Origin of the sequence: Streptomyces sp. NPDC003023 (assembly GCF_042888225.1) — a bacterium.
In the GTDB taxonomy this organism is placed as follows: domain Bacteria; phylum Actinomycetota; class Actinomycetes; order Streptomycetales; family Streptomycetaceae; genus Streptomyces.
On the sequence record NZ_JBIAPL010000011.1, the window covers coordinates 1 to 218,672 of the forward strand.

Below are 218,672 nucleotides of genomic sequence, written 5' to 3' on the forward strand. Positions count from 1 at the left end.
GACATGGCCAAGGTGATCGAGGAGCTCGTCGACGACGGCGACTACCTCGAAGTCCACGAACGCTGGGCCCGCAACATCATCTGCGCCCTGGCCCGCCTGGACGGCCAGGTCGTCGGCATCGTCGCCAACCAGCCCCAGTCCCTGGCCGGCGTCCTGGACATCGAGGCCTCGGAAAAAGCCGCCCGCTTCGTGCAGATGTGCGACGCGTTCAACATCCCCATCCTCACCCTCCTCGACGTCCCCGGCTTCCTGCCCGGTGTCGACCAGGAACACGGCGGCATCATCCGCCACGGCGCCAAGCTCCTCTACGCGTACTGCAACGCCACCGTCCCGCGGATCTCCCTCATCCTGCGCAAGGCCTACGGCGGCGCCTACATCGTCATGGACTCCCAGTCCATCGGCGCCGACCTCACCTACGCCTGGCCCACCAACGAGATCGCCGTCATGGGCGCCGAAGGCGCGGCCAACGTCATCTTCCGCCGCCAGATCGCCGAAGCCCCCGACCCCGAAGCCATGCGCACCCGCATGGTCAAGGAGTACAAGGCCGAACTCATGCACCCCTACTACGCGGCCGAACGCGGACTCGTCGACGACGTCATCGACCCCGCACAGACCCGCGAAGTCCTCATCGCCTCCCTCGCCATGCTGCGCACCAAGCACGCCGACCTGCCCTCCCGCAAGCACGGCAACCCCCCGCAGTGACCCTGCGCCCGGACTGGAGCCCCATCATGAGCACTCCCACCGATCCGTCCTCTCTGCTTCGCGTCGAGAAGGGTCACGCCGACCCGGAGGAGCTGGCCGCCATCACCGCGGTGCTGCTCGCCCGCGCGTCGGCCGCGCAGCCCGACGCGGCACCCGCGCACCGCGGCCGGACCGCGGCCGGCTGGCGCCGGCTGGAGCGCCAGCGCGGCTTCCAGCCCTCCCACAGCTGGCGGGGCTGACGCTCTGACTTCGAAGGCTCCGCACACCGATGGTGTGCGGAGCCTTCTGCGTTCCGTGTGCGGGCCGCCGCGCGGAAGACGCACCCGGCGGCGGGCAGCAGGCGGGCAGCGGAAAGGCCCCTGACGCTCCACAGGGAGCTTCAGGGGCCTTCTCGCGGGGTGCCTCGGGCAAGGACAGGGATCCGCCCGTGGCGAACTAGCGCAGCCGGGCCATGAGGGCGTGCTCGACGAGGGTGATGAGGGCGCTCTTGGCGTCCGCGCGGTGGCGGGCGTCGGTGGTGATGATCGGGGTGTCCGGGCCGATCTGGAGTGCTTCGCGGACTTCTTCGGGGTTGTAGGGCTGGTGTCCGTCGAAGCCGTTGAGGGCGATGACGAAGGGGAGGCCGGAGTTCTCGAAGTAGTCGACGGCGGGGAAGCAGTCGGCGAGGCGGCGGGTGTCGACGAGGACGACGGCGCCGATGGCGCCGCGGACGAGGTCGTCCCACATGAACCAGAAGCGGTCCTGTCCGGGGGTGCCGAACAGGTAGAGGATCAGGTCCTGGTCGAGGGTGATGCGGCCGAAGTCCATGGCGACCGTGGTGGTCGTCTTGTCGCCGGTGTGGGTGAGGTCGTCGATGCCCGCGGAGGCGGAGGTCATGACGGCTTCGGTACGCAGCGGGTTGATCTCCGAGACGGCGCCGACGAACGTGGTCTTGCCCACGCCGAAGCCGCCCGCCACCACGATCTTCGCGCTGGTGGTTGAGCGGGCAGCACCGCCGCTAGAGCTTGCGAAGTCCACTGAGCACCCTTTCGAGCAGTGTCACGTCTGGCTGACCGCCGGCGGACTCGTCGCCGCCGGGCTGATGAATGGCGACAAGTCCGGCCTCCGCCAGGTCGGCGACGAGGATCCGGGCAACGCCGAGGGGGATGGAGAGGAGGGCCGAGATCTCGGCGACCGACTTGATCTCGAAACACAGCCGGCAGATCCGCTGGTGCTCGGGCAACTGCCCTTGCAGCCTCGACGGGTCGGCCGTGGTGCTGACCAGCGCCTCGATGGCGAGCTGGTAGCGCGGTCGCGTCCGGCCGCCGGTCATGGCGTACGGACGGACCAGGGGGTTGTGCCTGCCGGTTCCCGAGGACGACGCGCTCGCGGGCTCGTGGGCCCGTCGCGGCGCCACCGGCTGGGACCGGTGCGGTTGTTGCGGCTGCCCGTACGACGGGTCGTAGGACGACTCGTACGGTGACTGGGGCTGCTGGTAGGGCTGGTGGGTGCCCTGTCTGCCCGGCGTCGAAGGAAAGTTGAAGCGATTGTCTGTGTGCTCACCGTGCGGCTGATGGCCGCCCTCATAGGGGCGTCCGCCTGGGGGTGTTGCCACGTATCCTCCTCCGACTGCCTGTCGCCGGTCCCTGTCCCTGTGGAGCCCGCGCCACCGCACCTTAACGGTGCGGTGGCCAGAAATGTACTCTGCGTCGATGTGTGAAGAATTCGACGCTCAGTTGAGCGCTCAGTTGAGCAGGCTTCCCTGGAGCTCCGCACGGAGGTCAGGGGTGAGGACACTGCCCGCACGGTCGACCAGGAGCGCCATCTCGTAGCCCACGAGGCCGATGTCGGCCTCCGGGTGGGCCAGGACGGCCAGCGAGGACCCGTCGGAGATGGACATGATGAAGAGGAAGCCTCGCTCCATCTCCACGACCGTCTGGTTGACGGCGCCGCCTTCGAAGATCCGGGAGGCTCCCGCGGTCAGCGATGTCAGACCGGAGGCCACGGCCGCCAGCTGATCGGCGCGGTCGCGCGGGAAACCTTCGGACATCGCCAGCAGGAGTCCGTCGGCGGAGACCACCACCGTGTGCGACACCCCTGGGGTGTTGTCCACGAAGTTGGTGATCAACCAGTTCAGATTCTGCGCCGCCTGGCTCATCGGGCTCACACTAACGCTCCTGGTTGTAGGTACTGCCCGGGCCGAGGCCCGGTCCGTTCGTGTCCGTTCCCGCGCTGCGTCCCTGCTGAACGCCGCGCCGCAGGTTGCTCAACCTGCCACGCACGTCCTCAGGGGCGCGGGAGACCTGTGGGCCGCCCTGCGGGGTCTGCTCGGCCGTGCCCTCGATCAGGTTGGCCTTGGGGACCCGCCGGGGAAGACCGGACGAGGTGACCCCGCCCGCCTTCGGGTCGCGCAGCTTCTCCGCCCGCTGCCAGCGTTCGTCGTTCGCCGAACGCCAGCTGTCGGTGTCGGAGCCGCCACCGAAGCCGCTCGCGCCGTCGGTGCCGCCCTCCGGGGCCTGTTCGCTCTGCCCCGCCGGCAGGTCCTGCTCGGCGGACCACTGCTGCTGTGGTGCCTGCTGCTGCGGTTGCGTCTGTTGCGCCGGCGGCTTCTGGTTGCCGCCGCGCCTCGGAAGGCCGGCATCCGTCAGCTCGTGGCTGCTGCTCGGAGACGGTCCCGGACGCTCGAAGCCTACGCGTTCCTGAGCGTTCACGGGAGCGCCGGGCGAAGATTCCGCTTCCGTCCGGTAGTCCGGCTCGTACGAAGCCTGATAACCGCTCTGATCCGGCCACTCTGCCTGGTTGGGCTGGGGCTCGTACTGGCCGTCGTACTGCTGCTCGGTGCTCTGCGGAGCCTGGTATGTGGCTTCCGCATATGCGCCCTGGAGCCCATCCTGCTGCTGCGTGTGCTCGGGGTAGCCGCCATCCGTCGCCGGCTGGTACGCGTCCTGGTAGCCGCCCTGGTACTCGTCGTACGCCGGCTGCTGGTTCTGCGTGTAGCCCTGGCCGTAGTCCTGGCCGCCGTATCCCTGGCCGTACTCGGAGCCGTACTCCTGCCCGCCCTGCTGGGTCTGCTGGGCCTGCTGCGGCTCCTGCTCCTGCTGCTCCTGCTCGTAGGAGGCGTCCTCGCGGTACAGCGGCCGCTCGCCGCCGTGCGTCTGGGCCTCCAGGGCCGCGCGGCGCTCCTCGCGCATCAGGGAACGACCCACGGGGTCGAGCTGCTGGGACGAGTCGTCGGAGGGCTGCTCGTAGCGGGAGTCGTCGAAGCCGAGCTCCGCGGCGGTCCGCATCGTGGGCGGCGCCTCGAAGGAGGGCTGCTCGTAGGACTGCTGCTCCGGGATGATCTGCGAGACCGTGAAGTCGTCCTCGGGCATCGCCTCACCGCCGCCACCGTGGGTGATGGCGTCGGGGAGCATGACCAGCGAGGTGGTGCCGGCCTGCTCGCCGGAGGGGCGCAGCTGGACGCGGATGCCGTGGCGGTCGGAGAGCCGGCCGACCACGAACAGGCCCATGCGCTGCGAGACGGCGGCGTCCACGGTCGGCGGGTTGGCCAGCTTGTGGTTGATGTCCGCGAAGTCCTCGGCGGTGAGGCCGATGCCCTTGTCGTGGATCTCGACCATGACGCGGCCGTCGGGCAGCCGGGTCGCGGTGACGCGGACCTTGGTCTGCGGCGAGGAGAACGTGGTGGCGTTCTCCAGCAGCTCGGCGAGCAGGTGCACGAGGTCGGTCACGGCCTGGCCGTGGATCTCCGTCTCAGGGACGCCGGTGAGCTCGATGCGCTCGTAGGACTCCACCTCGGAGGAGGCGGCGCGCAGCACGTCGACCAGCGGCACCGGCTGGTTCCAGCGGCGGCCGGGCTCCTCGCCGGCGAGGACGAGGAGGTTCTCGCCGTTGCGGCGCATACGGGTCGCCAGGTGGTCCAGGCGGAAGAGGTTCTCCAGCTGGTCCGGGTCGGCCTCGTTGTTCTCCAGGTCGGTGATCAGGGTCAGCTGGCCCTCGATCAGCGACTGGTTGCGGCGCGAGAGGTTCGTGAAGATCGCGTTGACGTTGCCACGGAGCATGGCCTGCTCGGCGGCGAGCCGGACGGCCTCGCGGTGGACCTGGTCGAAGGCGCGGGCGACTTCGCCGATCTCGTCCTGGGTGTCGATCGGGATGGGCTGGACACGGGTGTCGACCCGGCCCGGCTCGGTGCGCGAGAGCTGGTCGACGAGCATCGGCAGGCGCTGCTCGGCGATGCCGAAGGCGGCGGTGCGCAGCTGGCGCATCGAGCGGCTCATCTGGCGGGCCATGAGGCCGGCCAGGATGAAGGCGGCGAGCAGGGCGATGACGACGATGAGGCCGGTGGTGATGGCGTCGTTGCGCGCGTCGTCGGCGATCGCGGCGGCCTCGGTCACGGCCCGGTCGACGAGGCCGTTCTCGATCTCGGTGTAGCCGTCGAACTTGGCGGTCGAGGCGCCCATCCAGGTCTCGGGCGTGACGTCCTGCGTGCGGAGCTTCTCCGGTGAGGTGCCGGAGCCGATCGCGACGGCCATACCGGTGAGGGCGGTGCCGTCGGGGCCCTTCGGCGGGTTCAGCCCGGCGGCCGCGAGACGCTTGGCGCCCTCCTCGGCCTTCTTGGTCATGGCTTCCTGGAGCCGCGCGGTGTCCGCCTCCGTGCCGCCGGAGACGTACTCGCCGACCGCGATCTGCTCGAGGTAGTTGTACGAGTTGAAGGCGACCTTCTGCTGCTCGAGGACGACGTCGTCCTTGCTCGGACGCACCAGCAGGTGCATGCCGATCGAGCGCTGCAGCGAGGCGGCCGCCTTGGCCAGCTGGATCGCGTAGACGGTACGGCCGTAGCTGGTGACGTTGCCGGTGCCGAGGCCGAGCTCGTTGGCGAACTCCATCAGTACGTGCTGGATCTTGACGTAGCCCTCTTCGGTCTTCACCGGGTCGAGGGCCTTGGTGTAGGCCGCCTTCCGTAGATCGGCGAGCTTGGGCTCCTCCTGCTTGAAGAGCTGCAGACGGCGCTCGAGACCCTGCCCGTCGGGCATGTCACGGATGGCCTCGTCGAACTTGGCCCTGGCCGCGTCGGTGGTCGCGTACGCCTCCGTGACGACACCGACCTGCCGGGCGTCCTCGCTGGTCGCGAGCAGCAGCGGCTGTGCGGTGAGGTCACGCTCGTTGAGCAGCGCCTGGCCGTACTCGGCGGCGGCGCGCACGATCAGCGCCGTCTTCTCCGCGTCCTGCGCCTCGCTCCAGGTGTCGATCGACTGCTTGACCTGGAACCCGCCCATCAGCAGGCCGACGATCACGGGTATGAGGAGGATGGCGTTCAGACGGGTGGCCACCCGCCAGTTGCGGGGGGACAGCCGGCTGGAGCTGCCGCCCGAGCCGCCGTCGGCCGGGGAAGTGCGTGGGGCTCCCGGCACATCCGCGGGCGACGCCGCTGTGCGCGACGGCGGGGTGAAGTTGCCCCGCGTCTGCTGCTCTGCGGAGCTCGTATTGCTTCGCCTCACTCGACCAACAACCTCTCGGCGTCGGCACCTACGCTGTGCCGTGTTTCGTTCAGAGCCGTACTACTCGGCAGTTCGAGGAATTCCAGCACGTTGACCGGCCCCATTCCAAACACTTCGAATCCGGGATTCCAGGTGGCGAACGCCTCGCATAAAACGGGCATAAAGAACGAGCCCCGTCAAATGGCGAGGCTCATGTGAGCAGAGTGGTACTGCTCGTGTGCACCGGGTGTCCGAAGTGCTGGAATTCTCTGTCGAAATGTTATGAACACCGAGGCGGGCCGTGTCAAAAGACACAGCCCGCCTCGACGTCAACTACGACAACTGCCGTATTGCGCCGTCTACTTGGCCATTCTACTTGAGCCGGGCCATGAGGGCGTGCTCGACGAGGGTGATGAGGGCGCTCTTGGCGTCCGCGCGGTGGCGGGCGTCGGTGGTGATGATCGGGGCGTCGGGGCCGATCTGGAGGGCTTCGCGGACTTCTTCGGGGTTGTAGGGCTGGTGTCCGTCGAAGCCGTTGAGGGCGATGACGAAGGGGAGGCCGGAGTTCTCGAAGTAGTCGACGGCGGGGAAGCAGTCGGCGAGGCGGCGGGTGTCGACGAGGACGACGGCGCCGATGGCGCCGCGGACGAGGTCGTCCCACATGAACCAGAAGCGGTCCTGTCCGGGGGTGCCGAACAGGTACAGGATCAGGTCCTGGTCGAGGGTGATGCGGCCGAAGTCCATGGCGACCGTGGTGGTCGTCTTGTCGCCGGTGTGGGTGAGGTCGTCGATGCCCGCGGAGGCGGAGGTCATGACGGCTTCGGTACGCAGCGGGTTGATCTCCGAGACGGCGCCGACGAACGTGGTCTTGCCCACGCCGAAGCCGCCCGCCACCACGATCTTCGCGCTGGTGGTCGATCTGGCAGCACCGCCGCTAGAGCTTGCGAAGTCCACTGAGCACCCTTTCGAGCAGTGTCACATCCGGCGTACCGCCGGCCTCTCCGTTGCCCGGCTGGTGGATCGCCACCATGCCGGCCTCCGCCAGGTCGGCGACGAGGATCCGCGCCACACCGAGCGGCATCGACAGCAGCGCCGAGATCTCGGCGACCGACTTGACCTCCCGGCACAGATGGCAGATCCGCTGGTGCTCGGGAAGCAACCCGGCGAGCAGAGCCGGGTCGGCCGTGGTGCTGACCAGCGCCTCGATGGCGAGCTGGTAGCGCGGCCGGGTCCGTCCGCCTGTCATGGCGTACGGACGTACCAGCGGCTGGTCGCCCTCGTCCCCGTACGCGTCTACCGACGTGCCGTACGGATCGTGAGAGGCGGGTGGCGGGGTCATGAATCCTCCGGGCGTGACAGCAAGTGGTCGGCTGTGCCGTCTGGTTGGGCCGGTGGGGGGCCGTTGGCGGCCGTGCTGATGACGGTGGCTTGGCGCGAGCCGGTTCGTGGGGTGCCGGCTCGCGGTCGAGGATCAGTGCAGAAGGCTTCCCTGGAGCTCCGCGCGCAGGTCCGGGGTGAGGACGCTGCCCGCACGGTCGACCAGCAGCGCCATCTCGTAGCCCACGAGGCCGATGTCGCAGTCCGGGTGCGCGAGCACCGCGAGCGAGGACCCGTCCGAGACGGACATGAGGAACAGGAAACCGCGTTCCATCTCGACGACGGTCTGGCTGACCGGACCGCCCTCGAAAATACGGGAGGCTCCCGCGGTCAGCGAGGTCAGACCGGAGGCCACGGCCGCCAGCTGATCGGCGCGGTCGCGCGGGAAACCTTCGGACATCGCCAGCAGAAGACCGTCGGCGGAGACCACCACCGTGTGCGACACCCCTGGGGTGTTGTCCACGAAATTGGTGATCAACCAGTTCAGATTCTGCGCCGCCTGGCTCATCGGGCTCAACTAACGCTCCTGCTGGTGAGAGGGGCCGAGATCGAAGCTTCCGGTCGTCGAGCTGTTTTGCTGACGCCCTTGCTGGATACCTCGGCGGAGATTGGTCAGCCGACCGCGCACCTCATCGGGCGCACGCGAGACCTGCGGACCGGCCTGGTGGTTCTGCTCCTGCGCGGTTCCGGCCACGAGGTTCGCTCGCGGGACCCGGCGGGGCAGACCCGAGGTGGTGACGCCGCCGGCCGCGGGCCTCTTGACCCGCTCGGCCTGACGTACCAACTCGTCGTTGGGCGAGGAGCGCCAGGCACCGCTCGCTTGGGGTGCGACCGGCGGGGTCGCCGGGTTGGGCACGGGGGTGCGCTGCGGCATCGGCTGGGCGGGACGCCCGGCCGGCGCCTGCGGCGGTTCGGCGGGACGGTCGCTGCTCTGGCCGCCGCCCTGCGTACCGCGGAACCAGTTGGTCTCCAGCGTGTCGTACAGGGGGGTACGGCCGTCGCCGGGCCCGGCCGGCGGCAGGGCCTCCGGCTGCTGCGGGGCAGGCAGCCCGGGCATCTGCCGCGGCGGCGCGAAGCTCGACTCGTCACGGCGCTGCGGAGCCTGCTGCTGCGGAGCGGGAGGCTGCGGGGCGCCGAAGTCGGGGCGGCCGAACTGGGCCGTGGAGGCCGGGTCCTGCGCGTTCTGACCGCCGTACTGGGCGGGGGACGGGTTCGGCGCGCCGAACACGTCGGGCCGGACGAACTGGCCCGTCGCCGACGGGTTCGCCGGGCGGTCCGCGTGCGGCGGACCCGCGTTGAAGTCCGGGCGGGCGAACTCGGCCGTCGAACCGGGGCCGCGGTTGCTGTCGTGGTCCTCGTGACCGCGCGGCGCGTCCGCGGACGGACGCTGCGGCTGCGACGGCTGGTCGCTGCCCCAGCTGGTGCTCTGCGGACGCTGCGGGCGCGGGGCGGGCGGGCCGCCGGGCAGCTCGGCGCGCGGGCCGCCGGGGGCCGGCAGCTGCCGACCGCGCTCGCTGTCGGGCCCACCCCTCTGGAAGCCGTTCTGCGGAGCCTCGTTACGGGCGCCCGTGTTCTGCGCGCCGCGGCCGGCGCCGAAGGCACCGCCGCCCTGACGCGAGGAGTCCTGCATCGAGCCCTGCCGACCGGCCTGGCCCTGACCCTGCATGCCCTGGCCCTGCTGGCCCTGACTGTGCATGCCCTGGCCGGGCTGACCCTGGCCCTGCTGGCCCTGCTGGCCCTGCTGGCCGGGCTGTCCCTGCCCCGGCTGACCGGAACCGTCGCGGCCGGGCAGCGCGGCACGCGGCGCCGAAGCGGCACCGACCTGACCGCGCGCCGGACCGGCACTGAGCCGGCCCCCGGGGGCACCCCCCGGACCGGACGGCGCACCGCCGAGCGGGCCGCCGTTGCCGCCGCCGAGGCCCGGACGGGCGCCACCGGGACGGCCGGGCAGTCCGGCAGGAGCCCCGCCGCCGGCCGGAGCAGCGCCGCCCTGGCCGCCCGCACCGGGCATCGCAGGAGCCTTCTTGCCGCCGTGGGCGACATCGACGGGCAGCATGACCAGCGCGGTCGTGCCGCCGGAGTCGGACGGACGCAGCTGGATGCGGATGCCGTGTCGCAGGGACAGGCGGCCGACCACGAAGAGGCCCATGCGGCGGGAGACGGAGACGTCCACGGTGGGCGGCGACGCCAGCCGCTCGTTGATCGCGGCGAGGTCCTCGGGGGAGAGGCCGATGCCGGTGTCGTGGATCTCGACGAGGACACGGCCGTCGGGCAGCGCGTGACCGGTGACCTTGACCTTGGTCTGGGGCGAGGAGAACGAAGTCGCGTTCTCCAGCAGCTCTGCGAGCAGGTGCACGAGGTCGTTGACGACGCGGCCCGCGACCTCGGTGGCGGGTACGGAGGCCAGTTCGATGCGCTCGTACTGCTCCACCTCGGAGGCGGCGGCACGGAGCACGTCGACCAGCGGGACGGGGCGCGTCCACCGGCGACCAGGCTCCTCACCGGCGAGGACGAGGAGGTTCTCGCCGTTCCGGCGCATACGGGTCGCGAGGTGGTCCAGCTTGAAGAGCGAGGACAGCTGGTCGGGATCGGCCTCGCGGGACTCCAGCTCGGAGATGAGGGAGAGCTGGCGCTGGATGAGGCCCTGGCTGCGGCGCGAGAGGTTGGTGAACATCGCGTTGACGTTGCCTCGCAGCAGCGCCTGCTCGGCGGCGAGGCGGACCGCCTCGCGGTGCACGTCGTCGAAGGCCGCGGCCACCTTGCCGATCTCGTCGCGGGAGTGGACACCGACGGACTCGACGGAGGTGTCGACGTCCTGCGGGTCGGCCTCCGAGAGCTGCTTGACGAGCTCGGGCAGACGGTCCTGGGCGACCTTGGTCGCGGTGTCCTGCAGCCGGCGCAGCGAGCGGATCATGGACCGGGCGACGACGAACGCGCCGACGAGGGACACACCGAGAACGATGAGGATCAGCGCACCGTTGATGATCGCGTCCTGCTGGGACGCCTCACGCAGCTTGCGGGCCTCGCCCTCCATCTCACCGAGCAGCGTCTGCTCGATGGTCTTCATCGCGTTGATGCGGACGGAGTAGTCGTCGGTCCAGTCCAGGTGGGAGCGTTCCTGCAGCTCCTCGAGCGCACCCTTGGTGTTCAGCACGCGCTTCGCGTACTGCTCCGCCGCGGTGATGGTCGGGTTCTCCGTGTTCAGCGGCGCGGTCAACTCCTCGGAGTCGCCGCCGGTGGACTCGTAGATCGACTTGAAGCTCTTGAGCTCGGTCTCGCCGTTCTCCAGGGCCGCCTGGCCGTAGAGACGGTCGTTCTCGGAGAGACCGGGGGTCTTCGCGTCGTCACCGCCGGGCAGGGCGGCGGCGATGATGGCGCGCTGGATCGACGCGTACTCCTTGGCGGAGGAGAAGGCCGCCAGGGCGCGGGTGCGCTTGATCATCTCGGGGTTGCTGGTCGCCTGCGCCATGTCCTGCGAGAGGCTCAGCAGCGACTCGATCAGCCGGCTGTAGCCCTCCACCGTCTGCGACTTGGGCACATTGCCCTTGTAGGCGGTGTCCCGGATGTTCTGCAGGTTGTTGACCTGGACGGCGATCTGGTTCGCGTTGGCGCGGATGGACTCCAGCGCCTGGTCGTCGTCCTTGTTCGGGATGGAGCGCGTGGCGTCGAGGAACGCCTTGCGGGCGCGGTCCGTCTGGGTGCGGGGGCCGGAGACCTTGAAGTCGGTCGCGACGGAGCCGTTGACCAGCGGGCCGGCGGACAGGTCGCGCTCCTGCTGGAGCGCGTGCGCCAGCTCGGTCGCTTCCGTCGTCATCTTCGTGAGCAGCTGCATGTGATCCAGCTGCTTCATGTCGTCCATGGACTCGTTGATACGGAGTCCGCCCAGCGTGGTCGCCGCGACGACCGGCAGGGTCAGCAGGGACACCAGGCGCGTGCTGATGCGCCAGTTGCGCAGCGCTATTCGCGAACCGGTGTCCGTGGGGCCCTTGGTGCCGGACGGGGAACCCGGCACCTCGCCCGAGGAGGTCTTCGAGCCCTGTGCCTTGGCGCCGGAGCGCGCTGATCGGTCGCCGCCGTCACCTGACGCCGTCGGTCCCTGGTTGTGGGCGTGCTGGGGCGAGGAGCCGCGGTCGGTCCCGCCGCGCGGCTCCTGTTCCGCTGTAGCTTCCCCTTGGCCCTGGCGGGCCTGGGGACGCCCCATGCCGTCCCTCTTGAAACGTCCCTGCACTAGCGTCGCAACCTCTGGACCAGGCGTCCCTCCGCTTGCACGGCGGGACGGTGTCGGCGTCGTGGGGCATCGATCGCGCCCCATGGTGGTCGTGAATTGACCGGCGCTGCTCCCCCTTTCCCGCCGCAACTCGGCGCTGCGTTGCGCCCATGCGCGCCGGGCCTGAAACTCGCGGCGGTCCGTGGAATTCCAGCACAGTGCAGGATCTCCAACAAGGGCCGTGTATCGGCCTGTGACCTGGATGACACGATGTAAGCACCTGGTCACAAGACGTAGAGGCCGTTCACGTAGAAAACGGACTTTACGCTATGAGTCGCTTAGGGGTGGGGGGTGTCCCAGTCGCCATGATCAGGAGCGGAATGATGTCTTCCGTGACTTAATGTCCGATTCCGGTTCGGAGATCGGCGGCCCGAATTGCCTGAATCGTCCGGCCTGTGGTGAGCAAACTCACACGATGATCGTTGAGACTTCCTGGCTTTCCACGGGAATCCGATGTTTAGCCTGACGCTTTACAGGGATGGGCAATCCGTCAACCGCGCTCCTCCGCAGCGCCCGCACTCCGACAAGGCCAGACACCACACATGAAGACGACCATGATGTTCCGCAACATAGCCAACCCCCGGCGCACGACCCTCGCCCACCTCCAGGACGCGGAGGAACTGCAGACGCCGGAGCAGCCGGAGCACGCGCTCGATCTTCCCACCCAGACGGCCAACCCCCGCCGCACCATCCTCATGGACGCCCCCGCCTCTTCCTGAGGCTCGGTTCGCCCTTCCCGGGCTCGGTTCGCCTCCGGGGCGCTGGTGCGTCTGTCGACGGTCGATCATGCTCGGTCCCTCGTTCCTCGGAACCTCCGCGTGTTCTCCCTTTCGGCAGCCGCGCGCCCCTTCGGCTCACTCGCGTGCGGGCCGGCCCGGTCGCGAGTGAGGCGAAGGGCCGTGATCCGGTCGTTTCAGAGCACACGGGGTAGGGCCACCGGCCCGGCCCGGGAGTGAGGCGGACGGAGGGGAACCCCTCACCGCGTTAGCCTGGAGCGTCAGTCTCCGGCCCGCGACCAGTAGTGAGGGGCGACAGCATCCCGTGCGCATCGCCAGGTTCTCCATCGACGGCAATGTCGCCTTCGGCGCGGTCGAGGAAGGCTCCGACGGCCTTCTCCTCGACATCATCAAGGGCATTCCGTACGCCGACTTCGAGCTCTCCGGCACCAAGGTCCCGCTGAGCAAGGTCCGTCTGCTGCCGCCCGTGCTCCCCAACAAGGTCGTGGCCATCGGCCGCAACTACGCGGAGCACGCGGCGGAGCTCGGCAACGAGGTTCCCGACGTACCCGTCGCCTTCTTCAAGCCCACCACCTCGGTGATCGGCTCCGGCGACGCCATCGAGTACCCGTCCTTCTCGAACGAACTGCACCACGAGGCCGAGCTCGCCGTCGTGATCGGCCGCATGTGCCGTGAGGTCCCGCGCGAACGCGTCAAGAACGTGATCCTCGGCTACACCTGCGCCAACGACGTCACCGCACGCGACGCGCAGAAGCGCGAGAAGCAGTGGGCCAGGGCCAAGGGCTTCGACACCTCCTGCCCGCTCGGCCCCTGGGTGGAGACCGACCTCGACCCCGCCGACCTGACCATCCAGTGCACGGTCAACGGCGAACAGCGGCAACTGGGTCGCACCAGCGAGATGGTCCGGTCCGTCGAGGACCTGATCGTGCACATCACCGAGGCCATGACGCTGCTCCCGGGCGACGTCGTCCTCACGGGCACCCCCGCGGGGGTCGGCCCGATCAACGTCGGCGACGAGGTCGCCGTCACCATCGAAGGTATCGGCACTCTCACCAACAAGGTGATCAAGCGTGGCTAACGACGGCTCCGTCCGCGTACGTTTCTGTCCCTCCCCGACCGGCAACCCCCACGTGGGCCTGGTCCGCACCGCCCTGTTCAACTGGGCCTACGCCCGGCACACCGGCGGCACCATGGTCTTCCGTATCGAGGACACCGACGCGGCCCGTGACTCCGAGGAGTCGTACAACCAGCTGCTCGACTCGCTGCGCTGGCTCGGCCTCGACTGGGACGAGGGCCCCGAGGTCGGCGGCCCGCACCCGCCGTACCGCCAGTCGCAGCGGATGGACATCTACAAGGACGTCGCCGAGAAGCTGCTCGCCGCCGGTCACGCCTACCACTGCTACTGCACGGCCCTGGAGCTCGAGGCCCGCCGCGACGCCGCCCGCGCCGCCGGCAAGCCCTCCGGATACGACGGCAAGTGCCGCACGCTGACCGCCGATGAGCGGGCCGCGTACGACGCCGAGGGCCGCGAGTCGATCGTGCGCTTCAAGATGCCCGAGGAGCCGATCACCTTCACCGACCTGGTCCGCGGCGAACTGACCTTCACTCCGGACAACGTCCCGGACTACGGCATCGTCCGCGCCAACGGCGCCCCGCTGTACACGCTCGTCAACCCGGTCGACGACGCGCTGATGGAGATCACCCACGTCCTGCGCGGCGAGGACCTGCTCTCCTCCACCCCACGCCAGATCGCGCTCTACAAGGCGCTGATCGAGCTCGGCATCGCCAAGGAGATCCCCTCCTTCGGCCACCTGCCGTACGTGATGGGCGAGGGCAACAAGAAGCTGTCCAAGCGCGACCCGCAGGCGTCCCTCAACCTCTACCGGGAGCGCGGCTTCCTCCCCGAGGGCCTGCTGAACTACCTCTCCCTGCTCGGCTGGTCCTTCTCCGCCGACCAGGACATCTTCACCATCCCGGAGATGGTGGCGAAGTTCGACCTCGCGGACGTCAACGCCAACCCGGCGCGCTTCGACCTGAAGAAGGCCGAGGCGATCAACGCCGACCACATCCGCATGCTCGACGTGAAGGCGTTCACCGAGGCCTGCGAGCCGTGGCTGAAGGCCCCGCACGCCAACTGGGCGCCGGAGAACTTCGACCGCGCCGCGTGGGAGGCCATCGCCCCGCACGCGCAGACCCGGCTCACGGTCCTCTCCGACATCACCGCCAACGTCGACTTCCTCTTCCTGGACCAGCCGGTCGAGGACGAGGCGTCCTGGACCAAGGCCATGAAGGGCGACCCGGTGGCCCTGCTCACCACCGCCCGCGCCAAGCTCGAGGCAGCCGACTGGACCAGCCCCGAGTCCCTCAAGGAGGCCGTCCTGGCCGCCGGCGAGGAGCACGGCCTCAAGCTCGGCAAGGCACAGGCCCCGGTCCGTGTCGCGGTCACCGGCCGCACGGTGGGCCTGCCGCTCTTCGAGTCGCTGGAGATCCTGGGCAAGGAGAAGACCCTGGCCCGCATCGACGCGGCGCTGGCGAAGCTCGCCGCGTAGTCCCCGCGTAGTCCCCGCGTCTCCTCAGGGGCGGCAGCCGTAACCGGCTGCCGCCCCTCGTGCGTGTCAGGGACGGTTCTTCCGCACCGCTGCCCGGTCTTGGGGCGTCCGTAGGGCGAAGGGTCGAGCCGCCGACCGCGCTTGTCCGGTTCCCGCGTCTACCGGTCGCCCCCGGGGCGGCGATCGGCCAGCAGAGCGAACACGTCCGGCGCGGGCGGGAAGAGCGGGGCGCACGTCTCGCAGGCGTACACGTTGAAGCCGGGGCCGGTGTTCTGGTGCACCTCGCAGACCAGGGTCGGGTTGTCGGTGACCGTCTGGCAGCGCACGCACATCCGCACAGGGCGCCGCGGGACCTCGCTCATGCCGGGCTCCCCTCGGCACCGACGACGTGCCGGTCGAGGTCGATCCCGAAGTCCGTGGCCAGTACGAGGGCCAGGCGTCGGCGCCGCTGGGCACTCTGCCGCTTGTGGGTTGCCAGGTAAGGCCGCACGAGGGCGGTCGCGTGCCCGTCGAGGGGGCCGTCGTGGCCGTACGGAGAGCGGTGCGAGGGGAGCCATCGCTCGGGGGCGGGGGATGGTTCCTGGTTCTGCGACCGGTCGGCCGGGGTCGCGAGACCGGGGACCGCCCGGCTCCGCCGGTGCCGGGAGCCAGGCTCTCCAGGGCCCAGCGCAAGAGCGCATGGATAATGCTCACGTCATCAACTCCGATGGTTTGGTGGCCATGCCCCCGGACGGCTCCACCCGTCGCGGGGGTCCTTCGTATCCGCACCATACGCCAACCTGGTCATGCCCTGCCATGGCATGACATCAAAATGCTTCGCCATCCCTGGCCTCGTACGGTTTTTGTCATGGCGGACATCCCGGAGGGCTACGGCCCCGACGACGAACTGGACCCGGAAGCGGCGGACCCGCTGTACCTGCAACTCGCGGCAGTCCTGACCTCCCGGATCGCGAGCGGTGTCTACCCGATGGGTCGGGCCGTGCCCGGTGTCGACCGGCTGATGCAGGAGTTCGGAATCGCGCGGGGGACCGCCCGCAAGACACTGGTCCTGCTGGCCGAACTCGGTTACGTGCGGACGGTCGTCGGCAAGGGGTCGTTCGTCATTGAGCGCCCGACCGAGGAGCCTCCTGCGGCATCGCCCGGCGGCACCGGGGGCTGACAGGCCGAAGGCCGCCGCAATCCGTGAACCGCCCCTCCGGCCGTGTCCGCGCCGGGGACTACTGTTCGCGGTGATTCCGAACGACAAGGCTCCCTGGGGGGACCACCATGCCCATGCTCGCGCCCGACTTCTCCTGGCACTTCACGCCGGGCAACCGGTTCGAGGAGGAGGACGGTCAGGCCGGCACCATGTCGCTGGTCCCGGCCGGTGAACTGTGGCTGCCCACGGGCAGGGTCGTGGCCTGCGACCCCTTCGTCTCGCTCGGCACCGGCGAGTCCGAGCCCTTCACCGCCGAGGTCCCGCCGGGCCGATACCGCGTCGAGTGCGCGGTGGCCACGCTCGCCGAGGCGGACGAAGAGCCTGACGAGCACCGCAAGCCCCATCTGCGGATCGCCGCCGCCCGTCTGGTGATCAAGGAAACTCCTTCCGTCACCTGGGAGATCGCCCACCAGGCCGGCCAGAACCCGGCCGATCTCGCCGACGACGAGTTCTTCGCCTACGGGGTCGACGCCGGCACCGGCTGCTTCTACGACGCGTCCTGCGACGAGTCGTTCCCCGACTGTGTGGGCGACGAGGGCCCCCTCTGGGACGCCTTCGACGCGGGCGGGGACGCGCACCTCGGCCCGCACACGGTGACCGCGCCGGACACCGGCCACAACCTGATCGCCTTCATGTCGGGCTGGGGCGACGGCGCTTACCCGACCTGGGTCGGCCGTGACGCCGCGGGGGATGTCACCTGCTTCGTGACCGACTTCTTCGTCGTCCCCGCCAAGGACGACGCCGCGTGACGTGAGGTGACGCGCCGTACCGGAGCCGCGCGACGCCGCGTAGGCTCGGAGGCATGCCGATCCGCGCCGTGCTCTGGGACATAGACGACACGATCTTCGACTACGCGAGCGCCGACCGGATCGGCATGAGCAAGCACCTGCAGAACGAGGGCCTGCCCGACGGCTACGAGACCGTCGAGCAGGCCCTCGTCGCATGGAAGCGGATCACCGAACTCCACTGGGCGCGGTTCGCGGGGGGTGCCGTCGACTTCCAGGGGCAACGGCGGGACCGGGTCCGTGACTTCGTCGGAGTGCCGCACATGAGCGACACCGAGGCCGACGACTGGTTCGGGCGCCACGTCGTGCACTACGAGGCGGCGTGGTCGCTGTTTCCCGACGCCGTGCCCGTGCTGGATCTCCTCGCGCATGACTATCGTCACGGGATTCTGTCCAACTCGAGCATCCGCAACCAGGAACGCAAGCTGCGCACGCTTGGTGTGCGGGACCGCTTCGAGGCAGTCGTGTGCGCCGTCGAGATCGGTGTCTCGAAGCCGGAGGCCGGTGCCTTCCTGGCGGCCTGCGAGGCCATGGAACTGGCTCCCGCCGAGGTCGCGTACGTGGGGGACCAGCCCGACATCGACGCGCGCGGGGCCGTGGAGGCCGGCCTCCACGGCATCTGGCTCGACCGGGGAGGGCTCGGCGGGCGTCCCGAACTGATCCGGATCACCGGACTCCAGGAGCTTCCCGCGCTGCTCCGCGCCGATACCCGTTTTGGAGCGCCGTCCACATTCGGGTAATGTTCTTCCTGCGCCAAGGGGAGCGGGCAGAAGCCCGGAAGCCGGAAGCGCGAACCGAACAAAACCCCCGCCCGGGGGTTGAGTTTTGGTGGCCTATGGTGTAATTGGCAGCACGACTGATTCTGGTTCAGTTAGTCTAGGTTCGAGTCCTGGTAGGCCAGCTCGCAGAGCTTATCTGCAAAGCCCCCGTTGTGTAGCGGCCTAGCACGCTGCCCTCTCAAGGCAGTAGCGCCGGTTCGAATCCGGTCGGGGGTACAGATCCTTCCCGCGATGTCATCAGGGTCGCACCCGCTGACGTCGATGCAGGATCGCTAGGGCCCCCGTTGTGTAGCGGCCTAGCACGCCGCCCTCTCAAGGCGGTAGCGCCGGTTCGAATCCGGTCGGGGGTACTGGTCTAAACCACCATGGGCTATGGTGTAATTGGCAGCACGAGTGATTCTGGTTCATTTAGTCTAGGTTCGAGTCCTGGTAGCCCAGCGCGTCGCAGGATGCACGCCCCCGTTGTGTAGCGGCCTAGCACGCCGCCCTCTCAAGGCGGTAGCGCCGGTTCGAATCCGGTCGGGGGTACAGAGTCCGAAGGGGCCTTCCGAGCAGTCGGAGGGCCCCTTCGGCGTTTCCCGCACTGTGGATGCCCCGCCCGGGCGTCCGGCGGGCTCGGAGCCGTCGTCGCGGGGTGGTTGCCGCACCGCGGCGGCCTCGGCGCGAGTCGCCAACTGCCGCTTGGATTCCGGCGGTAGTGGCTGTCGCCGCTCGCAGCGCCCCGCGCGACCCTGTCGCGGGAGAGTGTCCGTAGCGGGTACCTGCGGCCGGTGCCGGGCGCGGTCGTCGGGTCACCGAGTGGAAGCCGGCTGGGGCCGCTTCCCTGCCGCGGCGGGCCGGTCCGGAGTCATTCACGGACCGGGAGTCCCTTGAGGCGGGCGGTCTGTTCCTCCTGGACTCGCCGAGCCGTCTCCAGGAAGTCGACGATCACGGAAAGCCGTTCTTCGTCGAAGCGCCGGAGTGCCGACATCCCGGCCTCGCCGAGGGGGCCGTACACCTCGCGCTCGGCGGCGCGGGCGGCCTCGGTTGCCGCGACCAGGACCCGTCGCCGGTTGGCGGCGTCCCGGCTGCGGGTGACGAAGCCCGCTCGCTCGAGGCGGTCGATGGCGGTCGTCGTCGCGGCCGGGCTGAGCTTGGCCGCGACGGTGAGCTCTCCGGCCGACATCGGGTCCTTGGCCAGGATCAGGTCCAGGCATCGCAGGTCGGTGCGGTTCAGCCGCAGTCGGGCCGCGGCCGCCTCGTCGAAGGCGTCGACGCTCTGCTGGAGCAGTCTCAGCTGCGCGGCGACCGCGATCACTCCATCATCTTTCGACATTCGAAACTTTCTGTTAGCGTAAGATTCGACAGTCGAAATGATAGCTCCGGGGAGGACGCCATGCCCACCAGTGACGAGCAGATCATGCAATTGTTCCAGCGGTTCATGCAGGCGTGGACCGACAACGACGCCGTCGCCTTCGGTGCCTGCTTCACCGCCGACGCCGATTACGTCTCCTACGACGGCACTCGTGCGACCGGCCGGGAAGCTCTGCAGGACAACCACGACCGGCTCTTCCGCGGCGTGTTGGCCGGATCGGCGCTCGTCGGCGACCTGGAGGCGATCCGCCGCATCGGGGCGGACGTCGCCGTCGTCCACGGCACGGCCTCGGTGCTGATGCCCTGGCGGTCCGAGCTGCCCGAGCGGCGACTGTCACGGCAGACGCTCGTGGTCGTCCGCACCGAGCAGGGCTGGCGGATCTCCGCCCTCCACAACGGTCGTGTGCGGCCGGTGACCATCCCCGGCCCCGATGCCCTCCCGTCCCGGATGTCCCGGGCGATGAGCCGGGTCAGCCGGCGGCTCGGCGCGGGCCGCCCCGCACCCGGTGCCGCACGGGCCGCCCGGTCCGCGACCCGGGTCTGACACCGCCGCACCGCTCCGTACCGCCGCCCTCCCCGTGAATGAGCCGGCGGCGGCGAGAGCGTGGCGCGGAACGCCGGCTGCCCGCGTGCCGGGCCCGGGAAGGAGCGGGCGCCCGGCCGCCTCCGTCCGAGCCCGCACGCGGAGGGCCCCTGCCGTTGCCGCGGCAAAGGCCCTCTGCCTTGGGTTCACACGGTGAGCGGCACCGAGTGGATCTCGTCTGCCGGGTGGCCCGTGCGCTCGTGAATGCGCTGCACGGCGTCCGCCGACGGGGCTTCGGACAGGCAGTAGACGGTGCCGGTGTCCGGGTCCGCCCACGCCTGCTTGAAGTGGACCCTCTCCTCGCCCTCGATCGCCAGGTCCGCGTTGTGCGCCTCCATCAGCTGCTCGCCCGTGATGCCCTTCATTCCTCGGTGTACGTCCATGAACTCCGTCATCGTCCCTGCACCTCCGTCGCTCGCACGTCGTCGTGACGAGTACTGCTTCCCATGCTGCACCCGTCCGGGGCCGCGAACACCTCCGGCCGGCCCCTGCGGCGTTGAAGGGGCCGGCCGGATGTGGCTGTACGGATGTGAAGGGATCAGCTGCTGCGGCGCAGGGCCTCGCTCAGACGGCCCGCGGCGTCGATGACGGCCTGCGCGTGCATACGGCCCGGGTGGCGCGTCAGGCGCTCGATCGGTCCGGAGACCGAGACGGCGGCCACCACGCGGTTCGAGGGGCCGCGTACGGGCGCGGAGACCGAGGCCACGCCCGGTTCCCGCTCGCCGATCGACTGGGCCCAGCCCCGGCGCCGGACGCCGGACAGGGCGGTCGCCGTGAAGCGTGCGCCCTGCAGCCCGCGGTGCAGCCGCTCGGGCTCCTCCCAGGCCATCAGGATCTGGGCGGAGGAGCCCGCCTTCATGGTGAGCGTGGAGCCGACCGGCACGGTGTCCCGCAGTCCGGACAGGCGCTCCGCCGCCGCCACGCAGATGCGCATGTCTCCCTGCCGGCGGTAGAGCTGCGCGCTCTCGCCGGTCACGTCGCGCAGATGCGTGAGTACGGGCCCGGCCGTGGCCAGCAGACGGTCCTCGCCCGCCGCGGCGGCGAGTTCCGCCAGCCGCGGGCCGAGAATGAACCGGCCCTGCATGTCCCGCGCCACCATACGGTGGTGTTCCAGTGCCACTGCCAGGCGATGTGCTGTAGGTCGTGCGAGTCCCGTGGCCGCGACCAGCCCCGCGAGGGTGGCCGGACCGGACTCCAGGGCGCTCAGGACAAGGGCTGCCTTGTCGAGGACGCCTACGCCGCTAGAGTTGTCCATGCAACGATATTCGCGTCTCACTCTGTGAAACGCAAGTTCAATTTTCTGCGGAACTTGCCACGCTGTAGTCGCGGCCCGCGGACCAACGGGCACTGCACAAGATCTCTAGTTGTGCCGGCGGCACAGCCGGCCGGAGGGAAAGCGATGGGTAGGACACTCGCGGAGAAGGTCTGGGACGACCATGTCGTCCGGCGCGCCGAGGGCGAGCCCGACCTCCTCTTCATCGATCTGCACCTGCTGCACGAGGTGACCAGCCCCCAGGCCTTCGACGGTCTGCGGAAGGGCGGCCGCCGGGTGCGGCGGCTCGATCTCACCATCGCCACCGAGGATCACAACACCCCGACCCTCGACATCGACAAGCCCATCGCCGACCCGGTCTCCCGGGCTCAGCTGGAGACGCTGCGCAAGAACTGCGCCGAGTTCGGCGTACGACTGCACCCCCTGGGCGACGTCGAGCAGGGTGTCGTCCACGTCGTCGGCCCGCAGCTGGGCCTGACCCAGCCCGGCACCACCGTGGTCTGCGGCGACTCGCACACCTCGACGCACGGCGCCTTCGGCGCGCTGGCGTTCGGCATCGGCACCTCCCAGGTCGAGCATGTGCTGGCCACCCAGACGCTGCCGATGGCACGCCCCAGGACCATGGCCATCACTGTCGACGGCGAACTGCCCGACGACGTCACCGCCAAGGACCTGATCCTCGCCATCATCGCGAAGATCGGCACCGGCGGCGGCCAGGGCTACGTCCTCGAGTACCGCGGCTCCGCCATCGAGAAACTGTCGATGGAAGCCCGGATGACCATCTGCAACATGTCGATCGAGGCGGGCGCCCGCGCCGGCATGATCGCCCCGGACGAGACCACCTTCGACTATCTCCGGGGCCGTGACCACGCCCCCGTGGGCGAGGACTGGGACGCGGCCGTCGAGGCCTGGAAGACGCTGCGCACCGACGACGACGCCGTCTTCGACGCCGAGGTCTTCATCAAGGCCGAGGAACTGGCCCCCTTCGTCACCTGGGGCACCAACCCCGGCCAGGGCGCGCCCCTGTCGGCCGACGTCCCCGACCCGGCTTCGTACGAGGACGCTTCGGAGCGCCTGGCAGCCGAAAACGCCCTCAAGTACATGGGGTTGACCGCCGGGCAGCCGCTGCGCGACATCAAGGTCGACACCGTCTTCGTAGGCTCCTGCACCAACGGCCGTATCGAGGACCTGAGGAACGCCGCCGCGATCATGGACGGCCGCAAAGTCGCCGACGGCGTAAGGATGCTGGTCGTTCCCGGGTCCGTCCGGGTCGCCCTGCAGGCGGTGGAGGAGGGCCTGGACAAGGTCTTCAAGGAGTCCGGCGCCGAATGGCGGCACGCGGGATGCTCCATGTGCCTCGGCATGAACCCCGACCAACTGGCCCCTGGCGAGCGCTCCGCGTCCACCTCGAACCGCAACTTCGAGGGCAGGCAGGGCAAGGGCGGCCGTACCCATCTGGTCTCCCCCCAGGTCGCCGCCGCGACCGCGGTACTGGGCCACCTCGCCTCGCCCGCAGACCTGTCCGAAACCCCCGCGCCCGCCGGAGTCTGAACACCATGGAAGCTTTCACCACGCACACCGGCCGGGCCGTCCCGCTGCGCCGCAGCAACGTCGACACCGACCAGATCATCCCCGCGCACTGGCTGAAGAAGGTCACCCGCGACGGCTTCGAGGACGGTCTGTTCGAGGCCTGGCGCAAGGACGCCGACTTCGTCCTCAACCGGCCCGAGCGCGAGGGCGCCTCGGTGCTCGTCGCCGGACCCGACTTCGGCACCGGATCGTCGCGCGAGCACGCCGTCTGGGCACTGCAGAACTACGGCTTCAAGGCCGTGATCTCGTCCCGGTTCGCCGACATCTTCCGCGGCAACTCCCTCAAGAACGGTCTGCTGACGGTGGTTCTCGAGCAGTCCGTCGTGGACGCCCTGTGGGAGCTGACCGAGGCCGACCCGACGGCTCCGATCACGGTCGACCTCGAGAAGCGGCAGGTTCTCGCCCCCGGAATCACCGCGGACTTCGAGCTCGACGAGAACGCCCGCTGGCGGCTGCTGAACGGCCTGGACGACATCAGCCTCACTCTTCAGAACGAAGCGGACATCGCGGCTTACGAGGCGGGCCGGCCGGCCTTCAAACCCCGGACAATTGACGCCTGAGCAGCGATTTTCCCCAACTGCGCCCCCCACCTCGAGGTGGGGGGCGCATTCGCTTGTTGAGGCCCTGTCGGGCGACAACTCGCCCCAGATGGCACAATCGGTGCATGGAACGCGACAGTCAACTCGAGCTCTACACGGCAGTCGCGGCCCGGCTGAAGGAAGCGCACACGACAGTGCGCGAACTGCAAGTCCCGGAGGGCGTAAGGATGGCGCTGACCCGGAAGCTGCTGGTCGTCACGGCCGCGGCGAAGCACGATCTCCCGGACGCGGCAAGGCGTCTGGACCGGTTGATGAAGGACCTCGAAGAGGGCCGTTTCCCTGAAGGTGACTGACCTCAGAACTCCGCCAAGGTCGACTTCGTTGCGGCACTAGGGTGATTAGCCCGTTTCATGTTTGATTTGCGGTATATATCTGCCTAACGTGCGAAAAAGCCTGGACGCAATCGTTCCGGCCAAATGTCTCCGAAGGGGAAGACGTGAACAAGGCGCAGCTCGTAGAAGCGATTGCCGACAAGCTCGGCGGCCGGCAGCAGGCAGCGGACGCCGTCGACGCGGTGCTTGACGCGATCGTCCGCGCAACGGTCGCCGGAGACCGGGTCTCGGTCACCGGCTTCGGCTCGTTCGAGAAGGTCGACCGCCCCGCCCGATACGCGCGCAACCCGCAGACGGGCGAGCGCGTGCGGGTCAAGAAGACGTCCGTTCCGAGGTTCCGCGCCGGTCAGGGCTTCAAGGACCTGGTGAGCGGCTCGAAGAAGCTTCCCAAGGGAGGCGAGGTCTCCGTCAAGAAGGCGCCCAAGGGCAGCCTCTCCGGCCCGGTGCCCACCATCGCCAAGTCGGCGGCCAAGAAGGCCGCCGCCAAGCGGACCGCGGCCAAGAAGACGACTGCCGCGGCCACGAAGAAGGCGGCCGCGAAGAAGACCACGGCGACGAAGAAGACCACGGCCGCCAAGAAGACGACTGCCGCCGCCGCGAAGAAGACGGCCGCCAAGAAGGCGACCCCGGCGAAGAAGACGACGGCGAAGAAGACGACCGCGAAGAAGGCCACGGCGAAGAAGACCGCCCCCGCCAAGAAGGCCACGGCCAAGAAGGCGCCCGCCAAGAAGGCCACGTCGCGCACGACGACCGCCAAGAAGACCACCGCGAGGAAGAAGTAGCACAAGAAGTAAGCGGCACAAGGCCGCACAGCCACTCACGCGCCGGGCCGGTCTCCCCACTGGGAGACCGGCCCGCGGCGTGTCCGCGGGCGGTCGCCGCCCGCGGCCCGCCCGATCCCCGGCCCCCGGGCGGTGTTCCGGGCGATTACCGGCCCCGGCACGGCCCGTCGGGCCTCCGGCCCCGGTGGGCGCCCGGTTCGATTCCCGGCCCCGACGGCGGACCGTTCAGAACGTGTACAGCGTCACCAGCGTGATGCGGCGGCCCTCGCCCTCGCCCTCGGTCTCGATCCGGACCCGCTGCCCCGGCCGGAGCAGCCGCAGACCGCCCGCGTCGAAGGCCGCGGCGTCGAACTCCACCGGGGTGCCGTCGTCCAGCAGCACACTGCCGCTGCGGGTCTCGGGGTCGTATGTGTACGAGGTCGCCTGCATGGCCGCCAGCCTACGGCCTGTCCACGGCGTGCCTCATCCGTGCCGTACCGGCCCCGGCGCCCAGTCGCGCCGCGGTGTACGGGCCCACGCCGAGTGCGAGCGCGGCCGCCAGATCCTGGCCGGTGTCCACGTCCTGGCGCACGGAATCGATGCCGTCGCAGGCGATTTCCTCCGCTCCTGAAGCCAAATGCGCAAGGCGCGAAGGGCCGCCGAAAGCCGGACGCAATTCCGCCCCCTGTCGGGCGCACAGCAAAGTCGTGCCGATTCCCGCCGCATCCGTCAGAAATGCCCGGGTAAATACCGAGGCCGCCGCCAGCACCCTGGCCAATTCGGCGGGGCGCAATGCGGGCAGGTCGGCGTTGAGTGCCGCGACCGCCGCGGAGGGGCGTGCCGCACGTACCGCGCGTGCCCCGTGCGCCAGTGCCGCGTTGAGGCCCGCCCCGGGGGAGTCCGGCACGATCCTGGCCCCCAGCGCCGCGAGCTCCGCCGCGGCGGCCGGATCGTCCGTGACGACCGCCACATCGCGCACCGCGGGGCAGGTCAGTGCCGCGGCCACCGTGTCCTGGGCGAACGCGAGGGCGAGACGGGGCCGCAGCCCCTCGTCCGCCGCGTCCGCCAGTCTGCTCTTCGCCAGAGCCAGCGGTTTCAGCGGTACGACGAGGGACCAGACGAGGGCGGGCGCGGGATTCCGCCCCGTGTCCGTGGTGAGCTCTCCGTCCGTGCGCATCGGGCCCATTGTGGCCCGAGTCGGAGAAGGACCAGAGGGGCGGGCGGCAGCCGGGGCGTACGGTGTTCTCGACAGACCAGTGGCCTGGGGCGACACTTGACCCCCAGCAGCCAGGCAATGGCCCGGTCGTAAGAGGAAGGTGTCCGAGTGTCCCGCCGTAGAATCGGCTTCTGGTACCGCCTGGCCGCGGTCATCTCAAAGCCGCCGCTGTTGCTTCTGTTCAAGCGGGACTGGCGGGGAATGGAACACATTCCGGCCGAGGGCGGATTCATCACCGCCATCAACCACAACTCGTACCTCGACATGTTCTCCTACGGGCACTTCCAGTACAACACCGGGCGAGTGCCGCGGTTCCTGGCGAAGGCCGCGCTCTTCAAGGCACCCGTGATCGGAGTTCTGCTGCGGGGCACCCGGCAGATCCCCGTGTACCGCGAGTCCTCCAACGCCGTCGGCGCCTTCCGCGCCGCCGTCGACGCGGTCGAGCGCGGCGAATGCGTCGCCTTCTACCCCGAGGGCACCCTCACCCGCGACCCGGGCATGTGGCCCATGACCGCCAAGACGGGTGTGGCGCGGGCCGCGCTGCAGACCAGGGCGCCCGTCATCCCGGTGGCCCAGTGGGGCGCCAACTTGGCGATGCCGCCGTACGCCAAGGAGAACAAGGTGCGGTTCTTCCCGCGCAAGACCCTCCAGGTACAGGCCGGCCCGCCGGTCGATCTCTCGCGTTTCTACGAGATGGATCCCACGCCCGACGTTCTGAAGGAGGCGACCGAGGCCATCATGGCCGCCGTCACTCAGCAGCTCGAGCAGCTGCGCGGCGAGAAGGCGCCGGAGAAACCGTTCGATCTGCGCGAAGTCCGCGCGGAGCAGCGCCGTAAGGCCACCGGGGAGGAAGCGAAGTGACACAGCCCGTCAAGGCGGCCGTCTTCGGAACGGGCTCGTGGGGCACGGCGTTCGGCATGGTGCTCGCGGACGCGGGCTGCGACGTCACCCTCTGGGGCCGGCGCGCGAGCCTGGTCGACGCCGTCAACACCACCCGCACCAACCCCGACTACCTGCCCGGGATCGAGCTCCCGCAGAACGTGCGGGCGACCACCGACCCGGCAGAGGCCCTGCACGGAGCGGACTTCACGGTCCTCGCCGTCCCCTCGCAGACCCTGCGCGGCAATCTGGCCGCCTGGGTGCCGAAGCTGCCCGCCGGCACGGTCCTCGTCTCCCTGATGAAGGGCGTCGAACTCGGCACGGCCAAGCGGATGAGCGAGGTCGTCGAGGAGGTCGCCGGAGTGGCGGCCGACCGCGTCGCCGTGGTCACCGGTCCCAACCTCGCCAAGGAGATCGCCCAGCGCCGGCCCGCCGCCGCCGTGGTCGCCTGCCGTGACGAGGCGGTCGCCCAGCGGCTCCAGGCCGCCTGCCACACCCCGTACTTCCGCCCGTACACCAACACCGACGTCGTCGGCTGCGAACTGGGCGGCGCGGTGAAGAACGTCATCGGCCTCGCCGTCGGGATCGCCGACGGCATGGGCCTCGGTGACAACGCCAAGGGCTCGCTGATCACCCGCGGCCTCGCCGAGACCACCCGCCTCGGCCTTGCGATGGGCGCCGACCCGCTCACGTTCTCCGGACTCGCGGGGCTCGGCGACCTGGTGGCCACCTGCTCGTCGCCGCTGTCCCGCAACCACACCTTCGGCACCAACCTCGGCCGCGGGATGACGCTCGAGCAGACCATCGCGGTCACCAGGCAGACCGCGGAAGGCGTGAAGTCCTGCGAGTCGGTGCTCGACCTCGCCCGCAGGCACGGAGTGGACATGCCCATCACGGAGACGGTCGTCGGCATCGTCCACGAGGGGAAGCCGCCGGTCGTTGCGCTCAAGGAGTTGATGTCCCGCGCGGCCAAGCCCGAGCGGCGCTGACGTCGTTCGAACCAGCGGGTAGTCTCATCGCGATATGAGCACCGAGAACCTCCCCCAGAGCCCTGAGCAGCCGCTCCGCAAGCCGCGTGTCGCGGTCGTCTTCGGCGGCCGCAGCTCCGAACACGGGATCTCCGTGGTCACCGCGGGCGCGGTGCTGCGGGCCATCGACCGGAGCAAGTACGACGTCCTGCCGATCGGCATCACCACCGACGGCCGGTGGGCGCTCACCGCCGACGAGCCGGACCGGATGGCGATCACCGACCGCAGAACGCCCAGCGTCGCGGAACTCGCGGAGTCCGAAGAGGGCGGCGTGGTGCTCTCCGTGGACCCCGGCAGCCGCGAGGTCGTCTACAGCGAGCCGGGCTCCGTGCCGAAGGCGCTCGGCGAGGTGGACGTCGTCTTCCCGGTGCTGCACGGCCCGTACGGCGAGGACGGCACCCTGCAGGGCCTGCTGGAGCTCTCCGGCGTCCCGTACGTCGGCTCGGGAGTGCTCGCATCGGCCGTCGGCCAGGACAAGGAGTACATGAAGCGCGTCTTCATCTCCTTCGGCCTGCCGGTCGGCCCCTACGAGGTGATCAGGCCGCGAGAGTGGGCGAACGACCCGGGCGCCGCCCGTAAGAAGATCGTCGACTTCGCCGCAGAGCACGGCTGGCCGCTGTTCGTGAAGCCCGCACGCGCCGGTTCCTCCATGGGCATCACCAAGGTCGACGACCTCGGCGGCCTCGACGACGCGATCGCCGAGGCCCAGCGCCACGACCCCAAGATCCTCGTGGAGTCGCTGCTGCGGGGCCGTGAGATCGAGTGCGGCGTCCTCGAGTTCGAGGACGGCCCGCGGGCCAGTGTCCCGGCGGAGATCCCGCCGGTTTCTGCGCACGACTTCTACGACTTCGAGGCCAAGTACATCGACTCGGCGGCCGGCCTGGTGCCCGCGCCGCTGACCGATGAGCAGACCGCAGAGGTGCAGCGGCTGGCCGTCGCGGCCTTCGACGCGGCCTCGTGCGAGGGCCTGGTCCGGGCGGACTTCTTCCTCGGCGAGGACGGTGAGTTCGTCATCAACGAGATCAACACGATGCCGGGCTTCACGCCGATCTCGATGTACCCGCGGATGTGGCAGGAGAGCGGTGTCGCCTACAGCGAGCTGGTCGACCGCCTGATCCAGGCGGCCCTCAGCCGTTCGACGGGGCTGCGCTGACCGCGGTCCCGCAGCCGGGCAGCACGGCTCACAGGGTGGCCGGGACCGTCTTCTCGACGGGCCCGGCCAGATCCGTGAGAGGGCCCAGGTCGTGCATGTACCGCCGGCCGAGGGTGACCTCCACGTACGTCTCGCGGTACGTGGTGGTGAAGCGGGGGCCCTCGTCGCGCTCCTCCAGCAGCCAGTTGACCCCGTTCACCTCGACCCCCTGGCCCTGGGGATCGCTCATCCCCACCGGCCGGGGCACGCCGCAGCGCAGTACGATCGCGGCATCGCCCCAGCGGGCGGTGAGTTCGGACGACGGCTCGGGGTCGTCGCGGTCCTGACCGTCGACCGAGTCCGGCAGCTCCGCGTCCAGCGCGCGGCACAGGGCTGCTTCCTCGGCCGGGGGGCTGGGAACCGCGATCGGCGCCGAGGCGTCCGTGGAGGAGCAGCCCGCGGCGGCGACCAGCACGGCGAGCGCGGACAGGAAGAAGGGCCGGCGGCGGAAGGACGTCACCGGCCAAGCGTAGACGGGGGCTACAGGTGCACGACCGGGCAGGTCAGAGTACGGGTGATGCCGTCCACTTGCTGGACCTTGGCGACCACCATGCGACCCAGGTCGTCGACTGTGTCGGCCTGCGCGCGCACGATCACGTCGTACGGGCCGGTCACATCCTCGGCCTGGATCACACCGGGAATCTTTCCGATGGTCTCGGCGACCAGCGACGCCTTGCCCACCTCGGTCTGAATGAGGATGTACGCCTGTACCACGAAGCCTCCAGGGCGGCACGAGGATCATGTCCCCTACCGTCGGTGGGGAGATCCCAGGGAGAGGGGTCGCCACGGTATCGCGTCGTCGCGGGCCACGGGGAGACCCTCGCGGCGGACGGCGCCCGCAGCGTGGCGCACAGCGAACAGAAGTTGACGTATCTCTTGACGGTACCGACAGCAGTGGCGGCTCGCGACCGCAAGCGCACTGCGGCAGAAGGGGCTTTGGGATGAAGGGCACTGTGGGTGAGTTGGGGGAGTTCGGGCTCATCAGAGAGCTCACCGCCAAGCTCACCACCACCCCCGCCGTACGGCTCGGGCCCGGTGACGACGCCGCGGTCGTGGCCGCGCCCGACCGGCGCGTCGTGGTGAGCACGGACATCCTGCTGGAGGGACGGCACTTCCGGCGCGACTGGTCGACCGCGTACGACGTGGGGCGCAAGGCGGCCGCCCAGAATCTGGCCGACATCGCCGCGATGGGCGCGGTTCCGACCGCCCTGCTCCTCGGCCTCGTCGTGCCCGCCGAACTTCCCGTCACCTGGGCCAGCGAGCTCATGGACGGCATCAGGGACGAGTGCCAGGTCGCGGGAGCGGCCGTCGTGGGCGGGGACGTCGTCCGCGGTGACACGATCACCGTCGCGATCACGGCGCTCGGCGACATGCGCAACCACGAGCCGGTGACCCGCGCGGGCGCCCAGCCCGGCGATGTCGTCGCCTACACGGGCTGGTTGGGCTGGTCCGCCGCCGGGCACGCGGTGCTGTCGCGCGGGTTCCGCTCGCCCCGGGCGTTCGTGGAGGCGCACCGCAGGCCGGAGCCGCCGTACCACGCGGGCCCCGCCGCCGCCGGACTCGGCGCCACCGCCATGTGCGACATCAGTGACGGGCTCGTCGCCGACCTCGGGCACATCGCGGAGGCGAGCAAGGTCAGGATCGACCTGCGGTCCGGGCTCATCGACATTCCGTCCCAGATGAACGACATCGGCCAGGCCGTCGGCGTCGACCCGCTGCAGTGGGTGCTGACCGGGGGAGAGGACCACGCGATCGTCGCCACCTTCCCGCCGGACGCCAAACTGCCGGCCCGCTGGAAGGTCATCGGCGAGGTGCTCAACCCCTCCGCCCTGCCGCAGGTGACCGTCGACGGGGCGCCGTGGACCGACAAGGGCGGCTGGGACCACTTCGGGGACATCGAGGACGGCAAGTAGATTCCCCGGTATGGACATACGCCCTTCCGTGCCCCCTCGCGTGCTCACCGTCGCCGGTTCCGACTCCGGCGGCGGTGCGGGAATCCAGGCCGACCTCAAGACGATGCTCGCCCTCGGAGTGCACGGCATGAGCGTGCTGACGGCGATCACGGCGCAGAACTCACTGGGCGTCCAGGGCGCGTGGGAACTTCCGGCCGAGGCGGTACGCGCCCAGTACCGGAGCGTCGTCGACGACATCGGCGTACAGGCCGTGAAGACCGGCATGCTGTCCTCCGCCGAGCTCGTGGAGACCGTCGCGGAGCTGCTGGCCGGTACGGACGCGCCGGTGGTCGTCGACCCGGTGGGCGTCTCCAAGCACGGTGACCCGCTGCTGGCCGCCTCGGCGCTCGACTCGGTACGGGCCGAACTGCTGCCGGTGGCGACCGTGGCCACGCCGAACCTGGACGAGGTGGCCCAGCTGACCGGGATCGAGGTCCGTGACGAGGCGGACATGCGCCGGGCCGCCGACGCCGTGCTCGGTTTCGGGCCCCGCTGGGCGCTGATCAAGGGCGGGCATCTCGCCGGTGACGCGGTGGACCTGCTCACGGACGGCGATGAGGAGCACTGGCTGCGCGCCCCGCGCCACGACAACCGCCACACGCACGGGACGGGCTGCACCCTCGCGTCCGCGGTCGCCTCGGGCCTGGCGCACGGCATGACCGTGCCCGAAGCGGTCCGGGCGGCCAAGGAGTACGTCACCGGGGCGATCGCGGCGGGCTTCGCGCTGGGCGCGGGAATCGGGCCGGTGGACCACGGCTGGCGCCTGCGCTGAACGCCTGCCGGAGCACAGGCGGCGCGGCGGCGCGGCGGCCGGGCCGGCCGCCCGCCGTCAGCGGGGATCACGGCGGTCGCCGGACTGCCGGGCACGGCAAAAAGCCGGTCCACCGAGGTGGACCGGCTTTTCAAGGCAACCGGAGGGCTGCGCTACGACGAAACGTCGGCGGGATCATCCCCGCTGACGCGGGGAGCATCACTTAGCGCGAGACCTTGCCGGCCTTGATGCACGAGGTGCAGACGTTGAGCCGCTTCGGCGTCCGACCGACCACTGCACGCACACGCTGGATGTTCGGGTTCCAGCGACGGGACGTACGGCGGTGCGAGTGCGAAATGTTGTTGCCGAAGCCCGGCCCCTTGCCGCAGACGTCGCAGTTGGCAGCCACGGGTCACTCCAAAGACTTCAGATGCACTTACAGTGAAATCCGGCGCGCCGGAATCAGGAATCTGAAGTGGCTTGCCGGGGGAATGGCCCGATTTTCATCGGGCAACTGGAGCAGCATACATCCACTGTCTCCGAGACACGAAACTAGCATGCCCCCGCCGCCCCCGGCCCGCCGCCGGGTCCCGCCCGGGGTCTACGCTGCGGGACGTCCCGCAGCCCACGGCCCTTCCCACCAGGGGCGACGGCCCGGCAGCTCAAGGAGGATCACAGGTGCCGCAGAGTCTCGACGCCTCGGTCGTACGGGCCTGGTGCTCACTGGCACTGGAGTCCCTGGGGCGCGAGCGCGAGGAGATCGACGCGATCAACGTGTACCCCGTCGCGGACGGGGACACGGGCACGAACCTGTACCTGACCGTGGAGTCGGCAGCCCAGGCCGTGGAGGCCGTGTTCGCCGCCCACGAGACCGGGCCATCGGCGCCCGCCCCCGGTGATGTGATCCGGGCGATGGCCCACGGCGCTCTGCTGGGCGCGCGCGGCAACTCGGGCACGATCCTGGCGCAGCTCCTGCGCGGCATGGCGGAACGCATCGGTGACGGCGATCACCTGGCCGGGGCGCTGCGGCGGGCCGCGGAGCTGGCGCGGGAAGCGGTCGCGCATCCCGTCGAGGGCACCATCCTCAGCGTCGCCCGTGCGGCGGCGGACGCGGCCGCCGACGCGACCGGGACCCCGGCGGGGAAGACGCCCGCCGACGCCGTACGGGCGGCCTACGCGGGCGCCCGCGCCGCACTGGACGCCACACCCCGGCAGCTCGCCGTGCTGGACCGCGCGGGGGTCGTGGACGCGGGCGGACGGGGACTGCTGACCGTCCTCGGCGCGCTGGTGCAGGCGGTCTCCGGCGAATCACCACAGGCCCCCGCGCTCGCCCACGCACGCCCCGTACGGCAGACCGCGGACGCGGAGCCCTGCGCCGACGGCGGCCCGGCCTTCGAAGTGATCTATCTCCTCGAGGCGGACGACGCGGCCGTCGCCCGGTTGAGGACCCGCCTCGACGGGCTGGGCGACTCCCTCGTCGTCGTCGGCGGCGACGGTCTGTGGAACGTCCACGTCCACGTGGACGACGCCGGCGCCGCCGTGGAGGCGGGTGTCGAGGCGGGACGGCCCTACCGCATCCGCATCACGCACTTCGACACCGCGGCGGACACGGCGCCGCGCGAACAGACGCAGCGGGCGGTCGTCGCGGTGGTGCAGGGGGAAGGGCTGGCGGACCTGTGCTGCCGGGCCGGAGCGACCACGGTCCTGACCCGGCCGGGGGAACCACCGGCCAGCGGCGAGATGGTCGACGCGATCCGCCGGGCGCACGCGCGCGAGGTCGTCCTCCTCCCCAACGACACCTCCCTGCGCCACACGGCCGCCGCAGCCGCCGAGCAGGCCCGTACGGAGGGCGTCCGCGTCGCGCTCATCCCCACCCGCTCGGCGGTCCAGGGCCTGGCGGCGATGGCGGTCCACGCACCGGACCGCCGTTTCGACGAGGACGTCGTCGCGATGACCGCCGCCGCCGGTGCCACCCGCTACGCCGAACTCGCCGTGGCGGAACACCAGTCGTGGACCTCGGCGGGCGTCTGCCAGGCCGGGGACGTACTCGGCATGATCGACGGCGACGTCGCGGTGATCGGCGGGGACGTCACGGAGACGGCCGTGACGCTGCTGGACCGCATGCTCTCGTCCGGCGGCGAACTGGTCACGCTGGTCCTCGGCGAGTCGGCCCCCGAGGGCCTGTCGGCCCGCCTGGAGGCACACGTCCGGGAGGGCTACCTGGCGGTGGACACGGTCGTGTACGAAGGGGGCGGCGGGGCGACGCCGTTGCTGATCGGCGTGGAGTAGGCCGCCGGTGGGTGCGCTTCCGCCGCGCGGGGCCGTTCCCCCACCCCGCCCCTCCCCGCAACCGGGCTCCGCCCGGACCTGTTTCGGGGGCTCTGCCCCCGTACCCCCGCGCCTCGAACGCCGGCGAGGCTGAAGATGCCGCGCAGCGGCAAATCCAGCCCGGCTGGGGGCACTCGGTACCCCCTACGCCTGGCGGCGTGGGAGGTACCCGCCCCCACGGCCGCCGGGCACGTAGGGGGAGATTGCGGCCACCGCGCTTCGCGCGGTACACCGCCCGCCAGGGTGGGACACGGCCCGGCCGCAGGGCGGCGGGACAGCGGCCCGCCAGGGCCGTACGGGGCCCGGGGCCGGCCCCGGTTCGGGAAGGGGGGTGGGGACGCGGCCCGCCGCAGGCGGCACTCGGACCCGCGTACGGCTGTCAGGCCGCGGGGGGAGTGTGAGTCCGCCGTGCGGAGCGCCGTACACCGCTCGCCAGGCGAGGCAGCAACCCGCAGGGCGGTACGGGTCCGGGGCCTGCCCCGGTTCGGGAATGGGACGGGGTGGGGACGAGGCTCGCCGCAGGCGGCACTCGGCCCCCCCACGGCCGTCAGGCAGTGCGGAGCGCGGTTTGCCGCCCGCCGGGGCGGGACAGCGGCCCGGCCCGCAGGGCGGTACGGGGGCCGGGGCCTGCCCCGGTTCGGGAATGGGGCGGGGTGGGGACGCGGCTCGCCGCAGGCGGCACTCGGACCCCCACGGCCGTCAGGCCGTGCGGAGCGCCGTGCAACGCCCGCCCGGGCGGGACAGCGGCCCGCCAGGGCGGTACGGGGCCCGGGGCCGGCCCCGGTTCGGGAAGGGGCGGGGTGGGGAACACCGCAGGTGCGAGCGCTACGCCGTCGCGCCCACCTGCCCCAACACCTCCCGCGCCTCCGCGCACCGCCCCGCCGCGGCGTCCCCGGACTCCGGCCCCGCCGGGTACGTCGCCAGCACGGCCCGGGCCAGTGCCGCCGCCGCGTCCGCGTCGGACAGTTCCGCGTACAGCCACGCCGCCATGAGCTGCGCTCCCGTACGCCGGTCGGTGAACGCGTCGCCCGCCTCCTCGAAGCAGGTCACGGCCCGCAGGACGAAGCCGACCGCCTCCTCGTACGCGGCACGGTGGCGCGGGCCGTCGGACTCCTCGCAGGAGCTCGCGATCAGGTCGCCGGTCTGGCGGTGCGTGTCCGCCAGTTCCGCCCGCAGCCGGGCCGCGACGTCGACATCGGCGTCGGCGTCGGCGTCGGCGTCGACGTCCTCGGCCGCCGTGCCGAGCGCCGACTCGCACTCCGCCGCCGCGGCCTCCATCAGCTCGCGCGCGGCCTCCATGCCCGCCTGCCCCTCGCGTACGGCGATCCACGCCCGCACCCGCAGTGTGCGTACCACGGCGTGCACGTCGCCGAGGTCGCGCCACAGTTCGCCGGCGCGCACGTAGGCCAGCTCGGCCTGGGGGTTGAGGTGTGCGCGGAACAGTGCCTGACCCGCCAGGTTCGCGAGCACCGCGTGGTCCCGCTGCTCCGGCCAGCCCTGGGCGATGTCCGCCGCCTTCAGCCAGTGCTCCGCGGCCTCGCGCGGCTCGTCCAGGGCCATGCAGCAGTCGCCCAGCCACCACAGTGTCTGCACGATCATGCCGTCGCCGTGGTCCTCCGCCGTGAGGTCGGGCAGTACGGACTCCAGGACGGCCGCGGCCTCGTCGGTGCGTCCGAGCTGCAGCAGGAAGCCGCCCAGCCGGTGTCTGGCGTACGCCCCGTTTCCGGCGCCCTCGCCCGCCTCGTCGGCCCAGTGAGCGGCTTCGAGGGCGTGGTCGGCCGCCTCCTCGAAGCTGCCGGCGTCGGCGAGCGTCTCGACGAGCTGGAGGTGGAGACGGGACCGCCCGGCCGGGGCGGCGAAGGGAGCGGCATGCTCCAGGGCCGCCCGCGAGGCCCGTTCGGCCGTCTCCAGGTCGCCGAGGTGCCGGCTGACGCCGGCCAGCTGGGTCTCGGCCTCCACGGCGTACCAGGGGCGCCCCGCCCGGATGCAGGTGTCGGCGGCGCGCGCGTAGAGCTCGGCCGCCCCGGCCGGGTCGCCGCGGAATGCGGTGATGTTGCCCGCGTAGCCGAGCGCCTCGCTGATGACGACACCGACGCCGGGGTCCTCCCGCTCCGGCTCCGCGAAGGCGAGGAGCGCCTGCACGGCCTCGTCGAGGGACGTGACCGCCGCTTCCACGGCCTCCTGGACCCGCAGGTCGCTGATCATGTCGCTGAGGACGCGTACCCGGCACAGCAGCGCACGGCCGGTCTGCCGTGCGGTCGCCCGGCCCTCGGCGTACAGGGCGAGGGCACGGTCGCAGGGCTCCTGCACCGCGGCCAGCGCCTCGCCGAGCCGGCCGTCGAGGCCGACGCAGTACGCGGCCCTCGCCAGGGAGGACGCCGCTCGTCCGGGTTCCCCGGCCGACTCGTACAGCTCGGCCGCCGACGTGAAGAGACCGATGGCGTCGGCCGGCGGTGTGGCGGGGTCCATCCCCCGGTGGTCTTCGATCTCCGCCCGCTCCAGGGCGCCGATTTCGACGCCGCCCTGCTCGGCGGCCCCGGCCACGGCGGCCCACGCGGCCGTCGCGTCCGGGTGCTGCGCCTCCGAGAGCCGGCGCGCATTCGCCAGCAGCTCCGCCAGGCCGGCGGGACCGGCGGCGGGCGTGCCCTCCGCCGAGGACGGGGGTGCCTGACGCGGCACGGACACCGGCCGCGCCGCCCGCACCCCCAGCGGCAGCCGTTCCAGCAGCGGCGCACGGTCCATGCGCTCGGCGCTCTGCTCGCTGAAGCAGGCGTTGCCGTTGCGCGCGTCGAAGCGTGCGGCGATGGCCCGTGCCTCCGCGCGGGCGTGGACGGCGAGTTCGCGCACGCTCCAGGTACGGCCGCCGGGACCCGCCATGCTCTGGTCCCCGTGCCCGAGGGCGGTGAGCCGGTCGGTGAGGAGCGTGGTGACCTCCAGATAGCTGAGCAGACTGCTCGGCTCGCCGGTGTCGGTGAAGTACGAGGGCCGCTCGGCCAGGATCTCCAGACCCCGCGCCTCGTTGCCCGTCAGCGCGCAGAACTCGACGTGCCGGGCGACCGCGCTGCGCATGCTCTCCTTCGAGCGGGCCAGCCGGTAACCGCGCAGATGGTTGGCGCGGGCCTCCTCCGCGCGCCCCAGCCTCAGCAGCGGCAGCAGCGAGGCCGCGAGTACGGCGTGCGGCTCGTGCGCGCAGGTGAACTCGCTCTCGAGCACCGGCCGCCAGGTGGCGAGCGCCCCCTCGTCGTCGCCGCGGTGCGCCTGCCAGTTCCCCTGCACGCGCAGCTCGCAGGCGTGGCAGTCGCTCTTGTCGTCCCGGTCCGCGGCCTGCCACGCGTCGTACGCCCGCTGGGCGCGCTCCATGTCGCCGAGGTGCCGGGCGATGCGCAACTCACCCTGGCGCACCGCCCGCTCGGAGTGGCCCGCGAGCCGGTAGCGGTGCTCCATCTCCGCCTGCCACTTCTCGATGGAGGCGAGCGGGATGTGCGGCTGGTCGATCATGCCGCTGGAGACCCACTTGAACATCCAGAACAGGGAGTGGGCCTGCCGCCCGCCGAAGTCCCCCGGCCGGTCGTCCCACATCCGCAGCAGCCTGGCGAAGGGGACGAACATCTTGTCCGCCTCCGAGCTGTAGTTGTAGACCTGCATCAGGTGGTCGAGGCCGTCGATGATCAGTGACGTGTCGCCGAGCTGCTCGATCTCCGCGAAGAGCCGTTCCCCGCGGGCGTTGCGCTCGGGGCCCTCCGGTTCGGCGTAGTTGTCGTTCAGCGCCTGCCGCAGGGCGGCGGCGTCCTTGGGGGTGTCGAGGCTCATCGGCCGTTCTCCTGGTCGTGGGTGGCCCACTCCAGCAGGCCCATGAACGCACGGTTGAGCAGCGCGGAGTCGGCCGGCCGCAGTGGCCGCTGTGCCATCAGCAGGGCCTGCCCGTACAGCGATTCCGTCGCCGTCCCGGCGAGCTCACCGTCGAGGGAAACGATTCTCCGGATCAGCGGGTTGAGATGGTTGAGCACCAGCCGGGCGCGGGGCGCGCTGCCGCGCAGCGACCCGAGAATGCCGGCCCACAGGTCGTCCGCCCTGGACTCCTCCTCCGCACGCGCCTGCTCGTGCCGGGCGGCACGGTCGTCGAGGTGGAGGGCCGGCAGCGTGAGCGGGTGGAAGGCGCGCAGCACCACGTCGCACCCCAGCGGGTCGAGCTTGGCCCGCGCGGCGGCGAGGAATCCGGCCAGGGCGAGCTCCTCGGCCGGGTCGACGGCGTCGAGGTGCGCGGTGACCGTGTCGGCGTCGATCTCGGCGACCACCGTCCCCGGCCGGACCTGCGGCAGACGCTCCACCAGATCGGCGTCGTACGTGTAGCCGCCGTTGACGAGCCCGATGCCCTGGGCGGAGGCGATCGGAGCGACCTGCCGGTACTCCTCGACGGTCCGAGCGAAGTGCACCACCGGGTGGCGCTGGGCGAACTCCTCCAGCGACAGTTGTCCGTCGGTCGTCTCGAACGGCAGCCACGGCAGCATCGTGCGCAGCATGTCGGTGTCGTGCCGCGCCAGCGACTTCACACCCAGGTGATGGACGGACAGGAACTGCGTCAGCCGCTCCGGGTCGCCCGCCGCCAGGGAGGTCAGCCACTCCCGGATGCGGTCGCCGAGGGCCTCCCGGACGGCGGCGAGGGTCTCGTCCGCGTAGAGCGACTCGCGGGACGCGGTGGGCCGCAGGCTGTCCGTGTCGATGACGCACCGCACGAAGAACGCCCAGTCCGGCAGCAGTTCGTCGGCCCGTTCGGTGAGCAGCATGCCCTTCAGATGCACCCGGTGCCCCGAGCGCTGCGCCGGGCTGACCGCCGACGGCAGCACGTAGGCGACGCCGCGCACCCCGGCGACCGGCAGGTCGAGGTCCACCGAGTCGAGTGGGGCGAACCCGAACAGCTCCTGGCAGTGCCGCGCGAGGGCCACCCGGCGCGCGGCCGGGCCCGGGTACGCGCGGTCCCAGGGCGCCGGAAGCTCGCTGACAGGGGTGCCCCCGACGCTGACGTCGTACGGGAGGAGGGAGCCGAAGTCACGCGCGAGCGCGACGACCCGCTTCTCGTCGAGCCAGTCGGCGCTGCCGGGCCGGGCGCTCAGGTACACGGTGGTGCCGGGCTCGGGGCGGGCGTCGTCGGGCAGGGTGCGCACGGTGTACGAACCGTCGTCGCGGGCGGACCACTCGACGGGAGGCGCTTCCGGCGTACGGGCGCTGCGGCTCACCACCCGGATCTCGGCCGCCACGACGAAACAGGCGAGCAGCCCGATGCCGAACTGCCCGAGGAATTCGGCCCGCGCGGACTCGAGCCCCTCGCGCTTGGAACTGCGGCCGATGGTCGCGAGCAGGTTGTGCACATCGGCCTCGGTGAGGCCGATGCCCGAGTCCTCGACGCGCAGCCCGCCGTTCTCGGCGTACAGCCGTACCCGCGCGGGGGCGTCGGGTTCCTCGGCGCGCCTGGCGGTGATCGCGTCCACCGCGTTCTGCAGGAGTTCGCGCAGATAGACCTTGGGACTGGAGTAGAGATGGTGCGACAGCAGGTCCACCAGGCCGCGGAGATCGACCTGGAAGGTGTGCGGTGCCGGGTGCGGAGTGGTCGCGTGCGGTGTGGTCGTACCGCCGGACGGAGTGGTCTCAGATGTCATCGTCGCTGCGCCGGTGGGGGGTCGGGCGACGGCGCGGGTCGGGCGATCCCGTACGACGGTGATCGCGGTCTGGGGTGGGAGAACGGTCATCGTAGGGCCCGCGACGCCGCATTGACCAGGAGTTATCAACAGGTGTGCGACGACTGTCGGTGGCGTGGTGTGCAATGGAAAGCGTGCCCGCGCTCGACGAACCCCTCAAGAAGACGCTCGGTGCCGCCACCGCCAAGGTGATGGCCGAGCATCTCGACCTGCACACCCTCGGTGACCTGCTGCACCACTACCCGCGGCGGTACGCGGAGCGCGGGGAGCTGACCTCCCTGTCCGAACTGCCGCTGGACGAGCACGTCACCGTGGTGGCCCAGGTCGCCGACGCGCGTGTCCACACCTTCAACCAGGGGCGCGGCAGGCGCCTGGAGGTGACGATCACCGACGGCAGCGGCCGGCTCCAGCTGGTCTTCTTCGGCAAGGGTGTCCACAAGCCGCACAAGGACCTGCTGCCGGGCACCCGTGCGATGTTCGCCGGCAAGGTGGGCGTCTTCAACCGCAAGCTCCAGCTCTCCCACCCGGCGTACGAGCCGCTGAGCGGCGACGCGAGCACGGCCGACGCCGTGGACGCGTTCGCGGGCCGGCTCATCCCCATCTACCCGGCCTGCAAGCAGCTGGAGTCCTGGAAGATCTCCAAGGCGGTCGACGCGGTGCTGGACCGGGCAGTGGAGGCCGTGGACCCGTTGCCGAAGACGCTGCGCGAAGGCCGTGGCATGGCAGCCCTGCCGGACGCCCTGCGCAAGATCCACCGGCCGCGCACCAGGGCCGACGTCGAGGAGGCCAGGGAGCGGCTCAAGTGGGACGAGGCGTTCGTCCTCCAGGTCGCCCTCGCCCGCCGCAGGTTCGCCGACACCCAACTGCCCGCCGTGGCCCGCAGGCCGGCCCCCGGCGGACTTCTCGACGCCTTCGACGCGAAGCTGCCCTTCACGCTCACGGAAGGCCAGCAGTCGGTCAGCAAGGAGATCTTCGACGACCTGGCGACCGAGCACCCGATGCACCGCCTCCTCCAGGGCGAGGTGGGCTCCGGTAAGACGATGGTCGCGCTGCGGGCGATGCTCGCCGTCGTCGACGCGGGCGGCCAGGCGGCGATGCTGGCCCCCACCGAGGTCCTGGCCCAGCAGCACCACCGCTCCATCACCGAGATGATGGGCGAGCTGGCCGAGAAGGGCATGCTGGGCGGTTCCGAGCAGGGCACCAAGGTCGTGCTGCTCACCGGATCCATGGGGGCCGCGGCCCGTCGCCACGCGCTGCTCGACCTGGTGACCGGCGAGGCGGGCATCGTCATCGGCACCCACGCCCTGATCGAGGACAAGGTGCAGTTCCACGACCTGGGCCTCGTGGTCGTCGACGAACAGCACCGCTTCGGCGTGGAGCAGCGCGACGCCCTGCGCTCGAAGGGGAAGCAGCCACCGCACCTGCTGGTCATGACCGCCACGCCCATCCCGCGCACGGTCGCGATGACCGTCTTCGGCGACCTGGAGACGTCCGTCCTGGACCAGCTGCCCGCCGGACGCTCCCCGATCGCCAGCCATGTGGTGCCGGCCGCCGACAAGCCGCACTTCCTGGCCCGCGCCTGGGAGCGGGTCCGCGAAGAGGTGGAGAACGGCCACCAGGGCTATGTGGTGTGCCCCCGCATCGGTGACGCGGAGGACGAGAAGCCCAGGAAGAAGTCGGCGGAGGACGAGGCGGAGAAGCGCCCGCCGCTCGCGGTCCTCGATGTCGCGCAGCAGCTCGCCGCAGGCCCGCTGGCCGGCCTGCGGGTCGAGGTCCTGCACGGACGCATGCATCCCGACGACAAGGACGACGTGATGCGCCGCTTCGCCGCCGGCGAGGTCGACGTGCTGGTCGCCACCACCGTCATCGAGGTCGGCGTGAACGTCCCCAACGCCACCGCCATGGTGATCATGGACGCGGACCGGTTCGGCGTCTCGCAGCTCCACCAGCTGCGCGGCCGGGTCGGCCGCGGCAGTGCCGCCGGACTGTGCCTGCTGGTCACCGAGATGCCGGAGGCGAGCCCGGCCCGTCAGCGCCTGGGCGCCGTCGCCTCGACGCTTGACGGCTTCGAACTCTCCCGTATCGACCTCGAGCAGCGCCGTGAGGGCGATGTGCTCGGCCAGGCGCAGTCGGGAGTGCGGTCCTCCCTGCGGATGCTCGCCGTCATCGAGGACGAGGAGGTCATCGCCGCGGCCCGTGAGGAGGCGGTCGCGATCGTCGCCGCCGACCCGGAGCTCGAGCGTCTGCCGGAGCTGCGCACGGCGCTGGACGCCCTGCTGGACAAGGAGCGGGAGCAGTACCTCGACAAGGGCTGAGACACTGGGGGGCTGAGACACTGGGGGCGTCAGCCCGTCGAGAGAGGCCCTTCATGACCCGCGTGATCGCCGGCGTCGCCGGCGGACGCCGCCTCGCCGTTCCGCCCGGCACCGGCACCCGCCCCACGTCCGACCGTGCCCGGGAAGGGCTGTTCTCCAGCTGGGAGGCACAGCTCGGCTCCCTCGAGGGCATCCGCATCGCCGATCTGTACGCGGGCTCGGGCGCCGTCGGCCTGGAAGCGCTGTCCCGTGGCGCCGCCCACGCGCTGCTGGTCGAGGCGGACGCCCGCGCGGCCCGCGTCGTACGGGAGAACGTACGGGCGCTCGGCCTGCCCGGCGCCGACGTCCGCGGCGGCAAAGCGGAACAGATCGTCACGGGACCGGCGCCCGAGAGCCCCTACGACGTGGTCTTCCTCGACCCGCCGTACGCCGTCACCGACGACGATCTTCGCGAGATTCTGCTCACACTCCGCCTCCAGGGCTGGCTCGCCGACGATGCGCTCGTCACCGTGGAGCGCAGCACCAGAGGCGGAGAATTCACGTGGCCACAGGGCTTCACGCCACTGCGGGCCCGTCGCTACGGCGAGGGGACGCTTTGGTACGGTCGCGCCGCCTCTACGTGCGAAGACGCACCATGACCGGACCGGAGAGCGAGGGACTTCAGTTGCGCCGCGCAGTCTGTCCGGGGTCGTTCGACCCCATCACCAACGGACACCTCGACATCATCGCCCGCGCCTCCAAGCTGTACGACGTGGTGCATGTCGCGGTGATGATCAACAAGTCCAAGCAGGGACTGTTCACGGTCGACGAGCGGATCGCCATGATCCGCGAGGTCACCGGTGACTACGGGAACGTCGTGGTGGAGTCCCACCACGGTCTCCTCGTGGACTTCTGCAAGGAGCGCGACATCCCCGCCATCGTGAAGGGGCTGCGGGCGGTCAGCGACTTCGACTACGAGCTGCAGATGGCCCAGATGAACAACGGCCTCTCGGGCGTGGAGACGCTGTTCGTGCCCACCAACCCGACCTACAGCTTCCTCTCCTCCAGTCTGGTCAAGGAGGTCGCGGCCTGGGGCGGCGACGTCTCCCACCTGCTGCCCGACACCGTCCACCGGGCACTGGTCGCACGGCTCGCGGAGAAGGGCTGACCCGCAGGGGAGCTGACAATCCGTCACCCGGTGTCGGGCCGTCACGGACTGCCCGTACAGTCGTCCCCGTCCGTCTGACAATCCGCAGCAGAGAGTGGCGAACCACGGTGGACGTGCAGAAGAAGCTCGACGAGATCGTCGAAGCGGTCGGGAACGCCCGCTCCATGCCCATGTCGGCGTCCTGCGTGGTCAACCGCGCCGAGCTGCTCGCCATGCTCGCGGAGGTGCGCGAGGCGCTGCCCGGCTCCCTGGCCCAGGCCCAGGAGCTGATCGGCGGCCGTGAGCAGATGGTCGAGCAGGCCCGCCGGGAGGCCGAGCGGATCATCGAGTCCGCCCACGCCGAGCGCGGCTCTCTGATCTCCGACACCCAGGTCGCCCGCCAGTCCCAGGACGAGGCCGACCGTATCCTCTCCGAGGCCCGCCGCGAGGCGGAGGAGATCCGCGCGGAGGCCGACGACTACGTCGACTCCAAGCTCGCGAACTTCGAGGTCGTCCTCACCAAGACCATCGGCTCCGTCGACCGCGGGCGCGAGAAGCTCCTCGGCCGGGGACCCGGCCTCGACGAGCAGGGCTACGCCGACGAGGACGCGCCGGAGCACAGCAACGACCCGCAGACGCTCATCCAGCGGGCCGACCAGTACGTCGACGCCAAGCTCGGAGCCTTCGAGGCCGTGCTCTCCAAGACGCTGGACGCGGTCGGCCGCGGCCGTCAGAAGCTGCACGGACGCATCGCCACGGACGACCTCGGCGCGCACATGGCCGCCCAGGATGCCGCGGGCGGGCACCAGCACACGAGCGACGCCGACTACCTCGCCGGCCTCGCGGAACTCGCCGACCCGGCGCCCGTGCGCGAGCAGCAGGACACGTACGCCTACCGGCCGCCCCAGCCGGAGCCGCAGATCCCCGCCCAGCCCGACCCGTACCCGTACCAGCCCCAGGAGGCGTACGCGGGCTACCAGCAGCCCGACCCGTACGCGGGGGGCTACGGCGGCCAGGAGCAGGTCTACGGCCAGTACGGTCACCAGGACGCGTACACCTACGAACAGCCGCAGCAACCGCAGCACCAGCCCCAGGCGCAGCACCAGCCGCACGCCCAGCAGGCCGCGGCGCTCGACGAGACGAGTCTCTTCGACACCAGCATGATCGACCTGGAGCAGCTGAAGCGGTACGAGCAGGGGCGCTGACAGGCCCGGATTGGGTCTATCGCGGCTGTTGAAGTACCCTGGTTCTTCGGTCGCGCGTAGTTCCGCGATCCCGGCTGTCCGCTTCGCCCCGCGACAGGGACGGCCCTCCCCACGAACCGAAAGCAGGAAGTCCCCTGAGCACGCGCCTCGACCACCGCAACCCCCTCGTGTTCGACACACACGAGCTGGGACGGCGACCCGGTGCGCTCCAGCGGATCTCCCGCACGGTGGACGCTCCCAAGGACCTCGGCATCGCCGATGTCATCGGTGTGCCGGAAGGCGCGCCCGTGGAGCTGGACCTCCGCCTCGAGTCCGTCATGGAAGGGGTGCTTGTCACAGGCACCGCCCGTGCGGCCGCCGAGGGGGAGTGCGTAAGGTGTCTGGAGCCGCTGCGCCATGAGGTCGCCGCGGACTTCCAGGAGATGTTCACGTACCCCGAAGCCGACGACAGGAGCCGCAGTCGCACTGCGGAGCCTGACGACGACGAAGAGGACGAGGACAGGCTCTTTCTCGAGGACGGCCTTTTCGACCTCGAACCCGTGCTGCGTGATGCGGTGGTGCTCGCACTGCCGATGCAGCCGGTGTGCCGGGAGACCTGTGCCGGTCTGTGCTCCGAGTGCGGAGTCAGGCTGGACGAGAACCCGGACCACCACCACGACGCCGTCGACATCCGTTGGGCGGCACTGCAGGGACTCGCCGAGACCGTTCAGGACGGCGAGAAGGACAACATGGGCGGCGCCGAAGCGGGCGTCGACGAGAAGCAGGAGAAGTAGCCGTGGCTGTTCCGAAGCGGAAGATGTCGCGCAGCAACACGCGCCACCGCCGGTCGCAGTGGAAGGCTGCGGTCCCCACCCTGGTTTCGTGTGAGCGTTGCCAGGAGCCGAAGCAGCAGCACATCGCGTGCCCCAGCTGCGGCACCTACAACAAGCGCCAGGTCCTCGAGGTCTGAGCGGCTGGTGAGAGGCGCAATGTCTGAGTCCAACAAGACGGACAATGCCTCGTCCCACACGCTTCTGGAAGGGCGGCTCGGGTATCACCTCGAGTCCGCCCTTCTGGTGCGCGCGCTGACCCACCGTTCGTACGCGTACGAGAACGGCGGTCTGCCCACCAACGAGCGGCTCGAGTTCCTCGGGGACTCCGTGCTCGGCCTGGTGGTCACCGACACGCTGTACCGCACCCACCCCGACCTGCCTGAAGGCCAACTGGCCAAGCTGCGGGCCGCGGTGGTCAATTCGCGTGCGCTGGCGGAGGTCGGCCGTGGGCTGGAACTCGGCTCCTTCATCCGGCTCGGCCGTGGCGAAGAGGGCACGGGGGGCAGGGACAAGGCATCCATCCTCGCCGACACCCTTGAAGCGGTGATCGGCGCGGTCTATCTCGACCAGGGTCTCGAGGCGGCGTCCGAGCTGGTGCACCGGCTCTTCGACCCGCTGATCGAGAAGTCCTCGAACCTCGGCGCCGGCCTGGACTGGAAGACCAGTCTCCAGGAGCTGACCGCGGCCGAGGGACTCGGAGTTCCGGAGTACCTGGTCACAGAGACCGGGCCGGATCACGAGAAGGTCTTCACTGCTGCCGCCCGCGTCGGTGGTGTCTCGTACGGCACCGGCACCGGCCGCAGCAAGAAGGAAGCGGAACAGCAGGCCGCGGAGTCGGCTTGGCGGGAGATCCGTGCCGCCGCCGACCAGCGCGCGGCTGCGGCCAAGGAGGCCGCAGAGACCGGTGCCACCACCGGCGAAGGGGCCGCCGACACCCCTTCCACCCCGGCACCGGCGGACCGGGCCTCGGCCTGAGTCCGGCGCTCCGCGACCGACAGCAGTTCCGTGAGGCCCCCCGCCCCCCTCGGGCGGGGGGCCTCACGGCTGTTCCCGCCCGTCGGCGGCCCCTGACCGGGCGGTACGCTGCGGGCGTCGTCACCCGAGCGAGTCGCAGAAGGAGACCCGTGCCCGAGCTGCCCGAGGTCGAAGTCGTACGCCGTGGCCTGGAGACCTGGGTCAGCGGACGCACGATCGCGGAGGTGCAGGTGCTGCACCCGCGCGCCGTCCGCAGGCACCTGGCCGGCGGTGAGGACTTCGCGGCACGGCTGCGGGGCCGCACCTTCGGCGAGGCATGTCGCCGCGGCAAGTACCTGTGGCTGCCACTGCGGGACACGGACACCTCGGTCCTCGGGCACCTCGGCATGAGCGGCCAGCTCCTGGTGCAGCCGCAGGACGCGGCCGACGAGAAGCACCTGCGCGTCCGCGTACGCTTCGCGGACTCCCTTGGCACCGAGCTGCGGTTCGTCGACCAGCGCACCTTCGGCGGCCTTTCCCTGCACGAGAACGCCCCGGACGGTCTGCCGGACGTCCTCGCCCACATCGCCCGCGATCCGCTCGACCCGCTCTTCGACGACGCGGCGTTCCACACCGCCATGCGGGCCCGCCGCACCACGGTCAAACGCGCCCTGCTGGACCAGTCCCTGATCAGCGGCGTCGGCAACATCTACGCGGACGAGGCGCTGTGGCGAGCCAGGCTCCACTACGAGCGGCCCACCGCGACACTCACCCGCCCTCGCTCCACCGAACTGCTCCGGCACGTCCGCGAGGTGATGACGGCAGCCCTCGCCGTCGGCGGCACCACGTTCGACAGCCTGTACGTCAACGTGAACGGCGAGTCCGGCTACTTCGACCGCTCCCTCGACGCCTACGGCCGAGAGGACGAGCCCTGCCGGCGCTGCGGCACCGCGATGCGCCGCCGCCCCTGGATGAACCGCTCCAGCTACTTCTGCCCCCGCTGCCAACGCGTCCCGCGCACCGTCTCCTGACGCCACAGGCCGGACAGACAGGAGGGCCCCGGACACCTCAGGTGTCCCGGGCCCTCCCGTACGCATCGCACGGATCGGACGCGAAGCCGATCAGTAGCCGAAGTTCTGTGTCCACCAAGGGCCGCCGTCGCCCATGTGGACGCCGACTCCCAGCGTCGTGAAGTCGCAGTTCAGGATGTTCGCGCGGTGGCCCTCGCTGTTCATCCAGGAGTTCATGACCGCCTGGGCGTCGGCCTGGCCGCGGGCTATGTTCTCGCCGCCGAGGCCACTGACGCCGGCCTTCTCCGCACGGTCCCACGGCGTCTCGCCGTCGGGGTTGGTGTGGTCGAAGAAGTTGCGCTCCGCCATGTCCCTGCTGTGCGCGCGGGCCAGGTCGGACAGCTCGCCGCTGGCCTTGAGCGGGCTGCAGCCGACGTTCGCGCGCTCCTCGTTGACCAGGTCGATCACCGCCGCCTCCGCGGAGGCGGCCGCGGAGGTTGCCGGAGCCGAGGGCCGCGTCGGCACTGTCGTGCGCTCCGGCGTGGGTATCGCCTCGCGGGTCGGCGACGAGGTCTTCTTCCTCGCCTCCGGGGTCTTCGTCTCCTTGGACGGAGTCGCCGATGGCTTCGCGGACTCGGACTTCTTCGCGCTCCCGCTCGGGCTGGACGGCTTCGGGGAGGCCGACTTCGACGGCGCCGCGCTACGGCTCGGGGAACCGGAGGGGCTCGCGTCGCCCTGTGCCTGCAACCACGACGGCACCTCGGTGCGCATCTCGGTACGGAGGTCGGACCCCGCGCCCACGGTGTACTTGTCCTCGCCGCCGGGCAGCATGCCGCCGGCGACGGCCACGGCGCCGACGGCCATGGCGGCAGAAGCCCCGAGCAGCCCGGTGCGTACGGGCAGACCCGCCCGCTTCTTCCGATGGCGACCCATCTGCTGTCCCTTCCTGATGCGCGACGTCGAGCGTCAACGGACCTCACCCGTACGAGTGAGGTTTGATTGCGTCCGGACTGTACGCCATGCGGCCCGGGGGCCGAGGTGATGCGAAAACAATGGGCCGGTTACGGTGCAGCCATGAACGACACCGCACGGCTGACCGCCTGGGTACGCGGCCGAGTACAGGGAGTGGGCTTCCGCTGGTTCACCAGGGCAAACGCTCTGGAGATCGGAGGCCTCACCGGCTTCGCCCTCAATCTTGACGACGGCAGGGTCCAGGTGGTGGCAGAGGGATCACGTGAGAATTGCCACCGTTTGCTGGAGTGGCTTCGCTCCGACGACACACCCGGTCGCGTCGACGGTGTCACTGAGATCTGGGACACGCCCAGGGGCGGTTACCCGGACTTCGCCATCCGGTGACGGACACGGTGCCGTGAGCCGTTCCGGGCGCCTCGCGAAGGGTGTCCGTGGCACCTGCCGTCGGTAGAAACGGCCTGGTGGTTGCCAAGAAGGGCTTGCCGTGCCAGGCTGCGCGAGGAAAGATGATCGACACGCCCCCAGGGCCCCGCAGGTCAGGCACCGCCGCACTCTTCAGCGGCCGTATGCCCCCGGGCCGCCCGCCGATACGGGGCGTGATCGTGTTGACCGTCAAACTTTTTGGTGAGACTCTGGAAGCCCCGCGCACCTCAGCTGTTCGGCAGTTAAGAACCGCAGCACGGCAAGCAGTACAACGAAGACTGCCGAGCACCGCGGGTGCGAATCCCTCACGACCCACACCGCTTCGGTCGGTCACTCAGTGTGGAGGACCATCCATCATGGCAAAGGCGCTTCTCGGTTACGTCGGCGGTTCCGACCCGCGACTCCTCGCCGAGATGCGACGGCTTCAGCAGCGCGTCCAGGACCTCGAATCCGAGCTTGTACGGATTCAGTCCGAGAATGACGCGCTCAACGCTGCCGTCGCTCAGCACCCCGGAGAGTCGCTGCTCGACGGCATCGACATCGACGTACCCCGGGCGGAGCCCGCGCTCACCTGAGCACGGCGTCCGCCGGAGTCATCGCGCAGCAAGATATGCAAGGGACGCCTCGGCGTCCCTTCTTTCTTTTCCGCCTCGTCCCGTGGGTCCTTCCGCGGATCCTTCTGCGTCGACCCCTGACCCGTACCTCGCCCCCGTGTGCCGAAGCCTTCTTTAACGTCTGATGTGCCCTGCACCTTCATCGGTGAAACCGCGAGTGAAAGGTAGAGTCCGGCGGCGTGCACCTCAAGGCCATGACCCTGCGCGGTTTCAAGTCGTTCGCCTCGGCCACCACCCTGCGGTTCGAGCCCGGCATCACATGCGTCGTGGGCCCCAACGGCTCGGGCAAGTCCAATGTCGTGGACGCTCTTTCCTGGGTCATGGGCGAGCAGGGCGCCAAGTCGCTGCGCGGCGGGAAGATGGAGGACGTCATCTTCGCCGGGACGACCGGCCGCCCGCCGCTCGGCCGCGCGGAGGTGTCGCTGACCATCGACAACTCCGACGGCGCCCTGCCCATCGAGTACGCCGAGGTCACCATCACGCGGATCATGTTCCGCAACGGCGGCAGCGAGTACCAGATCAACGGCGACACCTGCCGGCTGCTCGACATCCAGGAACTGCTGTCCGACTCGGGAATCGGCCGCGAGATGCACGTCATCGTCGGGCAGGGCCGGCTCGACTCCGTGCTGCACGCCGATCCCATGGGGCGCCGGGCCTTCATCGAGGAGGCCGCCGGTGTCCTGAAGCACCGCAAGCGCAAGGAGAAGGCGCTGCGGAAGCTGGACGCGATGCAGGCCAACCTGGCCCGCGTGCAGGACCTCACGGACGAACTGCGCCGCCAGCTCAAGCCGCTCGGCAGACAGGCGGCGGTTGCCAGACGGGCCGCCGTCATCCAGGCCGATCTGCGCGACGCCCGGCTGCGGCTGCTCGCCGACGATCTCGTACGGATGCGGAACGCGCTGCGTGACGAGGTCGCCGACGAGGCCGCGCTCAAGCAGCGCAAGGAGGCGGCGGAGTCGGAGCTCAAGGCGGCCCTGACCCGTGAGGCGGACCTGGAGGACGAGGTGCGCCGGCTCGCGCCCCGGCTGCGGCACGCGCAGCAGAGCTGGTACGAACTGTCCCAGCTCGCCGAGCGGGTGCGCGGCACCGTCTCACTGGCCGACGCCCGCGTGAAGAGCGCGACCGCGCAGCCCGTGGAGGAGCGCCGCGGCCGCGATCCGGAGGACATGGAGCGTGAGGCGGCCCGCATCCGCGAACAGGAGGCGGAGCTGGAAGCCGCGCTGGAGTCGGCGGAACGGGCCCTCGAGGACACCGTCGCCCACCGCGCCGAACTGGAGCGTGAGCTGGTCGTCGAGGAGCGGCGGCTCAAGGACGTGGCACGCGCCATCGCCGACCGCCGCGAAGGACTCGCCCGGTTGAACGGGCAGGTCAACGCGGCCCGTTCACGCGCCGCGTCGGCCCAGGCCGAGATCGACCGGCTGGCCGCCGCCCGCGACGAGGCCAGGGAGCGGGCCGTGGCCGCGCAGGAGGAGTACGAAGAGCTCAAGGGCGAGGTCGACGCGCTGGACGCCGACGACTCGGAACTCGCGGGCCGGCACGAGGCGGCGAAGCGTGAACTGGCCGACGCGGAGGCCACGCTGAGCGGGGCCCGTGAGGCGCTCACGGCGGCCGAGCGCAAGCGCGCCGCGGTGGCCGCCCGCCGCGAAGCGCTGGCGCTGGGTCTGCGGCGCAAGGACGGGACCGGGGCACTGCTCGGAGCCGGGGACCGCCTTGCCGGGCTGCTCGGCCCGGCCGCGGAACTGCTCACGGTGACACCCGGATACGAGGTCCCGGTGGCAGCGGCGCTGGGCGCGGCGGCGGACGCGGTGGCGGTCGCGGACCCGGCCACGGCGGCGGAGGCGATCCGCCTCCTGCGTAAGCAGGACGCCGGTCGTGCGGCCCTGATCCTCGCGTCCGCAGCCCCGGGCGACGTCGAGGACACCGCCTCGCCGGCCGCCGTCGGACCGGGCACCGGGCCCGGCATCGACGCGGGAGGGGTGGGCACCGGGCCCGGCGTCGACGCGGGAGGGCTCATCCGCGGGCCCGCGGAGCTGATGCCCGCCGTGCGCCGGCTGCTGGCCCGCGTGGTCGTCGTGGGGACGCTGGAGGACGCCGAGGATCTGGTGTACGCGCGCCCCGGCCTCACCGCGGTGACGGCGGAGGGGGACGTGCTCGGGGCTCACTTCGCGCAGGGTGGGTCCGCCGGTGCTCCGAGCCTGCTCGAGGTGCAGGCGTCCGTCGACGAGGCGGCGGCCGAACTGGAGGAGCTGGCCGGGCGGTGCGACGAACTGGCCGCCGCCCAGCAGCGGGCCACGGCTCTGCGTTCCGAATGCGCCGCGCTCGTCGAGGAGCTGGGGGAGCGGCGGCGCGCCGCCGACCGGGAGAAGTCCGCCGTCTCCGGCCGGCTGGGCAGGCTCTCCGGTCAGGCGAAGGGCGCGGCGGGCGAGGCCGAGCGGACCGCAGCGGCCGCCGCCCGGGCGCAGGAGGCCCTGGAGCGGGCGACCGAGGAGGCGGAGGAACTGGCCGAGCGGCTGCTCGTCGCCGAGGAGGCTCCGGCGGAGGAGGAGCCCGACACCCATGTGCGCGACCGGCTGGCCGCCGACGGTGCCAACGCCCGGCAGACGGAGATGGAGGCTCGCCTACAGGTCCGTACGCACGAGGAGCGGGTCAAGGGGCTCTCGGGGCGTGCGGACGCGCTCGACCGGGGGGCGCGTGCCGAGCGTGAGGCGCGGGAGCGCGCGGAGCAGCGGCGCGCCAGGATGCGTCACGAGGCCGAGGTCGCGGCGGCCGTCGCCGCCGGTGCCCGCCAGTTGCTGGCCCACGTCGAGGTGTCGCTGGTGCGGGCGGAGGCGGAGCGGGCCGCGGCCGAGTCGGCCAAGGGAGAGCGCGAGCAGGAGCTGATCGTCGCGCGCGGGACCGGACGTGACCTGAAGGGCGAGCTCGACAAGCTGACCGACTCGGTGCACCGCGGCGAGGTACTGGGCGCGGAGAAGCGGCTGAGGATCGAGCAGCTGGAGACGAAGGCCCTGGAGGAGCTCGGCGTGGAGCCGGCCGGGCTGGTGTCCGAGTACGGCCCCGACCAGCTCGTTCCCCCGTCGCCACCGGCGGAGGGCGAGGAGATGCCGGAGGACCCGGAGCATCCTCGTAACCAGCCCCGGCGTTTCGTCCGGGTGGAACAGGAAAAGCGCCTGAAGTCGGCCGAACGGGCGTACCAGCAGCTCGGGAAGGTGAATCCGCTCGCTCTGGAGGAGTTCGCGGCGCTGGAGGAGCGTCACCAGTTCCTGTCGGAGCAGCTCGAGGACCTGAAGAAGACCCGTGCCGATCTGCTTCAGGTGGTGAAGGAGGTGGACGAGCGGGTCGAGCAGGTCTTCACCGAGGCGTACCGGGACACCGCCCGCGAGTTCGAGGGGGTCTTCTCCCGGCTCTTCCCCGGCGGTGAGGGACGACTCGTGCTGACCGACCCCGACAACATGCTCACCACGGGCGTGGACGTGGAGGCGCGGCCGCCCGGCAAGAAGGTCAAGAGGCTCTCGCTGCTGTCGGGTGGGGAGCGTTCACTGACGGCCGTGGCGATGCTGGTGTCGATCTTCAAGGCGCGGCCCAGTCCGTTCTATGTGATGGACGAGGTCGAGGCGGCCCTCGACGACACGAACCTCCAGCGGCTGATCCGGATCATGCAGGAGCTTCAGGAGAGTTCCCAGCTGATCGTGATCACGCACCAGAAGCGGACCATGGAGGTCGCGGACGCTCTGTACGGCGTCTCGATGCAGGGCGACGGCGTCTCCAAGGTCATCAGTCAGCGACTCCGCTGACCTTTCGCGGGCCAGTCGACCGACACAAACTCTTCAACACTTGAAGTCAATGTGACGCGCTGTCCGTCACTGCCGATTTCAGGCAGGGTCTTGACTTCGAAACTTGAAGGCATAGTCTCTGCAGCGTTGCTTTTACCTTCAAGTGGTGCGCCTCGCGAACCTGTGCGCCACTTGAAGGGCTCGCCCCCCACGCCCGGCGACGCTGCCGGACGCCCCCAGGAGTACACGTGACCAGCACTGCGCAGCCGCCACCGGCATCGGGAGCCCGGTCGGCCCACCCCGACCACCTCGGGCATGTCATCTTCATCACGGCCGCCGCCGCGATGGGCGGCTTCCTCTTCGGTTACGACAGCTCTGTGATCAACGGTGCCGTCGAGGCGATCCGGGACCGTTACGACATCGGCTCCGGAACCCTTGCCCAGGTCATCGCCATCGCCCTGATCGGCTGCGCCGTCGGCGCGGCCACCGCCGGCCGGATCGCCGACCGCATCGGACGCATCCGCTGCATGCAGATCGCGGCCCTCCTCTTCACGGTCAGCGCCGTCGGCTCCGCGGTCCCGTTCGCGCTCTGGGACCTCGCCATGTGGCGGATCATCGGCGGCTTCGCCATCGGCATGGCCTCCGTGATCGGTCCCGCCTACATCGCCGAGGTGTCCCCGCCCGCCTACCGCGGCCGGCTCGCCTCCTTCCAGCAGGCAGCCATCGTCATCGGCATCGCCGTCTCCCAGCTGGTGAACTACGGCATCCTGCAGCTCGCCGACGGCAAGCAGCGCGGTGAGATCGCCGGTCTCGAGGCCTGGCAGTGGATGCTCGGAGTGATGGTCGTCCCGGCCGTGCTCTACGGGCTGCTGTCGTTCGCGATCCCCGAGTCGCCCCGTTTCCTCATCTCGGTGGGCAAGGTCGACAAGGCGAAGCAGGTCCTGTCCGAGGTCGAGGGCAAGGGCGTCGATCTCGACGCGCGCATCGCCGAGATCGACCACGCGATGCACCGCGAGCACAAGTCCACCTTCAAGGACCTGCTCGGCAGCCGTTTCGGATTCCTGCCCATCGTCTGGGTCGGCATCGGCCTCTCGGTCTTCCAGCAGCTCGTCGGCATCAACGTAGCCTTCTACTACTCGGCCACCCTGTGGCAGTCCGTGGGCGTCGACCCGTCGAGCTCGTTCTTCTACTCGTTCACCACGTCGATCATCAACATCGTCGGAACCGTGATCGCGATGGTGCTCGTCGACCGGATCGGCCGCCGGCCGCTCGCTCTCATCGGGTCCGCCGGTATGGCGATCGCGCTGGCTCTGGAGGCCTGGGCCTTCTCCGCCGACCTCGTCGGCGGCAAACTGCCGGAGACCCAGGGCGTCGTGGCGCTGATCGCCGCCCACGTCTTCGTCCTCTTCTTCGCACTCTCGTGGGGCGTCGTCGTCTGGGTCTTCCTCGGCGAGATGTTCCCGAACCGGATCCGTGCCGCCGCCCTCGGCGTCGCCGCGTCCGCGCAGTGGATCGCCAACTGGGCCATCACCGCCAGCTTCCCGAGCCTCGCGGACTGGAACCTCTCCGGCACCTACGTGATCTACACGGTCTTCGCCGTGCTCTCGATCCCCTTCGTACTGAAGTACGTCAAGGAGACGAAGGGCAAGGCGTTGGAGGAGATGGGCTAATCCCCGCTGCCCCTCTCCTCGTCACGGAACTGCCCCGGCTCAGCGCGTGAGCCGGGGCAGTACGTGTTCGCACAGCAGCTGCAGGCTGCGCCATCCCTCGTCCACCGGCATACCGCCGCACAGCGGGTGCAGCACCAGGCTCTCGGCGCCGAGTCCCACGCACTCGTCGGGAGTCACGATCCGGTAGACGCCCTCGTTCCGCAGCTCCTCGACCGTCCCGGCCGCCGAACGCACCGCGGAACGGATGTCCCGCGACTGCCAGGAGGCGTAGGTCCGGGCCTCGTGCAGGAAGTGCCCGCCGTACAGCGCCCACGCGCGGTCGGGGTCCTCCGAGAGGTGCAGCAGCGGCGTCTTCTCCGCCGGCATCATGCAGAAGCCGTCCGATCCGTACTCGGCCCGCCGCTCGTTGTAGTACGCCTCCAGCTCCGGCAGATGGGCGCTGGGGAAGAACGGCAGCCCGAGGCGCGCCGCCCTGCGGGCCGCCGCGCGCGAGGACCCGCCGACGAGCAGCATCGGATGCGGGCGGGTGTACGGCCGCGGAGTGACCCGCACGGTACGGCCGCGGAAGCTGAAGCTCTCGCCGGTCCACGCGGCCAGCAGCGTCTCCAGAAGCTCGTCCTGCAGCGCTCCGCGCCGGTGCCACTCCACGCCCAGCTGCTCGTACTCCCGCGGCCGGTAGCCGATGCCCGCCACGGTCACCAGGCGGCCCCTGCCGATCAGGTCCAGTACGGCGATGTCCTCCGCCAGCCGGAGCGGATCGTGCAGCGGGCCGATGATCGCGGACACGGTGACGGCGATACGGCGGGTGGCGCCGAGAACGGCGCCCGCGAAGGTCAGGGGGGACGGCAGCCAGTTGTCGTCCACGCCGTGGTGTTCCTCGGTCTGGACCGTGTCGACGCCGCGGTCGTCGGCGTACACGGCCATCTCCAGGGCCGCGCGGTAGCGCGCCGCGAGTGTCTCCGGTGTCGCGGCCGGATCGACCATGTTGAAGCGGGCCACCGTCAAAGCCATGGGAAGTCCCCCTCCGCCGGGTGTGGGCATGGCGAAGGGGGACGGTAGCTGACGTTGCGTCAGATGGACAGGGGTGCGGCCTCACGTTCGGACGCGGGCTCCACCGGTCCGGCCGGCGTGCCGGGCGTGCGCGGCAGCACGGCGTACAGCGCCGCCGACAGCACGATCGTCGCCGCCCAGCCCAGCCCGTTCCTGCCGATCCAGGACCCGGCGAGCGGTCCGGCGAACCAGTCGACCCTGGTGAACAGCAGGCCCGTCACCAGGGCGGCCGCCCAGGAGACCATCGCCTGCCAGGCGAACCCGCCGCGGTACCAGTAGGCGCTGGTACGGGTGGTGTCCATCAGCGCCGCTCCGTCGTACGCGGGCCTGCGGAGCATGTCGACGCCGAAGACGCCGATCCAGGCGGAGAACGCCACCGCGAGCAGTGTCAGGAACGAGATGAAGGAGCCGATGAAGCCGGTCGCGACGACCATCAGCAGGAAACCGAAGACCAGGCTGATCAGCGCGTTGACGCTGACCGCCCACGCGCGCGGCACTTTGACGCCCAGCGTCTGCGCGGTGAAGCCGGCCGAGTACATCGACATCGAGTTGATCAGCAGCATGCCCACCAGCGCGATCAGCAGATACGGGACCGCGAGCCACATCGGCAGGATCTCGCCGATGAAGGCCACCGGGTCCTGGGCGCTCGCCAGATCCGGCGTGGCGACGGCCATCACCGCGCCCATCAGCACCATCGGCAGGACGACGATCCCGGCGCCGCCGACGGTCGCGCCCACCATCGCCCTGCTCGACGCCGTGCGCGGCAGGTAGCGGGTGAAGTCCGGTCCGGACGGGACCCAGCTGATACCGCCGGCGGCGAGCGTGCCGATACCGGCGACCATCATCGCCGTCGAACCGGCCGGCTTGCCGAAGACGGCCGGCCAGTCCGTGTTCACGACCAGGTGGCCGAGGACCAGCACGCTGAACGCGCCGAACAGATAGGTCGACCACTTGCTGCACACCTGGAGCGCGTTGATGCCGAGGCCGGAGACCAGGAAGGTGCAGGTGACGAAGAGCAGCAGGGTCGTGATGATCAGCGCCGTGTTGCTGCGGACGCCGAAGAGCAGATCCAGCACGGTCAGCACGGCGTAGGCGCCGGTGACCGCGTTGATCGTCTCCCAGCCCCAGCGGGCCACCCAGATCAGCGAGCCGGGGAAGAGGTTTCCGCGCTGCCCGAAGACGGCGCGCGACAGTGCCATGCCGGGGGAGCCGCCGCGCTTTCCGGCGACGGAGATCAGGCCGACGATCCCGTACGAGAGGACGGGTGCCGCGATCGCGACGATCAGGACCTGCCAGAAGTTGAGACCGTTGAAGACGATCAGGCCCGCGCCCATCGTCAGGAGCAGCACGCTGATGTTGGCGGCGACCCAGGTGGGGAACAGCTCACGGACGTGACCCGTGCGCTCGCCGTCGGGGACGGGTTCGAGGCCGCGGGTCTCTATCGCGCCTTCGGATTCGGAGGCGTGGGGCATGAAGTTGGCTCCGTAGCGGGGTGGGGGGACACCGGAGGGTCTGCCGGGAGGGGATCCGGCACACCAGCATCGTACGAACACCCCAAAAGGTCCAAATGGGTGAGGTCGCCTTTGTGGGATCGTCCGAGGGCCTCGCGTGCGGGCACCGGTGGCCGATACTGGACCGCGTTATGGAAATCGTCATCCTTGCCGTAGTCATCGCCCTGGTCGCGATCGGCGCGATCAGCGGCCTCGTGGTCAGCAGCCGCAAGAAGAAGCAGCTGCCCCCGCAGGCGCCGCCGAGCTCGCCGACCATCACCGCTCCGCCCGCCGAACCGCATGTCGGTGACGAGGCGGAGACACCACGGGACGAATCCCGCCGCACCATCGAGGAGGTCGGACTGCCGACGGCCGAGGAGGCCGTCGAAACCCCTGTCGCCATCGAGGACCCGGTCGTCGCCGAGGCGCCCGCGCCGGTCATCGAGATCCCGGAGCCGACCGCGGGCCGGCTCGTGCGGCTCCGTGCCCGCCTCGCCCGCTCCCAGAACTCCATCGGCAAGGGGCTCCTCACGCTCCTGTCCCGCGAGCACCTCGACGAGGACACCTGGGAGGAGATCGAGGACACGCTGCTCACCGCCGACGTCGGCGTCGCCCCCACCCAGGAGCTCGTGGAGCGGCTGCGCGAGCGGGTCAAGGTGCTCGGCACCCGGACCCCCGAGCAGCTGCGCACCCTGCTCCGCGAGGAGCTGCTCCACCTGGTGGGCACCGACTTCGACCGCGCGGTGAAGACGGAGAGCGGTCTCGACACGCCCGCGGTCGTCATGGTCGTGGGGGTGAACGGCACCGGCAAGACCACCACCACCGGCAAGCTCGCCCGCGTTCTCGTCGCGGACGGCCGCTCGGTCGTGCTGGGCGCCGCGGACACCTTCCGTGCCGCCGCCGCCGATCAGCTGCAGACCTGGGGCGAGCGCGTGGGCGCCCGCACCGTACGGGGGCCCGAGGCCGGCGACCCCGCCTCGGTCGCCTTCGACTCGGTCAAGGAGGGCATCGCCGAGGGCGCGGACGTCGTGCTCATCGACACCGCCGGGCGACTGCACACCAAGACGGGCCTGATGGACGAGCTCGGCAAGGTCAAGCGGGTCGTGGAGAAGCACGGCCCGCTGGACGAGGTGCTGCTCGTGCTGGACGCCACCACCGGTCAGAACGGCCTGGTGCAGGCGCGGGTCTTCGCCGAGGTCGTGGACATCACCGGCATCGTGCTGACCAAGCTGGACGGCACGGCCAAGGGCGGCATCGTCGTCGCGGTGCAGCGTGAACTCGGCGTGCCCGTCAAGCTCGTGGGACTGGGCGAGGGCGCGGACGACCTCGCGCCGTTCGAGCCCGAGGCATTCGTCGACGCGCTGATCGGCGACTGAGGGCCCGTCCCGCCCGGCTCGTTCATCCGGTCCGTCCCGTACAGCGCGGTGCCCGGCAGCCCATCGGCCGCCGGGCACTCTGCTGTACGAGGGGTCAGGACCGGCTGCGGTGGCAGGTGTAGGCGAGGGTGCCCAGCAGCAGCCTGGCCTCCGGCGGGGCCGCCGCCGTGTCGAGGGACGGGGGACGCAGCCACCGGACGGGGCCCAGTCCGCCCCGGTCCGACGGCGGAGCGGTGACGTGGTCACCCGGGCCCAGGCACCGCAGGTCCAGGTCCGCGTCGTCCCAGCCCATCCGGTAGAGCAGCCGCGGCAACCCGTCCGCCGCGCCGGGTGCGACGAAGAACTGGCAGCGCCCGTCGGGCGTGACCGAGACCGGCCCCAGCGGCAGGCCCATGCGCTCCATGCGCACCAGCGCCCGGCGGCCGGCCGGAGCGGCCACGTCGAGGATGTCGAAGCTCCGGCCGACCGGCAGCAGCAGCGACGCGCCGGGCACATCGGCCCACGCCTTGCCCGCCTCGTCGAGCGTCGCACCGGCGGGAACCTCGAGCGCGAAGCCCAGAGGGTGCGCGCCGGGCGCCGCGCAGGCCGGATCTCCGCAGGAGCACTTGCCGGACGAGGCCCGTGCGCCGGGGATCACCGCCCAGCCCCACAGTCCGGTGTACTCGGCCACCACTGTGGCCTCTGTCGTGCGCCCGCGGCGCCGGGAGCCGGTCCGGATCTGACCGATCCCCCGGGTGCCGCCGATCGTGAAGCCCATGCCCCCTCCAACGGGTGGTAAGCGCCGGTGGTTACGATCTGAAGCTTCCCCGTCACTCACCGTTGCCCTCGGGTGGGAGTGACGGTGGCGTGCGTGGTGCGCGGGGGGAGTGTGAACGCGACGCGCGCCCGTGCACGCAACACCCCATCAACTCCTGATCGGCCGTATGTCAAGTGAATCGCGCCTGGCCGCAAGTGGGTTCACTCGGAGGGGTGGCGAATGGTGGCGTTTCTGCAATCCCACTCGCTGGAGCCGTGATCGTAGGATTACCGTCGGTACATCAACCTGCAATTGCAGTCCCGCTTCCGGGTATGCCGGAGGCAATGCGGCTTCCTGTTCGACGGGTGCAACAGCATCACGGGAAGCCGCAACCGGCGTCATTCTGGTAGGGGTTCGGGCGATGAGGCTTCGGCGGACGGAGACATTTCTGTGAGCGGCAGCGGCGCAGACGGTACGAACGCCGGCAAGCGCCCCAACGAGCAACTGGGTTCGTGGTTCGTGCGGAGCGGCTGGTCGAAGGGCGAGCTCGCGCGCCAGGTGAACCGGCGGGCACGCCAGATGGGCGCACACCACATCAGTACGGACACCTCCAGAGTGCGCCGGTGGCTGGACGGCGAGCAGCCGCGCGAGCCGATTCCCCGCATCCTCTCCGAGCTGTTCTCCGAGCGCTTCGGCACCGTCGTCGCCGTCGAGGACCTCGGGCTGCGCTCCGTCCACCAGTCACCCTCGGTGTCCGGTGTGGACCTGCCGTGGGCCGGGGACCAGACCGTGCACCTGCTCAGCGAGTTCTCCAGAAGCGATCTGATGCTCGCGCGCCGGGGTTTCCTCGGCACCTCGCTCTCCCTCGCGGCCGGCACCGCCCTCGTCGAGCCGATGCAGCGCTGGCTCGTGCCCTCCCCGGCGGGCGAGGCCGCGGCGCAGGAGCCGTCCACCCCGATCCGCCGGGGCGCCCGCCTCTCCAAGCCGGAGCTCGACCTGCTCGAGGCCACCACCGCGATGTTCCGGCAGTGGGACGCCCAGTGCGGTGGCGGCCTGCGCCGCAAGGCCGTCGTGGGCCAGCTCCACGAGGTCACCGACCTGCTCCAGGAGCCGCAGCCGCCCGCCACCCGGCGGCGCCTCTTCAAGTGCGCCGCCGAACTCGCCGAACTGGCCGGCTGGATGAGCTACGACGTGGGCCTCCAGCCCACCGCCCAGAAGTACTTCGTACTCGCGCTGCACGCCTCCAAGGAGGCGGGCGACAAGCCGCTCGGCTCGTACATCCTGTCGTCGATGAGCCGGCAGATGATCCACCTGGGCCGCCCCGAGGACGCCCTCGAGCTCGTCCATCTCGCCCAGTACGGCAGCCGTGACTGCGCCACCGCGCGCACCCAGGCCATGCTGTACGCGATGGAGGCCCGCGCCTACGCCAACATGGGCCAGCCCAGCAAGTGCCGGCGAGCCGTCCGGATGGCGGAGGACACCTTCGCCGACATCGGCTTCGACACCGAGCCCGAGCCCGACTGGATCCGCTTCTTCTCCGAGGCCGAACTCCACGGGGAGAACTCCCACTCCTACCGGGACCTGGCCTATGTCGCCGGCCGCAGCCCCACCTACGCCTCCCTCGCGGAGCCGGTCATGGAGCGTGCCGTCGAACTCTTCGGCCGGGACGACGAGCACCAGCGGTCGTACGCACTCAACCTGATCGGGATGGCCACCGTCCACCTGCTCAAGAAGGAACCGGAACGAGCCACCGACTTCGCCGGCCGGGCGCTGTCCGTCGCCAAGCGGGTCCGCTCCGAGCGGGTCAACACCCGGCTGCGCAAGACCGTCGACACCGCGGCCAGGGACTTCGGCGACGTCGCCGAGGTCGTCCAGCTCACCGACCATCTCACCGCCCAGCTGCCGGAGACCGCGGAAGCGGTCTGACCGGCGGCGGCACCCGAGGCCCCGGCCGCGACACCCACCCCGAACCGCCCGACTCGGCTCCCCCCGTGCCAGTCATCAGGGTGGGCGTCGCGGCCGGTTTCGTACTGTGCGCAGTGGATACGCCCGGTCACCCGGCGAGATCGTCGCGTTCATGGTCGCGTAACACCCCGGACCTCTTCGTCACCGCCGCGAAACATCGTGCGGCATCTGCGGAAACGGCGCTCCGCCAGTCTCATGCGGCATAACGGCCCGCCCTTCCGCCGCAGGCTCCGCCCGCACGCGGCCGCACGACGACGAGGAGACGCCGATGCCCCCAGGCATCTCGACCCTTGCCGCAGACGCCCCAGAGCTGTCTGCCGCGAACACAGGGTTCATGCTCATCTGTTCCGCCCTGGTGATGCTCATGACCCCGGGACTGGCCTTCTTCTACGGAGGCATGGTCCGCGTCAAGAGCACCCTGAACATGCTGATGATGAGCTTCGTCAGCCTCGGGATCGTCACCATCCTGTGGGTGCTCTACGGCTTCAGCATGGCCTTCGGCACCGACATCGGCTCGATCGTCGGATGGAGCTCGGACTATGTCGGCCTCGGCGACATCGGTGTGACCGAACTGTGGGACGGCTACACCATCCCCGTCTACGTCTTCGCCGTGTTCCAGCTGATGTTCGCGATCCTCACCCCCGCGCTGATCAGCGGTGCCGTCGCCGACCGCGTCAAGTTCACCGCCTGGGCGCTGTTCATCGCCCTGTGGGTCACCGTCGTCTACTTCCCGGTCGCGCACTGGGTGTGGGGCTCCGGCGGCTGGCTCTTCGAGATGGGCGTCATCGACTTCGCCGGCGGCACCGCCGTCCACATCAACGCCGGTGCCGCGGCCCTCGGCGTCGTCCTCGTCATCGGCAAGCGCGTCGGCTTCAAGAAGGACCCGATGCGTCCGCACAGCCTCCCGCTGGTCATGCTCGGCGCGGCGCTGCTGTGGTTCGGCTGGTTCGGGTTCAACGCCGGATCGTGGCTCGGCAACGACGACGGCGTCGGCGCGGTGATGTTCGTCAACACCCAGGTCGCCACCGCCGCGGCCATGCTTGCCTGGCTCGCCTACGAGAAGATCCGCCACGGCGCCTTCACCACCCTCGGCGCCGCCTCCGGCGCGGTCGCCGGTCTCGTCGCCATCACCCCGGCCGGCGGCGCGGTCTCCCCGCTCGGCGCGATCGCCGTCGGAGCCGTCGCCGGTCTCCTCTGCGCCATGGCCGTCGGCCTGAAGTTCAGGTTCGGCTACGACGACTCCCTCGACGTCATCGGCGTCCACCTCGTCGGCGGTGTCGTCGGCTCCCTCCTGGTCGGCCTCTTCGCCACCGGCGGCGTCCAGTCCGACGCCAAGGGCCTCTTCTACGGCGGCGGCCTCGACCAGCTGGGCAAGCAGGCCGTCGGTGTCCTCGCGGTGCTGGCCTACTCTCTGGTCGTCTCGGCCGTCCTCGCCCTCGTCCTCGACAAGACCATCGGCATGAGGGTCGAAGAGGACGTCGAGGTCTCCGGCATCGACCAGGTCGAGCACGCCGAGACCGCGTACGACTTCAGCGGCGCGGGCGGCGGAGCGGGCTCCCGCAAGGCCGTGCCCGCGGCCGTGGACGCTGTGGCAGCCGCAGGACAGAACAAGAAGGTGGACGCATGAAGCTCATCACCGCAGTCGTGAAGCCGCACCGGCTGGACGAGATCAAGGAGGCTCTCCAGGCCTTCGGTGTCCAAGGGCTCACGGTCACGGAGGCCAGCGGGTACGGCCGCCAGCGTGGCCACACCGAGGTCTACCGCGGTGCCGAGTACACCATCGACCTCGTCCCCAAGATCCGCATCGAGGTGCTGGTCGAGGACGACGACGCCGAACAGCTCGTGGACGTGATCGTCAAGGCGGCACGCACCGGAAAGATCGGTGACGGCAAGGTCTGGAGCGTCCCGGTGGACACGGCGGTACGTGTACGCACCGGCGAGCGCGGCCCCGACGCCCTCTGAATCGGACGACGGAACAGGAGCTGCCGGGTGGGCCTGGACGTGACCGACGAAGCGGAAGACGCGGGACCCGGCGGCTATGCGGCGGCCCGACTGCTCCTTCTCACGGAGAAGGGGCGGTCCGGGCCGCCGCGCCGTGAGGCACTCGCCCGGCTGACCGACGAATGGCTGTCCGCGCTGTTCGCCACCGCCGCACTGGAGCAGGGCGTGCGCGGCGCGGCGCTCGTCGCCGTCGGAGGTTACGGCAGGGGCGAGCTCTCCCCTCGCAGCGACCTCGACCTCCTGCTGCTCCACGACGGCAGCACCCCTCCCGCGGCCGTGGCCGCGATCGCCGACCGGATCTGGTACCCCGTCTGGGACCTGGGCCTCGCTCTCGACCACTCGGTACGCACCCCCGCTCAGGCCCGGAAGACCGCGGGGGAGGACCTCAAGGTGCAGCTCGGGCTCCTCGACGCCCGGCACGTCGCCGGGGACCTGGGGCTCGTCGCCTCCCTGCGCACCGCCGTGCTCGCCGACTGGCGAAACCAGGCACCGCGGCGCCTACCGGAACTCGACGACCTCTGCCGCGAACGCGCCACCCGGCAGGGCGAGCTCCAGTACCTCCTCGAACCCGATCTCAAGGAGGCCAGGGGCGGACTGCGCGACGCGACCGCCCTGCGCGCCGTCGCCGCCTCCTGGCTGGCCGACGCCCCCCGCGAAGGACTGGCGGAGGCCCGCCGCACCCTCCTCGACGTACGCGACGCACTGCATCTCACCACCGGCCGCGCCACCGACCGCCTCGCCCTCCAGGAACAGGACCAGGTCGCGGCGGAACTCGGCCTCCCCGACGCCGACGCCCTGCTGCGCAAGGTGTACGAGGCCGCGCGGACCGTCTCCTACGCCACCGACGTCACCTGGCGCGAGGTCGGCCGCGTCCTGCGGTCCCGCGCCGCCCGGCCGAGACTCCGGGCCGTGCTCGGCGGACGGACACCGAAACCCGAGCGCACACCGCTCGCGGAGGGCGTCGTCGAACTCGACGGCGAAGTGGTGCTCGCCCGCACCGCGCGCCCCGAGCGCGACCCGGTCCTTCCGCTGCGCGCCGCGGCCGCCGCCGCCCAGGCGGGTCTGCCCGTGTCCCGGCACGCCGTGCGGCGCCTGTGCGAAGCCATGACCGCCCATCCGCTGCCCGTGCCCTGGCCCCCGGAGGCACGCGAGGAGCTGGTGACCCTGCTCGGCGCCGGGGAACCGACCGTGCCCGTCTGGGAGGCGCTGGAGGCCGAGGGCCTGATCACCCGGCTCGTCCCCGACTGGGAGCGCGTCCGGTGCAGGCCCCAGCGCAACGCCGTGCACACCTGGACCGTCGACCGGCACCTCGTGGAGACCGCGGTCAAGGCGTCGGAGCTGACCCGCCACGTCGGCCGTCCGGACCTGCTGCTGACGGCCGCGCTGCTGCACGACATCGGCAAGGGCCGGCCCGGCGACCACTGCGTCGCCGGCGAGACCATCGCCCGCGACGTCGCGGCCCGCATCGGCTTCGACCGCGCCGACGTCGGCGTCATCGCCACCCTCGTACGCCACCACCTGCTGCTCATCGACACGGCGACCAGGCGTGACCTGGACGATCCGGCCACGGTCGCCTCCGTCGCCTCCGTGGTCGGATCCGCCTCCACCCTGGAGCTGCTGCAGGCCCTCACGCAGGCGGACGCCCTCGCGACCGGGCCGGCGGCCTGGTCGTCCTGGCGTGGCTCGCTCGTCGCCGACCTGGTGCGGCGGGTCGCCGCCGTGCTCGCCGGCGACGTGCCCGACGAGCCGGACCGGGCCGTCCCCGGCGCCGAACAGGAACGGCTCGCCGTCGAGGCGCTGCGCACCGGCGAGCCCGTACTCGCCCTGCACGCCCGTCCCGAGTCCCCGGCGGAGGAGGACGGGCCGGCACCGGTAGGCGTCGAGCTGCTGATCGCCCTGCCCGACCGGCCGGGTGTGCTGCCCGCGGTCGCCGGTGTGCTGGCGCTGCACCGGCTCACCGTCCGCGCCGCCGACCTCCGGGCGATCGAACTGCCCGGTGAGGTGGGCGAGGGGTCCGTCCTGATGCTGAACTGGCGCGTCGCGGCCGAGTACGGCTCCCTGCCCCAGGCCGCCCGGCTCCGTGCCGACCTCGTACGCGCCCTGGACGGCTCGCTGGACATCCGGGGCCGCCTCGCCGAGCGCGAGGCCGCCTGGCCACGGCGGCGCGGGGTCAAGGCCCCGCCGCCCAGGGTGACGGTGGCCCCCGCCGGGTCCCGCCTGGCCACGGTCATCGAGGTCAGGGCCCAGGACGCCCCCGGCCTGCTGCACAGGATCGGCCGGGCCCTGGAAGGCGCGGCGGTACGGGTGCGCAGTGCCCACGTCTCGACGCTGGGCGCCAACGCGGTGGACACCCTGTACGTCACCGACGGGGCGGGCGCCCCACTCGGCGACGCGGAGGCGGCGGCCCTCGCGAAGAGGGTCGAGGAGGCACTGCGATGAGGGCGTGACTTCGGGGGCGCCCGGTCGTTGAGCACGTCGTGCTCCCCGCCGGCGGTGGCGGGGGTGTTCCACCGGCCCGGCAGATCGTGAAGATCGCCAAGGCAGGCTCCCCGCCGGTGCGGGGATCCCGTCCCTGTCCGCCGTCACGGCGGGCGGGGGCACGAATGTTCCGGGGCCCGATACTCTTGGGGCGTCCACCAGGCCCCGACCCGAGGAATCGCGACCACCGTGTTCGATACGCTTTCCGACCGCCTCAGCGCGACTTTCAAAAACCTCCGGGGCAAGGGACGCCTGTCAGAGGCAGACATCGACGGCGCGGCCCGGGAAATCCGTATCGCCCTGCTCGAGGCCGACGTGGCGCTCCCGGTCGTCCGGGAGTTCATCAAGCAGGTCAAGACCCGTGCGCTCGGCGCCGAGGTGTCCAAGGCGCTGAATCCCGGCCAGCAAGTCATCAAGATCGTCAACGAAGAGCTGATCACGATCCTCGGCGGCGAGACCCGCCGTCTGCGGTTCGCCAAGACCGCGCCGACCGTGATCATGCTCGCCGGTCTGCAGGGTGCGGGCAAGACCACCCTCGCCGGAAAGCTCGGTCTCTGGCTCAAGGCCCAGGGGCACTCGCCCCTGCTCGTCGCCTGTGACCTCCAGCGCCCCAACGCCGTCAACCAGCTCTCGGTCGTCGCCGAGCGCGCCGGAGTGGGCGTCTACGCGCCCGAGCCGGGCAACGGTGTGGGCGACCCGGTCCAGGTCGCCAAGGACTCGATCGAGTACGCGCGCACCAAGCAGTACGACATCGTCGTCGTCGACACCGCCGGCCGCCTGGGCATCGACCAGGAGCTGATGCAGCAGGCCGCGGACATCCGTGACGCCGTCTCGCCGGACGAGATCCTCTTCGTCGTCGATGCGATGATCGGTCAGGACGCCGTGAACACCGCGGAGTCCTTCCGCGACGGCGTCGGCTTCGACGGCGTGGTCCTGTCCAAGCTGGACGGTGACGCCCGAGGCGGTGCCGCGCTCTCCATCGCGCACGTCACCGGCAAGCAGATCATGTTCGCCTCCAACGGCGAGAAGCTGGACGACTTCGACGCGTTCCACCCGGACCGCATGGCGTCCCGCATTCTCGGCATGGGCGACATGCTCTCGCTGATCGAGAAGGCCGAGCAGACCTTCAGCCAGGAAGAGGCCGCCAAGATGGCCTCCAAGCTGGCGAGCAGCAAGGGCAAGGAGTTCACGCTCGACGACTTCCTGGCCCAGATGGAGCAGGTCCGCAAGATGGGCTCCATCAGCAAGCTGCTCGGGATGCTGCCCGGCATGGCGCAGATGAAGGACCAGATCAACAACATCGACGAGCGTGACGTGGACCGTACGGCCGCGATCATCAAGTCGATGACGCCCGTGGAGCGCCAGGACCCGACGATCATCAACGGTTCGCGCCGAGCCCGTATCGCCAAGGGTTCCGGCGTCGAGGTCAGTGCCGTGAAGGGCCTGGTCGAGCGTTTCTTCGAGGCGCGCAAGATGATGTCGAGGATGGCCCAGGGCGGCGGGATGCCGGGTATGCCGGGCATCCCGGGCATGGGCGGCGGCCCCGGCCGGCAGAAGAAGCAGCAGAAGCAGGCCAAGGGCAAGCGCAAGAGCGGCAACCCGATGAAGCGCAAGGCCGAGGAGCAGGCAGCGGCGGAGCGCCGCGAGCAGGCGGCCCAGGGCGGCGCGTTCGGGCTGCCGGCCGGCCGGCCGGACGAGAACTTCGAGCTGCCCGACGAGTTCAAGAAGTTCATGGGCTGACCCGGGTCGGGAGCTCACGGGGTCGGCCCGCTGCGAGAAGTCCACGGGTCGACCACCGGACATGAGGACGACGACCGGACATGACCGCCGGAGATGACCGCCGGAGATGACCGCCGGAGATGACCGCCGGACCTGAAAGAGGGCCCGCGACCGCCACGGTCGCGGGCCCCTTCTCATGCCTTCGTGTCCGGGTCAGGGCGTGCGGGCGATCAGATAGCGGAAGACGTTCGGCATCCACACCGTGCCGTCGGGCCGGCGGTGGTCGTGAAGCGCCTCGGCGATCTCCTTCCCGACCCGCGCCGCGTCGCTCTCCCGCACGGCCGCGTCGTAGAGCCCGGTCGACATCAGCCCTCTCACCGCGCTGTCCACGTCCGCGTAGCCGAAGGGGCAGGCCACCCGGCCCGAGCCGTCGGGATTCAGGCCCGCCCGCCCCGCGATGTCCTCCAGCACGTCGCGGTGCCCGGACTGGCGGCCCCCGCCCGCCACCCGGAGCACGCCGGACGTGGCACACCGTTCGGGCGGACCCCAGCCGGCGAGCACCACCGGGCTCCTGCGCTCCGCGAGACCGACCGCCTCCCTGAGCGCCTGCTCCAGCCTCTCCGCGTCGTCCTCGCCGCAGCCGATCGGCTGGAAGGCGGTGACGAGGTTGTACGCCGGGCCGCCGGGACTCACCGCCTGCGCCGTGCCGTCGAGCAGCAATGCCGTCGGGCTCCCGTCCATCCGCTCGCGCGCCAGGGCGAGACGGTCGGGGTCCGTGTCGACGCCGGTCACCGTCGCGCCGTGCGCCCTGGCCATCAGCAGGGCGAGGCCGGAGCCGCAGCCGAGGCCCAGCAGCCGCGACCCGGTTCCCACCTCGAGACGTTCGTAGACCGCTTCGTAGAGCGGCACCAGCATGCGTTCCTGGATCTCGGCCCAGTCCCGGGCGCGTGCGCTTGCCTCCGCAGAGGACGCCGACACCTTGTGGGGTCGGTGCTGGACGAGCGTGGATGTCATCGAAAGCGCCCCAATCCGCCGAGAGGTGGTTGTGCCCTGAAGGTCAGCCCCCGTGTGCGTACTCTCCGCGCTTCCCCGTATGCCAGAGAACTGCGCGGGCGTCCTCGCGTCCAGGGGTCGTGCGGCACTGCTTCTGCGGTCGAGGCGTGCGCCCCGGCCGCCTGGCCGATTCACGCACAGACCCTGTAGCGCCGTACGATGCCCGCCATGGCAAAGGCACCCGTTCTCACGCCCCAGGCGGAAGACTTCCCGCGCTGGTACCAGGACCTGATCAACAAGGCCGAACTCGCGGACAACGGCCCGGTGCGCGGCACCATGGTCATCCGACCGTACGGCTACGGCCTGTGGGAGCGGATGCAGCACGAGATGGACGCCCGCATCAAGGACGCGGGTGCTCAGAACGCCTACTTCCCGCTCTTCATCCCCCAGTCTTACCTGACTCGCGAGGCTGAGCACGTCGAGGGCTTCGCGCCCGAGCTCGCGGTGGTCACGCACGGGGGCGGCAAGGAGCTCGAGGAGCCGGTCGTGGTGCGCCCCACGTCCGAGACGATCATCAACGACTACTTCTCCAAGTGGGTGCAGAGCTACCGGGATCTGCCGCTGCTGATCAACCAGTGGGCGAACGTGGTCCGTTGGGAGATGCGCCCGCGCGTCTTCCTGCGAACGACCGAATTCCTCTGGCAGGAGGGCCACACCGCCCACGCCACCTACGAGGACGCCAGGGACTACGCCGCGTACATCCACAAGGAGGTCTACGCGGACTTCATGGTGAACGTCCTCGGCATCGACGTCGTCCTCGGCCGCAAGACGCCCCGCGAGCGGTTCGCCGGAGCCATCAACACCCTCACCCTGGAAGGGATGATGGGCGACGGCAAGGCCCTGCAGATGGGCACGAGCCACGAGCTCGGCACGAACTTCGCCAAGGCGTTCAACACCCAGTACCTCTCCAAGGACGGGCAGCAGGAACTCGTCTGGCAGACCTCCTGGGGAACGTCCACCCGCATGGTCGGCGGGTTGATCATGTCCCACGGCGACGACAACGGCCTGCGCGTCCCGCCGCGGCTGGCGGCCGTGCAGGTGGTCGTCATGGCCATCAAGGGCGACGAGGCGGTCGCCAGGGTCCGCGAGGTCGGCGAGGTGCTCAAGGCCGCGGGGCTGCGTGTGCAGGTCGACGACCGGGTGGACACGCCGTTCGGCCGTCGCGCGGTCGACTGGGAGCTCAAGGGCGTGCCGGTGCGTGTCGAGATCGGCCCGAGGGACCTCGAGGCGGGCACCGCGATGCTCGCCCGGCGCATCCCCGGAGGGAAGGAGCCGGTGGGCATCGACTCGCTCGCCGCGCTGCTGCCGAAGATCCTCGACGACGACCAGGCGCTGCTGCTCGAGCAGTCCAGGGCCCGCCGTGCGTCCCGTACGAGTGATGTCACCACGATCGAGGAGGCGGCCGAGGCCGCGGTCGCCGGCGGATGGGCGCGCATCCCGTGGGCGACGCTGGGCGAGGAGGGCGAGGCGAAGCTCGCGGAGCAGGCTGTCTCCGTGCGCTGCCTCGTGGCGGAGGACGGCTCGGTGCCCGACGCCGACGACGCTCCCGGTACTGTCGCGATCGTGGCCCGGGCCTACTGACGCCGGTGGTCCGCCCGGGTCCTGCCGGGGGCAGCGGCCGCTATGCGCCGCCTTGGTGCGAGCTGTGAGGATCCTCCGCAGATCGGCGCACCCGCCCTCGTCAGGACCCATCAACGGCAACTGACACCAACTGACTGGTACGTGCAAAATATTTGAGATGGCCCGGAATGGAACCCGTGGGCCGTCCGGCTCGTTATCACGACGTGAGCACGACACCACCTGTTCTCGCCGCAGAGCTGGCACAGGCGTGGGCCGACATTCAGCGGCACCACCCCGAACTGCCGGATCTTGCCGCGCCCGAGTCCCTGATCGGAGAGTCCTCGTCCGCCTGCGGCGCCGAACTCTCCTTCGAACGGCTGCTCCATGAGGCAGTCCACGGCATCGCCGCCGCGCGAGGCGTCCGCGACACCTCGCGCGCCGGCCGCTACCACAACCGCCGCTTCCTCGCGATCGCCGAGGAGATGGGCCTCGATCACGTGGAGGAGCCGCATCCCAGCAGCGGTTTCTCGCTGGTCGCGCTCAACCCCGAGGCGAAGCGGCGGTACCGCCCCACGATCGAGCGGCTGCAGCGCGCCCTCAAGGCGCACACGGTCGCGACGGCCTCCGACACCAAGCGGTCCTTCCGGGGGCCTGCCGCCCGGCACGGCTCCTCGGGCGGTGGCGTGCGGGTCAAGGCCGTCTGCGACTGCGGCCGCAACGTCAGAGTCGTCCCTTCCGTCCTCGCCCAGGCGCCGATCGTCTGCGGGGGCTGCGGCAAACCGTTCCGGATCCCGGAGACAGTGGGCGCGGCGAGCTGATCGCCCGCGCCCGCGGGGTCCGGCTGCCGGCGGCGCCGGCGGCGTGCTGGGCGTACTGCCGTCGCCGACGGCCCGCGGGGCGTGCCGCGTGCCGGGCGTGCCGCCGCGACGGGTGCGACCCGCCCTCCGGGATCGCTGCCCGCGGGGCCGTTCCGTGACGCCGGGGCGGGTGCGAAGCGGCCGCGGGACTGTGGCACAATGGCTAGCTGTACTCGACAGCCGCACAGGAACCCTCTCGCCTCCGGCTGACGCGTCCATCGGGCACCCGAGTACCGCAACCCCACGTGGCATCTCGTTGTGCCCAACCACGTCAAGACCAGGAGACACCACTCCCGTGGCAGTCAAGATCAAGCTGAAGCGTCTCGGCAAGATTCGCCAGCCCCACTACCGCATCGTCGTCGCCGACTCCCGTACCCGCCGTGACGGCCGGGCCATCGAGGAGATCGGTCTTTACCACCCGACGTACAACCCGTCCCGCATCGAGGTCGACTCGGAGCGTGCGCAGTACTGGCTGTCCGTCGGCGCCCAGCCGACCGAGCCGGTTCTCGCCATCCTGAAGCTCACCGGCGACTGGCAGAAGGTCAAGGGGCTGCCCGCCCCGGAGAAGCCGCTGCTGCAGCCGGAGACGAAGGAAGACAAGCGCGCCTCCTTCGACGCCTTCGCCAAGGCTCTCGAGGGTGACGACGCCAAGGGTGAGGCCATCACCCCGAAGGCGAAGAAGGCTGACAAGAAGGCGGAAGAGGCCGAGGCCGCTCCCGCCGAGTCGACCGAGGCCTGAGGATGCTCGAGGAGGCTCTCGAGCACCTCGTGAAGGGCATCGTCGACAACCCGGACGATGTGCAGGTGGCTTCGCGCACCCTGCGCCGCGGGCGTGTGCTCGAGGTCCGGGTGCACCCCGACGACCTCGGTAAGGTGATCGGCCGCAACGGCCGCACCGCGCGCGCCCTGCGCACCGTCGTGGGCGCCATCGGCGGCCGTGGCATCCGTGTCGACCTCGTCGACGTGGACCAGGTCCGCTGAAACAAGTTGGCAGTTTTCGCGTGGATGCGCCGGCTCGGGCCGGGGAGGGCTTTCGAGCCCGCCCCGGCCCGCAGTCGTATCGAAGGAGATTGAGCGTGCAGTTGGTGGTGGCGCGGATCGGCCGTGCTCACGGCGTCAAGGGCGAGGTCACCGTCGAGGTGCGTACGGACGAGCCCGAGCTGCGGCTCGGACCCGGCGCCGTACTGGCCACCGACCCGGCCGGCGCGGGGCCGCTGACCGTCGCGTCCGGCAAGGTGCACAGCGGACGGCTGCTCCTGCGCTTCGAGGGCGTGACCGACCGGAACGCCGCAGAGGCGCTGCGCAACACGCTGCTGATCGCCGAGGTGGACCCGGAGGAGCTTCCGGAGGATCCCGACGAGTACTACGACCACCAGCTGATGGATCTGGACGTGGTGCTCGCGGACGGCACGGAGATCGGCCGGATCACCGAGATCAGCCACCTGCCCTCGCAGGACCTGTTCATCGTCGAGCGGCCGGACGGCACCGAGGTGATGATCCCGTTCGTCGAGGAGATCGTCACCGAGATCGACCTGGAGGAGCAGCGGGCCGTGATCGACCCGCCCCCCGGCCTGCTGAACGACGCCGAGGCCGAGATCGCGTCGTCGCGGGACGAGTCCTGATGCGGATCGACGTCGTCACGATCTTCCCCGAGTACCTGGAACCGCTGAACGTCTCCCTCGTCGGCAAGGCGCGCGCCCGCGGGCAGCTGGGCGTCCATGTCCACGACCTGCGCGACTGGACGTACGACCGGCACAACACCGTCGACGACACCCCGTACGGCGGCGGGCCCGGCATGGTCATGAAGACGGAGCCGTGGGGCGACGCCCTGGACGACGCCCTGGCGAGCGGTTACGAGGCCGGCGCCCACGGCCCCGTCCTCGTGGTTCCCACCCCCAGCGGCCGCCCCTTCACCCAGGAGCTCGCCGTCGAGCTCTCCGAGCGCCCCTGGCTGATCTTCACGCCCGCCCGCTACGAGGGCATCGACCGCCGGGTCGTCGACGAGTACGCGACCCGTATGCCGGTCTACGAGGTCTCCATCGGCGACTACGTGCTGGCCGGCGGCGAGGCGGCCGTGCTGGTCGTCACCGAGGCCGTGGCCCGTCTGCTGCCGGGTGTCCTGGGCAACGCCGAGTCCCATCGGGACGACTCCTTCGCGCCCGGCGCGATGGCGAACCTGCTGGAAGGCCCCGTCTACACCAAGCCGCCCACCTGGCGCGGGCGCGAGATCCCCGATGTGCTGATCAGCGGCCACCACGGGAAGATCGCACGCTGGCGCCGGGACGAGGCGCTGGCCCGCACGGCCGCCAACAGGCCCGACCTGATCGAACGCTGCGACCCGGCCGCCTTCGACAAGAAGGACCGGGAGACCCTCTCGATCCTCGGCTGGGCGCCGGAGCCGGGCGGCCGATTTTGGCGCAGGCCCGACCCCGTGGAAGAATGAGCCGCTGCTGGACGTCCGGTCGGCGCCCCTGCCACAGGGGGAACGACGCCCACCCGACGCGAGCATCCCTGAATCTCATCTCGACATTCCGCTGATGACCTGTGGCATCGGCGAGGAAGCAGACCAACATGGCTCACCTGCTCGACAACGTCAACGCCGCGTCGCTGCGCAGCGACGTCCCGTCCTTCCGTCCCGGTGACACCGTGAACGTCCACGTTCGCGTCATCGAGGGCAACCGCTCCCGTATCCAGCAGTTCAAGGGCGTCGTCATCCGCCGTCAGGGCGCGGGCGTGAGCGAGACCTTCACGGTCCGCAAGGTCTCCTTCTCCGTCGGCGTCGAGCGCACCTTCCCGGTGCACAGCCCGATCTTCGAGAAGATCGAGCTCGTCACCCGCGGTGACGTCCGTCGCGCCAAGCTGTACTACCTCCGTGAGCTGCGCGGCAAGGCCGCGAAGATCAAGGAGAAGCGCGACAACTGAGCCTGAGCTCACAGCCGCGACGAGGCTTCGGCCCAGCCGTTCACAGGGCCGCCGGATAGGCTCTGGCCCCGATGGACACCGAAGCACAGCACACGGAGCGCGACCGCTCTTCCAGCCCCGAACCCGGGGCCGAGGGAGAGGGGCCGCGCTCCGCGCGTCGTTCCGGCTCCGGCAGGCGCCTCGGCCGACTCCGCCCGGGCCGCGGCCCGATGTCCCTGCGCGCGGCGGGGCTCGTCTCAGTCGCCTGCACCCTCTTCGTGCTGCTGCTGAGCCATTTCGTGGTGCAGCCCTTCCAGATTCCCAGCGGTTCCATGGAGCCCACCCTTCAGGTGGGGGACCGGGTGCTGGTGAACAAGCTGGCGTACGGTTCCGGTGCAGAGCCCCGACGCGGAGACCTGATCGTCTTCGACGGCGCGGGCTCCTTCGTGCACGAGGGAGTGACTGAAAACCCGGTCAGTTCCGTAGTACGAGAGGGGCTCGCCGCACTCGGACTCGCCGAGCCGGCCGAGACCGATTTCGTCAAGCGGGTGGTGGGCGTGGGCGGTGACCGGGTTGTCTGCTGCGACAAGGGGGGCAGGGTCGAGGTGAACGGCGTACCGATCGACGAGGGATACCTGCACCCCGACAGCACGCCCTCCGAGGTGGCCTTCGACATCGTCGTCCCCCCGGGAAAGCTCTGGGTTCTCGGCGATCACCGCAGCAACTCACGCGACTCCAGGGAGCATCTCGGCGCACCCGGCGGCGGCATGGTGCCCGTGGACATGGTCGTGGGGCGGGTGGACTGGATCGGCTGGCCGATGAGCCGCTGGTCCGGCATCGATCCGACCGACGCGTTCTCCGGTGTGCCCGACGCGCCCCCGGGCGGCCCGCATGGGTAACCGAGGGCGCAACCCCAGCCACCGGGCGGACACCCGGCTGCCCACCGGGACCCGCCCGACGAACGGCGCCAGGCCGCTGCCGGGCAGGGCCGAGCGGCGCAGGCTGGCGAAGAAGGTCAAGCGCAAGCGACGCCGCTCCGCCGTGAAGGAGATACCCATCCTGATCACGGTGGCCCTGCTCATAGCCCTGGTGCTCAAGACGTTCCTGGTGCAGGCGTTCGTGATCCCGTCCGGCTCGATGGAGCAGACGATCCGGATCCAGGACCGGGTGCTGGTGGACAAGCTCACCCCGTGGTTCGGCTCGAAGCCGCAGCGCGGTGACGTCGTCGTCTTCAAGGACCCCGGTGGCTGGCTGCCGCCGGAGGAGAAGCCCGCGGAGGACGACCCGATCGTCGTCAAGCAGGTGAAGCAGGGCCTGACGTTCATCGGACTGCTGCCTTCGGACGACGAGAGGGACCTCATCAAACGGGTGGTGGCCGTCGGCGGGGACACGGTGAAGTGCTGCGGCAAGGACGGCCGGGTCACCGTCAACGGCGTGCCGCTGAACGAGCCGTACCTGAACCCGGGCGATGTCCCCTCGACGATGCAGTTCGAGGTGAAGGTGCCGCCCGGGCGGCTCTTCGTGATGGGGGACCACCGGTCGAATTCTGCTGATTCGCGTTTCCACCTCGAAGAGGAGGGCAGCGGCACGGTTGCGCAGGACCAGGTGGTCGGCAGGGCGGTCCTGATCGCCTGGCCGCTGGACCACTGGCGGCGGCTGGCGGAACCGGAGACCTACGCATCCGTGCCCGACCCGCGTGCCGGGGCGACGGCGTCACCGCTGCCGTCGAATAGTGTGTCCTCCCAGGACCGGAACGGAATGGTCCTGCTCCCGACCCCTGCGGAACTCCCGCTCGTTATGGGAGTGGTGGGCCTGTACCTCATCTGGCACAGGCGGTTCGCACGGCGTGAGGAGTGGATGTGGGGGACGTGGCGGTCGGCGCACGGTCCGGGCATGACGATCCCGAGGAAAGGCAAGGGCTTCCGGAGACGCCCTCGGACGTGACGGACGATCCGGGTCCGGAGACGGCGGCCGGCGGCGACGATTCCTCGGAGGGCAGCGGTACGGATCGGAAGAAGCAGAAGTCCTTCTGGAAGGAACTGCCGCTCCTGATCGGTATCGCGCTGCTCCTGGCGTTGCTGATCAAGACTTTCCTGGTGCAGGCGTTCTCGATCCCGTCGGAATCGATGATGAACACACTGCAGCGGGGCGACCGGGTGCTGGTGGACAAGCTCACCCCGTGGTTCGGCTCCGAGCCGGAGCGCGGTGAGGTGGTGGTCTTCCACGATCCGGGCGGCTGGCTCGAGAACGAGCCCACCCCGGAGCCGAACGTCATGCAGGAGTTCCTCAGCTTCATCGGCCTGATGCCGTCCGCGGAGGAGAAGGACCTCATCAAGCGGACCATCGCGGTCGGCGGCGACACGGTGGAGTGCAAGAAGGGCGGTCCGGTCAAGGTCAACGGCAAGGCCCTCGACGAGCCGTACGTCAACCCGGGGAGCACGGCCTGCGACGACATGCCGTTCGGGCCCTTCAAGGTGCCGGACGACAAGATCTGGGTCATGGGCGACAACCGCCAGAACTCCCAGGACTCCCGGTACCACATGGAAGACGTGAACGACGGCTTCGTCCCGGTCGACCAGGTCGTGGGCCGTGCCGTGGTGGTCGCCTGGCCGCTGGACCGCTGGTCCACCCTTCCGGTGCCGGACACCTTCGACCAGCCCGGGATCAGCACGGCGGCGGCCCTGCCGGCCGCGCCCGCCGCGCTCGGACTGGCAGGGGCGTTGCCGATCGTGCTGTGGCGCAGGAGGCTGACCGGCAGGCGTACCGCCGGGTAGGGTGCCGCCCAGATCGCCGAACCCCGGGGGCGAGGATTCCCGGGGCTCGAATCTCCGAGGTGGGGAGCGCCGGTATGGGCGGACCAGGACATCAGGACGACGGCCACGGCCGGCTCGGCAACGCGCTGTCGGGGCTGGCCGTGGCCGTCGGCTGTGTGCTCTTCCTCGGCGGATTCGTCTGGGGCGCTCTCGTCTACCAGCCGTACACCGTGCCCACGGCGTCGATGGCGCCGACCGTCGAGGCGGGCGACCGGGTGCTGGCGGAACGCATAGACGGCGACGAGGTGCGCCGCGGGGACGTCGTGGTCTTCAGCGACAGCCAGTGGGGCGACCTGCCGATGATCAAGCGCGTCGTGGGTGTGGGCGGCGACGAGATCGCCTGCTGTGCCGGGAACGGCCGGCTGACGGTCAACGGCAAGGCCGTTGAGGAACCGTATCTGCTGCAGGGGGACGAGCCCGCGTCGGAGAACTTCACGGCGAGTGTGCCCGAGGGGCATCTGTTCCTGCTGGGCGACGAGCGGATGGGCTCGCTCGACTCGAGGTCGCATCTGCAGGACCCCGGACACGGCTCGGTGCCCCGCTCGGCGGTCTCCGCCCGCGTGGACGCCGTCGCGTGGCCGCTCGACGGCGGGATCGTGGAGCGGCCCGAGGGATTCGCCGGGCTGCCCGGCGGGGTGTCCCGGCCCGGTCCGGTGAAGCTCATGCTCGGCGCGGTCGTGACCGGTGCCGCACTGATCGTCGCCGGGGCCGCCTACGGGCCGGTCGCGGGCCGTCTCGGTCGCAGCCGGCGAGCAAGGGCGGCCTCCGGTGCCGGATGACGGATCCGGCGCCGTCCCGACCCGGTTCCGCAGGGTCTCGAGGATCGTGCTGCTCGACCCGCAGGACCGGATCCTGCTTCTGCACGGCCACGAGCCCAGCGACCCGGCCGACGACTGGTGGTTCACTCCCGGAGGCGGCCTGGAGGGGGACGAGACCCGTGAGGCGGCGGCGCTGCGGGAGCTGGCCGAGGAGACCGGGATCACCGATGTGGAACTGGGGCCGGTGCTGTGGCAGCGGCAGTGCTCCTTCCCGTTCGACGGGCGCCGCTGGGACCAGGACGAATGGTTCTTCCTGGGGCGCACCACCCAGACCGTGACCGTGCCGGGCGGGCTGACGGAGCTCGAGAAGCGGAGCGTCGCCGGCCTGAGGTGGTGGACCTCCGCCGAACTGTCGGCGGCGCGTGAGACGGTGTATCCGAACAGGCTCGCCGAGTTGCTGAGCACGCTGCTCGACGAGGGGCCTCCGAGTGCGCCGATCGTCCTGGACACGGAAATCGTCCAGGGACTCAGGGCGGCTGGCGCACAATAGGGGGACGCAAGGCTGAAGGGGAACATGCCATGAGCGCCGAGGACCTCGAGAAGTACGAGACCGAGATGGAGCTGAAGCTCTACCGGGAGTACCGAGATGTCGTCGGGCTGTTCAAATACGTCATCGAGACAGAGCGTCGCTTCTACCTCACCAACGATTACGAGATGCAGGTGCACTCGGTCCAGGGCGAGGTCTTCTTCGAGGTCTCGATGGCGGACGCCTGGGTCTGGGACATGTACCGGCCGGCGAGGTTCGTCAAGCAGGTCCGGGTGCTCACCTTCAAGGACGTGAACATCGAGGAGCTGAACAAGAGCGACCTCGAACTCCCCGGAAGCTGACCGCCCTCACTCCCACGGGTGACGCGGTTGTCCACAGCCGCCGGGTTCTCCACACTTTCCGACCAAGATCCACTACGAGGGGTCTCACGCGTCAGAGTCGGTGTCGGAGGTGGTGCCGACATGAACGCGACGGGGGCACTGGGACGGTACGGAGAGGACCTGGCGGCACGGCTGCTGACCAGGTCCGGGATGTGTCTGCTGGCGCGGAACTGGCGCTGCGGGCGGGCCGGGGAGATCGACATCGTCGCCCGCGAGGGCGACACGGTGGTCGTCTGCGAGGTGAAGACCCGCAGGGCCGGGGCGTACGAGCACCCGATGGCCGCGGTCACGCCGGCGAAGGCACAGCGGCTGCGACGGCTCGCCGCATGCTGGCTCGAGCGGCACGGCGGCGTGCCCCCGGGGGACGTGCGCATCGACCTCGTGGGCGTGGTGCTGCCCAGGCGCGGCGCGGCGGTCGTGGAGCACGTCCGCGGGGTGGCCTGATGGGGTTCGCGCGGGCGTGTTCCGTGGCCCTGGTGGGCGTCGAGGGCGTGGTGGTCGAGGTCCAGGCGGACCTGGAACCGGGAGTGGCCGCGTTCACGCTCGTAGGACTCCCGGACAAGAGCCTCGTCGAGAGCCGGGACCGGGTACGGGCCGCGGTGGTCAACTCCGGCGCCGAGTGGCCGCAGAAGAAGCTCACCGTAGGACTCAGTCCGGCGTCCGTCCCCAAGAGCGGCAGCGGTTTCGATCTCGCCGTGGCCTGCGCCGTCCTCGGCGCGGCGGAGCGCGTCGATCCGCGGCAGATCGCGGACCTCGTGCTGATCGGCGAGCTCGGGCTCGACGGCCGGGTCAGACCGGTGCGCGGGGTGCTCCCCGCGGTGCTCGCGGCGGCGGAAGCGGGGTACGAACACGTGGTCGTACCCGAGCAGACCGCGGGCGAGGCGTCACTCGTACCGGGGATCTCGGTCCTCGGCGTGCGCAGCCTGCGCCAGCTGATCGCGGTGCTCGCCGACGAACCGGTGCCGGACGAGGAGGTGGTCGCGGAAGGCAGGCCCGACGCCATGACGGCCGGTCTGCTCGTGCCCGGAGCGGGCGTCGGCACCGGGCTGTCCTCCGGCCCGGCCGCGGGGCCCGACCTCGGCGAGGTCGCCGGCCAGCACACGGCGCGCACAGGACTGGAGGTGGCGGCGGCCGGCGGACACCATCTGCTGCTGTCCGGCCCGCCGGGCGCGGGGAAGACCATGCTGGCCGAGCGGCTCCCCGGCGTGCTCCCGCCGCTCACCCGCCGCGCATCACTCGAAGTGACGGCCGTGCACTCGGTGGCCGGCATCCTCCCGCCGGGAGAACCGCTGGTACGGTCCGCGCCGTACTGCGCACCGCACCACTCGGCGACGATGCAGTCCCTGGTGGGAGGCGGCAACGGCCTGCCGAGGCCCGGTGCCGTCTCACTCGCCCACCGGGGCGTGCTCTTCCTGGACGAAGCGCCGGAATTCTCGGGCAAGGCGCTGGACGCGCTGCGCCAGCCCCTCGAGTCGGGGCACGTGGTGGTGGCGAGGAGCGGGGGAGTGGTCCGACTGCCCGCCAGATTCCTGATGGTGCTGGCCGCCAACCCCTGCCCGTGCGGACGGCACACTCTCCACGGTGCCGGGTGCGACTGCCCCGCCTCGGTGATCCGGCGGTACCAGGCCCGGCTGTCCGGGCCGCTGCTGGACCGCGTCGACCTGCGGATCGAGGTCCAGCCGGTGAGCCGGTCCGATCTCGTGGGACAGGACGGACGGGGGGAGTCCACGGCGGTGGTCGCCGACAGGGTGCGTGAGGCCAGGGCCCGCGCCGCGGCCCGTCTGGGCGGCACCCCCTGGACCGTCAACAGCGAAGTGCCCGGCCACGAACTGAGAACCCGTTGGACGGTGGCCCCGGGGGCCCTGGCCGCCGCCGAGCGGGATGTGGAGCGGGGCCTGCTCACCGCCAGAGGGCTCGACCGGGTGCTGAGGGTCGCCTGGACCATCGCCGACCTCGCGGGCAGGGACCGGCCGGAGGTGTCCGACGTGGCGCTGGCACTGGAACTGAGGACCGGGATCGCGCGGGGCGCGCCCACGGCCGCCGGATTCGGAGGGCCGTCGTGACGCCGCCGGCCGCCGGGAGCGGCGTGGACGGCGGGGAACGCACGGCGCGCGCGGCGCTGACCCGGATCCTGGAACCGGGCGACGAGCACGGCGGACGCTGGCTCCGCGCATTCGGCGCCGAGGACCTGCTGGCCCGGCTGACGTCGAAGGACTGCCCGGCACAGGCCCTGCCGGGCGTCTCGGAGCGGCGGGCGCTGGGACTGCGGGCGCGTGCCAGGGGCGTCGAGCCCGGCCGGGACCTGGACGCCGTCCACGCGGCCGGCGGCCGGTTTGTCGCACCCGGCGACGCCGAGTGGCCGAGCCAGCTCGACGACCTCCACGACGCCGCTCCCGTCGGCCTGTGGGTGCGCGGCAGGCCCGATCTGAGGAGATGGGCCCTGCGGTCGGTCGCGGTGGTCGGGGCGCGTGCCTGCACGGCGTACGGGGCGCACATGGCGGCCGGACTCGGCTCCGGGCTCGCCGAGCAGGGCTGGGTGGTGGTGTCGGGGGCGGCGTTCGGAGTGGACGGTTCGGCCCACCGCGGGGCGCTGGCCGCGGGCGGCGCCACGGTCGCGGTCCTCGCCTGCGGTGTCGACGTCGCCTATCCGCGGGGCCACGGCGAGCTGATCGGGCGCATCGCCGAACAGGGGCTCGTCGTCAGCGAGTTGCCGCCGGGGGATCATCCGACCCCCAGCAGGTTCGTCCTGCGCAACCGTGTCATCGCCGCCCTGACCAGGGGCACCGTCGTCGTGGAGGCCGAATACCGCAGCGGCTCGCTGGCCACCGCGCGCAGCGCCCAGCGACTCGGCCGCTGCACGATAGGAGTTCCGGGCCCCGCCACCAGCGGTCTCTCCGCCGGTGTCCACGAACTGCTGCGGGGCGAGAGCACTCTGGTCACGGACGCGGCGGAAGTGATCGAACTCGTCGGCGGAATAGGGGAACTGGCGCCCGAGCGCAGCGGCCCGGTCGTACCGAGGGACCTGCTCGACCAGGCGGCACGTGCGGTTCTCGAGGCGCTGCCGGCCCGCGGCGCTCTCGCCGTGCGGGACGCCGCCCGCGGCGCGGGGACGACGGTGGACGAGGCCCTCGGCAAGCTGTACGAACTGCATTCACTCGGATTCGTGGAACGGGAAGGCGAGGGATGGAGGTTGACGCCCTCATCCGGGTCGGGTTCGAACGCGCGGCGAGGCGTTGCTTGACCTGGAGCATTCGGGTGAAAAGCTGAAGCCGATGACCTCTGCAGTCCGGTTGGCGGGACCCGAGGGGCCGGTGCGCAGGGCATCGGCCCCGGTTCGAAGGTGTGGACGAGCGCGAATACCCGGCCAGGTCGGTATCCCCGGTCTTCGCCCACCGCGACCGCGCAGTCACGCTACGCTCACCGGGTTCCGGGCCCAGGGTCTCCCCTGCGGACCATCCCGGCACGATCCGAACGAGAGGCCCTGTGCGGCCCCCTCCCGCTCCCTTCACAGCAGAACGGCTCAAGGCAACGCATGCCCCAGCACACCTCCGGGTCTGACCGCGCGGCAGCGCCCCCCGCTGCCCGTGGCACCGTGCGGCCCGCCGCACCCTCGTCGCTCGAGGAGTTGTGGCGGTCGTACAAGGCCACGGGTGACGACCGGCTGCGGGAACAGCTGATCCTTCACTACTCGCCCCTGGTCAAGTACGTGGCCGGCCGGGTGAGTGTCGGACTGCCGTCCAATGTCGAGCAGGCCGACTTCGTCTCCTCCGGGGTCTTCGGACTGATCGACGCCATCGAGAAGTTCGACATCGAGCGGTCGATCAAGTTCGAGACGTATGCCATCACCCGCATCCGCGGCGCGATGATCGACGAACTGCGCGCGCTGGACTGGATTCCCCGTTCCGTACGGCAGAAGGCGCGTGCCGTCGAGCGCGCGTACGCCACGCTCGAGGCACAGCTGAGGCGCACTCCCTCGGAGTCGGAGGTCGCCTCGGAGATGGGGGTGCCGGTCGAGGAACTGCATGCGGTTTTCAGCCAGTTGTCCCTGGCGAACGTGGTGGCTCTGGAGGAGTTGCTGCACGTCGGCGGGGACGGCGGCGAGCGCCTCAGCTTCATGGACACGCTCGAGGACACTGCCGCCGACAACCCGGTCGAGGTGGCCGAGGACCGTGAACTGCGCCAGCTCCTCGCCCGTGCCATCAACACCTTGCCCGACCGCGAGAAGACCGTCGTCACCCTCTACTACTACGAGGGACTCACGCTGGCCGAGATCGGACATGTGCTCGGTGTCACGGAGAGCAGGGTCAGCCAGATCCACACCAAGTCCGTGCTGCAACTGCGGGCGAAGCTGGCCGACGTAGGACGGTGACTCTGGGATCGCCCCGGCCGCATCCGTAAAGTGGAGCCGTGCCAAGGATTCGAGCGGCCTCCGTGGCCGAGCACCGGACGATGCAGCGCGGCGCCCTTCTGGACGCCGCGCGTTCCCTCCTGTCCGAGGGCGGGACGGAGGCGCTGACCTTCCCCGCGCTCGCCGAACGCACCGGTCTGGCCAGGTCCTCCGTCTACGAGTACTTCCGTTCGCGTGCGGCGGTCGTCGAAGAGCTCTGCGCGGTGGACTTCCCGGTCTGGGCGGCCGAGGTGGAGGCCGCCATGGGGCGGGCCACCACGCCGGAGGCCAAGGTCGAGGCGTATGTGCGCAGCCAGCTGGAGCTGGTCGGGGACCGGCGGCACCGGGCCGTGGTCGCGATCTCGGCGAGCGAGCTCGAGGCGGGCGCCCGCGAGAAGATCAGGGCGGCGCACGGCGGGCTGATCGCGATGATCGTCGAGGCCCTCGGAGAACTGGGTCAGGACCGGCCGCGACTGACCGCGATGCTGCTCCAGGGCATCGTGGACGCAGCGGTCCGCCGTATCGAGATCGGCGCGGCGGAAGATCCCGAAGCGATCGCGGACGACGCCGTCGCGATGGTGCTGCGCGGCGTACGGGGCTGAGCCGGCCAGGCCGCCGGGTCCGCCGCCGCACGGTGCGACGCGCCGCCAGGCAGGCGAGCAGCAGCAGTCCGGCGTGAAGCGCATGAGGAGTGCCCGCGACAGCCGCAGGTCCGGCCGGTGCGGGCCCCGTCCGTGCCGGCGGGGGCTCGGCCACCCCCAGGACCGGCAGCAGCCGGGACGGCGCGCGGCGCAGCATCCAGGGCGGCAGCAACGACAGCGGATTCAGATATGTGGCGCCGCGCCGCAGCCCCCAGTGCAGACAGCCCGCACAGTGCGACGCCCCCGGCTCGACCGTGGCGACCACGTCCCCGGCGCGCACCACGGCACCCTCCTCGACCAGCGGGCGGACCGGTTCGTACGTCGTGCGCAGCGGCGGGTCACCCGTACCGGTGAGACTGATCGACACCACGCCCCGACCGGCGACCGTCCCCGTGAACGAGACCGTGCCCGGGGCGGCCGCCCGCACGGGCGTTCCGTCCGCCGCGGCCAGGTCCACCCCGCGATGCCCGGGCCCGTAGGGCGAGCCGGGCGGGTCCCAGCCGCGCACCACCGCGGGTCGCGGCGACCCGACGGGCCAGCTCCGCGTCGCGCCGCCCGGTCCCTCGGGCCCGGCACCGGCCGTGGGCACCGGCGAAGCCCGGCCGGGCCTGCTTTGCGGCCGCCCGCCGACGTCCGCGCCCGCCCGTGCGGCCGGAGCCCATGGCGTCGCCGTGCCCCCGCCCGCCCGTGTGGCCGGAGCCCGCCCCGTCGCCGCGCCCCCGCCAGGCGGCGCCGGGTCCCGCGCGGTCGCCCGGCCCGCGCCGAGGGCCGTGCTCGCGCCGAGGGCCGTGCCCGTGCCGCGGGTCGAGCCCGCAGCGACCGCGGGGCCGGCGGGCGGCACGGCGGACCAAGCCGTCCTCGGCGGCGCGGTGAGCAGCAGGAGGCCTGCCACCAGGCAGAACACGGCGGCGAGGGGCGTGGGGAACGTACGATTCATGGAGGGAACCGTCCCGCGTGCGCGGGCCCTCCCGCTGATCATGGTCCGGTTCTGTGGACAACCAACGGGTTGTGGACAGCGCCGTCACCCGGCACGTCAGCGGTCCCGTACACTTCTTCTGGCGATCCGGGTCACCGGGTCGACTTCGCACGCCCCGCCACCACACCCTCAGCGGTCGGTGGCCGCGCTCCTCGGTCCCTTGTGGCACGGCGCGTCGGGGCGTCAGGACATAACCGAGAACACAAGGAGATACGGCCATGGCCGTCGTCACGATGCGGGAGCTGCTGGAAAGCGGCGTCCACTTCGGTCACCAGACCCGTCGTTGGAACCCGAAGATGAAGCGGTTCATCTTCACGGAGCGCAACGGCATCTACATCATCGACCTGCTCCAGTCGCTGTCGTACATCGACCGCGCCTACGAGTTCGTCAAGGAGACCGTCGCCCACGGCGGCTCCATCATGTTCGTCGGCACCAAGAAGCAGGCCCAGGAGGCCATCGCCGAGCAGGCGACGCGCGTTGGCATGCCGTACGTCAACCAGCGCTGGCTGGGCGGCATGCTCACCAACTTCTCCACCGTCTACAAGCGTCTGCAGCGCCTCAAGGAGCTCGAGCAGATCGACTTCGAGGACGTCGCCGCCTCGGGTCTCACCAAGAAGGAGCTCCTGGTCCTCTCGCGCGAGAAGGCCAAGCTGGAGAAGACCCTCGGTGGTATCCGCGAGATGCAGAAGGTGCCGAGCGCCGTCTGGATCGTCGACACCAAGAAGGAGCACATCGCCGTCGGTGAGGCGCGCAAGCTCCACATCCCGGTCGTCGCGATCCTCGACACCAACTGCGACCCCGACGAGGTCGACTACAAGATCCCGGGCAACGACGACGCGATCCGCTCCGTCACCCTGCTCACCCGCGTGATCGCCGACGCCGTCGCCGAGGGCCTCATCGCCCGTTCCGGCGTCGCCACCGGCGACTCCAAGCCGGGCGAGAAGGCCGCCGGCGAGCCCCTCGCCGAGTGGGAGCGTGACCTCCTCGAGGGCGAGAAGAAGGCGGACTCCGAGGACGCCGCGGAGAAGCCCGCCGAGGCCGCTGCCGAGGCTCCGGCCGCGGACGCCGCTGCCGAGGCTCCGGCCGCCGAGGCCGAGAAGCCGGCCGCGGACGCCGAGCAGGCCTGACCTCACCGGGTTCGGTTGTTGACGGCGGGGACGGTGCCACCGGGCGCCGCCCCCGCCGCTCACCCGTAGATCTTCGACTTTCGACTTTCGAGAGAGATTCAAGGACATGGCGAACTACACCGCCGCTGACGTCAAGAAGCTCCGCGAGCTCACCGGCGCCGGCATGATGGACTGCAAGAAGGCGCTGGACGAGGCCGAAGGCAGCGTCGACAAGGCCGTCGAGGCCCTGCGCATCAAGGGCCAGAAGGGCGTCGCCAAGCGCGAGGGCCGCTCCGCGGAGAACGGCGCCGTCGTCTCCCTGATCGCCGACGACAGCACCTCGGGTGTCCTCGTCGAGCTGAAGTGCGAGACGGACTTCGTCGCCAAGGGCGACAAGTTCCAGGCCGTCGCCAACTCGCTCGCCGAGCACGTCGCCAAGACCTCCCCGGCCGACCTCGACGCGCTGCTCGCCTCCGAGATCGAGGCCGGCAAGACCGTCCAGGCGTACGTCGACGAGGCCAACGCCAACCTCGGCGAGAAGATCGTCCTGGACCGCTTCGCGCAGTTCACCGGCGCCTTCGTGGCCACGTACATGCACCGCACCATGCCCGACCTGCCCCCGCAGATCGGTGTCCTGGTCGAGCTGGACAAGGCCGACGCGGACCTCGCCAAGGGCGTCGCGCAGCACATCGCCGCCTTCGCCCCGAAGTACCTCTCCCGCGAGGACGTCCCGGCCGAGGTCGTCGAGTCCGAGCGCCGCGTCGCCGAGGAGACCACCCGCGCCGAGGGCAAGCCCGAGGCCGCGCTCCCGAAGATCGTCGAGGGTCGCGTCAACGGCTTCTTCAAGGAGGCCACGCTCCTCGGCCAGCCGTACGCGCTGGACAACAAGAAGACCGTTCAGCAGATTCTGGACGAGGCCGGTGTCACCCTGAAGCGCTTCTCGCGCATCAAGGTCGGCATCTGAGTCCGTACGCCACGGACACCGGACCCCGGTAGGGTCTGAAGCAGTCGTCGGCCAGCGCGCCGAACGATCGCAGATCTGACGAGGAGGCCATTGCCGTACGGGAAACCGCAAGGACCCACAGGCAATGGCCTTCTTCGTATGTGCACGAGGAGATCTCCATGAATCAGGGCGCCGCACACAGCGACGACAACCACGGCAAAAAGTACGGGCGCTTCATGCTGAAGCTGTCCGGCGAGGCGTTCGCCGGTGGCGGAGGCCTGGGCGTCGACCCCGACGTCGTACACGCCATCGCCCGCGAGATCGCCGCGGTAGTACGCGACGGGGCCGAGATCGCGGTCGTGATCGGCGGAGGCAACTTCTTCCGCGGGGCCGAGCTCCAGCAGCGCGGTATGGACCGGGCCCGCTCCGACTACATGGGCATGCTCGGCACGGTCATGAACTGCCTCGCCCTCCAGGACTTCCTGGAGAAGGAAGGCATCGACTCGCGCGTCCAGACCGCCATCACCATGGGGCAGGTCGCCGAGCCGTACATTCCGCTGCGCGCCGTGCGTCACCTGGAGAAGGGCCGAGTGGTCATCTTCGGCGCCGGTATGGGCATGCCGTACTTCTCCACCGACACCACCGCCGCACAGCGGGCTCTGGAGATCGACGCAGAAGCGCTGCTCATGGGCAAGAACGGCGTGGACGGCGTCTACGACTCCGACCCCAAGACCAACTCCGACGCGGTGAAGTTCGACGCGCTGGAGTACGGCGAGGTGCTCTCACGCAACCTCAAGGTCGCCGACGCCACGGCGATCACGCTCTGCCGTGACAACGCCCTTCCGATCCTCGTCTTCGAACTCCTCGCCGAGGGCAATATCGCTCGGGCGGTCAAGGGTGAGAAGATCGGCACGCTCGTGAGCGACCGGGACACCCGAGGCTGAACCGGGGCCGCCCCTCGAGGGATGGACAAAGTCCTGCCGGTCGGACACCGTGCAGGCATTACGCGACGCAGGTTCCGCCGGCCCAGTGGTACGAGCCGGGCCTACCTCAAGACACGCAGGAGCAAGTGGTGATCGAAGAGACCCTCCTCGAGGCCGAGGAGAAGATGGAGAAGGCCGTCCTGGTCGCCAAGGATGACTTCGCCGCGATCCGCACCGGACGTGCGCACCCGGCGATGTTCAACAAGATCGTGGCGGACTACTACGGTGCTCTGACCCCGATCAACCAGCTGGCCTCGTTCTCGGTTCCCGAGCCGCGGATGGCCGTGGTGACGCCCTTCGACAAGACCGCGCTGCGCAACATCGAGCAGGCGATCCGTGACTCCGACCTCGGCGTCAACCCGAGCAACGACGGCAACATCATTCGTGTGGTGTTCCCCGAGCTCACGCAGGACCGCCGCAAGGAGTACATCAAGGTCGCCAAGACCAAGGCCGAGGACGCCAAGATCTCGATCCGCTCCGTGCGCCGCAAGGCCAAGGAGACCATCGACAAGCTGATCAAGGACGGCGAGGTCGGCGAGGACGAGGGCCGCCGTGCGGAGAAGGAGCTCGACGACACCACCGCGAAGTACGTCGCACAGGTGGACGAGCTGCTCAAGCACAAGGAAGCCGAGCTGCTCGAGGTCTGATGAACGACTCTTCCTGGGGGGCCTCGCACGGCGCCGGATATGCCGGAGCATGGCCGCCGCCCGACCAGGGGCCCCTCCCGGCGGGTCCCGCATACGATGGGCGCGACGCGCAGCAGACTCGCCCCATGCCCATCGTGCCGGACTTTCCCGACGCAGGTAGAGACGCCGAGGACCGCAGCGGCGGCAAGGGCCGCGACGACCGGGACCGGGGGGCCGCCCGGCTCGGCGGCCCCCTCTTCCGTGACGAGATGCCGCAGGAGCCCATGTCCACCCCGCCGCCACAGGGCGAGCCCGACCCCCAGCGTCCGGCCCGGCCCGAGCCGCCGCAGAAGAAGCGGGCCGGCCGGGATCTGAGGGCGGCGATAGGGGTCGGTGTCGGCCTCGGTGCGGTCATCGTCGTCTCTCTCTTCTTCGTCAAGGCCGTCTTCGTCGGCGTGATCGCCGTCGCCGTCGTCGTCGGCCTGTGGGAGCTGACGTCCCGGCTCGAGGAGCGCAAGCAGATCAAGGCGCCTCTCGTTCCCCTCGCGGTGGGCGGCGCGGCGATGGTCGTGGCCGGCTACGTGCGCGGGGCGGAGGGCGCCTGGGTCGCGATGGCCCTCACCGCCCTCGCCATCCTGGTCTGGCGGATGACCGAACCGCCGGAGGGCTATCTGAAGGACGTCACGGCGGGCGTCTTCGCGGCGTTCTACGTCCCCTTCCTGGCCACGTTCGTGGCGCTGATGCTGACGGCGGACGACGGTCCGGAGCGCGTGATCACCTTCCTGCTGCTCACCGTGGTCAGCGACACCGGTGCCTATGCGGTGGGCTGGCGCTTCGGCAGGCACAAGCTGGCGCCGCGCATCAGCCCCGGCAAGACGCGTGAAGGGCTGCTCGGCGCGGTGGCGTTCGCGATGGCCGCGGGCGCCCTGTGCATGCAGTTCCTCATCGACGGCGGCACCTGGTGGCAGGGACTGCTGATCGGCCTCGCGGTCGCTGTCAGCGCCACGCTCGGCGACCTGGGCGAGTCGATGATCAAGCGGGATCTCGGCATCAAGGACATGGGCACGCTGCTCCCCGGGCACGGCGGCATCATGGACCGGCTGGACTCGCTGCTGCCGACGGCGCCGGTGGTGTGGCTGCTGCTGGTGCTCTTCGTCGGGTCGGGGTGATCCGAGGGGTTCTCCGTGAGCTCCGTGAGGGCCCGCCGTCCTGGGACGGCGGGCCCTCCGCTGTTTCCCGTGCGACGACGGGCCCTCCGCTGTCCCGTGCGACCGCGGGCCCCGATACGACACATGACGACCACCGCACAGGGCCGGGCGCCCGGGTCACGCCGATGGATCTGCGACACTGGTCGAGTCATGCCTAAGCCCGGAGAACTCACTTTCGTCGCGCCCCGCGGAGCCAAGAAGCCGCCGCGGCACCTCGCCGACCTCACGCCCGCCGAGCGCAAGGAAGCTGTCGCCGCCATCGGCGAGAAGCCGTTCCGCGCCAAGCAGCTGTCCCAGCACTACTTCGCGCGGTACGCGCACGACCCGGCGCAGTGGACCGACATCCCCGCCGGGTCGCGCGAGAAGCTCGCCGGTGAGCTGCTGCCCGACCTGATGTCCGTCGTCCGGCACATCTCCTGCGACAACGACACCACCCGCAAGACGCTGTGGCGTCTGCACGACGGGACCCTCGTCGAGTCGGTGCTCATGCGCTACCCGGACCGGGTCACCATGTGCATCTCCTCGCAGGCCGGCTGCGGGATGAACTGCCCCTTCTGCGCCACCGGCCAGGCCGGCCTCGACCGGAACCTCTCGACGGCCGAGATCGTGCACCAGATTGTCGACGGCATGCGGGCACTGCGCGACGGCGAGGTCCCCGGGGGCCCCGCCCGCCTGTCCAACATCGTCTTCATGGGCATGGGCGAGCCGCTCGCCAACTACAAGCGCGTCGTGGGGGCCGTCCGCCGCCTGACCGACCCGGAGCCGGACGGACTCGGACTCTCGCAGCGCGGCATCACCGTCTCCACCGTCGGCCTGGTGCCGGCGATGCTCCGCTTCGCGGACGAGGGCTTCAAGTGCCGCCTCGCGGTGTCGCTGCACGCCCCGGACGACGAGCTGCGCGACACCCTGGTCCCGGTCAACACCCGTTGGAAGGTCCGCGAGGTCCTCGACGCGGCCTGGGAGTACGCGGAGAAGTCGGGCCGCCGGATCTCCATCGAGTACGCGCTGATCCGCGACATCAACGACCAGGCGTGGCGCGGCGACCTCCTCGGCCGTCTGCTGAAGGGCAAGCGGGTTCACGTGAACCTGATTCCGCTCAACCCGACGCCCGGGTCGAAGTGGACGGCCTCGCGCCCCGAGGACGAGAAGGCGTTCGTCGAGGCCATCGCCGCGCACGGTGTGCCGGTCACCGTCCGGGACACCCGCGGTCAGGAGATCGACGGGGCATGCGGGCAGCTGGCGGCGCAGGAACGCTGACCGCCGGGGCTTCGGCCATGGCTGATACTGTGCGCTGTGCGTTCGCACAAATGAACAACGAAACATTCCGACAGGGGAGCGCACCACAGCGCTGAGAGTGCGGCACGGCCTTCGAGGCCACGGGCCGCAGACCCTCGGACCTGATCCGGGTCATACCGGCGTAGGGAGTCAGCATCATCATGAACAGCCAGCTTCGGCGTGCCGTCACCGCGGCACTCGTCGGTGCCCTCGGCATCACCACGCTCGCCGCCTGTGGCGGGGAGTCCAAGGACTCCGGCTCCGGCGGCAAAACCGAGTCGAAGACCGTCACCCTCGTCAGCCACGAGTCGTTCGCGGCGTCCGAGGCGGTGCTGAAGGAGTTCACCCGGCAGACCGGCTACACGGTCAAGGTGCTCAAGAGCGGAGACGCGGGCACCGCGCTCAACAAGGAGATCCTGACCAAGGGCTCCCCCCAGGGCGACGTCTTCTTCGGCGTCGACAACACCCTGCTGTCCCGCGCGCTCGAGAACGGCATCTTCACCCCCTACGAGGCCAAGGGCCTCGACCAGGTCGCGGACCAGGTGCAGCTCGACGCGGACAAGCACCGCGTGACGCCCGTGGACACCGGCGACATCTGCGTCAACTACGACAAGAAGTTCTTCGCCGACAAGAAGCTCGCGCCGCCGCGGACGTTCGCCGATCTCGCGAAGCCCGAGTACAAGAACATGCTGGTCGTCGAGAACGCCGCCACCTCCTCGCCCGGTCTGGGCTTCCTGCTCGGCACCATCGGCGAGTACGGCGAGTCCGGCTGGCAGGGCTACTGGAAGAAGCTCAAGGACAACGGCGTCAAGGTCGTCGACGGCTGGGAGCAGGCGTACAACGAGGAGTTCTCGGGCTCCGCCGGTGGCAGGAAGGCCGGGGCCGACCGTCCGCTGGTCGTCTCGTACGCCTCCAGCCCGCCGGTCGAGGTCCTCTACGCCGACCCTTCCCCAAGCTCTTCGAGCAGTGGACACCCCAAGCCCACCGAGGCGCCGACCGGCGTCGCGACCGGCACGTGCTTCCGTCAGATCGAGTTCGCCGGCCTGCTCGAGGGAGCGAAGAACGAGGCGGGCGGCAAGGCGCTGCTGGACTTCCTGATCAGCAAGAAGTTCCAGGAGGACATGCCGCTGAACATGTTCGTCAACCCGGTCGTCGAGGGCGCGAAGCTGCCGGAGCTGTTCACCGAGCACGGGGCGGTCGTCGAGAAGCCCGAGACCGTTGCCGCGGACTCCATCGCGAAGAACCGTGAGCAGTGGGTCCGGTCGTGGTCCTCGCTCGTCGTGAAGTAGCGAAGCCCCCGCGGCCTCCGCGGTATGCGCGTGGGAACGCGGCCCGGCTCGGCCTGATGGCCGTCCCTGTCGCGTTCTTCGCCGTCTTCTTCGCCTACCCCGTAGCCGCCATCGTGGGCCGCGGCCTCCGCGCCGACGGAGCCTGGCAGTTCGGCAGGTTCGGTGAAGTCCTCGGCCGGCCGGACATCGTGGATGTGCTGTGGTTCACCACCTGGCAGGCGCTCGCCTCCACCGTGCTGACACTGCTGATCGCCCTGCCGGGCGCTTACGTCTTCGCCCGCCTCGACTTCCCGGGCAAGCGGCTGCTGCGCGCTGTCGTCACCGTGCCGTTCGTACTCCCGACGGTCGTCGTCGGTACGGCGTTCCTGGCCCTGCTGGGGCGCGGCGGACTCTTCGACGAACTGTGGGGGATCCGGCTGGACACCACGGTGTGGGCCATCCTCCTCGCGCACGTCTTCTTCAACTACGCAGTCGTCGTACGGACCGTCGGCGGCCTGTGGTCGCAGCTCGACCCCCGTCAGGAGGAGGCCGCCCGGGTCCTCGGGGCGGGGCGCCTGGCCGCCTGGCGCCGTGTGACACTGCCCGCGCTGGCACCCTCGGTGGCCGCGGCGGCCCTGATGGTCTTCCTCTTCACCTTCACCTCCTTCGGCGTCGTGCAGATCCTCGGCGGCCCCGCCTTCTCCACCCTCGAGGTGGAGATCTACCGGCAGACCGCGCAGTTCCTGGACCTGCCGACAGCGGCCGTCCTCACCCTGGTGCAGTTCACGGCGGTCGGCGCGGTGCTGACGGTGCACGCCCGGACGGTACGGCGGCGGGAGAGCGCGCTGCGGCTCGTCGACCCGGCGCGAACGGCGCGACGACCCCGGGGAACGGCCCAGTGGACGCTGCTCGGCGGCGTCCTGGCCACCGTCCTCGTACTCCTCCTGGCACCCCTCGCGGTGCTGGTCGAGCGCTCCTTCGACACTCCGGCCGGCTACGGACTCGACTACTACCGCGAACTGGGCACCGTGGACCCGTCCGGCGGGGCGTTCCTCGTACCGCCGATCGACGCCGTGTGGAACTCCCTGCGGTACGCCCTGGCCGCCACCGCCATCTCGGTCGCCGTCGGCGGGCTCGCCGCGGCGGCGCTCACCAGGAAGGCCGGCAGGCTGGTCCGGGGTTTCGACGCGCTGCTGATGCTGCCGCTGGGCGTCTCCGCCGTGACCGTCGGCTTCGGCTTCCTGATCACCCTCGACGAACCCCCGCTGGACCTGCGTGCGTCGTGGATCCTGGTTCCGCTCGCCCAGGCGCTGGTCGGCGTGCCCTTCGTCGTACGCACGATGCTGCCCGTGCTGCGCGCGGTGGACGAACGACTGCGCGAGGCGGCCGCCGTGCTGGGCGCGTCGCCGCTGCGGGCCTGGCGCGAGGTGGACCTGCCGCTGGTGCGCAGGGCGATGCTGGTGGCGGCCGGGTTCGCGTTCGCCGTCTCCCTCGGCGAGTTCGGCGCGACGGTCTTCATCGCCCGGCCGGACAACCCGACACTGCCCGTCGCCGTCGCCCGTCTGCTGGGCCGGCCCGGCGAACTCAACTACGGGCAGGCCATGGCACTGAGCACGATCCTGATGGTGGTGTGCGCGGCGGCGCTGCTCCTGCTCGAACGCATCCGCACCGAAACCACCTCCGAGGAGTTCTGATGGCACTGCTGGAACTGGAGGGCGTGACCGTACGGTTCGGGCCGCGGAACGCGCTGGACGCCGTGGACCTCGAAGTCGCGGAGCACGAGATCGTGTGCCTGCTCGGGCCGAGCGGCAGCGGCAAGTCCACCCTGCTGCGGGTGACCGCCGGACTGCAGCGCGCCGACAAGGGCCGGGTGCTGCTCGGCGGCGCCGACCAGTCCGGGGTGCCGGTGCACCGGCGCGGGGTGGGTCTCATGTTCCAGGACCATCAGCTCTTCCCGCAGCGCGACGTCGCTGGCAACGTCTCCTTCGGACTGCGGATGCATGGCGCGAGCCGTGACGAACAGGTCCGCCGGACCGAGGAGTTGCTTCGGCTGGTGGGACTGCCGGGCGCGGGGAAGCGGTCCGTCGCGGCGCTGTCCGGCGGCGAGCAGCAGCGCGTCGCGCTCGCCAGGGCGCTGGCGCCGGAGCCGAGGCTGCTGATGCTCGACGAACCGCTCGGCCAGCTCGACCGCGGCCTGCGGGAGCGCCTCGTCGTCGAACTGCGTGGCCTGTTCGGGCGGTTGGGTACGACGGTGCTCGCCGTCACTCACGACCAGGGAGAGGCCTTCGCGCTCGCCGACCGTGTCGTCGTCATGCAGGACGGACGGATCGCGCAGGCGGGCACGCCTCTCGAGGTCTGGCAGCGGCCCGCGTCGGAGTTCGTCGCCCGCTTCCTCGGCTTCGACAACGTGGTGGCAGCGACCGTCGGCGGCGCGGTCGCCGACACGGTGTGGGGCAAGGTCCCCGTGCCCGACGGCTCGCCACAGGGCGCGCGGACGCTGCTCGTACGGCCGGACGGCGTGCGGCTGACCGGCCCCTCCCAGGGGCTGCGGTGCACGGTCGAGTCCCGTACGTTCCGCGGGAGCCATGTCGCCGTGCGACTGCGGCCGTCGGAGGGGCCGGTCCTGGAGGCGGAGTGCTCCCTGGCGCAGGCTCCGGAGGAGGGCGCCGTGGTGGGTGTGGTGTTCGCCGACGAGGAGGTCGTGGTCCTCGGGACGGACGCTCCTTCCTAAGGGCTGTCCCGCAATCCCCGCTGGGCGCACGACGACAGCTACGGCACCTCGCTGCGTTGTCGAATCGCCCGGATACATCCAGTATGAGGACGACCCTCCGCCTTGCGATGCACCGCATCTGACGCCGCGCGCTGATCCACCGTGGGTTACGGGACAGCCCTTGGGGAGCGCATCGTGGTTCCACCGGACGAGGCGGCCGTCGAAGAGCCGGAAATTGCTGCCGGCTGTGCGATGTCGGAGCCCTGACGCCGTGGCGGGCGGCGCACCTGCTCGGAGCCCGCCGCCGCGAAGTCGGCCATGCCGACGGCCGAACTGCCCCGGTCGACCGGCCGCTCGCGTCGTCCCCCGGGTCAGTGCCCGGGAGCCCGAGTTGCGGCGCGCCCTGGCGGCACCATCGGTACGAGTACGTCGTCCGAGGCGGGCAGGGCCAGAGCTCGCGCGAGCGCGGCCGTCACCCCGGCGGCGTGCTCCGGCAGTTGTCGTGCCGACCAAACCGAGGCAAGGCCAAGGAAGTCCGCCAGGTCGCGCTCTGCCCTCGCGAGCAGGCGCCGAAGCTCGGCGGTGGGCAGCTCGATCACCGGGCTGTCCTCCCGATCGGCGTCCACGGTCAGACGGACCGCGTCGCCGAGCCGTTCGGCGAGCGGGGACGGATCGTGCCCGAACGACGCCCAGCCGTCACCGTCGAGGACGTCGAGCCAGTCGCCCCGCTCTTCGAGCCCGTTGCAGCAGCCCGGCGTCAAGGCCACGCCCGTGACGGTGTCGGTGACGCGCAGGCCGCCGGGTGCGAGGAGTTCGTCCATGGTGAGCAGGCCGTGCAGGAAGGACCTGAGCGGATCGAGGGGACGCGGCCGGTCGTCGTCGGCGTCCGGCTCCGCCTCGTTGTAGTCGGCGATGCGCATGACCGCTGTGCCGACCTCGGCGGGCGTCAGAGCACCGCTGAGCGGCAGGAAGCCGTCCGGCTCGGTCACGGTGACCGGCCACAGCCCGAAGCCGGTGGGCATGTGGACTTCGAGGACGGGTTGCAACACGATCACTCATGGAGTGTGCGCCATGCCCTCCCGCACCGCATGCCAATAGCGGCGACGAGACAGCCCACCCGCACGCCCCCACCCGGCGGTCACGGACCACCGTGACCCCCATGTGCACCGGCCCGTCGAGTCTCCGTCCCCCATCAATGAGCGCTTCAGTCGGCGGATTTCGCAAGCAACCGGGACGCCCCCGGTATCCCGCCGGCGAAGTGTGGACGTCGAAACTCTCGGGCCAATCGGTCATTGCTCAGGCAGGATGCCTTCCGTGAACCATGTCCTGCGCGGGCTCGCAGCCAATGTGGCCCTGCCGTCCGAGCTTGTTGACCGGCTGATCGCGGTCGCGGACACCGACACCGCCGTGATTCTCGCCGGTCGAGCAGACCTCAGCCGTGAGCAGGCCGTCGCGTTGGCCGCGCACGCCGAGGAAGGCGCTGTGCAACTCGCGTACGAAGGCCGGCTGACCGTCGCCGACGTCGATCCTGCGGCACAGCCCCATGCCGCCCTCGCCATGCTCGACGAGCGTGCCGGCAGCCCGGCCTGGGCACGTCTTCTCGCGGCAGATCCTGTCGTCGAGCACCGGGAGAAACTGGCTGCCTGCTCCGGTCTTCCGCCTGATGTCGTGGAGACGCTTGCCGCAGATTTGGACGTACGGGTGGTCTCGGAGCTCGCGTTGTGGACCACAGCGGAAGTGGCCGCCAGGCTCGCGCGGCATCCGCACGCCGAGGTCCGCCGCGCGGTGGCGGCCAACGAGGCGACGCCGCCGGCGGTGCTGGCGGCGTTGATCAATGGCGAGGCAATGCCTCCCGCCCAGCGGTGCTCTGTCTGTGACCGTGAAGAGACGCCGTTCGTACACGATTCGCAATGCGCGAGGCTCGACTGCGATCTGTTGCCGGGCGCCTCCTGCGACGGCTCCCACGAGTCCACCACGCACGACATACAGCAGGCGGCGCTGCGGAACCCGGCCACACCCACCGAAGCCGTCGTCGGCTTCGCCGACCACCCTTCGCCCCTGCTGCGCTGGGCGCTCGCCGCCCGTCCCGATCTGCCGCCGGAAGTGTACAGACGGCTCGCCGCAGACCTCATACCCGGTGTCCGGGCCGACCTTGCCGGAAATCCGGCGATCGACGACGCCCTGATCCGCGTACTGGCCGGCGATCGTGACAATGACGTGCGGCGCGGGCTCGCACACAACCCGCACCTGCCGCTCGATGTGCTCATCCACCTGGCCGGCGCGACCAGGGTCGGCACCACCCTGCTGCCGCGGATCGCCTCTGCCTCCCCCGCCGAGATCGAGGCACTGGCCCAGTCGCCGGCCCCGGCCGCACGGATGCTCCTGGCCCAACGACGCGATCTGCCGACCGAGATCTGCGACGAGCTGGCCGATGACCCAGATGCGAAAGTGGTCAAGTCCATCGCTGGGCACCCAGGCCTGTCCGAAACACAGCTGCGCGCCATGGTCGACCGACACGGCGTCCAGGTTCTCGCCAAGGTGGCTGCCAACCCGGACGCGTCCCCCGCACTGCTGGAGGACCTGAGCCGGCACGAACCACCCGTACAGAAAGCGTTCCGTGCAATCGCCCGCCATCGCAATGCGACCGCGTCGGCACTGCTCGCCTGCCTGGCGGACCAGCAGGCGCGGCCCCTGGCCGCCGGCCACCCGGCACTCCCGCCGACCGTCGTCGCAGAGCTCCTCACCGACACGGACTGGCAGGTAGTGGAAGCGGCGGCCGCGAACCCGTCGCTCCCGCCTGCCGTCATGGCGGATCTGGCGCTCCGGCGGTGAACTTTCCACCTGCCGACCGAGGCGCCCGGCACCGCCGCCGCAAGTGCTCATCCGCCTGCTGAAGAGCTCAGTCACAACCGCCTGCCCCGGCCGCATGTCCCACACCGAGACCTCGTGCGTCTGCCTGCCCGCCGGGTCTCGTACAGGCGGCCCCGCGAAGACAGGCCGCGACGCTTCTGCCTCCGCTGTGCGGAGCCGGTGAGTTCTAGGACTGGACGGTGTCCGCGAGCAGTCGGCGCAGGGCTTGCGGTGCCTCCTCGACCGAGTCGACGAGGGCGATGCGCGACTCCATCGACCGGCCGCTCGCGAGCGAGCGCAGCAGTGGCCAGGCGGGGAGGTGGTCCGTCCAGTGGGACCGGTTCACGAGCACCATCGGGGTCGGTTCGCCACGGGACTCGTAGTAGTTCGGCGTCGCGTTGTCGAAGATCTCCTGCAGAGTGCCGGCCGCCCCCGGCAGGAAGATCACACCCGCGTTGCAGCGGGCCAGAAGGCCGTCCTCGCGGGTGGCGTTGGCGAAGTACTTGGCGATGTGGCCCGCGAAGGCGTTCGGCGGCTCATGGCCGTAGAACCAGGTGGGGATGCCGACCGAGTCCCCGCCCCGCGGCCAGCGGTGACGCACCTCGAAGGCGGCCTGCGCCCAGTCCGTGATCGAGGGGACGAACGAGGGGGCCTTGGCGAGCAGTTGGAGCGCGTCGTCCAGCATCCCGTCCGGGTGAGGTGCCGCGTACGCGCCGAGATTGGCGGCCTCCATCGCACCGGGCCCGCCGCCCGTGGCGACTGAGAACCCGGCACGGGACAGTTCGCGGCCGAGCCGGGCGGCGCCTGTGTAGGCGTCGGTGCCGCGGCCCATCGCGTGGCCGCCCATCACGCCCACGACCCGCTTGCCGACGAGGAGTTCGTCGAGCGCGTCGTTCATCGAGTCGTCGTGGACGGCGCGGAGCATCGAGGCGTAGATGTCGCCGTCCGCCTTCGTCCGCTGGAACCAGGCGTACGCGAGGGCGTCCGGCGTCGATTCGTAGCCGCCGCCGGGCTCCGAGAGGCCGGCGAACAGGTCGTCGGGGGAGTAGAGCCGTCCGCGGTACGGGTCGAAGGGCATGCCCGGCACGGGCGGGAAGACGAGTGCGCCGTCCGCGCGGACCTTGGCGGCGGCGTCGGGCTCCAGGAGGCACCCGAGGAAGACGGCGGCGGCCGTGTCGACGCGGAGGAGGTCGGGGGTGCGGGCCGTCAGGTCCAGGGACTGCAACCGGAATCCGACGAGGGGGCCTCGGGCGACGACCTGGTCGAACTCTTCGAGGGACTCGATCTCGCGGTCGGTGGGGGTGGCGGTCATGCGCCCACGATAGGCGGCGGGTTCCGCGGGTCGTGTGCGGGTCGCCCGTGGCCGGCCGCACCCCCAACCCCGCCCCTTACCGAACCGGGCAGGCCCCGGCCTGCCCCGTACCGCCCTGTGGGTGTGGCCTCAATCGCCGGCCGGGCCGGCACTGCCCCGCCCCGCCCGGGGAAGGCGAGGCGGGAACGGGCCCCGTGCGGTGGACGCCTCAGCGGGTCAGTGGGGTGGCGGCGAGCGCGCCCACCGTCAGGGTGAGGGGAAGGAAGACCGTGACGAGGACCGTCGCTCGCAGGGCAGCGGCCTGGCGGAGGACCGTCGCCGAGGCGCCCGCGTCCACCAGCGCGGCGCTCGACCCGGCGCGTGACTGTCTGGCCTCGAGTGCCGCCGTCAGCAGGGCCGCCGCCGTGCAGGCGACGACCAGTGTCACGCCGAGGCCGGTCATCGGGCCCCAGGGCCGTGGCGCGGAGCCGTAGGCGGCGGTCGAGGCGACCGCGCCGGACGCCACCGCGCACATGACGCCGAGGGGGCGGCCGATGCGCCGGGACTCCTCCATGAGGATGCGGCCGGCCAGCAGACGCGCCACGCCGGGCCGGGTCGACTGGAGCAGCATGCCGCACAGGTGGGTGACGGCCGGGCCCGCCAGCCACAGGCCGAGCGCCGTCAGGGCCCAGCCCATGAGGACCCCGGCCGGGAGACCGTCGGTGCCCGCGCCGCTCACGTACGTCTCCACGGCCAGACCCACAGCGACGAGTGCGACGCCCCAGGGGAGCCCCGCGGGCGTGCCGGCCGGTTCCTCGGCGTCGTCGGGGCGTGCGGGCCGGGGCCGCAGGATCAGCGCGGCCGCGGTGGTGGCGAGGACCGGTACGAGTGCCAGCAGCGTGAGCGCGGCGGGCAGCGGCAGCGGCTGTTCCGCGGCGAGCAGGTCGGCCGCGGCCCCGTCGAACGGCAGGCCCGTCAGATCGCCCCGCAGGTGCAGGAAGAACAGCAGCGCGAGCATGCTGCCGAGCGTGCAGGACAGTGCGGTGGAGGCGGCGGCGAGGGCGGCGAGGCGTACGGGGCCGAGCCCGACGGCGGACAGACCCGCCCGCGGCCTGGTGCCCGGGTCCGTACGGGCCACGGCCACGGCGAGGTGGACCGCCGCGGCGAGCGGCAGGACGCACCACAGCAGGCGGACCACTGCCGCCCGGTCGTCGGGATGGGACAGCGCGTACATCAGGGTCCACAGCAGAAGGAAGCCGGTACCCGCCGACGCCGCCGCCACCATCAGCCGGCGGAGCAGTACGGGCGGAAGTGCCCCACGGGCTAGACGGAGAGCGAGCACGGGGCCCGGCCTTCCGTGTCGACGGCCACGGGGGAACCGGCGCGGCGCCCGTCGGCGATCGTGATCGTGCGGTCGGCGACCGCCGCGACGTCCGCGTCGTGCGTGGCGAGCACCATGGTGATCCGGTGCGAGCGGACCGCGGCCGTGACGGTGCGCAGGACCTGGGCCCGGTCGGCGCTGTGCAGTGAGGCGGTCGGCTCGTCGGCGAAGAGCACGGACGGAGTGGTGACCAGGGACCGCGCCACGGCGACGCGCTGCTGTTCGGCACGGACCAGCGCCCGGGGGCGCTTGCCCGCCGTGCTGCCGATGTCCAGCCGTTCCATCCACTCCAGTGCCGTGGACTTCGCGGCGCGGCGCGAGACGCCGGCGAGCAGCAGCGGCAGGGCGACGTTCTCCCATGCCTTCAGCTCCGGCACGAGTGCCGGTTCGGGGTCGATCCAGCCGAACCGGTCGCGCCGCAGCCGCTCACGCGCCGGGGCCGGCATGGTGTGCACGGGGGAGCTGTTGAACCAGACCTCGCCCTGCTGCGCGACGAGCCGGCCGGACAGGCACTGGAGCAGTGTGGTCTTGCCGCTGCCGCGCGCACCGTGGACGGCGAGGATCTCGCCCTCCCGTACGCCCAGGGACACGCCCACGAGGGCCGGGGAGCCACGGTGGGCGTGGTGCAGGGAGCGGGCCCAGAGCACATCGTTGTCGGGCGGGGCCACCATCACGTACACCTCGGTTCTGATCAGATTTCCGGCCCCCCGTACGGGGGAACGAAGGCAGGGCCGATCGGTCACTGGGCACGCTAAGGAGTCACTGCCGCACTGCTGGGAAGCACGCGGCCCGGGCACCGTCCATCTCACTCGGATGGAGGCACCCGGGCCTCGGGCCGTACGCGGGAGGGAGGTCCCGTCAGAGCTTCGTCCAGGCCTCCGTCAGGACGCTCCGCAGGATCTGCTCGATTTCGTCGAACGTCGACTGGTCGGCGATCAGCGGCGGTGCCAGCTGGACGACCGGGTCACCGCGGTCGTCGGCCCGGCAGTACAGGCCGTTGTCGTACAGCGCCTTGGAGAGGAAGCCGTACAGGACGCGCTCCGTCTCCTCGTCGTTGAAGGACTCCTTGGTGACCTTGTCCTTGACCAGCTCGATGCCGTAGAAGAAGCCGTTGCCCCTCACGTCGCCGACGATCGGCAGGTCGTGCAGCTTCTGCAGCGTGGAGAGGAAGTTGCCCTCGTTGTCGAGGACGTGCTGGTTGAGACCCTCGCGTTCGAAGATGTCGAGGTTGGCGAGACCCACGGCCGCGGAGACCGGGTGGCCGCCGAAGGTGTAGCCGTGCAGGAAGGTGTTGTCGCCCTTGTAGAACGGCTCGGCGACGCGGTCGGAGATGATGCAGGCGCCGATCGGCGAGTAGCCGGAGGTCATGCCCTTGGCGCAGGTGATCATGTCCGGCACGTAGCCGAACTTGTCGCAGCCGAACATCGTGCCGAGGCGGCCGAAGGCGCAGATCACCTCGTCGGAGACGAGCAGTACGTCGTACTGGTCGCAGATCTCGCGGACCCGCTGGAAGTACCCGGGCGGCGGCGGGAAGCAGCCACCGGCGTTCTGCACCGGCTCGAGGAAGACGGCGGCGACGGTCTCCGGTCCCTCGAAGAGGATCTGCTGCTCGATCTGGTCGGCGGCCCAGCGGCCGAAGGCCTCGGGGTCGTCGCCGTGGAGCGGGGCGCGGTAGATGTTGGTGTTCGGCACCTTGTGCGCGCCGGGGACCAGCGGCTCGAAGGGGGCCTTGAGCGCGGGCAGGCCGGTGATGGACAGGGCGCCCTGCGGGGTGCCGTGGTAGGCGACCGCCCGCGAGATGACCTTGTACTTGGTGTGCTTGCCCTGGAGCTTGAAGTACTGCTTGGCGAGCTTCCACGCGGTCTCGACGGCTTCGCCGCCGCCGGTGGTGAAGAAGACCTTGTTGAGGTCGCCCGGCGCGTGGTGGGCGAGGCGCTCCGCCAGCTCGACCGCCTTGGGGTGCGCGTAGGACCACACGGGGAAGAACGCGAGTTCCTGGGCCTGCTTGTAGGCGGTCTCCGCGAGCTCGTGCCGGCCGTGGCCGGCGTTGACCACGAAGAGGCCGGCGAGGCCGTCCAGGTAGCGCTTGCCCTTGTCGTCGTAGATGTAGGTGCCCTCGCCACGCACGATGGTGGGCACGGGTGCGTGCTCGTACGACGACATGCGGGTGAAGTGCATCCACAGGTGGTCGTAGGCGGTCTTGGAGAGGTCCTTGCTCACGGCTATCGGGTTCCCCACATATAGGTCTGCTTCTTGAGCTTGAGGTAGACGAAGCTCTCGGTGGAGCGCACGCCGGGGAGCGCGCGGATCCGCTTGTTGATCACTTCGAGCAGGTGGTCGTCGTCCTCGCAGACGATCTCCACCATGAGGTCGAAGGAGCCCGCGGTCATCACCACGTACTCGCACTCGGCCATGGCCGTCAGCGCGTCCGCCACGGGGTCGAGGTCGCCCTCGACCGTGATGCCGACCATCGCCTGGCGTCGCAGGCCCACGGTGAGCGGGTCGGTGACGGCGACGATCTGCATCACGCCCTGATCGAGCAGCTTCTGGACGCGCTGCCGCACCGCCGCTTCGGAAAGGCCGACGGCCTTGCCGATCGCGGCATAGGGACGGCGACCGTCCTCCTGGAGCTGTTCGATGATCGCGAGGGAGACCGCATCGATCGTCGGGGTCGACGAACCGCCTGCGGTTCCGGTCCTGGAGTCTGCGCTACGACTGGCCACAACGTCACTCTGCACCGGGACTCGTCTGTCTGGCAAGCCCTGAGCAATGAAATTCGTTGTTCGAGGGCGTAAATCTCACTGAATCCGAAGTTGGGGGCAGCTGGGCCTGTTGAAATCTTCCGCGAAGAGATTAGGGTGGGGTGTCTCACCCATCGGACATGACAGGAGGGGTGGCAACAGTGACCACCGAGCTGCGTCGTCTGCGCAACTACATCAACGGGGAGTTCAAGGACGCCGCCGACGGCCGGACGATCGACATCGTCAACCCCGTGACCGGCGAGGCGTACGCGACCTCGCCGCTCTCCGGCCAGGCTGACGTCGACGCCGCCATGGACGCTGCCGCGGCCGCCTTTCCCGCCTGGCGCGACACCACGCCCGCCGAGCGCCAGAAGGTGCTGCTGAAGATCGCCGACGCGTTCGAGGAGCGCGCGGAGGACCTGATCGCGGCCGAGTCGGAGAACACGGGCAAGCCGCTCGGACTCACCCGCACCGAAGAGATCCCGCCGATGGTGGACCAGATCCGCTTCTTCGCGGGTGCGGCGCGCATGCTCGAGGGCCGCTCGGCCGGCGAGTACATGGAGGGCATGACCTCCATCGTCCGCCGCGAGCCGGTCGGCGTCTGCGCGCAGGTCGCGCCGTGGAACTACCCGATGATGATGGCCGTCTGGAAGTTCGCCCCGGCTCTGGCCGCGGGCAACACCGTCGTCCTGAAGCCGTCGGACACCACGCCCGCGTCGACCCTGCTGATGGCCGAGATCATCGGCGCGATCACTCCCAAGGGCGTCTTCAACGTCGTCTGCGGCGACCGTGAGACCGGCCGCGCGATGGTGGAGCACCCCACCCCCGCCATGGCTTCCATCACCGGTTCCGTGCGCGCCGGCATGCAGGTCGCCGCCTCCGCGGCCAAGGACGTCAAGCGCGTTCACCTGGAGCTCGGCGGCAAGGCCCCGGTCGTGGTCTTCGAGGACACCGACATCGCCAAGGCCGTCGAGGACATCTCGGTGGCGGGCTTCTTCAACGCCGGCCAGGACTGCACGGCCGCCACCCGTGTGCTCGTGCACGAGTCGATCCACGACGAGTTCGTGTCCGCGCTCGCCAAGGCGGCGACGGAGACGAAGACCGGCGCCCCGGACGACGAGGACGTGCTCTACGGTCCGCTGAACAACGCCAACCAGCTGGACCATGTCACCGGCTTCATCGACCGGCTCCCGGCGCACGCCAAGGTCGAGGCCGGCGGACAGCGGGTCGGCGACAAGGGCTACTTCTACGCCCCGACCGTGGTCTCCGGGCTCAAGCAGGACGACGAGATCGTCCAGAACGAGGTCTTCGGCCCGGTCATCACCGTCCAGTCTTTCTCCGACGAGGCGCAGGCGCTCGAGTGGGCGAACGGCGTGGAGTACGCGCTGGCTTCCTCGGTGTGGACCAAGGACCACGCGCGGGCGATGCGCATGTCGAAGTCCCTGGACTTCGGGTGCGTGTGGATCAACACCCACATCCCGCTGGTCGCGGAGATGCCGCACGGCGGTTTCAAGAAGTCCGGCTACGGCAAGGACCTGTCGGCGTACGGCTTCGACGACTACACGCGCATCAAGCACGTGATGACGTCGCTCGACGGCTGACACACTCCGCCCCGCGGAGCACGCCCTGCCCGTCCTGAACACACCGCGCGCCCGGTGCACCTGTGTGCACCGGGCGCGCGGTCGTGCGGCGGAGGCTACGGACTGCTGACGAACTCGACCGCGTCCACGTCGAACGAATTGTTCTGCGGGGACGTGAAGACGAGATACAGCCTGTGCGTACCCGCCGTCGCCTCGACCGGAACCGCCGGCGTCGACGAGTAGTTGTCCCAGCCGCCCGTGTTCGGGACGGGGGTCGTGGCGAGGAGCTTGCCGTCGGGGGCGTCCGCGCGCAGCTCGATCGCGCCGACCCCGTACGGCGAGGACAGCTTGTAGCTCACGCTGCCGATGCCCTCGACGCTCATCGGATCGAACGCCACCCAGTCGCCGTTGCTGACGTCGCCGATGCGCTTGCCGTTCTCCGCGCCTGCCTGGGACACCACACGGGTGCCGGACTGGGCGTCGTAGTACTCGGCCTGCTTGTGCTTGGGCTGCAGGACCGCGCGTCCGTAGCCGGTGAGGGCGGAGGTGCCCGGCGCGCCCTTGTCGGTGTACTTGGCGTTGAGGACGTAGGTGAGGTCCGCGCCCTCGGGGTGGCCGCCGAGATCACCGGTGTCCAGAGTGCCCTCGCAGCCCGGGATGTCGGTGGTGGGGTGCTCGTGGTCGTCGTGCCCGAGGGCCGGGTTGACGGTGACCCTGGCGCAGTCGACCGGGCCGTCCTCGGGGTCGGTGACGGTGACCTTGTAGGGAATCCGGTCGCCGAAGTCGATGAGCCTGCCGTTCACCGGGAACTCGATGGTCACCTTCGGGACGGTGTTGCCCGCGGTGATCGGGACGTTGGCGTAGCCGGACTTCCCGGTGGAGTCGGTGACCTTGAGCTGGGCGGTGAAGTCCCCCGCGGTGGTGTACGTGTGGGTCGGTGACGCCTCCGTGGAGTCGTACGTGCCGTCACCGTCGAAGTCCCAGGCGAAGGCCAGTGCGTCGCCGTCCGGGTCGTTGCTGCCCTCGCTGGAGAAGCTCACCTCCAGCGGCAGGGGGCCATCGGTCGCGGAGGCTGCCGCCTTGGCGACCGGGATGCGCTGCCCCTGGGCGTAGTCGACGCGGTAGAGACCGGAGTCGTTGTTGCCCCCGCCGAAGGAACTGCCCCATTCGAGGACGTACAGCGAGCCGTCCGGGCCGAACGTCATGTCCATGGGCTTGTTGAACTTCACCGTCGACAGGAAGTCGTTGATCTTGAGCAGCTTCTCCTCCTGGTCGAAGCGGATCTCCTTGACGTAGTCGCGGGACCACTCGTAGAAGAAGCTCGCGCCCTCGAAGTAGGCGGGGAACTTCGACGTGGAGGGGTTGTCCGCGTCGTAGTGGTAGACCGGGCCGCTCATCGGCGCGGAACCGCCGGAGCCCATCTCCGGGAACTCGGGCGAGGTGCCGTAGCCGTACCAGATCTCCGGCTGGGTCAGCTCCGGCAGGTCGGTGAGCCCCGTGTTGTTGGGCGACGGGTTCACCGGGTTGTCGCAGTCGAACTTGGCGCCGACCTCACCGGTGTCCGGGTTGTACGGCGCGTACGCCTGGTTGTTCCCGTGGCAGAACGGCCAGCCGAAGTTGCCCGGCTTCTTGATGACGTTGTACTCCACCAGGCCCTCGGGGCCACGATCGGTGGTGGGCAGACCGCGGTCCGGTCCGTAGTCCGACACATGGACGTACCCGGTCCTGGCGTCGACGGTGAAGCGGAAGGGGTTGCGGAAGCCCATCGCGTAGATCTCGGGACGGGTCTTCTCCGTGCCCTTCCTGAAGAGGTTGCCCTTGGGGATCGTGTAGCCGCCGCGGTTGGTGGGCTTGATGCGCAGGATCTTGCCGCGCAGGTCGTCGGTGCTGCCCGCGGTCCGGGCGGCGTCGAGCATCTCCTTGCCCTCGCGCCAGTCGATCGGGGCGTAGCCCTGCCAGTCCGGATCCAGGTTCGGCGGCACGTCGTCGCCGGTGCCCAGGTAGAGGGTGCCGTCCGGGCCGAACTCGACGGCGCCACCGGTGTGTCCGGGCTCCGGGAAGGTGCGGTCCCGGTAGGCGGGCACGTCGAGCAGCTTCTTCTCGCTCGCCGGATCGAGCTTGCCGTCCTTGATGGTGAACCGGGAGAGGCGGTTGACGTCCTCGGTGGACGCGGCCGGCGCGTGGTACAGGTAGATCCAGCCGTTCTTCGTGAAGTCGGGGTCCAGCTCCATGCCGACCAGACCGTCCTCGCCGCCGGTGTAGACGTCGAGCTTGCCCGCGGTGGTCGTGGAGTGGGTCTCCGGGTCGAAGATCCTCACCTCGCCGTTGCGCTGGGCGTAGACGACGCGGCCGTCCTTCGCGACGTCGAGCTCCATCGGGTCGGCCGTGTTGTCGTCGAGGGTGACCTTCTCGTAGCCGCTCCAGACGGTGCCGCCGCAGTCGCCCGCCTCTGCACCGGCCGCCCACTTGAGGCCGCCGACGACATGGTCGCGGAAGAACTCCTCGCTGTAGGCGGGGGTGTCGTGGCCCATGGCGGTGGCCCAGACCTTGCCGCCCTGGGCACTGCGGCACCAGGAGATGGGGTGGTCGGCGCCCATGGCCGCGCCGCCCGGGTCGTACGTGGTCTCGTCGGCGGTCACCAGCACATGCACGTCGCCGCGGTTGTTGGCGTCGAAGTTGTACCACTCCTCCGGGCGCTCCCAGCGCTCCGGCAGGCCCTTGGTGGAGGGGTGGACGCGGTCGGCGACCTTGGCCGTGCCCTGCAGGACCCCGGGTGAGTGGGCCGGCATGTGGACGCCGCCGTTGATGGTCTCGTCCCACCACGGGAACTGCTCCTCGACGCCCATGTCGAGGGTGTTGTGGATGGCGACGACTCCCTTGCCGCCGCGGACGTACTTCTCCATCGCGTCGCGCTGTGCCTCGGTGTCCCACACCATGCCGGAGTTCTGCAGCATGACGATGGCGTCGAAGTCCTTCAGCTTCTCGTCGTCGAAGACCGCCGGGTCCGCGGTCTGGACGATCTCGAAGTTGTTCTCGGCCGCCTCTTCCTCGAACATCTTGATGCCTGCCGGGATCGAACCGTGGACGTAGCCCACGGCCCGGGTGAACAGCAGTGCGCGGAAGGCGGGTTCTTCCTCCGGGGCGGCGTTTGCGGGCATTGCGGCAAGCCCGAGCAGAAGGGCGCTCGCCGCAGCGACGACCGCCCTTCTTGCGCCGCGAGCGTGACGGCTCATTGCCGGTCCTCTCTGAGGGGGAGTCCGGGGCGCGGACGCGCACCGGGGTGGCACCGGTCAGGAGTGGCGTCGGTCAGTTGTCGCCGGTCAGGAGTGGCGTCGGTCAGTTGTCGTCGGCCAGTTGTCGCCGGCCGGCTGGTGGCACCGGTCCGGTCAGGGGGTCGCGTCGAGGGTGCGCCGGAGGAAGGCGAGGCCCTCCGTCGCGATGGCGTCCTGAGTGGGGGCGAGCGGACGCCATACGGAAGCGGCGACGGCGATCGCGTCGTTGTGCGCGGTGAAGGACTCGATGCACAGCGAACCGCCGTAGCCGCTCTGCCCGAGTGCGCCGAGGAAGCCCGGCCAGTCGAGATGGTCGGCGCCCGGCGTGCCCCGGTCGTTGGCGCACACCTGGACGTGGACGATGCGTGACCCGGCCTCGCGCACGGCGCCGGGAAGGCCGCGCTCCTCGATGTTCTGGTGGTAGGTGTCGAGCGCGACCCCGATGACGGAGGCGTCGAGGCCGTCCAGGGCCGTGAGGGTCTGGGCGACGGTGTTGAGCAGGCCGGTCTCGTACCGGTTCAGGGGCTCGACCCCGATCCGTACCCCCGCGGCCCGCGCATGGTCGACGACGGGCGCCAGGTGGTCCCGCAACTCCACGCAGGCGGCGGCCCGTTCCGAGGGGGTCATCCGCCAGGTGCGTCCCACGGCCGTGTACACCGGCCCGGCGACGACCGGGGCCGAGACCGCGTGGGCCGCGTCGACGCAGCGGAGCAGATACTCCTGGGTGGATCGCACCGTGCCTGCGTCGGCCCGTACCAGGTCCCGTCCCGGCGGCATCACCGCGATCACGGCCGCCGGTGCGAGCCCGGTCGCCGCCAGCAGCTTCGTGGTGGCGGCCGGCTCCCAGTCACCGGCCTGCTCGAGCGGCAGCTCCACGCAGTCGAAGCCCCAGCCGGCCAGCCTCGGGAGCGTCTCGGCCAGTGCCGCGCCGTCGACGGGGGAGTGCCAGATCCAGGGGTTGGCACCGAGTGGCCAGGTCCTCACCCCTTGCCTCCCCAGTCCTCGGGGAACCCGGGCAGGTCGGCGCAGCCGCACATCGCGTAGTGCAGTGGTGGCATGCCCGGCTCGAGATACTGATCGAGGTTGTCCTGGGTGATGGTGGGCTGGGGCAGCTTCCATTCCTTGGGCACCTGCTGCCCGTCGAGGATCCGCAGGGCCGCGATGACCGGCGTGCGCCACTGGAAGGTCGGGTACGTCGGGGCGATCGCGGTGAGGTCCTTGTCCTTCCACGCCTGCAGGAAGTCCTGCTGGTCCTCGCCGGTGATGGGCGGTACGTCCTGGCCGGCGTCCTCGAAGGCCTCCACGGCGGCGACGGCGGTCGCGCCCGAGTCCATCCACACGCCGTCGATGCCGCCGTGCCGGGTCAGCGCGTCCGTGACGACGGCCTTGGTCCTGGCCGGGTCGCCGTCGGTGAACTTCACGTCCACGACGTCCAGTCCGCTCTTGTCGAAGGCGACCTTCGCGGCCGACCAGCGGGTCTCGAGCACGTCCACGCCGGGAGAGATGCGCAGGGCGAGGATCTTGCCCTTGGGCTCGACCTTCTCGACGAGGAAGTCGGCGGCGACCGCCCCGTATCCGTAGCCGCCGACCGGGTTGACGAAGGTGACCGCGCAGTCCGTGTCCACGCCGCGGTCGAAGACGATGACGGGCACCTTGGCGCATGCCTGCTCGACCGCCGGGGTGAGGGTGGCGGTCGTGTTGGGGGAGACGATCAGGGCGTCGCAGCCCCTGCCGGTGAGCTCCTGGATGTCGGAGATCTGCTTGTCGTCCTTGCCCTGGGCGTCGAGGACGGTGAACTCGGTGATCTCCTTGTGCAGTGCGACCTCGGCCTTCATGTTCTTCAGGCCGACCTGGCGCCAGGGGTTGAAGACGCCGGCGTTGGAGAAGCAGAGATGGATGCCGCCGGCCGTCTTCTTCCTGTACTTCGTCGTGTCGCCGAGCCTTGGTGACAGCATCTGCTCCCACGGCTTGTCCGCCGGGCCCTGCGGCGTCTCCTTCGCGAGGGCCAGCTGGCGTTCGTACTCCGCCTGCTCGAAGAACTCTGACTGTTCGCCGGTGCCGGAGGCGTCGCCTGCCGCGGCGGAACCGCCGGGCGCACCGGGTGACTTGGCGGGTGTGTCGCTCGTGCAGGACGCGAGGAGTCCGGCGGCCAGCAGCGCGGCGACGGAGGCCAGGGCGGGCCTGCGCAGCGGGCTTTTGCGCAGCGGACCTCCGCGCGGGGGGCGGGGCGGTGTCATGAGGGTTGTCCTCCCGATGGGTTCGTACGGCGGCGGCGCGGCCGGGACCAGTCGGCGGCTCCCAGACCGACGGCGGCGATGACGATGCATCCTTGGACGGTCGACTCCAGTGCGCCGGAGACGCCCTGGAGGTTGAGCAGGGTGAACAGGGCCTGCAGTGAGAAGGCCCCGGCCATGGCGGCGACGACGGACCCGCGCCCGCCGCCCAGCACCACACCGCCGAGCACGACGGCGGTGATGGCCTCGAACTCGTAACCCCGGCCCGCCTGCGCGGACACCCCCGAGAATCCGCCGACCAGGACGGCGGCGAGTGCGGCGGCGGCACCGGAGAGGACGAAGGCGATGATCCGGGCGCGGGCCACCCGTACTCCGGCGAGCGCCGCGGCGCGGTCGCTGTCTCCGGTGGCGACGAGCGTGCGGCCGAAGTCCGAGCGCATCAGCAGGACGGCGACGGCACCGGCGGCCAGGCAGGCGAGGACCGCCCAGGGCAGCAGGCCGAACGCCGTGCCGCGGCCGAGTTCGCGGAAGGCGGCCGGCAGGACGCCCTGCGGGGAGCCGCCGGTCCAGAAGAAGACGGCCCCCTCGAGGATCAGCATCATGCCGAGGGTGGTGATGAACGACGGCACCCTCAGGGCAGTGGTGATCAGCCCGTTGACGAGGCCGGCGACGGCACCCGCGACGAGGAGCAGAGCGGTGACGAGCAGCCAGGGGGCGTCCGGGAACGAACCGTACAGCTCGGCCGCGACCACCACGCCCGCGGTCACGACCGCCCCGACGGACAGGTCGAACTCGCCGCAGACGATGACCAGGTACTGGCCGGCGGCCAGGATCACCAGAGGGGCGGCGCGTTTGACGAACGACAGGAAGCGGTCCGGCTCGTAGAAACCGGGGTCGGTCAGGGCGAGTGCGGCGAGCAGCACGGCGAGGAGCACGTAGACCGGGGTGCCGGTGCCGAGCGCCTTCACGACGCGCCTGCCGTGGGTGACGGTTGCCGTGGTCATGCGGTCGGCCTCCCCTTCGCGGCACGGCGGGGCCTGGCGTAGACGGCGACGGCCGCGATGATGACGACCCCGCGGACGACGTTCTTGAAGAACGGGTCGACGGCGAGCTGGTTGAAGACGCTGTCGAGCACGGCGAGGACGAGGACACCGCCGAGGGTCCCGGCCACGCCACCGCGTCCGCCGGCCAGCGCGGTGCCGCCGAGGACCACCGCGGCGATCGACTCCAGGTCGTAGCGGGCCTCCGTACCCGCCCAGGGGGCACCCGCGCCGAGGCGTGCGGCGAGGAACAGCGCGGCCGCGCCGACGCACAGGGAGCAGATGACGTGGGCGGCTACGACGGTACGGCGGGTGCGGACGCCCGACAGGCGGGCGGCGTGCTCGTCTCCTCCTGTCGCGTACATGTGATGGCCGAGGCGGGTGCGGCGGCTGATGAACCATACGGTGGCGGCCACCGCCGCCAGCAGGAACACGGACACGGGGACGGGGCCGATGCGGTCGTAGCCGAGGTGCTGGAAGGAGGCCGGGACCTTGCCCGCCGGGCCTGTGTAGTTGTCCTCGATCCAGCCGCGCAGGATGAACGCCGTACCCAGTGTCGCGATGAACGCGTTGACCTTCAGACCCGTGACGATCAGCCCGTTGGCGAGCCCGACCGCGGCGGACAGGACGAGGACGGCGATCACCGCGGTGACGACACCGCCGCTCGCCATGGTCTCGGCCGCCACCAGAGTGCCGAGGCTGATGAGGTAGGCGACGGACAGATCCAGCGACCCGGTGAGGATCACGACGGACTGGCCGACGGCGACCAGCCCCAGCGCGACACAGTTCTGCAGGATCGCGACCACGTTGGTGGTGGTGAGGAATTCGCCGCCGCGGGCGGCCACGACGATCCAGCCGAGCAGCGTGACGGTCAGCGCGGCGAGCCAGACACCGACGACGGGGTCGCCGAGGCGGATGGTCCTGGGGCGCGCGGCGGTGCGCGGCGGCGCGAGCGGCTCTGTTCCTGTCGCGGTCACGCGGCGTCCCCCAGTCCGCCGGGCCGGCCGCCGGTGGCGAGCCGCATGATGCTCTCCTCCGTCGCGCCGGCCGGGAGTTCGCCCACGAGGCGGCCCTCGGCCATCACGACGATCCGGTCGCTCATACCGATCAGCTCGGGAAGCTCCGACGAGATGATCAGCACGGCGAGCCCTTCGCGGGCGAGTTCGCGTACGAGAGTGTGGATGGCGGCCTTCGCCCCGACGTCGACGCCGCGGGTCGGCTCGTCGAAGAGCAGCACCTGGGGGCGGGCGGCGAGCCACTTGGCGATGACGACCTTCTGCTGGTTGCCGCCGGACAGGTACATCACCTGCTGGTCCTCGCCGCGCGCCCGCAGGCGAACCCGTTCGAGGAGGGTGCTGATACCGCGGTCCGCAGGCGGTCTGCCGCGCATGGACACGGCCCGGGTGACGAGGAGCGCGTTGTCCCGCACGGACTGGTGCAGGGCGAGGCCCTCCGTCTTGCGGTCCTCGGTGACGAGAGCGATCCCGGCGCGGATCGCCTCGCGCGGGCGTCGCGGCCGCAGGGCCCTGCCGCCGACGGTCATGGTTCCTCTGGTGAAGGGAGCGGCGCCGAACAGGGCGCGGGCCAGGGAGGTGCGACCGGATCCCTGCAGGCCGGCGACGCCGACGACCTCGCCCGCCCGCAGGGTGAGGTCGATGCCGGAGATCCGGGTGCTGCCGCCTCCGGTGACGGTGAGTTTCTCCGCGCCGATCTCCTCCGGGCGGGCGCGCGGTGGGTAGTAGGCGGTCAGTTCCCGTCCGACCATGGCTCTGACCACCTGGTCGGCGTCGGTGTCCGCGGTGCGCAGCGTGGTGACCCGGCGGCCGTCCTTGAGGACGGTGATGCGCTGTGAGAGGTCGAAGACCTCGGGCAGCCGGTGCGAGATGTAGAGGATGCCGAGGCCGCGCGCGGTGAGCCGGCGCACCAGCGCCGTCAGGAGTTCCACCTCGTGGTCGGCGAGGGGTGCGGTCGGTTCGTCCATGACGAGGACGCGCGCGTCACCGGCGAGGGCCTTGGCGATCTCGACGGTCTGGCGGCGGGCCACGGACAGGTCGCGGACGAGGGTGCGCGGCGTGATGCCGGTCTCGTCGATTCCTTCGAGGAGTTCGGCGGTGCGGCGCTCCATGGCCCTGCGGTCCACGAGGCCCCGGCGGACGGGCTCGCGGCCGAGGAAGACGTTCTCCGCGACGGTGCGGTGCGGCAGAAGGGCGAACTCCTGGTGGATGATGCCGATTCCGGCGGCCTGGGCCTGCGCGGGATGGGTGAAGGAACGGGCCCTGCCGTCGATCGTGATGGTGCCGGAGTCGGGGACGTGCTCACCGGCGAGGATCTTCATCAGGGTGGACTTGCCGGCACCGTTCTCGCCCACCAGGGCATGCACTTCGCCCGGTTCGAGGTCGAGCTCCACGTCGTGGAGGACCCGCACCCCCAGAAAGCTCTTGGACACGCCTTGCATCGTCAGCATCAGCCGGCTCCTCGGTCAGCGGTCTGCTGTGCAGAGTCGTGACACATCTTTGACCTGTCAAGAGCCCAAGCAGCGGTGTATTGAGGTGAGTTGACGGTCACTTAGGCCGGATGTCGAACATAGTGAGCCTTGTGAGCAGCGGAAGTCGTCCCTATGGTGACTGCCATGCCTGCGCCGTCGGACCACAGCAGTTCCGCCACCCGTTCGCCCGGCGAGGTGCTGGCGTTGATCAGCTCCGGCGCCGTCACGACGCGTGCGGACATCGCCCGGCTCACCGGCCTCGCCCGGTCCACGGTCTCCCAGCGGGTGGACGCCCTCATCGCCCACGGATTCGTCGACGAGTCCGTGCCGGCCCCCGGTGACTCGACCGGCGGCCGCCCGCCGCGTCGGCTCCAGTTGCGTACCGCCGGCCATCTGGTCGCCGGCGTGGACCTCGGCGCCTCGCACAGCGCGGTGGCCCTGACGGACGTCGGCGGCACGATGCTGGCCACGCACAAGGAGCGGTTGTCGATCGCGGACGGCCCGGAGTCCGTGCTGCGCCGGGTCGAACGGACGCTGCACGCGCTGCTGAAGGAGACCGGGCATGATCCCCGGACGCTGCGTTCCATCGGAGTCGGCGTGCCGGGTCCGGTCGAGTTCTCGACCGGCCGTCCCATCGATCCGCCGATCATGCCGGGCTGGCACCAGTATCCGATCCCGGAGTTCTTCGCCTCGCGTTTCGGGGCGCGTGCGCTCGTCGACAACGACGTGAACGTGATGGCGCTGGCGGAACAGCGGCGTGCGTTCCCCGGCACCCGCTATCTGCTCTACATCAAGGTGGGCACCGGCATCGGCTGCGGCATCGTGGCGGACGGCCGGCTCCATCGCGGGGCTCAGGGCAGTGCCGGCGACATCGGCCACATCCAGGTCGGTGACCAGGAGGAACCCTGCCGGTGCGGCAACACCGGCTGCCTCGAGGCGGTGGCGGGCGGCGCGGCGATCGCGGCGAGACTGGCCGGTCTCGGACTCGACGCCGCGTCGGGCAGCGACGTCGTAGGGCTGGTGGCCTCCGGCAACCGGGACGCCGTGCGCATGGTTCGCGAGGCGGGCCGGGCGGTCGGCGAGGTACTGGCCGGGCTGGTGAACTTCTTCAACCCGGACACCGTGGTGCTCGGCGGTGCGCTGGCGGCGGTCCACGACCAGCTCCTCGCCGGAGTGCGGGAGGCGGTCTACCGGCGCTCGCATCCCCTGGCCACGCATGTGCTGCGGATCGAGCCGAGCCGTACGGGCGAGAACGCCGCGGTCATCGGGGCCGGCATCCTCGCGGCCGAACACGCCCTGTCTCCCGCCCAGGTGGACCGGCAGCTGGCCCGGGCCACGGCCTGACCCGCCGGGACCGCCCGGGTTCCGTGAAGAGGCGACGCCCGGTGAGGACGCGACGTTCCCGAAGACGCGATGTCGTCTATACGCGATGTCGCGAGGACCCGGAGAGCAGACTGGGACCATGATCGACGAACGAGTCAACGCGACTGTGACGTACGGCCTGTTGGCCGCCTGGGCGCTGCACGACCTGGAGGAGCTGGCAACCGGACCGCGGTGGATGCGGGAGAACGTCCCCGTGCTCCGCGAGCGGTTCCCGCAGGTCCCCGAGCGGGTCTGGCGGGCGATGGAGGCAGTGGACCAGCGGGAGTTCACCGCGGCGGTGGGAGTGATGGCCGTGATCGTGGGCGCGGCGGCTGTCGCGGGGCACCGCACCGGTGGCAGATCGGCCTTCTACCAGGGCGCGGTGGACGGATTCGGGCTGCACGGCCTGGTCCATCTCGCCCAGGCGGCCGCCTTCCGGGGCTGGACCCCCGGCTCGGTGACGTCGCCGCTGATCGTGGTGCCGTTCGCGTTGTGGGCGAGGGGCCGGCTCCGGCGTGCCGGAGTACTGCGGCCGGCCAGGGCGCGGGACGTGGCGGCGGGACTGGTGATGGCCGCGGGTGCCACCGGGGTGGCGCACGCGATCGGGCGGAGGATCAGCAGGAGGACACGTAAGTTTTGAACGCGTTCATTTCTGTCGTAGGCTGCCTGTATGAGCGAGCGAGCAGCCCTTTTGCGGCGGATACGCGTGTGGTTGGCCGTCTTCGTCGTGTGCCTGGTCCTGAGCGGAGTGACCGCCTTTCCACTGGTGACCGAGCTGCACTGGCTGGAGGATCTGCTGAAGTCCTCCGCCTCGCCCGTGCCGGAGCACATGCCGGCGCTCATGGAGTGGGTCGAGCGGGTACGGGAAGGACTCGACGCCACCGAGGAGAAGTACCCGTTCGTGCTCTACGGCACGGACTGGCTCGCATTCGCCCACCTGGTGATCGCCGTCGCGTTCTACGGTCCCTACCGTGACCCGGTGCGGAACATCTGGGTCGTCGAGTTCGGCATGATCGCCTGCGCCGGGATCATTCCGCTGGCCCTGATCTGCGGTCCGATCCGCGGCATCCCCTTCTGGTGGTCGGTCGTCGACATGTCCTTCGGCGTCTTCGGGGTGATCCCGCTGCTCGTCGTACGCCGCCGGATCAAGCGGCTCGAGGCGCTGACGGCGCCGGGACCCACGCGGGAACCGGTACCGTCAGCGGCCTGAACCCACCGGCCGTCCGGCTTCGCGTCCGTCCGGTTGACGCCGGACACGAGCGTGCGCGACAGATCGCGGATGGCTCCGGCTACGGCTTCCGGCCCACCGCGCCGAACTGCGCCACCTCCGCCGCCTCGGGGGCGCCCCAGCGCGCGCACGAGACGATCCCCGGTTCCAGGATCTCCAGGCCGTCGAGGAAGGACGCGAACTCGGCGCGGCTGCGTGCGGTGATGGGCGGGGTGGCGTTCTCGTTCCAGAACGCCATCGCCTCCGCGTTGCCCTCGCCGCCGAGTTCGAGGGTGGGATGGGTGAGGACCAGATGGCTGCCGGACGGCAGGGCGGCCATCAGGGTCCGGACGATCGACCGGGCCTCGTCGGTGTCGAGGACGAAGTTGAGGATGCCGAGCATCATCACGGCGACGGGCCGGTGCAGATCGAGGGTCTCCGCGGCGGACCGGATGATGGCTTCGGGGTCGCGGGCGTCGGCGTCCACGTACTCCGTGACGCCCTCCGGGGTTCCCGCGAGCAGCGCGCGGGCATGGGTGAGCACGATCGGATCGTTGTCGACGTAGACGACCCGTGCGTCCGGCGCGACGCGCTGTGCCACGTCGTGCGTGTTGTCGGCGGTCGGAAGTCCCGTGCCGATGTCGAGGAACTGCCGGATCCCCGCCTCGCGCGCCAGGTACGTGACGGACCGGGCGAGGAACGCCCGGTCGGCGCGGGCCACTTCGGCGATGCTCGGGAACATGCCGGCGACCTGACCGCCGACCTCCTGGTCCACCGCGTAGTGGTCCTTGCCGCCCAGCCAGTAGTTCCAGACACGGGCGTTGTGGGCTATGTCGGTGCGGATCCGGTCTGTCACCTGCGAGGTCCCTTCGGGGAGCGTGAGCCTTCCAGGACGGCCCTGAGGGCGTCGACCCTCTTCGTGGTGACGGAGTCGACGCCGCAGCCGATCAATCGCCGCATCGTACGCCCGGTGTCCGCCGTCCACGCGGAGACCAGCAGTCCGTCCCGGTGCACACGGTCCGTCAACTCCCGCCCCACCAGGGCGAAGGACGCGGTCGGCGGCACCGCAGTCCCGGACGGTGTCCACCACCTGCCGCACCGACTCCGGTGAGGCACCGGGCAGGTCGATCATCGGCCGGTGCCGGTCGAGCGCGCTCAGTGCCTCGCGCAGCGTCGGCACACCGCCACGGGTGAGACCCTCGACCTCGGCCGATGTCAGCCGGCGGCCGGTCGTGTCCCCACAGCCGCTTCAGCGTCGCGTCGTGCAGCAGCACGGGTACGTCGTCGCGGGTGAGCCGTACGTCGATCTCGACCGCGTCCGCGCCGCGCTCGACGGCCGAGCGCAGCGAGGGCAGGTGGTTCTCACGGAACCGGTACGGGTCGCCCCGGTGGGCGACCACCGTCACCGGGCGCATGTCAGCGGGCGAGCCACTCGGTTGTGTACGTGTCGATCTCCGAGGCGATCCGCGCCTTGCCGGCCGGGTCGAGGAACGACGCCTCCACCGCGTTCTTCGCGAGGTCCGCGAGGCCGCGCTCGTCCAGGCCGAGGAGGCGGGCGGCGACCGCGTACTCGTTGTTGAGGTCGGTGCCGAACATGGGCGGGTCGTCGCTGTTGACCGTCACCAGGACCCCCGCGGAGACCATTTCCTTGATCGGGTGCCGGTCGAGGTCGGTGACAGCGCGGGTGGCGATGTTGGACGTCGGGCACACCTCCAGCGGGATCCGGTGCTCGGCCAGGTGTGCCAGCAGCTTCGGGTCCCGCACCGCGCTGGTGCCGTGACCGATGCGTTCGGCGCCCAGGTCGTTGAGGGCGTCCCAGATCGTCTGCGGTCCGGTCGTCTCGCCGGCGTGCGGCACCGAGTGGAGACCGGCGGCGCGGGCGCGGTCGAAGTACGGCTTGAACTGCGGGCGGGGGACCCCGATCTCGGGGCCGCCGAGACCGAAGGAGATCAGGCCCTCCGGGTGCAGGTCCACCGCGAGGCGCGCGGTCTCCTCCGCCGATTCGAGGCCGGCCTCGCCGGGGATGTCGAAGCACCACCGCAGCACCACGCCGAGTTCGGCCTCCGCCGCCAGGCGGGCGTCCTCGATGGCGGCCATGAAGGCCTTCTCGTCGATGCCGCGACGGGTGGAGCTGAACGGTGTGATCGTCAGCTCCGCGTAGCGGATGTTCTGCCGGGCCATGTCGCGGGCCACCTCGAAGGTGAGGAGCCGCACGTCGTCCGGGGTGCGGATCAGGTCCACGACCGAGAGGTAGACCTCCACGAAGTGCGCGAAGTCGGTGAACGTGAAGTAGTCGGCGAGCGCCTCGGGATCGGTCGGAACCTTCGAGTCGGGGTGGTTCGCCGCGAGTTCCGCGACAATGCGCGGGGAAGCGGAACCGACATGGTGCACATGCAGTTCTGCCTTGGGCAGCCCCGCGATGAAGGGGTGCAGATCGGTCATCGGTTCCTCCACATGGGACAGGCCGCTTCCTGGTCACGGACAGGTCCCGCCCAGGGGGCGGTGCTCCTGCTCGGGGATCATCGTAGGCCGCCGTCGGGGTCCGGGGCCGAGGCCGTAACATGGCCGGACCACCGATGGGGGAGAACCATGTCCGACAATCAGGCCCAGCCGCCCGGCGGGCCTCAGCCGCACGACCCGTGGGCTCCGCCGGAGGGCGGCAGCGCAGCCGGCCGGGTACCCCTGGACAAGCCGGCGGCCCCCCCGCCGTCCGGCGTGCACGACCAGCCGACGGTCATCTCGATGCCCGGCGCCGACGACACCGGTTCGGTGCCGCCGCCGCCCGTCGCGCCCGGCGGACCCGCACCCTCCCACCCCGCCGCGGGTGCCTACGGCTACCCGGCGGCGTCGAGCATGCCGCAGCCCCCGGCAGCCGGCGCCCCCGGCTTCGGAGCCCCCGACCCGTACGGCGCCGGATACCCGGGTTACCCGGGATACGGCCAGACCGGCGGGTGGCAGCAGGGCCCGGCCAACGGCATGGGCATCACCGCGATGGTGCTCGGCATCATCTCCACGGTGCTGTTCTGCCTCTACGGGCTCGGCATCATCCTGGGCGTGCTCGCGCTGATCTTCGGATTCATCGGCCGCGCCCGCGCCCAGCGGGGCGAGGCGACCAACGGCGGCATGGCCCTCGCGGGCATCATCCTGGGCGCTGTCGGCGTCGTGGTCAGCGCCGCGTTCCTCGCGTTCGTGATCTGGGCGATCAACGAGGACCTCGACTCGAACAACAGCGACTACGACTACGACTACGACAGCTACTCGAACTCGCTGGTCGTCGACGTCACCCGCTAGTCCCGTCGGTCCCGCGGGTCCGGCTCGTCCGGCCGGGCCCGCCCGCCGTCCGCAGTTCCTCGCGCGCCTCCATGAGCGCGAACCCCAGCAGATTGAGCCCGCGCCAACGCGTGGGGTCCTGCGCCCGCTCGTCGTCCGCGGCCAGTCCGATGCCCCAGATCCGGTCCGTCGGACTGGCCTCGACGAGCACCCGGTCCCCGGTGGCCAGCAGGAAGTCGCGCAGCGCCGTGTCCTGCCCGAACTTGTGCACACTGCCGACGCGTACGACGTCGAACCGCTCGCGCTTCCACACGTTCTCGTCGAAGCCGCGCACCAGACGGCCCGCCTTCTTCGCCTCCGCGGGTGTCCGCGCGGCCAGTGCCGCCCGCTCCGCCTCGGCGTCTTCGAAGAGCCGTGCCTTGCACGCCATCATCCAGTGCTCCGCGGTCTCGTACCGCACGCCGTCCACCTCGAACGGTGACGGCCACCACTGACTGAGGCAGCCCGCCCCCATGGTGCCGTCGCGTCGTGCCGTGTGCCCCCAGAAGTGCAGGTACTTCACCCGCTGTCCTTCCGCGGTCCGTCCGAGCAGCTCGTCGATCCCCATGGCACAAGAGTGTGGCAGCCGCCACTGACACCCCGTCCTGCGCCCGGCCCCGCGACGCGACACATGATCGACCGATTCCGTCGCGTAATCAAACGGCAACAACGGAATCCCTTGTTGCATGGGTCACCCTCTGCCAGGATCGGCACTCAATTCGAGCTGGAACTACGGAGAGCGCTATGGGCAACCGCTTCCAGACGCAGGACCGCTTCGCGGCCGGCGCGCAGTACATCGGAGGCAGGCTGCGCCCCGGAACCTCGGGACGCACGCAGGACGTCGTCGACCCCGCCAGGGGCGAGACGGTCCACACATACGAACTGGCCGGCGCCGCGGACGTGGACGCGGCTGTCGGCGCCGCCCGCGACGCCCTGCCGGGCTGGGCCGGTGCCACCCCGGGCGAGCGTTCCGACGCCCTGCACCGCTTCGCGTCGGTACTCGCCGACCAGGCCGAGGATCTCGCCGGAGCGGAGTCGCTCCAGTGCGGCAAGCCCGTCAGACTGAGCACCGAGTTCGACGTCCCCGGCACGATCGACAACACCGCCTTCTTCGCCGGTGCGGCCCGCCACCTCCAGGGGCAGTCCGCCGGCGAGTACAGCGGCGACCACACCTCGTACGTACGGCGTGAGCCGATCGGCACGGTCGGCTCCATCGCCCCCTGGAACTACCCGCTGCAGATGGCGGCCTGGAAGGTCCTGCCGGCCATTGCCGCAGGCAACACCGTCGTCCTCAAGCCCGCCGAGATCACCCCGCTCACCTCGCTGATGTTCGCGCAGGCGGCCACCGAGGCAGGCATCCCCGACGGTGTCGTCAACGTCGTCAGCGGCGCCGGCAGGGACGCGGGCGAGCATCTCGTCGGCCACCCGGACATCGCCATGACCTCGTTCACGGGCTCCACCGCCGTCGGCAGGCGTGTCGCGGAGATCGCCACCTCCACCGTCAAGCGCCTCCACCTCGAACTCGGCGGCAAGGCACCCTTCGTGGTCTTCGACGACGCCGACCTCGAGGCCGCCGCGCACGGGGCGGTCGCCGGATCGCTCATCAACACCGGCCAGGACTGCACCGCCGCCACCCGCGCCTACGTCCAACGGCCGCTGTACGACGCCTTCGTGAGCGCCGTCGCCGACCTGATGGCGACGGTCCGGCTCGGCGACCCCTTCGACCCGGGCACCGACCTCGGCCCGCTCGTGTCCCACGCGCAGCGCGACCGGGTCGCCGCCTTCGTCGACCGCGCCCGTGCCTACGCCACCGTCGTCACCGGCGGCGAGGCGCCCGGGGGCGGCCTGAGCAGCGGCGCCTACTACCGCCCCACCCTCGTCACCGGCGCCGCCCAGGACAGCGAGATCGTGCAGTCCGAGATCTTCGGGCCCGTCCTGGTCGTGCTCCCCTTCGACACCGACGACGAGGGCATCGCACTCGCCAACGACACGCCGTACGGACTGGCGGCCTCCGCCTGGAGCAGGGACGTCTACCGTGCCGGGCGTGCCACCCGGGAGATCAGAGCCGGCTGCGTCTGGGTCAACGACCACATCCCGATCATCAGCGAGATGCCGCACGGCGGATACCGGGCCAGCGGCTTCGGAAAGGACATGTCGATGTACTCCTTCGAGGAGTACACGCAGGTCAAGCATGTGATGTACGACAACACCGCCGTCGTACGGAAGGACTGGCACCGCACGATCTTCCAAGGCCTGTAGCCGGCAGGCCGCGTCTTCGGCGGCCTCATCCACCCGAAAGGGCAGAGCGTCATGGAGCAGTACGAGACCGAGCGCCTCTCCGCGGCCCAGCTCGCCGCCATGCGGCGCAGCCTGACGAGCGGACGGGGAGCCCTCTCCCGCCGTTCGCTGCTGCGCGCGTCGGGCGCCGGCGCGCTCGCCGTCGGCGGCGCCGGAATCCTGAGCGGCTGCGGCATCCCGCCCGCGAAGCGGGAAGGCGGAGCGGCGGACGCCGACGACCACTCGGACAAGGAGAAGCAGATCAACTTCTCCAACTGGACCGAGTACATGGACACCAGCGAGGACGGCAAGAGCCGTCCCACCCTGGCGGCGTTCACCGAACGCACCGGCATCAAGGTGAAGTACACCGAGGACATCAACGACAACGTCGAGTTCTTCGGCAAGATCCAGCCGCAGCTCGCGGCCGGCCAGGACACCGGGCGCGACCTGATCAACGTCACCGACTGGCTGGCCGCCCGCATCATCAGGCTCGGCTGGGCGCAGAAGCTCGATCCCGCGCTGCTGCCGCACGCCTACGCCAACCTCTCCTCCCAGTTCCGCACCGTGGACTGGGACCCGGGCCGGGCCTACTCCTACCCGTGGACCGGCATCCCCTGCGTCATCGCCTACAACTCCAAGGCCACCGGCGGCCGCAAGGTCGACTCGGTGACCCAGCTGCTCGACGACCCCTCGCTCAAGGGACGGGTCGGCTTCCTCACCGAGATGCGCGACAGCATCGGCATGACCCTGCTCGACTTGGGCAAGGACCCCGGCAGCTTCACCGACGCCGACTACGACGCCGCCGTCGGCCGGCTGCAGAAGGGCGTGGACAAGAAGCAGATCCGCCGCTTCACCGGCAACGACTACACCGCCGACCTGTCCAAGGGCGACATCGCCGCCTGTCTCGCCTGGGCCGGTGACGTGATCCAGCTGCAGGCCGACAACCCTGACATCAAGTACGCCATCCCGGCGGCCGGATATGTCACGGCCACCGACAACCTGCTGGTCCCGGCCCAGGCCAGGCACCGCGAGAACGCCACCCGGCTGATCGACTACTACTACGAGCTCCCCGTCGCCGCGCAGCTCGCCGCGTACATCAACTACGTGTGCCCCGTCGCCGGTGTCGGCGCCGAACTCGCCAGGATCGACCCCGAGCTGGCGAAGAATCCGCTGATCATTCCGGACGAGGCCATGGCCGCGCGGTCCCACTCGTTCCGCTCGCTCTCCTCCGAGGAGGAGACCGCCTACGAGGAGAAGTTCGCCAAGCTCATCGGCGCCTGAGGCTGCCCCGTCCCCTTCCCCCGACACACCTGGGATCGCGACCCATGACTGAAAAGCAAGCGGGCGGCGACGTCCGCCTCTCCGGGATCAGCAAGACCTACGGCTCCTTCACGGCGGTGCACCCGCTGGAACTGACCGTCCCGCAGGGCTCGTTCTTCGCCCTGCTCGGCGCCTCTGGCTGCGGCAAGACCACCACCCTGCGGATGATCGCCGGTCTCGAGGACCCCACGACGGGCACCATCCGTCTCGGCGACAAGGACGTCACCGGACTGCCGCCGCACAAACGCCCCGTCAACACCGTCTTCCAGAGCTACGCGCTCTTCCCGCATCTGAACATCTACGAGAACGTCGCCTTCGGACTGCGCCGCCGCGGCGTCAAGTCGGTGAAGAAGCAGGTCGACGACATGCTGGAGCTCGTCCAGCTCGGCGACTTCGCCCAGCGCAAGCCGCACCAGCTCTCCGGCGGTCAGCAGCAGCGCGTCGCCGTCGCCCGCGCCCTCATCAACCACCCGCAGGTCCTGCTCCTCGACGAGCCCCTCGGCGCCCTCGACCTCAAACTGCGCCGCCAGATGCAGTTGGAGCTCAAGCGCATCCAGACCGAGGTCGGCATCACCTTCGTCCACGTCACCCACGACCAGGAGGAGGCCATGACGATGGCCGACACGGTCGCGGTCATGAACGGGGGCAGGGTCGAGCAACTGGGTGCGCCGGCGGAGCTGTACGAGAACCCGCGGACCACGTTCGTCGCCAACTTCCTCGGCACCTCCAACCTCATCGAGGCGGAGGTCGTCCAGAACTCCGGCGGCGAGGTCGTCGTCTCCGCGGGCGGCGGCAGGCTCCGGCTGGCAGCCGGGCGCTGCCCGGACGCCACGGCCACCGGCGGCGGACTCCTCGTCGGCATCCGGCCGGAGAAGATCTCCCTCGTACCCTCCACCGACGCGGACGACGTCCCCGCCGGCCGCAACGCCGTCACCGGCCGGATCCTCGACTCCTCCTTCATCGGTGTCTCCACGCAGTACGTGGTCGAAAGCCCGGCGGGCAAGCGCATCGAGGTCTACGCACAGAACGTCGAGCACCGGACGGGCCTCGAACCCGGCGCCGAGGTGGTCCTGCACTGGAACCCCGAGCACACCTTCGGCCTCGACGCCGCCCAGGCCATCGACGCCGGAGTGGAGACCGTGGGGGAGACGCCATGACCGTCACCCAGGCGCCGCCCACCTCCCCGGCCGCCGGCCCGCCGCCGGTCCGCAAGGTCTCTGTGCGCCGCAGGCTGGTCCCGTACTGGCTGCTGCTGCCCGGCATCCTGTGGCTGGTCGTCTTCTTCGTACTGCCGCTCGTCTACCAGGCATCGACCTCGGTGCAGACGGGCTCGCTGGAGAAGGGCTTCGAGGTCACCTGGCACTTCGCCACCTACTGGGACGCCCTGACCGAGTACTACCCCCAGTTCCTGCGCTCCCTGCTGTACGCCGGGACCGCCACGGTCCTGTGCCTGCTGCTCGGCTATCCGCTCGCCTATCTGATCGCGTTCAAGGCCGGCCGGTGGCGCAACCTGCTGCTGGTGCTGGTCATCGCGCCGTTCTTCACCAGCTTCCTGATCCGCACGCTCGCCTGGAAGACGATCCTCGCGGACGGCGGCCCGGTGGTGGAGGTCCTGAACACGGTCGGCTTCCTGGACGTCACCAGCTGGCTCGGCATGACCGAGGGCGACCGGGTGCTCGCCACACCGCTCGCGGTCGTCACCGGTCTGACGTACAACTTCCTGCCGTTCATGATCCTTCCGCTCTACACCTCGCTCGAGCGGATCGACCCGAGGCTCCACGAGGCGGCCGGCGACCTGTACGCCAGGCCCGCCACCACCTTCCGCAAGGTGACGCTCCCGCTGTCGATGCCGGGCGTCGTCTCCGGGACGCTGCTGACGTTTATTCCGGCGAGCGGCGACTACGTCAACGCCCAGCTGCTGGGCTCCACCGACACCCGCATGATCGGAAACGTCATCCAGTCGCAGTTCCTGCGCGTCCTCGACTACCCGACGGCGGCCGCGCTGTCGTTCATCCTGATGGCGATCGTCCTGGTCACGGTCACCGTCTACATCCGCCGGGCCGGAACGGAGGACCTGGTCTGATGCTGCGACACCCGACGAACTGGCTGAAGCGCAACCTCGTCGTCATCGCGGGACTGCTCACGCTCGCGTATCTGATCCTGCCGAACGTCATCGTGATGGTGTTCTCGTTCAACAAGCCGGCCGGGCGTTTCAACTACGCCTGGCGCGAGTTCTCCACGGACGCGTGGCGCGACCCGTGCGGCGTCGCCGACCTGTGCGGCTCGCTCACGCTGTCCCTGCAGATCGCCCTGTGGGCGACGATCGGGGCCACGGTGCTCGGCGGGATGATCGCCTTCGCGCTGGTCCGCTACCGCTTCCGGGCCCGCGGCACGATCAACTCGCTGATCTTCCTGCCGATGGCGATGCCCGAGGTGGTCATGGCCGCCTCGCTGCTGACCCTCTTCCTCAACCTCGGCGCGGAGCTGGGCTTCTGGACGATCCTCATCGCCCACACCATGTTCTGCCTGAGCTTCGTCGTGGTCGCCGTGAAGGCACGCGTCATGTCGATGGACCCGCGGCTGGAGGAAGCGGCCAGGGACCTGTACGCGGGGCCCGTGCAGACCTTCCTGCGGGTCACCCTGCCCATCGCGGCCCCCGGCATCGCGGCGGGCGCGATGCTGGCCTTCGCCCTGTCCTTCGACGACTTCATCATCACCAACTTCAACTCCGGAAACACCGTCACCTTCCCCATGTTCGTGTGGGGTTCGGCCCAGCGCGGTACGCCCGTCCAGATCAACGTCATCGGCACGGCCATGTTCGCCCTCGCCGTACTGATCGTCGCGGGCGGCCAGATCGTCGCCGGCCGCCGGAAGAAACGCGCCCTTTCGCAGTAGCGATGCCGCAGCAGCAGTAAGGAGTGGGAACCATGGCCCCAGCAGCCATGACCTTTGCCGGAGCACTCGCCGACGCCCGGCCCGCGCCCTTCTGGCTGGAGGACCCCGGCAAGCCCGACCCGCTGCCCGCTCTCGCCGGTGACGAGCGGTGCGACCTCCTCGTCGTCGGCGGCGGCTACAGCGGACTGTGGACCGCGCTGCTCGCCAAGGAACGCGACCCCGGGCGGGACGTCGTCCTGATCGAGGGTCGGGAGGCGGGCTGGGCCGCCTCCGGCCGCAACGGCGGCTTCTGCGCCGCCTCCCTTACCCACGGCCTGGGCAACGGACTCGCCCGCTGGCCGGAAGAGCTGGCGAAGCTGGAGGAGCTCGGCGCACGCAACCTCGACGCCATCGAGGACGCCGTCGGCCGCTACGGCATCGACTGCGACTTCGAGCGCACCGGCGAGATCGACGTCGCCACCGAGCCCCACCAGCTCGCCGAGCTGCACGAGACGCACGAGGAGGCCACCCGGCTCGGCTTCACCGGCCTCGAACTCCTCGACGCGGAAGCCGTACGCGCGGAGGTCGACTCCCCGACGTTCCTCGGCGGACTGTGGGACCGGCGCGGGGTGGCCATGCTGCATCCGGCGAAACTGGCCTGGGGCCTGCGGCAGACCTGTCTGGACCTGGGCGTCCGTGTCTACGAGAACACCCCCGGCCTGCGGCTGTCGGCCTCTGGTCCGGGCGTCGTCGTCCGCACCCCGTACGGCCGGGTCCTCGCCCACCGGGTCGCCCTCGGCACCAACGTCTTCCCCTCGCTCGTCCGGCGTGTCCGTGCCTATACCGTCCCCGTGTACGACTACGCCCTGATGACCGAGCCGCTCAGCGCCTCCCAACTCGCCTCCGTGGGCTGGGAACGCAGGCAGGGGCTCGGCGACAGTGCCAACCAGTTCCACTACTTCCGCATCACGGCGGACAACCGCATCCTGTGGGGCGGCTACGACGCGGTGTACCCGTTCGGCGGCAGGGTGCGCGCCGAGATGGACCATAGGCCCGACACGTATCTGCGGCTCGCGTCGCACTTCTTCCGCTGCTTCCCGCAGCTCGAGGGCCTCCGGTTCAGCCACACCTGGGGCGGTGCGATCGACACCTGCACCCGCTTCTCCGCGTTCTTCGGCACCGCCCACGGCGGAAAGGTCGCCTACGCGGCCGGCTTCACCGGACTCGGCGTCGGCGCGACCCGGTTCGGCGCCGACGTGATGCTCGACCTGCTGTCCGGCGAGCGGACCGAGCGGACCGAACTCGAGATGGTCCGCAGCAAACCGCTCCCCTTTCCGCCGGAACCGGTGGCCTGGGCAGGCATCGGCCTGACCAAGTGGTCCATGGCCAGGGCGGACGCCAACGGCGGCCGGCGCAATCTGTGGCTGCGCACGATGGACCGTCTCGGTCTCGGCTTCGACAGCTGATCCCCGGGCCGCCCTCTCGTCCGCCCCTCTCGTCCGCTCCCCTCGACCGGCACCGCTGCCGGGCGGCGTGGCGCAGGTCACGGCGGTGAGGCCGCCGAAGTCGCGTAATGGAACGGCCGTTGATCGCTCTCTTCCGTGTGGAAGCACTGTCGTGCACACGGAACGGAGGACCGACCATGAGTGGCCCGGGGGCCAGGATCGCGGTGGAGTGGCTGGCGGCGGTGGCGCCGGACCCGGACGCCTGCCGGTGGGCGTGGGAGCGGAACCAGTACGGGATCGCTCTCCTGCCTGCCGGCAGACGCTGGGACGTACTGATTTTGCCGGGCGGACTGGGCGGCCCCACGCTGGACGTGCTGAGCCGGCTGGTCGACCGGCCGGGGCCCGTCCTCGCCGACCGCGGGGACTCGCGCATGGGGTTCTTCGTACCGCCGGGCACGGCCGGGCGGTGGCTCGGTACGGGCATCCGCACCGCCGGGCCGGGCACCTGGATCGTCGTTCCGTACCCGGGGCGGACCGCCGGCGGGGTGCGCTGGCTGATCACCCCCGACGGCTCCGGGCACCTCAACGACCCCTCACTGCTGGAACTCGCGATGCACGAGGCGGCTGCCGGGATCGCGCTCGGCGGACAGGCCTGACGGGTCGTCGCACGGGCGGGTGAGGTGTCAGAGGTCTTGACAACCCGATTGGTCTGGACCATGTTGTGGCCGCCGTGCTCAATCCCCCCACGCCCGGAGGCTGTTGTGGAACACACCAGACTTACGGCTGCCCTTGCGGCAGCCGTCCTCGCCGTCACAGGCCTCGTCGCCACCGCGCAGACCGCGAGTGCCGCCGACACGGAACTGGCCCGCAACGGAGGGTTCGAAGCCGGACTGACCGGCTGGAGCTGCACGGCCGGCAGCGGCGCCGCGGTCTCCTCACCCACCCACAGCGGCGTCTCCTCCCTCAAGGGCACCCCGGCCGGCAGCGACAACGCCAAGTGCACCCAGACCGTCACCGTGAAACCGGACTCCGACTACACGCTCAGCGGCTGGGTGCAGGGCAGTTACGTCTACCTCGGCGCCTCAGGCACCGGCACCACCGACGTCTCCACCTGGACCGGGTCCGCACCCACCTGGCAGAAGCTGACGACGACCTTCCGCACCGGACCCTCGACCAGCTCCGTGACGATCTACACCCACGGCTGGTACGGCACACCCGCCTACCACGCCGACGACCTCTCGCTGTTCGGTCCGGGCGGCGAACCGGCCACCGTGCCGGCCACGCCCGCCGGCCTCCGCGCCGGCAGCCCCGGATCCACCTCGGTCCCGCTGACGTGGAACGCCTCCGCCGGCGCGAGCAGTTATCACGTCTACCGGAACGGTACGAGGGTCACGACCGTCGGCGGCACGTCCGCGACCGTCACCGGACTGACCGCCGCCACGACGTACGACTTCCAGGTCTCCGCCGCCAACGAGGCCGGAGAATCCGCGAAGTCGACGCCCGTCAGCGCCACGACCACCTCGGGCGGCGGCGGCAACGGCGGCGAGCTGCCCGCGCACGCCCTCGTCGGCTATCTGCACTCCAGCTTCGCCAACGGCTCCGGCTACACCCGCATGGCCGACGTGCCCGACTCGTGGGACGTCATCAACCTCGCCTTCGGCGAACCGACATCCGTCACCTCCGGCGACATCCGCTTCAAGCTGTGCCCGGTCGCCGAGTGCCCGAACGTCGAGTCGGAGGCCGACTTCAAAGCCGCCGTCAAGGCCAAGCAGGCCGCCGGAAAGAAGGTGCTGATCTCCATCGGCGGCGCAAACGGCCAGGTCCAGCTCTCCACCACGGGAGCCCGCGACGCCTTCGTCACCTCCGTGTCGAAGATCATCGACGACTACGGCCTCGACGGCCTCGACATCGACTTCGAAGGCCACTCCCTCTCGCTGAACACCGGCGACACCGACTTCCGCAGCCCCACCTCGCCCGTGATCGTCAACCTGATCTCGGCGCTCAAGACCCTCAAGGGCAAGTACGGCCCGGACTTCGTGCTCACCATGGCCCCCGAGACCTTCTTCGTGCAGCTCGGCTACCAGTACTACGGCTCCGGCCCCTGGGGCGGACAGGACCCGCGCGCCGGCGCCTACCTCCCGGTCATCCACGCCCTGCGCGACGACCTCACCCTGCTGCACGTCCAGGACTACAACTCCGGCCCGATCATGGGCCTGGACAACCAGTACCACTCCATGGGCGGCGCCGACTTCCACATCTCCATGACCGACATGCTGCTCACCGGCTTCCCGGTGGCGGGCGACCAGTCGAAGTTCTTCCCCGCCCTGCGCCCCGAACAGGTCGCGATCGGCCTGCCGGCCTCCACCCAGGCGGGCAACGGCCACACGTCACCCGCCGAGGTGAACAAGGCGCTGGACTGCCTGACGAAGAAGACGTCCTGCGGCAGCTACACGACCCACGGCACCTGGCCCGCCCTCCGCGGCCTGATGACCTGGTCGATCAACTGGGACCGGTTCAACCAGTACGAGTTCTCGAAGAACTTCGACGCCTACCGCTGGAGCTGAGCAGCGGCAGCAGCGCCCCGAACAGGCACAGACTGCCGAGCACGTCCAAGGGCCAGTGATAGCCCCGCAGTACGAGACCGATGCCCGTCGCCGCGGTGAGCACCACGGCGACGGGCATCGCCCATCTCCGGCGCAGATACGGCGTGACGAGCAGTGCCGCCGCGCCGTAGGCGACCATCGCGGTCGCCGTGTGGCCCGACGGATACCAGCCGGTGCCGGGCTCCAGCGGCGCCGGTCGGGCGACCAGAAGTTTCAGCGGGACCACCAGCGCCGGCACGGCCGCCATCATGAGCACGGCGGTCAGCGGCGCCCGCCACTGCCGCCGGTCGCGCAGGAGGACATAGCCGATCGCGGCGGCCAGGACGGGCAGCGCGACGACCGTGTTCCCGAGATCCGCGAACATCTCCGCGACGGCGGCCGGACCGGAGCGGAACAGGGCCCGCCCCGCTCTCACGTCCGCCTCGAACAGCGGCCCCTCCACCGCCACCTGCCAGGTGATCAGCGAGAAGAGCGCCACGCACAGGACGACGGCGGTGCGGGAACGCCGAGAGGCCGGCCACATCGGAACAGGGGGGGTGGTTCCGATGCGGCCGGCCGGACCGGTGTGCCGCACGCCCCGGGGGGTTTGGGGCGGGCGGCCATCCGATCGGTGAGGAGTTCCGGAGCCTGAAGCTCCAGTGGTGTGCGCGAGGGCACGACCAGGTCGGGGCTGGGGAGGCTCCGTCCTGGGGTCGCCCGCAGTCACCTGCGAGCGGGGTGTTTCTCTCATCTGCAGAAACCGTACGTCAGGCAGAAGGGGACCGACAGACGGATCTCCATCCCGCCATCGGCCCCCCACAGCTTCTTCACAGGGCGGGTGCGTCGCCGCCGGTCAGACGCGCGCGAACGCCTGCTCGAGGATGTCGAGACCCTCGTTCAGCAGGTCCTCGCCGATCACCAGCGGAGGCAGGAAGCGCAGCACGTTGCCGTACGTGCCGCAGGTCAGGACCAGCAGGCCCTCCGCGTGGCACGCCTTGGCCAGCGCACCGGCCGCCTCCGGGTTCGGCTCCTTCGTCGCCGGGTCCTTCACCAGCTCGATCGCGATCATCGCGCCGCGGCCGCGGATGTCACCGATGCTGCATCCGATCTTGTCGGCGTACTTCTCCTGCATCGCGGCGAGGCGGCCCTTCATGACCTCCTCGATCCGCTTCGCCCTGCCGTTGAGGTCCTGCTCCTTCATCGTCTCGATGGAGCCCAGCGCACCGGCGCAGGCGACCGGGTTGCCGCCGTACGTGCCGCCGAGGCCGCCCGCGTGCGCGGCGTCCATGATCTCGGCGCGGCCGGTGACGGCGGCCAGCGGCAGACCGCCGGCGATGCCCTTGGCCGTGGTGATCAGGTCCGGGACGATGCCCTCGTCCTCACAGGCGAACCACTGGCCGGTACGGCAGAAGCCGGACTGGATCTCGTCGGCGACGAACACGATGCCGTTGTCGTTCGCGAACTTCACGATCGCGGGCAGGAAGCCCTTGGCGGGCTCGATGAAGCCGCCCTCACCGAGCACCGGCTCGATGATGATCGCCGCGACGTTCTCAGGGCCGACCTGCTTGGTGATCTGGTCGATCGCCTGGGCGGCGGCCTCCGGGCCGCAGTTCTCCGGGCCGCTCGGCCAGCGGTAGCCGTACGCCACCGGCACGCGGTACACCTCGGGCGCGAACGGGCCGAAGCCGTGCTTGTACGGCATGTTCTTGGCGGTCAGCGCCATCGTGAGGTTGGTGCGGCCGTGGTAGCCGTGGTCGAAGACCACGACCGCCTGGCGCTTCGTGTGCGCGCGGGCGATCTTGACGGCGTTCTCGACGGCCTCGGCGCCCGAGTTGAACAGGGCCGACTTCTTGGCGTGGTCGCCCGGCGTCAGCTCGGCGAGCCGCTCGCACACCTCCACGTAGCCCTCGTACGGGGTCACCATGAAGCAGGTGTGCGTGAAGTCCTGGAGCTGGGCGCTCGCCCGGCGTACGACTGCCTCCGCGGACGCGCCGACCGAGGTCACGGCGATGCCCGAACCGAAGTCGATCAGACGGTTGCCGTCGACGTCCTCGATGATCCCGCCGCCGGCCCGCGCCGTGAACACGGGCAGCACGGACCCCACACCGCCGGCGACCGTCGCGGTACGGCGGGCCTGCAGCTCGATCGACTTCGGGCCGGGGATGGCGGTGACGACGCGGCGCTCCTGCGGGATTGCGGTCATGCGGGGCTCCTGGGGGTGTAATCCGGACGCTTGTTGTCTTTCTCCGCAGGCTAGGGGCGGTGCAGGGGTCGGGGCATGCGCCGATCGGGAGTGTTGGGGGCGTGTCGTTGTCCGCGGCGGCCATAGGCCTGCGGGCGTTGCGTCTTTGTCCCGGGCGGGGTCGGTGGCTGCGGTGCGCGCCGGTGGGCGCGGTTGTTCCGGCGGGGTGGGTCGGTGGTGCGGAGGTCGGTGGCTGCGGTGCGCGCCAGTGGGGCGCGGCTGTCCGGTTGTGGGTGGTGCGGGGGTCGGTGGCTGCGGAGGCGGGATCGCGGACTGCTTTCCCGAGCCTGCCTCTCCCTGGGCTTACGACGCTCTACGTCCGCTCACCCCCCTCCTCCGCCCCCGCCCCCCTCCCGCCCGGTGGGCCCCCTGCCAGTCCTGGTCATCACCACGGCCCGTGCGGGGTATCGGGGAGGGGTCCCTTGCCGGGGCCGCTCACCCCCCGTCCGGTGGGCCTCGTCCCCGTCCCGGAAACGGACCGGGCCACGCCCGTGGGCGCAAGCCGCACGGCGGCGTCCGAACGCCCACTAGATTGGGCGTGCACAGAGCGGGCCAGGCTGGTCAGGGGGCAGCGGTTCATATGGAATCCGAAGGCACACACGACGCACGCGGCACACGAGCCAGTTCCGTGCCCCGTCCCGCCGGCCCACCGGTGGAGGCACCGTCCGTGCCGCCCGGCACCCCCGCCCGGCCCGGCCACGCCCCGGCCACCCGGCCCAAGGTCGCGGAGTGGCTCCGTGTGCCCCGTCCCGCCGCGGCCGCCGGTGTCTGGCGGCTGGGCCACATCGACCGCCCCGACGAGGAACCGGACCTGGTCCCCGCTCGGCAGCTCTTCAGCGGAGCCTTCGTCGCCTATCTGTGCGGCTGGCTGCTCTGGTCCCTGCTGTGGAACCGCTACCTCGAGGGGTGGTGGTTCTTCGTCGACGACTGGTGGCTGCTGCCCATGCTGTGGGCGGTGCCCGACGCCTGGCGGGCTCCCACCGACCCGAACTTCGAGCTGTACGTCCTGGCCAGTTACCTCTACAACGGCGTCGTGCTCGGGCTGCTCGCCATCGGCTTCGGCCGGGTCGGGAACTGGAAGGAGGTGTGGCAGCGGTACGGAGTGCCGCTGTGGCCGCTGTTCGTGTTCCTGCCAGGCGTCTGGCGCGAGATGCCGCGGACCGTCACCTGGCTCACCTGGGTCTCGAACGTCTACTACCTGCTTCTCGCCGCTGCGGTCGTCGCCGCGGTCGGCAGGGCCGGGACCTGGCAGGTCGTGCAGCGCAGGCGCACGAGGACGGCGGGCTCGCTGCCCGACGCCCCACCGTCGCCAAAGGACCCCGCCGAATGGCCGGAACTGCGCGGCGCCGGGCTGGCCGAGGCCGCGGAACGCCTCGCGGAGGCCACCCGCAACGGGACCCTCGGCGATGTGGACTACGCGCGGATCCGGCGCGCCTGGCAGGGCGTCCACGCCCGGCCCGAGCGGCTCGCCGCCTTCGCCGACACCGTGCGCAGGCACGGCCCCGCCGCCTGCGCCCACCCGTCGGGCCTGCGGGACCTGCCGGTGCGGACCGCGACGCACGACCTGGCCACCGGCCAGGTCAAGATCGGCACCGTCGTCGACGACGCTCGTAATCCGTACGCCCGCCGCACCACCGGCGTGGCCCTGGAGCCCGCCCTGCTCGGCACGTCGCTGCTCGCCGTCGGGCCCTCCGGATCCGGCAAGAGCGTTCGGCTCGTACGGCCCGTGGTCGAGTCCCTGTGTCTGCTGGCGCTCGCCAACCGCGCCGCCGTCGTGGCCGTCACGGCCCAGGGGACGCCCGTCGCCACGGACGGCGACTTCGACCTCGTGATCTCCGTCGGCCGCCCGGACTCGACCCACGACCTCGACCTCTACGGCGGTGCGGAGGACCCGGACGAGGCCGCCCGTATCCTCGCGGAGGCGCTCGTCGGGGACCTCGCCGCCGGTCTGCCCGGTGGCGACAGCCGGCGCGCCGCCACCGCGCTGGCCCAGCTCATCGGGCCGTACCAGTGTGTGCACGGGCATTTCCCCGCCGTCCCCGAACTGCGCGAGCTGCTCGGCGGGGCGCCCGCGGCGCTGAGCGCGCTGCGGACGGCCCTGGAAGCGGCGGGTGAGGCGTCCCAGCTGCGTGAACTGGACGCCCGTGAACGGCAGTCGGCTCGTGGTGACGAGATCGGTGTGCTCCTCGCCGAACGGATCGCCTTTCTCGACCGGCCCGCGTTCGCACAGTTCTTCCGCACCGCCGGCGGTGGCCGGACGTTCTCCCTGCGCGCCATCGAGCACCCCCTGCGGGTCCGCGTGGACCTGCCGGAGCGCGGCCACGCCGAGGCGTCGCGCATCATCGCCCGGCTGGTGCTCGCCCAGTTCACCGAGGCGGCGCTCACCCGCTCCGACCGCTCGCTGTTCGCCTGTCTGGTCCTGGACGACGCGACCAGCACCGTCACCGCCGACTCGGTGCGCGCGCTGCAACGGCTGCGCTCCGCCAACGCCGGCGTCGTGCTCGCGCTGCGCACCCTCGAGGACGTGCCGGAGCCGCTGCGCGGCCCGCTGCTCGGCGCCGTCGGCTGCCGGATGGCGTTCTCCGGCCTCGCCCCCTGGGACGGCAACCGCTTCGCGGAGAACTGGGGCACCGAGTGGGTCCAGACCAGGGACGTCACCAACCGGCAGATCATCTCGGACGAGCCCCTCACCAAGGCGCTCCACATGATGCGCCGTCTCGTCACCGGCAAGGCGATCACCGCGGAGGCCGTCACGGTGCGCGAGGTGGAGCGCGCCCGCTGGTCCGCGTCCGACCTCGCGCACTCGGTGCCCGCGGGCCACGCCGTACTGTCGCTGACGAACGTCCGCGGAGATCACGCGCCGCCTCTGCTGGTCGATCTGCGGACCTGAGGCCGCACGCCCCCTGGGCGGCGTGCCGTCCGGACTGCGACAACCTGGCAGAATCGGGGTACGCCGTTCATACGGGACGGCGAATTCCGTACCGCTGTCATCTGCCTCGAAGGGCCTTCGGTCCCATGCCGCCCACCCTCGCCTCGCTCGTCCAGCACTCGGCGCTCAAGCTCACCGTCCGTGCCGGTGAGGACCGGCTCGAGACTCCCGTGCGGTGGGCACACGTCAGCGAGCTCGCCGACCCCGTGCCGTACATGGAGGGCGGCGAGCTGCTGCTCGTCACCGCCATGACCCTGGACGCGGAGGACCGCGAGGCCATGCGCCGCTATGTGCGCCGGCTGGTCGGCGCCGGTGTGGTCGGCCTCGGATTCGCCGTGGGCGTCTACTACGAGGACATCCCCGAGGCGCTCGTCGAGGCCGCCACGGAGGAGGGCCTGCCGCTGCTCGCCGTGCCCCGCCGCACGCCGTTCCTCGCGATCAGCAAGGCCGTCTCCGCGGCGATCGCAGCCGACCAGTACCGGGCCGTGACCGCGGGCTTCGAGGCGCAGCGCGAGCTGACCCGGGCCGCGCTCGCCGAGGGTCCGGCCGCCGTCGTGGCCCGGCTCGCCGCGCACATCGACGGCTGGGCGGCGCTGTACGACGCGTCCGGCGCGGTCGTCGCCGCGGCACCCGACTGGGCCGCCCGGCGCGCGGCCCGTATCTCGGCCGATGTCGAGCGGCTGCGCGAGCGGGCCGCGCCGGCGAGCGCCGTGGTCGGTGGCACGGAGGACGACGACCGTGTCGAACTCCAGTCGCTGGGCACGGGACGCCGGGTCCACGGCGCCCTGGCGGTCGGCACCGGAGCCCCGCTGGGCACGGCGGAGCGGTACGCGGTGCACTCGGCGGTCGCCCTGCTGACCCTGACCACCGAGCGTTCCCGCTCGCTGCAGGCGGCCGAACAGCGCCTGGGGGCGGCGGTGCTCCGGATGCTCCTGGCCGGGCAGCCGGACCATGCCAGGGCCGTCGCCGGTGATCTGTACGGGGAACTGCTCGACGCCCCCTTCCGGCTGCTCATCGCCGAAGCCGCCGACGAGCCCGACTCCGCCGCGGACCGGCCCGCTGCCCTGAGCGCCTTCGCCGAGGCGCTCGAGTCGGCGGCGGCGCGGGTGGGGGAGACCCTGCTCGCCGTGCCCGACGGGGCCGAGGGCCGGATGGTGGTGCTCGCCGTGGACGGCGGCGCGGTGGCCGGGACGTGCGTGGGCGCCTACGGGGACGAGGAGGCCGAGGCCGCGGGGGTCTTCGTCGGCCTTTCCGCTCCGACCGGTCCGATAGCGGCCGCCGGTGCGTACAAACAGGCGGAGCAGGCTCTCTCCGTCGCCAGGCGCCGCGGGCGCGCCCTCGTGGAGCACGAGGAGCTGGCGGCCGGATCGATCCTTCCGCTGCTCGGCGACGACGCGGTGCGCGCTTTCGCCGACGGGATGCTGCGCGCGCTGTACGAGCACGACGCGACCGGCCGCGGCGACCTCGTCGCCTCGCTGCGGGCCTGGCTGTCGCGCCACGGCCAGTGGGACGCGGCGGCGGCCGATCTCGGCGTGCACCGCCACACGCTGCGTTACCGGATGCGCCGGGTGGAGGAGATCCTCGGGCGCTCGCTGGACGACCCGGACGTGCGCATGGAGCTGTGGCTCGCTCTGAAGGCGACAGGCTCAGGCGAACCTCAGCCCCGATGAGCCGAAGAACCTGGCCGAAGAACCGGGCCGAAGAAGCCTGATCCTGCCCGGAAGCGGGCAAAATTGTTGGCTTTCTCTGTTCCTGGTGCCTAATCTCCTGCACATGACAAGCCCAGCCCCGGCGTCCGACGCGCCCGGCTCCCTCGCGCCCCCGTCAGCACCGCCCTCCGCCGCCCATCGGACGTCGGGCGCCGTCTGGGCCGCCCTCGCCATCGTGTACGTCGTCTGGGGTTCCACCTACCTCGGCATCCGCATCGTCGTCGAGACGATGCCGCCGTTCATCTCGGCCGCGGGCCGCTTCGTCGTCGCCGGACTGATCCTCGGAGCCCTCGTGGCCTGGCGGCAGGGCCCCTCCGCGCTCAAGGTCACCCGGGCGCAGCTCGCGTCCGCGGCCACCGTCGGCCTGCTGCTGCTCCTGGGCGGCAACGGCCTGGTCGTCCTCGCCGAGACGTCCATCCCGTCCGGGCTCGCCGCGCTGCTGATCGCCGTGGTCCCCGCATGGGTCGTCGTCCTGCGCAGGGTGTCGGGAGACCGCCCCGGTCTCGGCGCCTACGCGGGTGTGGCGCTCGGCCTTGCCGGCCTCGCCGTACTGACCCTGCCGGGCCTCAGTGGCGACGTGCGCATCACGGGTGTGCTGACCGTGGTGGCCGCGACCGTGCTGTGGTCGGTGGGTTCCTTCTCGTCCTCCCGTATCCCGATGCCGGCCAACCCGTTCGCCGCCAGTGCCTACGAGATGGTCGCGGGCGGGATCGGCTGCGGCCTCGTCGCGCTCGGCCGCGGAGAGCACCACGGATTCGCCCTCGGAGACGTCTCCACCCGCTCCTGGGTCGCGCTCGCCTACCTCGTCGTCTTCGGCTCGCTCATCGCGTTCACGGCGTACGCCTGGCTGCTGCACACCGCCCCGCTCTCGCTGGTCGCCACCTACGCCTACGTCAACCCGGTGGTCGCCGTGCTGCTCGGCGCGCTGGTGCTCGACGAGCGGCTGTCCTGGCCGATCGCGGTGGGCGGCGCCGTCGTCGTGGCGGGCGTGTTCCTGATCGTCTCCACCGAGCGACGCCGCTGACCCGCCAAAGAGGCCAGGCACGGGTCACGACCACTCCATGCCGGACAAACGACCGGACGGGCCCGCGGCCCTACCGTGTGGGAAGAACAACGAGCACAATCCCCACTACTTCGGAAGGGCCGGGACCCGCATGACTTCCACCCACGCCTTCTGGCTCGCCGGCCGCCAGGCCACCGGCGAGACCGCCTTCGACGTCACCTCGCCGTGGGACGGCCGCCTCGTCGGCAAGGTCTCCGTACCGACCGAGGCCCAGGTCGAGGAAGCCGTCGCCGCCGCGCACGCGGTCCGTGACGAGTTCGCCGCCACCCCCGCCCACGTACGCGCGGCGGCCCTGGACCACGTCTCGAAGCGACTTCTCGAGCGCACCGAGGAGATCGCGCAGCTGATCTCGGCGGAGAACGGCAAGCCGATCAAGTGGGCCCGCGGTGAGGTAGGCCGTGCCGTCTCCGTCTTCCGGTTCGCCGCGGAGGAGGCCCGCCGCTTCAACGGCGGCGAGGCGCAGCGCCTGGACACCGACGCGGGCGGCCAGGGCCGGCTCGCGATCACCCGGCGCTTCCCCAAGGGGGTCGTGCTCGGCATCGCGCCGTTCAACTTCCCGCTCAACCTGTGCGCCCACAAGATCGCCCCGGCGATCGCCGTCGGCGCGCCGATCATCCTCAAGCCGGCGCCCGCGACGCCGCTGTCCGGTCTGATCCTCGGTGAGCTGCTGGCCGAGACCGACCTGCCCGCCGGTTCCTGGTCCGTGCTGACCGTCCCGAACGAGCAGATGCCCGCCCTCGTCAAGGACGAGCGTCTGCCGGTCATCTCCTTCACCGGCTCCGACAAGGTCGGCTACGCGATCATGGACTCGGTGCCGCGCAAGCACTGCACCCTGGAACTCGGCGGCAACGGCGCGGCCGTCGTCCTCGCCGACTTCGCCTCCGAGCAGGACCTGGACTGGGCGGCGACCCGCATCGCCACCTTCTCCAACTACCAGGGCGGCCAGTCCTGCATCTCCGTGCAGCGCGTGATCGCCGACGCGTCCGTGTACGACCGGCTGCTGCCGAAGATCGTTGCGGCCGTCGAGGCCCAGGTCACCGGCGACCCGTCCGACGCGGCCACCGACGTCGGCCCGCTGGTCAGCGAGGACGCCGCCAAGCGTGTGGAGACCTGGGTGGACGAGGCCGTGCGGGGCGGCGCGAAGCTGCTCGCCGGCGGCAAGCGCGACGGCGCCGCCTACGCGCCCACCGTCCTGACCGACGTCCCCGCCGATGTCACCCTCGCCTGCGAGGAGGTCTTCGGACCGGTGCTGACCGTGACCCGCGTCGACGGCGAGGACGAGGCCTACGCGGCCGTCAACGACTCCAAGTACGGCCTCCAGGCAGGTGTGTTCACGCACGACGTGCAGACCGCCTTCCGCGCCCACCGCGCCCTCGAGGTCGGCGGCGTGATCGTCGGCGACGTCCCCTCCTACCGCGCCGACCAGATGCCCTACGGCGGCGCCAAGCAGTCCGGCGTCGGCCGCGAGGGCGTCGCCTTCGCGATGGACGACTACACGTACGAGCGTGTACTGGTCCTCACCGGCCTGGCGCTGTAGCACGCGCACACCGCGACCGACGGCCGGAGCCCACTGTGCGGGGGCTCCGGCCGTCTTTTGCATCTGCGCTCTGACCTGGGGGAAAGGTCGGATCTCGGCTGGTTTCCATGGCGCATTGGGAACACGACGAGACGGTGGTTCGGCGTCGGGGCGACTGGCAGGCTGAAGGCTTCGATGACGTGGAGTCAGCGTGGTCAGGCAGCCAGAGCCCCGGTACGGATCGCGAACTCACGAAGCCCCTGCACCCGAGCAGGCCCGTACAGCAGATCCGACGTCAGCGCCCACAGCGCCGGACGCTGCACCTCCTGGGGCGCCTCCTGCTCCACCCGCCGCAGCGCCGCGAACGTCTGCGGTCCGTCGCCCAGGGCGTGCCACATCCGCGCGGTGTCCGTCCAGGCCCGGGCGCGGCGCTCCGGCGTCGGCATGAAGCCGATGTTCAGCCCGGCCGCGACCTTGACGCCCTCGTCCGGCGTCCCGAGCGCGTTGAGGACCCCGATCCGGTAGACGTCGACCTGGGCTCGGGTTGCCTCCACGGTGAAGAGGCCCTGGACCTCCGGCAGGCGCTCGGTGTCTTCCTCCGCCTCGTCGAGCAGCGCGAGCGCCGTCGAGCGGTCGCCGCCGGAAGCCGCCGAGTACGCGGCGGTCAGTAGCAGTGTGGTCCGTACGGCCGCGGTGCGTTCCTCGGATGGGTCCAACTCGGTTGCCTCGCGGGTAAGGAGGTTCACCGCGGATGACCAGCGGCCGGAGCGGCGCATCGTGATTGCCAGCACTCGGGATGCCTCCCCGACCGGCACCGGCGACCCGCTGGCCCTGGCGGCGGTCAGCGCCCGGTCGGCCGCGACCCACGCCGCGTCGGAGTGCTGCTTCGCCGCCAGTTCCGCCGTGAGCACATACGCCCGGGCCAGCACGGCGGCGGCCTGCTGCCGCGCCCGCCCGGTCGCGGCGTCTCTGGTCGCCGCGGCCGCAGCGAGCAACCCCGGCAGCGACTGGCCGAGATCGCTGTAGCGGGCTGCCTGGAAGGTCCGCCGCGCTGCAACCGTCTGCGCGGTCAGGACGGCCAGCGGCACCGCGTCGGCGGCCGGAAGCCGGAACAAGGCTTCTTCAAGACTGGCTGCCGGGTCCCCGGATACGGCGGCAGCGGCCGATGACGCGCCGGCGCCCACGATGGCCGTTGCCCCAGCGGCGAGCGCCCCGGCAAGCAGTTCCCTACGACGCACCGCATCCTCCTCGTCCGACAGCCGCTCGCTCGCCACCGTAGCGACCGCCGGGCCGTGTGGCACAGCGGAACCACACAGCCGCTCGGGTGGGATGCCCAACACCTCGGCCATGAGCAGCATCGCAGAATGCTCCGGCCGTAGCTTGTTGCCCTCGATCCTGGAGATCGCCGACGCCGAGTAGCCGCACTTGCCGCCTAACTGTGCCTGTGTCAGCCGGGCGGCACCCCGGGCACCGCGAATGACGGCCCCGAGGTCTTCCGTGTTGTGGCCCATGGGCACCTCCTGCGCACCGACGGGACAGACGACGCTAGCGCCGTTCCTGACGAGCCGACAGGGTGCGCGGATGCACACGGTGTGCCGGTTCCGCACACCGTGTGCGGGAGCGCCCCGGCGAGTCCCGCCCCGGCCTCCGCGCCGCCATGGTGGTTCCCGCAGACGGGCGGCGTACCCAGCCGCTTCGCTGCTCGCACTCCCACCGGAGGCAACCATGAACATCTTGCGAGCTGACGACGTCGCCGAAGTGACCGTGCTCGACGCCCTCACGTACGCGGGGCACATCGAAAACCTCGGCGAGGCGTTCCTCAATCCGAAGCTGCGGTTCGTCCGCGGCAACATCATCGACGCGAAGCTGGTCGACGAACTGGTGCAGAAGCACACGGCGATCGTCCACTTCGCCGCCGAGTCCCACGTCGACCGCTCGTTCTTCGCGGCCGGCACCTTCCTGTCCACGAACGTGCTCGGCACCCAGACCCTCGCGGACGCCGCAATGCGGCATGGCATCCAGAAGTTCGTCCACGTCTCCACCGACGAGGTCTACGGGCCGATGGCCGAAGGGTCTGCCACTGAGGGGGACCCGGTCCGGCCGACCGTACCGTACGCCGCGTCGAAGGCTGCCAGTGACTTCGTGGCTCTGAGCTACTTCCACACCTACGACGTCCCGGTGTGCGTCACGCGCAGCTCGAACAACTACGGGCCGTACCAGCACCCCGAGAAGATCATCCCCCTGTTCGTCACCCATCTGTTCCGGGGCGACAAGGTCACCATCCACGGTCAGGGCCAGCACGTCCGCAACTGGCTGCACGTCGAAGACAACTGCGCCGGCATCGAGCTGGTCCTGCGCGGCGGAGTCCCCGGCGAGGTCTACAACATCGGCGGCGGCACGGACTTCACCACCGTGGAGCTCACCGACATCCTCCTGCGCATGTGCGACGCCGACTGGGACTCGGTGGTGTACGTGCCCGACCGGCGGTCGAACGACATCCGGTACTCGATGGCCTGGGGCAAGATCGCCACTCAGCTCGGCTACCGTCCCGCCCGCGGCTTCGAGGACGGCCTCGTCGCCGCCGTGGAGTGGTACCGGCGCAACCCCGATCGGTGGGCGCCGCTGATGCGCAACTCGCACGCGCCGATGCCCGAGGTCGAGTTCGCTGCCCCCGCCGAGGAGGCCCCGCGTGTCATTCACTGACGTGAGAAGGCGCCGCATCCTCGTGACCGGCGTCGGAGGAGCCCCAGGGTTCGACCTCGCCCGGAGCCTGCTCCGGCTCGGCTGCGACGTCATCGCGGCGGACTCCAACCCGCTCGCCGCCGGCCTCCGCCTGCCCGACGTCACGCCGCGCATCACAGCCCCGGCCGCCGACCCGTCCTACCGGTCCAGCCTCCTGCGCCTGTGCGCCGAGCTCCGGCCGCACGCGATCCTGTCCACCGTCGAGCACGAGCTCGGCAAGCTCGCCGCACTGCGGCGCCCCCTGGCCGACCTCGGTGTGACGACGTGGCTGCCGGACCCAGCCGCGATCGAAGCGTGCACCGACAAGGCTGCGTTCCACACGGTGCTCAGCAAGAACGACGTCCCCACGCCGCGCACCGTCCTGCCCCACGAGCTGGAGCAGGTCCCCGACGGCGCCCCGCTGGTCGTCAAACCCCGGTGCGGGCAGGGTGCCCAGAACGTGCACTTCTGCCACACCAGGGAACAGGCGCGCATGCTGTGCGAGCTCGTCCTTGACCCCATCGTCCAGGACCGTGTGAACGGGGACGAGTTCACCGCGGACTGCCTCGTCGACCGTTCCGGCCGGGCGTCGGTGATCCTGCGTCACCGGCTCCTCGTCAAGGGTGGCCTCGCCGTCGTGAGCCGCACGTTCCACGACAAGGAGGTGGCCGAGCGCGTCCAGGAGACCCTGGCCGCCGTCGGCGCGGCCGGGGCCTGCTGCGCCCAGGGCTTTATCACCGACGACGGCCTGAACCGGGTCGTGATGACCGAGGTCAACGCCCGCGTTGCCGGAGGCTTCCCCGCGAGCGAGGCGGCCGGGGCCGACCTCACCGGCCAGCTCCTCGCCGGCCTGTTCAAGAACCCCGTCGACCACGACCGGCTCCAGTACAAGCCGGACGTGTGCCTCACCAAGTACACCGAGACCCTGATCGTCGAGGAGGGCCGGCGATGACGACAGCCATGGTGGCAGGCACGGCCAACAACGCGCGTCCGTTCCTCTACGGCCCCGAAGAGGCCGCGCTGGCCGAGGCCCTGCGCAGCGGGCATTACGGTCACACCGACGTCACTGACCAGTTCGAGGCCGACGTCGCCGCCTTCCTCGGCGTCCCCGAGACGGTCGCGGTCGCCTCCGGCACGTCCGCGCTCCACGTCGCTCTGCTCGCCGCCGGCGTCGGCCCCGGACACGAGGTGATCGTCCCGTCCCTCACGTTCTGCGCCACGATTCAGGCGATCCTCGCTGTCGGCGCCCGGCCCCGGTTCGTCGAGGTCAACCCGCGCACCGTGTGCGTCGGCAGCGCGGAAGTGCTGGACGCCGTCACCGCGGACACCCGCGCAGTAATGCCCGTGCTCTATGGCGGCCGGGCCGTCGACCTGTCCGAGGCGCAGCCGGTGTTCGCCGAGCAGGGCATCACCGTCATCGAGGACGCAGCCCACGCCTTCGGCTCCTACGTCGGCGAGCGACGCGTCGGGGCAACCGGGGCCCTGACCTGCTTCAGCTTCGGGCCGATAAAGAACCTCACCTGCGGGCAGGGCGGCATGATCGTCCCGCGCAACGCGTTGGAGGCGGCGGCCTGCCGCAAGCTGCGCGGCCTGGGCATCGTCGAGTCGGCGGCCCGGCGTGCGGAGGCGACCGGCTACACCGTCGAAGGCTTCGGGTTGCGGGTGCAGCTGTCGGCGCTCAACGCGGCGATCGGCGCCGCCCAGCTCGGCCGGTTCCCGGAGGCTGAGGCTAAGCGCAAAGCCCTGTGGCGGGTGTACGCGACCGCTCTACAGGGCGCCGAAGGCGTCACCATGGTGGATGTTGACGTGGAACGCTCCGTGCCGCACCTGTGCGCGGTGCTCGTCCACGCGCACCGCGACCAGGTGTTCCGGATGCTCCGGGACCAGGGTGTCGGAGTCGGCACGCACTATCCGCCGAACCACCAGCAGCCGGCCTTCGCCCCGTGGCACCGGTCCCTGCCGGTGACCGAGCGGGTAGGCCGCCAGATCATGACCCTGCCATTCCACCAGCACCTGACGGAGACCGACGGCGAGCACGTCGCTGCCGAGGTCCTGAAGGCCGTCACCGAGACGGCGGCCGTCGGATGACGGCCCCGCCGCGACGTCTCCTGACGGTCTGCCTCGGCAACCACTGCCGCTCCCCGCTCGCCGCCGTCATCCTCGCCCAGCTCGGCGGGGACGCAGTCGAGGTGAGGTCAGCAGGCACCCGGGACAAGTGGGTCGGCAAACCCGCCCACGCCGAGATGGTCGCCGCCGGGGCGGCGCGTGGGTACGACATGAGCGCCCACTGCGGCGTGCACATCAGCAGGGAACTGCTGGAGTGGGCCGACGTCGTCCTCGCCATGGACGAGAGCAACCTCGCCGAGCTCCGGAAGCTGGCCGACGAGCACACCGCGCACAAGCTGGTCCTGTACCTGGGCGACCGCGACGTCCCCGACCCGTGGGAGAAGGACGCCGCCGCGTTCGCCGACGTCGTCACCCTCGTCGAGGACGGCGCCGCCCAGCACCTCCCGTAGAACCCGCGCGCGCCGGTCAGCCGGACGCGGCGGACAGGATCACGTCCACGAGCCTGTTCGCCGCGTCCGGCCGTCCGTGCGCCCGGGCCCGCTCCGCCATAGCCTCCCGCCGCGCGGGATCGGTGAGGAGCGGGCCCACCGCGTCCCGCATCCTCCCCACGGTCACCTCACCGAGCAGCGCGACGGCAGCCCCGGCGTCCTCCAGGTGGCGCGCGTTGTGCGCCTGCTCGTTCCCGGCCGAGGAAGCGAGCGGTACGAAGACCGCAGGCTTGCCCAGCGCGGTCAGCTCGGCGAGCGTCCCGGCGCCGCTCCGGGAGACCACGACGTCGGCCAGCGCCAGCACGTCGGGGAGCTCCGGGCCGACGAACCCGGCGAGGTAATACCGGCCCGACAGCTCCACAGGCAGAGCCGCCGCGTGCTGCCGAAGGCCTTCGACGTTGGCCGGCCCGCACTGGTGAATTACGTTCGCCCGCTCCAGCAGCCACGGCAGCGTGTCCCGGACAACGTCGTTGATCTGCTGGGAGCCCTGCGCGCCGCCGGTGACGTACACGGTCGGTAGACGCCGGTCGAAGCCGTGCAGGGCCAGGGCTTCCACCGCCTTGTCCGCGTGTCCGGTCAGCACCTCGGGGCGGATCGGATTGCCGGTCACGACCGCAGCCCCCCGCACGGACTCCGGCAGGAGCGGCAGCGACGACTCCGACGACACCGCGATCCTCGTCGCCGAGCTCGCGAGCTTCCGGTTGGCCAGGCCCAGTCGCACGGTCTGCTCATGGAGGACCAGCGGGCGGCGGCACATGCGGGCGGCCAGGCCGGCCGGGACAGCCACATATCCGCCCGTGGCGAGCACGATATCCGGATGGAAGTCGGCGACGATCTTCCGTGCCTGAGCCACGCCGAGCGGCACGCGCGCCATGTCCTTTATGTTCGCCGGGCTCACCATTTTGAGGGGGTTGCTGGAGCGGCGAATCTTGCCCGTGGCCACGGTCTTGAAAGCGATGCCCTCGGCCGGTGCCACCCGAGCCTCCAAGCCGTCAGCTGTGCCGATCCACAGGACCTCAAGCACCCTGCCATCCGCCGCCAGCCGATGCTGGAGCGCGCGGATCGCGGTCAACGCGGGATAGGTGTGACCCCCGGTACCTCCCCCCGTGACGATGAGGCGGACGCTGGTCGGGAGACGGGAAGCACTATTCACTCGGCGCACCCTACTGCGCCACCTCCCCATCCGGTTCATGTTCCCGTCCCACCCGTGTTCCCACGGGAACACGGGTGGTCGAGGAGGAGGGCAGATGAGTGAAGATGCGAGCTAAAACCACCGGGCGTTCGTGCAGGTGAGAGAAAGATTGCAGGTCAGAGGCCCTGCGAGGAGCCCACTGTGCGGGGGCTCCGGCCGTCTTCGCGTACCAGGGGGACGTGCGGACAGTGCCAGGAGGCGAAGACGATCAGGGACGATCGGAGCCCTCTGCGACGGCGAGGACCTCCACCAGGCGGTTCAGTTTGTTGCGTGCCCGCACGGCGTTCGAGCGCGGCAACCTGATGCTGGCGGTGGCCTGCGCCGAGAAGGATGTCGCGTACGAGAGTTCGGTCACCGGAATGCTGCCCAGCGAGGCGGTGACGCGGCGCAGGGCCGCGGGGTCGTTGTGCAGGGTGACCGTGAGCGTGCAGTCGGGCGTGCTCGCGTCCGCACCCTCGGCGCCCGGCGCGGTGCGCCGCAGCAGGCCGTAGGTGAAGGACTCCTGAAGCGCTTCGCACGAGGCCGCGATGATGTTGTCCGCGACGCCGACGGTGTGCCACACACCGAGGCCGTCGGTGACGCTGATCAGTACACGGATCCGAGCCCCCGTGCCGCGGTGCCCTTCCAGGATGCGGACCTTGTAGTCGACCAACTCGAATCGGTCCACTTCCGGATGGGCGTGCTGGATCGCCTGGCGCAGAGCCCGGTCCAGAGCGTCCACCGGCCCGTTGCCCTCTGCCACGGCCGTCGACCTTCGGCCCTGCGCGCGCAGTTTCACCGCCGCCTCGGTTGCCGCCCCCTGCCTGCCGCTCGAGTCCTCGCTGATCACACGCCACGACTCGAGCTCGAAGAATTCGTCCCGGTGGCCGAGGACCTCCTCGCGGAGCAGCAGTTCGAAGGAGGCGTCAGCGGCCTCGTAGCTGTAGCCCGCGTTCTCTCGCTGCTTGACGCGGGCGACGATCCGGCTCACCTGGTCGCGATCGCCGGAGAGGTCGTAGCCGAGTTCCTTGGCCTTGAGCTCCACGGAGGCGCGGCCGGCCATGTCGGAAACGAGCGTCCGCATGCCGCCGCCGACCAGTTCGGGGTCGATGTGCTGGTAGAGGCCGGGGTCGACCTTGATGGCGGAGGCGTGCAGCCCGGCCTTGTGGGCGAAGGCGGAGGCACCCACGTACGGCTGATGTGTGGCGGGCGCGATGTTGACGACTTCGGCGATCGCATGCGAGATCCGGGTCGCCTCGGTGAGCCTTCCCGGGGGCAGCACCGCGCGGTTCAGCTTGAGTTCGAGGGTGGCGACCACGGGAAAGAGGTTGGCGTTGCCGACCCGGTCGCCGTAGCCGTTGGCGGTGCACCGGACGTGGTCGGCACCGGCCTCGACGGCGGCCAGGGTGTTGGCGACCGCGCAGCCGGTGTCGTCGTGGGCGTGGATGCCGAGCCGGGCCCCTGTCCGCTCCAGTACGTCGGCGACGGTCCGCCCCACCTGCGGTGGCAGGGTGCCGCCGTTGGTGTCGCGCAGGACCACCACCTCCGCGCCGGCCTCGTGAGCGGCGCCGACCACGGCGAGCGCGTAGTCACGGTTGCCCTGGTAGCCGTCGAAGAAGTGCTCGCACTCGACGAAGACGCGGCGGCCCCGGTCGCACAGGTACCGCACGCTGTCGCGGAGCATTTCGAGGTTCTCGTCGAGGGTGGTGCGCAGGACCAGCTCCACGTGGCGGTCGTGCGACTGGGCGGCCAGGGAGACCACGGGGGCGCCGGAATCGACCAGCGCGGCCAGTCGGCGGTCCTCCGCGGCGCTGATGCCGGCACGACGGGTGGTGCCGGAGGCGACCAGTTGTGCGTGCTCGAGGCCGAGCTCGGCGTGGGCGCGGGCGAAGAACTCGGTGTCCCGTGGGTTCGCCCCCGGCCGTCCGCCGTCGATGAAGCCGACCCCGAAGTCGTCCAGGTGCCGGGCGATGGCGAGCTTGTCCGCGACGGTCAGATCGATGCCCTCCCGCAGCGCGGCGTCGCGCAGGGTGGTGTCGACGACGTGGAAGGTCTCATGAACCATGTCCGTGTTCCTGTCTGCTGGGCTGGTGGGCCGAGGGGACTTGTGCGCCGGTGGGGCAAACAAAAAGACCCCTCGCGAAGCGCGAGAGGTCTGCGTGCGGGCGGTGAGCCGCCTGGGAGGGGTCGCCTCCAGGTCACCTCGTTGCCGGCACGCCGCCGCTGATAATGAGCCGGCACAGCATGGCGGGATTCTCACACGGCGTACCCGATGCCGGAACAGTGGTCTCACCATCCGGAACGCGGCCTCGTGGGAACCCGGCCGGGCATCGAGGCGGGCGACGCGGTGACGCGGCGGGGGCGCCGTACGAGCAGGGCGCCTCGCGAGGGACCGGCACACGGCGGGCCGTCGTCCCGGTGAGAGGCGAACATCTTGCCCCGCTGCCGTACGCGGGCTGGTGGAGGTACTGAGAATCGGGTACGACGAACGAGTAGCACCGCTCGGTACACGCCCTGGGCGGTCCCCGATTCGCGGCGAGGTGAGCCTCATGTCCGCTCCAACGGACAAGCCCCTGCACAAGCCCGGCACCCCGAAGATCAGCGAGCGCGAGGCACGACAGGTCGCGGAGGCGGCGCGCGAACAGGACTGGCGCAAGCCCAGTTTCGCCAAGGAGCTGTTCCTCGGACGCTTCCGGCTCGACCTGATCCACCCGCATCCGATGCCGACCGGTGAGGCCACCCGGCGCGGCGAGGAGTTCCTCTCGAAGCTGCGCGAGTTCTGCGAGACGAAGATCGACGGCGCGCTGATCGAGCGGGAGGCACAGATCCCCGACGAGGTGATCAACGGCCTGCGGGAACTCGGCGCGCTCGGCATGAAGATCGATCCCAAGTACGGGGGCCTCGGTCTCACCCAGGTGTACTACAACAAGGCGTTGGCACTCGTCGGCTCCGCCAACCCGGCGATCGGGGCGCTGCTCTCCGCCCACCAGTCGATCGGCGTACCGCAGCCCCTCAAACAGTTCGGCACCGACGAGCAGAAGCAGAAATTCCTCCCGCGGCTGGCCGCCAGTGACATCTCCGCGTTCCTGCTCACGGAGCCCGACGTCGGCTCCGACCCGGCCCGTCTCGCCACCACCGCGGTCCCGGACGGCGACGAATACGTCCTCGACGGCGTCAAGCTCTGGACCACCAACGGCGTCGTCGCCGATCTCCTCGTCGTCATGGCACGCGTCCCCAGGTCCGACGGCCACAAGGGCGGCATCACCGCCTTCGTCGTGGAGGCCGACAGCGAGGGCATCACCGTCGAGAACCGCAACGCCTTCATGGGGCTGCGCGGCCTGGAGAACGGCGTGACCCGTTTCCACCAGGTACGCGTCCCCGCCGAGAACCGCATCGGTCCCGAGGGCGCGGGCCTGAAGATCGCGCTGACCACCCTGAACACCGGCAGGCTCTCCCTGCCCGCCATGTGTGTCGGCGCCGGCAAATGGTGCCTGAAGATCGCCCGCGAGTGGTCCGAGGTGCGCGAACAGTGGGGCAAGCCGGTCGCCAGGCACGAGGCCGTCGGCTCCAAGATCTCCTTCATCGCCGCCACCACCTTCGCCCTGGAGGCCGTCGTCGACCTGGCCTCCCAGATGGCCGACGAGGACCGCAACGACATCCGCATCGAGGCCGCGCTCGCCAAGCTCTACGGCTCCGAGATGGGCTGCCTGATGGCCGACGAGCTGGTCCAGATCCGCGGCGGCCGCGGTTTCGAGACGGCCCAGTCGCTCGCCGCGCGCGGCGAACGTGCCGTGCCCGCCGAGCAGCTGCTGCGCGACCTGCGCATCAACCGCATCTTCGAGGGCTCGACCGAGATCATGCACCTGCTCATCGCCAGGGAGGCGGTCGACGCGCACCTCGCAGTCGCCGGCGACATCATCGACCCCGACAAACCGATGTCGGCCAAGGCGAAGGCCGGCGTGGACGCGGCCGCCTTCTACGCCCGCTGGCTGCCCAAACTCGTCACCGGCCCCGGTCACCTGCCCCGTACCTACGGCGAGTTCAACCCGGCCGGGCACCAGGACCTGTCCGTGCATCTGCGCCACGTCGAGCGGAGCTCCCGCAAGCTCGCCAGGTCGACCTTCTACGCCATGTCCCGCTGGCAGGGCCGGATGGAGACCAAGCAGGGCTTCCTCGGCCGGATCGTCGACATCGGCGCCGAGCTCTTCGCGATGAGCGCCGCCTGCGTCCGGGCGGACATGCTCCGCGCGTCCGGGGACCACGGACGCGAGGCCTACCAGCTCGCCGACGCGTTCTGCCGGCAGTCGAGGATCCGCGTCGAGGAACTGTTCGGCCGCCTCTGGTCCAACACCGACGACCTGGACCGCAAGGTCGTGGGCGGCGTCCTGTCCGGCACGTACACCTGGCTGGAGGAGGGCGTCGTCGACCCCAGCGGTGAAGGCCCCTGGATCGCCGACGCCACACCCGGTCCGACGGTGAAGGAGAACGTCCACCGCCCGATCCGCTGACGGGCCGGTGCCACACGCCGGGGACTCCCTGTCCGGGCGGACAGGGAGTACGGCCACAATGGGGGGATGAGCGACAGCCCATCTCCTCTCGCGGACCCGCACATCGCCTTCGATCCGTACGAAGGCCGCCGGGACATCGTCGTCCTCGGTTCCACCGGGTCCATCGGCACGCAGGCCATCGACCTCGTCCTGCGCAACCCCGACCGCTTCCGTGTCACCGCCCTGTCCGCCGCCGGCGGCCGGGTCGGTCTGCTCGCCGAGCAGGCGCACAGGCTGCGCGCCCGGACGGTCGCCGTGGCCCGCGAGGACGCCGTGCCCGCTCTGCGCGAGGCGCTCGCCGAGCGGTACGGCACGGAGCCGCTGCCGCAGATCATGGCCGGACCCGACGCCGCGACCGAACTCGCCGCCTCCCCCTGCCACACCGTGCTCAACGGCATCACCGGCTCCATCGGCCTCGCGCCCACCCTCGCCGCCCTCGAGGCCGGCCGCACGCTCGCCCTGGCCAACAAGGAATCGCTGATCGTCGGTGGTCCGCTGGTCAAGGCGCTGGCCAAGCCGGGGCAGATCATCCCCGTCGACTCCGAGCACGCCGCCCTCTTCCAGGCACTCGCCGCGGGAACGCGCGCCGATGTCCGCAAGCTGGTCGTGACGGCCTCCGGCGGCCCGTTCCGCGGCCGCAGCAAGGCGGAGCTGGCGAGCGTCACCCGGGAGGACGCCCTCGCCCACCCGACCTGGGCCATGGGCCCGGTGATCACGGTCAACAGCGCGACCCTGGTCAACAAGGGACTCGAGGTCATCGAGGCGCACCTGCTCTACGACATCCCCTTCGACCGCATCGAGGTCGTCGTCCACCCCCAGTCGTACGTTCACTCGATGGTGGAGTTCACGGACGGCTCCACGCTCGCCCAGGCCACCCCGCCCGACATGCGCGGCCCGATCGCCATCGGCATCGGCTGGCCGGAGCGGGTCCCGGACGCGGCCCCCGCCTTCGACTGGACCAAGGCCTCGACCTGGGAGTTCTTCCCGCTCGACAACGAGGCCTTCCCGGCGGTCGGGCTCGCCCGCCACGTGGGGGAGCTGGGCGGAACGGCGCCGGCGGTGTTCAATGCCGCGAACGAGGAGTGCGTCGAGGCATTCCTCGCCGGACGGCTGCCGTTCGACGCCATCATGGATACGGTCACCCGGGTGGTCGGGGAACACGGCACACCCGCCTCGGGAACTTCCCTTACGGTGGCGGACGTCCTCGAAGCGGAGACCTGGGCACGGGCACGGGCCCGTGAGACGGCAGCGAAGGCAACGGCGGAGGCTCGCGCATGACGATTCTGTTGACCATTCTGGGCATCGCGCTCTTCGCCGTCGGGCTGCTCTTCTCCATCGCCTGGCACGAACTCGGCCACCTCTCCACGGCCAAGCTCTTCGGCATCCGCGTGCCCCAGTACATGGTCGGCTTCGGGCCGACGCTCTGGTCACGGCACAAGGGCGAGACCGAGTACGGCATCAAGGCCATCCCCATGGGCGGGTACATCCGCATGATCGGGATGTTCCCGCCGGGGCAGGACGGCCGGATCGAGGCCCGCTCCACCTCGCCGTGGCGAGGAATGATCGAGGACGCCCGCTCCGCGGCGTACGAGGAGCTGAAGCCGGGCGACGAGACGCGCCTGTTCTACACGCGCAAGCCGTGGAAGCGCGTCATCGTCATGTTCGCGGGCCCGTTCATGAATCTGGTCCTCGCCGTGGCGATCTTCCTCGGTGTGATGATGACGTTCGGCTCGCCGACCCAGACCACCGAGGTCGCCGGCGTCCAGAAGTGCGTCATCGCGCAGAGCGAGAACCGTGACACCTGTTCGAAGAGCGACCCGCAGTCGCCGGCGTTCGCCGCGGGACTGCGTGAGGGCGACAAGATCGTCGCGTTCGCCGGCAAGCCCGTCGAGGACTGGGCCACGCTGTCGACCCGTATCCGGGAGACGATCGGCCCCGCCACCATCACCGTCGAGCGGGACGGCACCGAGCAGGTCCTCCAGGCGACGCTCATCGAGAACACGGTGGCCAAGAAGGACGAGGACGGCGAGGTCGTCCCCGAGGAGTTCGTCCCCGCCGGCTACCTCGGCTTCGCGGCGAAGACCGAGATCCTGCCCCTGTCCTTCGGCGCCTCCGTCGACCGCATGGGCGGCATGATCGAGAACGGCGCGGAGTCGATCATCGCGCTGCCGTCGAAGGTCCCCGACCTGTGGGCCGCGGCGTTCGGTGACGGTGAGCGCAAGGACGACTCGCCGGTCGGCGTGGTCGGTGCCGCACGGCTCAGCGGCGAGGTGCTCAACCTCGACGTGCCGACGACGAACATCGTCGCCACCTTCCTGATGCTGCTCGCCGGCTTCAACCTCTCGCTCTTCCTCTTCAACATGCTGCCCCTGCTGCCACTGGACGGCGGGCACATCGCGGGAGCGCTGTGGGAGTCGGTGCGACGGAACATCGCCAAGGTCTTCCGGCGCCCCGACCCGGGCCCGTTCGACGTGGCGAAGCTCATGCCGGTCGCGTACGTCGTGGCGGGCGTCTTCATCTGCTTCACGCTGCTCGTGCTGGTGGCGGACATCGTGAACCCCGTGAAGATCAGCTGAGCGACCCCGCTTCGGGATCTCTGGGACGGCCGGGCAGCCTTTGTGCCCGGCCGTCACCTTTGGGTGGACTTCGGTGTCCGATGTGCCCGGCCGAACTCCAGTGCCGTAATCTCGGGTGCTGGAGCCCGCCGATCTCGGGACCTCGATCCACAGCCTTGGGGTTGCACAGCAGATGACTGCAATTTCTCTCGGAATTCCGTCCGTTCCGACGAAGCTCGCCGACCGCAGGATCAGCAGGAAGATCCAGGTCGGCTCCGTCGCCGTCGGCGGTGACGCACCCGTCTCCGTGCAGTCGATGACGACGACCAGGACGTCCGACATCGGCGCCACGCTCCAGCAGATCGCGGAGCTCACGGCCTCCGGCTGCCAGATCGTGCGGGTCGCCTGCCCCACCCAGGACGACGCCGACGCTCTGGCCACCATCGCCAGGAAGTCCCAGATCCCGGTGATCGCGGACATCCACTTCCAGCCCAAGTACGTCTTCGCGGCGATCGACGCCGGCTGCGCCGCGGTGCGGGTGAACCCCGGCAACATCAAGCAGTTCGACGACAAGGTCAAGGAGATCGCCAAGGCGGCGGGCGAGACCGGCACCCCGATCCGGATCGGCGTCAACGCGGGCTCCCTCGACCGTCGCCTGCTGGAGAAGTACGGCAAGGCGACCCCCGAGGCGCTCGTCGAGTCCGCCCTGTGGGAGGCCTCCCTCTTCGAGGAGCACGGTTTCCGCGACATCAAGATCTCGGTCAAGCACAACGACCCGGTCGTGATGGTCAACGCCTACCGCCAGCTCGCCGCCCGGAGCGACTACCCGCTGCACCTCGGCGTCACCGAGGCGGGCCCCGCCTTCCAGGGCACCATCAAGTCCGCGGTCGCCTTCGGCGCACTGCTCGCCGAGGGCATCGGCGACACCATCCGGGTCTCCCTGTCGGCGCCGCCGGCCGAGGAGGTCAAGGTGGGCATCCAGATCCTCGAGTCGCTGAATCTCCGCCAGCGCCGCCTCGAGATCGTCTCCTGCCCGTCCTGCGGACGCGCCCAGGTCGACGTCTACAAGCTCGCCGACCAGGTCAGCGCCGGTCTCGAGGGCATGGAGGTGCCGCTGCGCGTCGCCGTCATGGGCTGCGTCGTCAACGGCCCCGGCGAGGCCCGCGAGGCCGACCTCGGCGTCGCGTCCGGCAACGGCAAGGGACAGATCTTCGTCAAGGGCGAGGTCATCAAGACCGTCCCCGAGTCGAAGATCGTCGAGACCCTCATCGAAGAGGCGATGAAGATCGCCGAGCAGATGGAGAAGGACGGCATCGCCTCCGGTACGCCGGACGTCGTCGCCGTCGGGGAGCCCGGCGCCTGACCGCGCACACCCGAACTGCCCCAAGGCCCCGTCGCCCCTCCGGGCGGCGGGGTCGTCGCGTGCCCGCGCCACGCCCCGGACCTGCCGGGTAGAGTGCCAAGACCAGCAAACCGTGTAATGAGGCGCCCTCGTGTTGACGCAGACCACCACCCGGGTCCTCGACCCCGGCGAACTCGGCGCAGCGCTCGCCATCCTCGAGAGCGAGCCCGTGACGAATGCTTTCGTCACCGCGAGAGTGCAGGTCGCCGGGCTCGACCCGTGGCGACTCGGCGGCGAGATGTGGGGCTGGTACGCGGACGGGGAGCTGCGCTCCCTGTGCTACTCGGGCGCCAATCTCGTCCCCATCTGCGCCACCCCCGAGGCCGTGCGCGCCTTCGCCGACCGCGCCCGCCGGGCCGGCCGCCGCTGCTCGTCCATCGTCGGCCCCGCCGAGCCCACCGCCCAGTTGTGGCGCCTGCTCGAACCGAGCTGGGGTCCGGCAAGGGACGTCCGCTCCAACCAGCCCCTGATGGTGACGGAGGAAGTGCCGCGGGACATCGAGCCCGACCCGTACGTCCGCCGCATCCGCAAGGACGAGATGGACGTGATCATGCCCGCGTGCGTGGCCATGTTCACCGAGGAGGTCGGCATCTCGCCGATGGCCGGTGACGGCGGACTCCTCTACCAGGCGCGCGTCGCCGAACTGGTCGGCGCCGGAAGGTCCTTCGCGCGGATCGACGACGGCAAGGTCGTCTTCAAGGCCGAGATCGGCGCCGCCACCCCGCAGGCCTGCCAGATCCAGGGCGTCTGGGTCGACCCCGAACACCGGGGCCGCGGACTGTCGGAGACCGGGATGGCGGCTGTCCTGCGCTACGCCCTGGCCGACGTCTCCCCGATCGTGAGCCTGTACGTCAACGACTACAACACCGCGGCCAGGGCGTCGTACCGGCGGGTCGGCTTCCGCGAGGTCGGCGCCTTCATGAGCGTGCTGTTCTGATTCCCGGCGCACCGTGATGCGCCGCCACGGCGGCAAGTAGGGTTCGGACCATGGCAGCACTCACCGGGGACGGCGCGCATGCCCCCGACGTCGTGGTCGGACCGCTCGAACTCGCCGCACGGGTCGACGAGGCCCTCGCGGTGCAGGCGGTCGCCTTCGGCCTCAGCGGCGACGAGATCGGGATCCGCCGCTACATCGTGCTGCGGCACCTGGAGAACCCCGGAGCGCGATCGCTCGGTGCGACCACCGCGGACGGCCGGCTCGTCGGATTCGTCTACGGAATGCCCAACGACCGCACCCACTGGTGGTCCACCGTCGTCGAGCCGTACCTGCGGCGCACCGGCACCGACGGCTGGCTCGACGACTCCTTCGTCATCACCGAACTCCACGTCCATCCCGCCTTCCAGGGGCGCGGCATCGGGCGCGAACTGATCACCACCATCACCGACGACTCCGGTCTGTCCCGGTCCATCCTCTCCGCGATCGACATCGAGAGCCCGGCCCGCGGCCTGTACCGCAGGCTGGGCTACGAGGACCTCGCGGGCCAGGTGCTGTTCCCGAGCGCTCCCAGCCCCTACGCGGTGATGGGCGCCCGGCTGCCCCTGCGGAGGGCGGGCGCACGGGGTGACCGGCAGGGGAACTGATTTCCGCCTGCCGGTGCGCCCCGGCTAACCTCCTGCACATCACACGTTCCGAGCAGGAGTTCACCATGGCCCAGGTCCAGCGCATGTCCCGTCTGATGGTCAAGACATTGCGCGACGACCCGGCGGACGCGGAGACGCTCAGCCACAAGCTCCTCGTCCGCGCCGGTTACGTCCGCCGCAACGCCGCGGGCATCTGGTCCTGGCTGCCGCTCGGCAAGCGCGTCCTGGAGAACGTCACCCGCGTCGTACGCGAGGAGATGGACGCCATCGGCGCGCAGGAGGTGCTGCTCCCGGCCCTGCTGCCCAAGGAGCCGTACGAGGCCACGGGCCGCTGGGAGGAGTACGGCGCCGAGCTGTTCCGCCTCAAGGACCGCAAGGGCGCCGACTACCTGCTCGGCCCGACGCACGAGGAGATCTTCACTCAGCTGGTCAAGGACCAGTGCACGTCCTACAAGGACCTGCCGGTGATCCTCTACCAGATCCAGACGAAGTACCGCGACGAGGCGCGTCCGCGCTCGGGCATCCTGCGCGGCCGAGAGTTCCAGATGAAGGACTCGTACTCCTTCGACACCACCGACGAGGGTCTGGCCGAGTCGTACGCCCTGCACCGCGAGGCGTACGTGAGGATCTTCGAGCGGCTCGGCCTCGACCACAAGGTCGTGTCCGCGGTCTCCGGCGCGATGGGCGGTTCGGCCTCGGAGGAGTTCCTGGCGCCCGCCCCCGCCGGCGAGGACACCTTCGTCCACTGCCCCTCCTGCGCCTACGCCGCCAACACCGAGGCCGTCACCTTCGCGCTCGCCCCGGTCGAGGGCGCGGCCCACGGCCCGGTCGAGGAACTGGACACCCCAGACACCCCCACCATCGAGACGCTCGCCCAGCACCTGGGCGTCCCGGCCTCCGCGACGCTGAAGAACCTGCTGGTCAAGGTCGACGGCGAGATCGTCGCCGTCGGCGTCCCCGGAAACCGCGAGGTCGACCTCGGCAAGCTGGGCGACCACCTGGCCCCCGCGACCGTCGAACTCGTCACCGCGGAGGACTTCGAGGGCCGCCCCGACCTGGTGCGCGGCTACGTCGGCCCGCAGGGCCTGGAGAAGGTCCGCTACATCGCCGACCCGCGGGTCGCCCCCGGCACGGCGTGGATCACCGGCGCCAACACGGACGGCAAGCACGCCCGGAACGTCGTCGCCGGACGGGACTTCGAGGTCGACGACCACCTCGACGTCGTGGTCGTCGAGGACGGCGACCCGTGCCCGTCCTGCGGCACCGGTCTCAAGCTCGACCGCGCCATCGAGATCGGCCACATCTTCCAGCTGGGCCGCAAGTACGCCGACGCCTTCCAGCTCGACGTGCTCGGCCAGAACGGCAAGCCGGTCCGCGTGACCATGGGCTCGTACGGCATCGGCGTCTCGCGGGCCGTCGCCGCGCTCGCGGAGCAGACGGCCGACGAGAAGGGCCTGTGCTGGCCCGCGGAGATCGCCCCGGCGGACGTCCACGTCGTCGCCGCCGGCAAGGCACTCCAGACCGAGCTGGCCCTCGACGTCGCCGAGCAGCTCGGCGCGGCGGGCCTGCGGGTCCTCGTCGACGACCGGGCGGGTGTCTCCCCGGGCGTGAAGTTCACGGACGCGGAACTGATCGGTGTCCCGAAGATCCTGGTGGCGGGGCGGCGCTCGGGCGAGGGCGTCGTGGAACTGAAGGACCGCCGGACGGGCGAGCGCGAGGAGCTCCCGGTGGCGGAGGCGGTGGCGCGGCTGCGCGCGTAGCGCGCGCCGGGGCCGGGCCTGCTGGGCGGGCCCGGCCCTCGGGCCCCTGGACCCCAGGGCCTCAAACGCCGAAGAGGCTGAAGATGCCGCACAGTGGCAATTCCAGCCCCGGCTGGGCGGCACCCGTGCGCCGGCGACCCGCCATCCACGGCCGCAAGGCCATAGGGGGATCGAGGCCACCGCCCGCCAGGGGGTACACCGCCCGGCAGCCCAGCGCCGCGGTCCGCCGAAGCAGCGCCGGGGCCCGCAGGGCTGTGCCGGGCCGCCAAGGCAGCGCCGGGGCCCGCAGGGCTGTGCCGGTCCGACAAGGCTGTGCCGGGGCCCGCAGGGCGGCGCCGTACCTCCCGCGCCGTCAGGCGCGGGGGGAGGAGCCCCGGAAACCCCGCGCGGAGCGCGGTGAACGGGTTCGGGCGGAGCCGAGCCCGGTTGTGGCGACGTCGCCGTCAGCCGCGGTGTCGACTCGGCGGTCACCCGCTGGTCCGCAGCGGTGCGGCTCGAGCCCGGCACCTCCCGCCGGCGGGAAGGGGGCCAGGTGGTCCGCCTGGATGGCAGTACCTCCATGGCCGCCGGGCCACAGGGGGAGGGCGGGAAGGGGAACACGCCCGCCGCAGGCACCACCCGTCCGCTACAGCCAGCCCGCGAACTCCAGCGCCGTCTCGCCCTCCGCGCGCCGCCCCGCGGCCATCGCCCGCGTGCCCGACTCCACCGCCCGGAACAGCGTCCAGGCACGCAGCCGCTCCCGGTCCACCTCCAGTGAGTCCGCGAGCTTGTTCACCCGGCGGCGGGCCGCCGACGCACCGGCGGAGGACGCGACGAGGTCCTCGACCCGGTCGCGGACCAACCTCGCCAGGTCGTACGCGCGCTCGCCCACCAGCGGCTCCGGACCGACCGCCAGCCATGGCACCCGGTCGCCGGAAAGCACCTTGCCCTGGCGGAAGTTGCCGTGCAGCAGCAGTGTCTCCGGTGCGAGTGCGACCAGTTCGTCGCGGGCCGCCAGTGCCGCCGCGACGAGCGGCCCGCCGGACAGCCGCATTGCCTCCGCCTGCCGGTGCGTGCGCTCCGCGACGGTCTCGAATCCGTGGTCGGCCGGCGGCTCGACCCACAGGCGCCGCACCGTTCCCGCGGCCTCGAGCAGCGCCTTCGCCTCGGGCAGCGACCGGAGCGAGACCTCGGGGTGCAGCCGTTCGAGCAGCAGCCCGTCGTCCGTCGCGTCCAGCAGTCGCACCGTGCCCCAGCCGTTCCACTGCTCCAGCGCGGCCCGCTCGAGGCCGGGCGCCGCGGACTCCGGGGCCAGCTTCAGCGCGGCGGGGGTTCCGTCCGGCTGCCGTACGAGAAGGATCAGGCTGGACCGGCCGCCCGGCGCCACCACGCGTTCGACGTCCAGCTTCCGCCGGTCCACCGTCCCCTGGACGGTTCCGGGCAGCCGCGCCAGCCACTCGTCGTCCTCACCGAGTGCCCGGACCAGCCGCTGCGGCGGTTCGAAAGCCATACGTCAGTTGTTCCCTTTCCCCGTCAGTCCCGATCGGCCCGCTCGGCGAGCCCAGGAAAGGCTACGCCGCTGCCGCGCCAGCGCACCGCGCGCACCGCTGCCTCACGCAGCGCACCCGCGGCCTCCAGCCGCAGCGGTCCTTCCGAGGCCCGTACGAGGTCGGAGTAGACGCCCGCCACCCGATCCTCGAGAACGGCCGCGAGCCGTGTCGCGGCCGCGGCGTCGGCCACGGTGAAGGGCAGGGCGTAGCCCGCGGCGGCCACGGCGGGCGTTCCGCCGAGGTCGGTCACCGTTCTGGCCAGCGAGTCCCGCCGTGACCTGTGGGCGGCGTGCGCGGCGGCGGCCTCGTTCTCCCGGTCGTCGTCCACCCGGCTGCCGACCACGCCGTAGCCGTACACGGCCGCGTGCTCCGCCGCCAGCGCCGCCTGTACGGCCGCGAGCCGGGCCGCCGCACCGCTCTGCGCGTCCATCGTGCTCATCGGCCGTCACCCTTCGTCAGCAGGTACGCATGCGCGGCGCCGGCCGCGGCGACGGACGCCAGCAGGCGGGCGAGTTCCGGCTCGGCGTCGGCGAGTGATGCCGTGTGGCTGTCGGAGGTGCGCCGTTCGGCCGCGGCAAGGGCCTTCAGCGCGGCGGCGGGCTCCTCTTCGGCGACCGGGACGGAGGCCGAAGGAGCGGCAGCCGCGGCCGCAGTCGCTGACGGTGCAGCCGCCGACGGTGCAGGCGGGGACGCGGACGTCGACGGCGCGGACGCAGGCCCCGACAGCGCCGTCACATGCGCCGCCACCTCCGCTCGCAGCGGCGCCAGCCGCTCGGTGAGAGCCGGGTGGCGGGCGATGGCCGCGTCGTACGCGTCCCTGAGCGCCGTGCTCGTGGCCGCCAGCCGGGCCCGTAGCGCGGCCTCCGCGCGGGCGGCGTCGCGGGACCGGTCCGGCGTGGGCCGGGACGCCGGCGCGTCGGTCGAACAGCCCGTCAACATGCCGGCCGCCGCCGCTCCCGTCGCCAACAGCGCACGTCTGCGTGTCGTGCCCGTGCGCCCCACGCCTGTCTCCTCGGACTCGCAGTGATCATCGCCGCAGGCGAGCGTACCTGCGGGTCCCGAGAGGGTGGACGGCAACACCCCTCATGACCGGATACCCTTTCTTCGACACGCGACGATCCCACAACAGCACACGCGGCCGAGGAGTCACCCGGATGAGCACCACCCAGAGCGAGAGGCTGCGCGGGCTGCTGGAGCCGCTCGTCGGCGCCGCGGACCTGGATCTGGAGGAGATCGAGGTCTCCCGGGCGGGACGGCGCCGCATGCTGAGGATCATCGTCGACTCCGACGAGGGCGTGGAACTGGACGCCTGTGCCGAGCTGAGCCGCGCCATCTCCGAGAAACTCGACGAGACGGACGCGATGGGCGAGGGCGAGTACGTCCTCGAAGTCAGCTCCCCCGGCGCCGACCGCCCCCTGACCCAGCACCGCCACTACGTGCGGGCGACCGGCCGTCTGGTGAAACTGCAGTTGCGGGAGGGCGGCGACCTCGTGGCCCGGATCCTGACCGTGGACGACGAAGGACTCGATCTCGAGGTACCGGGCGTGAAGGGGCGCAAGCCCACCGCCCGCCGGGTCGCCTTCGACGAGATCACCAAGGCGCGCGTGGAAATCGAGTTCAACCGCAAGGACAAGAAGGAAGAGGAGGCGTAGCCGTGGACATCGACGTGAAGCTCCTGAAGGGCTTGGCGCAGGAGAAGGAGATCGCCTTCGACCTGCTGGTCGAGGCCATCGAGTCGGCCCTCCTCATCGCGTACCACCGGACCGAGGGCAGCCGCCGTCACGCCCGTGTGGTGCTCAGCAGGGACACCGGTCATGTGACCGTATGGGCCAAGGAGGACCCGGCGGACCTGGAGGAGGGGCAGGAGCCCAAGGAGTTCGACGACACTCCGTCGGACTTCGGGCGGATCGCCGCCACCACCGCCCGCCAGGTCATCCAGCAGCGTCTGCGTGACGCGGAGAACGACGTCACCTTCGGGGAGTACGCCCGCCGTGAGGGCGACATCGTCGCCGGCATGGTGCAGCAGGGCAAGGACCCCAAGAACGTCCTGGTCAAGCTGGACGACAAGCTCGAGGCGATCCTGCCGGTGCAGGAGCAGGTGCCGGGCGAGGAGTACACGCACGGTCTGCGCCTGCGCACCTATGTGGTCCGGGTGGCCAAGGGTGTGCGCGGCCCGTCCGTCACGCTGTCCCGTACGCACCCGAACCTGGTGAAGAAGCTCTTTGCGCTGGAGGTCCCCGAGATCGCGGACGGCAGCGTCGAGATCGCCGCGATCGCCCGCGAGGCCGGTCACCGCACCAAGATCGCCGTCCGCTCGACGCGGTCCGGGCTGAACCCCAAGGGCGCCTGCATCGGTCCGATGGGCAGTCGCGTGCGCAACGTCATGGGCGAGCTGCACGGCGAGAAGATCGACATCGTGGACTGGTCCGACGACCCGGCCGAGATGGTGGCGAACGCCCTGTCCCCGGCCCGGGTCAGCAAGGTGGAGGTCGTCGACCTCGGCGCCCGCTCCGCCCGGGTCACCGTCCCGGACTACCAGCTGTCGCTGGCGATCGGCAAGGAGGGCCAGAACGCCCGCCTGGCCGCCCGTCTCACCGGCTGGCGCATCGACATCAGGCCGGACACGGAGCAGGGCTCCGACCAGGACTGAGGAATGGAACCGGGCGGAATCCCGTTGCAGCCGTGACGGGAGCCGACCAAGATCTCACAAGGATCAGGACAACATCCGTTCGATTCTTGCCCCCAACGGGTGAGGTCGGTGCGGGGAGGTAGACTTAACCGTGTCTGGCCGGACGCATGCCCGCGCGTGCCCTGAGCGAACCTGTGTGGGATGCCGGGAGCGAGCGGCCAAGAGCGATCTGCTGCGCATCGTGGTGATCGAGGGCGAATGCGTCCCCGATGATCGCGGTACGCTGCCCGGCCGGGGTGCGTACGTGCACCCCGCCTTGGTCTGTCTCGACCTGGCGGTCCGCCGCCGGGCGTTCCCGAGGGCCTTCAAGGTCAAGGGACCGCTCGAGACCGCCGCAGTGCGGCGGCAAGTCGAGCAGGCAGCACCGTAAGAGAAAGAAGTACGGCACGGACACCCCCGTGCGGTCAGGTACCTCGCGAGTTGGAAGTAGGTCGAGATTGCGATGAGCACTCGATGAGTACGCGATGAGTACGCCCATGAAGTAGCGACGGTCCGGCGGTAACCCGGACCTAAAAGGAGCGAAGTGGCTAAGGTCCGGGTATACGAACTCGCCAAGGAGTTCGGCGTGGAGAGCAAGGTCGTCATGGCCAAGCTCCAAGAACTCGGTGAATTCGTCCGTTCGGCGTCCTCGACGATCGAGGCGCCGGTTGTACGCAAGTTGACTGACGCGCTGCAGGGGCCCGGCGGCAACGCCGGCAAGTCCGCAGCAAAGCCTGGCGCGCCCCGCAAGGCGACGCCTTCCAAGCCCTCAGCGCCCTCCCCGGCGCAGGCCGCCAGGCCCGTGGGCGAACGTCCCGCTGCCCCCAAGCCCGGCGCACCGGCCCCCAAGGCCGCCCCGGCGAGCAGCACCCCCTCCGCGGCGCCGGCCCCCGGCCCGCGTCCGACACCGGGCCCCAAGCCCGCTCCGGCCAAGCCCGCTCCGGCAGCTCCGGTGCCCGCTGCCGAGTTCTCGGCTCCGGCCCCGGCCCAGCCGGCCGCACCCCAGGCCCAGCGCCCCGGTGCGACGCCCGGCCCGCGCCCTGCCCGTCCGGCTCCGGCCGGTGGTCAGCGTGACGGCGGCCGTGACGGCGGCCGCGGCGGCGAGCGTCCGGCACGTCCCGCAGGCGGCCAGGGCGCTCCGCGTCCCGGTGCCCGTCCGGCCGGTCCCCGTCCGGGCAACAACCCGTTCACGTCCGGTGGCTCCACCGGCATGGCGCGCCCGCAGGCGCCCCGTCCGGGTGGCGCTCCGCGACCCGGTGGCGGCGCTGCTCCGGGCGCTCCGCGTCCGCAGGGCGGCCCCGGCGGCGCCCCGCGTCCGCAGGGTCAGGGCGGCGCACGTCCGACCCCCGGCGGCATGCCCCGTCCGCAGGCTCCCCGCTCTGCCGGTGGCCCTGGTGGCGCGCCCGGCGGCAACCGTCCCAACCCCGGCATGATGCCGCAGCGTCCTGCTGCCGGTCCCCGCCCCGGCGGTGGCCCCGGTGGCGGCGGTCGCGGTCCCGGCGGCGCAGGCCGTCCGGGCGGTGCCGGTCGTCCCGGCGGCGGTGGCGGCGGCTTCGCCGGCCGTCCCGGTGGCGGCGGTGGCGGCGGCGGTCGTCCCGGTGGCGGCGGCGGTTTCGCCGGTCGTCCCGGCGGCGGTGGCCCCGGCGGCGGTGGCGGCGGCTTCGGCGGTCGTCCCGGCTTCGGTGGCCGTCCCGGCGGCCCCGGTGGCCGTGGTGGCACGCAGGGTGCCTTCGGTCGCCCCGGCGGCCCGGCGCGTCGTGGTCGCAAGTCGAAGCGGCAGAGGCGCCAGGAGTACGAGGCCATGCAGGCCCCGTCGGTCGGCGGTGTGATGCTGCCTCGCGGCAACGGCGAAGCCATTCGCCTGTCGCGCGGTGCCTCGCTCACCGACTTCGCGGAGAAGATCAACGCCAACCCGGCGTCGCTCGTCGCGGTCATGATGAACCTCGGCGAGATGGTCACCGCGACGCAGTCCGTCTCCGACGAGACGCTGCTGCTGCTCGGTGGCGAGATGAACTACACCGTCCAGATCGTCAGCCCGGAGGAGGAGGACCGCGAGCTTCTCGAGTCCTTCGACATCGAGTTCGGCGAGGACGAGGGCGGCGACGAGGCCCTGGTCTCCCGTCCGCCGGTCGTGACCGTCATGGGTCACGTCGACCACGGTAAGACCCGACTGCTCGACGCGATCCGCAAGACGAACGTCGTCGCGGGCGAGGCCGGTGGCATCACCCAGCACATCGGTGCCTACCAGGTCTCGACCGAGGTCAACGAGGAAGAGCGCCGCATCACCTTCATCGACACCCCGGGTCACGAGGCGTTCACCGCCATGCGTGCCCGTGGTGCGAAGTCCACGGACATCGCGATCCTCGTGGTCGCGGCGAACGACGGTGTGATGCCGCAGACGATCGAGGCGCTGAACCACGCCAAGGCGGCCGACGTGCCGATCGTGGTCGCGGTCAACAAGATCGACGTCGAGGGTGCCGACCCGACCAAGGTGCGCGGTCAGCTCACCGAGTTCGGTCTGGTGGCCGAGGAGTACGGCGGCGACACCATGTTCGTCGACATCTCCGCCAAGCAGGGTCTGAACATCGACTCCCTGCTGGAGGCCGTCGTCCTCACCGCCGACGCCTCGCTCGACCTGCGGGCAAACCCGGAGCAGGACGCACAGGGCATCGCGATCGAGTCCCACCTCGACCGTGGTCGAGGCGCCGTCTCGACCGTCCTGGTCCAGCGCGGCACGCTGCGCATCGGCGACACCATGGTCGTCGGCGACGCGTACGGCCGTGTCCGGGCGATGCTCGACGACAAGGGCAACAACGTGGAGGAGGCGACTCCGTCGACTCCCGTCCTGGTCCTGGGTCTCACCAACGTTCCGGGCGCCGGCGACAACTTCCTCGTCGTCGACGAGGACCGCACGGCCCGCCAGATCGCCGAGAAGCGCGCCGCGCGTGAGCGCAACGCCAACTTCGCCAAGCGCACCCGCCGGGTGTCCCTCGAGGACCTCGACAAGGTGCTCAAGGCCGGTCTGGTCCAGGAACTCAACCTCATCATCAAGGGCGACGCGTCCGGTGCGGTCGAGGCTCTCGAGTCCTCGCTGCTCCAGCTCGACGTCGGTGAAGAGGTCGACATCCGGGTCCTGCACCGCGGTGTGGGTGCGGTCACCGAGTCGGACATCGACCTGGCGATGGGCTCCGACGCCATCGTCATCGGCTACAACGTCCGTGCGGCCGGCCGTGCCGCGCAGATGGCGGAGCGCGAGGGCGTCGACGTCCGGTACTACTCGGTGATCTACCAGGCCATCGAGGAGATCGAGGCGGCCCTCAAGGGCATGCTCAAGCCGGAGTACGAAGAGGTCGAGCTCGGTACGGCGGAGATCCGCGAGGTCTTCCGCTCGTCCAAGCTGGGCAACATCGCGGGTGTTCTCATCCGCTCCGGCGAGGTCAAGCGCAACACCAAGGCCCGACTCATCCGCGACGGCAAGGTCATCGCGGAGAGCCTCAACATCGAGGGTCTGCGCCGCTTCAAGGACGACGTCACCGAGATCCGCGAAGGCTTCGAGGGCGGTATCAACCTCGGAAACTTCAACGACATCAAGATCGACGACGTCATCGCGACGTACGAGATGCGCGAGAAGCCGCGCGGCTGACGCACGGCACCACGCACAACCGGTCGGGGCCGGTCGGCGGAAGTATTTCCGTCGATCGGCCCCGGCCGTGCGTGTACGGTTTGGGTGTCCCTGCCAAGCAGCCGCGGCGGGGCCCCAGACCCCGAACCGGCGGGACATCCGGACATACATGTATGTGGGGACACTGTCCTTCGACCTGCTTCTCGGCGACGTACGGTCGCTCAAGGAGAAGCGTTCCGTGGTCCGCCCGATCGTTGCCGAGCTCCAGCGGAAGTACGCGGTGAGCGTGGCAGAGGTGGGCGGCCAGGACCTCCATCGCCGGGCCGAGATCGGCCTGGCCGTGGTGTCCGGTGACACCGGGCACCTCACGGACGTACTCGACCGGTGCGAGCGCCTCGTCGCCGCCCGGCCAGAGGTGGAGCTGCTGTCGGTGCGCCGCAGACTCCACAGCGACGAAGACTGAATGCAAGGCAAAGAAGGAGACGGACCAGTGGCCGACAACGCGCGGGCGAAGAAGCTGGCGGACCTCATCCGGGAGGTGGTCGCCGAGAAGCTGCAGCGCGGCATCAAGGACCCTCGCCTGGGTACGCACGTGACCATCACGGACACCCGCGTCACCGGTGACCTGCGGGAGGCCACGGTCTTCTACACGGTCTACGGCGACGACGAGGACCGGGCCAGCGCCGCGGCGGGGCTGGCGAGCGCCAAGGGAATCCTGCGCTCGGCGGTCGGCGCGGCGGCGGGGACCAAGTTCACGCCCACTCTCACTTTCGTGGCCGACGCGCTCCCGGAGAACGCCAAGACGATCGAGGACCTCCTCGACAAGGCGCGCGCCTCGGACGCCAAGGTGCGCGAGGCGTCCTCCGGCGCCACGTACGCCGGCGAAGCCGACCCGTACCGCAAGCCCGAAGACGAGGACGAAGCCTCGGAATGACGCAGCGCATCACACCGCCCGACGGCCTTGTCATCGTCGACAAGCCGTCGGGCTTCACTTCGCACGACGTCGTCGCCAAGATGCGCGGGATCGCAAGGACCCGGCGCGTCGGACACGCGGGGACGCTCGACCCCATGGCCACCGGTGTGCTCGTGCTCGGTGTCGAGAGGGCCACCAAGCTGCTCGGCCACCTCGCGCTGACCGAGAAGGAGTACCTCGGCACCATCAGGCTCGGGCAGAACACCGTCACCGACGACGCGGAGGGCGAGATCACCTCCTCCGCCGACGCCTCCGGGGTCACCCGGGAGGCGATCGACGCCGGTGTCGCCGAACTCACCGGCGCCATCATGCAGGTGCCGTCCAAGGTCAGCGCGATCAAGATCGACGGCAAGCGGTCGTACGCCCGGGTGCGCGGCGGCGAGGAGTTCGACATCCCGGCCCGCCCGGTGACCGTCTCCTCGTTCTGTGTCCACGACGTCCGCGCGACGACCACGGAGGACGGACTGCCCGTCGTCGACCTGGTCGTGTCCGTGGTCTGCTCCTCCGGCACCTACATCCGGGCGCTGGCCCGTGACCTCGGTGCCGGTCTGGGCGTCGGCGGACATCTGACGGCGCTGCGGCGCACCAGGGTCGGCCCGTACGGCCTGGATGCGGCAAGGACGCTCGACCAGCTCCAGGAGGAGCTGACCGTGATGCCGATCGCGCAGGCGGCCGCGGCCGCCTTCCCCCGCTGGGACGTGGACGAGCGGCGGGCCAAGCTGCTCATCAACGGTGTACGTCTCGACATGCCGGCCCACGACCGCGCGCCGGTCGCCGTCTTCGGACCCGAGGGGCGCTTCGTGGCGCTGGTGGAGGAGCAGAACGGCAAGGCGAAGAGCCTCGCCGTCTTCGGCTGATCCCGGAGCGCCCACGCCGCCGGTACCGCTCGGCGTGGGGCGCCCCCGTCGGGTGCCCCGCCGTGGGGCGGGCAGCAGCGCTGCCCGCCCCACGATCCCCCCTCGATTCCCCCGTAGAGGGTCTATCCACTATCGACCCCCGATTCACCCCATCGAGCAGGCGCTCGGAGTGAACTGGGGTGCATTGGGGGGCGCGTTCACCCTGCGCGCTTCTCCCGGTGATCATCTTCGACCTAACGTCGTCGTATGGGACACGCTGACCTGGCAAGTCTGGTTCGGATCTGCGATCCGGCGGGTCGGCCGTACGGCACCGGCTTCGTCGCCGACGAGCTCGGCACGGTCGTGACCGGCCACGAGGTGGTACGCGGTCTGCCGCGGCCCGTCCTGTGGCCACTCGACGAAAGCGGCCCCGCCACCGAGGCCGACACCGTGACCCACCTGCCCGACTGCGGTCTCGCCCTCGTCCACACGAGCGGCCTGCGACTTCCGCCGCTGCCCGTCGCGACGCGCGAACGCGTGCAACCGGGCACCTATGTACGCCTTGTGGCGGGCGGCTGGCGCGAGGCGCGGGTACTCGCCACCACCGGCGGCGTCCTCGAACTCGCCATCGGCACCGACGGCAGCGACGCCCTGCGGCTCGCGGGCACCGCCGCCGGAGGGCCCGTGCTCGACGCGGTGACCGGCGCGGTCCTGGGCGTGCTCACCGCCGCGCCGCCCGACGGCACCCCCGCCGCCGCCCTGGCCAGGTCCTTGTTCACCGCACGGTCGGAGCCCCACGCCGCCCTCCTGCGCAGGAACGCCGCGACCGCGCCCGCGTACGGGGAGGACCTGAACCTGGCCGCGGCACTCGAACTGACCGCGACCTCCCTGGGCCGGCCGGACGCCGCGGACGACTGGCCGGAGCCCGTCAGGCGACCCGAGATCGAGGCGGAGCTCGCCACCTTCACAGCCCTTGACGGCCCCGCCCGGGTGCTGGGGCTCGTTGGCCCACCCGGTACCGGCCGTACGACACAGCTCCGTACCCTCGCCGCGCGCCGCGCCCACGGCCCGCGGCCGGAGCCCACCCTGTGGCTGCGCGGCGCCGACCTGCGGGCCGACGACACGTCCGTCGCCGACGCGGTGGTGCGCACACTGCGCCGTGCCGCCCAGGTCCTCGCCGTACCGGAGCGGGACGCCGACCCGGACCGGGTGGCGCGCCTGGCCGCCGGGGCGGACCGGCCGCTGCTCGTCGTGCTCGACGGCCCCGAGGAGGCGGCACGGACCCCGGTCGCCGACTCGCGCCTGTGGGCGTCCGCCACGGCCGAATGGCTGGCCGCCTCGGGCAGCAGGCTGGTGGTCGCCTGCCGCCCCGAGTGGTGGGACGAGGCCGGAGCCCTGTACCCGCCGGAGGCCCTGCACCGCCCGCTCGCCCCGGCTGCGGGGTCGGACACGCCCGAGCCGGTGCACCTGACCGCCGGCGAAGCCGCGGGGCGGCGGCCGGCGCTTCCGCCGCCGTCGGCCGGTGTGCCCCCGTCGGCCGGTGTGCCGTACGGCCACGGAGCGGCACCGGGGACCCGGGTGCCTCCCGCCGTGCGGATCGGGGATCTCACCCCGGAGCAGGCACGAGTGGCGCGGCAGCGGTACGGCATGGTCCAGGGCCCCGTCGCAACAGCCGACGAGAGGAACCCACTCGTCCTCCGGCTGCTCGCGGAAGCGCTCCGGGCCTCGCCCGGTGGTGTGCCGGGCACGCCCCGCCGCGAAGACATCTTCGGCGCGTACCTGGATCTCCTCTGCCTGCGCGTCGCGATGCGCGTCGGCACCCAGCCGGGACCCGCGCCCCGGGGGGCCGCCCTCCGAGGGCTCGCCGCCACCGTCGCCGGCAGGACGCACGAGGCAGCTCGGCACTGTCTGGCGTCGGGCCACGGACAACTCGACCGCGCGGTCTTCGAGGAACTGTTCCCGTGGGCGGGCGGCTGGGCGTCCGCCGTTCTCACCGAAGGCGTGCTGGTCCCCGCCGGTGACGGCTACCGCTTCCGGCACGAGGACCTCGCCGACTGGCTCCAGGGCGCCCATCTCGATCTCGGCCCGGTACTGCGCTCCCTCGTCCACGGCAGCCCCGGCGACGACAGCCCGCAGCCCCTGCCCCGCCACCGCGCCGGCCCCGTCGTCTGGGCCCTCGTCCACCTCGGCCGGGAACGCGGAGCGCACCGGCTCGCTCCCGAACTCGTCGCACTGGCCGACGTACTGCACGACCGCCGGGACCCGGGCGCCCGATGGTGGGCCGCCACCCTGCTGCGCGAAGTCCTGGGCCGGGTGCCGGACGCCGAGCCGTATCTCGCCGCACTGCACCGGGTCGTGGAACGGCCCGCGGACGCCTCCGGCCCGGATTCCGGTCCCGGTCCCGGTCCCGGTCCCGGCTCCGGACTCGGATTCGGTTTCGGCTTCTGGGCCCGGCTTCCCCTGCGCGACCCGGCCGCGCTCGACCTTCTGCGACGGCTCGTACCCACCGACCCGCCACCGTCCGGCGGCAGCGACACACCCCGCTGCCTGGAGCTCGCCGACAAGCGGCTCGCCGCCGACCCCAGGGGAGTGCAACCACTGCTGTGCCGGTGGTTCGACGACGAGACGCCTCTGGCCGCGGGGCCCGGCGCCGAGGTGCGACCCACCGTCGGCGCCGCCGCACAGGCACTGCTCTACGCCCGCCGCGCTCTCGCCACCGACGATCTCACCGAAGCGCTCGTCGACACCCCGCATCCACGGGCCGCCGAACTCCTCCACGCGCTGGCCGAGGACGAGCCGTCCGCGATGTGCCGGGCCGTCGACCGCTGGGCCCGTGACCCCAGGCCCGAACGTCGCTCGGCGGCCGCCGCCTGCGCCCCGTCGATCACGCCGGCGACGGAGACCGACCGGGACCTCCTCCGGCGCGCGGCACGCGCTCTCCTCGCCGGGACCCGGGACGCCATCGGGCCCGCGCTGACGGTCCTGGTCCGCGACCCCGTCAGCAGGGACCGCTGTCTGGCGCGAGCCCTCGACCTCTTCGCGGCCGGCGATCCCCGGCTGCCGGCCGGAGCGCTCACGGACGCGGTGGCCACGCACCCCGGCCCGGTCCTCGCCGCCTTCCGCACCCGGCTGCTGCGACCGGGCCCCACGGCCGACACGGAGGAGATCCTCGCCACACTCGCCGGGGCGGCCACCACCCTCGCGACCGCCCGCCGGGGCGCCGCCCTCGTGTGCGAGTACGTCGATCACCGGCCCGACGGCGCGGCGCACGCGGCGGCCTACGTCCACCGCCGCCTCGAGGACGGGTACGACGGCAGGGACGTGCTCTTCCCCCTCGTCACCCACCTCGTACGCGGCCGCCCGGCCCGTGTGCGCAGCGCCCTCGCCCGCGTCCTCGCCGCCCCGGGCAGTCCGCCGTCGCGTTCCCTGCGGGCCGAACTCCTCGAGGTCCTGCTGCGTTACGAGCAGTACGAGGCCCGCGACCTGGCCGTCCTCGACACTCTGCTGTGCGCCGCCGCGCACGGCAGCGGCACACACGAGGAGCAGCAGACCCGGGCGCTGGTGCACCGCGTGGGCCTGCTGCTCGTCCGCAGCCCCAAGGGCGCCGCCTGCTTCGACCGGCGGCTCACCGAGCTGGCCCGCGAGATCCCCGACTTCGCCGCGCTGCTCGCACGCTGGCCGGCCGCGGACCCGCGGCAATGGGCCGCGGTCGGCGCCTGCCGTGCCCTCGGCACAACAGGCAGCACGGTGCCGATGCCGAGCGGGAGAGCGGGGCATGGCAGTCTTAGACCTGCGTAATCGGTAATCACGTACACAGGTTCGGGCGAGGAGCGGTCACAGTGCAGCGCTGGCGTGGCTTGGAGGACATCCCCCAGGACTGGGGGCGCAGCGTCGTCACCATCGGCTCCTACGACGGCGTGCACCGTGGGCACCAGCTGATCATCGGACGCGCCGTGGAGCGCGCCCGCGAGCTGGGAGTGCCGTCGGTCGTCGTGACCTTCGATCCGCACCCCAGCGAGGTGGTGCGCCCCGGCAGCCACCCGCCGCTGCTCGCGCCGCACCACCGTCGTGCCGAACTGATGGGCGAGCTGGGCGTCGACGCGGTTCTCGTCCTGCCCTTCACGGCCGAGTTCTCGCAGCTCTCGCCGGCCGACTTCATCGTCAAGGTCCTCGTCGACAAACTGCACGCGCGCTCGGTCATCGAGGGCCCCAACTTCCGCTTCGGCCACCGTGCCGCCGGCAACGTCGCCTTTCTCGCCGAGCTCGGTGCGACCTACGACTACGACGTCGAGGTCGTCGACCTGTACGTGCGGGGCGAGGCGGGCGGCGGCGAGCCGTTCTCCTCGACCCTCACCCGCAGGCTCATCGCCGCCGGAGACGTCGCGGGTGCCTCCGAGATCCTCGGGCGGCCCCACCGGGTCGAGGGCATCGTGGTGCGCGGCGCCCAGCGCGGGCGCGAACTCGGCTTCCCGACGGCGAACGTGGAGACCCTGCCGCACACCGCGATCCCGGCCGACGGCGTCTACGCGGGCTGGCTGACCGCCGCCGGCGAGCGGATGCCGGCGGCGATCTCGGTGGGCACCAACCCCCAGTTCGACGGCACCGAGCGCACGGTGGAGGCGTACGCGATCGACCGCGTGGGGCTCGACCTGTACGGGCTGCACGTGACGGTGGACTTCCTGGCGTACGTGCGGGGCCAGGAGAAGTTCGACACGATCGACTCGCTGCTCGTGGCGATGGCGGACGACGTGAAGAAGTGCCGCGAACTGACCGCGCGGTACGACACCCGCGAGGCGTGACGCTTCGGGCCCGCCCGTTTTCTGTCGTCTCGGGCGGGGCCCGGTCCGTGTCGCTCGGTGTCCGGGTGCCGCTGAAGGGGCGTTTCCTGGGCTGCTGTCCCGAACCCGTGCCTGCCTGGGACTCACGACGCCTTGTGTCCCGGACACGCCCCCTGCGCATCCCTCTGCCCCGGCAGGCCCCCTGGCCGCCGCCGGTGGGCCGGGGAATCAGCCCCCGGCCTCGCCCTGTCCCCGGGGCGCGTGAACACCGGTGCGGTACCCGCTACGACGCCGCGTCGTCCCACAGGCCGGTGCTGTGGGCATCGACGAGAGCGACGATGCGGGTGAGGACGTCCCCGGCCGGCTGCGGGTCGAGCCGCCGTCCGTCCCGCAGACGCAGCGCGACGTGGTCTTCAGCGGCTTCCCTGGCACCGATGACTGCCTGGTAGGGAACCAGACGGGCCTCTCGGACTCGGGCGCCCAGGGTGCCGCGTTCAGGCCCGGCGATCTCGGCACGCAGCCCGAGGCCGTCGCATCGCCGGGCGAGTGCCGCGGCGTTGGCCAGTTCGGTGTCGGAGACCGGGAGGATCGCCAGCTGGGTGGGGGCGAGCCAGGCGGGGAACGCGCCGCCGTGCTGCTCGATCAGATGGGCGACGGCCCGTTCCACGCTGCCGATGATGCTGCGGTGGATCATGACCGGGCGGTGTTTGGCGCCGTCCGCGCCGATGTAGTGCAGGTCGAACCGCTCCGGCTGGTGGAAGTCGACCTGGACGGTGGACAGGGTGGACTCACGGCCCGCTCCGTCGGTGACCTGGACGTCGATCTTGGGTCCGTAGAACGCGGCCTCCCCCTCCGCCGCCTCGTAGGCCAGACCGGAACGGTCGAGGACGTCGGTCAGCAGGTCGGTGGAGCGCCGCCACTTCTCGGGCGCGGCGACGTACTTGCCACCGGGGCCGGGGAGGGAGAGCCGGTAGCGGGCCGGGGTGATGCCGAGTGCTTCGTACGCCCGGCGGATCATCTCCAGTGCCGCCTGCGCCTCCTCGGCCACCTGGTCCAGGGTGCAGAAGATGTGGGCGTCGTTGAGCTGGATGGCCCGGACCCGGGTCAGTCCGCCGAGTACGCCCGAGAGTTCGGAGCGGTACATGCCCCCGAGCTCGGCCATGCGCAGGGGCAGTTCGCGGTAGCTGTGGGAACGGGACCGGTAGATCACCGCGTGGTGAGGACACAGGCTCGGCCGCAGGACGACCTCCTCGCCTCCGAGGTCCATCGGGGGGAACATGTCGTCGCTGTAGTGCGCCCAGTGCCCGGAGATCTCGTACAGCTCCCTCTTGCCGAGCACCGGTGAGTACACGTGCCGGTACCCCGCCCGCCGCTCGGCGGCGCGGATGTACTCCTCCAGGGTGTGCCGTACGGTCGCGCCGTCGGGCAGCCAGTACGGAAGTCCCGCGCCGATCAGCGGGTCGGTGTCGAACAGGGCCAGTTCACGGCCGAGCTTGCGGTGGTCCTGCATGGTGGTCTCCTCGCGGACATCGGGCGAGTGAGCGCAAGGCGAAGCCCCGGGGCACTCGCCCCGGGGCTTCGGACTGAGACATCTGTCAGCGCGCCGGGACACTCTCCGGCGTCGTCGTCATGGCAGCGCGCTTCATGCCGGGAACCGTAGCAGGCCCCAGCGATGACCACACGGTTATTTTTCGGTGGGGCCGAGCTCAGGGTGACGCGGTCGCCCAGTGGCACGCGACCTGCGGGGCCGGGGCGTTGGGGAGGATCGGCAGGGCACGGGAGCGGCACAGGTCCGCGACGCCCGCACGGGCCGCCTCGCCCGAGGAAAGGATCTGGCACCGGGCGTGGAAGCGGCATCCCTCCGGGATACGGGACGGGTCCGGCGGCTCACCGGTGAGGACGACCGGTGGCCCGTCCGACTCCGGCAGTACCGACAACAGCGCTTGTGTGTACGGGTGTTGCGGCGACGTCAGGACGTCCTCGACGGGCCCCGACTCGACGATCCGCCCCAGGTACATCACCGCCACCCGGTCCGCGATGTTCCACGCGAGACCCAGGTCGTGCGTCACGACGAGCGCGGAGAGACCCAGTTCGTCCCGCAGACGCAGCAGGAGCGCGAGGATCTCACCGCGTACGGAGGCGTCGAGCGAGGCCACCGGCTCGTCGGCGACGATGAGTTCCGGCTCCAGCACCAGAGCGCCCGCGATGACGACGCGCTGCCGCTGTCCGCCGGAGAGTTCGTGCGGGTAGCGGAGGAAGAAGCGCTCGGGCGGACGCAGGCCGGCGCGGGACAGCGCTTCGGCGACAGCCGCGCGTTCGTCTCCCGTGTGGCCGTGGATCCGCAGTCCTTCCGCCACGGCGTCGTACACGGTGTGCCGCGGGTTCAGTGATCCGCTCGGGTCCTGGAGGACGAGCTGGACGCGCTTGCGGTACGCCTTCAAAGCGCGAGAGCCGTAGCCGAGGGGCCGGCCGCCGAAGGTGATCCTCCCGGCGGTGGGCGTCACCAGGCCAAGGAGCGAACGCGCCAGCGTGGTCTTGCCGCAGCCGGACTCGCCGACGAGGGCGACGATCTCGCCCGGCCCGATGTCGAGGTCGACGCCGTCGACGGCCCGCGCGGACGGCGCGCCCCGGCGGCCGGGGAAGGTGACGTGGAGCCCGGAGGCGGACAGCAGGGGAGAGGCGGTCGTGGTCGGGGTCATGACGTGCTCCTGTGTCACAGCTGCTTCTCCGTTCCGGCGCCGACGCCCGATCCGCCTGTGCCGGACGCGCCGGCGCCCGGTCCGCCCGGTCCGCCCGGTCCGCCCGGTTCATTCGGTCCATCCGGTCCGGCCGGTCCGGCCGCGCTCGACGCGCCCGTGCCGACGAGTACGCATGCCGCCCGGCGTCCCTCGCTCGCCGTGACCAGCTCCTGGTCCTGTTCGGAGCAGCTTTCGAGCGCGACCGGGCATCGCGGGTGGAACGTACAGCCGCCGGGCAGCGACGAGGGGTCCGGCGGGTCGCCGGGCAGGCCGCGCGGCGCGCGGCGCGAGGCCGGGTCGCCGATGCGCGGGAACGCGGCGGACAGGGCCCGCCCGTACGGGTGTTCCGCGCCGTCGTAGACCGCCCGCGCCGGGCCCTCCTCCACGACCCGGCCCGCGTACATCACGGCGAGCCGGTCGCAGGTGTCGGCGAGGACCCCGAGGTCGTGGCTGATCATCAGGAGGCCGATGTCCTTCTCGGTGACGAGTCGCTCGATCAGCCGCAGGATCTGTGCCTGGATCATCACGTCGAGGGCGGTGGTCGGCTCGTCGGCGACGATCAGCTGCGGGTCGCAGGCGAGCGCCATCGCGATCATGACCCGCTGCCGCTGTCCGCCGGACAGTTCGTGCGGGTAGGCCTCGGCGCGGGAAGCCGGCAGGCCCACGTGCTCGAGCAGCTCGCCGACGCGTCGCCCGGCCTCCGCCGAAGTCGTCGTCCTGCGGTGCAGCATGATCGGCTCGGCGATCTGGTCGCCGACGCGGTGCACCGCGTTCAGCGAGTGCATCGCGCCCTGGAAGACGATGGACGCGCCCGCCCACCGTACGGCCCGCAGCCGCCCCCACTTCATGGTGAGGACGTCCTCACCGTCGAGCAGGATCTCGCCGGTCAGCTTCGCGGACGCCGGGAGCAGCCGCAGCAGGGCCAGTGCCAGCGTCGACTTGCCGCAGCCGGACTCGCCGGCGACGCCCAGCTTCTGCCCGGCTGCCAGCGACAGGTCGACGCCGCGTACGGCGGGCACGGCCCGTGTCCCCGAGCCGTAGGTCACGTGCAGGTCCTTGACCTCGAGCAGGCTCAACGCGCCACTCCCAGCTTCGGGTTGAGTACGGACTCGATGGCCCGGCCGCACAGGGTGAAGGCGAGCGCCACGAGCGCGATGGCGATTCCGGGAGGGGCGAGGTAGGACCAGTGGCCGGAGGACACCGCACCCGCCTCGCGCGCGTCCTGGAGCATTCCGCCCCATGAGACGACCGTGGGATCGCCGAGGCCGAGGAAGGCCAGTGTCGCCTCCGTCAGGATCGCACTGGAGATGCCGAGCGTGGTCTGCGCCAGCACCAGGGGCATCACGTTGGGCAGGACATGACGGTTCATGATGTGGCCGTGCCCGCCGCCGAGTGCCTTGGCCCGTTCGATGTAGGGCCGGGACTCCACGGCGATGGTCTGGGCCCGCACCAGCCGTGCCGTCGTGGGCCAGCTGGTGATGCCGATGGCGATGATGACGGTCCAGATGTTGCGTGACATCACGGTCGCGAGCACGATCGCCAGCACCAGGGCCGGCATGACGAGGAACCAGTCGGTGATCCGCATCAGCACGGTGGAGAACCAGCCGCCGTAGTGGCCGGCGACGATGCCGACGAGAGTGCCGATCGCCACGGACAGCGCGGCGGCCAGCAGCCCCACGGTGAGCGAGATCCGCGCACCCCACACCAGCAGTCCGAGCAGTGAGCGCCCGAACTGGTCGGTGCCGAGGAGGAATTCACCGCTGGGCTTCTCCATGGCGGTGCCCGGCGCGTTCGTCACGCTCTGCACGTCGCCGCCGACGAGCAGCGGCGCGGCGAGCGCGGTCAGCGCGATGAGTGCCAGCGCCGCGAGGCCGAAGAGCCCCGCGCGATGGCCGCGGTACGCCTTCCAGAAGCGGGCCGCGGAGTGGCGGCGCCGCTCCCGGGCCAGGGACTTCGCGGTCCGGGAGGGGCCGGCCGGCGAGCCGCCCTGCGGTGCGGGCGTCGTCGCCGCGGTCGTCGGCGGAGTCGGTGTCGTCGTCATCGGCCCACCCGGGGATCGAGCAGCGGATAGAGCAGGTCGGCAAGGAGGTTCATGATGATCATCGCGCCGGCGAAGACCACGAACAGCCCTTGCACGAGCGGCAGGTCGGGCACGCTGAGTGCCTGGTAGAACAGCCCGCCGAGGCCGGGCCAGGAGAAGACCGTCTCGACCAGGATCGAACCGGCCGCCACATGGCCCAGGTTGATGAAGACCATGGTGACGGTCGGCAGCAGCGCGTTGGGCACGGCGTGCCGGCGCCGTACCACGTCGTCGCGCAGCCCCTTGGCCCGCGCGGTCGTCAGATAGTCGCTGCCCATCTCGTCGAGGAGTGAGGACCGCATCACGAGCAGCGTCTGGGCGTACCCCACGGCGACGAGGGTGAGGACCGGCAGCACCATGTGGTGGGCCACGTCCGCCACGTACGCGAAGCCGCTCTCGTTGCCCGATTCCATGCCGCCGGTGGGGAACATACCGGGAATGGGACCGACGCCCACCGAGAACGTGATGATCAGCAGGAGACCGAGCCAGAAGCCCGGCACGGACCACAGGGTCAGCGCCACACCCGTGTTGAGCCTGTCGCCGAGACTGCCGTGCTGCCAGGCCGAGCGGGTGCCCAGCCAGAGCCCGATCGCCGAGTAGACGACGACCGCCACTCCGGTGAGCAGCAGCGTCGCCGGGACCTTCTGGGCGATCAGGTCACCCACCGGTGCGTGGAACTGGTACGACATGCCGAGGTCACCCGTCAGGGCACTCGCGCAGTAGTCGGTGAACTGCTGCCACATCGGCTTGTCGAGGCCGAACTGCCGCCGCAGCGTGGCCAACTGCTCGGCGGAGGTCGGCATGCCATGGGTCATGGCCTTGACCGGGTCGCCGGGGATGATCCGGAAGAGGAAGAAGCTGGTGACGAGGACGGCGAGCAGCGAGACCGCCGCGCCGCCGAGCTTGCCCGCCACGTAGCGGAGGTAGGCGCGTACGTTGCCGCCGCTCGCGGCGCGGGCCTCGGGGGCCCGCGCCACGGCGGTCGTGCCAGTGGTACTTGTGGTGCTCATCGACTATTCACGGTCTTCCGCGGTGGAACGGCGACGCCTCGCGACGAACAGCCCGAGAGCGGCGGCGAGGACCACGGCCGCGCCGACACCGATCACGACGCCCGAGGAGGAGCCGCTGTCGGAACCGCCGTCGGCCGCGGCCGGCTCCGCCGACCACCAGCTCCAGTAGCCGTCCTGGCCGTAGATGTTGCCGGCCGCTTCCGGCATCGTCGTGATGGACTTGATCTGGTCCGTACGGTACGCCTCGACGGCGTTCGGGTACGCGAGGACATTCATGTAGCCCGTGTCGTACAGCCGGGACTGCATCTGCTTGACCAGGTCGGCACGCTTGGCGGTGTCGTACTCGACGACCTGCTTCGCGTACAGCTCGTCGAACGGCTTGTCGCAGATGAAGTTGTCCGTCGCGCCGATGTCCTCGGGCGTGGCGGGCAGCGCCGCGCAGGTGTGGATCGACAGGACGAAGTCCGGGTCGGGGTTGACGGACCAGCCGTCGAAGGCCAGGTCGTAGTCACCCTTGAGCCACGGGTCGGAGACGTTGTCGAGGCACTCGACCTTCAGCCCGATGCCGAGCTCGCCCCACCACTCCTGGAGGTACTTTCCGATCGCCTTGTCGTTCGGGTCGGTGGCGTGGCAGAGGATACGGAGGTCGAGCGGCTTGCCGTCCTTGCCGAGTCGCTTGCCGCTGCTGTTCTTCTTGTAGCCGGCCTCGTCGAGGATCCGCGCTGCCTTGGCCGGGTCGTAGGCGATCTTCTGGTCCGCCTCCGGCTTCCAGAAGTACGAAGCGAAGCGCGGCGGGATGTACCCCTCGCCCTCCACGGCGTGGCCCTGGAAGACCTTGTCGACGATGGTCTTGCGGTCGGTCGCGTGGAAGAGCGCCTTGCGCACGGCCGGGTCGAGCACGGCCTTGTGGCCGTTGCCGAACTTCTGCCCGTCCTTGGACTGCGCGCCCGGGTTGGTGGCGAGCGCGAAGAAGCGGCGGCCGGGAGCGTCGTTGACCTTGATGTTCTCGGCGCTTCCCAGCGCCTTGGCCTGCGCCGGGGTCAGGCCCTGGACGAACGACACCTCGCCCTTCTGCAGGGCCGCGACCGCCGCGTCACCGTCCTTGTAGTACTTGAAGACCAGCTCGTCGAACTTGGGCGCGCCGCGCCAGAAGGTCTTGTTCGGCGCGAGCTTCACGTACTGGTCGACCTTGAAGTCCGTGATGACGAACGGCCCGTTGCCCACGATGGGGAACTGCTGGTCGTTGTTGAACTTCGAGAAGTCGCCGACCTTCTCCCACACATGCTTGGGAACGATGGGCACGTCCAGGGCCGTCATCGTGGCCTGAGGCTTCTTCAGCTCGATGACGAGCGTCTCGGGGTCGGGAGCGGTGACCTTCTTGAAGTTCGCGGTGAAGCTGCCGTTGGCGGTGGCGGCATTCGGGTCGGACATCATCTTGTTGAACGTCCAGGCCGCGTCCTCGGCCGTGGCCTGCTTGCCGTCCGACCACTTGGAGTCGCCACGGATGGTGTACGTCCACGTCAGCTTGTCCGGCGAGGACTTCCACTCGGTGGCGAGACCGGGGACGGTGTGGCCGTCCTTGGGGTCGTAGTTCGTCAGGTAGTCGTAGGCCAGTCGGTGGATGGACGTGCTCACCAGGCGCTGGGCCAGGAACGGGCTCAGCGAGTCGATGCTCTGCGACACGGCGACCGTGAGGACCTGCTTCTCGTCGCCGGCGGCCGCCTGGGCCTGAGTCTGTGCCTGCGTCTGGGTCTGTGCCTGCGCCTGTGTTCGGGGCTGCGCCTGGGCCTGGGGGACCACGGCGCCCGCCATCACCAGCGCGGACGCCGCGGCGCCAGTGGCGAGGACCAATCGGAGGCGGGGACGTTGCCGGTGGGTGCTCTGGGGTGATGCCGTTGTGACCATGGACAGTGACCTCGCGTCATTACTCGCACGGAGAGGGCGGGTTGGTGATCTCTGGTTCGCCAGCTGGTGAAGCGAAGGTTTATCAGGGTGGTCATGCCGCGTCAACGGCCGCTCAAACCCCGTGTGGGCTGCGGGAATGCGTCGAGGGCCCGCACCGGCGAGTCGGTGCGGGCCCTCATTGGTTCAGACCTCTGTTGCTTTACTGCTGAGGGGCTGGCGGTGCCTGCGGAGGCTGCTGCTGCGGCCATCCGCCGGGCGGGAACTGGCCGGGCGGAACCTGTCCCTGGGCATCGGGACCGCCGGCCGCCGCAGGCGGCGGGCCGGCCGGATTCGCCGGTGGCTGACCCTGGGCGGGAGGCTGCTGCCAGCCCTGCGGCGGGTACGCCTGCTGGGGTCCGCCGTACGGGGGCTGGGGATGCTGGGGGTTCTGGGGCTGCGGCGGGTACGGGTGACCGGCCCCCGGGGCGCCCGGTTGTCCGGGCATGTGCTGGCCGGGCTGGGCGGGTTGTCCGGGCATGTGCTGGCCGGGCTGGGGCCGGCCCTGCCACGGTCCCTGGCCCTGGCCCTGGCCGTGGCTCGGCATCGGCGGGGCGGACTGCGGTGGCGGGTTGCCGTCCGCCGTCCAGAGCCCCTGCTGCTGCTGGGCGCGTACGAAGTCCTCGGCGATCAGCGCGGAGAGGTTGAAGTACGCCTCACGGGTCTTGGGCCGCATCATGTCGAGATCGACCTCCGCGCCCGCGGCGAGGTGCTCGTCGAACGGCACGACCACCACACCGCGGCAGCGGGTCTGGAAGTGCTGCACGATGTCATCGACCTTGATCATCTTGCCGGTCTCGCGGACCCCGGAGATGACCGTGATCGAACGCTGCACCAGATCGGCGTACCCGTGCGCGGCCAGCCAGTCCAACGTCGTCGACGCGCTGCTCGCGCCGTCGACGGACGGCGTCGAGATGATGATCAGCTGGTCGGCGAGGTCCAGCACCCCGCGCATCGCGCTGTAGAGCAGGCCCGTGCCGGAGTCGGTGAGGATGATCGGGTACTGCTTGCCCAGCACGTCGATCGCGCGCCGGTAGTCCTCGTCGTTGAACGTCGTGGAGACGGCCGGGTCGACGTCGTTGGCGATGATCTCGAGACCGGAGGGCGCCTGCGACGTGAAGCGGCGGATGTCCATGTACGAGTTGAGGTACGGGATCGCCTGGACGAGGTCACGGATGGTCGCCCCGGTCTCACGGCGCACCCGGCGGCCGAGGGTACCGGCGTCCGGGTTGGCGTCGATCGCGAGGATCTTGTCCTGCCGTTCCGTGGCCAGGGTCGAGCCGAGTGCCGTGGTGGTCGTCGTCTTGCCGACACCGCCCTTGAGGGAGATGACCGCGATCCGATAGCAGGACAGCACCGGCGTACGGATGAGGTCGAGCTTCCGCTGCCGCTCGGCCTCCTCCTTCTTGCCGCCCAGCTTGAAGCGGTTGGCGGCCGACGGGTTACGGCTCGACTTGGGCTTCTGCCTGTTGTTGCGCAGCAGTCGGTCGGAGGACAGTTCGACGGCCGCCGTGTACCCGAGCGGCGCGCCCGGCACCGAGCGTTCACGCTGGTCGTGCGTGACCGGCGTGGGCCACGCGGCACCGGTGCGGGGGTCGACGGTGGGCCCGGAAGGCTGTCCGTGCGACTGCGCGGGGTACGGTCCGCCCTGCTGCGGAGGTGCTTGCGGATGGCCCGGCGCGGGTGCGCTCGGCTGTCCGTACTGCGCCGGCGGTTGTGCGGGCTGGCCGGGCTGGCCGGGCTGGCCGGGTTGTCCCTGGGGGAAGCCGTAGCCACCCTGCGGCGCGGGCGCGGCAGGACCGCCGTGCTGTCCGTGCTGCGCCGGCGGCTGCGCGGTCTGGCCGGCGTGGCCGGGCTGTCCCGGCTGTCCCTGCGGGAAGCCGTAACCGCCGTGCGGTGCCGCAGCGCCTGGTGCCGGAGCGGCGGGCTGTGCGGGTCCGCCCTGCTGCGGGAAGCCGTAACCACCCTGCGGCACAGAGGCGTCCTGGCCCGGCGCGGTCGGCATCGGGCCGGCCGGGGCGGGGGGAGTCTGCTGCGGGAAGCCGTAGCCACCCTGAGGCGCGGGGGCGCCCGGCCCGGCCTGGTGGGGGAAGCCGTAACCGGCCGGCTGCGCCGGTGCGGACGGGTCCGCTCCCGGTGTGGCGGCGGGCCACTGCGGTGCGGTCGTCGGTGCGGCAGGCTGGAACTCGGGCGGAAGCGGCGGCAGTCCACTGTCCTGGGCCGGGGGTGCGGGCGCCCAGGGGCTGCCGCCGGCCGGAGCGTCCTGCGGTGCGGTACCGGCGGCGGCCGGGACGGCGCCCTGGGGAACGCCCTGCGGGGCGACGGCGGCGGGCGGGTTGCCGGCCGGCGCGTCGTCCGCCGCCTGTACGGTGCCGGCGGCATTCACGCTCTCGGGGCCGGTCCCTTCCGCGGCGCCCGCGTCGGCGCTGTCGCCGTCACCGGCGGTCGGGGACTCGCCGAACGGCCTGTCACCCGCGGCATCCGCGTCGGCGTCCGCGTCGCCCTCGTCGTGCCGGGAGGTCTCGGTGTCCACGGCGGCAGGGTTCGCCGTGCCGCCGTCCTCGTCGTCGTGCTCCGCGGTGGAACCGCTGTCACCCGCCCCGGCGGCGTCCGCCGACCCCTGAGGGTCCGTGTCCGACGGGTTTTCGCCGGTGCCCGTGCTGGTGCCGGCGCCATCGCCTGCCGTGCCCGCCTCGGCGGCCGCGGCCAGTTCCGCCATCTCACGCTTCAGCGCGGCGGGGGAGAAGCGCATGGTGGCGCCGCTCTCGAGATCTCCGCCCCCGAAGGACGGCGACGACACCTCGGGGTCCTGCGGCCGAGGTGCCTGGGGCTGAGGTGCCTGGGGCTGAGCGGCGGCAGCCTGCGAGGACGTGTCGGACCCGGCGGGCACCGGAGCCTCGAAGGGCGCCGATGTGCCGTCCGCGGGCCGTGCCGGAACCGGCACGGAAGGCGCGACCGGGGGCGTCGTCATCGGCGCGGCAAGGGGCGGGACGGGCGCGGGTTCCTGCGGTGCGGGCTGTGCCTGCCCCTGGCCCGGTACCTGGGCCTGGGACCAATTCGGCTCGTACCCGCTGCCGGTCGGCAGGCCCGGCACGGCCACCGGTGCTCCCTGCGGCGGAGGCGGCGTGGGTGTCTGCTGCCCGGTGCCCCCGCCCGAGGTGTCGCCCGACGCGTTCTGCGTGTACCAGGCAGGCGGGGTGTAGTCGATGGTGAACTCACCCGTCAGCTCGGCGGGCTCCGCGTCGGACTCGTCGACGGGAATGTTCCAGCCCCCGTGGATGTCGTCCCGATCGCCGTTCACTTTGCCTCCTGGTGTGGTCGAGCACCCTTGTGCCGTCGTGGGTGGGGGCCACCGCCTTCTTCGGAACGGCCCGGCTCTCCCCCTGGGACGCGGCCCGCGTGCCCGCGGGTTCTCGTGCGGCCCTTACCCAACCCTAAACGCCGACGACGCCACTCCGGCAGGCCCGTCGGGCGGTCGGTCACTGTCCCCTTCGTCACGCCGTGCCCCGGGGTGACCCTGCTATGTCAGACGGTGAGAAATCCGGCGGTGCAAACCGGCACAACCCGCAACGGAACCCGCCTGCCCGGCCCATGTGCCGGGCGCTGCCCAACAATCCGGTCTCGGCACCGGCGGCATGACCGGCACCGCGGCGACGTACATTCGAGAACCGCCGAGGCCGCAGGCGGGCTGGAGGCCGGATCTCGGGTTACCGACCGACCGACCGACTGCCTGGGCCTGTCGGAGAGGGACGGAATGTCGCGTCGGCCGAGCCTCAGTGCAGGTCGAACTCGCCGTCGCGAGCGCCGAGCACGAAGGCGCGCCACTCGGCTTCCGTGTAGCGCAGCACCGTGTCGTGGTCCAAAGACGAGCGCATCGCCACGGCACCACCGGGCAGATGAGCGATCTCCACCCGCTCCTCGTCCGGGCTCGTGCCGGGAGCGCCGTGCCACTCGACTCCGGAGATGTCGAGGGCGTACAGCTCGTCCTTCTCCTGCTGGCTCCCCATGGGTCAACTTCCTTTCGGTACAGCCGAGATGGTCCTGCCCCCAGGTGCAGGGGGCCGAGGAATGCCTTGGGCCTCCACGTACCGCATCCTAGAGTCGGCACCGCCACAGGGGGCGGGCGTCGGCCGTACTGTCCACCTGCGGGTGAGACGACGAGCCCGCCCACCCCGTTCCCGAGGCGAAGCAGGCCGGCCAGGCCTCAGTCCATGCGGCGAGCAACGCCCAGCAGGCCGGTCTCCGCGTCCGTGGCGCTCGTGAGCACCCAACTGCGTTCACGTCCCGAGCACCAGAGCGTGACACCGTCCGCGAGCGTCGGCAGAGCGTCGCTCTCCGCCCTGGCCAGTCCCAGGATGCGTCCGATCTGGGCGGCTTCCTGCGGTGAGACCCGCTGGATGCCGACCATCGTCGAGTCACGCAGGAGCCGGGGCGCCACCGGGCTCAAGTACGGCAGCAGAGTCAGCACGGACTGCCACGGCGAGGAGACGACGCGACCGCGCGGCGGCCGCATGCCGCAGTCCCGCACCACGACCACCGGACTGCCGACCGTCGCGCCCATCGGCGGGACACGTCCCACGTCGTGGAGGGTTATGCACTGGAGACCGGCACCCGCGGCCTGCGCCAGCCGCGTCCACTCCTGCGGCCGACCGGTTTCCACCGCCACCCGCGCACCTGTGCCCGCCGCACGCAGCGCCAGGACCTGGGCCGTCCAGAGACCGCCGATCAGCAGTACCTCGTACGGAGTCGAACGGTGGAAGCCCAGCAGCTGCGGGCGGCCCTCCGCGTCGTCACCGATCACGACGCCGTCGTCCCCGACCGGGAGGGAAAGCGCGCCGAGGTCGTCGGCGGGCATCGTGTGCCCTGCATGACGCGGGCCGAGCACTCCCCGCAGAGCACGCTTCGTCGCGGACCGGGCCATCAGCGGGCACCTCCGAGGGGCAGGGTGGCGAGCACACCGGGCAGCTGCTCGCGGTCCAGACGTACCAACCCGACCTTGGCCGACCGCGCCGCCTGCTCCAGCACCCGGCGGACGCCGACCAGTTCGGTGTCGGAGCCGCCGGTGACCCGCACATGGCCGCTCACGTCGATGGCGCCCTGACGCGTGCCGCGGCGCACCGTCAGACTGAAGGTCGTGGCGTAGGCCGGGGCCGCGGTGAGCAGGGACACCAGCTTGGGCAGCGGCGTCGCGCCGCGGCCCAGTTCCGGCCAGCGGCCCACCGCGTACGTGGTGTGCCACCGGTCGTCGCACCGCCAGACGCGGGCCGTCTCCGCGGTACGGCGCTGCGGCGCCGCGTCCGCGCTGCCGGGACGCGCCGCGAGCCGGGGGCTCGCGCACGCGGCGGTCGCCATGGTGGAGTTCAGCTCCTCCTGGTCCAGCACCACCGCCTGGAAACCGGCGCCGGTGACACGGCTCGCGATGTGGTCGGCCATGCGGACAAGGCACCGCTGGGCGCCTTCGACACCCCCGCCGCGGGCCTCGACCGCCTCCCGGCAGAGTTCCGGATCGAGCTTGACCGCCACCCAGGTCATCCTCAGCGCGGGCGCGCCGGTCCGCTCCTGGAGCGGGGCGTAGGAGAGCCGGGCCATGGACTGCTGCGGCAGATGCGGTGCCGGTGCCGAACGCACCTGCTGGACCAGCTGCGCCGACTCCAGCACGATGTCGTCCACCTCGAGGGTGTCACCGAGCAGGGACAGGGGCAGTGCACGGGCTCCGGCAGCCGGACGCAGCGCGGCACCGCTCGCCTCCACGCGCACCACCGCGGTCAGGAAGGTGCCGTCGCCGAGCATTCCGACGGTTCGGCGCTCACGGTCGATGTAGGCGAACGGGCGCAGCCCGGGCGCCCCCTCGACGACCGGGGCGAGCGAGGCGTCCACATCCGCCGCGGCAGGCGCGGAGGGCTGCCGGCGGGAGCGGAGGGCCGCGACCGTGGAGAGCCAGTCGGGCAGTGCCTGACCGCGACGGCGTATCACGGTGAGCAGTATCAGCAGACCCCCGACGGTGCAGGTGGGGATCATCCAGAGGCCGCCGAGCGCGACGCCGACGGCCGCGAGTGCGAGCCCCGCCTCGATGAGGACGAGTGCCCGCATCTCGACGGGTCCGACCCGGCTGGTGCGGGAAAGAGCGCGCAGGGTGGTCGTGGCGGGGACGCCTCGGGGCGCGGTGGCCGCGGTCCCGTTGCGGCGTTGCCGGCGGGAATTGCCAGGGGCTCGAGCGGGAGTCCGCCCACTTCGCGTGCGAGTCGCGGTACTCATCGCCGCGTTGCCCCCTCGTGTCCGTAATTGCCAGAATCCAATGGACGTTGACCGGGCGATCACCCTACCTGAGCAGTAAGACACAAGCGCCGGCAGGCATAGTAGGGGCCGGCACGACGACAGGCCCCTCTCGATGAGTGTGGGAACCTGGTCGCTCAGCGGGGAGAGGGACAACGGACAGATGGCATCACGACGGGACGAACTCAACGCCTACACCTTCGCGAAGCGAAGGCTCATCGCGCAGTTCCTCCAGCCGAATGCGACAGGTTCCGAGGAGGGTGCCCCGCGCCCGTTGCGCGCGGTGCTGCCGGGAGCCATCGTCGGTGTGGTGATTCTGGCCGTCTTCGGGGCGTGGGGGATGTTCAAGCCCGTCGCTCCGAAGAACTGGAACGCGCCCGGCGAGAACGTGATCATCGCCAGCAAGTCGACCACCCGTTACGTGGTGCTGAAGACGGACGGCAAGACGCAGCTGCACCCGGTGCTGAACATGTCCTCCGCCAAGCTCCTTCTCGACCCCGACAAGGGCAAGGTCATCAACGTCGACGAGTCGGTGCTCGACAGCGGCAAGATCCCGCACGGCGCGACCCTGGGCATCCCCTATGCGCCCGACCGGCTGCCCGACGCGAAGCAGGCCGGGTCCGCCAAGCGGTGGGCCGTGTGCGAGCGGCCCGTCGAGGGCGGCCGTGCCATCCAGAAGGCGGCCTTCGTGTTCGCCGAGCGCGAGCAGGGCAAGACCGAGGGAGCCAACCGTCTGAGCGGCGGTGAGCTGATCTACGCCGAGGGGCCCGACAAGGTCCGCTACGTGATCGACGCCGGCGGCACCCTCTACCCGGTCGCCGACGACGAACTGCTCCTGCGCCAGCTGGTCGGCCAGGACCGGGCGCCGCAGCGGGTCTCCGCGGCCTGGCTCGACACCCTGCACAGGGGCGACGAGATCACGTTCCCCAAGATTCCGGGAGTACCCGGAGAGCCCGCCGGCGCCCCCCGCCTGCTTCCCGAGGTGAACAAGGTCGGCATGGTCCTCATCGCCACCGACGGGACCAAGAAGCAGCAGTACGTGGTGCTTCCCGGTCGGGTCGCGCCCGTCTCCGACCTGATGGCGAAGCTCCTCCTCAACAGCAAGGACCTCATCGGCCTCGGCCAGGCCGGCCGGGCGACCTCCGTGAGTGCCGCGGCCTTCGAGCCGGGCGGGCCCTTCGGGCAGGACAAGAAGTGGCCCCAACCGGCCCCGGAACCGGTGAACTCGGCGAGCACCGACGAAGGCAGCCGCAACACCGTGTGCAACGTCCTGCGCAAGGTGGACGGGGGCGACGGCTCAACCACTCTCAGCACCTGGGCAGGGACCGGCTTCCCGGCCACCCTCCCGACGGGATCGAGCAGCGCCTACGTCACCCCGGGATCCGGACAGCTTTTCCGCCAGTTCAAGGGATCCGACACCGGCTCCGGCTTCCTGTTCCTCGTCACCGACACCGGGCTGCGCTACGCGATGCAGTCCAACGGCGACACGGCGACCGACGACTCCGGCATCGGTTCCTCCGGTTCGCAGGAGGAGAAGCAGCGACGCCTCCAGGAGGCACAGCAGGCGCAGACCCGGCTGGGCTACAAGGACGTGCAGCCGCTCCCCGTGCCCGCCGTCTGGTCGTCCTTCCTGCCCACCGGGCCCCGGCTGTCCACCGGCGCCGCCCGTCAGCCGCAGGGTTCGTGAGGACCGTGGCCGACATGATGTCCACCAGCAGGCGCCCGCTCGCCGCCGCGGCCGCCACGGCGGTCGTCGCGCTCGCCCTCATCGGCGTGCCGGCGACGCCGGCCGCGGCCGACTCGCCCGGCCAGTGCACCTACCCCAACAAGAAGTACGAAGGACGCCCCTGGGCCCTGCAGCGCGTTCTCCTCGACGAGCTGTGGAAGCAGTCCACGGGCAAGGGCGTCCGGGTCGCCGTCATCGACACGGGGGTCGACGTCAAGCATCCGCAGCTCCGCGCCGCCGTCGACGCCGGCAGCGGCAAGAACCTGCTGCCCAAGGACCTGAAGGACAAGAACGGCAACAAGATCGAGCGCGGCAAGGAGAACGGCACCACCGACGTCGTGGGCCACGGCACCAAGGTCGCCGGGATCATCGCCGCCCGGCCGGACAAGGGCACCGGCTTCGTCGGCCTCGCCCCGGACGCCACGATCATCCCGATCCAGCAGAACGACGCCGACGGGCACGGCTCGGCGAAGACCCTGGCCGAGGCCATCGACTACGCGGTGGGCAAGAAGGCGGGCGTCATCAACATCTCGCAGGACACGGCCAACGCCGTCGAGCCGACCCCCCTCCTCAAGCAGGCCGTCGACCGGGCCCTCGCCAAGGAGGTCGTGATCGTCGCCTCTGCGGGCAACGACGGTCTCGGAGGCAACGTCAAGAAGACCTACCCCGCCTCGTACGAGGGCGTACTCGCCGTCGCCTCGTCGGACCGGAACAACGAGCGGGCCGCGTTCTCGCAGTCCGGGGACTTCGTCGGCATCGCCGCGCCGGGCGTGGACATGATCACAACCGTCCCCGGGGGCGGCCACTGCGCCGACAACGGTACAAGCTTCTCCGCTCCGTACGTCGCGGCCGTCGCCGCCCTCGTCAAGAGCAAGCACAAGGACTGGACGCAGGAACAGATCGTCGCCCAGCTCCAGCAGACGGCGGAGCGTTCCACCGCGGGCCACGACCGGCTGGTGGGCTGGGGCGTCATCGACCCGGTGCGCGCGCTGACGGAGGACGACAAGCCCATCGACAAGCCGGTCGCCGGCGGGGGCGTCACCAACATCGAGGCCCCGGCCCCGGCCGAACTCCACCTGGGCGAGACCCCGGAGGAACGCAACGCCCGCCTCGCGACATACGTGATCGTCGGCGGCGGAGTCCTGGTCGCGGCGATCGCCGGCGGCGCGGTGGCGCTGCGTGACTCGCGACGCAGGTCGGGGCGAGCGGCAGCAGGCGGCACACCGTGACAAGAACGATGCCTTCCGGTTGCAACCGCACAGAGGAGAGCGACGTCTCACCAAGGAAACGTTGTAGGGGGTAAGGCACTTGGGCCTGTCATAGCCAGTGGCTAGAGTGGTTGCAACGCAATCGCCGGGTCGGCGAGTCACCACGATCGCAATGTGTGACCAGGCTGGAGCAAACGGGGAGGAACGGGCATCGTGCTCGAGGCAGTTGGTGGGGGCGGGGCAGGCGACCTCGAGCGCGGACTTGGGGCACTGCAGGATTTCCAGAAGAAGGTGCTCGGGCTCCTCAACGACCTCGAGGGCGGTGACGCCAGCGGCACCAAGGTCGCGGAAGCCACCGTCACGCGGGCGTCCTTCGGAACAGGGAGTTCGTTCGCAGAAGCCGACGGCTTCTTCGATCAGTACCAGCGCGTGCACCAGGCAGTACTGTCGCTTTCCAAGCAGCTGAGTGACGAGATCGAGCTGCTGCGCATCGCCGTCCGTGGTGCGGACATCGGCTTCGACAACCTTGAGGAAGACCTCCGCCTGAAGTTCCATTCGATCAAGGCCCGACTGGACAAGGAACGCGACGGACAGGCGCAGGAGCAGCAGGAGCGGGAGACGAACGACTCCCGGACCGGCACGACGGACCTTGGGTGATCAGCGATGAGCGATGAGAAGCAGCCGAAGCCGGAGCTGACCCCCGAGCAGCTTCAGCAGCAGGAGCAGGCGGAACAACAGCAGGACGTCAGCGAGATCAAGCAGCAGTACGCCGGTACGGACATGATGTACTGGCTGAACGAGATACTGCCCTTCGGGCTGAGTGCCAGCGCGAACTACCTCGGCACCTCGAACTTCGAGGACCGGAAGCTCAACGAGATGCTTGACCTGCTGGACAGCGCCAACCCGGCTGACCTGGAGAACGCCGGAGACACGCTTGAGAAGGCGAACAATGCCCTCAACAAGGCGGCCAAGGAACTCAGCGACTTCGTCACTTCCACGGACTGGAAGGGCGAAGCGGCCCTGTCCTTCGAGTCGTACGGCCAGTCGCTTGTCACCTATGCCTGGGATGTCGGAAGGTACGCGAACGCCGTCGGCGCCCAGATGAAGGTCGCCAGCACGGGCCTGGCCTCCGTGCGCAACTCCAAGCCGCCGCGTGACGACAGGGTCGACCCGAAGAAGCCCGAGGCTTTCCCGGAGAAGGACAAGACGCCGGACAACCCGGAGTATCAGAAGGCCCTCAAGGCGGAGAAGGACCGCCAAGAGGCCATCAACCTGATGAACCGCCTGGCGTCGTACTACACCGTGTCCCACGCGAGTCTGGCCCGCGAGGAGATGCCGAAGCCGCCGAAGCGGCTGGACGTGGCGGTGCCGGCGCCGAGTGGCGGCATCCAGGACGGCGGGAGCGCCAGCGCAGAAGCAACTCGGTCTGATTCCATGCGGTCTGCACCGTCTCAGGCCATCGGCGCCGAGCCTGGGTTGCAAAGGCTTGATGCCGCGACGCCTGCCAAGGGACTTGGTGCAACAACACCGATCTCTCCTTCGAACACGTCGATGCAGATTGACACTGTCACCGCACCCCCGCCTCCGACCACCTCTCCCCCTTCGCCGCATGTTTCCCCGATCACCGGTCCCCCGACCAGCCAGAACGGTCCACTGTCGCCGATTCCGACCGCGACCGGGCCGATACGCAACTCCACCAGTCGCATCGGCGACCCTCCGGTCGCCAGGACGACGGGAAGGCCGGGCGTCGACAAGGTGGGACGCCCGCTGACGACCGGTCCAGGCCCTGCAACGGGCCGCCCCACTGGTCCCACTGGCGTGCCGCGTGTCAGTGGTGGCACGGGCGAAGGGCGCACGAACAGCCCCATGGGCCGACCGACCACCACCGGGCCGGTCAGTGGTCAATCGGGGCGAGGCGGGCAGCCCGTGACAGGCCGCGCTGGTACCCCGAACCAGCCCACGATGGGTCGTTCTCCCAGCGCGCCCTCCACCGGCCTGCGAGGTGGCCGCAGCGACGCCATCGTGGGAGGGACCCCGCAGCGCACCACCGCGGGGTCTGCCGGGTCCCGTATTCCGAGGGGCACGGTCGTTGGAGGCGAAGGAACGCCTCCAGGGCGTTCTCCGGCATCGCGGCCCGGCCAGGCCGGTGTCATCGGGGCAAACCCGAGTGGAGCTCAGCGCACCACCGGGCGTGGCCCGGCCGGTAATGACGGCGTTGTCGGCACTCCTCGCAATGCTGGACAGAGCCGACCGGTAGTCGGTGGGTACACGACCGGAGGTGCGGCCGTTGTTGGTGGCCGTCGTAGTCAGCGGTCAGTTGGTGACGATGAGCAGGAGCGCAGGGCGTCAGCACGGCCGGATCACTTGGCGGAAGAAGATGAGAGCTGGGTCGCCAGGCGACGCGAGCCCGCGCCACCGGTCATCGACTAGGCACACGGAAGGTTCGGAAGTCAGGATGACGGCACAATTGAGCCGATGTCGCATGCAGCAAGGGTCACATGTTTTGCGGCGCGGACTACTCGGCACGATGGCTGCGGTCGGCGTGTGGAGTATGGGCATCGCCGGTCTTGCCCCTGTTGCGGTTGCAGCGGACGTGCGTTCGAGGCAGTGGTATCTGGATGCCATGGACGCTGAGAAAATTTGGACGTCCACGACGGGTAAGGGTGTCAAGGTCGCCGTCATCGACACCGGCGTCAACCCGGATACGCCCTCTCTGAAGGGGCAGGTCCTGAAGGGAATGGATTCAGCCGAGGCCAAGGGCGACGAGACGGATGACTACACCGGCCACGGAACAACCATGGCGGAACTGATCGCCGGCACGGGTGCCGGTGGTGGTCTCAAGGGCCTCGCTCCAGACGCAAGGATCATTCCTTTCCGAGTAAGTGACACGGACTTCCAGAACGAGAACAAGGTGAACGCCTTCGATATGCAGGAGGCGATCAGGAACGCAGCCGACAGCGAAGCGCAAATCATCAACATCTCGTTTGCCAGTGAGTTCTACAGCACGGAAATCCGCAAGGCTGTGGAATATGCCCAGAGCAAGGGGAAGCTGCTTTTCGCCGGCACAGGAAACAGTGGCGACGAGGACAACAAACCGCAGTACCCCGGTAGTTACGTGGCCGCCATCGGCGTCGCTGCCACTGGCCGAGACGGCCGTGTCGCTGAATACTCCCAGCATGGCGACTTCGTCGACATTGCCGCACCCGGCAGCGACATTCCGTTTTGGTGCGACGAGACGTTCACGGCCTACTGCGACAGAAATGGAACCAGCGCCGCGACGGCCATCGCCTCAGCTTCCGCCGCCTTGATCTGGTCCGCCCACCCCGACTGGACGGCGAACCAGGTCCTCCGCGTCATGTTCGAGTCCGCCGGCCGTGGCGAAGACTGGAAGGAAGGCACCGTCAGTACTTACCTCGGCCACGGAGTCGTCCGCCCCGGCGCCCACATCAACCGCGGCCTCGGCAAGCCCGGCGATCCGGGCATCAGCCCGCTCACCAACAAGCCGACCGGCGACAGTTCGGCCGATTCCTCGACCTCTTCCAAGCCATCTGCACCAGCTTCGTCACAAGCCCCCGACGGCAAGCCCGGAACTGACGCAACCGTGGCAGGCTCCAGTACGGAGACCGAGGACGACAGTCAACTGGGCTTTGTCGTTGGCGGCGCGGTCGCTGCCGTCGTCCTTGCGGGACTCGTATTCGCTGTCGTGCGGAAGCGCCGAAGCGCCTGACCTGACATCAGGCCTTTCTCAAGTCCGGCGTCACCGGTCAACGCCGAGTGGCGCAAAACCCAGCCGGTCACCGAAGTAGTTCAGAAGGGAAACGCAACCGTGTCACAGGGCCAGCGGCTTTCAGACGAGCAAGTAGGTCTGCTTCAGAAGGAGCTCTTCGAGAAGTTCACTTCACTCAAGGGCCAGCTCCAGCAGATTCAGGGCACGATCGACAGCCTTGAGGGCCAGTGGAAGGGCATCGGCGCCGGAGCCTTCAACGATCGGCAGCAGAAGATCAACGAAGGCATGGTGAATCTCGGTAACATCCTTGCGAAGTTCCTCGAGGCTACGAGCCAGTCGAGGAAGATCAAGGACGGCACGGAGGACGACATCCGTGCTGCCGTGCAGGGCATCAACGTCGACCTTGGTGTCGGTACGACCGCGAAGTCCAACCTCAGCGCCCTCTAGTGCCAATGATGGCAGCTGGTGCCTGGCATGCCAGGCACCGAATGACAACGACAGGTGAGATGAGGGAATCATGGGAATGAACTCGTACGACGAGCTCGTCGTCAAGTACGGCGCTCTTGACGCGACAGCGACCGTACTCGGTAACCAAGCCAAGAAGCTTGAAGAGGACCTGGCGGCCATCAAGAGGGCCATGGCCAGCGTTGCTGCCGGCTGGGACGGCGAGGCCCACGCCGCCTACGTCCAGGAGCAGGTGAAGTGGGACGAGCAGGCCACGATCATCCGTGATGCCCTCGAGGGGATTGGTCGGATCGTTGCCCGCGCGGGTGGCGATTACATGGGTGGCGACAAGCGGGCTGCCAGTTACTTCCTTTAAGCGACTGGAAGCTGGACACCGATGCAGGGGGTGGGCACGCGCGAGGGGTGCCCACCCCTTTGCATGAACCATGCCCCTGCGATGCCAGGCCCGTCGGTGCGCACGAGCAAGGACCCATCTCGAAGTCAGTCGAAACGACCACATTGCAGGGTCGGGACTTCACTCATTCGAACACCGGTAGAGCCACCACCTCCGACCCCGCCCTGACGAAGAGGCGGTTGGCGTCCCCGTTCACCCAATAGGAGCCAGCGTCTTTCGGCAGCGGGCGGCTCCAGACGTGCTTGTTGCTGCGGCGCGACATCGCACGGACCTCCCAGCCGTCCTCAGTGTGTGTTGCAGGGCTGATGGCAGACACCATGTCGCCCTGAACGACCAAAGGGCTCTCCATGAACGAGCCCCTTGGTGATTTCCAGACTTCAGTGCCGTTCATGACGTCGAAAGCCAGTATGTACGGGCCTCGTGCGCTGTACACGAGGTTGTCGTGGATGAGAGGGGGGCCGTAGGGCCGCACATGGCCCCTGTCCGTCGTGGTCTGCGCCCACCGTTCGCGTCCGTCGCTCAGGTCGCGGGCGGTCAACGAGCCTCCGTTGACCAGAACCATGTCGCCGTGCAGCACGGGGCTGAGGCCCGCCTGCCCGATGGGCGTCTGGTCGTCGATACTCCACACTTCGTGCCCGTCGGTCGTGTCGACGGCCAGGACACGGCCACTGGTGGTCGCGACGACCAGTCGGCCGCCCCCTGCCACGCTCCGTGGACGGGTCTCGGCATTCAACAAGACCTTGGGGCGGACGGTCCACAGAATGCGGCCGTCGGAGTGGCTGATACTGCGGAGCCGGTCGGCCTTGGTGACAACGTAAAGGGCCGATTTGTCCGCGGCGAGGACATACTTGGCGTCTGCGGGGACCGACCAGCGTGGCTCGCCCGACGTGGCGACGAACGTCACGACGTCGCCCTTCTTGTCCACGGCTGCGACGAGCGCGTCCGACAAGGTGACGATGCCGGCTTCAGTGACTGGACCAGGGGTATGCCAACGGCGCCTTCCGTCGATGACGTCGTGTGCGGCCAGTCCCCCCTTTTTCGCGCCGAGGGCGAGCACGACATCGCGAACAGGCATGAGCCCTCCCTGGTTCTCGTTCAGCAGTTGCACGGGGCCCCAGAGCGGCTTGGGGTTCCGTGTCGCGGGGACCGGGTCGGCGTTCGGGGCATTGGCCGCCGGCGGCAGGGCATAGGGCCCGGAGTCACCACGGGTTCCCAACCACCAGGCTGTCGCCCCTGCTGCGGCCACGAACACCGAGCCGCCGCCCACCGCGAGCGTCTTGAGCAGGCGCCGCCGCGAGACCCCCGGGCTTGAGGGCGCGATCACCGTCGTCAGGTGGTGGATGGCGCGTTCCCGCTCCTGGATGTCCGCCGCCAGCGGCCCGTGGCGCCAGACGTGTTCAGTGCCACGAGGGGACGTGAACACCGCAGCCAACTGATCGGGCGTCGGCCGGTGGGCCGGGTCCTTGGCGAGGCACGGGCCGATCAGCGGAGCGAGATGTGGCGGAACCCTGTCCATACGCGGCTCTCCGTGCACGACCTCGTACTGCACCGCTGCGACGTGGGATCCCGTGAAGGCCTGATCTCCTGTGACGGCGTAGATCAGCACGGCACCGAACGAGAACACGTCCGCTGCGTGCCCGACACGCTGCCCCAACACCTGCTCGGGCGCGCCGAAGCCAGGGGTGACGGGAACCTGACCCGTCGTCGTGAGGGTGAGCCCGTGTTCGGGTCGGGCGATGCCGAAGTCGATGATGCGCGGTCCGGTCGCGGTCAGAACGATATTGGCGGGCTTGAGGTCGCGATGAATGAGACCAGCGCTATGGATGTCGGCCAGTGTGCGGGCCAGGGAGAAGGCCAGGAGGCGCAACTTCGGCTCGTCCAGCGGTCCGTGACTGCGGATCGCGTCGTCGAGCGTTGGACCGGTCAGAAATTCGGTGGCGATCCAAGGGCGCCCGCCTTCAGCGTGCGCGCCGAGCACGCGCGCCACGCCTGTGCTGGTGACGGCCTGCGCCATCTGGGCCTCGCGGACGAAACGCTGCGCCAAGCTCTGGTCGTGGGCCAGCTCAGGGCGGAGAACCTTTACGGCGGCATTCCTGCCGGAGGAGTCCTGGCCGAAGTAGACCTTGCCCATACCTCCTTGTCCGAGAACACCGAGGAGCCGGTACGGTCCGAGCCTGACAGGGTCGCCTGCGCCGAGAGGTTGCACGAGAGGGGCCGCCTTCTGCGTATTCGATGTCAGTTGTACGGGTAGGCGGCGAGGTAGTCCTCACCAATGGCGAGGATCGCCTCCGGGATGCCGTGGAAGCCATGAAAGCGGTCCCCCCGGGCCTTGCGGGTCGTGACAGCCTTGCCGGTGTCGGCGGCGAATGACCTCAACAAGCCGGATTTGGTGCTGTATGCGTAGACCTCGGTGACGCCGGGAGCCGGAGGGAGCGCTATGTCAAGATCGGCGCCGCTGCGATCGGGAGCCCGCCACCGAAGGTCTCCCGTGGTCGAGTCGAGGGCGACAAGACCAGAACCCTCCTCGACAGCGAACAAAGCACCTCCTCTCGCAACGGGCGGGCCCGTGCGTGCCTTCGCACGCCCTGGTCCGAACGACCAGGCCTCCTTGCCGTCCTTCAAGGTGAGGCCGCGCAGATGGCCCACCGGGGGATAGACCTTCCAGTCGTCCGCCTCGAGCATGCCTCGGATCGCGTCCGGTTCCGGCACGTCGAGTTCCTGCCGCCAAAGCTCCATTCCCCGGCGTGAGTCGCGGACAGACAGGAAGACTCTGCCGTCGGACGTCTCCTGCAGGACAACCAGATGGTCTTTGACGGCACGCGCCGCCAGGAAGTGCAACCGGGACGACGTTCGCGCACGGGAGGGGAGTGGCTGCCGCCACAGCACCTTGGCCGTGCGCGCGTCGACGGCGATCAGATGCCACTTCTGAGAAGTGTCGTAGCCGATACCGGTGCCGGAGTGCTCACCCTGCCCTGCCGCGACAAAGACGACTTGGGCGTAGGCAGTGAGCAACTGTGTGGCAGGCAGCGCTCCATTGTATTCGTTCAGCTCCGCGGCGAACGGCTTCGGCTCGCGGCCGGAGTTGATCGACGAGATGGTGAGCGGGTGGCTGCCAGCGGCCCCGGCCTCGGAGGCGTACACCCTGGACGTGTCGACATTCTGGTCGTATGTGCACCGGTGTGCCGGCCCCTTCAGCAGCGGCATATCGACTTTCCCGGTGTTGATGTCGATGGACCGCAGCCCGTCGTCGTCCGCGATGGCGAGGACCGGGCCGAACTTCAGAGGAACGGGCGGGGTCAGTGAGGCACCCTCGAGACGCAGTGGAAGCTCCCACAGCCAGTCGCCCGTCGCCGCCACCGGTGCGGGTGACGTGCTCTTGTCGTCCGGCCGGCCGCTGGTGCCGGCGCCGGTCCAGGCCCAGACGCCCCCGCCTACTGCCGCGGCGCCGACGAGACTCGCGCCCCCGATGGTGAGCAGCCCACGCCTGCTGTAGGTGCGGCGCTCGGCGGAAGAGGGGGTCTCGGCGGTGTGGGCGGAGGGCGCTGGGAGTCGCTGGGGGTGGTGCTGCCAGACCGTGGTCGCGCGGCGGGCGATGTCGGCGAGCAGAACATCGGGAAGGTGGTCGGCGAAGTGCCCGTGTCCTGAGTGGAGTTGACCGATCGCCTCGTGTGTCGTCGGCCGCCTGGCCGGGTCCTTGTCGAGGCACCGGCTCAGGATCGGCACCAGTGCCGCCGGTACTCCCGTCAGATCGGGTTCGGTGTAGCGGACGCGGTAGAGCAGGTCGGCGGCCTGACCGGTACCGAAGGGCGGGCGGCCGGTGGCCGCGTACACGAGGACGCCGGCGAGGGCGAATACGTCACCGGCGGGCGTGTGTTCCTGGCCGGTGGCCTGCTCCGGGGACATGTAGGCGGGGGTTCCGGCGGCAGTGCCGGTGCGGGTGAGGCGGTCGTCGCCGGCGGCGCGGGCGATGCCGAAGTCGATGATCTTGGGCCCGTATGCGGTGACCATGATGTTCGACGGCTTGAGGTCGCGGTGGACCACGTCCGAGGCGTGGAGTTGGGACAGCGCTCCGGCGAGGGCCGCGCCGATGGCCCGGACAGTGCTCTCGGGGAGCGGGCCGCAGAGTTCGACGGCGGCGTCCAGAGGGGGGCCGAGGACGTACTCGGTGGCGAGCCAGGGCGCCGGTGCCTTCGGGTCGGCGTCGACGACCACCGCGCCGTGGTGGCCGCCGATGATGCGGGCGGCGTCGGTCTCCAGATGGAATCGCGTACGGGCGGCAGGATCGGCGGCGATGGAGGCGTGCATCGTCTTGACCGCGACGGTGCGCCCGCCGGCGGTGCGCGCGAGATAGACGGTTCCCATCCCACCGTGCCCGAGACGGGCGAGCAGCCGGAAGCCGCCGACCTCATCCGGGTCGTCGTGTGCCAAAGGCGCAAGCATGGTTGTCGGTCCTGGTAGAGGTCGTGGGAGCCGGAGCTCAGCCCCGGGCAGCCGGCCGACTGGCGGCCGAGTGGCGCGACACCTCGGCGCGTGGGCCGGGCCGTTCACCGGTGGGAACTGCGGCAGGTCCGGCACGCGCGTCCCCCCTGTGCGACCTGCGCCCGGCGAGAACTCGGTAAGTCTACCGAGGCGGGTAGGGCCGTTCCGGGCACAGGCTTTGGAGGGAAGCGAGGGCCGTGCTTGCGTACGGGGCGTCACAGCCTTGCCCCTTGGGCCGAGAAGACCCGGGGAGCCGCACAGAAGGCTCCCCGGGGTCTCTGCCGCTCGCTCAGGCGAGCAGCCCGCGGCCCGGTCTCAAGAAGACGGGGCTCCTGTGCAAGCCTCAGACTCGGCGACGGACTTGGCGTACGCGAGCAGCAGTGCCTTGGCCGCGTCGGCGTCCGAGAACTCCTTGTCGTGGATGAGGAGTCTGATGAAGAGCTTGTTCCGGTCGGCGTGCTCCTTGGCGGCCACCGGGCACGGGATGCGACGCACGCCGCCCTTGCCGGACCACATGTAGGTCCCGTCCTCACTGGTGTGATCATCGACATCGATGAACGGATTGATGCGGGCCGCCTTGCTCACGGAGGGGTCCACCTGCCACTCGGAGATGGCGCTGAACACCGTCGTGCCGTCCACATCGACCTTGCACTGGGTACTGCCCACCTCGCGCGACGGCGCATGTGTCTTCACCGTCTTGCCACTCTTGGGAAGGACCGGGTCCACCACGGCTGCGGGAACCGAGGTGCCACAGAGCTCCGACGGCACGGCGAATGAGCGCTTCTCCTCGGGTTGCGAGCAGGCGCTGAGCACCAGAGTGAGGGTGACCACCGCGAGGGTGGAGGGCCGAAGCAGTCGGGCACTCCGGCGCGCTGGTGCCGGAGCCGATGCCGGGCCTGGCGTACGCTGCCCGGCGTCAGCGCCGGTGCGAGCAGTTGTCATGCGGCCGGAACCTCCGTGGTGAGATGGTCCGCCATCCGCTCGGCATTGTTCGCCGCGTCGTTGAAACCGTCGTCGCGCCCCTCGAGGACCCAGTCCGCCACCTGGTTCTGATAGGGAAGGTCGTGAGCCTTGGCCGCGTTGATGGCCGCCATCTGGCCGTGTTCCGCGCTCAGATCCCGGTTCTTCTCCCACAACTCGCCGGCCTCCTTGCTGGCCTCCGTCAACACGTCGGTCTCCGACTGCTGGAAGATGTGTTCGAGGACCATGCTGCTGACGGTCCCGGCGACACCGCCGGCGACTGCTCCGCCCACCGGCGTGGCGATGAAGCTGACGCCGACGCCGACGCCGGTTCCGATGGCCCCGGACCAAGCGTTCTTCTGCTGGGCGACCGAGTCGGAGAACTCCTTCGCCTCCTTCGAGGCCGGGCCCAGAACGGCTTCCTGCATACCGATGGCGAGTGATCCGCTGACTTCCCCGGAACGTCGGGTGATCGCTTGGATCGTCTCCTCGGGGGAGTGCGGATAGCGCTGGTCCGCCGGCAGATCCGGATTCAGGTGGTAGTCCATGAGACTTGCCATGTAGGCCTTCTGACCCACTTCGACGGCTGCGTGCCCGTCCGGGCTCTGCCCCACGGTGATCAGGAGGGCCGTCACGTCCTTGTGCTCGAGTTGGGCCTGGGTGCCCGCAAGGGGGAAGAGCTTGTCGGTGTTCCCGTGCGGATCGTCCGCGAGCGCGCGGTTGATGTCCGGCAGGTACTCGGAGGTGATCTGCCCCACGCTGTCGGACATGTGCGCATGGTCCGTGAGCCGCTTCGGGTCCTCGGACACCGATGCGACGAGGTCCGACATGAGAGTTGCCTGACCCTCGTTGTGGGGCTCCGTGTACTGGGTCGGCATCTCCCCCGCCGGATGGCCGGTCGTCGCCGCCTCCAGGGCCAACGCCATGTTGTTGCGGCCGGCGATGCTGTCGTCGCCCTTGTCGGTCCGGTCCTCGGGCCAGTCCCGCTCCTCGAAGAGGTAGTCGAAGTTGCTGAGCTCCCTCTTCTCGTTCTTGCCGTTGCCGTCGGCGTCCTCTTCGAACTCGTGGTCCTCGTCCTTCGTGACGAAGTCGGCGTTGAAGAAGTCCGTGGCGGCGTCGGGACTGTTCGACAGTGCCTTCATGAAGCCAGTCATCGGGTCGGACCCCGAGTCCGATCCTGTCCGGTTCAGCAGAGGGTCAATGCCCATGTGCTGCCACGCCATCGGAGGGTGGCTCCCATTGTTCGTGAGCTTCTTCTCCGTCTCGATCAGCTTGGTGCCGTAGCTGTTGAGGAACTGGTCGTCGAAGTCGCCCCACCGCATGAGGTTGCTCATGACCTGGAATCCCATGGTGGTGCTGTTCTTGGAGATGGGCTGGTCGCCGGCGCGCACCATGTCGCTCTTCCAGGTCGACATCTCCACGGAGTCGGCCTGCGTGGCGGTGGCGAGAGTGAGGCTCAGGTGCTTCTGCAGGTCCCCGTACTGCTCCACACGCTGGGAACCCAACTCGTATGCCAGGTGCGGGTTGTTGATGCCTGCCCAGAAGTTCAGCGTGCCCTGCGCCCCGAGTGTGGTGGCGAAGTGTTCGGCGAACAGTTCGTCGCCGGAGTACTTCTTCAGTCCGGCATTGAGGGTGTCGAAGTCGGCCGGGGTGAGGTCCTCCGGCTTCTTCTTTGCCAGCGAGGCGAGCTTCTCCGCCTCCTTCAGCGCGGCGTCCGCCGTGTCGCGGTCCTTGTACTTCGCGTCGGAGAATCCGTGGTCAGTGAGGTCGACCAGGGCCTTCAGCGTCTTCGAACCGGAGTTGTCGACCTCGGTGGCCGCGTTCAGGATGCCTTGCAGTTCGTCACGGAGACCGGTGACGTCCTGCTCGCCGTTGGGCGCCTTCTTGTCGGGGTTCTCCCGGACGGTGAAGCCGCCACCGTTCGCGGTGACCGTCAGGTTCTTGCCCCGCCCACGCTCGATGGCCTCCTTGAGAAGGCGCTGCTGGGTCTTCAGCTCGTCCCGCGTGTCCCGCAGGATGTTGTGGATCGAGGTCGCCTGAGTATGTGCGTCGCCGAATTCACCGGCCGACTTGATTATGAACTCCCGGGAGACTGTCGCGTTGTAGCCTGCCCAGTTCGCCTTGAGTGCCTTGCCCTGCAGGCCTTCTCTGGCGTCCGTCTCGAGCGTCTTCAGTTTGGTGAGCATGCTCGACCAGTCGGTTACCAGGTCGTCGAGCAGTGTGAATTTGGCGGAATGAAGATCTTCGAAGTCCATCAGTCGTCCCTTAGCCCCTAGCCCCTAGCCCTTAGCCCCTACCTGGCCCTAGTCCTTCTTTTCCTTCTCGCCGTAGATCGGGTTCTTCTCACCCGGCGGGGCGTACGACTCGTCGAATCCCTTGTCGAGGGTGTAGATGCTGCTCACATGACGCTCGATGAAGATCTCGTCGCCGGCGTGCGCGTTCTTGGTGAAGTCCATGTGGTTCGAGATCAGCGCGCAGGCGTCCATGACCGAACCGAGCTGCTTGTCCCAGCGTGAGGAGACGTGTGTCAGAGCGCCACCGAGAGCGAAGCCCTGACTCGTCAGGTCGCTGCCCGTGGAATAGGTGTCCGCGACTCGCGCCTCCTTCCACAGCCGGTTGTACAGCTTGAACGCCTCGTCACCGATGGCCGCCAGGTCCTTCTGGCTGACCTGGAGGTCCCCTGTCGCACTGCCGGCGTTCGGCCGGTCCTCCTCCGGGATGCCGTTCAGCTGCATCTGTGTCGAAGACTGCTTGTCAGCCGCCGACGCCTTCAATTGCTCCCACTCGTCCCAAGCCATGCGCGAGGCTCCTTTCTGACGCTGCTTGTTGGAATTGATGAAGCCTCCGGCAACCGGCAAGGCCTCCTGCTGTCACCCTTCCGTGCACACCCCGTCCGCGACCTCCGCCCGCAGATCGAAGTAGACCGGTCCCATGTGCTCCGGGACCGGCTGCTCGGCGGAGGGCTTGGCCGTCACCGTCAGGCAGACGGTGGTGTCCTCGCCGCTCACGTCGTAGCGCTCCTCGTTGCCCTCCGGCTGCAGCGGGCCCGAACTCCACGCGAGCGTGGCCGTGGGGTCGTCCTTCTCGGGGCCGCGGAGTTCGGGATCTATCCAGTCGCCCCAGGTTCCGCCTTCCTCAGTGCTCAGCACCGACGGCTTCGTCGCGCCGTCCAGCGTCTGCGTGACCGACTGGACCCGTTCGAGCAGCTCGTCCTGGCCGACTCCGTCCGGGGTGATGAGGCGGTACGTGGAGAACGACACCCAGAAGGTTGTGGCGGCGATCACGAAGCACACCACGCGCTGGACGGCGAAGCCCGCGCCGGACGGCTCGTGTGCCGCCGGGTCGGCGAACCGCCGGGCCTGGAACCGCCACCAGAGCGCTCGATGGTCGGCCAGCCCAAGGGCCACGAAGCCCAGGCCGAAGAGCACCATGAGAACGAGAAGCACTGTCATGGCGCCTGCCTCGTCGCGTGTGCCCGCGGTGCCGGAAATCGGTTCCGCGCCGGAAAACGGTTCCACGTCGAAAGACGGTTCCGCGCCGGAAAACGGTTCCACGTCGAAAGACGGTTCCACGTCGGAAAACGGTTCCACGTCGGAAGACGGTTCCACGCCGGAACACAGTTCGGCGCCGGGGCTCCACGGCCCGTCCGGGCGCTCACTCCGGGTCCCCCAGCCACCCCGTCTGCACCAGCGGGTTGCCGCGCTGGCGGGAGGCGAAGAAGCCACGGCCCGCCGGCATCGGGCGCATCCGCACGCCGAGCACTTCGCCTTCCTGCGGGTCGCCGGAGAGCAGCACGCCCTGCGCGCCGAGTTCCATCATGCGCTGCATGAAGGGTTCGTAGGCGGCGCGGCTGGCTCCGGCGCTGTTGCGGGCGATGATGAAGCGGACGCCCACGTCACGGGCGAACGGCAGGTGTTCCGCGAGCCGCCCCAGCGGGTTTCCGCTCGACGTGGACACCAGGTCGTAGTCGTCGACCACCACGTACACGCACGGTCCCTGCCACCAGCTGCGGTCGCGCAGCTGCTGGGCGGTGACGTCCGCGGACGGCGTGCGGCGCTGCATCAGGTCGGCGAGCGCGTCGACGTGGTGGTCCATGTTGTTGGACATGGGGACGTACTCCGCCAGGTGGGTGGCGGGGGTGACGTCCAGCAGCGCACGCCGGTTGTCGATGACGAAGAACTTGGCGGCGTTGCCGTCGTACCTCTCCGTGATCTGCTTGATGAGGAGTCGCAGCAGGTTCGACTTGCCGGACTCGCTCTCGCCGAACACGAGGAAGAACGGGTCGCGGTCGAAGTTGGCGAAGACCGGTTCCAGGTTGTTCTCGTCGATGGCGAACGCGACTCCGCGCCGGGGCTCCGCGAAGCCGGGCGGAAGGCTCTGCGCCGGCAGCTCGCGGGGCAGCAGACGTACCTCGGGAGCCGCCGGACCGGTCCAGTGGCGGTTGACCTCCAGCGCCATCGCGGCCGTGGCCTCGGACAGGTCACTGTCGGAGTTGATGGCGTCGATGCGCGGCACCGCGGCCATGAAGTGGAGCTTCTCCGGCGTCAGACCGCGGCCGGGAACGCCCGAGGGGACGTTGACGGCGACCTTGCGGTCCACCTCGGAGTCCATGGTGTCACCGAGGCGCAGTTCGAGCCGGTTCATCAGGTGGTCCTTGAGGTTGGACCGGACCTCCATCGAACGGGACGCGGTGAGGACGACGTGGATGCCGTAGCCGAGGCCGCGGGCGGCCATGTCGACCACGGCCGGCTCGAGGGCCTCGTAGTCGGAGCGGAAGGTGCCCCAGCCGTCGACGACCAGGAACACGTCGCCGTGCGGCTGGTCGGTCGGTGAGATCTCGCCGCGGGCGCGCAACCGGCGATAGGTGGCGATCGAGTCGATGCCGGCGCTGCGGAAGTACTCCTCGCGGCGCGCCATGATGCCGTACACCTCGGCGACGGTGCGCCGGACCTTCTCCGGGTCGAGGCGTGACGCCACCCCGCCCACGTGCGGCAGGCCCGCGATCGACGACAGTCCGCCACCGCCGAAGTCGAGGCCGTAGAACTGGACTTCCAGCGGGGTGTGGGTCAGTGCGAAGCTCGCGACGAGGGTGCGCAGCAACGTCGACTTGCCCGACTGGGGACCGCCGACGATCTGCATGTGTCCGGCCGCACCGGAGAAGTCCCGGAACAACGTGTCCCGGCGCTGCTCGAACGGCTTGTCGACGACGCCCAGGGGGACGACGAGCCGCCCCGCGCCTTCGTAGCCGGGCTGAGTCAGCCCCCGGCCCTCGACTCCGCTGAGTCCGGTGAGGAGCTCGTCGAGCGACGGCGGGTTGTCCAGCGGCGGCAGCCAGACCTGGTGGGCCTCCGCGCCGCGGCCCTCGAGGCGGCGGACGATCACGTCGAGGACTGTGTCCGCCAGTGCGTCGTCCTCGGCGCGGCGGGCGTCGGGCACCGTGCTCCGCGTGGCCGGCTCGACGTAGCGCACCGGAACCGGCGCTGCGGTGAACGGCACCGGCCTGCGGTCCACCGGGAGCGTGCCCCCTGAGTCCGCGCCGGCGTGGGCGCCGGAGCGGTACACGCCGGAGACGTAGGCCGCCTTGAAGCGGACCATCTCGTCCGTGCCGTACTTCAGGAAGCCGGAACCGGGGACGTTGGGCAGCGTGTACGCGTCCGGCACGCCGATGGCGGCCCGTGACTCCGCCGCGGAGAAGGTGCGCAGACCGACCCGGTACGAGAGGTACGTCTCCAGACCGCGCAGTCGGCCCTCCTCGAGACGCTGCGAGGCGAGCAGCAGGTGGACGCCCAGGGAGCGGCCGATGCGGCCGATCTGCACGAACATCTCGATGAAGTCGGGCATGGCGGTGAGGAGTTCGCTGAACTCGTCGATGACCAGGACTAGCGACGGGATGGGCTGCAGCGGAGCGCCCGCGGCACGCGCCTTCTCGTAGTCGTGGATGTTGGCGTAGTTGCCGGCGTCGCGGAGCATCTCCTGCCGCCGGTTCAGCTCACCGCGGATCGAGTCGCCCATACGGTCGACCAGGGTCAGGTCGTCGGCGAGGTTGGTGATCACCGCGGCGACGTGCGGCATCTGGGACATGCCGGCGAACGTGGCGCCACCCTTGAAGTCCGCGAGGACGAAGTTCAGGGTCTCGGAGGAGTGCGTCACGGCGAGACCGAGGACGAGGGTGCGCAGCAGTTCCGACTTGCCGGAACCGGTGGCGCCCACGCACAGGCCGTGCGGGCCCATGCCTTCCTGCGCGGCCTCCTTGAGGTCGAGCATGACCGGCGTGCCGTCCTCGCCGACACCGATCGGTACGCGGAGCCGCTCCGACTGCGAGCGGGGGCGCCAGGTGCGGCTGACGTCGATGGACCCGGCGTCGCCCAGGTTCAGAAGGTCGGTGAACTCGAGGTTGGCCAGCAGCGGTTCGTCGTCGTCCCCGCCCGTGGCGACGCGCAGCGGGGCGAGCTGCCGTGCGAGCGCCTCCGCCGCTTCGAGGCTGAGACGGTCGGGGGAGCCGTCGTAGACGTCGCCGTGTCCGGACTCCAGTCGCAGGGAGTCGGGCTGGACGACGATCGACAGACCGCCGCGAGCCCCGGTGAAGTCTCCGGGCACGATCTCGACGAGGGTCACGCCCTGAAGTCCCTCGGCCGCGGCGAGCGCCGACATGGCCGGGACCGACTGGCCGTCGAACACGACGACGACGTGGGGCTGGTCCAGGAGCGGGTGGTTGCCGCCCTGGAAGCGCGGGCGGCCATCGAGGTGCGTCGCGAGCATGTCCTGCAGGTCGCGGGCGTCCGTGGTGATGAAGCGCCTGCTTCCGGCGCCGTCACCCGGCCCGGAGGCCTGGACGTGCGGAAGCCACTTCGCCCATTCCCACTGGGCGGCCTCGCCCTCGCCCGCCGCGATCGCGATGACCAGGTCCTCGGGTGAGTGCAGCGAGGCGAGCGAGCCGATCATCGACCGGGCCGCCGACCGTACCGACGTGGGGTCGCCGCTGACCGTGAGGTGGTAGAAGGCGCGCAGCGAGAGGGCCATCGGCAGGCCGTCCAGGGTGCTGTGCGCCGCCAGGAAATGCTGCATCGCGCCCGCGGTGAGCGGCTCCAGGTCGTCGACCGGCGCGGTCTCCGCCGGTACGAGCGGGGTCGCGAGCTGCTGGCTGCCGAGCCCGATGCGGACCTGGGCGAAGTCGGCGTCGGCGGTACGGCGTTCCCACACGCGGCTGCCCTCGGCGACGAGCGCCCACAGCTGCTCGGGGGACGGGTGCAGGTAGTACTGGGCGTCCCGCTGGAGGCGCGCGGTCCGCAGCACGGAGCGCCGGGTCTGGTTCAGGTACTTCAGATAGTCGCGCCGAAGATCCGCCAGCTGACCCTGTGTCCCGCGCCGGTAGCGGACCAGCATGGCGATGGCCATGGCGACCGTCGACGCGATCATCACCATGCCCATGATCCGCATGATGGGGTTCGGGGTCATGAAGAAGAAGACGACAGAACCGCCCATACCGAGCATGGGCAGCAACTGCATGAGCGCGCCCTCCTGCTGGCCTCGCGGCAGCTCGGGCGGGGGTTGCAGTTGCACCTGCTCGCTGGGCACTTCGGACGGCAGGGCCCGTGGTGGGCGCTTGACGACGATCTGACTCACAGCTCACCAATTCCCTTGCCGGACGGAAATGTTCCTATCGGCGCCCCCGTGGCGACGGGTTCCATCCGCGGGGAGGGATCCTACTTGCGTGGCGGGTGGCAGGGGGGCGGTAGGGTGGCGCGACGTGTTTGCGTAACGATGAACTACCGCAAAAAAGGGGTCATTCGGAGCGCAATGCCGGTGACTGCGATCCGTCTGCCCGGCCCACGGTCCGACTGCCTGGCCTACGATCCCTAGGGCCCGGTTCCTGGGCGCGGGATCGACGAGAACCACGAGGGGAAGCAGCAGGTGAGTATGACGGCCCCAGCCGCGGCCAACGGTCGCGGCCAGACCGCTCCCGCGACTTTGTCCGGCGGCGGAACCGGTTTCTGCCGGGTCACGGTCGTCGCGCCGGACGGTCGCGTCGACGTGGCGTTGCCCGAGGACATTCCCGTCGCCGACCTCTACCCGGAGATCCTGCGCCTCTCCGGCCAGAGCCCCGCGCCGGGCGCCCCCGTCGGGTACCACCTCGTACGCCGTGACGGCAGTGTGCTGGAAGGGTCACGCTCGCTGGCCGTCCAGCGCATCCTCGACGGTGAGCTGCTGTCCCTGCGCCCGTTCTCCGAGTCGCTGCCGCCGGCCGTCTTCGACGACGTCTCCGACGCCGTGGCGTCCGCGGTCTCCCGTGACCGGACCCTGTGGACCGACGCGCTGATGCGGGCTTCCGGTCTGCTCGGCGGTTCGGTGCTGCTGGTCCTGCTCGCCTTCGTGCTGTGGACCTCGGACCCGCGGCACGACATGCACGGTCTGCCGGGAATCCTCGCGGCGGTCGCCGGCGTGCTGCTGCTGGCGCTCGCCGGTGTACGGGCCAGGGTCTACGACGACCGCGGCTCGGCCGTCGCCCTGGGCGCCGGCGCCATGGCGAACGCCGCCGTCGCGGGCGCCGGCCTGCTGCCCCTCGCCGCAGGGCAGGGCATCGGAAAGCTGCAGTTCCTGCTCGCCTGCGCGGCCGTCCTGGTCGTCTCCGTGATCCTCACCATCGTCGCCCCCGGCGGTGACGGACCCTTCGTGGCGTTCGTCTTCGCGTCCGCCGTCGGACTGCTGGTGACGTTCGTCGCGATCATGACGCGGATGACTCCGCGTGAGACGGCCGCGGTGTGCGCCCCGCTGTCGGTGGGTGCTCTCGCCTTCCTGCCGGGCCTCTCGACCCGCTTCGCCCGTCTTCCCATCGGCTTCGAACCGCCCCGGACCTCGGTCGGCGACTACGGGGACGACCCCGCGCCCCAGGGCCCCGTCGACGGTCGGCGTATCGCCGCCCAGGCCAGGCGCGGCCACGAGCTGCTGCTGGGTCTCGTGGGCGGCTGCGCTCTCGTGGCTGTGGGATCCGCCGCCGTACTGGGCTTCTCGGGCAACGTCTGGGGTCAGCTGCTGGCCCTCGCCACCGGCGGCGCCATGCTGATGCGGGCCCATCTGTTCCGCTACACGGCCCAGGTCGGCTGCTCACTGGCCGCCGGGCTCGGCGCCCTGGTGCTGCTCGGACTGGGGCTCGCCCTGAACCCGCCGACCGCCCTGTTCGTCGACGCGCTGAAGGGCGACTCCGCCGCCCTGGACATCCGTACGGTCTGGCTCACCGCCGCGATCGCAGGGGTCGCCGCGCTGATCGTCGCGATCGGGCTGATCGTGCCGCGCAAGGGAGTCACCCCCTTCTGGGGACGCTTCCTGGAGATCGCGGAGACCTTTGTGCTGCTGACACTCCTGCCGCTGTGCCTCGCGGTCTTCGACGTCTACCACTCCATTCGTGCGCTGACGTCCTGAACGGGCTGGTACGCTGTGTGACGGCCGTTTGTGTACGCGCCTCCGGATCATCTGGAGGCAGCGCCCATCGGACCTCCGCCTCCGAGTCACGGAAGCTCCCCTGAGACAAAGACCAGGGGCACTCGCGGGCGCATCGAACACCATGAGGAGTACCGAGTGTCTCTCGACGCCGCTACGAAGAAGCAGATCATCACCGAGTTCGGCACCAAGGAGGGCGACACCGGCTCCCCCGAGGTCCAGGTTGCGATGCTCTCCCGCCGCATCTCGGACCTGACCGAGCACCTCAAGACGCACAAGCACGACCACCACTCCCGTCGTGGTCTGCTGATCCTGGTCGGCCAGCGCCGCCGCCTGCTGCAGTACCTGGCCAAGAAGGACATCCAGCGCTTCCGTGCGCTGGTGGACCGGCTCGGTATCCGCCGCGGCGCGGCCGGCGGAGCCAAGTAAGACACCGTGAAGGGAGCGGTTCCCACTCTTAGGGGGCCGCTCCCTTTGCTGTACGTGCGCGATGTGCCGGACGCCAATTAGTCTGGTCGCACAACGCCACACCCGACGCGCGAGAAGCCGCCTCCTCGCCGCCGGTCCTCGGTAGTGGCCCCCGGACATTTCCCCGGGAGCTTCGATCGAAGACCGGCCCGCACACAAGGCGCGCTTCTCCGCCACGCTCCCCGGCCACACGGGCGCGGGGACGAAAAGACGAATGTAGGAGAAACCGCTGGTGGAGAACGAGACCCACTACGCCGAGGCCGTCATCGACAACGGCGCCTTCGGTACCCGCACCATCCGCTTCGAGACGGGCCGCCTGGCCAAGCAGGCCGCCGGTTCCGCCGTGGCGTACCTGGACGACGACACCATGGTGCTGTCGGCGACCACTGCTTCGAAGAAGCCCAAGGACCAGCTCGACTTCTTCCCCCTCACGGTGGACGTCGAGGAGCGGATGTACGCAGCCGGCAAGATCCCCGGCTCCTTCTTCCGCCGTGAGGGCCGGCCCTCCGAGGACGCGATCCTCACCTGCCGCCTGATCGACCGCCCGCTGCGCCCCTCCTTCAAGAAGGGCCTGCGCAACGAGATCCAGATCGTCGAGACGATCATGGCTCTCAACCCCGACCACCTGTACGACGTGGTCGCCATCAACGCCGCCTCCTGCTCCACGCAGCTGGCCGGTCTGCCCTTCTCCGGCCCGATCGGCGGCACCCGTGTCGCGCTGATCAAGGGCCAGTGGGTCGCCTTCCCGACGCACACCGAGCTCGAGGACGCCGTCTTCGACATGGTGGTCGCCGGACGCGTCCTGGAGGACGGCGACGTCGCGATCATGATGGTCGAGGCCGAGGCCACCGAGAAGACCATCGAGCTCGTCAAGGGCGGCGCCGAGGCGCCGACCGAGGAGATCGTCGCCGCCGGTCTCGAGGCCGCGAAGCCCTTCATCAAGGTCCTGTGCAAGGCGCAGTCGGACCTCGCCGCCAAGGCCGCCAAGCCCACCGGCGAGTTCCCGGTCTTCCTCGACTACCAGGACGACGTCCTGGAGGCGCTCACCGCCGCCGTCAAGAGCGAGCTCGCCCAGGCGCTCACCATCGCCGGCAAGCAGGACCGTGAGACCGAGCTCGACCGCATCAAGGAGCTCGCCGCCGAGAAGCTCCTCCCGGCCTTCGAGGGCCGCGAGAAGGAGATCTCGGGTGCATACCGCGCGCTGACCAAGAAGCTGGTCCGCGAGCGCATCATCAAGGACAAGGTCCGCATCGACGGCCGCGGCATCACGGACATCCGTACGCTCGCCGCCGAGGTCGAGGCCATCCCGCGCGTGCACGGCTCGGCGCTGTTCGAGCGTGGCGAGACCCAGATCCTGGGCGTCACCACCCTGAACATGCTCCGCATGGAGCAGCAGCTGGACACCCTCTCCCCGGTGACCCGCAAGCGCTACATGCACAACTACAACTTCCCGCCGTACTCCGTCGGTGAGACCGGCCGCGTGGGCTCGCCCAAGCGCCGCGAGATCGGCCACGGAGCGCTCGCCGAGCGCGCCATCGTGCCGGTGCTGCCGACGCGCGAGGAGTTCCCGTACGCGATCCGCCAGGTCTCCGAGGCGCTGGGCTCCAACGGCTCGACGTCCATGGGCTCGGTCTGCGCCTCCACCATGTCGCTGCTGAACGCCGGTGTGCCGCTCAAGGCCCCCGTCGCCGGCATCGCCATGGGCCTGATCTCCGAGGAGATCGACGGCAAGACGCACTACGTCGCCCTCACGGACATCCTCGGTGCCGAGGACGCGTTCGGTGACATGGACTTCAAGGTCGCCGGTACGAAGACCTTCGTCACCGCGCTCCAGCTCGACACCAAGCTCGACGGCATCCCCGCCTCGGTCCTGGCCGCCGCGCTCAAGCAGGCCCGCGACGCCCGCCTCCACATCCTCGATGTGATGAACGAGGCCATCGACGTCCCGGACGAGATGTCCCCCAACGCCCCGCGGATCATCACCGTCAAGATCCCCGTGGACAAGATCGGTGAGGTCATCGGCCCCAAGGGCAAGATGATCAACCAGATCCAGGAGGACACCGGCGCCGACATCACGATCGAGGACGACGGCACCATCTACATCGGTGCTGCCCAGGGCTCCCAGGCCGAGGCCGCCCGCGCCACGATCAACGGCATCGCCAACCCGACCATGCCGGAGGTCGGCGAGCGCTACCTGGGTACGGTCGTCAAGACCACCACCTTCGGTGCCTTCGTCTCCCTGATGCCCGGCAAGGACGGCCTGCTGCACATCTCGCAGATCCGCAAGCTCGCCGGTGGCAAGCGTGTGGAGAACGTCGAGGACGTGCTGGCCGTGGGTGCCAAGGTCCAGGTCGAGATCGCCGAGATCGACTCGCGCGGCAAGCTCTCCCTCATCCCCGTGATCGAGGGCGAAGAGGGCGACGAGGCGAAGGACGACGCTGCCAAGTGACGTCCCGTAGTTCGCAGGCGACGGCCCGCACCTCCTCGGAGGTGCGGGCCGTCGCCCGTACCCAAACCCTGCTCAAGGGCAAGGACGGCATCGGCACGGTCCGGCGCACCACCCTGCCCGGCGGTCTGCGCGTCGTCACAGAAGCGCTGCCGTCCGTCCGCTCCGCGACCTTCGGCATCTGGGCGAACGTCGGCTCACGCGACGAGACGCCCTCGCTCGGAGGCGCCACGCACTATCTCGAGCACCTCCTGTTCAAGGGCACGAAGAAGCGCTCCGCCCTCGACATCTCCGCCGCCGTCGACGCGGTCGGCGGTGAGATGAACGCCTTCACGGCCAAGGAGTACACCTGCTACTACGCGCGGGTGCTCGACACCGACCTGCCCCTCGCCATCGACGTGGTCTGCGACATGCTCACCGGGTCGCTGATCCTCCAGGAGGACGTCGACGCGGAACGCGGTGTCATCCTCGAAGAGATCGCGATGACCGAGGACGACCCCGGCGACTGCGTGCACGACCTGTTCGCGCACACCATGTTCGGCGACACGCCCCTGGGCCGCCCGGTGCTCGGCACCGTCGACACCGTGAACGCTCTCACCGCGGACCGAGTCCGGCGCTTCTACAAGAAGCACTACGACCCGACCCACCTGGTCGTCGCCGCAGCGGGCAACATCGACCACGCGACGGTCGTCCGCCAGGTCCGCCGCGCCTTCGAGAAGGCCGGCGCCCTGTCCCGTACGGACGCCGTCCCCACCCCTCCCCGCAACGGCAGCCGCGCGCTGCGCACCGCGGGCAAGGTGGACCTGCTGGGCCGCAGGACCGAGCAGGCACACGTCGTACTCGGCATGCCGGGACTCGCCCGCACCGACGAACGCCGCTGGGCGCTCGGCGTCCTGAACACGGCGCTCGGCGGCGGCATGTCCTCACGCCTCTTCCAGGAGGTACGGGAGAAGCGCGGTCTCGCGTACAGCGTCTACTCGTACACCTCGGGCTTCGCCGACACCGGTCTGTTCGGCGTGTACGCCGGCTGCCGGCCGAGCCAGATCCACGACGTCCTCAAGATCTGCCGCGGTGAGCTCGACCGGGTCGCCTCCGAGGGTCTGTCCGACGACGAGATCGGCCGCGCGGTCGGCCAGCTCTCCGGCTCCACCGTGCTCGGCCTGGAGGACACGGGCGCGCTGATGAACCGTATCGGCAAGAGCGAACTGTGCTGGGGCGAGCAGATGTCCGTCGACGAGATGCTCGCACGGATATCGGCCGTCACCCCCGACGAGGTGCGTGCGGTGGCGGCGGACGTACTGGGACAGCGACCGTCCCTGTCGGTCATCGGCCCGCTCAAGGACAAGCAGGCGGACCGCCTCCACGAAGCGGTCTCCTAACCCGAAGGAAGACGAAGCGATGAGCAAGCTGCGCGTGGCCGTTCTCGGTGCCAAGGGGCGTATCGGCTCCGAGGCCGTGCGAGCGGTCGAGGCCGCCGAGGACATGGAACTGGTCGCGGCACTCGGCCGTGGCGACAAGCTGGAGTCCCTCGCGGACGCGGAGGCCCAGGTCGTCGTCGAGCTGACCACCCCCGACTCGGTGATGGGCAACCTCGACTTCTGCGTGAGCCACGGCATGCACGCGGTCGTCGGCACGACGGGCTGGACCGACGAACGCCTCGCGCGGCTGAACACCTCACTCGCGGCCTCCCCGGAGACCGGTGTGCTCATCGCGCCGAACTTCTCCATCGGCGCGGTCCTCACCATGAAGTTCGCCCAGCAGGCGGCCCGTTACTTCGAGTCGGTCGAGGTCGTCGAGCTGCACCACCCGAACAAGGCGGACGCCCCCTCCGGCACCGCGACCCGCACGGCGCAGCTCATCGCGGCGGCCCGTGCGGAGGCCGGCTGCGCGCCGCAGCCCGACGCGACGGTCACCGCCCTGGACGGCGCGCGGGGCGCCGACGTCGACGGGGTCCCGGTGCACGCGGTGCGGCTTCGCGGGCTCCTGGCACACCAGGAGGTCCTGCTCGGCAGCGAGGGCGAGACACTCACCATCCGCCACGACTCCCTGCACCACAGCAGCTTCATGCCCGGCATCCTGCTGGGCGTCCGGCGTGTGGTGTCCGCTCCCGGCCTCACGTTCGGCCTGGAGAACTTCCTCGACCTCGGCTGAAGCGGACCATGCGCGCAAAGATCACGTACTTCGTCACGGCTGCCGTCCTGGTCGTCTACTTCGTCCTGGTCGGCAGCCGGGGCGTGATGCTGCTCAAGCAGGGCACCGCGCTCACCGTCACCTTCGGCGTCGCGGTGCTGATCCTGCCGGTGATCGGTGTCTGGTTCCTGTGGAAGAACACCCAGTTCGTCACGCGGGCGGGCCGGCTGGCGGCGGAACTGGAGGCGGAGGGCGGGCTGCCGGTCGACGAGCTGGTCCGCACACCGGGCGGACGCATCGACCGCGACTCCGCGGACGCGGTCTTCGCCAAGCGGCGTGCGGAGACGGAGGACTCACCGGACGACTGGCGCTGCTGGTTCCGGCTGGCCGTCGCCTACCACGACGCACGTGACACTCCACGGGCCCGGCGTGCGATGCAGCGGGCGATCGCTCTGCACGACGGCAGGCCCGTCGCCGGCTGACGCCCCTTTCCGACCCCGGCCGGGGAGGGCGACAGCCGCGCGGGCGGTGCGGGTCAGCCGGCGCGGTACTCCGCGCCCCACGCCTCGACCGTGTCGGCGGCGCGGTCGAAGGCCTCCGGCCGGGTCAGGAAGTCGGCGTTGTGGTCGGTGAGCAGTGTCAGGGCATCACCCTGTCCCGCGAGGACGAGTGCCTGCCCCTGAACCGTGCGGGGCAGCCCCAGCCAGCGGACCGGCTGCTGCACGGTGCGCAGTTGGGCGGTGTGCCGCCACTGGATGGTGCGTGTCGAGAAGAACGCCACGCGCCGCAGACCGTGCCGGCTGACCCAGACGCCCATGCGCAGCAGCCTCAGCGCGGCCAGGATCACGGCCAGACCGAGCAGGAAGCACGCCCCGGCGCCGGGCAGGGCACCGGCGAAGGCAATGATCATCGCCGCGATCAGCACGAACGAGGCGAGCAGCAGCATCAGGGCGGCGCTCCCCACCCGCCACGGCCCGGGACGGTACGGACGCCGCCACTGGTCATGATCGTCGAAGGGCAGCGCGACGTCGTCCGCTTGCGTGTCAAAAGCACGGTCGGCCGTCAGGAAGGGCAGGGGCACGACTGATCCTCACTCACCAGCACACTCGGTTGGGCTGTGCCCGGGTGAGGCTACCGAGGCCGCCGGACGGCGACCACCCCAGGGGGGCCATGGGGGTGCCTGCCGGGCCGTCGGACGACGAGACCGGGATCAGCGGCCCTGGGACGCCTCCGACTTCTGGGACTGCCCCGGCGCCTGGCCGGTCTCCAGCGCCGGAAGCCCGAAGAGCAGGGACCCGACCAGCCCGCCGACGACGGTCAGACCGACGAGCACCCTGCCCGCGAGCTGGGAGCGGCTGGGACGGACACGCGGCGGGGGAGTGACGTTACTGCGGAAGGCGTCGGCCTCGGCGACGAAAGTGAAGGGGACGGCCTCTCGCGAGGGGGCACCGCCCAGCGGTCGCCGGGGGAGGAACATCAGGGACTCTCCAAAGAACTCGTGGCGGACGCGGCTACTGGTACCGCTGCTACCTGTAGAGACGAGCGCAAGCGGCATCAGGTGCCCGAATTCCCCGAATTGACCAAAGAACACTCGCGCGGCCGTCATGGCCGGAGCTGTCGGTGCCGGGACGTAGAGTGGGCGCCGCCCGAGCGATGCAACTGGAAGGACCCCGCCGGTGAGTGAGATCCCCGCAGAGATGGCCAAGCCCAGCTTCCGGAGCGACGTGACCGTCGAACTGGTGAAGCACACCGCCGGAGACTCCGACGTGCTGTGGGCCGCCCGAGTCTCCACCGCGGGGGAGCAGTCCCTCGAGGAGCTCTCCAAGGATCCGGAGCGCTCCAAGGGCCTCATCAACTACCTGATGCGCGACCGCCACGGCAGCCCGTTCGAGCACAACTCGATGACCTTCTTCATCAGTGCCCCGATCTTCGTCTTCCGCGAGTTCATGCGGCACCGCGCCGGCTGGTCGTACAACGAGGAGTCCGGCCGCTACCGCCGTCTGGAGCCGGTCTTCTACATCCCGGACGCCGAGCGCAAGCTCGTCCAGGAGGGCCGCCCGGGGAAGTACGTCTTCGTCGAGGGCACCCAGGCGCAGCAGGAGCTGACCGGGCGCGTGATGGACGACTCGTACCGCCGGGCCTACGAGGCGTACGTGGAGATGCTCGACGCGGGCGTCGCCCGCGAGGTCGCCAGGGCCGTCCTGCCCGTCGGCATGTACTCCTCGATGTACGCGACGTGCAACGCGCGCTCGCTGATGCACTTCCTCGGCCTGCGCACCCAGCACGAGCAGGCGAAGGTGCCGTCCTTCCCGCAGCGTGAGATCGAGATGGTCGGCGAGAAGATGGAGCAGCACTGGGCCAAGCTCATGCCGCTCACGTACGCGGCGTTCAACGCCAACGGACGTATCGCCCCCTGAGACGCGGCTGAACCCGGACCCGCGGGCACAGATGTACGGCAGGTGTGGCGAAGTGTCCGTATTGCGGCGTTTCGAGAAGTTCATCTAGGCTGATCAAACGGACCCGGCACTGCTTGAACCCCCGAGCAGGCAGTGCCGGGCTCCGCATGCCACGTCGTACGTCACGTCCCCCAAGGGGACCCCCGGCGCTGAGCAGCGAGTAGCGTGTTACCCATGGCTCCGATCTCCACTCCGCAGACCCCCTTCGGGCGGGTCCTCACCGCCATGGTCACGCCGTTCACGGCGGACGGCGCACTTGACCTCGCAGGCGCCCAGCAACTGGCCGCCCATCTGGTGGACGCAGGCAACGACGGCCTGGTCGTCAACGGCACCACCGGCGAGTCGCCCACCACCAGCAACGCGGAGAAAGACCAGCTCGTACGGGCCGTACTGGAAGCGGTCGGAGACCGGGCCCACGTCGTCGCCGGTGTCGGCACCAACGACACCCGCCACAGCATCGAGCTCGCCCGCGCCGCCGAGAGCGCCGGCGCGCACGGCCTGCTCGCGGTGACCCCGTACTACAACAAGCCCCCTCAGGAGGGCCTGCTCCGCCACTTCACGGCCATCGCGGACTCGACCGAGCTGCCCGTGATGCTCTACGACATCCCCGGGCGCAGCGGAGTGCCGATCGACACCGAGACGATCGTCCGGCTCGCCGACCACCCGCGGATCGTCGCCAACAAGGACGCCAAGGGCGACCTCGGCCGCGCCAGCTGGGCCATCGCCCGCAGCGGTCTCGCCTGGTACTCGGGCGACGACATGCTCAACCTGCCGCTGCTGTCCGTCGGCGCCTGCGGCTTCGTCTCCGTCGTCGGCCACGTCGTCACTCCTGAGCTGCGCGCCCTGCTCGACGCCCACCGCGGTGGGGACGTCCAGAAGGCGACCGAGATCCACCAGAAGCTGCTCCCGGTGTTCACCGGCATGTTCCGCACCCAGGGCGTCATCACGACCAAGGCGGCACTGACCCTGCAGGGTCTGCCCGCCGGCCCGTTGCGACTTCCCCTCGTCGAGCTGTCGGCCGAAGAGACCGCTCAGCTCAAGGTCGACCTGGCCGCCGGCGGGGTAGAGCTCTGAACAGACTTCACAACTGAATAGGCGAGACCGGCCGAAGAGACCGCAATGGGCCGACCCACGGGGCCGGCCGACGGACCCGGCCGGACACAGACAACAGCAAGTGCATAAATGTCATGTACGCCACGCGCCCAGGAGGCAGATGTGGCGTACATGGTGAGGAGAGTCTTTTGAGTCATCCGCATCCTGAACTCGGCGCGCCGCCCAAGCTGCCCAAGGGCGGCCTGCGCGTCACCCCGCTCGGCGGTCTCGGTGAGATCGGCCGGAACATGACCGTCTTCGAATACGAGGGCCGGCTGCTCATCGTCGACTGCGGCGTCCTCTTCCCCGAGGAGGAGCAGCCGGGGATCGACCTGATCCTGCCGGACTTCACCACGATCCGGGACCGCCTCGACGACATCGACGGCATCGTGCTCACCCACGGCCACGAGGACCACATCGGCGGCGTCCCGTTCCTGCTCCGCCTGAAGCCGGACATCCCGCTGATCGGCTCCAAGCTCACCCTCGCCCTGATCGAGGCCAAGCTCCAGGAGCACCGCATCCGTCCGTACACCCTCGAGGTGACGGAAGACCACCGCGAGCGCATCGGTCCCTTCGACTGCGAGTTCATCGCGGTCAACCACTCCATCCCGGACGCCCTGGCCGTCGCCATCCGCACCCCCGCGGGCATGGCCGTCCACACCGGCGACTTCAAGATGGACCAGCTGCCGCTGGACGGGCGCCTCACCGATCTGCACGCCTTCGCCCGGCTGAGCGAGGAGGGCATCGACCTCCTTCTCTCGGACTCGACGAACGCCGAGGTTCCGGGGTTCGTCCCGCCCGAGCGGGACATCTCCAACGTGCTGCGGACGGTCTTCGCGAACGCCCAGAAGCGGATCATCGTGGCCAGCTTCGCCAGCCATGTGCACCGCATCCAGCAGATCCTCGACGCCGCGCACGAGTACGGCAGGCGCGTCGCCTTCGTCGGACGCTCGATGGTCCGCAACATGGGCATCGCCCGTGACCTGGGATATCTGCGGGTGCCGGCCGGTCTGGTCGTCGACGTGAAGACCCTGGACGATCTTCCCGACCACCAGGTCGTGCTCGTCTGCACCGGTTCCCAGGGCGAGCCGATGGCCGCTCTCTCCCGGATGGCCAACCGCGACCACCAGATCCGCATCGTCCAGGGCGACACCGTCATCCTGGCCTCGTCCCTGATCCCGGGCAACGAGAACGCGGTCTACCGCGTGATCAACGGACTCACCCGCTGGGGCGCCAACGTCGTCCACAAGGGCAACGCCAAGGTGCACGTGTCGGGCCACGCCTCGGCCGGCGAGCTGCTGTACTTCTACAACATCTGCAAGCCGAAGAACCTGATGCCGGTCCACGGCGAGTGGCGTCACCTGCGGGCCAACGCGGAGCTCGGTGCTCTGACGGGTGTTCCCAAGGACCACATCGTCATCGCGGAGGACGGCGTCGTCGTCGACCTCGTGGACGGCAGGGCCAGGATCGTCGGCAAGGTCCAGGCCGGGTACGTGTACGTCGACGGTCTCTCGGTCGGAGACGTCACCGAGCCCGCACTCAAGGACCGCCGCATCCTCGGCGAAGAGGGCATCATTTCGGTCTTCCTCGTCGTCGACAGCACGACGGGCAAGGTCGTGGGCGGGCCGAACATCCACGCCAGGGGATCCGGCATCGACGACTCCGCGTTCGCGGCCGTCATGCCCAAGATCGAGGAAGCGATCGCCAGGTCGGCCTCCGACGGCGTCGCGGAACCCCACCAGCTGCAGCAGCTGGTCCGCCGCACGGTGGGCAAGTGGGTCTCGGACACGTACCGCCGGCGCCCGATGATCCTGCCGGTCGTCGTCGAGGTCTGACGCCGCGTCCGACAGCGCCAACACCGGAGCGGGGCCCCCGATTTGCATCGGGGCGCCCCGCTCCAGTACGTTTACGGCTCCGCCTGAAGGGGAACCCAGCACACTCTTGTGTGCTCTGTGGTGCCCGAAGGGGGCGGGGAATCCCGACTCAGAACTTCTGATAAAGTCGGAGTCGCCGGAAAGGGAAACGCGAAAGCGGAGAACTGAAAGGCAGAGCAAGAACCCGCCGGCCGGGAATCGGACACGAAAGAGTCTGATAGAGTCGGAAACGCAAGACCGAAGGGAAGCGCCCGGAGGAAAGCCCGAGAGGGTGAGTACAAAGGAAGCGTCCGTTCCTTGAGAACTCA

General features: G+C 70.6%; 184 protein-coding genes, 5 tRNA genes, 2 pseudogenes and 1 riboswitch. Of the genes and pseudogenes, 123 read left to right on the forward strand and 68 right to left on the reverse strand.

Annotation, left to right across the window (positions count from 1 at the left end; all coding sequences use genetic code 11):
• Window positions 1-702 (forward strand): acyl-CoA carboxylase subunit beta (locus tag ACFYV1_RS28575; RefSeq protein ID WP_389398490.1); only part of this gene is annotated, 702 nt, incomplete at its 5' end.
• 26 nt (window positions 703-728) lie between these two features.
• Window positions 729-941 carry an acyl-CoA carboxylase subunit epsilon gene (locus ACFYV1_RS28580; protein ID WP_389398491.1) on the forward strand — a complete coding sequence of 71 codons (213 nt, stop codon included), beginning with the start codon at window positions 729-731 and terminating at the stop codon, window positions 939-941.
• A gap of 196 nt (window positions 942-1,137) precedes the next feature.
• On the opposite strand, the gene ACFYV1_RS28585 is transcribed toward ACFYV1_RS28580, so the two are convergent.
• The 8 genes from ACFYV1_RS28585 to ACFYV1_RS28620 form a co-directional block, all read right to left on the reverse strand.
• Complete coding sequence (locus tag ACFYV1_RS28585) at window positions 1,138-1,719, reverse strand: ATP/GTP-binding protein (protein ID WP_050791473.1); 582 nt, start codon at window positions 1,717-1,719, stop codon at window positions 1,138-1,140.
• Entirely contained in the window at window positions 1,700-2,296 is a 597-nt protein-coding gene (locus tag ACFYV1_RS28590) for a DUF742 domain-containing protein (protein ID WP_389398492.1), read from the reverse strand. The genes ACFYV1_RS28585 and ACFYV1_RS28590 overlap by 20 nt, the downstream gene beginning before the upstream one ends.
• A 129-nt stretch (window positions 2,297-2,425) precedes the next feature.
• Complete coding sequence (locus ACFYV1_RS28595; RefSeq protein WP_005311461.1) at window positions 2,426-2,839, reverse strand: roadblock/LC7 domain-containing protein; 414 nt, start codon at window positions 2,837-2,839, stop codon at window positions 2,426-2,428.
• 10 nt (window positions 2,840-2,849) lie between these two features.
• On the reverse strand, window positions 2,850-6,176 hold the full coding sequence (locus tag ACFYV1_RS28600) for a nitrate- and nitrite sensing domain-containing protein (protein ID WP_389398493.1): 3,327 nt from the start codon (window positions 6,174-6,176) through the stop codon (window positions 2,850-2,852).
• A gap of 351 nt (window positions 6,177-6,527) precedes the next feature.
• On the reverse strand, window positions 6,528-7,109 hold the full coding sequence (locus tag ACFYV1_RS28605) for an ATP/GTP-binding protein (RefSeq protein WP_137993156.1): 582 nt from the start codon (window positions 7,107-7,109) through the stop codon (window positions 6,528-6,530).
• A complete protein-coding gene (locus tag ACFYV1_RS28610) occupies window positions 7,090-7,494 on the reverse strand; it encodes a DUF742 domain-containing protein (RefSeq protein ID WP_005311458.1) in 405 nt (134 codons plus the stop codon). Before ACFYV1_RS28610 ends, ACFYV1_RS28605 begins: the two co-directional genes overlap by 20 nt.
• Window positions 7,495-7,626: 132 nt before the next feature.
• Window positions 7,627-8,040 carry a roadblock/LC7 domain-containing protein gene (locus ACFYV1_RS28615; protein ID WP_005311457.1) on the reverse strand — a complete coding sequence of 138 codons (414 nt, stop codon included), beginning with the start codon at window positions 8,038-8,040 and terminating at the stop codon, window positions 7,627-7,629.
• 9 nt (window positions 8,041-8,049) lie between these two features.
• Entirely contained in the window at window positions 8,050-11,733 is a 3,684-nt protein-coding gene (locus ACFYV1_RS28620; RefSeq protein WP_389398494.1) for a nitrate- and nitrite sensing domain-containing protein, read from the reverse strand.
• Between the two features lie 608 nt (window positions 11,734-12,341).
• Here ACFYV1_RS28620 and ACFYV1_RS28625 point away from each other — a divergent pair.
• The 3 genes from ACFYV1_RS28625 to gltX all read left to right on the forward strand — a co-directional run bounded on the left by ACFYV1_RS28625 (window position 12,342) and on the right by gltX (window position 15,085).
• Window positions 12,342-12,518 (forward strand): hypothetical protein, encoded by a 177-nt coding sequence (locus tag ACFYV1_RS28625; protein ID WP_389398495.1) that lies wholly within the window; start codon window positions 12,342-12,344, stop codon window positions 12,516-12,518.
• Window positions 12,519-12,840: 322 nt separating this feature from the next.
• Window positions 12,841-13,614, forward strand: a complete 774-nt coding sequence (locus ACFYV1_RS28630) for a fumarylacetoacetate hydrolase family protein (RefSeq protein WP_389398496.1) — start codon at window positions 12,841-12,843, stop codon at window positions 13,612-13,614.
• The gene (gene gltX / locus ACFYV1_RS28635) at window positions 13,607-15,085 is read left to right on the forward strand and encodes a glutamate--tRNA ligase (RefSeq protein ID WP_389398497.1); all 1,479 of its coding nucleotides are present in this window, start codon (window positions 13,607-13,609) and stop codon (window positions 15,083-15,085) included. Before ACFYV1_RS28630 ends, gltX begins: the two co-directional genes overlap by 8 nt.
• 158 nt (window positions 15,086-15,243) lie before the next feature.
• Here the strand turns inward: gltX and ACFYV1_RS28640 are convergent, their stop codons facing one another.
• Window positions 15,244-15,447 carry a hypothetical protein gene (locus ACFYV1_RS28640; protein WP_389398498.1) on the reverse strand — a complete coding sequence of 68 codons (204 nt, stop codon included), beginning with the start codon at window positions 15,445-15,447 and terminating at the stop codon, window positions 15,244-15,246.
• A 485-nt stretch (window positions 15,448-15,932) separates the two neighbouring features.
• On the opposite strand from ACFYV1_RS28640, the gene ACFYV1_RS28645 reads away from it, so the two are divergent.
• The 8 genes from ACFYV1_RS28645 (at window position 15,933) to ACFYV1_RS28680 (ending at window position 18,375) form a co-directional block, all read left to right on the forward strand.
• Entirely contained in the window at window positions 15,933-16,244 is a 312-nt protein-coding gene (locus tag ACFYV1_RS28645; protein WP_389398499.1) for a GntR family transcriptional regulator, read from the forward strand.
• A 107-nt stretch (window positions 16,245-16,351) separates the two neighbouring features.
• Window positions 16,352-17,032: a DUF4241 domain-containing protein gene (locus ACFYV1_RS28650; RefSeq protein WP_389398500.1), complete on the forward strand. Its 681-nt coding sequence runs from the start codon at window positions 16,352-16,354 to the stop codon at window positions 17,030-17,032.
• Between the two features lie 53 nt (window positions 17,033-17,085).
• The gene (locus ACFYV1_RS28655; protein WP_389398501.1) at window positions 17,086-17,808 is read left to right on the forward strand and encodes an HAD family hydrolase; all 723 of its coding nucleotides are present in this window, start codon (window positions 17,086-17,088) and stop codon (window positions 17,806-17,808) included.
• An 89-nt stretch (window positions 17,809-17,897) separates the two neighbouring features.
• A tRNA-Gln gene (locus ACFYV1_RS28660) sits at window positions 17,898-17,969 on the forward strand.
• A gap of 21 nt (window positions 17,970-17,990) precedes the next feature.
• Window positions 17,991-18,063, forward strand: a tRNA-Glu gene (locus ACFYV1_RS28665).
• A gap of 61 nt (window positions 18,064-18,124) precedes the next feature.
• Window positions 18,125-18,197 (forward strand) — tRNA-Glu (locus ACFYV1_RS28670).
• A 16-nt stretch (window positions 18,198-18,213) separates the two neighbouring features.
• Window positions 18,214-18,285 (forward strand) — tRNA-Gln (locus ACFYV1_RS28675).
• 17 nt (window positions 18,286-18,302) lie between these two features.
• A tRNA-Glu gene (locus tag ACFYV1_RS28680) sits at window positions 18,303-18,375 on the forward strand.
• A 319-nt stretch (window positions 18,376-18,694) separates the two neighbouring features.
• On the opposite strand, the gene ACFYV1_RS28685 is transcribed toward ACFYV1_RS28680, so the two are convergent.
• The gene (locus tag ACFYV1_RS28685) at window positions 18,695-19,162 is read right to left on the reverse strand and encodes a MarR family winged helix-turn-helix transcriptional regulator (RefSeq protein WP_389398502.1); all 468 of its coding nucleotides are present in this window, start codon (window positions 19,160-19,162) and stop codon (window positions 18,695-18,697) included.
• A 60-nt stretch (window positions 19,163-19,222) separates the two neighbouring features.
• Here ACFYV1_RS28685 and ACFYV1_RS28690 point away from each other — a divergent pair, with 60 nt between their 5' ends.
• Entirely contained in the window at window positions 19,223-19,744 is a 522-nt protein-coding gene (locus ACFYV1_RS28690) for an SgcJ/EcaC family oxidoreductase (protein ID WP_389398503.1), read from the forward strand.
• Between the two features lie 185 nt (window positions 19,745-19,929).
• Here ACFYV1_RS28690 and ACFYV1_RS28695 read toward each other — a convergent pair whose 3' ends face one another.
• Both ACFYV1_RS28695 and ndgR read right to left on the reverse strand, forming a co-directional pair.
• Complete coding sequence (locus ACFYV1_RS28695; protein ID WP_389398504.1) at window positions 19,930-20,178, reverse strand: SCO4226 family nickel-binding protein; 249 nt, start codon at window positions 20,176-20,178, stop codon at window positions 19,930-19,932.
• 143 nt (window positions 20,179-20,321) lie between these two features.
• Entirely contained in the window at window positions 20,322-21,038 is a 717-nt protein-coding gene (gene ndgR / locus ACFYV1_RS28700; protein ID WP_030787455.1) for an IclR family transcriptional regulator NdgR, read from the reverse strand.
• 144 nt (window positions 21,039-21,182) lie between these two features.
• Here ndgR and leuC point away from each other — a divergent pair, with 144 nt between their 5' ends.
• The 4 genes from leuC (at window position 21,183) to ACFYV1_RS28720 (ending at window position 24,359) form a co-directional block, all read left to right on the forward strand.
• Window positions 21,183-22,607, forward strand: a complete 1,425-nt coding sequence (leuC, locus tag ACFYV1_RS28705) for a 3-isopropylmalate dehydratase large subunit (protein WP_389398505.1) — start codon at window positions 21,183-21,185, stop codon at window positions 22,605-22,607.
• A 5-nt stretch (window positions 22,608-22,612) separates the two neighbouring features.
• Window positions 22,613-23,206, forward strand: coding sequence for a 3-isopropylmalate dehydratase small subunit (gene leuD, locus ACFYV1_RS28710; RefSeq protein WP_389398506.1), 594 nt, complete (start codon window positions 22,613-22,615; stop codon window positions 23,204-23,206).
• Window positions 23,207-23,310: 104 nt separating this feature from the next.
• Complete coding sequence (locus ACFYV1_RS28715) at window positions 23,311-23,538, forward strand: hypothetical protein (protein WP_389398507.1); 228 nt, start codon at window positions 23,311-23,313, stop codon at window positions 23,536-23,538.
• Window positions 23,539-23,681: 143 nt separating this feature from the next.
• Window positions 23,682-24,359 (forward strand): HU family DNA-binding protein, encoded by a 678-nt coding sequence (locus tag ACFYV1_RS28720; protein WP_389398508.1) that lies wholly within the window; start codon window positions 23,682-23,684, stop codon window positions 24,357-24,359.
• A gap of 225 nt (window positions 24,360-24,584) precedes the next feature.
• On the opposite strand, the gene ACFYV1_RS28725 is transcribed toward ACFYV1_RS28720, so the two are convergent.
• A complete protein-coding gene (locus ACFYV1_RS28725) occupies window positions 24,585-24,788 on the reverse strand; it encodes a hypothetical protein (RefSeq protein ID WP_389398509.1) in 204 nt (67 codons plus the stop codon).
• 10 nt (window positions 24,789-24,798) lie between these two features.
• Entirely contained in the window at window positions 24,799-25,515 is a 717-nt protein-coding gene (gene cofC / locus ACFYV1_RS28730; protein ID WP_389398510.1) for a 2-phospho-L-lactate guanylyltransferase, read from the reverse strand.
• A gap of 147 nt (window positions 25,516-25,662) precedes the next feature.
• On the opposite strand from cofC, the gene ACFYV1_RS28735 reads away from it, so the two are divergent.
• Genes ACFYV1_RS28735 through ACFYV1_RS28745 form a run of 3 tightly spaced genes read left to right on the forward strand, consistent with a single transcriptional unit; the run spans window position 25,663 to window position 28,614 of the window.
• A complete protein-coding gene (locus tag ACFYV1_RS28735) occupies window positions 25,663-26,415 on the forward strand; it encodes a lysophospholipid acyltransferase family protein (protein ID WP_389398511.1) in 753 nt (250 codons plus the stop codon).
• Window positions 26,412-27,422, forward strand: coding sequence for an NAD(P)H-dependent glycerol-3-phosphate dehydrogenase (locus ACFYV1_RS28740; RefSeq protein ID WP_389398512.1), 1,011 nt, complete (start codon window positions 26,412-26,414; stop codon window positions 27,420-27,422). The genes ACFYV1_RS28735 and ACFYV1_RS28740 overlap by 4 nt, the downstream gene beginning before the upstream one ends.
• Window positions 27,423-27,456: 34 nt before the next feature.
• Complete coding sequence (locus tag ACFYV1_RS28745) at window positions 27,457-28,614, forward strand: D-alanine--D-alanine ligase family protein (RefSeq protein ID WP_389398513.1); 1,158 nt, start codon at window positions 27,457-27,459, stop codon at window positions 28,612-28,614.
• Between the two features lie 28 nt (window positions 28,615-28,642).
• On the opposite strand, the gene ACFYV1_RS28750 is transcribed toward ACFYV1_RS28745, so the two are convergent.
• Entirely contained in the window at window positions 28,643-29,113 is a 471-nt protein-coding gene (locus ACFYV1_RS28750) for a DUF3515 domain-containing protein (RefSeq protein ID WP_389398514.1), read from the reverse strand.
• 20 nt (window positions 29,114-29,133) lie between these two features.
• On the reverse strand, window positions 29,134-29,367 hold the full coding sequence (locus ACFYV1_RS28755) for an Lrp/AsnC ligand binding domain-containing protein (RefSeq protein WP_345040852.1): 234 nt from the start codon (window positions 29,365-29,367) through the stop codon (window positions 29,134-29,136).
• A 227-nt stretch (window positions 29,368-29,594) separates the two neighbouring features.
• Here ACFYV1_RS28755 and ACFYV1_RS28760 point away from each other — a divergent pair, with 227 nt between their 5' ends.
• Together ACFYV1_RS28760 and thiD are read left to right on the forward strand one after the other, a co-directional pair.
• A complete protein-coding gene (locus ACFYV1_RS28760; protein ID WP_389398515.1) occupies window positions 29,595-30,566 on the forward strand; it encodes a thiamine-phosphate kinase in 972 nt (323 codons plus the stop codon).
• 10 nt (window positions 30,567-30,576) lie between these two features.
• Window positions 30,577-31,377 carry a bifunctional hydroxymethylpyrimidine kinase/phosphomethylpyrimidine kinase gene (thiD, locus tag ACFYV1_RS28765; protein WP_389398516.1) on the forward strand — a complete coding sequence of 267 codons (801 nt, stop codon included), beginning with the start codon at window positions 30,577-30,579 and terminating at the stop codon, window positions 31,375-31,377.
• Between the two features lie 202 nt (window positions 31,378-31,579).
• Here thiD and rpmB read toward each other — a convergent pair whose 3' ends face one another.
• Entirely contained in the window at window positions 31,580-31,765 is a 186-nt protein-coding gene (gene rpmB, locus ACFYV1_RS28770; protein ID WP_003957616.1) for a 50S ribosomal protein L28, read from the reverse strand.
• A gap of 269 nt (window positions 31,766-32,034) precedes the next feature.
• Between rpmB and ACFYV1_RS28775 the strand changes: the two genes are divergently transcribed.
• Window positions 32,035-33,645 (forward strand): DAK2 domain-containing protein, encoded by a 1,611-nt coding sequence (locus ACFYV1_RS28775; protein ID WP_389398517.1) that lies wholly within the window; start codon window positions 32,035-32,037, stop codon window positions 33,643-33,645.
• A gap of 864 nt (window positions 33,646-34,509) precedes the next feature.
• On the opposite strand, the gene ACFYV1_RS28780 is transcribed toward ACFYV1_RS28775, so the two are convergent.
• Both ACFYV1_RS28780 and ACFYV1_RS28785 read right to left on the reverse strand, forming a co-directional pair.
• Window positions 34,510-37,494, reverse strand: coding sequence for a tetratricopeptide repeat protein (locus tag ACFYV1_RS28780; RefSeq protein ID WP_389398518.1), 2,985 nt, complete (start codon window positions 37,492-37,494; stop codon window positions 34,510-34,512).
• Window positions 37,491-39,338 (reverse strand): HSP90 family protein, encoded by a 1,848-nt coding sequence (locus tag ACFYV1_RS28785; protein ID WP_389398519.1) that lies wholly within the window; start codon window positions 39,336-39,338, stop codon window positions 37,491-37,493. Before ACFYV1_RS28785 ends, ACFYV1_RS28780 begins: the two co-directional genes overlap by 4 nt.
• A gap of 164 nt (window positions 39,339-39,502) precedes the next feature.
• On the opposite strand from ACFYV1_RS28785, the gene recG reads away from it, so the two are divergent.
• The 8 genes from recG (at window position 39,503) to mutM (ending at window position 46,820) form a co-directional block, all read left to right on the forward strand.
• The gene (recG, locus tag ACFYV1_RS28790; RefSeq protein ID WP_389398520.1) at window positions 39,503-41,692 is read left to right on the forward strand and encodes an ATP-dependent DNA helicase RecG; all 2,190 of its coding nucleotides are present in this window, start codon (window positions 39,503-39,505) and stop codon (window positions 41,690-41,692) included.
• A 53-nt stretch (window positions 41,693-41,745) separates the two neighbouring features.
• Window positions 41,746-42,330 carry a 16S rRNA (guanine(966)-N(2))-methyltransferase RsmD gene (rsmD, locus tag ACFYV1_RS28795; protein WP_389398521.1) on the forward strand — a complete coding sequence of 195 codons (585 nt, stop codon included), beginning with the start codon at window positions 41,746-41,748 and terminating at the stop codon, window positions 42,328-42,330.
• A 26-nt stretch (window positions 42,331-42,356) separates the two neighbouring features.
• Window positions 42,357-42,839: a pantetheine-phosphate adenylyltransferase gene (coaD, locus tag ACFYV1_RS28800; RefSeq protein ID WP_389398654.1), complete on the forward strand. Its 483-nt coding sequence runs from the start codon at window positions 42,357-42,359 to the stop codon at window positions 42,837-42,839.
• A gap of 107 nt (window positions 42,840-42,946) precedes the next feature.
• A complete protein-coding gene (locus tag ACFYV1_RS28805; protein WP_389398522.1) occupies window positions 42,947-44,023 on the forward strand; it encodes a cell division initiation protein in 1,077 nt (358 codons plus the stop codon).
• Window positions 44,024-44,190: 167 nt separating this feature from the next.
• Entirely contained in the window at window positions 44,191-44,796 is a 606-nt protein-coding gene (locus ACFYV1_RS28810) for a YceD family protein (RefSeq protein WP_389398523.1), read from the forward strand.
• Window positions 44,797-44,798: 2 nt separating this feature from the next.
• Window positions 44,799-44,972, forward strand: a complete 174-nt coding sequence (gene rpmF, locus ACFYV1_RS28815) for a 50S ribosomal protein L32 (protein ID WP_026165248.1) — start codon at window positions 44,799-44,801, stop codon at window positions 44,970-44,972.
• Window positions 44,973-44,991: 19 nt separating this feature from the next.
• Window positions 44,992-45,810, forward strand: coding sequence for a ribonuclease III (gene rnc, locus ACFYV1_RS28820; protein WP_389398524.1), 819 nt, complete (start codon window positions 44,992-44,994; stop codon window positions 45,808-45,810).
• A 149-nt stretch (window positions 45,811-45,959) separates the two neighbouring features.
• Window positions 45,960-46,820, forward strand: a complete 861-nt coding sequence (gene mutM / locus ACFYV1_RS28825) for a bifunctional DNA-formamidopyrimidine glycosylase/DNA-(apurinic or apyrimidinic site) lyase (RefSeq protein WP_389398525.1) — start codon at window positions 45,960-45,962, stop codon at window positions 46,818-46,820.
• Window positions 46,821-46,910: 90 nt separating this feature from the next.
• On the opposite strand, the gene ACFYV1_RS28830 is transcribed toward mutM, so the two are convergent.
• Entirely contained in the window at window positions 46,911-47,732 is an 822-nt protein-coding gene (locus ACFYV1_RS28830) for a CAP domain-containing protein (RefSeq protein WP_389398526.1), read from the reverse strand.
• A 141-nt stretch (window positions 47,733-47,873) separates the two neighbouring features.
• Here ACFYV1_RS28830 and ACFYV1_RS28835 point away from each other — a divergent pair, with 141 nt between their 5' ends.
• From ACFYV1_RS28835 to ACFYV1_RS28850, 4 genes are all read left to right on the forward strand, one after another.
• Window positions 47,874-48,155, forward strand: a complete 282-nt coding sequence (locus ACFYV1_RS28835; protein WP_189473382.1) for an acylphosphatase — start codon at window positions 47,874-47,876, stop codon at window positions 48,153-48,155.
• Window positions 48,156-48,550: 395 nt separating this feature from the next.
• Window positions 48,551-48,769: a hypothetical protein gene (locus tag ACFYV1_RS28840; RefSeq protein WP_389398527.1), complete on the forward strand. Its 219-nt coding sequence runs from the start codon at window positions 48,551-48,553 to the stop codon at window positions 48,767-48,769.
• A gap of 218 nt (window positions 48,770-48,987) precedes the next feature.
• A complete protein-coding gene (gene smc, locus ACFYV1_RS28845) occupies window positions 48,988-52,599 on the forward strand; it encodes a chromosome segregation protein SMC (RefSeq protein ID WP_389398528.1) in 3,612 nt (1,203 codons plus the stop codon).
• A gap of 227 nt (window positions 52,600-52,826) precedes the next feature.
• Entirely contained in the window at window positions 52,827-54,248 is a 1,422-nt protein-coding gene (locus ACFYV1_RS28850) for a sugar porter family MFS transporter (RefSeq protein WP_389398529.1), read from the forward strand.
• Window positions 54,249-54,287: 39 nt separating this feature from the next.
• Here ACFYV1_RS28850 and ACFYV1_RS28855 read toward each other — a convergent pair whose 3' ends face one another.
• Entirely contained in the window at window positions 54,288-55,259 is a 972-nt protein-coding gene (locus ACFYV1_RS28855) for an LLM class flavin-dependent oxidoreductase (RefSeq protein ID WP_389398530.1), read from the reverse strand.
• Window positions 55,260-55,318: 59 nt separating this feature from the next.
• Window positions 55,319-56,770 (reverse strand): cytosine permease, encoded by a 1,452-nt coding sequence (locus ACFYV1_RS28860; RefSeq protein ID WP_389398531.1) that lies wholly within the window; start codon window positions 56,768-56,770, stop codon window positions 55,319-55,321.
• A 170-nt stretch (window positions 56,771-56,940) separates the two neighbouring features.
• Here ACFYV1_RS28860 and ftsY point away from each other — a divergent pair, with 170 nt between their 5' ends.
• A complete protein-coding gene (gene ftsY, locus ACFYV1_RS28865) occupies window positions 56,941-58,164 on the forward strand; it encodes a signal recognition particle-docking protein FtsY (protein WP_389398532.1) in 1,224 nt (407 codons plus the stop codon).
• Window positions 58,165-58,258: 94 nt separating this feature from the next.
• On the opposite strand, the gene ACFYV1_RS28870 is transcribed toward ftsY, so the two are convergent.
• Window positions 58,259-58,921 carry a bifunctional DNA primase/polymerase gene (locus tag ACFYV1_RS28870; protein WP_389398533.1) on the reverse strand — a complete coding sequence of 221 codons (663 nt, stop codon included), beginning with the start codon at window positions 58,919-58,921 and terminating at the stop codon, window positions 58,259-58,261.
• A gap of 429 nt (window positions 58,922-59,350) precedes the next feature.
• On the opposite strand from ACFYV1_RS28870, the gene ACFYV1_RS28875 reads away from it, so the two are divergent.
• The 5 genes from ACFYV1_RS28875 to ffh all read left to right on the forward strand — a co-directional run bounded on the left by ACFYV1_RS28875 (window position 59,351) and on the right by ffh (window position 67,084).
• Window positions 59,351-60,826, forward strand: coding sequence for a hypothetical protein (locus ACFYV1_RS28875; RefSeq protein WP_389398534.1), 1,476 nt, complete (start codon window positions 59,351-59,353; stop codon window positions 60,824-60,826).
• A 307-nt stretch (window positions 60,827-61,133) separates the two neighbouring features.
• On the forward strand, window positions 61,134-62,492 hold the full coding sequence (locus ACFYV1_RS28880) for an ammonium transporter (RefSeq protein ID WP_389398535.1): 1,359 nt from the start codon (window positions 61,134-61,136) through the stop codon (window positions 62,490-62,492).
• Window positions 62,489-62,827, forward strand: coding sequence for a P-II family nitrogen regulator (locus tag ACFYV1_RS28885; RefSeq protein WP_389398536.1), 339 nt, complete (start codon window positions 62,489-62,491; stop codon window positions 62,825-62,827). The genes ACFYV1_RS28880 and ACFYV1_RS28885 overlap by 4 nt, the downstream gene beginning before the upstream one ends.
• A 27-nt stretch (window positions 62,828-62,854) precedes the next feature.
• Window positions 62,855-65,305, forward strand: a complete 2,451-nt coding sequence (locus ACFYV1_RS28890; RefSeq protein ID WP_389398537.1) for a [protein-PII] uridylyltransferase — start codon at window positions 62,855-62,857, stop codon at window positions 65,303-65,305.
• Window positions 65,306-65,533: 228 nt separating this feature from the next.
• The gene (ffh, locus tag ACFYV1_RS28895; RefSeq protein WP_389398538.1) at window positions 65,534-67,084 is read left to right on the forward strand and encodes a signal recognition particle protein; all 1,551 of its coding nucleotides are present in this window, start codon (window positions 65,534-65,536) and stop codon (window positions 67,082-67,084) included.
• A 192-nt stretch (window positions 67,085-67,276) separates the two neighbouring features.
• On the opposite strand, the gene ACFYV1_RS28900 is transcribed toward ffh, so the two are convergent.
• Window positions 67,277-68,077 carry a class I SAM-dependent methyltransferase gene (locus ACFYV1_RS28900; RefSeq protein ID WP_389398539.1) on the reverse strand — a complete coding sequence of 267 codons (801 nt, stop codon included), beginning with the start codon at window positions 68,075-68,077 and terminating at the stop codon, window positions 67,277-67,279.
• A gap of 207 nt (window positions 68,078-68,284) precedes the next feature.
• Here ACFYV1_RS28900 and proS point away from each other — a divergent pair, with 207 nt between their 5' ends.
• The 18 genes from proS (at window position 68,285) to ACFYV1_RS28990 (ending at window position 82,921) form a co-directional block, all read left to right on the forward strand.
• Window positions 68,285-69,697 carry a proline--tRNA ligase gene (gene proS / locus ACFYV1_RS28905; RefSeq protein ID WP_389398540.1) on the forward strand — a complete coding sequence of 471 codons (1,413 nt, stop codon included), beginning with the start codon at window positions 68,285-68,287 and terminating at the stop codon, window positions 69,695-69,697.
• A gap of 203 nt (window positions 69,698-69,900) precedes the next feature.
• On the forward strand, window positions 69,901-70,494 hold the full coding sequence (locus ACFYV1_RS28910; RefSeq protein ID WP_389398541.1) for a hypothetical protein: 594 nt from the start codon (window positions 69,901-69,903) through the stop codon (window positions 70,492-70,494).
• Window positions 70,495-70,828: 334 nt separating this feature from the next.
• Window positions 70,829-71,272 (forward strand): 30S ribosomal protein S16, encoded by a 444-nt coding sequence (gene rpsP / locus ACFYV1_RS28915; RefSeq protein WP_389398542.1) that lies wholly within the window; start codon window positions 70,829-70,831, stop codon window positions 71,270-71,272.
• Between the two features lie 2 nt (window positions 71,273-71,274).
• Window positions 71,275-71,514, forward strand: coding sequence for an RNA-binding protein (locus ACFYV1_RS28920; RefSeq protein ID WP_003980229.1), 240 nt, complete (start codon window positions 71,275-71,277; stop codon window positions 71,512-71,514).
• Window positions 71,515-71,609: 95 nt separating this feature from the next.
• Window positions 71,610-72,155 (forward strand): ribosome maturation factor RimM, encoded by a 546-nt coding sequence (gene rimM / locus ACFYV1_RS28925; RefSeq protein WP_389398543.1) that lies wholly within the window; start codon window positions 71,610-71,612, stop codon window positions 72,153-72,155.
• Complete coding sequence (trmD, locus tag ACFYV1_RS28930; RefSeq protein ID WP_389398544.1) at window positions 72,155-72,976, forward strand: tRNA (guanosine(37)-N1)-methyltransferase TrmD; 822 nt, start codon at window positions 72,155-72,157, stop codon at window positions 72,974-72,976. Before rimM ends, trmD begins: the two co-directional genes overlap by 1 nt.
• 128 nt (window positions 72,977-73,104) lie before the next feature.
• A complete protein-coding gene (gene rplS / locus ACFYV1_RS28935; protein WP_389398545.1) occupies window positions 73,105-73,455 on the forward strand; it encodes a 50S ribosomal protein L19 in 351 nt (116 codons plus the stop codon).
• Window positions 73,456-73,526: 71 nt separating this feature from the next.
• Window positions 73,527-74,333 (forward strand): signal peptidase I, encoded by an 807-nt coding sequence (gene lepB, locus ACFYV1_RS28940; RefSeq protein ID WP_389398546.1) that lies wholly within the window; start codon window positions 73,527-73,529, stop codon window positions 74,331-74,333.
• Window positions 74,326-75,378, forward strand: coding sequence for a signal peptidase I (gene lepB, locus ACFYV1_RS28945; RefSeq protein ID WP_389398547.1), 1,053 nt, complete (start codon window positions 74,326-74,328; stop codon window positions 75,376-75,378). Before lepB (ACFYV1_RS28940) ends, lepB (ACFYV1_RS28945) begins: the two co-directional genes overlap by 8 nt.
• Window positions 75,294-76,208: a signal peptidase I gene (lepB, locus tag ACFYV1_RS28950; protein WP_389398548.1), complete on the forward strand. Its 915-nt coding sequence runs from the start codon at window positions 75,294-75,296 to the stop codon at window positions 76,206-76,208. Before lepB (ACFYV1_RS28945) ends, lepB (ACFYV1_RS28950) begins: the two co-directional genes overlap by 85 nt.
• Before the next feature lie 74 nt (window positions 76,209-76,282).
• Complete coding sequence (gene lepB / locus ACFYV1_RS28955) at window positions 76,283-77,026, forward strand: signal peptidase I (protein WP_389398549.1); 744 nt, start codon at window positions 76,283-76,285, stop codon at window positions 77,024-77,026.
• Entirely contained in the window at window positions 77,016-77,555 is a 540-nt protein-coding gene (locus ACFYV1_RS28960) for an NUDIX hydrolase (protein WP_389398550.1), read from the forward strand. The genes lepB (ACFYV1_RS28955) and ACFYV1_RS28960 overlap by 11 nt, the downstream gene beginning before the upstream one ends.
• Window positions 77,556-77,584: 29 nt before the next feature.
• Window positions 77,585-77,893: a DUF2469 domain-containing protein gene (locus tag ACFYV1_RS28965; protein WP_005311352.1), complete on the forward strand. Its 309-nt coding sequence runs from the start codon at window positions 77,585-77,587 to the stop codon at window positions 77,891-77,893.
• A gap of 120 nt (window positions 77,894-78,013) precedes the next feature.
• Window positions 78,014-78,376, forward strand: a complete 363-nt coding sequence (locus ACFYV1_RS28970) for a YraN family protein (protein WP_389398551.1) — start codon at window positions 78,014-78,016, stop codon at window positions 78,374-78,376.
• Window positions 78,376-79,995, forward strand: a complete 1,620-nt coding sequence (locus ACFYV1_RS28975) for a YifB family Mg chelatase-like AAA ATPase (protein WP_389398552.1) — start codon at window positions 78,376-78,378, stop codon at window positions 79,993-79,995. Before ACFYV1_RS28970 ends, ACFYV1_RS28975 begins: the two co-directional genes overlap by 1 nt.
• A complete protein-coding gene (dprA, locus tag ACFYV1_RS28980) occupies window positions 79,992-81,173 on the forward strand; it encodes a DNA-processing protein DprA (protein ID WP_389398553.1) in 1,182 nt (393 codons plus the stop codon). The genes ACFYV1_RS28975 and dprA overlap by 4 nt, the downstream gene beginning before the upstream one ends.
• A gap of 291 nt (window positions 81,174-81,464) precedes the next feature.
• A complete protein-coding gene (whiG, locus tag ACFYV1_RS28985) occupies window positions 81,465-82,301 on the forward strand; it encodes an RNA polymerase sigma factor WhiG (protein ID WP_389398554.1) in 837 nt (278 codons plus the stop codon).
• Between the two features lie 62 nt (window positions 82,302-82,363).
• Window positions 82,364-82,921, forward strand: coding sequence for a TetR/AcrR family transcriptional regulator (locus ACFYV1_RS28990; RefSeq protein ID WP_389398655.1), 558 nt, complete (start codon window positions 82,364-82,366; stop codon window positions 82,919-82,921).
• Between the two features lie 277 nt (window positions 82,922-83,198).
• Here ACFYV1_RS28990 and ACFYV1_RS28995 read toward each other — a convergent pair.
• Window positions 83,199-83,939 (reverse strand): annotated as a pseudogene (locus tag ACFYV1_RS28995) (peptidoglycan DD-metalloendopeptidase family protein); the annotation flags it as partial.
• A gap of 215 nt (window positions 83,940-84,154) precedes the next feature.
• Here ACFYV1_RS28995 and rpsB point away from each other — a divergent pair.
• The 9 genes from rpsB to ACFYV1_RS29040 all read left to right on the forward strand — a co-directional run bounded on the left by rpsB (window position 84,155) and on the right by ACFYV1_RS29040 (window position 94,076).
• A complete protein-coding gene (rpsB, locus tag ACFYV1_RS29000) occupies window positions 84,155-85,063 on the forward strand; it encodes a 30S ribosomal protein S2 (RefSeq protein ID WP_389398555.1) in 909 nt (302 codons plus the stop codon).
• Window positions 85,064-85,169: 106 nt separating this feature from the next.
• Window positions 85,170-86,006 (forward strand): translation elongation factor Ts, encoded by an 837-nt coding sequence (tsf, locus tag ACFYV1_RS29005; protein WP_389398556.1) that lies wholly within the window; start codon window positions 85,170-85,172, stop codon window positions 86,004-86,006.
• Window positions 86,007-86,164: 158 nt separating this feature from the next.
• Window positions 86,165-86,929 (forward strand): UMP kinase, encoded by a 765-nt coding sequence (gene pyrH, locus ACFYV1_RS29010; RefSeq protein ID WP_389398557.1) that lies wholly within the window; start codon window positions 86,165-86,167, stop codon window positions 86,927-86,929.
• Window positions 86,930-87,057: 128 nt separating this feature from the next.
• Complete coding sequence (gene frr, locus ACFYV1_RS29015; protein WP_005311329.1) at window positions 87,058-87,615, forward strand: ribosome recycling factor; 558 nt, start codon at window positions 87,058-87,060, stop codon at window positions 87,613-87,615.
• Window positions 87,615-88,763 (forward strand): phosphatidate cytidylyltransferase, encoded by a 1,149-nt coding sequence (locus ACFYV1_RS29020; RefSeq protein WP_389398558.1) that lies wholly within the window; start codon window positions 87,615-87,617, stop codon window positions 88,761-88,763. Before frr ends, ACFYV1_RS29020 begins: the two co-directional genes overlap by 1 nt.
• A 189-nt stretch (window positions 88,764-88,952) precedes the next feature.
• Window positions 88,953-90,059, forward strand: a complete 1,107-nt coding sequence (rlmN, locus tag ACFYV1_RS29025) for a 23S rRNA (adenine(2503)-C(2))-methyltransferase RlmN (RefSeq protein WP_389398559.1) — start codon at window positions 88,953-88,955, stop codon at window positions 90,057-90,059.
• A 62-nt stretch (window positions 90,060-90,121) separates the two neighbouring features.
• Window positions 90,122-90,243: riboswitch (TPP riboswitch) on the forward strand.
• Complete coding sequence (locus tag ACFYV1_RS29030; RefSeq protein WP_389398560.1) at window positions 90,239-91,366, forward strand: thiamine ABC transporter substrate binding subunit; 1,128 nt, start codon at window positions 90,239-90,241, stop codon at window positions 91,364-91,366. (Overlaps the previous riboswitch by 5 nt.)
• A 56-nt stretch (window positions 91,367-91,422) precedes the next feature.
• Window positions 91,423-93,039, forward strand: coding sequence for an ABC transporter permease (locus tag ACFYV1_RS29035; protein ID WP_389398561.1), 1,617 nt, complete (start codon window positions 91,423-91,425; stop codon window positions 93,037-93,039).
• Complete coding sequence (locus tag ACFYV1_RS29040) at window positions 93,039-94,076, forward strand: ABC transporter ATP-binding protein (protein WP_389398562.1); 1,038 nt, start codon at window positions 93,039-93,041, stop codon at window positions 94,074-94,076. The genes ACFYV1_RS29035 and ACFYV1_RS29040 overlap by 1 nt, the downstream gene beginning before the upstream one ends.
• Window positions 94,077-94,426: 350 nt before the next feature.
• Here the strand turns inward: ACFYV1_RS29040 and ACFYV1_RS29045 are convergent, their stop codons facing one another.
• Window positions 94,427-95,110: a hypothetical protein gene (locus ACFYV1_RS29045; protein WP_389398563.1), complete on the reverse strand. Its 684-nt coding sequence runs from the start codon at window positions 95,108-95,110 to the stop codon at window positions 94,427-94,429.
• Window positions 95,111-95,369: 259 nt separating this feature from the next.
• Here ACFYV1_RS29045 and ACFYV1_RS29050 point away from each other — a divergent pair, with 259 nt between their 5' ends.
• On the forward strand, window positions 95,370-96,887 hold the full coding sequence (locus ACFYV1_RS29050; RefSeq protein WP_389398564.1) for a hypothetical protein: 1,518 nt from the start codon (window positions 95,370-95,372) through the stop codon (window positions 96,885-96,887).
• Between the two features lie 205 nt (window positions 96,888-97,092).
• Here ACFYV1_RS29050 and ACFYV1_RS29055 read toward each other — a convergent pair whose 3' ends face one another.
• From ACFYV1_RS29055 to ACFYV1_RS29075, 5 genes are all read right to left on the reverse strand, one after another.
• Complete coding sequence (locus ACFYV1_RS29055) at window positions 97,093-98,217, reverse strand: LOG family protein (protein WP_389398565.1); 1,125 nt, start codon at window positions 98,215-98,217, stop codon at window positions 97,093-97,095.
• A gap of 208 nt (window positions 98,218-98,425) precedes the next feature.
• On the reverse strand, window positions 98,426-99,538 hold the full coding sequence (locus ACFYV1_RS29060; protein WP_389398566.1) for a hypothetical protein: 1,113 nt from the start codon (window positions 99,536-99,538) through the stop codon (window positions 98,426-98,428).
• On the reverse strand, window positions 99,520-100,248 hold the full coding sequence (locus ACFYV1_RS29065; protein WP_389398567.1) for an ABC transporter ATP-binding protein: 729 nt from the start codon (window positions 100,246-100,248) through the stop codon (window positions 99,520-99,522). Before ACFYV1_RS29065 ends, ACFYV1_RS29060 begins: the two co-directional genes overlap by 19 nt.
• Window positions 100,249-100,435: 187 nt before the next feature.
• On the reverse strand, window positions 100,436-101,815 hold the full coding sequence (locus ACFYV1_RS29070; RefSeq protein WP_389398568.1) for an aspartate aminotransferase family protein: 1,380 nt from the start codon (window positions 101,813-101,815) through the stop codon (window positions 100,436-100,438).
• Window positions 101,800-102,315 (reverse strand): Lrp/AsnC family transcriptional regulator, encoded by a 516-nt coding sequence (locus ACFYV1_RS29075; protein ID WP_389398569.1) that lies wholly within the window; start codon window positions 102,313-102,315, stop codon window positions 101,800-101,802. The genes ACFYV1_RS29070 and ACFYV1_RS29075 overlap by 16 nt, the downstream gene beginning before the upstream one ends.
• A gap of 164 nt (window positions 102,316-102,479) precedes the next feature.
• Here ACFYV1_RS29075 and ACFYV1_RS29080 point away from each other — a divergent pair, with 164 nt between their 5' ends.
• Window positions 102,480-103,919: a gamma-aminobutyraldehyde dehydrogenase gene (locus tag ACFYV1_RS29080; protein WP_389398570.1), complete on the forward strand. Its 1,440-nt coding sequence runs from the start codon at window positions 102,480-102,482 to the stop codon at window positions 103,917-103,919.
• 95 nt (window positions 103,920-104,014) lie between these two features.
• Here the strand turns inward: ACFYV1_RS29080 and ACFYV1_RS29085 are convergent, their stop codons facing one another.
• The 6 genes from ACFYV1_RS29085 to ACFYV1_RS29110 all read right to left on the reverse strand — a co-directional run bounded on the left by ACFYV1_RS29085 (window position 104,015) and on the right by ACFYV1_RS29110 (window position 112,908).
• Complete coding sequence (locus ACFYV1_RS29085) at window positions 104,015-107,131, reverse strand: ThuA domain-containing protein (RefSeq protein ID WP_389398571.1); 3,117 nt, start codon at window positions 107,129-107,131, stop codon at window positions 104,015-104,017.
• Window positions 107,132-107,284: 153 nt separating this feature from the next.
• The gene (locus ACFYV1_RS29090) at window positions 107,285-108,154 is read right to left on the reverse strand and encodes a sugar phosphate isomerase/epimerase family protein (RefSeq protein WP_389398572.1); all 870 of its coding nucleotides are present in this window, start codon (window positions 108,152-108,154) and stop codon (window positions 107,285-107,287) included.
• A complete protein-coding gene (locus ACFYV1_RS29095; RefSeq protein WP_389398573.1) occupies window positions 108,151-109,407 on the reverse strand; it encodes an ABC transporter substrate-binding protein in 1,257 nt (418 codons plus the stop codon). Before ACFYV1_RS29095 ends, ACFYV1_RS29090 begins: the two co-directional genes overlap by 4 nt.
• Window positions 109,404-110,408 (reverse strand): ABC transporter permease, encoded by a 1,005-nt coding sequence (locus ACFYV1_RS29100; protein WP_389398574.1) that lies wholly within the window; start codon window positions 110,406-110,408, stop codon window positions 109,404-109,406. The genes ACFYV1_RS29095 and ACFYV1_RS29100 overlap by 4 nt, the downstream gene beginning before the upstream one ends.
• Window positions 110,405-111,421, reverse strand: a complete 1,017-nt coding sequence (locus ACFYV1_RS29105) for an ABC transporter permease (protein ID WP_389398575.1) — start codon at window positions 111,419-111,421, stop codon at window positions 110,405-110,407. Before ACFYV1_RS29105 ends, ACFYV1_RS29100 begins: the two co-directional genes overlap by 4 nt.
• Window positions 111,418-112,908, reverse strand: coding sequence for a sugar ABC transporter ATP-binding protein (locus ACFYV1_RS29110; protein WP_389398576.1), 1,491 nt, complete (start codon window positions 112,906-112,908; stop codon window positions 111,418-111,420). The genes ACFYV1_RS29105 and ACFYV1_RS29110 overlap by 4 nt, the downstream gene beginning before the upstream one ends.
• A 165-nt stretch (window positions 112,909-113,073) precedes the next feature.
• Between ACFYV1_RS29110 and ACFYV1_RS29115 the strand changes: the two genes are divergently transcribed.
• The 3 genes from ACFYV1_RS29115 to ACFYV1_RS29125 all read left to right on the forward strand — a co-directional run bounded on the left by ACFYV1_RS29115 (window position 113,074) and on the right by ACFYV1_RS29125 (window position 115,501).
• Entirely contained in the window at window positions 113,074-114,273 is a 1,200-nt protein-coding gene (locus tag ACFYV1_RS29115; protein WP_389398577.1) for an ROK family protein, read from the forward strand.
• Between the two features lie 118 nt (window positions 114,274-114,391).
• Window positions 114,392-114,931 (forward strand): HXXEE domain-containing protein, encoded by a 540-nt coding sequence (locus ACFYV1_RS29120; protein WP_389398578.1) that lies wholly within the window; start codon window positions 114,392-114,394, stop codon window positions 114,929-114,931.
• Between the two features lie 30 nt (window positions 114,932-114,961).
• A complete protein-coding gene (locus ACFYV1_RS29125) occupies window positions 114,962-115,501 on the forward strand; it encodes a hypothetical protein (protein WP_389398579.1) in 540 nt (179 codons plus the stop codon).
• Window positions 115,502-115,580: 79 nt separating this feature from the next.
• Here the strand turns inward: ACFYV1_RS29125 and ACFYV1_RS29130 are convergent, their stop codons facing one another.
• From ACFYV1_RS29130 to ACFYV1_RS29140, 3 genes and pseudogenes are all read right to left on the reverse strand, one after another.
• A complete protein-coding gene (locus ACFYV1_RS29130; protein WP_389398580.1) occupies window positions 115,581-116,354 on the reverse strand; it encodes an SAM-dependent methyltransferase in 774 nt (257 codons plus the stop codon).
• A pseudogene (locus tag ACFYV1_RS29135) lies at window positions 116,351-116,913 on the reverse strand (glycerophosphodiester phosphodiesterase). The gene ACFYV1_RS29130 and the pseudogene ACFYV1_RS29135 overlap by 4 nt, the downstream one beginning before the upstream one ends.
• A gap of 1 nt (window position 116,914) precedes the next feature.
• Window positions 116,915-117,940, reverse strand: coding sequence for an adenosine deaminase (locus tag ACFYV1_RS29140; RefSeq protein ID WP_389398581.1), 1,026 nt, complete (start codon window positions 117,938-117,940; stop codon window positions 116,915-116,917).
• A 147-nt stretch (window positions 117,941-118,087) separates the two neighbouring features.
• On the opposite strand from ACFYV1_RS29140, the gene ACFYV1_RS29145 reads away from it, so the two are divergent.
• Window positions 118,088-118,789: a DUF4190 domain-containing protein gene (locus ACFYV1_RS29145; RefSeq protein ID WP_389398582.1), complete on the forward strand. Its 702-nt coding sequence runs from the start codon at window positions 118,088-118,090 to the stop codon at window positions 118,787-118,789.
• Here the strand turns inward: ACFYV1_RS29145 and ACFYV1_RS29150 are convergent.
• Window positions 118,779-119,375 (reverse strand): NADAR family protein, encoded by a 597-nt coding sequence (locus ACFYV1_RS29150; RefSeq protein ID WP_389398583.1) that lies wholly within the window; start codon window positions 119,373-119,375, stop codon window positions 118,779-118,781. The two genes, ACFYV1_RS29145 and ACFYV1_RS29150, sit on opposite strands and share 11 nt — an antisense overlap.
• A 176-nt stretch (window positions 119,376-119,551) precedes the next feature.
• On the opposite strand from ACFYV1_RS29150, the gene ACFYV1_RS29155 reads away from it, so the two are divergent.
• From ACFYV1_RS29155 to ACFYV1_RS29190, 8 genes are all read left to right on the forward strand, one after another.
• Complete coding sequence (locus tag ACFYV1_RS29155; protein ID WP_389398584.1) at window positions 119,552-121,066, forward strand: gamma-aminobutyraldehyde dehydrogenase; 1,515 nt, start codon at window positions 119,552-119,554, stop codon at window positions 121,064-121,066.
• 51 nt (window positions 121,067-121,117) lie between these two features.
• A complete protein-coding gene (locus ACFYV1_RS29160; RefSeq protein ID WP_389398585.1) occupies window positions 121,118-122,365 on the forward strand; it encodes a spermidine/putrescine ABC transporter substrate-binding protein in 1,248 nt (415 codons plus the stop codon).
• Between the two features lie 44 nt (window positions 122,366-122,409).
• A complete protein-coding gene (locus tag ACFYV1_RS29165; RefSeq protein ID WP_389398586.1) occupies window positions 122,410-123,561 on the forward strand; it encodes an ABC transporter ATP-binding protein in 1,152 nt (383 codons plus the stop codon).
• Complete coding sequence (locus tag ACFYV1_RS29170) at window positions 123,558-124,487, forward strand: ABC transporter permease (protein WP_389398587.1); 930 nt, start codon at window positions 123,558-123,560, stop codon at window positions 124,485-124,487. Before ACFYV1_RS29165 ends, ACFYV1_RS29170 begins: the two co-directional genes overlap by 4 nt.
• The gene (locus ACFYV1_RS29175; RefSeq protein ID WP_389398588.1) at window positions 124,487-125,299 is read left to right on the forward strand and encodes an ABC transporter permease; all 813 of its coding nucleotides are present in this window, start codon (window positions 124,487-124,489) and stop codon (window positions 125,297-125,299) included. The genes ACFYV1_RS29170 and ACFYV1_RS29175 overlap by 1 nt, the downstream gene beginning before the upstream one ends.
• A 32-nt stretch (window positions 125,300-125,331) precedes the next feature.
• Entirely contained in the window at window positions 125,332-126,744 is a 1,413-nt protein-coding gene (locus tag ACFYV1_RS29180; RefSeq protein ID WP_389398589.1) for an NAD(P)/FAD-dependent oxidoreductase, read from the forward strand.
• Between the two features lie 176 nt (window positions 126,745-126,920).
• Window positions 126,921-127,379 (forward strand): hypothetical protein, encoded by a 459-nt coding sequence (locus ACFYV1_RS29185; protein ID WP_389398590.1) that lies wholly within the window; start codon window positions 126,921-126,923, stop codon window positions 127,377-127,379.
• Window positions 127,380-127,484: 105 nt separating this feature from the next.
• Window positions 127,485-129,287, forward strand: coding sequence for a chitinase (locus ACFYV1_RS29190; RefSeq protein ID WP_389398591.1), 1,803 nt, complete (start codon window positions 127,485-127,487; stop codon window positions 129,285-129,287).
• Here the strand turns inward: ACFYV1_RS29190 and ACFYV1_RS29195 are convergent.
• The gene (locus ACFYV1_RS29195) at window positions 129,238-130,056 is read right to left on the reverse strand and encodes a phosphatase PAP2 family protein (protein ID WP_389398592.1); all 819 of its coding nucleotides are present in this window, start codon (window positions 130,054-130,056) and stop codon (window positions 129,238-129,240) included. The two genes, ACFYV1_RS29190 and ACFYV1_RS29195, sit on opposite strands and share 50 nt — an antisense overlap.
• 102 nt (window positions 130,057-130,158) lie before the next feature.
• Window positions 130,159-131,508, reverse strand: coding sequence for a 4-aminobutyrate--2-oxoglutarate transaminase (gabT, locus tag ACFYV1_RS29200; RefSeq protein WP_389398593.1), 1,350 nt, complete (start codon window positions 131,506-131,508; stop codon window positions 130,159-130,161).
• A gap of 706 nt (window positions 131,509-132,214) precedes the next feature.
• On the opposite strand from gabT, the gene ACFYV1_RS29205 reads away from it, so the two are divergent.
• The 4 genes from ACFYV1_RS29205 (at window position 132,215) to ACFYV1_RS29220 (ending at window position 138,785) form a co-directional block, all read left to right on the forward strand.
• A complete protein-coding gene (locus tag ACFYV1_RS29205) occupies window positions 132,215-134,437 on the forward strand; it encodes an ATP/GTP-binding protein (RefSeq protein ID WP_389398594.1) in 2,223 nt (740 codons plus the stop codon).
• 125 nt (window positions 134,438-134,562) lie between these two features.
• Window positions 134,563-136,146: a PucR family transcriptional regulator gene (locus ACFYV1_RS29210; RefSeq protein ID WP_389398595.1), complete on the forward strand. Its 1,584-nt coding sequence runs from the start codon at window positions 134,563-134,565 to the stop codon at window positions 136,144-136,146.
• Window positions 136,147-136,249: 103 nt separating this feature from the next.
• On the forward strand, window positions 136,250-137,209 hold the full coding sequence (locus tag ACFYV1_RS29215) for an EamA family transporter (RefSeq protein ID WP_389398596.1): 960 nt from the start codon (window positions 136,250-136,252) through the stop codon (window positions 137,207-137,209).
• A gap of 130 nt (window positions 137,210-137,339) precedes the next feature.
• A complete protein-coding gene (locus ACFYV1_RS29220; protein ID WP_389398597.1) occupies window positions 137,340-138,785 on the forward strand; it encodes an aldehyde dehydrogenase family protein in 1,446 nt (481 codons plus the stop codon).
• Between the two features lie 194 nt (window positions 138,786-138,979).
• Here the strand turns inward: ACFYV1_RS29220 and ACFYV1_RS29225 are convergent, their stop codons facing one another.
• Window positions 138,980-140,275 carry a helix-turn-helix domain-containing protein gene (locus ACFYV1_RS29225; protein ID WP_389398598.1) on the reverse strand — a complete coding sequence of 432 codons (1,296 nt, stop codon included), beginning with the start codon at window positions 140,273-140,275 and terminating at the stop codon, window positions 138,980-138,982.
• Between the two features lie 214 nt (window positions 140,276-140,489).
• On the opposite strand from ACFYV1_RS29225, the gene ACFYV1_RS29230 reads away from it, so the two are divergent.
• The 4 genes from ACFYV1_RS29230 to ACFYV1_RS29245 are packed head-to-tail and all read left to right on the forward strand — an operon-like array spanning window position 140,490 to window position 144,001.
• Window positions 140,490-141,467 (forward strand): dTDP-glucose 4,6-dehydratase, encoded by a 978-nt coding sequence (locus ACFYV1_RS29230; RefSeq protein WP_389398599.1) that lies wholly within the window; start codon window positions 140,490-140,492, stop codon window positions 141,465-141,467.
• Window positions 141,454-142,437 carry an ATP-grasp domain-containing protein gene (locus tag ACFYV1_RS29235; RefSeq protein ID WP_389398600.1) on the forward strand — a complete coding sequence of 328 codons (984 nt, stop codon included), beginning with the start codon at window positions 141,454-141,456 and terminating at the stop codon, window positions 142,435-142,437. The genes ACFYV1_RS29230 and ACFYV1_RS29235 overlap by 14 nt, the downstream gene beginning before the upstream one ends.
• Window positions 142,434-143,573, forward strand: a complete 1,140-nt coding sequence (locus ACFYV1_RS29240) for a DegT/DnrJ/EryC1/StrS family aminotransferase (RefSeq protein ID WP_389398601.1) — start codon at window positions 142,434-142,436, stop codon at window positions 143,571-143,573. Before ACFYV1_RS29235 ends, ACFYV1_RS29240 begins: the two co-directional genes overlap by 4 nt.
• Window positions 143,570-144,001, forward strand: coding sequence for a low molecular weight protein-tyrosine-phosphatase (locus ACFYV1_RS29245; RefSeq protein WP_389398602.1), 432 nt, complete (start codon window positions 143,570-143,572; stop codon window positions 143,999-144,001). Before ACFYV1_RS29240 ends, ACFYV1_RS29245 begins: the two co-directional genes overlap by 4 nt.
• A 16-nt stretch (window positions 144,002-144,017) precedes the next feature.
• Here the strand turns inward: ACFYV1_RS29245 and ACFYV1_RS29250 are convergent, their stop codons facing one another.
• Both ACFYV1_RS29250 and cimA read right to left on the reverse strand, forming a co-directional pair.
• Window positions 144,018-145,223, reverse strand: coding sequence for a glycosyltransferase (locus tag ACFYV1_RS29250; RefSeq protein WP_389398656.1), 1,206 nt, complete (start codon window positions 145,221-145,223; stop codon window positions 144,018-144,020).
• A 217-nt stretch (window positions 145,224-145,440) separates the two neighbouring features.
• Window positions 145,441-147,276, reverse strand: coding sequence for a citramalate synthase (gene cimA / locus ACFYV1_RS29255; RefSeq protein WP_389398603.1), 1,836 nt, complete (start codon window positions 147,274-147,276; stop codon window positions 145,441-145,443).
• 484 nt (window positions 147,277-147,760) lie between these two features.
• Between cimA and ACFYV1_RS29260 the strand changes: the two genes are divergently transcribed.
• The 7 genes from ACFYV1_RS29260 (at window position 147,761) to ACFYV1_RS29290 (ending at window position 157,056) form a co-directional block, all read left to right on the forward strand.
• Window positions 147,761-149,719 (forward strand): acyl-CoA dehydrogenase family protein, encoded by a 1,959-nt coding sequence (locus ACFYV1_RS29260; RefSeq protein WP_389398604.1) that lies wholly within the window; start codon window positions 147,761-147,763, stop codon window positions 149,717-149,719.
• Window positions 149,720-149,785: 66 nt separating this feature from the next.
• A complete protein-coding gene (gene dxr, locus ACFYV1_RS29265; protein ID WP_389398605.1) occupies window positions 149,786-151,036 on the forward strand; it encodes a 1-deoxy-D-xylulose-5-phosphate reductoisomerase in 1,251 nt (416 codons plus the stop codon).
• Window positions 151,033-152,334 carry a M50 family metallopeptidase gene (locus tag ACFYV1_RS29270; protein WP_389398606.1) on the forward strand — a complete coding sequence of 434 codons (1,302 nt, stop codon included), beginning with the start codon at window positions 151,033-151,035 and terminating at the stop codon, window positions 152,332-152,334. Before dxr ends, ACFYV1_RS29270 begins: the two co-directional genes overlap by 4 nt.
• A 172-nt stretch (window positions 152,335-152,506) precedes the next feature.
• The gene (gene ispG / locus ACFYV1_RS29275; RefSeq protein WP_389398607.1) at window positions 152,507-153,676 is read left to right on the forward strand and encodes a flavodoxin-dependent (E)-4-hydroxy-3-methylbut-2-enyl-diphosphate synthase; all 1,170 of its coding nucleotides are present in this window, start codon (window positions 152,507-152,509) and stop codon (window positions 153,674-153,676) included.
• Between the two features lie 133 nt (window positions 153,677-153,809).
• Entirely contained in the window at window positions 153,810-154,652 is an 843-nt protein-coding gene (locus ACFYV1_RS29280) for a GNAT family N-acetyltransferase (RefSeq protein ID WP_389398657.1), read from the forward strand.
• 50 nt (window positions 154,653-154,702) lie between these two features.
• Window positions 154,703-155,296 carry a GNAT family N-acetyltransferase gene (locus ACFYV1_RS29285; protein WP_389398608.1) on the forward strand — a complete coding sequence of 198 codons (594 nt, stop codon included), beginning with the start codon at window positions 154,703-154,705 and terminating at the stop codon, window positions 155,294-155,296.
• A 65-nt stretch (window positions 155,297-155,361) separates the two neighbouring features.
• Window positions 155,362-157,056: a proline--tRNA ligase gene (locus ACFYV1_RS29290; RefSeq protein WP_389398609.1), complete on the forward strand. Its 1,695-nt coding sequence runs from the start codon at window positions 155,362-155,364 to the stop codon at window positions 157,054-157,056.
• 625 nt (window positions 157,057-157,681) lie between these two features.
• On the opposite strand, the gene ACFYV1_RS29295 is transcribed toward ACFYV1_RS29290, so the two are convergent.
• The 3 genes from ACFYV1_RS29295 to ACFYV1_RS29305 are packed head-to-tail and all read right to left on the reverse strand — an operon-like array spanning window position 157,682 to window position 159,587.
• Window positions 157,682-158,545: an aminoglycoside phosphotransferase family protein gene (locus ACFYV1_RS29295; RefSeq protein WP_389398610.1), complete on the reverse strand. Its 864-nt coding sequence runs from the start codon at window positions 158,543-158,545 to the stop codon at window positions 157,682-157,684.
• A gap of 23 nt (window positions 158,546-158,568) precedes the next feature.
• Window positions 158,569-159,024: a ferritin-like domain-containing protein gene (locus ACFYV1_RS29300; protein ID WP_389398611.1), complete on the reverse strand. Its 456-nt coding sequence runs from the start codon at window positions 159,022-159,024 to the stop codon at window positions 158,569-158,571.
• A complete protein-coding gene (locus tag ACFYV1_RS29305) occupies window positions 159,021-159,587 on the reverse strand; it encodes a hypothetical protein (protein WP_389398612.1) in 567 nt (188 codons plus the stop codon). The genes ACFYV1_RS29300 and ACFYV1_RS29305 overlap by 4 nt, the downstream gene beginning before the upstream one ends.
• 152 nt (window positions 159,588-159,739) lie before the next feature.
• On the opposite strand from ACFYV1_RS29305, the gene rimP reads away from it, so the two are divergent.
• The 9 genes from rimP (at window position 159,740) to ACFYV1_RS29350 (ending at window position 171,483) form a co-directional block, all read left to right on the forward strand.
• On the forward strand, window positions 159,740-160,237 hold the full coding sequence (gene rimP, locus ACFYV1_RS29310; protein ID WP_389398613.1) for a ribosome maturation factor RimP: 498 nt from the start codon (window positions 159,740-159,742) through the stop codon (window positions 160,235-160,237).
• Window positions 160,238-160,239: 2 nt separating this feature from the next.
• On the forward strand, window positions 160,240-161,235 hold the full coding sequence (gene nusA / locus ACFYV1_RS29315; RefSeq protein ID WP_389398614.1) for a transcription termination factor NusA: 996 nt from the start codon (window positions 160,240-160,242) through the stop codon (window positions 161,233-161,235).
• A 130-nt stretch (window positions 161,236-161,365) separates the two neighbouring features.
• The gene (locus ACFYV1_RS29320; RefSeq protein WP_389398615.1) at window positions 161,366-161,644 is read left to right on the forward strand and encodes a YlxR family protein; all 279 of its coding nucleotides are present in this window, start codon (window positions 161,366-161,368) and stop codon (window positions 161,642-161,644) included.
• Window positions 161,645-161,797: 153 nt separating this feature from the next.
• Window positions 161,798-164,896 carry a translation initiation factor IF-2 gene (gene infB, locus ACFYV1_RS29325; RefSeq protein ID WP_389398616.1) on the forward strand — a complete coding sequence of 1,033 codons (3,099 nt, stop codon included), beginning with the start codon at window positions 161,798-161,800 and terminating at the stop codon, window positions 164,894-164,896.
• Between the two features lie 148 nt (window positions 164,897-165,044).
• Window positions 165,045-165,338, forward strand: coding sequence for a DUF503 domain-containing protein (locus ACFYV1_RS29330; protein WP_264247582.1), 294 nt, complete (start codon window positions 165,045-165,047; stop codon window positions 165,336-165,338).
• 27 nt (window positions 165,339-165,365) lie between these two features.
• Window positions 165,366-165,809, forward strand: a complete 444-nt coding sequence (rbfA, locus tag ACFYV1_RS29335) for a 30S ribosome-binding factor RbfA (protein WP_389398617.1) — start codon at window positions 165,366-165,368, stop codon at window positions 165,807-165,809.
• The gene (gene truB, locus ACFYV1_RS29340; protein ID WP_389398618.1) at window positions 165,806-166,705 is read left to right on the forward strand and encodes a tRNA pseudouridine(55) synthase TruB; all 900 of its coding nucleotides are present in this window, start codon (window positions 165,806-165,808) and stop codon (window positions 166,703-166,705) included. The genes rbfA and truB overlap by 4 nt, the downstream gene beginning before the upstream one ends.
• Before the next feature lie 246 nt (window positions 166,706-166,951).
• A complete protein-coding gene (locus tag ACFYV1_RS29345) occupies window positions 166,952-170,482 on the forward strand; it encodes a trypsin-like peptidase domain-containing protein (RefSeq protein ID WP_389398619.1) in 3,531 nt (1,176 codons plus the stop codon).
• A gap of 41 nt (window positions 170,483-170,523) precedes the next feature.
• Window positions 170,524-171,483 carry a bifunctional riboflavin kinase/FAD synthetase gene (locus ACFYV1_RS29350; protein WP_389398620.1) on the forward strand — a complete coding sequence of 320 codons (960 nt, stop codon included), beginning with the start codon at window positions 170,524-170,526 and terminating at the stop codon, window positions 171,481-171,483.
• A gap of 262 nt (window positions 171,484-171,745) precedes the next feature.
• Here ACFYV1_RS29350 and thrS read toward each other — a convergent pair whose 3' ends face one another.
• The 10 genes from thrS to eccE all read right to left on the reverse strand — a co-directional run bounded on the left by thrS (window position 171,746) and on the right by eccE (window position 185,486).
• Window positions 171,746-172,972 (reverse strand): threonine--tRNA ligase, encoded by a 1,227-nt coding sequence (gene thrS, locus ACFYV1_RS29355; protein ID WP_389398621.1) that lies wholly within the window; start codon window positions 172,970-172,972, stop codon window positions 171,746-171,748.
• 196 nt (window positions 172,973-173,168) lie between these two features.
• Window positions 173,169-174,161 carry an ABC transporter ATP-binding protein gene (locus tag ACFYV1_RS29360; RefSeq protein WP_389398622.1) on the reverse strand — a complete coding sequence of 331 codons (993 nt, stop codon included), beginning with the start codon at window positions 174,159-174,161 and terminating at the stop codon, window positions 173,169-173,171.
• A gap of 14 nt (window positions 174,162-174,175) precedes the next feature.
• Complete coding sequence (locus ACFYV1_RS29365) at window positions 174,176-175,276, reverse strand: ABC transporter ATP-binding protein (protein ID WP_389398623.1); 1,101 nt, start codon at window positions 175,274-175,276, stop codon at window positions 174,176-174,178.
• Entirely contained in the window at window positions 175,273-176,241 is a 969-nt protein-coding gene (locus ACFYV1_RS29370; RefSeq protein ID WP_389398624.1) for an ABC transporter permease, read from the reverse strand. Before ACFYV1_RS29370 ends, ACFYV1_RS29365 begins: the two co-directional genes overlap by 4 nt.
• A complete protein-coding gene (locus ACFYV1_RS29375) occupies window positions 176,238-177,290 on the reverse strand; it encodes an ABC transporter permease (protein WP_389398625.1) in 1,053 nt (350 codons plus the stop codon). The genes ACFYV1_RS29370 and ACFYV1_RS29375 overlap by 4 nt, the downstream gene beginning before the upstream one ends.
• Window positions 177,291-177,293: 3 nt before the next feature.
• Window positions 177,294-179,195, reverse strand: coding sequence for an ABC transporter substrate-binding protein (locus tag ACFYV1_RS29380; RefSeq protein ID WP_389398626.1), 1,902 nt, complete (start codon window positions 179,193-179,195; stop codon window positions 177,294-177,296).
• A gap of 199 nt (window positions 179,196-179,394) precedes the next feature.
• Complete coding sequence (locus ACFYV1_RS29385; RefSeq protein ID WP_389398627.1) at window positions 179,395-182,532, reverse strand: SCO5717 family growth-regulating ATPase; 3,138 nt, start codon at window positions 182,530-182,532, stop codon at window positions 179,395-179,397.
• A gap of 472 nt (window positions 182,533-183,004) precedes the next feature.
• On the reverse strand, window positions 183,005-183,238 hold the full coding sequence (locus ACFYV1_RS29390; protein WP_389398628.1) for a DUF397 domain-containing protein: 234 nt from the start codon (window positions 183,236-183,238) through the stop codon (window positions 183,005-183,007).
• A 197-nt stretch (window positions 183,239-183,435) separates the two neighbouring features.
• Complete coding sequence (locus tag ACFYV1_RS29395; protein WP_389398629.1) at window positions 183,436-184,152, reverse strand: hypothetical protein; 717 nt, start codon at window positions 184,150-184,152, stop codon at window positions 183,436-183,438.
• Window positions 184,152-185,486, reverse strand: a complete 1,335-nt coding sequence (gene eccE, locus ACFYV1_RS29400; RefSeq protein WP_389398630.1) for a type VII secretion protein EccE — start codon at window positions 185,484-185,486, stop codon at window positions 184,152-184,154. Before eccE ends, ACFYV1_RS29395 begins: the two co-directional genes overlap by 1 nt.
• Window positions 185,487-185,667: 181 nt before the next feature.
• On the opposite strand from eccE, the gene eccB reads away from it, so the two are divergent.
• From eccB to ACFYV1_RS29435, 7 genes are all read left to right on the forward strand, one after another.
• Window positions 185,668-187,191 carry a type VII secretion protein EccB gene (eccB, locus tag ACFYV1_RS29405; protein ID WP_389398631.1) on the forward strand — a complete coding sequence of 508 codons (1,524 nt, stop codon included), beginning with the start codon at window positions 185,668-185,670 and terminating at the stop codon, window positions 187,189-187,191.
• Window positions 187,192-187,205: 14 nt separating this feature from the next.
• Window positions 187,206-188,459 carry a type VII secretion-associated serine protease mycosin gene (mycP, locus tag ACFYV1_RS29410; RefSeq protein WP_389398632.1) on the forward strand — a complete coding sequence of 418 codons (1,254 nt, stop codon included), beginning with the start codon at window positions 187,206-187,208 and terminating at the stop codon, window positions 188,457-188,459.
• A 192-nt stretch (window positions 188,460-188,651) separates the two neighbouring features.
• Window positions 188,652-189,095 carry a hypothetical protein gene (locus ACFYV1_RS29415; RefSeq protein ID WP_389398633.1) on the forward strand — a complete coding sequence of 148 codons (444 nt, stop codon included), beginning with the start codon at window positions 188,652-188,654 and terminating at the stop codon, window positions 189,093-189,095.
• 6 nt (window positions 189,096-189,101) lie between these two features.
• Complete coding sequence (locus tag ACFYV1_RS29420; protein WP_389398634.1) at window positions 189,102-190,868, forward strand: hypothetical protein; 1,767 nt, start codon at window positions 189,102-189,104, stop codon at window positions 190,866-190,868.
• 25 nt (window positions 190,869-190,893) lie between these two features.
• On the forward strand, window positions 190,894-192,165 hold the full coding sequence (locus tag ACFYV1_RS29425; RefSeq protein WP_389398635.1) for a S8 family serine peptidase: 1,272 nt from the start codon (window positions 190,894-190,896) through the stop codon (window positions 192,163-192,165).
• Window positions 192,166-192,264: 99 nt separating this feature from the next.
• On the forward strand, window positions 192,265-192,612 hold the full coding sequence (locus ACFYV1_RS29430; RefSeq protein WP_389398636.1) for a WXG100 family type VII secretion target: 348 nt from the start codon (window positions 192,265-192,267) through the stop codon (window positions 192,610-192,612).
• Between the two features lie 76 nt (window positions 192,613-192,688).
• Window positions 192,689-192,985 carry a WXG100 family type VII secretion target gene (locus tag ACFYV1_RS29435; protein WP_389398637.1) on the forward strand — a complete coding sequence of 99 codons (297 nt, stop codon included), beginning with the start codon at window positions 192,689-192,691 and terminating at the stop codon, window positions 192,983-192,985.
• Window positions 192,986-193,148: 163 nt separating this feature from the next.
• Here the strand turns inward: ACFYV1_RS29435 and ACFYV1_RS29440 are convergent, their stop codons facing one another.
• The 7 genes from ACFYV1_RS29440 to eccCa form a co-directional block, all read right to left on the reverse strand.
• Entirely contained in the window at window positions 193,149-195,230 is a 2,082-nt protein-coding gene (locus ACFYV1_RS29440; protein WP_389398638.1) for a PQQ-binding-like beta-propeller repeat protein, read from the reverse strand.
• Between the two features lie 29 nt (window positions 195,231-195,259).
• Entirely contained in the window at window positions 195,260-197,464 is a 2,205-nt protein-coding gene (locus tag ACFYV1_RS29445) for a protein kinase (protein ID WP_389398639.1), read from the reverse strand.
• A gap of 354 nt (window positions 197,465-197,818) precedes the next feature.
• Complete coding sequence (locus ACFYV1_RS29450; protein ID WP_389398640.1) at window positions 197,819-198,334, reverse strand: hypothetical protein; 516 nt, start codon at window positions 198,332-198,334, stop codon at window positions 197,819-197,821.
• A 107-nt stretch (window positions 198,335-198,441) separates the two neighbouring features.
• Window positions 198,442-200,718, reverse strand: a complete 2,277-nt coding sequence (locus ACFYV1_RS29455; protein WP_389398641.1) for a hypothetical protein — start codon at window positions 200,716-200,718, stop codon at window positions 198,442-198,444.
• Between the two features lie 48 nt (window positions 200,719-200,766).
• Window positions 200,767-201,261 (reverse strand): hypothetical protein, encoded by a 495-nt coding sequence (locus ACFYV1_RS29460; protein ID WP_389398642.1) that lies wholly within the window; start codon window positions 201,259-201,261, stop codon window positions 200,767-200,769.
• Between the two features lie 72 nt (window positions 201,262-201,333).
• Window positions 201,334-201,915, reverse strand: coding sequence for a hypothetical protein (locus ACFYV1_RS29465; protein ID WP_389398643.1), 582 nt, complete (start codon window positions 201,913-201,915; stop codon window positions 201,334-201,336).
• A 202-nt stretch (window positions 201,916-202,117) separates the two neighbouring features.
• Window positions 202,118-206,086: a type VII secretion protein EccCa gene (gene eccCa / locus ACFYV1_RS29470; protein ID WP_389398644.1), complete on the reverse strand. Its 3,969-nt coding sequence runs from the start codon at window positions 206,084-206,086 to the stop codon at window positions 202,118-202,120.
• A gap of 294 nt (window positions 206,087-206,380) precedes the next feature.
• Between eccCa and eccD the strand changes: the two genes are divergently transcribed.
• The 6 genes from eccD (at window position 206,381) to ACFYV1_RS29500 (ending at window position 213,424) form a co-directional block, all read left to right on the forward strand.
• Window positions 206,381-207,880, forward strand: coding sequence for a type VII secretion integral membrane protein EccD (eccD, locus tag ACFYV1_RS29475; RefSeq protein WP_389398645.1), 1,500 nt, complete (start codon window positions 206,381-206,383; stop codon window positions 207,878-207,880).
• A 156-nt stretch (window positions 207,881-208,036) separates the two neighbouring features.
• Window positions 208,037-208,327 (forward strand): 30S ribosomal protein S15, encoded by a 291-nt coding sequence (gene rpsO, locus ACFYV1_RS29480; RefSeq protein ID WP_159686305.1) that lies wholly within the window; start codon window positions 208,037-208,039, stop codon window positions 208,325-208,327.
• A 271-nt stretch (window positions 208,328-208,598) separates the two neighbouring features.
• Window positions 208,599-210,815: a polyribonucleotide nucleotidyltransferase gene (locus ACFYV1_RS29485; RefSeq protein WP_389398646.1), complete on the forward strand. Its 2,217-nt coding sequence runs from the start codon at window positions 208,599-208,601 to the stop codon at window positions 210,813-210,815.
• Window positions 210,812-212,191, forward strand: a complete 1,380-nt coding sequence (locus tag ACFYV1_RS29490) for a M16 family metallopeptidase (protein WP_389398647.1) — start codon at window positions 210,812-210,814, stop codon at window positions 212,189-212,191. Before ACFYV1_RS29485 ends, ACFYV1_RS29490 begins: the two co-directional genes overlap by 4 nt.
• A 19-nt stretch (window positions 212,192-212,210) precedes the next feature.
• The gene (dapB, locus tag ACFYV1_RS29495) at window positions 212,211-212,963 is read left to right on the forward strand and encodes a 4-hydroxy-tetrahydrodipicolinate reductase (RefSeq protein WP_389398648.1); all 753 of its coding nucleotides are present in this window, start codon (window positions 212,211-212,213) and stop codon (window positions 212,961-212,963) included.
• Window positions 212,964-212,971: 8 nt separating this feature from the next.
• Window positions 212,972-213,424: a hypothetical protein gene (locus ACFYV1_RS29500; RefSeq protein ID WP_389398649.1), complete on the forward strand. Its 453-nt coding sequence runs from the start codon at window positions 212,972-212,974 to the stop codon at window positions 213,422-213,424.
• Between the two features lie 53 nt (window positions 213,425-213,477).
• Here the strand turns inward: ACFYV1_RS29500 and ACFYV1_RS29505 are convergent, their stop codons facing one another.
• Entirely contained in the window at window positions 213,478-214,023 is a 546-nt protein-coding gene (locus ACFYV1_RS29505) for a hypothetical protein (protein ID WP_389398650.1), read from the reverse strand.
• 129 nt (window positions 214,024-214,152) lie between these two features.
• A complete protein-coding gene (locus tag ACFYV1_RS29510; protein WP_389398651.1) occupies window positions 214,153-214,419 on the reverse strand; it encodes a hypothetical protein in 267 nt (88 codons plus the stop codon).
• Window positions 214,420-214,639: 220 nt separating this feature from the next.
• On the opposite strand from ACFYV1_RS29510, the gene thyX reads away from it, so the two are divergent.
• The 3 genes from thyX (at window position 214,640) to ACFYV1_RS29525 (ending at window position 218,325) form a co-directional block, all read left to right on the forward strand.
• Window positions 214,640-215,359, forward strand: a complete 720-nt coding sequence (gene thyX, locus ACFYV1_RS29515; protein WP_389398658.1) for an FAD-dependent thymidylate synthase — start codon at window positions 214,640-214,642, stop codon at window positions 215,357-215,359.
• 213 nt (window positions 215,360-215,572) lie between these two features.
• Entirely contained in the window at window positions 215,573-216,472 is a 900-nt protein-coding gene (dapA, locus tag ACFYV1_RS29520; RefSeq protein WP_389398652.1) for a 4-hydroxy-tetrahydrodipicolinate synthase, read from the forward strand.
• A 167-nt stretch (window positions 216,473-216,639) separates the two neighbouring features.
• Complete coding sequence (locus ACFYV1_RS29525) at window positions 216,640-218,325, forward strand: ribonuclease J (protein ID WP_389398653.1); 1,686 nt, start codon at window positions 216,640-216,642, stop codon at window positions 218,323-218,325.
• The last annotated feature ends 347 nt before the right edge of the window (window positions 218,326-218,672 follow it).

Bases quoted from the DNA above. Each gene is read 5' to 3' on its own strand.
- rlmN (WP_389398559.1), top strand. From the start codon at position 88,953: ATGCCTAAGCCCGGAGAACTCACTTTCGTCGCGCCCCGCGGAGCCAAG.
- ACFYV1_RS29030 (WP_389398560.1), top strand. From the start codon at position 90,239: ATGAACAGCCAGCTTCGGCGTGCCGTCACCGCGGCACTCGTCGGTGCC.
- ACFYV1_RS29230 (WP_389398599.1), top strand. From the start codon at position 140,490: ATGAACATCTTGCGAGCTGACGACGTCGCCGAAGTGACCGTGCTCGAC.
- ACFYV1_RS29270 (WP_389398606.1), top strand. From the start codon at position 151,033: ATGACGATTCTGTTGACCATTCTGGGCATCGCGCTCTTCGCCGTCGGG.
- ACFYV1_RS29185 (WP_389398590.1), top strand. From the start codon at position 126,921: ATGAGTGGCCCGGGGGCCAGGATCGCGGTGGAGTGGCTGGCGGCGGTG.
- ndgR (WP_030787455.1), bottom strand. From the start codon at position 21,038: ATGGACAACTCTAGCGGCGTAGGCGTCCTCGACAAGGCAGCCCTTGTC.
- ACFYV1_RS29220 (WP_389398597.1), top strand. From the start codon at position 137,340: ATGACTTCCACCCACGCCTTCTGGCTCGCCGGCCGCCAGGCCACCGGC.
- ACFYV1_RS28690 (WP_389398503.1), top strand. From the start codon at position 19,223: ATGCCCACCAGTGACGAGCAGATCATGCAATTGTTCCAGCGGTTCATG.
- ACFYV1_RS28855 (WP_389398530.1), bottom strand. From the start codon at position 55,259: ATGGCTTTGACGGTGGCCCGCTTCAACATGGTCGATCCGGCCGCGACA.
- ACFYV1_RS29240 (WP_389398601.1), top strand. From the start codon at position 142,434: ATGACGACAGCCATGGTGGCAGGCACGGCCAACAACGCGCGTCCGTTC.
- whiG (WP_389398554.1), top strand. From the start codon at position 81,465: ATGCCCCAGCACACCTCCGGGTCTGACCGCGCGGCAGCGCCCCCCGCT.
- ACFYV1_RS28580 (WP_389398491.1), top strand. From the start codon at position 729: ATGAGCACTCCCACCGATCCGTCCTCTCTGCTTCGCGTCGAGAAGGGT.
- ACFYV1_RS28830 (WP_389398526.1), bottom strand. From the start codon at position 47,732: ATGGGTCGCCATCGGAAGAAGCGGGCGGGTCTGCCCGTACGCACCGGG.
- ACFYV1_RS28620 (WP_389398494.1), bottom strand. From the start codon at position 11,733: ATGGGGCGTCCCCAGGCCCGCCAGGGCCAAGGGGAAGCTACAGCGGAA.
- ACFYV1_RS29195 (WP_389398592.1), bottom strand. From the start codon at position 130,056: ATGAGAGAAACACCCCGCTCGCAGGTGACTGCGGGCGACCCCAGGACG.
- ACFYV1_RS29115 (WP_389398577.1), top strand. From the start codon at position 113,074: ATGCCTGCGCCGTCGGACCACAGCAGTTCCGCCACCCGTTCGCCCGGC.
- ACFYV1_RS28880 (WP_389398535.1), top strand. From the start codon at position 61,134: ATGCCCCCAGGCATCTCGACCCTTGCCGCAGACGCCCCAGAGCTGTCT.
- tsf (WP_389398556.1), top strand. From the start codon at position 85,170: ATGGCGAACTACACCGCCGCTGACGTCAAGAAGCTCCGCGAGCTCACC.
- ACFYV1_RS28725 (WP_389398509.1), bottom strand. From the start codon at position 24,788: ATGCAGGCGACCTCGTACACATACGACCCCGAGACCCGCAGCGGCAGT.
- thrS (WP_389398621.1), bottom strand. From the start codon at position 172,972: ATGCAGGACCACCGCAAGCTCGGCCGTGAACTGGCCCTGTTCGACACC.
- ACFYV1_RS29370 (WP_389398624.1), bottom strand. From the start codon at position 176,241: ATGACGACGACACCGACTCCGCCGACGACCGCGGCGACGACGCCCGCA.
- ACFYV1_RS28650 (WP_389398500.1), top strand. From the start codon at position 16,352: ATGCCCATGCTCGCGCCCGACTTCTCCTGGCACTTCACGCCGGGCAAC.
- ACFYV1_RS28885 (WP_389398536.1), top strand. From the start codon at position 62,489: ATGAAGCTCATCACCGCAGTCGTGAAGCCGCACCGGCTGGACGAGATC.
- ACFYV1_RS28835 (WP_189473382.1), top strand. From the start codon at position 47,874: ATGAACGACACCGCACGGCTGACCGCCTGGGTACGCGGCCGAGTACAG.
- ACFYV1_RS28695 (WP_389398504.1), bottom strand. From the start codon at position 20,178: ATGACGGAGTTCATGGACGTACACCGAGGAATGAAGGGCATCACGGGC.
- ACFYV1_RS28970 (WP_389398551.1), top strand. From the start codon at position 78,014: ATGAACGCGACGGGGGCACTGGGACGGTACGGAGAGGACCTGGCGGCA.
- cofC (WP_389398510.1), bottom strand. From the start codon at position 25,515: ATGCGCACGGACGGAGAGCTCACCACGGACACGGGGCGGAATCCCGCG.
- ACFYV1_RS29290 (WP_389398609.1), top strand. From the start codon at position 155,362: ATGGCCCAGGTCCAGCGCATGTCCCGTCTGATGGTCAAGACATTGCGC.
- ACFYV1_RS28745 (WP_389398513.1), top strand. From the start codon at position 27,457: ATGAGCACCGAGAACCTCCCCCAGAGCCCTGAGCAGCCGCTCCGCAAG.
- dxr (WP_389398605.1), top strand. From the start codon at position 149,786: ATGAGCGACAGCCCATCTCCTCTCGCGGACCCGCACATCGCCTTCGAT.
- ACFYV1_RS28685 (WP_389398502.1), bottom strand. From the start codon at position 19,162: ATGTCGAAAGATGATGGAGTGATCGCGGTCGCCGCGCAGCTGAGACTG.
- ACFYV1_RS29425 (WP_389398635.1), top strand. From the start codon at position 190,894: ATGACGGCACAATTGAGCCGATGTCGCATGCAGCAAGGGTCACATGTT.
- mycP (WP_389398632.1), top strand. From the start codon at position 187,206: ATGATGTCCACCAGCAGGCGCCCGCTCGCCGCCGCGGCCGCCACGGCG.
- ACFYV1_RS29300 (WP_389398611.1), bottom strand. From the start codon at position 159,024: ATGAGCACGATGGACGCGCAGAGCGGTGCGGCGGCCCGGCTCGCGGCC.
- ACFYV1_RS28610 (WP_005311458.1), bottom strand. From the start codon at position 7,494: ATGACCCCGCCACCCGCCTCTCACGATCCGTACGGCACGTCGGTAGAC.
- ACFYV1_RS29035 (WP_389398561.1), top strand. From the start codon at position 91,423: ATGGCCGTCCCTGTCGCGTTCTTCGCCGTCTTCTTCGCCTACCCCGTA.
- ACFYV1_RS28640 (WP_389398498.1), bottom strand. From the start codon at position 15,447: ATGAGCGAGGTCCCGCGGCGCCCTGTGCGGATGTGCGTGCGCTGCCAG.
- ACFYV1_RS28780 (WP_389398518.1), bottom strand. From the start codon at position 37,494: ATGAGCCTCGACACCCCCAAGGACGCCGCCGCCCTGCGGCAGGCGCTG.
- ACFYV1_RS29020 (WP_389398558.1), top strand. From the start codon at position 87,615: ATGAACGACTCTTCCTGGGGGGCCTCGCACGGCGCCGGATATGCCGGA.
- rsmD (WP_389398521.1), top strand. From the start codon at position 41,746: ATGACCCGCGTGATCGCCGGCGTCGCCGGCGGACGCCGCCTCGCCGTT.
- rpsB (WP_389398555.1), top strand. From the start codon at position 84,155: ATGGCCGTCGTCACGATGCGGGAGCTGCTGGAAAGCGGCGTCCACTTC.
- ACFYV1_RS28860 (WP_389398531.1), bottom strand. From the start codon at position 56,770: ATGCCCCACGCCTCCGAATCCGAAGGCGCGATAGAGACCCGCGGCCTC.
- ACFYV1_RS29435 (WP_389398637.1), top strand. From the start codon at position 192,689: ATGAACTCGTACGACGAGCTCGTCGTCAAGTACGGCGCTCTTGACGCG.
- lepB (WP_389398549.1), top strand. From the start codon at position 76,283: ATGGGCGGACCAGGACATCAGGACGACGGCCACGGCCGGCTCGGCAAC.
- ACFYV1_RS29420 (WP_389398634.1), top strand. From the start codon at position 189,102: ATGAGCGATGAGAAGCAGCCGAAGCCGGAGCTGACCCCCGAGCAGCTT.
- ACFYV1_RS28975 (WP_389398552.1), top strand. From the start codon at position 78,376: ATGGGGTTCGCGCGGGCGTGTTCCGTGGCCCTGGTGGGCGTCGAGGGC.
- ACFYV1_RS29360 (WP_389398622.1), bottom strand. From the start codon at position 174,161: ATGACCCCGACCACGACCGCCTCTCCCCTGCTGTCCGCCTCCGGGCTC.
- eccE (WP_389398630.1), bottom strand. From the start codon at position 185,486: ATGAGTACCGCGACTCGCACGCGAAGTGGGCGGACTCCCGCTCGAGCC.
- ACFYV1_RS28760 (WP_389398515.1), top strand. From the start codon at position 29,595: ATGAAGGGCACTGTGGGTGAGTTGGGGGAGTTCGGGCTCATCAGAGAG.
- dapA (WP_389398652.1), top strand. From the start codon at position 215,573: ATGGCTCCGATCTCCACTCCGCAGACCCCCTTCGGGCGGGTCCTCACC.
- ACFYV1_RS29150 (WP_389398583.1), bottom strand. From the start codon at position 119,375: ATGGGGATCGACGAGCTGCTCGGACGGACCGCGGAAGGACAGCGGGTG.
- ACFYV1_RS29085 (WP_389398571.1), bottom strand. From the start codon at position 107,131: ATGAGCCGTCACGCTCGCGGCGCAAGAAGGGCGGTCGTCGCTGCGGCG.
- recG (WP_389398520.1), top strand. From the start codon at position 39,503: ATGGAAAGCGTGCCCGCGCTCGACGAACCCCTCAAGAAGACGCTCGGT.
- ACFYV1_RS29245 (WP_389398602.1), top strand. From the start codon at position 143,570: ATGACGGCCCCGCCGCGACGTCTCCTGACGGTCTGCCTCGGCAACCAC.
- pyrH (WP_389398557.1), top strand. From the start codon at position 86,165: ATGAATCAGGGCGCCGCACACAGCGACGACAACCACGGCAAAAAGTAC.
- lepB (WP_389398546.1), top strand. From the start codon at position 73,527: ATGGACACCGAAGCACAGCACACGGAGCGCGACCGCTCTTCCAGCCCC.
- ACFYV1_RS28900 (WP_389398539.1), bottom strand. From the start codon at position 68,077: ATGACATCCACGCTCGTCCAGCACCGACCCCACAAGGTGTCGGCGTCC.
- rimP (WP_389398613.1), top strand. From the start codon at position 159,740: ATGAGCACCACCCAGAGCGAGAGGCTGCGCGGGCTGCTGGAGCCGCTC.
- ACFYV1_RS28840 (WP_389398527.1), top strand. From the start codon at position 48,551: ATGGCAAAGGCGCTTCTCGGTTACGTCGGCGGTTCCGACCCGCGACTC.
- ACFYV1_RS29055 (WP_389398565.1), bottom strand. From the start codon at position 98,217: ATGACCGCCACCCCCACCGACCGCGAGATCGAGTCCCTCGAAGAGTTC.
- ispG (WP_389398607.1), top strand. From the start codon at position 152,507: ATGACTGCAATTTCTCTCGGAATTCCGTCCGTTCCGACGAAGCTCGCC.
- ACFYV1_RS29465 (WP_389398643.1), bottom strand. From the start codon at position 201,915: ATGACAGTGCTTCTCGTTCTCATGGTGCTCTTCGGCCTGGGCTTCGTG.
- ACFYV1_RS29175 (WP_389398588.1), top strand. From the start codon at position 124,487: ATGCTGCGACACCCGACGAACTGGCTGAAGCGCAACCTCGTCGTCATC.
- ACFYV1_RS29145 (WP_389398582.1), top strand. From the start codon at position 118,088: ATGTCCGACAATCAGGCCCAGCCGCCCGGCGGGCCTCAGCCGCACGAC.
- eccD (WP_389398645.1), top strand. From the start codon at position 206,381: ATGACGGCCCCAGCCGCGGCCAACGGTCGCGGCCAGACCGCTCCCGCG.
- ACFYV1_RS29125 (WP_389398579.1), top strand. From the start codon at position 114,962: ATGAGCGAGCGAGCAGCCCTTTTGCGGCGGATACGCGTGTGGTTGGCC.
- ACFYV1_RS29210 (WP_389398595.1), top strand. From the start codon at position 134,563: ATGCCGCCCACCCTCGCCTCGCTCGTCCAGCACTCGGCGCTCAAGCTC.
- trmD (WP_389398544.1), top strand. From the start codon at position 72,155: ATGCGGATCGACGTCGTCACGATCTTCCCCGAGTACCTGGAACCGCTG.
- ACFYV1_RS29140 (WP_389398581.1), bottom strand. From the start codon at position 117,940: ATGACCGATCTGCACCCCTTCATCGCGGGGCTGCCCAAGGCAGAACTG.
- ACFYV1_RS29345 (WP_389398619.1), top strand. From the start codon at position 166,952: ATGGGACACGCTGACCTGGCAAGTCTGGTTCGGATCTGCGATCCGGCG.
- rnc (WP_389398524.1), top strand. From the start codon at position 44,992: ATGTCTGAGTCCAACAAGACGGACAATGCCTCGTCCCACACGCTTCTG.
- ACFYV1_RS29160 (WP_389398585.1), top strand. From the start codon at position 121,118: ATGGAGCAGTACGAGACCGAGCGCCTCTCCGCGGCCCAGCTCGCCGCC.
- eccB (WP_389398631.1), top strand. From the start codon at position 185,668: ATGGCATCACGACGGGACGAACTCAACGCCTACACCTTCGCGAAGCGA.
- ACFYV1_RS28625 (WP_389398495.1), top strand. From the start codon at position 12,342: ATGAAGACGACCATGATGTTCCGCAACATAGCCAACCCCCGGCGCACG.
- ACFYV1_RS29250 (WP_389398656.1), bottom strand. From the start codon at position 145,223: ATGGGGAGGTGGCGCAGTAGGGTGCGCCGAGTGAATAGTGCTTCCCGT.
- ACFYV1_RS29100 (WP_389398574.1), bottom strand. From the start codon at position 110,408: ATGACCACGGCAACCGTCACCCACGGCAGGCGCGTCGTGAAGGCGCTC.
- ACFYV1_RS29455 (WP_389398641.1), bottom strand. From the start codon at position 200,718: ATGGACTTCGAAGATCTTCATTCCGCCAAATTCACACTGCTCGACGAC.
- ACFYV1_RS28655 (WP_389398501.1), top strand. From the start codon at position 17,086: ATGCCGATCCGCGCCGTGCTCTGGGACATAGACGACACGATCTTCGAC.
- ACFYV1_RS29260 (WP_389398604.1), top strand. From the start codon at position 147,761: ATGTCCGCTCCAACGGACAAGCCCCTGCACAAGCCCGGCACCCCGAAG.
- leuD (WP_389398506.1), top strand. From the start codon at position 22,613: ATGGAAGCTTTCACCACGCACACCGGCCGGGCCGTCCCGCTGCGCCGC.
- lepB (WP_389398547.1), top strand. From the start codon at position 74,326: ATGGGTAACCGAGGGCGCAACCCCAGCCACCGGGCGGACACCCGGCTG.
- ACFYV1_RS29155 (WP_389398584.1), top strand. From the start codon at position 119,552: ATGGGCAACCGCTTCCAGACGCAGGACCGCTTCGCGGCCGGCGCGCAG.
- ACFYV1_RS29375 (WP_389398625.1), bottom strand. From the start codon at position 177,290: ATGAGCACCACAAGTACCACTGGCACGACCGCCGTGGCGCGGGCCCCC.
- ACFYV1_RS28870 (WP_389398533.1), bottom strand. From the start codon at position 58,921: ATGGGCTTCACGATCGGCGGCACCCGGGGGATCGGTCAGATCCGGACC.
- ACFYV1_RS29170 (WP_389398587.1), top strand. From the start codon at position 123,558: ATGACCGTCACCCAGGCGCCGCCCACCTCCCCGGCCGCCGGCCCGCCG.
- ACFYV1_RS29180 (WP_389398589.1), top strand. From the start codon at position 125,332: ATGGCCCCAGCAGCCATGACCTTTGCCGGAGCACTCGCCGACGCCCGG.
- ftsY (WP_389398532.1), top strand. From the start codon at position 56,941: ATGGAAATCGTCATCCTTGCCGTAGTCATCGCCCTGGTCGCGATCGGC.
- ACFYV1_RS28715 (WP_389398507.1), top strand. From the start codon at position 23,311: ATGGAACGCGACAGTCAACTCGAGCTCTACACGGCAGTCGCGGCCCGG.
- ACFYV1_RS29445 (WP_389398639.1), bottom strand. From the start codon at position 197,464: ATGCTTGCGCCTTTGGCACACGACGACCCGGATGAGGTCGGCGGCTTC.
- ACFYV1_RS29390 (WP_389398628.1), bottom strand. From the start codon at position 183,238: ATGGGGAGCCAGCAGGAGAAGGACGAGCTGTACGCCCTCGACATCTCC.
- ACFYV1_RS29040 (WP_389398562.1), top strand. From the start codon at position 93,039: ATGGCACTGCTGGAACTGGAGGGCGTGACCGTACGGTTCGGGCCGCGG.
- cimA (WP_389398603.1), bottom strand. From the start codon at position 147,276: ATGGTTCATGAGACCTTCCACGTCGTCGACACCACCCTGCGCGACGCC.
- ACFYV1_RS28645 (WP_389398499.1), top strand. From the start codon at position 15,933: ATGGCGGACATCCCGGAGGGCTACGGCCCCGACGACGAACTGGACCCG.
- ACFYV1_RS28920 (WP_003980229.1), top strand. From the start codon at position 71,275: ATGCTCGAGGAGGCTCTCGAGCACCTCGTGAAGGGCATCGTCGACAAC.
- thyX (WP_389398658.1), top strand. From the start codon at position 214,640: ATGGCCAAGCCCAGCTTCCGGAGCGACGTGACCGTCGAACTGGTGAAG.
- ACFYV1_RS28785 (WP_389398519.1), bottom strand. From the start codon at position 39,338: ATGACATCTGAGACCACTCCGTCCGGCGGTACGACCACACCGCACGCG.
- ACFYV1_RS29095 (WP_389398573.1), bottom strand. From the start codon at position 109,407: ATGACACCGCCCCGCCCCCCGCGCGGAGGTCCGCTGCGCAAAAGCCCG.
- ACFYV1_RS29225 (WP_389398598.1), bottom strand. From the start codon at position 140,275: ATGGGCCACAACACGGAAGACCTCGGGGCCGTCATTCGCGGTGCCCGG.
- ACFYV1_RS29395 (WP_389398629.1), bottom strand. From the start codon at position 184,152: ATGGCCCGGTCCGCGACGAAGCGTGCTCTGCGGGGAGTGCTCGGCCCG.
- ACFYV1_RS29460 (WP_389398642.1), bottom strand. From the start codon at position 201,261: ATGGCTTGGGACGAGTGGGAGCAATTGAAGGCGTCGGCGGCTGACAAG.
- gabT (WP_389398593.1), bottom strand. From the start codon at position 131,508: ATGACCGCAATCCCGCAGGAGCGCCGCGTCGTCACCGCCATCCCCGGC.
- leuC (WP_389398505.1), top strand. From the start codon at position 21,183: ATGGGTAGGACACTCGCGGAGAAGGTCTGGGACGACCATGTCGTCCGG.
- ACFYV1_RS29285 (WP_389398608.1), top strand. From the start codon at position 154,703: ATGGCAGCACTCACCGGGGACGGCGCGCATGCCCCCGACGTCGTGGTC.
- ACFYV1_RS29330 (WP_264247582.1), top strand. From the start codon at position 165,045: ATGTATGTGGGGACACTGTCCTTCGACCTGCTTCTCGGCGACGTACGG.
- ACFYV1_RS29500 (WP_389398649.1), top strand. From the start codon at position 212,972: ATGCGCGCAAAGATCACGTACTTCGTCACGGCTGCCGTCCTGGTCGTC.
- ACFYV1_RS28595 (WP_005311461.1), bottom strand. From the start codon at position 2,839: ATGAGCCAGGCGGCGCAGAATCTGAACTGGTTGATCACCAACTTCGTG.
- ACFYV1_RS29510 (WP_389398651.1), bottom strand. From the start codon at position 214,419: ATGTTCCTCCCCCGGCGACCGCTGGGCGGTGCCCCCTCGCGAGAGGCC.
- rplS (WP_389398545.1), top strand. From the start codon at position 73,105: ATGGCTCACCTGCTCGACAACGTCAACGCCGCGTCGCTGCGCAGCGAC.
- truB (WP_389398618.1), top strand. From the start codon at position 165,806: ATGACGCAGCGCATCACACCGCCCGACGGCCTTGTCATCGTCGACAAG.
- ACFYV1_RS29165 (WP_389398586.1), top strand. From the start codon at position 122,410: ATGACTGAAAAGCAAGCGGGCGGCGACGTCCGCCTCTCCGGGATCAGC.
- ACFYV1_RS29295 (WP_389398610.1), bottom strand. From the start codon at position 158,545: ATGGCTTTCGAACCGCCGCAGCGGCTGGTCCGGGCACTCGGTGAGGAC.
- ACFYV1_RS29120 (WP_389398578.1), top strand. From the start codon at position 114,392: ATGATCGACGAACGAGTCAACGCGACTGTGACGTACGGCCTGTTGGCC.
- thiD (WP_389398516.1), top strand. From the start codon at position 30,577: ATGGACATACGCCCTTCCGTGCCCCCTCGCGTGCTCACCGTCGCCGGT.
- ACFYV1_RS29110 (WP_389398576.1), bottom strand. From the start codon at position 112,908: ATGCTGACGATGCAAGGCGTGTCCAAGAGCTTTCTGGGGGTGCGGGTC.
- proS (WP_389398540.1), top strand. From the start codon at position 68,285: ATGGCAAAGGCACCCGTTCTCACGCCCCAGGCGGAAGACTTCCCGCGC.
- dapB (WP_389398648.1), top strand. From the start codon at position 212,211: ATGAGCAAGCTGCGCGTGGCCGTTCTCGGTGCCAAGGGGCGTATCGGC.
- ACFYV1_RS29215 (WP_389398596.1), top strand. From the start codon at position 136,250: ATGACAAGCCCAGCCCCGGCGTCCGACGCGCCCGGCTCCCTCGCGCCC.
- ACFYV1_RS29380 (WP_389398626.1), bottom strand. From the start codon at position 179,195: ATGGTCACAACGGCATCACCCCAGAGCACCCACCGGCAACGTCCCCGC.
- ACFYV1_RS29065 (WP_389398567.1), bottom strand. From the start codon at position 100,248: ATGGTGGCCCCGCCCGACAACGATGTGCTCTGGGCCCGCTCCCTGCAC.
- ACFYV1_RS28615 (WP_005311457.1), bottom strand. From the start codon at position 8,040: ATGAGCCAGGCGGCGCAGAATCTGAACTGGTTGATCACCAATTTCGTG.
- ACFYV1_RS28965 (WP_005311352.1), top strand. From the start codon at position 77,585: ATGAGCGCCGAGGACCTCGAGAAGTACGAGACCGAGATGGAGCTGAAG.